The sequence below is a fragment of the Comamonas trifloxystrobinivorans genome, assembly GCF_043359985.1.
Lineage (GTDB): Bacteria > Pseudomonadota > Gammaproteobacteria > Burkholderiales > Burkholderiaceae_C > Comamonas > Comamonas trifloxystrobinivorans.
On sequence record NZ_JBHZGV010000008.1, the window covers coordinates 57672 to 252326 of the forward strand.

The 194655-nt window shown below is 62.2% G+C and carries 188 protein-coding genes, 4 tRNA genes and 2 pseudogenes (1 of these 194 cut by a window edge); 64 read left to right on the forward strand and 130 right to left on the reverse strand.

Going from position 1 to position 194655, the window contains the following annotated elements; genetic code table 11:
- The 9 genes from ACFIQF_RS10835 to ACFIQF_RS10875 form a co-directional block, all read left to right on the forward strand.
- Positions 1-168, forward strand: partial view of a LysR family transcriptional regulator gene (locus tag ACFIQF_RS10835; RefSeq protein WP_393942710.1) — the 3' end only. Its footprint begins 840 nt before the window's first position; 168 of the gene's 1008 nt are visible here — the last part of the coding sequence; its start codon lies off the left edge, out of view; it ends in the stop codon at positions 166-168.
- A gap of 47 nt (positions 169-215) precedes the next feature.
- Positions 216-1640, forward strand: coding sequence for a 3-isopropylmalate dehydratase large subunit (leuC, locus tag ACFIQF_RS10840; RefSeq protein ID WP_393942712.1), 1425 nt, complete (start codon positions 216-218; stop codon positions 1638-1640).
- An 18-nt stretch (positions 1641-1658) separates the two neighbouring features.
- Positions 1659-1784 (forward strand): entericidin A/B family lipoprotein, encoded by a 126-nt coding sequence (locus ACFIQF_RS10845; protein WP_393942714.1) that lies wholly within the window; start codon positions 1659-1661, stop codon positions 1782-1784.
- Between the two features lie 63 nt (positions 1785-1847).
- Entirely contained in the window at positions 1848-2510 is a 663-nt protein-coding gene (leuD, locus tag ACFIQF_RS10850) for a 3-isopropylmalate dehydratase small subunit (RefSeq protein ID WP_393942716.1), read from the forward strand.
- Positions 2507-3556: an eCIS core domain-containing protein gene (locus tag ACFIQF_RS10855; protein WP_393942718.1), complete on the forward strand. Its 1050-nt coding sequence runs from the start codon at positions 2507-2509 to the stop codon at positions 3554-3556. The genes leuD and ACFIQF_RS10855 overlap by 4 nt, the downstream gene beginning before the upstream one ends.
- A 40-nt stretch (positions 3557-3596) precedes the next feature.
- Positions 3597-4664: a 3-isopropylmalate dehydrogenase gene (leuB, locus tag ACFIQF_RS10860; RefSeq protein WP_393942720.1), complete on the forward strand. Its 1068-nt coding sequence runs from the start codon at positions 3597-3599 to the stop codon at positions 4662-4664.
- 474 nt (positions 4665-5138) lie between these two features.
- Entirely contained in the window at positions 5139-6251 is a 1113-nt protein-coding gene (gene asd, locus ACFIQF_RS10865; RefSeq protein ID WP_393942722.1) for an aspartate-semialdehyde dehydrogenase, read from the forward strand.
- 330 nt (positions 6252-6581) lie between these two features.
- Positions 6582-9425, forward strand: coding sequence for a FimV/HubP family polar landmark protein (locus ACFIQF_RS10870; protein WP_393942724.1), 2844 nt, complete (start codon positions 6582-6584; stop codon positions 9423-9425).
- Positions 9426-9557: 132 nt separating this feature from the next.
- A tRNA-Arg gene (locus ACFIQF_RS10875) sits at positions 9558-9634 on the forward strand.
- Positions 9635-9783: 149 nt separating this feature from the next.
- Here ACFIQF_RS10875 and ACFIQF_RS10880 read toward each other — a convergent pair.
- The 12 genes from ACFIQF_RS10880 to ACFIQF_RS10935 all read right to left on the reverse strand — a co-directional run bounded on the left by ACFIQF_RS10880 (position 9784) and on the right by ACFIQF_RS10935 (position 20185).
- Positions 9784-11250 (reverse strand): DegQ family serine endoprotease, encoded by a 1467-nt coding sequence (locus tag ACFIQF_RS10880; RefSeq protein ID WP_393942726.1) that lies wholly within the window; start codon positions 11248-11250, stop codon positions 9784-9786.
- A gap of 219 nt (positions 11251-11469) precedes the next feature.
- Complete coding sequence (locus tag ACFIQF_RS10885) at positions 11470-12201, reverse strand: sigma-E factor negative regulatory protein (protein WP_393942727.1); 732 nt, start codon at positions 12199-12201, stop codon at positions 11470-11472.
- Positions 12202-12255: 54 nt separating this feature from the next.
- Entirely contained in the window at positions 12256-12891 is a 636-nt protein-coding gene (gene rpoE, locus ACFIQF_RS10890) for an RNA polymerase sigma factor RpoE (RefSeq protein WP_393942729.1), read from the reverse strand.
- 62 nt (positions 12892-12953) lie between these two features.
- Entirely contained in the window at positions 12954-13439 is a 486-nt protein-coding gene (locus tag ACFIQF_RS10895) for a hypothetical protein (RefSeq protein ID WP_393942731.1), read from the reverse strand.
- 146 nt (positions 13440-13585) lie between these two features.
- Positions 13586-14830, reverse strand: a complete 1245-nt coding sequence (fabF, locus tag ACFIQF_RS10900; RefSeq protein ID WP_393942733.1) for a beta-ketoacyl-ACP synthase II — start codon at positions 14828-14830, stop codon at positions 13586-13588.
- Between the two features lie 81 nt (positions 14831-14911).
- A complete protein-coding gene (gene acpP / locus ACFIQF_RS10905; protein ID WP_184707587.1) occupies positions 14912-15151 on the reverse strand; it encodes an acyl carrier protein in 240 nt (79 codons plus the stop codon).
- 105 nt (positions 15152-15256) lie between these two features.
- Complete coding sequence (fabG, locus tag ACFIQF_RS10910) at positions 15257-16003, reverse strand: 3-oxoacyl-ACP reductase FabG (protein ID WP_393942735.1); 747 nt, start codon at positions 16001-16003, stop codon at positions 15257-15259.
- A complete protein-coding gene (gene fabD / locus ACFIQF_RS10915; RefSeq protein WP_393942737.1) occupies positions 16000-16944 on the reverse strand; it encodes an ACP S-malonyltransferase in 945 nt (314 codons plus the stop codon). Before fabD ends, fabG begins: the two co-directional genes overlap by 4 nt.
- A 65-nt stretch (positions 16945-17009) precedes the next feature.
- Positions 17010-17990: a beta-ketoacyl-ACP synthase III gene (locus tag ACFIQF_RS10920; protein ID WP_393942738.1), complete on the reverse strand. Its 981-nt coding sequence runs from the start codon at positions 17988-17990 to the stop codon at positions 17010-17012.
- Positions 17991-17995: 5 nt separating this feature from the next.
- Positions 17996-19048: a phosphate acyltransferase PlsX gene (gene plsX / locus ACFIQF_RS10925; RefSeq protein ID WP_393942740.1), complete on the reverse strand. Its 1053-nt coding sequence runs from the start codon at positions 19046-19048 to the stop codon at positions 17996-17998.
- 239 nt (positions 19049-19287) lie between these two features.
- Positions 19288-19470: a 50S ribosomal protein L32 gene (rpmF, locus tag ACFIQF_RS10930; protein ID WP_005794249.1), complete on the reverse strand. Its 183-nt coding sequence runs from the start codon at positions 19468-19470 to the stop codon at positions 19288-19290.
- A 157-nt stretch (positions 19471-19627) separates the two neighbouring features.
- Positions 19628-20185 carry a YceD family protein gene (locus tag ACFIQF_RS10935; RefSeq protein WP_393942744.1) on the reverse strand — a complete coding sequence of 186 codons (558 nt, stop codon included), beginning with the start codon at positions 20183-20185 and terminating at the stop codon, positions 19628-19630.
- A gap of 26 nt (positions 20186-20211) precedes the next feature.
- On the opposite strand from ACFIQF_RS10935, the gene ACFIQF_RS10940 reads away from it, so the two are divergent.
- Positions 20212-20808 carry a Maf family nucleotide pyrophosphatase gene (locus ACFIQF_RS10940; RefSeq protein ID WP_393942746.1) on the forward strand — a complete coding sequence of 199 codons (597 nt, stop codon included), beginning with the start codon at positions 20212-20214 and terminating at the stop codon, positions 20806-20808.
- The gene (locus tag ACFIQF_RS10945; protein WP_393942747.1) at positions 20805-21584 is read left to right on the forward strand and encodes an SAM-dependent methyltransferase; all 780 of its coding nucleotides are present in this window, start codon (positions 20805-20807) and stop codon (positions 21582-21584) included. Before ACFIQF_RS10940 ends, ACFIQF_RS10945 begins: the two co-directional genes overlap by 4 nt.
- 106 nt (positions 21585-21690) lie before the next feature.
- Here the strand turns inward: ACFIQF_RS10945 and ACFIQF_RS10950 are convergent, their stop codons facing one another.
- The 4 genes from ACFIQF_RS10950 to ACFIQF_RS10965 all read right to left on the reverse strand — a co-directional run bounded on the left by ACFIQF_RS10950 (position 21691) and on the right by ACFIQF_RS10965 (position 24935).
- The gene (locus tag ACFIQF_RS10950; RefSeq protein ID WP_393942749.1) at positions 21691-22722 is read right to left on the reverse strand and encodes a S49 family peptidase; all 1032 of its coding nucleotides are present in this window, start codon (positions 22720-22722) and stop codon (positions 21691-21693) included.
- 1 nt (position 22723) lies between these two features.
- Positions 22724-23095 carry a Rieske (2Fe-2S) protein gene (locus ACFIQF_RS10955; protein ID WP_393942751.1) on the reverse strand — a complete coding sequence of 124 codons (372 nt, stop codon included), beginning with the start codon at positions 23093-23095 and terminating at the stop codon, positions 22724-22726.
- A 58-nt stretch (positions 23096-23153) separates the two neighbouring features.
- Positions 23154-23810, reverse strand: a complete 657-nt coding sequence (locus tag ACFIQF_RS10960) for an HAD-IA family hydrolase (protein ID WP_393942752.1) — start codon at positions 23808-23810, stop codon at positions 23154-23156.
- A gap of 105 nt (positions 23811-23915) precedes the next feature.
- Positions 23916-24935 (reverse strand): RluA family pseudouridine synthase, encoded by a 1020-nt coding sequence (locus ACFIQF_RS10965; protein ID WP_393942754.1) that lies wholly within the window; start codon positions 24933-24935, stop codon positions 23916-23918.
- A 594-nt stretch (positions 24936-25529) separates the two neighbouring features.
- Here ACFIQF_RS10965 and ACFIQF_RS10970 point away from each other — a divergent pair.
- The 4 genes from ACFIQF_RS10970 (at position 25530) to queF (ending at position 31185) form a co-directional block, all read left to right on the forward strand.
- Positions 25530-28541 carry an Rne/Rng family ribonuclease gene (locus ACFIQF_RS10970; RefSeq protein ID WP_393942755.1) on the forward strand — a complete coding sequence of 1004 codons (3012 nt, stop codon included), beginning with the start codon at positions 25530-25532 and terminating at the stop codon, positions 28539-28541.
- 66 nt (positions 28542-28607) lie between these two features.
- Entirely contained in the window at positions 28608-29384 is a 777-nt protein-coding gene (yaaA, locus tag ACFIQF_RS10975) for a peroxide stress protein YaaA (protein ID WP_393942756.1), read from the forward strand.
- A gap of 26 nt (positions 29385-29410) precedes the next feature.
- Positions 29411-30274, forward strand: coding sequence for a 2OG-Fe(II) oxygenase (locus ACFIQF_RS10980; RefSeq protein WP_393942759.1), 864 nt, complete (start codon positions 29411-29413; stop codon positions 30272-30274).
- 53 nt (positions 30275-30327) lie between these two features.
- The gene (queF, locus tag ACFIQF_RS10985; RefSeq protein WP_393942761.1) at positions 30328-31185 is read left to right on the forward strand and encodes an NADPH-dependent 7-cyano-7-deazaguanine reductase QueF; all 858 of its coding nucleotides are present in this window, start codon (positions 30328-30330) and stop codon (positions 31183-31185) included.
- Between the two features lie 3 nt (positions 31186-31188).
- Here queF and ACFIQF_RS10990 read toward each other — a convergent pair whose 3' ends face one another.
- The 5 genes from ACFIQF_RS10990 to ACFIQF_RS11010 all read right to left on the reverse strand — a co-directional run bounded on the left by ACFIQF_RS10990 (position 31189) and on the right by ACFIQF_RS11010 (position 38222).
- Positions 31189-32424: a Y-family DNA polymerase gene (locus tag ACFIQF_RS10990; RefSeq protein WP_393943013.1), complete on the reverse strand. Its 1236-nt coding sequence runs from the start codon at positions 32422-32424 to the stop codon at positions 31189-31191.
- 127 nt (positions 32425-32551) lie between these two features.
- Positions 32552-33874, reverse strand: coding sequence for an MFS family transporter (locus ACFIQF_RS10995; RefSeq protein ID WP_393942763.1), 1323 nt, complete (start codon positions 33872-33874; stop codon positions 32552-32554).
- A gap of 130 nt (positions 33875-34004) precedes the next feature.
- Positions 34005-34940, reverse strand: a complete 936-nt coding sequence (locus tag ACFIQF_RS11000) for a DMT family transporter (protein ID WP_393942765.1) — start codon at positions 34938-34940, stop codon at positions 34005-34007.
- A 148-nt stretch (positions 34941-35088) separates the two neighbouring features.
- Positions 35089-36249, reverse strand: coding sequence for a YidB family protein (locus ACFIQF_RS11005; RefSeq protein ID WP_393942767.1), 1161 nt, complete (start codon positions 36247-36249; stop codon positions 35089-35091).
- Positions 36250-37052: 803 nt separating this feature from the next.
- Positions 37053-38222: an alpha-hydroxy acid oxidase gene (locus ACFIQF_RS11010; RefSeq protein ID WP_393942769.1), complete on the reverse strand. Its 1170-nt coding sequence runs from the start codon at positions 38220-38222 to the stop codon at positions 37053-37055.
- Between the two features lie 277 nt (positions 38223-38499).
- On the opposite strand from ACFIQF_RS11010, the gene ACFIQF_RS11015 reads away from it, so the two are divergent.
- Complete coding sequence (locus ACFIQF_RS11015) at positions 38500-40161, forward strand: L-lactate permease (protein WP_393942771.1); 1662 nt, start codon at positions 38500-38502, stop codon at positions 40159-40161.
- A gap of 28 nt (positions 40162-40189) precedes the next feature.
- On the opposite strand, the gene ACFIQF_RS11020 is transcribed toward ACFIQF_RS11015, so the two are convergent.
- The 4 genes from ACFIQF_RS11020 to xdhA all read right to left on the reverse strand — a co-directional run bounded on the left by ACFIQF_RS11020 (position 40190) and on the right by xdhA (position 46169).
- The gene (locus ACFIQF_RS11020) at positions 40190-40336 is read right to left on the reverse strand and encodes a hypothetical protein (RefSeq protein ID WP_393942773.1); all 147 of its coding nucleotides are present in this window, start codon (positions 40334-40336) and stop codon (positions 40190-40192) included.
- A gap of 433 nt (positions 40337-40769) precedes the next feature.
- Positions 40770-42071, reverse strand: coding sequence for an NCS2 family permease (locus ACFIQF_RS11025; protein WP_393942775.1), 1302 nt, complete (start codon positions 42069-42071; stop codon positions 40770-40772).
- A gap of 113 nt (positions 42072-42184) precedes the next feature.
- Positions 42185-44608 carry a xanthine dehydrogenase molybdopterin binding subunit gene (gene xdhB / locus ACFIQF_RS11030; RefSeq protein WP_393942776.1) on the reverse strand — a complete coding sequence of 808 codons (2424 nt, stop codon included), beginning with the start codon at positions 44606-44608 and terminating at the stop codon, positions 42185-42187.
- Between the two features lies 1 nt (position 44609).
- Complete coding sequence (gene xdhA / locus ACFIQF_RS11035) at positions 44610-46169, reverse strand: xanthine dehydrogenase small subunit (protein ID WP_393942777.1); 1560 nt, start codon at positions 46167-46169, stop codon at positions 44610-44612.
- Positions 46170-46421: 252 nt separating this feature from the next.
- On the opposite strand from xdhA, the gene ACFIQF_RS11040 reads away from it, so the two are divergent.
- Complete coding sequence (locus ACFIQF_RS11040; RefSeq protein WP_393942779.1) at positions 46422-47675, forward strand: lytic murein transglycosylase; 1254 nt, start codon at positions 46422-46424, stop codon at positions 47673-47675.
- Between the two features lie 22 nt (positions 47676-47697).
- Positions 47698-48018, forward strand: coding sequence for a heavy metal-binding domain-containing protein (locus tag ACFIQF_RS11045; protein WP_393942780.1), 321 nt, complete (start codon positions 47698-47700; stop codon positions 48016-48018).
- 107 nt (positions 48019-48125) lie between these two features.
- Here the strand turns inward: ACFIQF_RS11045 and pbpC are convergent, their stop codons facing one another.
- The 4 genes from pbpC to argH form a co-directional block, all read right to left on the reverse strand.
- The gene (pbpC, locus tag ACFIQF_RS11050; RefSeq protein WP_393942782.1) at positions 48126-50378 is read right to left on the reverse strand and encodes a penicillin-binding protein 1C; all 2253 of its coding nucleotides are present in this window, start codon (positions 50376-50378) and stop codon (positions 48126-48128) included.
- A gap of 12 nt (positions 50379-50390) precedes the next feature.
- Positions 50391-56360, reverse strand: a complete 5970-nt coding sequence (locus tag ACFIQF_RS11055; RefSeq protein ID WP_393942784.1) for an alpha-2-macroglobulin family protein — start codon at positions 56358-56360, stop codon at positions 50391-50393.
- A gap of 174 nt (positions 56361-56534) precedes the next feature.
- On the reverse strand, positions 56535-57530 hold the full coding sequence (locus ACFIQF_RS11060) for a Bug family tripartite tricarboxylate transporter substrate binding protein (RefSeq protein ID WP_393942786.1): 996 nt from the start codon (positions 57528-57530) through the stop codon (positions 56535-56537).
- A gap of 42 nt (positions 57531-57572) precedes the next feature.
- Complete coding sequence (gene argH, locus ACFIQF_RS11065) at positions 57573-59030, reverse strand: argininosuccinate lyase (protein ID WP_393942787.1); 1458 nt, start codon at positions 59028-59030, stop codon at positions 57573-57575.
- Positions 59031-59156: 126 nt separating this feature from the next.
- On the opposite strand from argH, the gene ACFIQF_RS11070 reads away from it, so the two are divergent.
- The 3 genes from ACFIQF_RS11070 to ACFIQF_RS11080 all read left to right on the forward strand — a co-directional run bounded on the left by ACFIQF_RS11070 (position 59157) and on the right by ACFIQF_RS11080 (position 62183).
- The gene (locus ACFIQF_RS11070; protein WP_393942789.1) at positions 59157-60191 is read left to right on the forward strand and encodes a sensor histidine kinase; all 1035 of its coding nucleotides are present in this window, start codon (positions 59157-59159) and stop codon (positions 60189-60191) included.
- 75 nt (positions 60192-60266) lie between these two features.
- Positions 60267-61064: a LytR/AlgR family response regulator transcription factor gene (locus ACFIQF_RS11075; protein ID WP_393942791.1), complete on the forward strand. Its 798-nt coding sequence runs from the start codon at positions 60267-60269 to the stop codon at positions 61062-61064.
- A gap of 120 nt (positions 61065-61184) precedes the next feature.
- A complete protein-coding gene (locus tag ACFIQF_RS11080; protein ID WP_393942793.1) occupies positions 61185-62183 on the forward strand; it encodes a DMT family transporter in 999 nt (332 codons plus the stop codon).
- A gap of 68 nt (positions 62184-62251) precedes the next feature.
- Here the strand turns inward: ACFIQF_RS11080 and ACFIQF_RS11085 are convergent, their stop codons facing one another.
- The 3 genes from ACFIQF_RS11085 to polA all read right to left on the reverse strand — a co-directional run bounded on the left by ACFIQF_RS11085 (position 62252) and on the right by polA (position 67471).
- Positions 62252-63223, reverse strand: a complete 972-nt coding sequence (locus ACFIQF_RS11085; RefSeq protein ID WP_393942794.1) for a ZIP family metal transporter — start codon at positions 63221-63223, stop codon at positions 62252-62254.
- Positions 63224-63406: 183 nt separating this feature from the next.
- A complete protein-coding gene (locus tag ACFIQF_RS11090; RefSeq protein ID WP_393942795.1) occupies positions 63407-64654 on the reverse strand; it encodes an Lcl C-terminal domain-containing protein in 1248 nt (415 codons plus the stop codon).
- Positions 64655-64675: 21 nt separating this feature from the next.
- Positions 64676-67471: a DNA polymerase I gene (gene polA / locus ACFIQF_RS11095; RefSeq protein WP_393942797.1), complete on the reverse strand. Its 2796-nt coding sequence runs from the start codon at positions 67469-67471 to the stop codon at positions 64676-64678.
- A gap of 52 nt (positions 67472-67523) precedes the next feature.
- On the opposite strand from polA, the gene ACFIQF_RS11100 reads away from it, so the two are divergent.
- The 3 genes from ACFIQF_RS11100 (at position 67524) to ACFIQF_RS11110 (ending at position 69909) form a co-directional block, all read left to right on the forward strand.
- A complete protein-coding gene (locus tag ACFIQF_RS11100; RefSeq protein ID WP_393942799.1) occupies positions 67524-67892 on the forward strand; it encodes a hypothetical protein in 369 nt (122 codons plus the stop codon).
- A 145-nt stretch (positions 67893-68037) separates the two neighbouring features.
- On the forward strand, positions 68038-68994 hold the full coding sequence (locus ACFIQF_RS11105) for a homoserine kinase (RefSeq protein ID WP_393942800.1): 957 nt from the start codon (positions 68038-68040) through the stop codon (positions 68992-68994).
- Between the two features lie 114 nt (positions 68995-69108).
- Positions 69109-69909, forward strand: coding sequence for a BPSS1780 family membrane protein (locus ACFIQF_RS11110; protein ID WP_393942802.1), 801 nt, complete (start codon positions 69109-69111; stop codon positions 69907-69909).
- Positions 69910-69960: 51 nt separating this feature from the next.
- Here the strand turns inward: ACFIQF_RS11110 and ACFIQF_RS11115 are convergent, their stop codons facing one another.
- The gene (locus ACFIQF_RS11115) at positions 69961-71070 is read right to left on the reverse strand and encodes an FUSC family protein (RefSeq protein ID WP_393942803.1); all 1110 of its coding nucleotides are present in this window, start codon (positions 71068-71070) and stop codon (positions 69961-69963) included.
- A 576-nt stretch (positions 71071-71646) separates the two neighbouring features.
- Between ACFIQF_RS11115 and ACFIQF_RS11120 the strand changes: the two genes are divergently transcribed.
- Positions 71647-74421, forward strand: a complete 2775-nt coding sequence (locus ACFIQF_RS11120; protein ID WP_393942804.1) for a DUF7933 domain-containing protein — start codon at positions 71647-71649, stop codon at positions 74419-74421.
- Between the two features lie 110 nt (positions 74422-74531).
- Here the strand turns inward: ACFIQF_RS11120 and ACFIQF_RS11125 are convergent, their stop codons facing one another.
- Positions 74532-77012 (reverse strand): UvrD-helicase domain-containing protein, encoded by a 2481-nt coding sequence (locus tag ACFIQF_RS11125; protein WP_393942805.1) that lies wholly within the window; start codon positions 77010-77012, stop codon positions 74532-74534.
- A 341-nt stretch (positions 77013-77353) separates the two neighbouring features.
- Between ACFIQF_RS11125 and ACFIQF_RS11130 the strand changes: the two genes are divergently transcribed.
- The 7 genes from ACFIQF_RS11130 to ACFIQF_RS11160 all read left to right on the forward strand — a co-directional run bounded on the left by ACFIQF_RS11130 (position 77354) and on the right by ACFIQF_RS11160 (position 82753).
- The gene (locus ACFIQF_RS11130; RefSeq protein ID WP_393942806.1) at positions 77354-78331 is read left to right on the forward strand and encodes a GMP reductase; all 978 of its coding nucleotides are present in this window, start codon (positions 77354-77356) and stop codon (positions 78329-78331) included.
- 248 nt (positions 78332-78579) lie between these two features.
- Positions 78580-78655, forward strand: a tRNA-Lys gene (locus tag ACFIQF_RS11135).
- A gap of 68 nt (positions 78656-78723) precedes the next feature.
- Positions 78724-78799, forward strand: a tRNA-Lys gene (locus ACFIQF_RS11140).
- 219 nt (positions 78800-79018) lie between these two features.
- Positions 79019-79528 (forward strand): copper chaperone PCu(A)C, encoded by a 510-nt coding sequence (locus tag ACFIQF_RS11145; RefSeq protein ID WP_393942808.1) that lies wholly within the window; start codon positions 79019-79021, stop codon positions 79526-79528.
- A gap of 341 nt (positions 79529-79869) precedes the next feature.
- Positions 79870-80730 carry a hypothetical protein gene (locus ACFIQF_RS11150; protein ID WP_393942810.1) on the forward strand — a complete coding sequence of 287 codons (861 nt, stop codon included), beginning with the start codon at positions 79870-79872 and terminating at the stop codon, positions 80728-80730.
- An 11-nt stretch (positions 80731-80741) separates the two neighbouring features.
- Entirely contained in the window at positions 80742-81281 is a 540-nt protein-coding gene (locus ACFIQF_RS11155; protein ID WP_393942811.1) for a GTP-binding protein, read from the forward strand.
- Between the two features lie 230 nt (positions 81282-81511).
- Complete coding sequence (locus ACFIQF_RS11160; protein WP_393942813.1) at positions 81512-82753, forward strand: multidrug effflux MFS transporter; 1242 nt, start codon at positions 81512-81514, stop codon at positions 82751-82753.
- 582 nt (positions 82754-83335) lie between these two features.
- Here ACFIQF_RS11160 and ACFIQF_RS11165 read toward each other — a convergent pair.
- Entirely contained in the window at positions 83336-85387 is a 2052-nt protein-coding gene (locus tag ACFIQF_RS11165; protein ID WP_393942815.1) for a DEAD/DEAH box helicase, read from the reverse strand.
- A gap of 363 nt (positions 85388-85750) precedes the next feature.
- Positions 85751-86374 carry an oligoribonuclease gene (orn, locus tag ACFIQF_RS11170; RefSeq protein ID WP_393942817.1) on the reverse strand — a complete coding sequence of 208 codons (624 nt, stop codon included), beginning with the start codon at positions 86372-86374 and terminating at the stop codon, positions 85751-85753.
- Positions 86375-86434: 60 nt separating this feature from the next.
- Between orn and ACFIQF_RS11175 the strand changes: the two genes are divergently transcribed.
- The 3 genes from ACFIQF_RS11175 to rsgA are packed head-to-tail and all read left to right on the forward strand — an operon-like array spanning position 86435 to position 89072.
- A complete protein-coding gene (locus tag ACFIQF_RS11175) occupies positions 86435-87736 on the forward strand; it encodes a M48 family metallopeptidase (RefSeq protein ID WP_393942819.1) in 1302 nt (433 codons plus the stop codon).
- Positions 87733-88077 (forward strand): 4a-hydroxytetrahydrobiopterin dehydratase, encoded by a 345-nt coding sequence (locus ACFIQF_RS11180; RefSeq protein ID WP_393942821.1) that lies wholly within the window; start codon positions 87733-87735, stop codon positions 88075-88077. The genes ACFIQF_RS11175 and ACFIQF_RS11180 overlap by 4 nt, the downstream gene beginning before the upstream one ends.
- An 11-nt stretch (positions 88078-88088) precedes the next feature.
- On the forward strand, positions 88089-89072 hold the full coding sequence (rsgA, locus tag ACFIQF_RS11185; protein WP_393942823.1) for a ribosome small subunit-dependent GTPase A: 984 nt from the start codon (positions 88089-88091) through the stop codon (positions 89070-89072).
- A gap of 169 nt (positions 89073-89241) precedes the next feature.
- Here rsgA and ACFIQF_RS11190 read toward each other — a convergent pair whose 3' ends face one another.
- From ACFIQF_RS11190 to ACFIQF_RS11195, 3 genes are all read right to left on the reverse strand, one after another.
- Positions 89242-89841, reverse strand: coding sequence for a hypothetical protein (locus tag ACFIQF_RS11190; protein WP_393942824.1), 600 nt, complete (start codon positions 89839-89841; stop codon positions 89242-89244).
- Positions 89842-90065: 224 nt separating this feature from the next.
- A complete protein-coding gene (locus ACFIQF_RS24630; protein ID WP_489672286.1) occupies positions 90066-90812 on the reverse strand; it encodes a DUF7933 domain-containing protein in 747 nt (248 codons plus the stop codon).
- A gap of 187 nt (positions 90813-90999) precedes the next feature.
- On the reverse strand, positions 91000-91965 hold the full coding sequence (locus ACFIQF_RS11195) for a LysR family transcriptional regulator (protein ID WP_393942826.1): 966 nt from the start codon (positions 91963-91965) through the stop codon (positions 91000-91002).
- A 155-nt stretch (positions 91966-92120) separates the two neighbouring features.
- On the opposite strand from ACFIQF_RS11195, the gene ACFIQF_RS11200 reads away from it, so the two are divergent.
- Positions 92121-93296, forward strand: a complete 1176-nt coding sequence (locus ACFIQF_RS11200; RefSeq protein ID WP_393942828.1) for an MFS transporter — start codon at positions 92121-92123, stop codon at positions 93294-93296.
- A 20-nt stretch (positions 93297-93316) separates the two neighbouring features.
- Positions 93317-93647, forward strand: a pseudogene (locus ACFIQF_RS11205) (aldo/keto reductase); the annotation flags it as partial.
- Positions 93648-93673: 26 nt separating this feature from the next.
- Here the strand turns inward: ACFIQF_RS11205 and ACFIQF_RS11210 are convergent.
- The 7 genes from ACFIQF_RS11210 to rpsP all read right to left on the reverse strand — a co-directional run bounded on the left by ACFIQF_RS11210 (position 93674) and on the right by rpsP (position 98430).
- Positions 93674-94036, reverse strand: coding sequence for a hypothetical protein (locus tag ACFIQF_RS11210; protein WP_393943015.1), 363 nt, complete (start codon positions 94034-94036; stop codon positions 93674-93676).
- Between the two features lie 140 nt (positions 94037-94176).
- Positions 94177-95154 carry a CobD/CbiB family protein gene (locus ACFIQF_RS11215; protein WP_393942829.1) on the reverse strand — a complete coding sequence of 326 codons (978 nt, stop codon included), beginning with the start codon at positions 95152-95154 and terminating at the stop codon, positions 94177-94179.
- 52 nt (positions 95155-95206) lie between these two features.
- Complete coding sequence (locus ACFIQF_RS11220; RefSeq protein ID WP_393942831.1) at positions 95207-95959, reverse strand: CoA pyrophosphatase; 753 nt, start codon at positions 95957-95959, stop codon at positions 95207-95209.
- Between the two features lie 82 nt (positions 95960-96041).
- Positions 96042-96425 carry a 50S ribosomal protein L19 gene (gene rplS, locus ACFIQF_RS11225; protein WP_393942833.1) on the reverse strand — a complete coding sequence of 128 codons (384 nt, stop codon included), beginning with the start codon at positions 96423-96425 and terminating at the stop codon, positions 96042-96044.
- A gap of 131 nt (positions 96426-96556) precedes the next feature.
- Positions 96557-97336 carry a tRNA (guanosine(37)-N1)-methyltransferase TrmD gene (trmD, locus tag ACFIQF_RS11230; protein WP_393942835.1) on the reverse strand — a complete coding sequence of 260 codons (780 nt, stop codon included), beginning with the start codon at positions 97334-97336 and terminating at the stop codon, positions 96557-96559.
- Between the two features lie 171 nt (positions 97337-97507).
- Positions 97508-98080, reverse strand: coding sequence for a ribosome maturation factor RimM (rimM, locus tag ACFIQF_RS11235; protein WP_393942837.1), 573 nt, complete (start codon positions 98078-98080; stop codon positions 97508-97510).
- 98 nt (positions 98081-98178) lie between these two features.
- Positions 98179-98430, reverse strand: a complete 252-nt coding sequence (gene rpsP, locus ACFIQF_RS11240; protein ID WP_393942838.1) for a 30S ribosomal protein S16 — start codon at positions 98428-98430, stop codon at positions 98179-98181.
- Between the two features lie 108 nt (positions 98431-98538).
- Between rpsP and ACFIQF_RS11245 the strand changes: the two genes are divergently transcribed.
- Together ACFIQF_RS11245 and ACFIQF_RS11250 are read left to right on the forward strand one after the other, a co-directional pair.
- Positions 98539-99066 carry a GNAT family N-acetyltransferase gene (locus ACFIQF_RS11245; RefSeq protein ID WP_393942840.1) on the forward strand — a complete coding sequence of 176 codons (528 nt, stop codon included), beginning with the start codon at positions 98539-98541 and terminating at the stop codon, positions 99064-99066.
- On the forward strand, positions 99063-99518 hold the full coding sequence (locus ACFIQF_RS11250; protein ID WP_393942842.1) for a TM2 domain-containing protein: 456 nt from the start codon (positions 99063-99065) through the stop codon (positions 99516-99518). Before ACFIQF_RS11245 ends, ACFIQF_RS11250 begins: the two co-directional genes overlap by 4 nt.
- A 22-nt stretch (positions 99519-99540) precedes the next feature.
- Here the strand turns inward: ACFIQF_RS11250 and ACFIQF_RS11255 are convergent, their stop codons facing one another.
- From ACFIQF_RS11255 to ACFIQF_RS11335, 17 genes are all read right to left on the reverse strand, one after another.
- Complete coding sequence (locus ACFIQF_RS11255; protein ID WP_393942844.1) at positions 99541-100242, reverse strand: hypothetical protein; 702 nt, start codon at positions 100240-100242, stop codon at positions 99541-99543.
- Positions 100243-100748: 506 nt separating this feature from the next.
- On the reverse strand, positions 100749-101759 hold the full coding sequence (locus ACFIQF_RS11260; protein ID WP_393942846.1) for an inorganic phosphate transporter: 1011 nt from the start codon (positions 101757-101759) through the stop codon (positions 100749-100751).
- Positions 101760-101775: 16 nt separating this feature from the next.
- Positions 101776-102423: a DUF47 domain-containing protein gene (locus ACFIQF_RS11265; RefSeq protein WP_393942848.1), complete on the reverse strand. Its 648-nt coding sequence runs from the start codon at positions 102421-102423 to the stop codon at positions 101776-101778.
- 125 nt (positions 102424-102548) lie between these two features.
- On the reverse strand, positions 102549-102941 hold the full coding sequence (locus ACFIQF_RS11270; protein ID WP_393943014.1) for a DMT family protein: 393 nt from the start codon (positions 102939-102941) through the stop codon (positions 102549-102551).
- 181 nt (positions 102942-103122) lie between these two features.
- Positions 103123-103854: an ABC transporter ATP-binding protein gene (locus ACFIQF_RS11275; RefSeq protein WP_393942850.1), complete on the reverse strand. Its 732-nt coding sequence runs from the start codon at positions 103852-103854 to the stop codon at positions 103123-103125.
- Positions 103855-103856: 2 nt separating this feature from the next.
- Positions 103857-104636 carry an ABC transporter ATP-binding protein gene (locus tag ACFIQF_RS11280; protein WP_393942852.1) on the reverse strand — a complete coding sequence of 260 codons (780 nt, stop codon included), beginning with the start codon at positions 104634-104636 and terminating at the stop codon, positions 103857-103859.
- 15 nt (positions 104637-104651) lie between these two features.
- Positions 104652-105728, reverse strand: a complete 1077-nt coding sequence (locus ACFIQF_RS11285; protein WP_393942854.1) for an ABC transporter permease subunit — start codon at positions 105726-105728, stop codon at positions 104652-104654.
- A 9-nt stretch (positions 105729-105737) separates the two neighbouring features.
- A complete protein-coding gene (locus tag ACFIQF_RS11290; protein WP_393942855.1) occupies positions 105738-106667 on the reverse strand; it encodes a branched-chain amino acid ABC transporter permease in 930 nt (309 codons plus the stop codon).
- Positions 106668-107109: 442 nt separating this feature from the next.
- On the reverse strand, positions 107110-108042 hold the full coding sequence (locus tag ACFIQF_RS11295) for an electron transfer flavoprotein subunit alpha/FixB family protein (protein ID WP_393942857.1): 933 nt from the start codon (positions 108040-108042) through the stop codon (positions 107110-107112).
- Positions 108043-108073: 31 nt separating this feature from the next.
- Complete coding sequence (locus ACFIQF_RS11300; RefSeq protein WP_393942859.1) at positions 108074-108823, reverse strand: electron transfer flavoprotein subunit beta/FixA family protein; 750 nt, start codon at positions 108821-108823, stop codon at positions 108074-108076.
- 120 nt (positions 108824-108943) lie between these two features.
- Entirely contained in the window at positions 108944-109927 is a 984-nt protein-coding gene (locus ACFIQF_RS11305; RefSeq protein WP_393942860.1) for a Bug family tripartite tricarboxylate transporter substrate binding protein, read from the reverse strand.
- Between the two features lie 143 nt (positions 109928-110070).
- On the reverse strand, positions 110071-111303 hold the full coding sequence (locus tag ACFIQF_RS11310) for a CaiB/BaiF CoA transferase family protein (protein ID WP_393942861.1): 1233 nt from the start codon (positions 111301-111303) through the stop codon (positions 110071-110073).
- Positions 111304-111368: 65 nt separating this feature from the next.
- Entirely contained in the window at positions 111369-112178 is an 810-nt protein-coding gene (locus tag ACFIQF_RS11315; RefSeq protein ID WP_393942863.1) for an oxepin-CoA hydrolase, alternative type, read from the reverse strand.
- Positions 112178-113335 (reverse strand): acyl-CoA dehydrogenase family protein, encoded by a 1158-nt coding sequence (locus tag ACFIQF_RS11320; RefSeq protein WP_393942865.1) that lies wholly within the window; start codon positions 113333-113335, stop codon positions 112178-112180. Before ACFIQF_RS11320 ends, ACFIQF_RS11315 begins: the two co-directional genes overlap by 1 nt.
- A 16-nt stretch (positions 113336-113351) precedes the next feature.
- Positions 113352-114548, reverse strand: a complete 1197-nt coding sequence (locus ACFIQF_RS11325; protein ID WP_393942866.1) for an acyl-CoA dehydrogenase family protein — start codon at positions 114546-114548, stop codon at positions 113352-113354.
- A gap of 146 nt (positions 114549-114694) precedes the next feature.
- Entirely contained in the window at positions 114695-115891 is a 1197-nt protein-coding gene (locus ACFIQF_RS11330; protein WP_393942867.1) for an acetyl-CoA C-acyltransferase, read from the reverse strand.
- Positions 115892-116036: 145 nt separating this feature from the next.
- A complete protein-coding gene (locus ACFIQF_RS11335) occupies positions 116037-118157 on the reverse strand; it encodes a 3-hydroxyacyl-CoA dehydrogenase NAD-binding domain-containing protein (RefSeq protein WP_393942869.1) in 2121 nt (706 codons plus the stop codon).
- Between the two features lie 121 nt (positions 118158-118278).
- Here ACFIQF_RS11335 and ACFIQF_RS11340 point away from each other — a divergent pair, with 121 nt between their 5' ends.
- Positions 118279-119178, forward strand: coding sequence for a LysR family transcriptional regulator (locus ACFIQF_RS11340; RefSeq protein WP_393942871.1), 900 nt, complete (start codon positions 118279-118281; stop codon positions 119176-119178).
- An 18-nt stretch (positions 119179-119196) separates the two neighbouring features.
- On the opposite strand, the pseudogene ACFIQF_RS11345 reads toward ACFIQF_RS11340, so the two are convergent.
- Positions 119197-120107: pseudogene (locus ACFIQF_RS11345) on the reverse strand (bestrophin family protein).
- Between the two features lie 140 nt (positions 120108-120247).
- Positions 120248-121591 (reverse strand): replication-associated recombination protein A, encoded by a 1344-nt coding sequence (locus ACFIQF_RS11350; RefSeq protein ID WP_393942874.1) that lies wholly within the window; start codon positions 121589-121591, stop codon positions 120248-120250.
- Positions 121592-121899: 308 nt separating this feature from the next.
- On the opposite strand from ACFIQF_RS11350, the gene brnQ reads away from it, so the two are divergent.
- On the forward strand, positions 121900-123219 hold the full coding sequence (gene brnQ, locus ACFIQF_RS11355) for a branched-chain amino acid transport system II carrier protein (protein ID WP_393942876.1): 1320 nt from the start codon (positions 121900-121902) through the stop codon (positions 123217-123219).
- A gap of 82 nt (positions 123220-123301) precedes the next feature.
- On the opposite strand, the gene lolA is transcribed toward brnQ, so the two are convergent.
- Positions 123302-123934 carry an outer membrane lipoprotein periplasmic chaperone LolA gene (gene lolA, locus ACFIQF_RS11360; protein ID WP_393942878.1) on the reverse strand — a complete coding sequence of 211 codons (633 nt, stop codon included), beginning with the start codon at positions 123932-123934 and terminating at the stop codon, positions 123302-123304.
- A 143-nt stretch (positions 123935-124077) separates the two neighbouring features.
- The gene (locus tag ACFIQF_RS11365) at positions 124078-126498 is read right to left on the reverse strand and encodes a DNA translocase FtsK (RefSeq protein WP_393942879.1); all 2421 of its coding nucleotides are present in this window, start codon (positions 126496-126498) and stop codon (positions 124078-124080) included.
- A 541-nt stretch (positions 126499-127039) separates the two neighbouring features.
- Between ACFIQF_RS11365 and trxB the strand changes: the two genes are divergently transcribed.
- From trxB to rpmG, 3 genes are all read left to right on the forward strand, one after another.
- Entirely contained in the window at positions 127040-127993 is a 954-nt protein-coding gene (gene trxB / locus ACFIQF_RS11370) for a thioredoxin-disulfide reductase (RefSeq protein WP_393942881.1), read from the forward strand.
- Between the two features lie 239 nt (positions 127994-128232).
- Positions 128233-128466, forward strand: coding sequence for a 50S ribosomal protein L28 (gene rpmB, locus ACFIQF_RS11375; RefSeq protein WP_012207163.1), 234 nt, complete (start codon positions 128233-128235; stop codon positions 128464-128466).
- A gap of 11 nt (positions 128467-128477) precedes the next feature.
- Positions 128478-128648 carry a 50S ribosomal protein L33 gene (gene rpmG / locus ACFIQF_RS11380; protein WP_393942883.1) on the forward strand — a complete coding sequence of 57 codons (171 nt, stop codon included), beginning with the start codon at positions 128478-128480 and terminating at the stop codon, positions 128646-128648.
- Positions 128649-129036: 388 nt separating this feature from the next.
- On the opposite strand, the gene ACFIQF_RS11385 is transcribed toward rpmG, so the two are convergent.
- On the reverse strand, positions 129037-130572 hold the full coding sequence (locus ACFIQF_RS11385; protein WP_393942885.1) for an aminotransferase-like domain-containing protein: 1536 nt from the start codon (positions 130570-130572) through the stop codon (positions 129037-129039).
- A gap of 210 nt (positions 130573-130782) precedes the next feature.
- Between ACFIQF_RS11385 and ACFIQF_RS11390 the strand changes: the two genes are divergently transcribed.
- Positions 130783-131136 (forward strand): hypothetical protein, encoded by a 354-nt coding sequence (locus ACFIQF_RS11390; RefSeq protein WP_393942887.1) that lies wholly within the window; start codon positions 130783-130785, stop codon positions 131134-131136.
- Between the two features lie 77 nt (positions 131137-131213).
- On the opposite strand, the gene ACFIQF_RS11395 is transcribed toward ACFIQF_RS11390, so the two are convergent.
- Together ACFIQF_RS11395 and ACFIQF_RS11400 are read right to left on the reverse strand one after the other, a co-directional pair.
- Entirely contained in the window at positions 131214-132485 is a 1272-nt protein-coding gene (locus tag ACFIQF_RS11395) for an RsmB/NOP family class I SAM-dependent RNA methyltransferase (protein WP_393942888.1), read from the reverse strand.
- 45 nt (positions 132486-132530) lie between these two features.
- On the reverse strand, positions 132531-134450 hold the full coding sequence (locus ACFIQF_RS11400) for a hypothetical protein (protein WP_393942890.1): 1920 nt from the start codon (positions 134448-134450) through the stop codon (positions 132531-132533).
- Between the two features lie 111 nt (positions 134451-134561).
- Between ACFIQF_RS11400 and ACFIQF_RS11405 the strand changes: the two genes are divergently transcribed.
- Positions 134562-134816 (forward strand): DUF1653 domain-containing protein, encoded by a 255-nt coding sequence (locus ACFIQF_RS11405; RefSeq protein ID WP_393942892.1) that lies wholly within the window; start codon positions 134562-134564, stop codon positions 134814-134816.
- 1 nt (position 134817) lies between these two features.
- Here the strand turns inward: ACFIQF_RS11405 and purN are convergent, their stop codons facing one another.
- A complete protein-coding gene (purN, locus tag ACFIQF_RS11410) occupies positions 134818-135402 on the reverse strand; it encodes a phosphoribosylglycinamide formyltransferase (RefSeq protein WP_393942894.1) in 585 nt (194 codons plus the stop codon).
- A gap of 141 nt (positions 135403-135543) precedes the next feature.
- Between purN and ACFIQF_RS11415 the strand changes: the two genes are divergently transcribed.
- Positions 135544-136860, forward strand: coding sequence for a methyltransferase (locus ACFIQF_RS11415; RefSeq protein WP_393942896.1), 1317 nt, complete (start codon positions 135544-135546; stop codon positions 136858-136860).
- Positions 136861-136928: 68 nt separating this feature from the next.
- Here the strand turns inward: ACFIQF_RS11415 and ACFIQF_RS11420 are convergent, their stop codons facing one another.
- Positions 136929-137486 (reverse strand): HNH endonuclease, encoded by a 558-nt coding sequence (locus ACFIQF_RS11420; RefSeq protein ID WP_393942898.1) that lies wholly within the window; start codon positions 137484-137486, stop codon positions 136929-136931.
- A 197-nt stretch (positions 137487-137683) separates the two neighbouring features.
- On the opposite strand from ACFIQF_RS11420, the gene ACFIQF_RS11425 reads away from it, so the two are divergent.
- From ACFIQF_RS11425 to ACFIQF_RS11450, 6 genes are all read left to right on the forward strand, one after another.
- Positions 137684-138724 (forward strand): bifunctional riboflavin kinase/FAD synthetase, encoded by a 1041-nt coding sequence (locus tag ACFIQF_RS11425; protein WP_393942900.1) that lies wholly within the window; start codon positions 137684-137686, stop codon positions 138722-138724.
- Positions 138725-138873: 149 nt separating this feature from the next.
- Positions 138874-141729, forward strand: coding sequence for an isoleucine--tRNA ligase (ileS, locus tag ACFIQF_RS11430; RefSeq protein WP_393942901.1), 2856 nt, complete (start codon positions 138874-138876; stop codon positions 141727-141729).
- Positions 141730-141843: 114 nt separating this feature from the next.
- Positions 141844-142347, forward strand: a complete 504-nt coding sequence (lspA, locus tag ACFIQF_RS11435) for a signal peptidase II (protein WP_393942903.1) — start codon at positions 141844-141846, stop codon at positions 142345-142347.
- Between the two features lie 196 nt (positions 142348-142543).
- Positions 142544-144202 carry a Na/Pi cotransporter family protein gene (locus ACFIQF_RS11440; RefSeq protein WP_393942904.1) on the forward strand — a complete coding sequence of 553 codons (1659 nt, stop codon included), beginning with the start codon at positions 142544-142546 and terminating at the stop codon, positions 144200-144202.
- A 79-nt stretch (positions 144203-144281) separates the two neighbouring features.
- Positions 144282-144371, forward strand: a tRNA-Ser gene (locus tag ACFIQF_RS11445).
- Between the two features lie 178 nt (positions 144372-144549).
- Entirely contained in the window at positions 144550-145752 is a 1203-nt protein-coding gene (locus ACFIQF_RS11450) for a tyrosine-type recombinase/integrase (RefSeq protein ID WP_393942905.1), read from the forward strand.
- Here the strand turns inward: ACFIQF_RS11450 and ACFIQF_RS11455 are convergent.
- The 17 genes from ACFIQF_RS11455 to ACFIQF_RS11535 form a co-directional block, all read right to left on the reverse strand.
- Positions 145742-145960, reverse strand: a complete 219-nt coding sequence (locus ACFIQF_RS11455; RefSeq protein ID WP_393942907.1) for a helix-turn-helix transcriptional regulator — start codon at positions 145958-145960, stop codon at positions 145742-145744. The two genes, ACFIQF_RS11450 and ACFIQF_RS11455, sit on opposite strands and share 11 nt — an antisense overlap.
- A 36-nt stretch (positions 145961-145996) precedes the next feature.
- Positions 145997-146437, reverse strand: coding sequence for a hypothetical protein (locus ACFIQF_RS11460; protein WP_393942909.1), 441 nt, complete (start codon positions 146435-146437; stop codon positions 145997-145999).
- Between the two features lie 41 nt (positions 146438-146478).
- On the reverse strand, positions 146479-146895 hold the full coding sequence (locus ACFIQF_RS11465; protein ID WP_393942910.1) for a hypothetical protein: 417 nt from the start codon (positions 146893-146895) through the stop codon (positions 146479-146481).
- A gap of 3 nt (positions 146896-146898) precedes the next feature.
- A complete protein-coding gene (locus ACFIQF_RS11470) occupies positions 146899-147105 on the reverse strand; it encodes a hypothetical protein (protein ID WP_393942911.1) in 207 nt (68 codons plus the stop codon).
- Positions 147102-147365 carry a hypothetical protein gene (locus ACFIQF_RS11475; protein ID WP_393942912.1) on the reverse strand — a complete coding sequence of 88 codons (264 nt, stop codon included), beginning with the start codon at positions 147363-147365 and terminating at the stop codon, positions 147102-147104. Before ACFIQF_RS11475 ends, ACFIQF_RS11470 begins: the two co-directional genes overlap by 4 nt.
- Positions 147366-147368: 3 nt before the next feature.
- Entirely contained in the window at positions 147369-147575 is a 207-nt protein-coding gene (locus ACFIQF_RS11480; protein WP_393942913.1) for a hypothetical protein, read from the reverse strand.
- Between the two features lie 17 nt (positions 147576-147592).
- The gene (locus ACFIQF_RS11485) at positions 147593-147814 is read right to left on the reverse strand and encodes a hypothetical protein (RefSeq protein ID WP_393942914.1); all 222 of its coding nucleotides are present in this window, start codon (positions 147812-147814) and stop codon (positions 147593-147595) included.
- A gap of 19 nt (positions 147815-147833) precedes the next feature.
- Positions 147834-148058 (reverse strand): hypothetical protein, encoded by a 225-nt coding sequence (locus ACFIQF_RS11490; RefSeq protein WP_393942915.1) that lies wholly within the window; start codon positions 148056-148058, stop codon positions 147834-147836.
- 5 nt (positions 148059-148063) lie between these two features.
- Positions 148064-148330 (reverse strand): hypothetical protein, encoded by a 267-nt coding sequence (locus ACFIQF_RS11495; protein WP_393942916.1) that lies wholly within the window; start codon positions 148328-148330, stop codon positions 148064-148066.
- The gene (locus ACFIQF_RS11500) at positions 148327-150525 is read right to left on the reverse strand and encodes a replication endonuclease (protein ID WP_393942917.1); all 2199 of its coding nucleotides are present in this window, start codon (positions 150523-150525) and stop codon (positions 148327-148329) included. Before ACFIQF_RS11500 ends, ACFIQF_RS11495 begins: the two co-directional genes overlap by 4 nt.
- Positions 150526-150528: 3 nt before the next feature.
- Positions 150529-151020: a hypothetical protein gene (locus tag ACFIQF_RS11505; RefSeq protein ID WP_393942918.1), complete on the reverse strand. Its 492-nt coding sequence runs from the start codon at positions 151018-151020 to the stop codon at positions 150529-150531.
- The gene (locus tag ACFIQF_RS11510; RefSeq protein WP_393942919.1) at positions 151017-151178 is read right to left on the reverse strand and encodes a hypothetical protein; all 162 of its coding nucleotides are present in this window, start codon (positions 151176-151178) and stop codon (positions 151017-151019) included. Before ACFIQF_RS11510 ends, ACFIQF_RS11505 begins: the two co-directional genes overlap by 4 nt.
- Positions 151175-151480, reverse strand: coding sequence for a hypothetical protein (locus ACFIQF_RS11515; RefSeq protein ID WP_393942920.1), 306 nt, complete (start codon positions 151478-151480; stop codon positions 151175-151177). Before ACFIQF_RS11515 ends, ACFIQF_RS11510 begins: the two co-directional genes overlap by 4 nt.
- 106 nt (positions 151481-151586) lie before the next feature.
- Entirely contained in the window at positions 151587-152015 is a 429-nt protein-coding gene (locus ACFIQF_RS11520; RefSeq protein ID WP_393942921.1) for an Ogr/Delta-like zinc finger protein, read from the reverse strand.
- A 71-nt stretch (positions 152016-152086) separates the two neighbouring features.
- Positions 152087-152602, reverse strand: a complete 516-nt coding sequence (locus ACFIQF_RS11525) for a hypothetical protein (protein ID WP_393942922.1) — start codon at positions 152600-152602, stop codon at positions 152087-152089.
- A complete protein-coding gene (locus tag ACFIQF_RS11530) occupies positions 152599-152817 on the reverse strand; it encodes a hypothetical protein (RefSeq protein ID WP_393942923.1) in 219 nt (72 codons plus the stop codon). The genes ACFIQF_RS11525 and ACFIQF_RS11530 overlap by 4 nt, the downstream gene beginning before the upstream one ends.
- A gap of 38 nt (positions 152818-152855) precedes the next feature.
- Positions 152856-153071 carry a hypothetical protein gene (locus ACFIQF_RS11535; protein WP_393942924.1) on the reverse strand — a complete coding sequence of 72 codons (216 nt, stop codon included), beginning with the start codon at positions 153069-153071 and terminating at the stop codon, positions 152856-152858.
- 371 nt (positions 153072-153442) lie between these two features.
- Between ACFIQF_RS11535 and ACFIQF_RS11540 the strand changes: the two genes are divergently transcribed.
- Genes ACFIQF_RS11540 through ACFIQF_RS11550 form a run of 3 tightly spaced genes read left to right on the forward strand, consistent with a single transcriptional unit; the run spans position 153443 to position 155025 of the window.
- Entirely contained in the window at positions 153443-153952 is a 510-nt protein-coding gene (locus ACFIQF_RS11540) for a S24 family peptidase (protein ID WP_393942925.1), read from the forward strand.
- Between the two features lie 44 nt (positions 153953-153996).
- On the forward strand, positions 153997-154479 hold the full coding sequence (locus tag ACFIQF_RS11545; RefSeq protein WP_393942927.1) for a BRCT domain-containing protein: 483 nt from the start codon (positions 153997-153999) through the stop codon (positions 154477-154479).
- Between the two features lie 3 nt (positions 154480-154482).
- The gene (locus ACFIQF_RS11550; protein WP_393942928.1) at positions 154483-155025 is read left to right on the forward strand and encodes a hypothetical protein; all 543 of its coding nucleotides are present in this window, start codon (positions 154483-154485) and stop codon (positions 155023-155025) included.
- A 273-nt stretch (positions 155026-155298) separates the two neighbouring features.
- On the opposite strand, the gene ACFIQF_RS11555 is transcribed toward ACFIQF_RS11550, so the two are convergent.
- From ACFIQF_RS11555 to ACFIQF_RS24635, 25 genes are all read right to left on the reverse strand, one after another.
- The gene (locus ACFIQF_RS11555; RefSeq protein WP_393942930.1) at positions 155299-155700 is read right to left on the reverse strand and encodes a hypothetical protein; all 402 of its coding nucleotides are present in this window, start codon (positions 155698-155700) and stop codon (positions 155299-155301) included.
- The gene (locus ACFIQF_RS11560) at positions 155658-156539 is read right to left on the reverse strand and encodes a hypothetical protein (RefSeq protein WP_393942932.1); all 882 of its coding nucleotides are present in this window, start codon (positions 156537-156539) and stop codon (positions 155658-155660) included. The genes ACFIQF_RS11555 and ACFIQF_RS11560 overlap by 43 nt, the downstream gene beginning before the upstream one ends.
- A complete protein-coding gene (locus ACFIQF_RS11565) occupies positions 156508-156807 on the reverse strand; it encodes a hypothetical protein (RefSeq protein ID WP_393942934.1) in 300 nt (99 codons plus the stop codon). The genes ACFIQF_RS11560 and ACFIQF_RS11565 overlap by 32 nt, the downstream gene beginning before the upstream one ends.
- Before the next feature lie 115 nt (positions 156808-156922).
- Complete coding sequence (locus ACFIQF_RS11570) at positions 156923-157063, reverse strand: hypothetical protein (RefSeq protein WP_393942935.1); 141 nt, start codon at positions 157061-157063, stop codon at positions 156923-156925.
- A 101-nt stretch (positions 157064-157164) separates the two neighbouring features.
- Positions 157165-158292 (reverse strand): contractile injection system protein, VgrG/Pvc8 family, encoded by a 1128-nt coding sequence (locus ACFIQF_RS11575; RefSeq protein WP_393942937.1) that lies wholly within the window; start codon positions 158290-158292, stop codon positions 157165-157167.
- An 8-nt stretch (positions 158293-158300) separates the two neighbouring features.
- Complete coding sequence (locus ACFIQF_RS11580) at positions 158301-158768, reverse strand: phage tail protein (protein WP_393942939.1); 468 nt, start codon at positions 158766-158768, stop codon at positions 158301-158303.
- A gap of 14 nt (positions 158769-158782) precedes the next feature.
- Positions 158783-161308 (reverse strand): phage tail tape measure protein, encoded by a 2526-nt coding sequence (locus ACFIQF_RS11585; RefSeq protein ID WP_393942941.1) that lies wholly within the window; start codon positions 161306-161308, stop codon positions 158783-158785.
- 27 nt (positions 161309-161335) lie between these two features.
- The gene (locus ACFIQF_RS11590; protein WP_393942942.1) at positions 161336-161563 is read right to left on the reverse strand and encodes a hypothetical protein; all 228 of its coding nucleotides are present in this window, start codon (positions 161561-161563) and stop codon (positions 161336-161338) included.
- 11 nt (positions 161564-161574) lie between these two features.
- Positions 161575-161706, reverse strand: a complete 132-nt coding sequence (locus tag ACFIQF_RS11595; RefSeq protein ID WP_393942943.1) for a GpE family phage tail protein — start codon at positions 161704-161706, stop codon at positions 161575-161577.
- Positions 161707-161723: 17 nt separating this feature from the next.
- Positions 161724-162071: a phage tail assembly protein gene (locus tag ACFIQF_RS11600; RefSeq protein WP_393942945.1), complete on the reverse strand. Its 348-nt coding sequence runs from the start codon at positions 162069-162071 to the stop codon at positions 161724-161726.
- Positions 162072-162198: 127 nt separating this feature from the next.
- The gene (locus ACFIQF_RS11605; RefSeq protein WP_393942947.1) at positions 162199-162708 is read right to left on the reverse strand and encodes a phage major tail tube protein; all 510 of its coding nucleotides are present in this window, start codon (positions 162706-162708) and stop codon (positions 162199-162201) included.
- A gap of 30 nt (positions 162709-162738) precedes the next feature.
- A complete protein-coding gene (locus tag ACFIQF_RS11610; RefSeq protein WP_393942949.1) occupies positions 162739-163941 on the reverse strand; it encodes a phage tail sheath subtilisin-like domain-containing protein in 1203 nt (400 codons plus the stop codon).
- A gap of 178 nt (positions 163942-164119) precedes the next feature.
- Positions 164120-164650 carry a hypothetical protein gene (locus ACFIQF_RS11615; RefSeq protein ID WP_393942951.1) on the reverse strand — a complete coding sequence of 177 codons (531 nt, stop codon included), beginning with the start codon at positions 164648-164650 and terminating at the stop codon, positions 164120-164122.
- Positions 164650-165189 (reverse strand): hypothetical protein, encoded by a 540-nt coding sequence (locus tag ACFIQF_RS11620; protein ID WP_393942953.1) that lies wholly within the window; start codon positions 165187-165189, stop codon positions 164650-164652. The genes ACFIQF_RS11615 and ACFIQF_RS11620 overlap by 1 nt, the downstream gene beginning before the upstream one ends.
- Complete coding sequence (locus tag ACFIQF_RS11625; protein WP_393942955.1) at positions 165186-165686, reverse strand: hypothetical protein; 501 nt, start codon at positions 165684-165686, stop codon at positions 165186-165188. The genes ACFIQF_RS11620 and ACFIQF_RS11625 overlap by 4 nt, the downstream gene beginning before the upstream one ends.
- Before the next feature lie 3 nt (positions 165687-165689).
- On the reverse strand, positions 165690-166718 hold the full coding sequence (locus tag ACFIQF_RS11630) for a virulence-associated protein (protein WP_393942957.1): 1029 nt from the start codon (positions 166716-166718) through the stop codon (positions 165690-165692).
- Positions 166708-168912 carry a DUF4815 domain-containing protein gene (locus ACFIQF_RS11635; protein ID WP_393942959.1) on the reverse strand — a complete coding sequence of 735 codons (2205 nt, stop codon included), beginning with the start codon at positions 168910-168912 and terminating at the stop codon, positions 166708-166710. Before ACFIQF_RS11635 ends, ACFIQF_RS11630 begins: the two co-directional genes overlap by 11 nt.
- 11 nt (positions 168913-168923) lie before the next feature.
- A complete protein-coding gene (locus tag ACFIQF_RS11640; protein ID WP_393942961.1) occupies positions 168924-169427 on the reverse strand; it encodes a hypothetical protein in 504 nt (167 codons plus the stop codon).
- Positions 169424-170359, reverse strand: a complete 936-nt coding sequence (locus ACFIQF_RS11645; protein ID WP_393942963.1) for a phage tail protein — start codon at positions 170357-170359, stop codon at positions 169424-169426. The genes ACFIQF_RS11640 and ACFIQF_RS11645 overlap by 4 nt, the downstream gene beginning before the upstream one ends.
- Before the next feature lie 2 nt (positions 170360-170361).
- On the reverse strand, positions 170362-171213 hold the full coding sequence (locus tag ACFIQF_RS11650) for a baseplate J/gp47 family protein (RefSeq protein ID WP_393942965.1): 852 nt from the start codon (positions 171211-171213) through the stop codon (positions 170362-170364).
- Positions 171210-171569, reverse strand: coding sequence for a GPW/gp25 family protein (locus tag ACFIQF_RS11655; protein WP_393942966.1), 360 nt, complete (start codon positions 171567-171569; stop codon positions 171210-171212). The genes ACFIQF_RS11650 and ACFIQF_RS11655 overlap by 4 nt, the downstream gene beginning before the upstream one ends.
- The gene (locus ACFIQF_RS11660) at positions 171566-172225 is read right to left on the reverse strand and encodes a phage baseplate assembly protein V (RefSeq protein ID WP_393942967.1); all 660 of its coding nucleotides are present in this window, start codon (positions 172223-172225) and stop codon (positions 171566-171568) included. The genes ACFIQF_RS11655 and ACFIQF_RS11660 overlap by 4 nt, the downstream gene beginning before the upstream one ends.
- A 26-nt stretch (positions 172226-172251) precedes the next feature.
- Positions 172252-172728 (reverse strand): phage virion morphogenesis protein, encoded by a 477-nt coding sequence (locus ACFIQF_RS11665; RefSeq protein ID WP_393942969.1) that lies wholly within the window; start codon positions 172726-172728, stop codon positions 172252-172254.
- Between the two features lie 3 nt (positions 172729-172731).
- A complete protein-coding gene (locus tag ACFIQF_RS11670) occupies positions 172732-173250 on the reverse strand; it encodes a phage tail protein (protein ID WP_393942971.1) in 519 nt (172 codons plus the stop codon).
- Complete coding sequence (locus ACFIQF_RS24635) at positions 173234-173527, reverse strand: hypothetical protein (RefSeq protein WP_489672289.1); 294 nt, start codon at positions 173525-173527, stop codon at positions 173234-173236. Before ACFIQF_RS24635 ends, ACFIQF_RS11670 begins: the two co-directional genes overlap by 17 nt.
- 19 nt (positions 173528-173546) lie before the next feature.
- On the opposite strand from ACFIQF_RS24635, the gene ACFIQF_RS24640 reads away from it, so the two are divergent.
- Entirely contained in the window at positions 173547-173903 is a 357-nt protein-coding gene (locus ACFIQF_RS24640) for a hypothetical protein (protein WP_489672287.1), read from the forward strand.
- Here the strand turns inward: ACFIQF_RS24640 and ACFIQF_RS11680 are convergent.
- From ACFIQF_RS11680 to ACFIQF_RS11715, 8 genes are all read right to left on the reverse strand, one after another.
- Positions 173810-174322 carry a glycoside hydrolase family protein gene (locus ACFIQF_RS11680; protein ID WP_393942974.1) on the reverse strand — a complete coding sequence of 171 codons (513 nt, stop codon included), beginning with the start codon at positions 174320-174322 and terminating at the stop codon, positions 173810-173812. The genes ACFIQF_RS24640 and ACFIQF_RS11680 overlap by 94 nt on opposite strands.
- Entirely contained in the window at positions 174315-174743 is a 429-nt protein-coding gene (locus ACFIQF_RS11685) for a hypothetical protein (RefSeq protein ID WP_393942976.1), read from the reverse strand. The genes ACFIQF_RS11680 and ACFIQF_RS11685 overlap by 8 nt, the downstream gene beginning before the upstream one ends.
- Before the next feature lie 5 nt (positions 174744-174748).
- Positions 174749-174973: a tail protein X gene (locus ACFIQF_RS11690; RefSeq protein ID WP_393942977.1), complete on the reverse strand. Its 225-nt coding sequence runs from the start codon at positions 174971-174973 to the stop codon at positions 174749-174751.
- Positions 174970-175458 carry a head completion/stabilization protein gene (locus ACFIQF_RS11695; RefSeq protein ID WP_393942978.1) on the reverse strand — a complete coding sequence of 163 codons (489 nt, stop codon included), beginning with the start codon at positions 175456-175458 and terminating at the stop codon, positions 174970-174972. Before ACFIQF_RS11695 ends, ACFIQF_RS11690 begins: the two co-directional genes overlap by 4 nt.
- Positions 175459-175515: 57 nt before the next feature.
- On the reverse strand, positions 175516-175656 hold the full coding sequence (locus tag ACFIQF_RS11700) for a hypothetical protein (protein WP_393942979.1): 141 nt from the start codon (positions 175654-175656) through the stop codon (positions 175516-175518).
- A gap of 127 nt (positions 175657-175783) precedes the next feature.
- On the reverse strand, positions 175784-176491 hold the full coding sequence (gene gpM, locus ACFIQF_RS11705) for a phage terminase small subunit (RefSeq protein ID WP_393942980.1): 708 nt from the start codon (positions 176489-176491) through the stop codon (positions 175784-175786).
- 98 nt (positions 176492-176589) lie between these two features.
- The gene (locus ACFIQF_RS11710) at positions 176590-177597 is read right to left on the reverse strand and encodes a phage major capsid protein, P2 family (RefSeq protein WP_393942982.1); all 1008 of its coding nucleotides are present in this window, start codon (positions 177595-177597) and stop codon (positions 176590-176592) included.
- Between the two features lie 67 nt (positions 177598-177664).
- Positions 177665-178498: a GPO family capsid scaffolding protein gene (locus tag ACFIQF_RS11715; RefSeq protein ID WP_393942984.1), complete on the reverse strand. Its 834-nt coding sequence runs from the start codon at positions 178496-178498 to the stop codon at positions 177665-177667.
- Between the two features lie 37 nt (positions 178499-178535).
- On the opposite strand from ACFIQF_RS11715, the gene ACFIQF_RS11720 reads away from it, so the two are divergent.
- Together ACFIQF_RS11720 and ACFIQF_RS11725 are read left to right on the forward strand one after the other, a co-directional pair.
- Positions 178536-180638: a terminase large subunit domain-containing protein gene (locus ACFIQF_RS11720; protein ID WP_393942986.1), complete on the forward strand. Its 2103-nt coding sequence runs from the start codon at positions 178536-178538 to the stop codon at positions 180636-180638.
- Positions 180638-181732: a phage portal protein gene (locus ACFIQF_RS11725; RefSeq protein WP_393942988.1), complete on the forward strand. Its 1095-nt coding sequence runs from the start codon at positions 180638-180640 to the stop codon at positions 181730-181732. Before ACFIQF_RS11720 ends, ACFIQF_RS11725 begins: the two co-directional genes overlap by 1 nt.
- A 551-nt stretch (positions 181733-182283) precedes the next feature.
- On the opposite strand, the gene ygiD is transcribed toward ACFIQF_RS11725, so the two are convergent.
- Positions 182284-183126 carry a 4,5-DOPA-extradiol-dioxygenase gene (gene ygiD / locus ACFIQF_RS11730; protein WP_393942990.1) on the reverse strand — a complete coding sequence of 281 codons (843 nt, stop codon included), beginning with the start codon at positions 183124-183126 and terminating at the stop codon, positions 182284-182286.
- A gap of 423 nt (positions 183127-183549) precedes the next feature.
- Between ygiD and ACFIQF_RS11735 the strand changes: the two genes are divergently transcribed.
- The 3 genes from ACFIQF_RS11735 (at position 183550) to ACFIQF_RS11745 (ending at position 186471) form a co-directional block, all read left to right on the forward strand.
- Positions 183550-184899, forward strand: a complete 1350-nt coding sequence (locus ACFIQF_RS11735) for a tyrosine-type recombinase/integrase (protein WP_393942992.1) — start codon at positions 183550-183552, stop codon at positions 184897-184899.
- Between the two features lie 73 nt (positions 184900-184972).
- Entirely contained in the window at positions 184973-185572 is a 600-nt protein-coding gene (locus ACFIQF_RS11740) for a type IV toxin-antitoxin system AbiEi family antitoxin domain-containing protein (RefSeq protein ID WP_393942993.1), read from the forward strand.
- Complete coding sequence (locus ACFIQF_RS11745) at positions 185569-186471, forward strand: nucleotidyl transferase AbiEii/AbiGii toxin family protein (protein WP_393942995.1); 903 nt, start codon at positions 185569-185571, stop codon at positions 186469-186471. Before ACFIQF_RS11740 ends, ACFIQF_RS11745 begins: the two co-directional genes overlap by 4 nt.
- Positions 186472-186483: 12 nt before the next feature.
- On the opposite strand, the gene ACFIQF_RS11750 is transcribed toward ACFIQF_RS11745, so the two are convergent.
- The 4 genes from ACFIQF_RS11750 to ACFIQF_RS11765 form a co-directional block, all read right to left on the reverse strand.
- On the reverse strand, positions 186484-187755 hold the full coding sequence (locus tag ACFIQF_RS11750) for a hypothetical protein (RefSeq protein WP_393942997.1): 1272 nt from the start codon (positions 187753-187755) through the stop codon (positions 186484-186486).
- Between the two features lie 43 nt (positions 187756-187798).
- Positions 187799-188791 (reverse strand): site-specific integrase, encoded by a 993-nt coding sequence (locus ACFIQF_RS11755; protein WP_393942999.1) that lies wholly within the window; start codon positions 188789-188791, stop codon positions 187799-187801.
- A 126-nt stretch (positions 188792-188917) separates the two neighbouring features.
- A complete protein-coding gene (locus ACFIQF_RS11760) occupies positions 188918-189280 on the reverse strand; it encodes a hypothetical protein (protein ID WP_393943001.1) in 363 nt (120 codons plus the stop codon).
- A gap of 219 nt (positions 189281-189499) precedes the next feature.
- A complete protein-coding gene (locus tag ACFIQF_RS11765) occupies positions 189500-189739 on the reverse strand; it encodes an AbrB/MazE/SpoVT family DNA-binding domain-containing protein (RefSeq protein ID WP_393943003.1) in 240 nt (79 codons plus the stop codon).
- A 139-nt stretch (positions 189740-189878) separates the two neighbouring features.
- Between ACFIQF_RS11765 and ACFIQF_RS11770 the strand changes: the two genes are divergently transcribed.
- A complete protein-coding gene (locus ACFIQF_RS11770; protein ID WP_393943005.1) occupies positions 189879-190124 on the forward strand; it encodes a hypothetical protein in 246 nt (81 codons plus the stop codon).
- A gap of 263 nt (positions 190125-190387) precedes the next feature.
- Here the strand turns inward: ACFIQF_RS11770 and ACFIQF_RS11775 are convergent, their stop codons facing one another.
- Positions 190388-191017, reverse strand: a complete 630-nt coding sequence (locus ACFIQF_RS11775; protein WP_393943007.1) for an HNH endonuclease — start codon at positions 191015-191017, stop codon at positions 190388-190390.
- The gene (locus ACFIQF_RS11780) at positions 191014-192522 is read right to left on the reverse strand and encodes an AAA family ATPase (protein ID WP_393943009.1); all 1509 of its coding nucleotides are present in this window, start codon (positions 192520-192522) and stop codon (positions 191014-191016) included. The genes ACFIQF_RS11775 and ACFIQF_RS11780 overlap by 4 nt, the downstream gene beginning before the upstream one ends.
- 161 nt (positions 192523-192683) lie before the next feature.
- Between ACFIQF_RS11780 and ACFIQF_RS11785 the strand changes: the two genes are divergently transcribed.
- Positions 192684-193655, forward strand: a complete 972-nt coding sequence (locus ACFIQF_RS11785) for an IS481 family transposase (protein ID WP_393943011.1) — start codon at positions 192684-192686, stop codon at positions 193653-193655.
- On the opposite strand, the gene ACFIQF_RS11790 is transcribed toward ACFIQF_RS11785, so the two are convergent.
- On the reverse strand, positions 193548-194655 hold a 1108-nt coding region (locus ACFIQF_RS11790; RefSeq protein ID WP_489672288.1), incomplete at its 5' end, for a restriction endonuclease. The genes ACFIQF_RS11785 and ACFIQF_RS11790 overlap by 108 nt on opposite strands.

A 194655-nucleotide genomic window follows, 5' to 3' on the forward strand; every position in this document is an offset into this window, starting at 1 on the left:
CGCGAGCTGCGCCTGATGGCCCGCGATTTTGAGGCGCTGCCGGTTACCGCGCGCCTGCTGGTCGAGCACCTGAGCCCCAAACCTGTCGCCCAGGCGCTTGCTGACGAGGCCGCCCCAGTTTCTACAATCCGCAGCCTGCATGCAGCCCACGGTGCGCATGCGCTATGAATTTTGCTTTCCACCCCATTAGAAACACTTGACCGAAAGAGACCACGATGACCGGACGCACCCTCTACGACAAGATTTTTGACGAGCACGCCATCCACACCGAGGAAGACGGCACGACCATTCTGTACATCGACCGCCACCTGGTGCACGAAGTGACCAGCCCGCAAGCCTTTGAAGGCCTGCGCCTGGCCGGCCGCAAACTGTGGCGCGTGAGCTCGGTGGTGGCCACGGCCGACCACAACACGCCCACCACCGGCTGGGAGCGCGGCTATGACGGTATCGAAGACCCGATCAGCAAAGAACAGATCACCACGCTGAACGACAACATTGGCGAGTTCGGCGCGGCCGCCTTCTTCCCCTTCATGGACAAGGGCCAGGGCATCGTGCACGTGATGGGCCCCGAGCAAGGCGCTACCCTGCCCGGCATGACCGTGGTTTGCGGCGACAGCCACACCAGCACGCACGGCGCGTTTGGCGCACTGGCGCACGGCATCGGCACCTCCGAGGTCGAGCACGTGATGGCCACGCAAACCCTGCTGGCCAAAAAAGCCAAGAACATGCTGATCAAGGTGGACGGCAAGGTGGCCCCGGGCGTGACCGCCAAGGACATCGTGCTGGCCATCATCGGCAAGATCGGTACTGCTGGCGGCACGGGCTACACCATCGAGTTCGCCGGCTCGGCCATCCGTGATTTGTCCATCGAAGGCCGCATGACGGTCTGCAACATGGCCATTGAAGCCGGCGCCCGCGCTGGCCTGGTGGCGGTGGACGAGAAAACCATCGACTACGTCAAGGGCCGCCCACTGGCGCCCACCGGCGTGGAATGGGACCAGGCCGTGGCTTACTGGAAGACGCTGCACTCCGATGCCGACGCCAAGTTCGACACCGTGGTGACGCTGCGCGCCGAAGACATCGTGCCGCAAGTCACCTGGGGCACCAGCCCTGAGATGGTGCTGGGCGTGGATGCCATCGTGCCCGATCCGGACAAGGAAAAAGACCCGAACAAGCGCGGTGCCATCGAGCGCGCGCTGACCTATATGAACCTGGAGCCGGGCAAGCCGATCAACGATATTTTTGTCGACAAGGTCTTCATCGGCAGCTGCACCAACAGCCGCATCGAAGACATGCGCGAAGCGGCCGCCGTGGTCAAGAAACTGGGCCAGAAAGTGGCCAAGAACGTGAAGCTCGCCATGGTGGTGCCAGGCTCGGGCCTGGTCAAAGCCCAAGCCGAGGCGGAAGGCCTGGACAAGATCTTCACAGCCGCCGGCTTTGAATGGCGCGAACCGGGCTGCTCCATGTGCCTGGCCATGAACGCCGACCGCCTGGAGCCCGGCGAGCGCTGCGCCTCCACCAGCAACCGCAATTTTGAAGGCCGCCAGGGTGCCGGTGGCCGCACCCACCTGGTCAGCCCGGCCATGGCCGCTGCGGCGGCGGTGCATGGTCACTTTGTCGATATTCGCCGTTTTGCCTAACCACGAAGGAGCTCAGCGATGAAAACCCGTTTTGCACTCGTCACCATCGTGCTGGCCTCGCTGCTGGCCGGCTGCAACACCGTCCACGGCATTGGCCAGGACGTGCAAGGTGCTGGCAACGCGATCTCGCGCGCCGCTCGCTAAACCACCCAATTGATAGTTGGCAGTGCTGCACAGAGCAGCGCTGCCAGCCCCAAAGGCTTCAAGATGCAGAAATTCACTATCCACCAAGGCCTCGTGGCACCGATGGACCGCGAGAACGTCGACACCGACGCCATCATTCCCAAGCAGTTTCTCAAGTCGATCAAGAAGACCGGCTTTGGCGTGAACGCTTTTGACGAATGGCGTTACCTGGACCAGCCCGGCCAACCCGGCGTGCCCGAATCGGCACGCAAGCCCAACCCCGACTTTGTGCTGAACCAGCCACGCTACAAAGGCGCCAGCATTCTGATCGCACGCAAAAACTTCGGCTGCGGCTCCAGCCGCGAGCACGCGCCCTGGGCGCTGGATCAGTACGGCTTCCGCGCCATTCTGGCGCCCAGCTTTGCCGACATCTTCTTCAACAACTGCTTCAAGAACGGCCTGCTGCCCATCGTGCTGCCCGAGGCCACGATCGACCTGCTGTTCAACGAAGTGGCGGCCTTCCCCGGCTACGAGCTGAAGATCGATCTGGAGCGCCAGGTCATCATCCGCCCGCAAGGCGAAGAGATTCCGTTCGACGTGATCGCCTTCCGCAAATACTGCTTGCTCAACGGCTTTGACGACATCGGCCTGACCTTGCGCCAAAAGGACAAGATCCAGGCCTACGAAGCCAACCGCCTGGCCACCAAGCCCTGGCTGGCACACAGCCTGGTGCAAGCCAAGGCATGATGCCCCGGCAGGCGCTCACCCGGCGAGCCGCCCACCGGCTGGTGCTGACGCTTGCGTTGGCGCTGGCAGGTGGCGGGGCACTCGCCCGTAATACAGCGCCTGCTGCACCGGCCGCGGCCGAGCTGGATCTGGCCGGCACGCGCCTGGGTTTTGCCACGCAGGCCCAAACCCAGGCCCTGATTCAAAAAGACGATGCCTGGCTGCAGGCCGCTAGCCCTTTTCAGCGGGCGGCCACCATGGGTCTGGCGGGCAAAGGCAGCCAGCAAAAAGCGCCCGGCTTGGCGCGTTTCAAAAGCTTTCTCGCCAGCACCGCGCTGGAATGGCCGGCCGGTGAAAAAGCCCGCTGGCAAAAAGCCGCCCAAGAATTTGCGCCGCGCCTGGCCCAGTTGCAAATGGCGCACCAGCCAAAAAGCATTCAGTTGGCGCTGACCGATGGACGCGACGCAGCCAACACGCCTTACACGCGCGGCTCCACCATCTACCTGCCGCGCAATTACGCCAGCCGAAGCAGCTCTGATGTGGAATTGTTGGCGCACGAGTACTTTCACATCCTGACGCGCGAGAACCCCGAGCTGGCGCAGAGCATCTACCAGCTGCTGGGCTTCAGCACGACGAACGAGCTGGAGTGGCCGGCCGAATGGCTGCCTGCCCGTATTGCCAATCCGGATGCGCCGCACAGCAAAAACGTGATGGCACTGCAAAGAGACGGCAAGACCATTCATGTGATGCCGCTGCTCGTGGCCCACCGCACCGAGCTGCAACCGGGCGAAACGTTTTTTCATGTGCTGGATGTGCGCTTGCTCTCGGTCACCCCCGGCACTGGCCAACAGCCTTCGCGCGCACTGCGCGGGCCAGACGGCCAGTTGCAGTGGACCGAGGTGAGCGAAGCCCGCGATTACCTCCAGCGCCTGGGCGGCAATACGAAATACGTCTTCCACCCCGAAGAGACGGCGGCCGACAACTTTGCCTACCTGGTCAGCGGCCGCAAGGTGCGCAACCCCGAACTTTTGACCCAGCTTGCGCAGCGCTTGCGCGCAGGCCGTTGAGACCTTCTTCCTTTCACCCAACTATCCAAAGAGACTTGTTATGAAAATTGCAGTGTTGCCCGGAGACGGCATTGGCCCAGAAATCGTTGCAGAAGCCGTCAAGGTGCTGGATGCGCTGAAGCTGGATCTGCAGCTGGACACCGCCCCGGTCGGTGGCGCCGCCTACGAAGCCGCTGGCCACCCGCTGCCACCGGCCACGCTGAAGCTGGCGCAGGAATCGGACGCCATTCTGTTTGGCGCCGTGGGCGACTGGAAGTACGACAGCCTGGAGCGCGCCCTGCGCCCCGAGCAAGCCATTCTGGGCCTGCGCAAGGCGCTGGGCCTGTTTGCCAACTTCCGCCCCGCCATCTGCTACAAGGAGCTGACCCACGCATCGAGCCTCAAGCCCGAGCTGGTGTCGGGTCTGGACATCCTGATCATCCGCGAGCTGACCGGTGACATCTATTTCGGCCAGCCACGCGGCCGCCGCGTCTCGCCCGATGGTCACTTCCCCGGCGCCGAGGAAGCCTTTGACACCATGCGCTACACCCGCCCCGAGATTGAGCGCATCGGCCACGTCGCCTTCCAGGCCGCGCAAAAGCGCAACAAGCGCGTGACCAGCGTGGACAAGGCCAACGTGCTGGAAACCTTCCAACTGTGGAAGGACGTGATGACCGAAGTGGGCAAGCAATACCCCGACGTGCAGCTGGACCACATGTATGTGGACAACGCCGCCATGCAACTGGTCAAGGAACCCAAGCGCTTTGACGTGGTGGTGACCGGCAACATGTTTGGCGACATTTTGTCCGACGAAGCCTCGATGCTGACCGGCTCCATCGGCATGCTGCCTTCGGCCAGCCTGAACGACAAAAAGCAAGGCCTGTACGAGCCCAGCCACGGCTCGGCCCCCGACATCGCCGGCAAGGGCGTTGCCAACCCGCTGGCCACCATTTTGTCGGCCGCCATGATGCTGCGCTTCAGCCTGGGCCAAGAGGCCGCGGCGCAAAAGATCGAAGCCGCCGTGCAAAAAGTGCTGGCCCAAGGCCTGCGCACGCCCGACATCTACAGCGAAGGCACGACCAAGGTCGGCACCCAGCAAATGGGCGACGCAGTGGTGGCCGCGCTGTAAAGCAGCACGCACCCCAACCGCTCAAGGCAGGAGGCAACTCCTGCCTTTTTTCTTGCCCATCGCCGAGCCCCAACCAGGGCTTGTCCGATCAAAACAACGAGGCAAACCCGGCGACGCAGGCAAATATCGTCATTTTGACTAAATAATTAACAAAACAACGACGAAAAAAGTGTTTATCAGCATAAAACAGATGCGCTTCGATGCGTCAACACTTAAAAAGTATAAAAAATGCGTGCAGCGCAGCAAATTTTGGCGCTAGAATAGCCACCACTATGTTTGTGCACCGCCCTATTTCTTGGCTGAACACCACCGCTCCCATTGAGGCGAGCGTGGCTGCGCGCGCAAGCATTGCCAAAACCACGACGATTACCGGCTGATCCAGCCTGGTTCGTCGTGCGCCTCCTTCTGGCCAGACGAGCCAGGCAAATCAGCCCCGTGGTACCTAGTTTTTTTATCACTCTTGGGCGTTTCAAAATGAGCAAGCAATTGGTAGGTTTGGTGGGCTGGCGCGGCATGGTCGGCTCGGTGTTGATGGATCGCATGCAGGCCGAAGGCGACTTTGCGCTGATCGAGCCCGTGTTCTTCTCCACCTCGAACGCAGGCGGCAAAGCCCCGGCCATGGCCACGGTGCACACCCAGCTGAAGGACGCCAACGACGTTGCCGAGCTGGCCAAGTGCGACATCATCATCACCTGCCAGGGCGGCGACTACACCAAGGAAGTCTTCCCCAAGATCCGCGCTGCCGGCTGGCAAGGCCACTGGATCGATGCCGCCTCGTCGCTGCGCATGGAAGATGACGCCGTCATCGTGCTCGACCCGGTGAACGACGAGCTGATCAAGTCCAAGCTGGCCGCTGGCGGCAAGAACTGGATTGGCGGCAACTGCACCAACTCCATCTTGCTGATGGGCCTGGGCGGTCTGTTCAAGGCCGGCTTGGTGGAATGGGTCAGCTCCATGACCTACCAGGCAGCCTCGGGCGGCGGTGCCAACCACATGCGCGAACTGCTCAAGGGCATGGGCGTGGTGCACGCTGCCGTGGCCGAAGAGCTGCAAACGCCGGCTTCCGCGATTTTGGAAATCGACCGCAAGGTGGCCGCCACCATCCGCGAAGACGTGCCCACCGAATTCTTTGGCGCCCCGCTGGCCGGCGGCCTGATCCCCTGGATCGATGCCCAGCTGCCCAACGGCCAATCGAAGGAAGAGTGGAAGGGCCAGGCCGAGGTCAACAAGATCCTGGGCACGGCAGCCACCATTCCGGTCGACGGCCTGTGCGTACGCATTGGCGCCATGCGCTGCCACAGCCTGGCGCTGACGCTCAAGCTCAAGAAAGACCTGCCGCTCGAAGAGATCGAAGCGCTCATCAAGGCGGGCAACCCCTGGGTCAAGTTCGTTGCCAACGAGCGCGCTCTCACGGTCAAGGAACTGACGCCCGCCGCCACCACCGGCGGCCTGGAAGTGGCCGTGGGCCGCGTACGCAAGCTGAACATGGGCCCGGAATACGTCTCGGCCTTCGTCATTGGCGACCAACTGCTGTGGGGCGCCGCCGAACCGCTGCGTCGTATGCTGCGCATCTTGCTGGCGGCATAATCCAGCCCTGAGCAAGCTCACCCGACACACCTTGTCTGGCACGCAGTGCGCCAGACAAGGTGTTTTTGCTTTATTGGCAAGATTGTTTTGCCACCTTGGCTGAGCTGGCGCAAACCATAGCAAAGTTGTGCGCTAGCAACAATAAAGGTAGTGGAAATTTATGACAAGCTCGATATCCGGCCGGAAGCACATTCCTTAACTTGTCACTCCAACACATTACTGTTAAGGTACTTTTTACCGATAATTACCAATTTTCGCGTCTAGGGGGAGGGAGTCAGCATGAGTACAAAAACAACCCCGTGCGCTTTCACTAATCATTCAAGTAGCACTATGCATCGCTGGAAAATCACTGCACTGGCCGCCGCCGTGGCCGCCTTCGGCCTGTATTCGGGAGAAGCATCGGCATTGGCGCTGGGCAAGATCAATGTGAAATCGGCGTTAGGTGAGCCACTGCGCGCCGAGATCGAAGTCCAACAAATCACTGCTGCCGAAGCCGACAGCCTGCAGGTCAAGACCGCTTCGTCGGCCGTCTTCCGCTCCCAGGGCATGGACTACAGCGGCACCGCCAGCAGCATCAAAGCCCAGCTGCAGCGCCGCGCCAATGGCACCGCGGTGATCGTGCTCAGCTCGCAACGCCCGGTGAACGACCCCTTTGTCGATTACGTGGTCGACGCCAACTGGAACAGCGGCCAGGTGGTGCGCAGCTACACCATGCTTTTCGACCCGCCCAGCTCCAAGCGCGCTGAGGCAGCTGTCACCACAGCCCCGCAAATCAGCAGCGCTGCAGCCCCGGCACCCGCACCGGTTGCACCGCGCCCCGCACCGCCGGTGCGCGTGATTGAAGAGCCACTGACCACCGCAGACAGCGCCCCTGCACCACGCGCCAATGGCGCCAGCACCAGGAGCAACAAGCCAGGTACGCGCGCCAATATTCCAGCCGGCGCCACCAACAACTCTGGCGCTTCCAGCGCGGGTGGCGATTCGGTACAAGTGCAGCGCGGCGATACCGCCGGCCGCATTGCAGCCCAGAACAAGCCCGCCGACGTATCGCTCGACCAGATGCTGATCGCCGTGATGCAGGCCAACCCGCACGCGTTTGTGGGCGGCAACGTCAACCGCATGAAGTCCGGCGTCACGCTGACCATGCCCAGCTCCGAGCAAGCCCGCTCGGTCTCGGCCAGCAAAGCCCGCCAAATGGTGGCAGCGCAAAGCCGAGATTTCAACAGCTACCGCAACCAATTGGCCGCCAAGGCTGCACCCGCCCAGGTAGCCAGCGACACGCGCTCGGCTGGCGGCAAGGTGGAAGCACAGGTCAAGGACACCAAGGCAGACAACGCAGGCGCTGACCGCGTGGTCTTGAGCCAGGCCTCCAAAGCTGGAACCAAAACCCCAGAAGGCAGCGTCTCCAAAGCCGAACAAGCCAATGCCGACCAGGCACGCATGTCCGAGCTGGAGAAAAACCGCAAAGAGTTGGAAGCCCTGCAAAAAGCCGCCAACGGCAAGACCGCGGCTGCCGGCACTGCAGCAGCGCCCGCCCCGACCAAGCCTGCCGATGGCAGCACAGGCGGCATCCCTGTCACGGCAAGCAGCCCAGCGGCTGCACCTGCTGCTGCACCAGCCGCAGCAACTCCGGCCCCCGCACCAGCCGCCGCTACACCAGCAGCACCAGCTGTTGCCACAACGCCAGCTGCACCTGTTGCAGCCCCTGCCGAAGCACCAGCCGTGGTGGCTGCTGCGCCTGCCGAGGCACCAGCGCCTGCGCCAGCAGCACCGCCTCCAGCACCGAAACCCAAACCAGTCCCGCCACCACCTCCTGCACCAGAGCCCAGCTTCTTGGACGACCTGCTCGAGAACCCGCTGCTGCCTGCCGCTGGTGGCGCGGCGGTGCTCGCCCTGCTCGGCGGCCTGTGGTGGCGCAACAAGAAGGCCAAGCAAGCCAATGCCGGAGCCTCTGATTCGGTGATGGAAAGCAGCCTGTCGCAGGATTCGTTCTTTGGCGCCAGCGGCGGCCAGCACATCGACACCTCGGTCAGCGCCATGACCACCGGCGCTTCGTCGCTGGCCTACACCCCCAGCCAGCTCGACGCCGGCGATGTGGACCCAGTCGCTGAGGCCGATGTGTACCTGGCCTACGGCCGCGATCTGCAAGCCGAAGAGATCCTCAAGGAAGCCCTGCGCACCAACCCGATGCGCAGCGCCCTGCACGCCAAGCTGGCCGAAATCTACGCCAAGCGCAAAGACCGTCTGGCACTGGAAAGCATTGCCAAGGAAGCCCGTCAGCTGACCGGCGGCGCCGGCCCCGAGTGGCTGCGCATCGCCGCCCTGGGCCAGGAGCTGGACCCGGCCAATGCGCTGTACCAGAGCGGCTCGGCCACCGTGCCTTCGGCTGAATCGCTGACGCCTGCCGGCATCGCTGCCGAGCGCGCCCAGCCGATCCCGTTCGAAAACACCCAGCCGCCCACGATGACAGCCGCCCACCACGGCGCTGAAAGCGATTTCGGCCCCGTCTCCGGCCTCGATTTCGCCATGAGCGGCCAACTGACCGATGCCCCTGATGTGCCGGCAGCCCCTATCGTGCCAGCCGCATCGCCAGTGGCGCCTGTGGCGGCACCCAGCCCCAACCTGAACGCCGGCGTCGCCACGGCTGCAGCGGCTGGCGCTGCTGCTCTGGGTGCTGGCTTGGCCGCAGCAACCCCTGCGCCCGCGCCTGCCATTCCAGCCGCCACCATGGATGATTTCGATCGCCAGCTGGCCGAAGCGCTGAGCATCCCGTCCGAGTTGTCGCCCAACAAGCTGGCCTCCGAGCCGCAAAGCCTGGAAACCCAGCCCGGTTCGCTCGATTTCAACCTGAGCGACTTCGACACCCCCAGCACCGCACAGTTGCCCATGTCGGAGGCCACCACGCGCACGATGGACTTCGACATGACCTCGCTGTCGCTGGATCTGCCAGGCAGCGGCCTGCCGCGCACCCACCCTGCAGCCTTGGCTGAAGATGTGCCAGGCCTGGAAATGGACGACAGCGACCCGCTGACCACCAAGCTGACGCTGGCCCAGGAGTTCCTGGCCATTGGCGACAAGGAAGGTGCCCGCTCGCTGGCCCAAGAAGTGCTGGCCGAAACCACCAGCGCCACCGTCAAGGCCCAGGCCCAACGCCTGATCGACCAAAGCGCCTGATCGGCTCGCGCCCGCGCTCCCCAAAAAGCCAGCTTTCGAGCTGGCTTTTTTCGGGCTGGCGAGCGCCATTATTCAGCAAACACTGGAGTTTTTTGCGCACGCAACAAAATCGGTGCTAGAATACGCAGCTTAGCGGCTGTAGCTCAGCTGGATAGAGTACTTGGCTACGAACCAAGGGGTCGTGGGTTCGATTCCTGCCAGCCGCACCAAACGACAAGCCTCAGAACGAAAGTTCTGAGGCTTTTTCGTTTCTGCCCATCCGCATTCTCGCTCCAACTCTCGGTTTGCTGCGCGTCAAGAAAAAAGCCGGTGCACTGTTCATGCACCGGCTTGGCTGGATTTTGCTTTGCTTATTCGCTCACTTGAGCGGACGGATCAACACATACTGCGTCCACTCACCGCGGCGGAACAGCACGTTCACCGGCTTGCTCTTGTCGGCTTTGGCCACTGCGGCCTCGAACTGCTTGACGTCGCTGATCTCGGTGTTGGCAATACCCAGAATCACATCACCCTGCTTGAGGCCGGCGCGTGCAGCCGCTTCGTCGGCCGAGACAATTTGCACACCGCCTTTGAGGCCCAGCTTTTTGCGCTGCGCATCGGTCAGATCGCTCACTACCAAGCCCAGCTGCTGGGCAGCCGCCTGCGATTTGGCTTTTTCCGGCTCTTTGACTGCTGCCGTCTTGGTGGCATCTTCCGAGGGGATTTCCACAATGGTGATGGGCAGGTCCAGCGTCTTGCCGCGGCGGAACACGGTCACCGTGCTCTTGGAGCCCGGCTTGGTATTGCCCACCCAGCGCGGCAGATCGGCCAGCTTCTCCAGCGGCTTGCCATCGAACTTGGTGATCACGTCACCCGCTTCCACACCGGCTTTTTCGGCTGGCGAGCCGCTTTCGATACCCGTTACCAACGCGCCCTGGGCTTTGCCCAGGCCAATCGATTCGGCCACGTCCTTGCTCACGGTGGAGATTTGCACGCCAATCTTGCCGCGCACCACGCGGCCGGTGGATTTGAGCTGGTCGCTCACACGCACCGCCTCATCGATAGGAATCGAGAACGAGATCCCCATGAAACCGCCCGAGCGCGAATAAATCTGGCTGTTGATACCCACCACTTCACCGCGCATGTTGAGCAAAGGGCCACCCGAGTTGCCGGGGTTGATGGCCACATCGGTCTGGATAAAAGGCAGGTAGTCCCCTGTGTCGCGCTGCTTGGCCGAGACGATACCGGCGGTCACCGAGTTCTCCAGGCCAAAGGGCGAGCCGATGGCCATCACCCATTCGCCCACGCGCAAGCGGTTCACATCGCCGATCTTCACCGCCGGCAGGCCAGTGGCTTCGATCTTGACCACCGCCACATCGGTGCGCTTGTCGGCGCCCACAATTTTGGCCTTGAACTCGCGCTTGTCGGTCAGCGTCACGATCACATCGTCGGCACCATCCACCACGTGGGCGTTGGTCATCACGTAGCCGTCCGAGGTCAGGATAAAGCCCGAACCCAGGCCGCTGGGCTGCTCTTCGTCGCTATCGGGCTTTTGCGGGCGCTGGCGCGGTGCGTTGGGCACGGGCAAGCCAAAGCGCTTGAAAAACTCCAGCATTTCCGGATCCAGCCCGCTTTGGTTTTGGCGGCTGGAGACTTTTTCCATGGTTCGGATATTGACCACCGACGGCCCCACCTGGTCGACCAGATCGGTAAAGTCGGGCAAACCACGCACCACCGGCGCGGCGGGCGGCGTTTGGGCCGCAGCCGGCAACATGACGGCGCTGCTGATGGACAAGATGGCCGCCAGGGCACTGACCTGGAAAGGCTTCCAACGCTGTAGAGACATAGCACTCCTCGGATTGACGATGGCCCGCTGCACCGCCAGTATCCACCAGCATGCCGCAGCCGGGCAATGCGGCATTGGAGGGGCATTCTTCCCGGAGGTTCCTCCACTGCATCCTGATCAGATAGGCCGGATCCCCGTAATTTCAAGCCAAGGCCGGAAAAAGCGCATGAAAAAACGCCTGGCAGTGCAGGCGTTTTGTCGCTGGACAAGGCTTGGCGCTCAGCAAAGGCGCGTGCCGTCCGGGCAAGCCGTTTTCTTCTCGGCGTTGAAGGTGGCGTTGCGCAAAAAGCCGGCCGGCATTTGCAGGTTGGCCGTGCCGCCAATCTGGCCGCGCGCTGCCAGCAGCTCATCCAGGCGCGGATCGCGCAGCATGATGCTGGCGTTCTGGCCCACGGTCACCGGCATTTGCACCAAGCCCTGGGCATGGTTGGCAACCGTTGCAGGCTGGGCCGAAGCCACGATTTGGCCACCGCCCTTGCCCGACTGGCCCGACAACAAGCCCATGCTGTTCCAGCCCACCATGGCCACCGCCGCCACAGACGCCAAGCCAGCCACCATTTTCCAGCGAAAAACTGCATGGTTGGCTGCGTCTTGGCGAACACGCGGCTCTTGCACCGAGCGCTCTGCGGCCGGCACGGCAGGCACAGCCACCGAACCCGCTAGCGGCTGTTCCAGCGCCTGCAAAGGCGGCTCCAGCGCGATTTGGGCCTGCAGCGCATCGAGCATGGAGACGCTGCGGCTGTGCGATGTGTAGGACGAGCGCAGCGTTTCGCCAATCGACAGGTACGACTGCACCGACGCATAGCAGTTGCCCTGCGCGCCATTCATCTCAGGCAACTGGGCCAGCAGCTGGTCCAACTCGGCGCTGTCCAGCTCGCCATCCATGCAGGCAGACAACTGCTCCAGCACAGCGGCAGATCGGGTATTTGATGCTTGGTTTTCGAGATTCATAGCCTATTTCCTCGCGGGCCCACGCCCTTGCAGCCAGTCTTTACCATCCAATTGCTACCAACGCTTGCCCGACTGGCGCTCAAGCATGGGTTTGACCTTGGCCGAGATGGCCTCGCGGGCACGAAAAATGCGCGAGCGCACCGTGCCTATCGGGCAATCCATCGCAGCCGCAATGTCTTCGTAAGACATGCCTTCGATCTCGCGCAGCACAATGGCCTGGCGCAGGTCTTCGGGCAAGGCATCCATCGCAGCATTCACCGCCTCGGCAATTTCCTGGGCAGCGATTACCGTTTCCGGCGTTTCATCACTGGTTAGTTCTCGCCCCGGCGCAGAAGTTTCATCGTCGTCGTCATTTCCGCGCAAGGCGCTCTCGGTCAGGACCGGGTTGCGGCTGAGCTCGACCATGGCCTTCTTGGCCGTATTCACCGCAATCCGATACAGCCAGGTGTAGAACTGCGCATCACCGCGAAACTGTGGCAGCGCACGGTAAGCGCGCAAAAACGTCTCTTGCGCCAAGTCAGGCACCAGGTCCACATCGCGCACCATGCGGCCAATCAGGCGCTCGATGCGACGCTGGTACTTCATCACCAGCAAGCCATAGGCTTTCTGGTCGCCGGCGACCGTGCGCTGCACCAGTTGCAGGTCGGTGTCATTGGCGCTGGGGGGAGTGGCCGTCGGCGTTCCCGTCATAAAGTGAGCTCTCTCCGCGCTACAGGCTTGCAGCTATTGTTGTGGTTGTTCAGCTGTATGCGTCACACCGCTGGGATGTCATGCTGGTCTTCAGCCATCGATGAGTATAGAACCCGCCGAATATCCGGCCAACGCTCTGGATTAGTAGCGCGCGCCAGCCACAGCCAGCGGGCGCGGCCCGGCGCTTGCAGCTCCAGTGCACGCAGCAGCAGCCAGCTTTGCCCATCCATCATGACCGCCAGGCTGGCCAGTGCGGTGTCATCCGCAGCAGCCGGCCCGGCTTGCAGGCGCCACTTGGAGCCCGACCAGTGCAAAAAAGTTCCATGCCGCCACAAAGGCAAGCGCAACACCACGGCCGCCGCCCAAGCGCAGCTCGCCAAAGCCAGCAGTTGCTGCCACCACTGCGGCGCAGATGCCAACCACCACGCCAGTTGCAAAAGCAAGCCCAACGCCACTGGCAGCACCAGCGCCAGGCGCAGCCAAGTTGGCGAGGCCAGCGGGTACGCCAGTGGCGCAGCCAATGCAGCAGAAGAGTGGCGGCTTGTCATGGGAGACCATTGTCAGCCAGACCCGCTCGCCCGGCGCTGCACCACCTCAAGCCCCGGGCCGGAAAAGACAAAGGCCTCTGAATAATCAGAGGCCCGTTGGCTGTATGGCGGCATCCGCGCGGCAACGCCACGCGGGCACGCCTCTATCAGACTCGCTTGAACACCAGCGTGCCGTTGGTGCCGCCAAAACCGAAGTTGTTCTTGACAGCGATTTCCAGCTTGGCATCGCGGGCGGTATTGGCGCAGTAGTCCAGATCGCACTCGGGATCTTGCTCCACCAGGTTGATGGTGGGAGGAATCTTCTGGTCCTTGAGCGCCAGGATGGTGAACACGCTTTCCAGGCCGCCTGCGCCGCCCAGCAAGTGGCCGGTCATCGACTTGGTCGAGCTGACCACCAGTTTCTTGGCGTGATCGCCCATGGCTGCCTTGATGGCGTTGCTCTCGTTCACATCGCCCAGCGGGGTCGAGGTGCCGTGTGCGTTCAGGTAATCCACCTGATCAGCGTTGACGCCGGCGTTGCGCAGCGCGTTCAGCATGGCGCGGCGCGGGCCGTCCATATTGGGGGCCGTCATGTGGCCGGCATCGGCGCTCATGCCGTAGCCCAGCAACTCGGCATAAATTTTGGCGCCACGGGCCTTGGCGTGTTCGTACTCTTCGAGCACCACAACGCCAGCGCCTTCGCCCAGCACAAAACCGTCACGGCCCTTGTCCCAGGGGCGCGATGCAGCCTTGGGATCGTCGTTGCGGGTGGACAGTGCGCGCATGGCAGCAAAGCCGCCCACGCCCAGCGGGGAGACGGTAGCTTCGGTGCCGCCTGCGATCATCACGTCGGCGTCACCGTATTCAATCAAACGACCGGCTTCACCAATGCAGTGCAGACCTGTCGTGCAAGCAGTCACCACCGACAGGTTCGGGCCCTTGAAGCCAAAACGCATCGATACATGACCTGCCACCATGTTGATGATGGAGGCGGGAACAAAGAAAGGCGTGATGCGGCGTGCACCACGGCGTTCGTATTCGCTGTGGGTGTCTTCGATCAGCGGCAGGCCGCCGATGCCCGAACCAATGACCACACCGATACGCGTAGCCAGCTCTTCATCCAGACCTGCGCCGGTGGCGAGGCCGGCGTCGGTCACTGCTTCTTGTGCAGCGGCGATGCCGTAGTGAATGAAAGTGTCCATCGTGCGTGCTTCCTTGGCACTCATATAGGACTCAAGCTTGAAATCCTTGACCTCGCCTGCGATCTTGCAGCTGAAGTCGGTGGTGTCAAACTTGGTAATGAGGTCAATGCCGGATTGTCCGGCCAATATGTTGGACCAGGCTTCAGCAACCGTGTTACCCACGGGGCTGACGCAACCCAGACCAGTCACGACGACGCGACGGCGGCTCATGCGTTACAACTTTCTTGTTGATCTCTCGGACATTGCAGCAAGGCACTTGCGCCCCGAACGGGCGCTCGTGCATGTGCGCAATTAGGCCTTTTGGTGGCTCTTGGCGTAGTCGATGGCGTTTTGCACCGTCGTGATCTTTTCTGCGTCTTCGTCAGGGATTTCGATCTCGAACTCGTCTTCCAAAGCCATCACCAGTTCCACGGTGTCCAGCGAGTCTGCGCCCAGGTCGGCTACGAAAGCCTTTTCGTTGGTGACTTGAGACTCTTCCACGCCGAGTTGTTCGGCAATGATTTTCTTGACACGTGCTTCGATATCGCTCATGGTTTCCCTCTGGGGGTTGTGAATGAACCCGCGATTCTAGCTGTTTCAGCAATACCTGAGTGCAGCCTGCCGTCGCGAGGAAACGGCATTTAACTTCTGTCAATCCTACATGTACATGCCGCCATTGACATGCAACTCCTGGCCGGTTACGTAACCGGCACCATCCGAGGCCAGATAGACCACGGCGTTGGCAATGTCTTGCGGCTGTCCCAGCTTGCCCAAAGCGATCTGCGATTGCAGGGCTTTCTTCTGTTCTTCGGGCAGTTGGGCCGTCATGTCGGTTTCGATAAAACCGGGTGCCACGCAGTTTACCGTGATACCACGGCTGCCCAGCTCCTTGGCCAGCGAGCGCGTCATACCGGCAACGCCCGCCTTGGCTGCCGCGTAGTTGGCCTGGCCGGCATTGCCGGAAGCACCCACTACGCTGGTGATGCTGATGATACGGCCAAAACGCTGCTTCATCATCGGGCGGATGGCAGCGCGGCTGGCGCCGAACACGGCCTTCAGGTTGGTGCCGAGCACGGCGTCCCAATCTTCATCCTTCATGCGCATGGCCAGCGTGTCGCGGGTGATGCCGGCGTTGTTCACCAGCACGTGCAGGCCGCCCTGGCCTTTGACGATCTCGTCGATCAGGGCTTCCACTGCGGCGCCGTTGTTCACATCCAGCGCCACGCCACGCGAGCCGGGGAAAGCGGCCAGCGCTTGCGAAATCTTGGCAGCACCGTCTTCGGTGGTGGCCGTACCGACCACCTGGTAGCCGGCAGCGCCCAGCGCCTGGGCGATGGCTGCGCCGATTCCGCGCGATGCGCCCGTCACGAGGGCGACTTTGGCTGTTTGGCTTGCTTGGGTCATGCGATTGCTTCTTTGGTTTCTTGCAAGGTGGCGGGGTCGTACAGAGCCACGCCCACCAGTTCAGGGTCGATGCGCTTGGTCATGCCGGTCAGCACCTTGCCAGGGCCGCACTCTACCAGACGGGTAGCACCCATGGCGCGCAGCTTTTGCACGCACTCGACCCAGCGTACCGGGCCAAAGGCCTGGCGGTACAGCGCGTCGCGGATCGCGTCCGCATCGGTCTGCACAGCCACATCGATATTGTTGACCACCGGAATCTGGGGCGCAGCCAATTGCAGGCCAGCCAGTGCGATCTTGAGCTTTTCGGCCGCCGGCTTCATGAGGCTCGAATGGAAAGGCGCAGACACGGGCAGCGGCAGCGCACGCTTGGCACCGGCTTCCTTGACGGCAGCGCTGGCCGCCTCTACCGCAGCCTTGGAGCCTGCGATCACGGTTTGGCCCGGGTCGTTGAAGTTGACGGCCTCCACCACTTCAGCGCCGCCGAGCTTGGCGGTTACTTCAGCGCAAACGGCCTTCACCTTCTCTGCATCCAAGCCCAGCACGGCAGCCATGGCGCCAGCGCCCACGGGCACGGCTTCTTGCATGGCAGCACCGCGCAGGCGCACCAGCGGCGCTGCTTGTGCCAGCGTCAGCACGCCAGCAGCCACCAGTGCCGAGTACTCGCCCAGCGAGTGACCAGCCACGGCCATTGGCAGTGCGCCACCTTCGGCTCGCCATACGCGCCAAGCAGCAACACCGGCCACCAGCATCACGGGCTGGGTGTTGGCCGTGAGCGCCAGGGTTTCTTTGGGGCCGTTGTGGATCAGGGCGCCGATGTCTTCACCCAGCGCATCCGACGCTTCTTGCAGCGCCTCGCGCACAGCGGGGTGGTCGCCCCAGGCATCGAGCATGCCAACAGCTTGCGAGCCTTGGCCAGGAAATACAAATGCAAAAGAGCTCATGTCTCGATTCTAGTGATTTATTGGTTGAAATACGGCTTTTGGCTATATCCAGAAATAGCTTACAGCTACATTTTCAGGAGTACCGCACCCCAGGTGAAGCCGCCGCCCACGCCTTCGAGCATGACATTCTGGCCCGGTTTGACCTGACCGCTGCGCACCGCATGGTCGAGCGCCAGCGGGATCGATGCGGCCGAAGTATTGCCATGCTGATCGACCGTGACCACCACTTTTTCGGGCGCCAGCTTGAGCTTGCGGGCCGTGCTCATCATGATGCGCAGATTGGCCTGGTGCGGGATCAGCCAGTCGATGTCAGACTCTTGCATGTTGGCCTTGGCCAAGGCTGCGCGGGCCGCTTTGTCGAGCACGCCGACCGCCAGCTTGAACACGGCCTGGCCGTCCATGTGCAACATGGGCGTGCCAATGACCTGGCCGCCCGAGACATTGCCCGGCACGCACAGAATGCCGACGTGGCTGCCATCGGCATGCAGTTCGGTGGCCAGAATGCCGGGTTGCTCCGACGCCTCCAGCACCACGGCGCCAGCACCGTCGCCGAACAGCACACAGGTGGTGCGGTCGTTGAAATCCAGGATGCGGCTGAACACTTCGGCGCCCACGACCAGCACGCGCTTGGCGGTGCCGGCCTTGATCATCGAGTCAGCCACCGTCAGCGCATACACAAAGCCGCTGCACACGGCCTGCACGTCGAACACCGGGCAGCCATTGCTGATGCCCAGCTTGTGCTGCAAGATGGCGGCGGTGGACGGGAACACCATGTCCGGTGTGGACGTGGCGACAATGATCAGGTCGATATCCGAGGGCTGCAGGCCAGCGGCTTCCAGCGCTTTTTTCGAAGCTTCCAGACCCAGCTCGCTGGAGGTGACATCGGGCGCGGCGAAATGGCGCGCTTTGATGCCAGTGCGCTCGACGATCCACTCATCGGAGGTTTCCAGGCCACGTGTAGCCAACTCGGCCGCCAGATCATCATTGGTGACGCGGCGTGGTGGCAGGTAACTGCCAGTGCCGGTGATGCGGGAATAAGTGCTCATCGAATTCAGGTAGGAGACGTCACAGTTGCGGCAGCAGCAGGGCTGCCGGCCGCCATCAGCAAGGGCGCAGCCGTCTGGATCTTGGTCTGCACGCGCCCGAGCAAATCATTGCGGGCAGCATCATATGCGCGGTTGAGCGCATGTTCATAAGCCACCACATCGGCCGAACCATGGCTTTTGAAAACCAGGCCACGCAAACCGAGCAACGCTGCCCCATTGTAGCGGCGGTGGTCCATGCGCTTCATCAGCCGCGCCAGCACCGGGTAAGCCACAGCGGCAGCCAGCTTGGTGAGCAGGTTGCGTTTGAACTCTTGCTTGAGGCCGCCGGTGATCATGCTGGCCACGCCTTCGCTCGCCTTGAGCGCCACGTTGCCAACAAAACCGTCGCAGGTGACGATGTCCACCGCGCCTTTGAAGATGTCGTTGCCTTCCACATTGCCTTGGAAGTTGAGGTAGCCCGATTGGCCGGCCGAGCGCAGCAGCTCGCCCGCGCGCTTGATCACTTCGCTGCCCTTGATGGCTTCTTCGCCAATGTTGAGCAAGCCGACGCTGGGGTTTTCTTTTTCCTGCAGCGCGCTGACCAGGGCCGAGCCCATCACCGCGAACTGCAGCAGATGCTCGGCCGTGCAATCCACGTTGGCGCCCAGATCGAGCACCGTGGTGGCGCCGCCTTTGGCATGCGGGATTTGTGTGGCAATGGCCGGGCGGTCAATCCCGTCCATGGTTTTGAGCAGGTAACGCGCAATCGCCATCAGCGCGCCGGTATTGCCTGCCGACACCGCAGCCTGGGCAGCGCCGTCCTTGACCTGGGCAATCGCCACGCGCATCGAAGAATCTTTTTTCTTGCGCAGCGCCACTTCCACCGGGTCGTCCATGGTGACGACTTCGCTGGCATGCACGATGCTGGCGCGCTCATGCTGAAACGACTGCAACGCCTCCGTCTGCCCCACCATCAACAAGCGGGCATCCGGGTGCGCGTCCAAAAACTTCTTGCATGCCGGCAGCGTGACGCGGACCCCCGCATCACCGCCCATGCAATCCACGGCCAGTGTGATCATTCGCTCTGCAATTCTTTGTCTCTATGCCAACACGCCATGGTAGCGAATCCCGCCGCCCTGCGTGGCCGTCTTGCAACGAAATAGAAGAATTTTCATGAAATGCTGGTAGTGCCGCACGTCCGGCCGGGCATCTGCGCCCGCCTGTGCTCAGCGCCTGGCGCCCGGCGTTTGCCGTCTACCAACGAAAAAAGCCCGCGCTACACATGCGTAGCTGCGGGCTTTTTTGAAACAGCTATGGCTTAAGCTTCCGACTTGTTCTTCAGCACTTGGCGGCCACGGTAGAAGCCGTTGGGGCTGATGTGGTGGCGCAGATGCGTTTCGCCGGTGGTGGGTTCCACAGCGATACCAGGCACGTTCAGTGCATTGTGCGAACGGTGCATGCCGCGCTTGGAAGGAGATTTCTTGTTTTGTTGAACAGCCATGATGGCTCCTGAGTCTGAAAAGGGTTGGTGAGACGCGCTGCGCGTAGCGTGCGCAGCCCCGAAAATTACGCGATTCAGCCCATTAAAGACACGAGGGGGATTCGCGCGAAGCCTCAAATTATAGCAAAGATCGCTGGCCGGCTTCAAGCCGCCTGTTCTAGGGCTTGGTTTTATCCAGGCGCAACGAGGCCAAAGCCGCAAATGGATTGGTTTTTTCGCCTGCCGCGGGGTCGAAATCCTGGGTGGCCGACTCCAGTTTTACCTGCACCGGGCACTCGTCATGCATGGGCACCATGGGCAAAGCCATCAAGAGTTCGTCCTCGATCAGCTCGTGGGCATTGAACAGCGGCTCGAGCACCAGCACATCTTCTTCGCTCTCGTCATCCAAGGCGGCGGCCGTGGCCTCGTCTTTGACAAAGCGGAAAGACCGGTCGGCCTGTACGGCCATATCGGCCGGCTGCAGACAGCGCTGGCACTGCATCTGCACCACAGCATCGGCTTGCAGGTGCAGCCAGGCCTCGCCGGGGCGGCCGGTTTCCTCGCGCCACTCGCCTTCCAGGTCCCAACTTACTGGCTGCTCGGCTGCCGCTTCGTGGCGCAGGTCTTCGGCCAGCAGACGCCGAAACTGGCCCATGGGCTGCTCGCCCTGGAGTTGCGCCTCGTGCTGCGCAAAAGCCTTGATATCAAGGCGGTTGACTGAAAATTCCTTGGTCATGCGCGCCAGTGTAAGAGAATCTGGGCATGTCTGATTCCCTCACTCCCCGCGCCCTGGTTCTGGGCTCGACCTCCCGCTACCGGCGCGAACTGCTGGAGCGTTTTCGCCTGCCTTTCGAGTGCGCCGCCCCCGATGTGGACGAAACCCCGCAAGCGGGCGAAACCCCTGGCGCCCTGGCACTGCGCCTGGCCCTGGCCAAGGCCCAGGCGGTGGCCGCACAGTTCCCGAATGCCGTGGTGATTGGCTCTGACCAGGTCGCCGATCTGAACGGCCAGCCGCTGGGCAAACCGCTGGCGCACGACAAGGCCGTGCGCCAGTTGCGCGCCATGAGCGGCCAGACCGTGCAGTTCCACACCGCCGTCGCCGTGGTTTGCCTGGCCAGCGGCTTTGTGCAATCGGATACCGCCGTGGTGCGCACCGTCTTCCGCGCGCTGAATGACGCCGAGATCGAGCGCTATCTGCGCGCCGAAGAACCTTACGACTGCGCAGGCAGCGCCAAGAGCGAAGGCCTGGGCATCACCTTGCTCGACGCCATTGAGAGCGACGACCCCACCGCACTGATCGGCCTGCCACTGATTCGCACTGCCCGCCTGCTGCGCGCCGCCGGAGTGGTACTGCCATGAGCGACAACGCCAAAGGGAAACTGTTCCTCGTACCCACGCCACTCGATTTTGGTTGCGCCACCGATGCACCGCTGACCGATGTACTGCCCGCGCACACGGTGCAAGCGGCGGCCCGCATCACCCATTGGGTTTGCGAAAACGCCAAAAGCTGCCGCGCTTTCTTGAAGCGGGTGGATGCGATTGCACCGTTGGCCTTGCCGCTACAGCAGCAAACCATCACCGAGCTGCCGCGCGAAGCCCATAAGAAAGGCGACCACAACCCGCAAGCCGCCGGCAGCGCCGATGCCGCCAGCCTGATTGCCGCCGCCTTGCAAGGCCACGATGTGGGCCTGGTCAGCGAAGCCGGCATGCCCGCCATTGCCGACCCGGGCAGCTCCGTGGTGCGTGCCGCGCACGATGCAGGTATTGACGTCGTGCCACTGGTGGGCCCCTGCTCGCTGCTCTTGGCCTTGGCTGCCAGCGGGCTCAACGGCCAGAACTTTGCTTTTGTCGGCTACGTGCCCAGCGACAGCGCCCCACGCACTGCCCGCCTGCGCGAGCTGGAGCAACTGGCGCTGCGCCAGGGGCAAACCCAGCTCTTTATTGAAACGCCGTACCGCAACCAGGCGCTCTTGGGCGCGCTCTTGCAAAACCTGCAGCCCAATACGCGGCTGTCCATCTCCAGCGGGCTGACGCTGGAGACTGCGCGCACCCAAAGCCGCCTGGTCAAACAGTGGAAGCCGCTGAATGTAGAGCTGGACAAGCACACGCCCATGGTTTTTGCCATAGGTCGCTGAAGCCGCTGAGGCTGCGGCCCGCAACAACAAGGCCGCCAGGCATGTGCCGGGCGGCCTTGTTCTATATATATAGAGAGAGAGCGACAGCAGCTCAGTGAGCGCTGCCTCAGCGCATGCTGGGCACCATCGAGCGCATCGAACTCACCGCACCTGCGCCTACCGAGGCACCGAACTTTTTCGCCAGGCGCTCGGCCACGTTCTCGCGCCGCGTGTAATCCACCACCTCTTCGGCGCCCACTACATCGCGTGCCACCTGGTCCAGGCTGCCCAAGCCGTCGGCCAGGCCCAGCTTGACCGCTTGCTCGCCGGTCCAGAACAGGCCGCTGAAGGTGTCTTCGTTCTCTTTCAAGCGGCCCCCCCGGCCTTGGCGCACCACGGTGATGAACTGCTGGTGGATCTGGCCCAGCATTTGCTGCGCATAGGCTTTTTGCTTGTCGTTCATCGGGCTGAACGGATCGAGCATGCCCTTGTTGCTGCCAGCGGTGAGCAGACGGCGCTCCACGCCCAGCTTTTCCATGGTGCCGGTAAAGCCAAAGCCGTCCATCAGCACGCCAATGCTGCCGACGATGCTGGCCTTGTCCACATAAATGCTGTCAGCGGCGGCGGCAATGTAATAGGCGGCCGAGGCGCAAGACTCCTCCACCACCGCGTACATGGGCTTTTTGTGCAGAGCCTTGAGGCGCACGATCTCGTCGTTGATCATGCCCGCCTGCACGGGGCTGCCACCGGGCGAGTTGATCAGCAGCACCACCGCCTTGGCGCCATCGTCTTCGAACGCCGTACGCAGCGCGGCAATCACGAACTCAGCTCCGGCATCCGAGCCGGACGAGATTTCACCCTTCAGCTCCACCACCGCCGTGTGCTCGGTCGAGGTGGCGGTGCTGCTGCTGTCCGAGCTGAACAGATAAAACATCATGCCCACAAAGACCAGCAGCCAAGCCAGGCGGAAAAAGATTTTCCAGCGCCGCGCCGCTCTTTGCTCCTTGAGCGTGTCAAACGCCAGGCGCTCCAGCACCGAGCGCTCCCAGCCAGGCTGAGAAGCGGCAGCAGCGGCCGGCGCCGCGGCTGCGGGCGCGGCCTGGCCCCACAAATCGGGTGTGGGCTGCGGCGGCTGGGCTTGGTTATCCATCGGATTCATCTTAAAACTCAAGAGGTTGGAGGCGGTAATCGCTGTGCCAGTACACCACACCGCCCTGTTCGCTCAGCGCGATTTTGACCAGGCCACCCCGGCACGGGCCACCGGCACAGTCACCAGTATCCGGCGCATAGGCCGCGCCATGGGTCGCGCACAACAACCAGCGGCCGGTATCGTCAAAAAAACGGTCGGGCTGGTAATCCATTTCCATCGCCACATGGGTGCAGCGGTTCAAGTAGGCATGCACGGCATCTTGGTAGCGAATGGCAAAGGCCCGGCAGGTCTGGCCTGCAAACACCACATCAAAGGGCACGGCGCTGCCGCCGTTGCTCAAATCCTTGCTATTACAAAGTGGAATTGCTGCTGGGTCTGCCATTGCTGCTCCTGCCTGGCACGCCAATCACTGTACAGGCAAACAGTAAAAAGGGCGCGTATCAGCCATTGTCCGCCATCCATTGTTGCAACTGAGCAACAGAGTGCGCCACATACAAAGGTTGCAACGCTGCAAAGCCCTGGGGATCGTGCGCGCCATAGCTCACACCCACACTGGCGCAGCCGGCGTTCAAGGCCATTTGCAGATCGTGCGTGGTGTCGCCCACCATCAGCAGGCGCTCAGGCTCCACGCCCAGCTCGGCCATCAGCTCTTGCAGCATCAGCGGATGCGGCTTGCCAGCGGTTTCGTCGGCGGTGCGCGATGCATCAAAGCGCCCCTTGAGCAAGGTCGAGGCCAGCACCTCGTTGAGCCCGCGCCGGTTCTTGCCCGTAGCCACGGCCAACAAATGGCCGCTGGCGCTGAGCTGGTCGAGCAGCGGCAACACGCCGTCGAACAGGTTCACCTCTTCCTGGCGCTTGAGGTAGTGGTAGCGGTAGCGGTTGGTCAGCTCGACCATCTTGTCGGCTGGCACATCGGGCGCAGCGTGCTTGAGCGCGCCTTGCAGGCTCATGCCGATCACGTACTTGGCCGCTTCCAGGCTGGGGACGGTGCCACCGACATCGCGCACTGCGTCCTGGATCGACAGCGCAATCGCGGCGGTCGAGTCGAACAAGGTGCCATCCCAGTCAAAAGCAATCAGGTCAAAACGTCGGGTCATGGGGCCTCAATTCTCCAAACAGGGGCTGCCGCGCTGGCTGGCAAGCGCAGCCCCTTGCGATACATATCAAAGCGCCAATGGTAGCAAGCGCTGCCAGCGCCAGACTCAGTGGACGGCCTGCGCTGAAGTTACAAATTCCGACAATTCATCGGGCAGTTCCGCCCGCAACTCGGTGCGTTCCTCGGTCTGCGGGTGGTTGAACTGCAGGCGCCAGGCGTGCAAGAACATGCGCTTGAGGCCGTGTTTGACGAGGCGCTTGTTCAGGTCGAAATCGCCATACTTCTCGTCGCCGACGATCGGGTGCCCGCTGCTGGCCAGGTGCACGCGGATCTGGTGGGTGCGGCCGGTTTTGATGGTCACCTCCAGCAAGCTCATAGCCGGCAGGCCCAGGCTGTGGCGCGCTGGCAGCAATTGCTGCACTTTGACCAGCGATACCGAGCGCATGCCCTCGGGATCGTCCGCCGTGGTGGCGCGCACACGGCGCTCGCCGTCAGGCAGCAGGTATTTGCGCAGCGGCGTATCGATCACCTTTTTATTGGCCGGCCATTCGCCAATCACCAGGGCCAGATAGGTTTTACCGGTTTCGCGCTCGCGGAACTGGTCTTGCAGATGGGTCAGCGCCGAGCGCTTTTTGGCCACCAGCAAAATCCCCGAGGTTTCCCGGTCCAGGCGGTGCACCAGCTCCAAAAAGCGCGCATCGGGCCGGGCACGGCGCAGCTGCTCGATCACGCCAAAGCTCACGCCCGAGCCGCCGTGCACGGCCACACCGGCCGGCTTGTTGATGGCCAGCACAGCGTCGTCATCCAGCAACAAAGGGAATTCCCTGCCCGGAATGGCCCGCTCGGCCTCCTCGGGTTTGGCCGACACGCGCACCGGCGGAATACGCACCACATCGCCCGCTTGCACACGCGCATCAGCGGCCGTGCGGCCTTTGTTGATGCGCACCTCGCCATTGCGGATGATGCGGTAGATATGGGTCTTGGGCACACCTTTGAGGTGGCGCATCAGAAAGTTGTCGAGCCGCTGACCGGCATCATCTGGATGGACTTGCACCATCCTTACAGCCACCGGGGCTGCTTGCGGACTACGGGGCTCGCCCGGTTTGCCCTCTATAATGTGTTTCACCTGCGCGATAGAGTTATTGGTTAACCGGTGAGCAGTTTAATTCACCCACCAGTACCCGCACAGGCCGGTCGATGTCTGACCGACGGCCTTGCCCCGCCGCCTGCATACCAAGAAATTGCGCAGGCCAGGCAAGCAGTCGGGTGGGCAGACACAGTGAAACACAACGAAATTACAGATTTCTGACGGCCCCTGCCGCAGCGTGCGTGGACTTCCACCCGCTTGCCAAACGGACCGTTTGCACACCAACATGATGATTTTGTGGGCTTGGATGGCAACTCTCTGGCGCAGCAGCAGCTGCGCGCCAGTGCGCCCGTCCGTGCCCGCTGTGCGCATGTTTTCTGGGCAGTTCCTGCAGCCGGTGGCAGCCATTCCTTGGCTGGCCGGCTATTTATATGCCCTCTCCCGCGTGCCAAAACCGCCTGTGCTGACATAAAGTATTACCAGCAAACCATGGCACGCTCTGTACCTTCATCCGTTTCTCTGCGTCTGTCCCTGCATCTGCGGCTCCAGTAAGAGCCTGTTTATTGTTTGGGATTGGAGACTGGTACCTGCCTGACAAAGGTTGCCAGTCCCGCATTACGAAGGACGCGCATCATGAAACGGATGCTGATCAACGCCACGCAAGCTGAAGAGCGACGCCTCGCCATCGTGGATGGCCAGAAGCTGCTGGATTACGAGATCGAGATCGAAGGCCGCGAACAACGCAAAGGCAACATCTACAAAGCCGTTGTCACCCGGGTCGAACCCAGTCTGGAAGCCTGTTTCGTCGATTACGGCGAAGACCGCCACGGCTTCCTGCCATTCAAAGAAATTTCCAAGCAGTACTTTGCCGAGGGCGTCTCGCCCAGCCAGGCGCGCATCAACGATGTGATCCGCGAAGGCCAGGAAATGATCGTTCAGGTCGAGAAGGAAGAGCGCGGCAACAAAGGCGCTGCGCTCACCACCTTCATCTCGCTGGCCGGCCGCTATGTGGTGCTGATGCCCAACAACCCCCGTGGCGGTGGCGTCTCGCGCCGCATCGAGGGTGACGAGCGCGCCGAGCTCAAAGAAGCCATGGACCAGCTCGAATACCCCAAGGGCATGTCCATCATTGCGCGCACCGCCGGCATTGGCCGCAGCGCGCCTGAGCTGCAATGGGATTTGAACTACCTGCTCAAGCTCTGGGGTGCCATCGACGGCGCGGCCAAAGCTGGCAAGGGCGCTTTCCTGATCTACCAAGAGTCGAGCCTGGTGATCCGCGCCATTCGCGACTACTTCAACAACGAAATCGGTGACATCCTGATCGACACGGATGACATCTATGAGCAAGCCCAGCAGTTCATGGCACATGTGATGCCTGAGCATGCTGCACGTGTGAAGCGCTACCGCGACGACGCACCGCTGTTCAGCCGCTTCCAGATCGAACACCAGATCGAATCGGCCTACTCGCGCACCGTCACCCTGCCCTCGGGCGGCGCCATTGTGATCGACCACACCGAAGCGCTGGTCTCGATCGACGTCAACTCGGCCCGCGCCATCAAGGGCGGCGACATCGAAGAAACCGCTACCCGCACCAACCTGGAAGCCGCCGACGAAGTGGCCCGCCAGATGCGCCTGCGCGACCTCGGCGGCCTGATCGTGATCGACTTCATCGACATGGAAGAGTCGAAGAACCGCCGCGATGTGGAAAACCGCCTGCGCGACGCGCTGCGCCAAGACCGCGCCCGCGTGCAGTTCGGCACCATCAGCAAGTTCGGCCTCATGGAGATGAGCCGCCAGCGCCTCAAGCCCGCGCTGAGCGAAGGTGCCCACATCAACTGCCCCCGCTGCGGCGGCTCGGGCCACATCCGCGACGCCGAAAGCTCGGCGCTGCAAATCCTGCGCATCATCCAGGAAGAGTCGATGAAGGACAACACGGCAGCCGTCAACTGCCAGGTGCCGGTCGAAGTCGCCTCCTTCCTGCTCAACGAAAAGCGCACCGAAATCCAGAAGATCGAGCTCAAGCAACGCGTCTCGGTCACCATGGTGCCCAACAAGTCGCTCGAAACGCCGCACTACAAGCTCGAGCGCATGAAGCACGACGACCCGCGCCTCGACACCATGGAGGCGAGCTACAAGCTGGCCGATGCCGAGGAAGAACAAGTCGGCTTCACCCGCCGCTCGCAAGAGCCCACCAACAAGCAAACGCCGGTCATCAAGGGCGTGTTGCCTGACGCACCGGCTCCCATCGCCGAACCCCGCCCCGCGCCCGCTGCCCGCGCTGCCGCCAACCAGGCCGCCGCTCCCGCACCAGCGCCTGTGGCGGCACCAGCGCAAGAAACCGGCCTGTGGGCGGCCATCAAGCGCTTTTTCGGCTTTGGCGCACCGGCTCCCGTCGCAGCGCCTGCGCCCGTAGTGGCCGAGCCTGCCAAGGAAACCCGCAAGGAAGGCCGTGACGGCCGCAATGGCAACCGCCGCAACGAGCAACGTGGCGAGCGCGGTGAGCGCAACGGCCAAGGCAGCCGAGACGGCAACCGCCGCAATGGCGAACGCAGCGAGCGCGGTGAACGCACGGAGCGCGGTGAGCGCGCCGAAGGCGAGCGCAATGGCCGCAACCGCAATGGCGAGCAGCAAGAAGGCCGCGACAACCGCCGCCGCAACGAGCAGCGCGGTGAGCGCCCAGAGCGCAACCGCCGCGACGAAGCCGCCGTCAACACCCTGGCAGACAATGCCAATGGCGAAGCCCAGGCCGAGCGCCAAGAGCGCGCACCGCGCCCTGAGCGCGGCCCCCGCCGTGAACGTGGCGAGCGCACGGAGCGCAACGAGCGCCGCAACCAAGGCGAAGAGATCCAGCGCGACAACGCCGCTCTGGCACCCACCCCGGTCGACGCCGAAGCCGTCATCGCCTCGCTGCCGTCGCTCGATCTGGACAGCAACACCACCAGCAGCCAACCCGCTGCCGAAGGCGAAGCCACCCCAGAGCGCCGCGAACGCCGCTCGCGTGACCGCTATGGCCGCGACCGCCGCAACCGCGGTGAGCGCCAGCCACGCGATGAGCAAAACCCCGAAGGCCTGAACGCCGAAGCAGAAGCAGCACCCGCTGTGACTGCCCAGGCCGAAACCGAAGCCGCACCACGCCGCAGCTACTTTGACACCGCTGCCAGCGCACCGATTGCCGTGGCCGCTGTGGCTGAGACGGTGGCTGTGGAAGAAGTGGTTGCTGCACCTGTGGTTGCCGAAAGCGCGCCTGCACCGGTAGCAGCGCCCGTGGTAGCACAAGCGCCTGCTGCCGCACCAGTAGCACCCGTTGCTCCTGCTGCACCAGCAATTGCAGCTGTGGCTGCCGTGGCTGAGCCAGCGCCCCAAGGCCTGCCCAAGATCGCCAGCTATACGCTGCCCTTGGAGCAACTCAACGCCATCGCAGCCAACGCCGGTCTGCAATGGGTCAATTCGGATGTGGAAAAGGTAGCAGCCGTACAAGCGGCCATTGCCGCCGAGCCCAAGCCCGTGCATGTGCCACGCGAGCGGCCACCGCTGGTGGTGCTCGACGAAGGCCCGCTGGTCCTGGTCGAAACCCGCAAAGACCTGGCCGCGATGGTGCTGCCGTTTGAGCGTGAAGCCGAACGCCCCGCACCCACAGCCGCTTAAGCCCCAAAGCTAGGCACACAGGCCGGATCACCTCCGGCCTGTTTCATTATCACAAGCCGTATTGCCATGTTGTTTTTGCTCTCCCCCGCCAAATCGCTGGACTACGAAACGCCGCTGCCGGCCGATCTGCCGCACACGCAACCGCAGTTTGTGGCGCAGTCCAAGGCGCTGATCGCCGTGCTGCGCCAGCAATCACCGCAACAGATCGCCAGCCTCATGTCCATCAGCGACAAGCTCGCTGCGCTGAACGTGGCGCGCTATGAGGCCTGGTCGCCCAAGTTCACGGCCAAAAACTCGCGCCAGGCCATCATGGCCTTCAATGGCGATGTGTACGACGGCCTGCAGGCCCAGAGCCTGAGCGCCAAGCAGCTGGACTGGGCGCAATCGCACCTGTGCCTGCTCAGCGGCCTGTACGGCGTGCTGCGCCCGCTCGACTGGATGCAGCCCTACCGCCTGGAAATGGGCACCCGCCTGGCCACTGATAAAGGCAGCAACCTGTACCAGTACTGGGGCACGCAGATTGCCGACTACCTGAACCAACAGCAAGCGGGCGAAGACGCGCCCGTGGTCATCAACCTGGCTTCGCAGGAATACTTCAAATCGGTCGATCGCAAGGCGCTGCGCGCCCGCGTAGTCGATTGCAGCTTTGAAGACTACAAGAACGGCCAGTACAAGATCATCAGCTTCTTTGCCAAAAGAGCGCGCGGTCTGATGGCGCGCTACGCCATTGAACACCAGGCCAAAACGCCTGCCGTGTTGAAAAAATTCAACACCGATGGCTATGCTTACGCCAGTGACGTCTCCACGGCCGAGCATTTGGTTTTCCGCAGAAAAGCCGATTGATGCACAATGGCCGCGAAAGGAAAGCCATGACCGCCTCGCAACCCATCACGCCGGAATTGCGCGCCTGGATCATTGAACAGGCCAGCGCCGGCGTCAGTGCCCAAAGTGTCTTCAAAGCCATGGTCGACGCCGGCTGGAACGAAGACGTGGCCGAATCGGCCATGGAAAAAGTGCTCACCGAACACCTGCAAAGCGTGCAAGGGGCCAACACCGAGATCGCCACCCAGATCAGCCGCCCGCTGCCCGAGCCGGCCCTGATGGACCAGCCCGGCAGCATCGACGTGGGCGACCGCCAGGTCAGCGTGCTGCTGAGCATGAAGCACCCGCGCATCGTGGTCTTCGGCAACCTGCTGTCCGACGAGGAATGCGACGCCATCATCGCCTCCGCCCAGCCGCGCATGAAGCGCTCGCTGACGGTGGAAACCAAGACCGGCGGCGAAGAAGTCAACGCCGACCGTACCAGCGATGGCATGTTTTTTCAGCGCGAGGAAACGCCCGTCGTCGCCACGCTGGAGCGCCGCATCGCCAAATTGGTGAACTGGCCCGAGAGCCATGGCGAAGGCCTGCAAGTGCTGCACTATCGGCCCGGTGCCGAGTACAAGCCGCACTACGACTACTTTGACCCTAGCCAACCCGGCACGCCCACCATCTTGAAGCGCGGCGGCCAGCGCGTGGCCACCCTGGTGATCTACCTGAACAACCCCGAAGCCGGCGGCGGCACCAGCTTCCCCGACGTCGGGGTGGAGGTGGCGCCGCGCCGTGGCAATGCGGTGTTCTTCAGCTACGCCACGCCAGAGCCGTCGACCAAATCGCTGCATGGCGGCTCGCCCGTAGTACGCGGCGAAAAATGGATAGCCACCAAGTGGCTGCGCGAAGGCGAATTCAAATAAAAACAGCGGCTGCCGCCTCACCCGCAGGCCGCAGCCGTTTTCTCTCCCCCAGCATGACTTTCTCTCCCCAACCCGAGCAATCGCCCCTGGGCCAGCGCTCGGCGTACATCGACCAGTACGACCCCACCCTGCTCTTTCCCCTGCCCCGTGCGGCCAAGCGCGAAGAGCTCGGCATTGCCGCCGACAAGCTGCCTTTCTTTGGCGCCGATCTGTGGACGGCCTACGAGGTCTCCTGGCTCAATCTGCGCGGCAAGCCGCAGGTGGCGCTGGTGAGCTTTACCATTCCCTGCGAAACGCCCAACATCGTCGAGAGCAAATCCTTCAAGCTCTACCTCAACAGCATCAACAACAGCCGCTTTGCCACGGCCGACGAAGTGCGCGCCAAGCTGGTAGCCGATGTGAGCGAAGCCGTCTGGCGTGGCGCACCGCACAGCGCCACCATCGGCGTCAAGCTGATCGACCCCGAAATGTTCGACGCCCAGCCCGTGCAAGAGCTCGACGGTCTGAACCTGGACCGCTTGGATATCGATTGCGAGCACTACCAGCCCGCGCCCGAGCTGCTGACCGCCGCTTTCGACGAAGCGCCCGTGACCGAAGTGCTTTGTAGCCGCCTGCTCAAAAGCAACTGCCTGGTCACCGGCCAGCCCGACTGGGGCAGCGTGCGCATCAGCTACACCGGCCCGGCCATCAACCAGGAGAAGCTGCTGCAGTACATCGTCAGCTTCCGCAACCACAACGAGTTCCACGAGCAATGCGTGGAGCGCATGTTTGTCGACATCTGGCGCCAGTGCAAACCGCTGCGCCTGACCGTCTACGCGCGCTACACACGCCGTGGCGGGCTGGACATCAACCCGCTGCGCACCAGCCACCCGATGGCGCTGCCCGCCAACGTGCGCACGGCGCGCCAATAAGCGCTACTCATCGTCCGTAAACAGGGGCAAGGTGTAAGGGTCGCTGCCCTTGTCGTGCAGTGCGTACTGTGCCTTTTTCTCTGCCGCTTTGACTGCCTGCGCATCGCCCACCAAACCTTGCGCCAGCGCCTGTTCCTGCGGCAAAAGATTGCCCACACGCACGCCCAGCAAACGCAAGCGCTGGTCCAGCGGCGCACGCTTCAAACACTGGCCGGCCGCGTGGCGGATGGCCTTGGCATCGCTGGTATACAGCGGCAGGCTGTGGTCGCGGGTGGCAATCTTGAAATCCGGATAGCGCAGCTTGATGCCGATGGTGCGGCCCACATAGCCTTTGCGCTGCAGATCGGCCGCCACCGATTCGCACAGCTCGGTGAAGATGGCGCCCAGCTCGGCCTTGTCGCGCACCGCGTGCAGATCGCGATCGAACGTGGTCTCGCGGCTCATCGACACCGGCTCGCTCTCGGTCACCACCGGCCGACTGTCGCGCCCCCAGCTCGATGCATGCAACCAGGCGCCATAGCTGCGGCCAAACTCCTGCACCAACCAAAGCGGCTCGCGCGCGGCCAGGTCGCCAATCGTCTGGATGCCCAGCGCCTGCAACTTGGCATCGGCCTTGGGGCCTACGCCATTGATCTTGCGGCAGGCCAGCGGCCAGATGCGGCTTTGCAGATCGCTCTCCAACACGACCGAGACGCCGTTGGGTTTGTTGAACTCGCTCGCCATCTTGGCCAGTTGCTTGTTGGGCGCAACGCCTACCGAGCAGGTCAGCCCGGTGGCGGCAAAAATCTCGCTTTGCAGACGCAGCGCCAGCGTGCGGCCCTGCTCGTGCTGGCCACCTTCCACATGGGTGAAATCAATGTAGACCTCGTCCACGCCCCGGTCTTCCATCTGCGGCGCAATCGCGGTGATGATGCCTTTGAACTGGCGCGAAAACTGGCGGTAGCGCGCAAAATCCACCGGCAGCAAAATCGCCTGCGGGCACAGCTTGGCGGCTTTCATCATGCCCATGGCCGAGCCCACGCCAAAGGCCCGCGCCTGGTAGGTGGCGGTGGTGATGACGCCGCGCCCCACGTAGTCTTTGAGCAGCGGAAAAGCCGCCACCGGGATCTCCGCAAGCCGCCCACCGTAGGCAGCGGTGAGCGCATCGTCCTCGCGCCGGCGCCCGCCGCCAATGATCACCGGCAAACCCTTGAGCTGCGGGTAGCGCAGCAGCTCGACCGACGCATAAAAAGCGTCCATGTCCAGGTGCGCAATGCGGCGGCGCGGTGGCAACGGGGCAAAAGAATCGGGGCTCACCGCGCTATTGTCGCCGCGCAAAACAAACCCGGCACGCAGGCCGGGTTCGCTGTGGCAGATCGTTGGCCGCTCAGTGGTCGTGGTGCAGATACGCCGCCTGTTTTGGCAGGCGCAGGCTGAACAGGAAGGCGATCACCATCATCGCCGACACGTACCAGAAGAAGGCGCTCTCGTGGCCGGCACTCTTGAGCGCCAGTGCCACAAATTCGGCCGAGCCACCAAAAATGGCATTGGCCACCGCATAAGCAAAACCCACGCCCAGTGCGCGCACTTCGGGCGGGAACATCTCGGCTTTCACAATGCCCGAAATCGAGGTGTAGAAGCTGACGATGCCCAGCGCCACCACGATCAGCAAACCGGCCATTTCAGGCGAGGAAGCGTGCTGCAAGCTAGTGAGAATCGGCACGGTGAAAATCGCGCCCAGTGCGCCAAACAGCATCATGCACAGGCGCCGGCCAATGCGGTCGGACAGCATGCCGAACAGCGGCTGCATGCACATGTAGATGAACAGGCAAATCGTCATCACATAGCTGGCCGTCTTGATCGGCAAGCCCACGCTGTTGACCAGATACTTCTGCATGTACGTGGTGAAGGTGTAGAAGATCAGCGAGCCGCCGGCCGTATAGCCCACCACGGTGACAAAGGCGCGCCAGTGGTGCTTGAACAGATTGCCGAGCGTGCCGGTTTCCTTGTCGTGCATGGCTGCCTCCGATTGCGTCTCGTGCAAGGTACGGCGCAGCATCATCGCCACCACGGCCGCCAAGGCACCGCAAACGAAGGGAATGCGCCAGCCCCATTCGCGCAGCTGGGCGTCGGTCAAGAGCGCCTCCAGAATCACGATCAAGAGCACGGCCAGCAGTTGGCCACCAATCAGCGTTACATACTGGAAAGAAGAGAAAAACCCGCGCTGGCCCTTGAGCGCCACTTCGCTCATGTAGGTAGCGGTAGTGCCGTATTCACCACCCACCGACAAGCCTTGGAACAGGCGGCACAGCAGCAACAAAAACGGCGCCAACGCGCCAATCTGTGCGTAGGTGGGCAAACAGGCGATCACCAGCGAGCCGGCGCACATCATGGTCACCGAGATCAGCATGGATTTTTTGCGGCCGTACTTGTCGGCGATGCGGCCAAACAGCCAACCGCCGATCGGGCGCATCAAAAAACCGGCGGCAAACACGCCGGCGGTATTGAGCAACTGCACCGTCGGATCGCCTTTGGGGAAGAAGGCGGCGGCAAAGTAAATCGAAGAAAACGCGTAAACGTAAAAATCGAACCACTCGACCAGATTGCCTGACGAGGCCGCCATGATGGCGAAGATGCGGTGGCGTTTTTCTTCGGCGCTGTAGTGCGGAGGTGTTCCGGCTGCAGCAGAGGAAGGACTTTGTGTTGTCATAGCTATGGTCCCATCGTGACTGATAGAACCATGATGCGCCCGCAACAAAAACACTGCTGTCAGACGGGTGCTACAAGCGCTTGGAATCAACGCGACAACTGCAGCCGCTCAAAAACCGTTCAACCTAGCGTCACAACTGCGTGCAGATGATGACAATGCCGATCAGCACCAGCGCAATGCCCCATTTCTCGTTCAGGCGCAACTGCTCCTTGAGAAAGCGGCGCGAGACGATGTAGCTGAAGATCACCTCCACCATGCCCAAGGTCCGCACCGAAGCCGCGCTTTGCAAGGCATAGGCGCTGAACCAGGCGAGCGAAGCCGCACTGCCCATGCAACCCGCCACAAGCGACACGCGCCAGGCTTTGGCAATACGCACCAGCACGCCCGGATCGCGCCACACAAACCACAGGCCCATGGCCAAGGTCTGCATGCACTGCGCGGTGAAAACGCCCCAAGCGCCGGAGAGCAAGGCGGTGGGCGCTTGCAGCTCCAGCGCAGCACCACGGAAACCCACGGTGGCAATCGCAAAACAAGCGCCGCAGATCAGGCCGTACAAAGCCGCTTTGCTGCGCCATTCAAAGCGCGCACCGGGCTGGCGCGGCGGCATGGACAGCAAGGCCACGCCTACCGTGGCAATCGCCATGGCCCCCAAAGCCCAGGCGGTGGGCAGCTCATGCAAAAACACCGCACCAAACAAGGCGACCTGCAGAACCTCGGTCTTGGACAAAGTAACCGCCACCGCAAAATTGCGCTGCTGCATGGCCAGCAGCAATGCGCCGGTTGCAGCGATCTGGAAAAAAGCGCCCAGCGCAATCCAGCCAAAGTAGGCCCAGCTCCAATGCGTGATCTGCGGCGGCGTGCTGGGAACCGTATAGAGCAGCACCAGTGCCAGCCCGGCCAGCGGCAAGCCGTACAAAAAGCGCACCAGCGTGGCCGCCCAGGTGCCCAGCTCTGCGGTCAGCGAACGCTGCGCGGCATTGCGCGCGGTCTGCGCCACGGCCGCAAACACCACCAGCGCAATCCACCAACCACCCCAAGACATTGCTGCCCCCGTCTCATTAGCCATGGCCCAAACACTCCTGCATCAAGTCTGAAATGCTAGGCGATCGGGCCAGCGCCCGCCCCTGCATTTGGCGATGAGTGACAGCGGCATCTGGCAAGCGGGTGCAAAAAAGCCGCCTCGCGGCGGCTTGGGCTGGCTGCTTGGAGCTGCCTCAGTTGGCGCGCAACACCACGTCGACGCGGCGCGAAGCAGCGTTGGTGGCGCCTGTGTCCGAAGTCTCCGCGGGCTTTTCCAACACGGTGCGGTCAACCGGCACGCCGGCAACCACCAGCGCCGCTTGCACGGCCGTGGCACGTTGCTTGGACAGCTCGGCGTTCTTGGCGGCGTCGCCCGTCGGGTCGTTAAAGCCCGAGATCACCGCTTTCTGCTCAGCGTGGGCTTGCAGATAAGCCACCATGGCCTTGGCCTTGTCGGCGAACTCGGCCGGCACCTCGACCTTGCCCGAGTCAAAGAAAACCTGCAGCTTGGGCACGTCTTGCACCAGGCTGTCGAGCACCGCTGCGCCCGTGGGCGCCGCATCGGCGGCCGGTGCGGCTGCGGGAGCTGCAGCTGGGGCCGGCTCAGGCGCGGGAGCTGGGGCCGGTGCAGGTGCCGGAGCGGGCGCTGGAGCCGGTGCTGGCGTTGGTGCCGCCGTGGGCGCAGGCGCGCTCTCGGGCGACTTTTTGCCGCAATAGGTGATGCCAAAAATCACCACCAAAGCACCAATCAGCCAAGGCACCCATTTGCCAATACCGCCACCGGCCGCGCTGGCCGCTTGCGCCGCAGAAGCACCAGCAGCGGAAGCGGCCGAACCGACGGAACTGGCTGCCGCGCCCACCGACGATGCGGCAGAAGATGCAGCCGCAGACGCAGCCGCCATGCCCGTACCAGCCACTGCGGCGCCACCGGCCACCAGGCCGCCGAGCATGGATTGCCCGCTGCCAATGAGTGCAGACACCTCCGCCGGCAAAGCCGCAGGCACGGTGCCACCGGGCGTCAGGCGCGACACCAGCATCGGCAACAAGCTGCCAACTGCCGATGTCACCGCATCGCGCGGCAGATGCAGTTTGTCGCTGATGGTGGCCAGCAGGCCGCCGGATGCGCCAAACAGCGATTCCACCTGGTCGTTATTGGGAGCTTGCGGCGGCGTGGCCGTGCCCAGCCAACTGGCCGCCATCTCACCCAGGCCAGCCCCGCGCACCCGCTCCAACAAACCCGAGAGCCCGCCCTTGGACGGATCGGTGACATAGGCCAGCACCATGGCGATCAGGTCTTTGGATTTATCGCCCAGGCCATAGCGACCTGCAAATTCTCGAATCAGCGTGTCAAACATCCGGTTCCTCCTGTGGTGAGCATCACCCACCCAGCATGCAGGGTCGGCAATCCAAGCAGTCTAGAAAGCGAAAATGTCCGCCCCATGTAGGACAACGCGCCAGCAAAGAAATTTTTGCAAGTCTTGACAAATACTTGCAGACACGCGCTGCCTTTGAGCGCAAGGCAATAGGGCATGCCATTTCAGGATTTAGAGAGCAATAGGCCTTGCAACGGCCACCCTTTCGCCCTACGGTTCATCACGGAATAGCAGCCTTTGAACAAGCACTATTGACCTTCATCGCGCAATTCACGCAGGCTGTTGGCTGTTTCTCCCCTTTCAGCCAGCGCCTGCGATCGGAGTAAACGCCGGCGGTTTGGCTGCCGCAGGACAGCCAAACTTCGTGCTCTGACTTGCGTCATCTGTTTGAACGCAGCGCCTTGGCGCGGAGAGAGTTATGACGCACGCCGGCGTTTGCTTCGAGCGGAGGTTGCCCCGAAAGATTCGCTACGCGAAGCTTTCGGGGACGCTGGCTGCGGGGCACGTTTTTTCCCCTCGCTTTTTGTCGTGCAACAAAAAGGGAGGTCGCCTGCCGGGGCGAAATCCCGGCATCTGCGCGAAGCGCAGAGGTCCCAAACAGAGGGCACAAACGCTCACCGCTACGCGTTCGCTGCCCCCGGCCGCAAGCAAACCTAGCCAACCGCCAGTTAAAAACTGACCCAGCCACACCCGCGCAAAGCACAAACAAAAACAGCGCAGCCATCATTGGCTGCGCTGTCGTCCTCTCACGGACTCAGCCCCAAAGCCTTGCCCGCAAAAGCTCGTCAATACGGCAACGGATAAGTACCCGGCACCAGAATGCTCTTGTCCACCGTGTTGATGTTGGTGTGGCCACAAAACGCCATTGAGGTGTCCAGCTCTTTCTGAATGATCTGCAGCGCCTTGGCTACGCCCTCTTGGCCAAAAGCGCCCAGGCCGTACAAAAAGCTGCGCCCGATCAGCGTGCCCTGTGCGCCCAGCGCACGCGCCTTGAGCACGTCCTGGCCGCTGCGGATGCCGCTGTCGAGCCAGACCTCGATGTCCTTGCCGGCGGCTTGCGCAATCGACGGCAACGCGTCGATGGTGGCGGGCGCGCCGTCGAGCTGGCGGCCGCCGTGGTTGCTGACGATCAGCGCATCTGCGCCGGTCTCGGCGGCCAGACGGGCGTCTTCGGCTTCCATGATGCCCTTGAGAATCAGCTTGCCGCCCCAGCGCTTTTTGATCCATTCCACATCGTTCCAGTTCAGGCTTGGGTCAAACTGGTCGGCCGTCCACGAGCCCAGCGAACTCATGTCCGCCACGCCTTTGACGTGGCCGACGATGTTGCCAAAACTGCGGCGCTTGGTACCCAGCATGCCCATGCACCAGCGCGGCTTGGTGGCCAGGTTGATGAGGTTGCGCAGCGTTGGCTTGGGCGGTGTGGAGAGGCCGTTTTTGATGTCCTTGTGGCGCTGGCCCAGGATCTGCAGATCCAGCGTCACCTGCAGTGCCGAGCAGTTGGCGGCCTTGGCGCGGTCGATCAGGCGCTCCATGAAATCGCGGTCGCGCATCACGTAAAGCTGGAACCAGAACGGGTGACGGCCGGTGTTCTCGGCCACATCTTCGAGCGAGCAGATGCTCATGGTCGACAAGGTGAACGGAATGCCAAACGCCTTGGCCGCGCGCGCCGCCAGAATTTCGCCGTCGGCGTGCTGCATGCCGGTCAGGCCCGTCGGCGCAATCGCCACCGGCATGGCCACGTCCTGGCCCACCATGGTGCTGCGCGTGCTGCGCCCTTCCATGTTGACGGCTACGCGCTGGCGCAGCTTGATTTTCTGGAAAGCGGCTTCGTTGTCGCGGTACGTGCCCTGGGTGTAAGAGCCCGAATCGGCATAGTCATAAAACATGCGTGGCACGCGCTGTTGGGCGAGCACGCGCAGGTCTTCGATACAGGTGATCTTGGATAAATCGGCCACAAGTTGTCTTTCAGCAATACGGGGAGGAGAGCATCTGCCATGTTGGCGGCAATGCCCGGGTTCAGCCAACGCGCCTGCCCCGTGGGCTGTCACTCAGGCGGCAGCGGCGCACACAGGCTTCGGGTTTGTCTGAACTGCAAACCAATTGTCAGGCCGACATTATGTCGAGGTTCTATACATCAAGGCGTTTCAGTCATAACAACGGTTGTGCATCCTGTCTTGACCGCGCTGGCCCTGCCAGTGTTGCGGTGTGCAACCTCATCAAGGAGAGCGTGGCATGGTGTGGCAACAGATCTACAACCCCCTGGGCAATATGGTGCTCTCCACCTTGCTGGCCGCGCTGCCAGTGGTGGTGATGCTGGTTGGCCTGGGTTTCTTGCACATGAAGGCGCATATCGCCGCAGGCGCGGGCCTGGTGTGCGCACTGCTGATCGCTGTGCTGGTGTACGGCATGCCGGCCGACATGGCAGGCCGCGCAGCCTTGTTTGGCGGCCTCACCGGCCTGCTGCCAATCGGCTGGATCGTGCTGAACATCATCTTTTTGCACCAGCTGACCGAGCACAACGGCAGCTTCAAGGTGCTGCAGGATTCGATCGCCGGCATCACCGAGGACCGGCGCATCCAGCTGCTGCTGATCGCCTTTGCCTTTGGCGCCTTCTTTGAAGGTGCGGCCGGCTTTGGCACGCCGGTGGCGGTGACGGCGGCCATCCTCATTGGCCTGGGCTTTTCGCCGCTCGCGGCCTCAGGCCTGTCGCTCATCGCCAATACCGCGCCGGTCGCCTTCGGCGCGCTGGGCACGCCGGTGATCACACTGGCCAAGGTGCATGGCTACGACCTGATGGAAGTCACCGCCATGGTGGGCCGCCAGCTGCCCTTCTTCTCGGTGCTGGTGCCGTTCTGGCTGATCTGGGCTTTTGCCGGCCGCAAGGGCATGATGGAAATCTGGCCCGCCATTTTGGTGACCGGCCTGTCCTTCGCCATTCCGCAATACCTGGTGTCCAACTTCATCGGCCCCGAGCTGGTGGACATCATTGCCGCCATCGTCTCCATGGCCTGCCTGATCGCCTTCTTGCGCATCTGGCAGCCCAAGACCATCTGGCGCTCTACCTCGCTCAAAGGCCGCATCAACGGCGAGAGCGAAGGCACGGCCGCCCGCGCCATCACTCAGCATTCGCGTGCCGACGTGATCCGCGCCTGGACGCCCTGGGCCATTCTTACCGTCTTCGTCTTCATCTGGGGCCTGCCCTCGGTCAAGGCTGCGCTCAACGGCCTGTTTGCGCCCTCGTTCCCGATGAGCGGCCTGCACAACCTGATCGAAAAAGTGCCTCCCGTCGTGCCCAAGCCCACCAAGGAAGGCGCGGTCTACGTGCTGAACCTGCTCTCGGCCACCGGCACCGGCATTTTGCTATCGGCCATTGTGGGCGGCTTGGTCATGAAATACAGCCCGGTGGCCCTGGTCAAGCAGTTCTTCAAAACCCTGGTGCTGGTGCGCTACTCGCTGCTGACCATCGTGCTGATGCTGGCCCTGGGCACCCTCACCCGCTACTCGGGCACCGACACCACGCTGGGCCTGGCCTTTGCCAACACCGGCGTGCTCTACCCCTTCTTCGGCACCATGATGGGCTGGCTCGGCGTGGCGCTGACGGGCTCGGACACCGCATCGAACGTGCTGTTCGGCGGCATGCAAAAAGTGGCAGCTGAACAGCTGGGCCTGTCGGCCAACCTGATGGGCGCAGCCAACAGCTCGGGCGGCGTGATGGGCAAGATGATCGACGCCCAATCCATCGTCGTCGCCTCCACCGCCACGCGCTGGTTCAACCACGAAGGCGACATCTTGCGCTATGTGTTTTTCCACTCGATAGCGCTGGCCAGCTTGGTGGGCATATTCGTTACTTTGCAAGCCTACGTGTATCCGTTCACGCTGATGGTAGTGAAGTAAAGCCCCAAAAAACACCACCTCAAGGCCATCACTCGATGGCCTTTTTTACTGCTTCGTCTTGAGTTTCAGGGAGCATCAGCGTGGTGACGAAGCCAGCTGTATTGCCTGCGTTGAGAGTCTTCTTTTTGAGGTAGAGAGATGGCCACGTATGCTTGGTTGCGACGAAGCAGGCCATCAGGCTTTGCTGCACCCTGAGAAGAAAAATCGGCACAACTCTCGCAGGCTGTTTGGAGCCCTCCACCCCTTCCAGCCAGCGCCTGCGATCGGAGTTAACGCCGGCAGTTTGGCTGCCGTAGGACAGCCAAACTTCGTGCTCTGACTCGCAGACGCTGTTTGAACGGAGCGCCTTGGCGCGGAGAGAGTTCGTCTGCGCGCCGGCGTTTGCTCCGAGCGCAGGTTGCCCCGAAAGATTCGCTACGCGAAGCTTTCGGGGACGCTGGATGTGGGGCAGATTTTACGCCTCCCTTTTTGGCTGGGCAAAACGGGAGGTCGCCTGCCGGGGCGAGTCCCGGCCAGCTACGGCATGCAATGCCCATCAATACCAGTTAAAAAACTACCCTCCAAAATCTGCGCGAAGCGCAACGCCCTCCGCCTGGGCAAAGGCGCAATCAATGCCCGCCAATATAAGCAAACTTGAACAAAAACAAGCCAGCAATGATCCACACCATCCAATGCACTTCCCGTGCACGCCCCGTGCACAGCTTGATGGCCGCATACGAAATAAAGCCGAAGGCCAAACCGTTGGCGATGGAATAGGTAAACGGCATCATCACCGCCGTGATGGCGGCCGGAATGGCTTCGGTGGAATCGTCCCATTCCACTTCGGTCAGCTCCTTGAGCATCAGGCAAGCCACAAACAACAGCGCGGGCGCGGTGGCATAGGCGGGCACCGAGCCAGCCAGCGGCGCGATGAACAAACAAGCCAGGAAAAGCACGGCCACCGTAATCGCCGTCAAACCGGTGCGGCCACCGGCTTGCACACCCGAAGCGCTTTCCACATAAGCGGTGGCGCTGGAGGTACCGAGCAAAGAGCCGGCGAAGATGGCGCCGCTGTCGGCCAGCAGCGAGCGGTGAAAGCGCTCCATCTTGCCCGGCACCAGCAAGCCGGCACGCTTGGCCACGCCCATCAAGGTGCCGGTGGCGTCAAACAATTCCACCAAAAAGAACACCAGCACCACGTTGAGGAAACCGGTGGACAAAGCGGTTTTGATGTCGAGCTTGAAGAAGGTCGGCTCAATCGACGGTGGCGCCGAGAACACGCCCTGGAACTGGTTGCCGCCCCAGATGAACGACGAGACGGTCACCGCCAGAATGCCGATCAAAATGGCGCCGGGCACCTTCAGGCGGTCGAGCACCACGATCAACAAAAAGCCCAGTGCAAACAGAATCACCGGGGCGCTGTGCAGATCGCCCAAGGTCACCAAGGTGGCCTTGGATTCCACCACCACGCCCGCGCTCTTGAGCGCAATCAGCGCTAGGAACAAACCGATACCCACGGTGATCGCCACCCGGATTGACTGCGGTATGCCCTTGATGATCTGGTCCCGCAAGCGGAACACCGTCACCAGCAAGAACAAACAGCCCGAAACAAAAACCGCGCCCAGCGCCGCCTGCCAGGTGTAGCCCATGCCCAGCACCACCACGTAGGCGAAATAGGCGTTCAAGCCCATGCCGGGCGCAATCGCAATCGGGTAGTTGGCGAGCAAGCCCATCAGCACCGAGCCGATGGCGGCGATCAAACAGGTGGCCACAAACACCGCACCCTTGGGCATGCCCGCGTCACCCAGAATCGAGGGATTGACGAACATGATGTAGGCCATGGTCAGGAAGGTGGTCAGCCCGGCCAGGATTTCGGTGCGCACCGTGGTGCCGTGCTCGCCGAGCTTGAAGAATTTCTCCAATCCATTCATTGCGGGTTCTCCTGCTGGTTGGTGGTGAGAAAAAAAGGCATAGGTCTGCGTTGGCAAAAAATAAAACGGCGGCGAGTATCGCAGCTGGCACGCGCCAGCGCAGCGCTCGGCTATCAAGCCCCTTGCTGCACCGCCTCTATCGCGGCCAGCACCGCCTCGGCAGTGGCGGGTGCGCGCAGTGGCGGGCAGCAGCCAGCAGGGCCGCACGCGGCCACCGCATCGCGGATCGCAAAGAACACCGAGAAAGGCAACAACAAAGGCGGCTCACCCACGGCCTTGCTGCGGTGAATACTGTCGTGTGGATTCGCACCATCGAACAGCTGCACCTTCAACACCGGCGGACAATCGTTGGCGGTAGGAATCTTGTAAGTGCTGGGCGCATGCGTCAGCAGCGCACCGGTCTTGGGGTGCCAAACCAGCTCTTCCATCGTGAGCCAACCCAGGCCCTGGATGAAAGCGCCTTCGACCTGGCCGATATCGACAGCCGGGTTCAGCGAGCGCCCCACATCGTGCAAAACATCGGCGCGCAGCAGCTTGCTCTCGCCCGTCAAACTGTCCACCAGCACCTCGCTCACCGCAGCGCCGTAAGCGAAATAAAAGAAGGGCCGGCCCTGCAAGGTCTTGCTGTCCCACGACAAGCCCGGCGTAGCATAAAACCCGTCGGACCACAGCTGCACGCGCTCCAGATAGGCCTGCTTCACCACATCGGCAAAGGCCAGCGATTCGCCGCCCACCAACACACAGTCATTGGCAAAACGCACATCGGCAGCTGCGCAGCCATGGCGCTCGGCCACGCTGGCGGCCAGGCGCTCGCGGATCTGGCGCGCTGCATCTTGCGCGGCTTTGCCGTTGAGATCGGTGCCCGTCGAAGCAGCGGTGGCCGAGGTGTTGGCCACCTTGCTGGTGTCGGTGGCGCTCACGCGCACACGCTCAAACGCTACGCCCAGCTCGTGCGCCACCACTTGCGCCACCTTGGTGTTCAAACCCTGGCCCATTTCGGTGCCGCCGTGGTTCACCAGAATCGAGCCGTCGTTGTACACATGTACCAAGGCACCAGCCTGGTTGAAGTGCTTGACGTTGAACGAGATGCCGAACTTCACCGGCGTCAACGCCAGCCCGCGTTTGAGCACCGGGCTGCTGGCGTTGAAAGCGTCGATCTGCGCGCGCCGCACGCGGTAATCGCTGCTGGCTTCCAGCTGCGCCACCAGCTCGTCGATGATGTTGTCATCGACCACCTGGCCATAAGGCGTGGTATTGCGCTCGTGCTTGCCGTAGAAATTGGCACGCCGCACATCGAGCGGGTCTTGGCCCAGCTGGCGGGCGATGGTGTCGAGAATGTTCTCCATCACGATCGCGCCCTGCGGCCCGCCAAAGCCACGGAAAGCGGTGTTGCTCTGCGTATTGGTCTTGCCCATGCAGCCTTGCATGCTGACGTTGGGCAACCAGTACGCATTGTCAAAATGGCAGAGCGCCCGCGTCATCACCGGTGCCGACAAATCGGCCGAATGCCCGGCGCGCGACACCATGGTGACCTCGGCACCCACGATGCGGCCAGCATCGTCATAGCCAATGTCGTACTCGTACCAGAAACAGTGGCGGCGCCCGGTGATCAGAAAATCGTCATCGCGATCAAGCCGCAGCTTGACTGGCCGCTGCAACCGCTTGGCAGCCACTGCGGCGACGCAGGCAAACAGCGCCGATTGCGACTCTTTGCCGCCAAAACCGCCGCCCATGCGCCGGCATTCCACCTGTACATCGTGCGCCTGCACACCCAACGCATGCGCCACCAGGTGTTGCATCTCGCTGGGGTGCTGGGTAGAGCAGAACAGGTGCAGGGCATGCCCTTCCTTGGGGATGGCGTAGCTGATCTGCCCTTCCAGATAAAACTGCTCTTGCCCGCCCACTTGCCACTGGCCTTGCAAGCGGTGCGGTGCCTGCGCAATGGCTTGCGCTGCGGTGCTGCCATCGACACTGCGCGCCAGGCGCATGGGCGGCTGCACGTACTTGCGCAATTGGTGCGCTTGCTGCGGTGTCAGCACTGGCTCGGTGGCCTCGACCTGCGCGTATTTTTTGGCCTGTGCTGCGGCACGCCGGGCGGCCTGGCGCGTGCGTGCCAGCACGGCAAACAGGGGCTGGCCCAGGTAACGGATTTCGCCATCACACAGAATCGGGTCGTCGTGGATGATCGAGCCGCAATCGTTGACGCCAGGGATATCGGCCGCCGTCAGCACATCGACCACACCGGGCAAGGCACGCAGCGCCTCCAGATCCAGCGCCAGCAAGCGGCCGTTCGCCACGGGCGCCAAGCCCAAAGCGCAATGCAAGGTGCCCGCCAGCTCGGGCAGATCGTCTATATACGCAGCTTCGCCAGCCACATGCAAAGCAGCCGATTCGTGCGGTCGGCTGATGCCTACGCGCCGGCCCTGCTGTAAAGCCTGGGCTTCTTCGGCAAGATCGATGCGGGCAGATTGGTTCTCGGCATAAGGCGCAAAGGCCTCGGCGTTTTGCAGCAATGGGTGAGGAATGGCCTGGTTCATCTCAAACTCCTTGCGCAACGGCTGCTGCCATGTTGTGCGGCATGACCGACCAGACGCTGGTGGCCGCGCCGGGCAAAGGCGCATCGGGCCGCGTCTCCAGCCACAAGCGCTGCAACAGGTTTTGCGCTACTTTCATGCGGTAGCTGTCGCTGGCGCGCATATCGGTGAGCGGCTGAAAATCTTGCGCCAACGCGGCTTGGGCGCGCTTCACTGCCGCCGCATCCCAAGGCTGGCCCAGCAGCGCGGCTTCCGCCTGCGCTGCGCGTTTGACGGTCGCTGCCATGCCGCCGTAAGCAAGACGCACGCTTTGCACCAAGCCTGCGCCATCCAGCGTCAGCGCAAAGCCAGCGCAGAGCGCAGAAATATCGCAGTCAAAACGCTTGCTGATCTTGTACGCTCGCACCTGCTGCGCAGGCCCGGGCAACGGCACCTCCAAAGCCTGCACCAGCTCGCCGGGCTGCAACTGGTTCTTCATGTAATCCAGGTAAAAATCGGCCAGCGCCATGCGTCGCACACGCTCGCCCTGGCGCAAAACAATCTGCGCATCCAGCGCCATAAGCACCGGCGGCGCATCGCCGATCGGCGAGCCGTTGGCCACATTACCTCCCATGGTGCCGGCGTGGCGCACGGGTGGCGATGCAAAGCGCAACCACACCTCGGTCAAGCTCGGCCAGCGCTGCGCCAGGGCCGCCCAGGCCGCCTCCAAGGAAGCACCAGCGCCTATGTGCAAAACGCCATCACGCTCTTCTATGCGCTGCAGCTCGGCCACGCGGCCAACGGCAATCAAATCGCCCAACTCGCGAAACTGTTTGGTGATCCACAAGCCCACATCGGTGGTGCCGGCAACCAACCGCGCCTGCGGCAACTGCTCGCGCAAACGCGCCAGGCTGGCCACGCTGGCAGGCGCATAAAACTGCGTCTGGCCATCGCTGTACTGCCAATCTTCATCGCTGTGCAAGGCTTGCAAAGCCGCTACAACAGGCGCTGCTGCCAGTGTTTGCGCAGGCAGATCGAACATGCGCTGACTCGCATCCAAAATGGGCCGGTAGCCCGTGCAGCGGCACAGGTTGCCGGACAAAGCATCGGCCAATTGTTGGCGCGTAGGCGCGGGGCCGCTTTGCGCCTGGTGCTGCTCATAAACAGCCCACAGCGACATGGCAAAACCCGGCGTGCAAAAGCCGCATTGCGAGCCGTGGCACTCCACCAAAGCCTGCTGCACCGGGTGCAAGTGGGTGCAGTTGTTGGTCGATGCTGGTGCAGGTTGGCCAATGCGCTTGAGATCTTCCACCGTGAACAAAGCTTTGCCCTGCAAATTGGGCAGGAGCTGGATGCAAGCGTTCACCGTCTGCAGCCTCAGGCCTTGCACCGCTTGTGCATCGCCGGGCTGCGCCAGCTCAGCCACCACCACGGTGCAAGCGCCGCAATCGCCTTCGTTGCAACCTTCCTTGCTGCCCTTGCATTGCGCATCGTCACGCAGCCAGTCCAAAACAGTCTGCGTGGGCGGTACCTGGTTCACCTCGGTAATGCTGCCTTGGTGGTAGAAGCGGATGGGCTGGTTCATGGCGGTCACTAGCAATCGAAAAACGGTCAATGGCGGCGCGCACAGCGCGGTGGGCAATGCCCATACCAGCGTAGTGTGCCCCGCTGCCCGGTGCATAACAAGCCAGCAATAGGCAGTATCGGGGCGGTCATATAGTTTTGGGTTTACCCGCATTGCACCGCTGCGCGAGCCGGCGCAGAAAAATGCGTAAGCAATGGTCGCAGCCCCGGGTTTACCAGCAGCGCGCCATGGCAAACAGGTATATTGCGCAGCATGACTTTCTGCAGCCCCACCCTCGTTCTGCGCCCGCTGGCACTCGCTGCCAGCCTGGGCCTTGCCAGCCACGCTGCGCTGGCCCAATCCAGCGCCCCGCAAGAGCCGCCTCAGCTGAGCCAGGCCGAGTTCCAATCGTGCCTGGGCGAGCTGCGCGGCAGCAAGGCGTTTGCCGCCATCACGCCCACCACCTTCAGCCAATACACCGAGCACCTGCAGCCCGATGCCACGGTGCTGCCGCTGCTCAACCGCCAGCCTGAGTTCAGCATGCCGGTGTGGGATTACCTGGCCGTGCTGGTAGATGAGCAACGCGTGGCCGATGGCCGCGCCAGCTACGCCAAGTGGCAGGACACGCTCGCCAAGATCGAGCAAACAACGGGCGTGGCCGCGCCCATCGTCGTGGGCGTCTGGGGCGTGGAGAGCAACTTCGGCCAGAACCTGGGCGGCCGCTCGCTGGTGCAATCGCTGGGCACGCTCTCGTGCTTTGGCCGCCGCCAGGCCTATTTCCGCGGCGAATTTGCCAGCGCGCTGCGCATTCTGCAAGAGGGCCACATCGCCGAAGCCAAGCTGGTGGGCTCCTGGGCCGGCGCCTTTGGCCAGACGCAGTTCATGCCTTCCACCTTTTTCCGCAGCGCGGTCGATTTTGACGGCGACGGCCGCCGCGACATCGTAGACAGCGTACCTGACGCGCTGGCTTCGACCGCCACTTTTCTGAAAAACGCCGGCTATCGCGCCGGCCAGCCCTGGGGCTTTGAGGTGAAGCTGCCCGCCGGTTTTGACACCAGCGACGCCGGCCGCAAAAACAAAAAGCCGATCGCCAGCTGGCGCGCTGCCGGCGTCACCCTGGCCAACGGCCAAGCCCTGCCCGACAGCCTGCCCAGCGCCGGCCTGATGATTCCCGCCGCCGGTGGCCCGGCCTTTTTGGTGGGCCGCAATTTCGACGCGCTCTACAGCTACAACGCCTCGGAAAACTACGCGCTGGCCATTGCCCAGCTCTCCAACCTGGTGGCCGACCCCAGCGAAACCCGCACCGGCTTTGTGACGCCCTGGCCCACGGACGACCTGGGCCTCTCGCGCGCCCAGAACAAGGAGCTGCAACAAGCCTTGCTAGCCAAGGGTTATGACATTGGCAGCGCCGACGGCATGATCGGCGCCAAAACCCGCGAAGCCATCAAAGCCGAACAAACCCGCCTGGGCATGAAAGCCGACGGCCGCGCCGGCCAGAAGCTCTTGCGCAGCATCAGCAACCCTTGAACCCCTTGCAGGCACCACGCACATGATCGTCACCACCACGCCCAGCATCGAGGGCAAGCGCATCACCCGCTACTGCGGCATCGTCAACGGCGAAGCCATTCTGGGCGCCAACTTTTTCAAAGACTGGTTCGCCGGCATCCGCGACATCGTCGGTGGCCGCTCGGGCACCTACGAGAAAGAACTGCAAAAAGCCCGCGACATCGCCTTGCAAGAGCTGCAAGAGCGAGCCGAAAAACTGGGAGCCAACGCTATCGTCGGCGTAGACCTGGATTACGAGGTACTCGGCCAGGACAACGGCATGCTGATGGTCTCGGCCAGCGGCACGGCGGTGGTGGCCGAATAGGCGGTTCGGCTGGCCGCGTTTTTGCAGCGGACGCGGCGAGTGGACGCGCCCGCTGCAGGGAGGTCTGCGCCAGCAGACATACCCTCCCCAACACACAGTTTCCACAGTCAACGCTTGGACTGCTTTACCCCCGCTCCCCGCACTTCCAAGCGAATGCTGTCCAGCACCTCGCCACTCGCGCTCACCAGTTCCACCTGGTGCCGGCCTGGCCAGGGCAGCCAGGCCCAGCGGGCGCCGCGGGCCACTTCTTTGCCGTCCATCTGCCAGCGGGCGGACGGCGTGTCCGCCACGAACTGCAGGCGTTGGCGGTCGGGTGGAATGTCGGGGTCGACAGCAACGATGGTGCCGTTGGCCGGGGCCAGGATGCGGGCCGTTTGCACGGCTTCGTTGGCGCTGCGCGGGGCAGGCAAGCTGTCTACGCCGGTAGAACGCGCATCCAGTGCAAACACAGCCTGCTCGGTGCCAGGCAGAAACCATTCCTGGCGGCGCGCTTCCAGCGCATATCCTGCGCCTGGCTGGCTGGCTGGTGCATCGCCAAACTCCACCCAACGGGTTTGCACGCCTGCCGGTGGCTGCGGTGCGCGGCTGGGTTGGCCTTGGTGCAAAAAGCCCATCAGGCTGGCCCACACGGGCGCAGCGCCACTGGTGCCGCTGACCGAGTGCATGGCGTCGCCGCTGGCGTTGCCTACCCAGACGCCGACGGTATAGCGGTCGGACCAGCCTATCGCCCAGTTGTCGCGCATGTCTTTGCTGGTGCCGGTTTTCACCGCCGCCCAGCTGCGCGTGCCCAGCACGCTGCTGGTACCGAAGGTGCGCACCCGCGCATTGTTGTCGGCCAGCATGTCGCCCACCACAAAGGCTGCGCCTGCGTCCAGCGCCTGGCGGAACTGCGGCTTGCCGTTGGGCGAATACACCACCTCGCTGTAACGCCCGCCATTGGCCAGAGCGCGGTAGGCGTTGGTGAGCTGCAGCAGCGGAATCTCCGGGCTGCCCAGCGCCAGGCTGTAGCCGAAGTAGCTGCCGCTTTCGCGCATGGGCATGCCCAGGTGGTTGAGCTGGTCAAAGAAGTCGTCCACACCCACCATCACCAGGGTGCGCACGGCAGGCACGTTGAGCGACGCGCCCAAGGCAGTGCGCACGCTGACCCAGCCTTTGAAGCTGCGGTCGTAGTTTTGCGGTATGTACAAACCGCTGGCGGTGGGAATGCGGGCGGGCGAATCCTCGATCAGCGAAGCCGCGGTGAGTTTGTGCTCTGCAATCGCCTGGCCATACAAAAACGGCTTGAGCGTGGAGCCCGGCTGGCGTGGTGCGAGCACGGCATCCACCTCTTGCGCCTGGCTCAGCACGCCCGACGAACCCACCCAGGCCAACACCTGGCCGCTGGCGTTGTCCAGCACCAGCACCGCGCCGTCTTGCACATTGCTGGCACGCAGCTCTTGCAGATGTTGGCGCAGCGTGTCTACCGCAAAGCGTTGCAAAGGCGCGCTGAGCGTGGTGCGAAAGCTCGCAACTGCTTGCGTGCGTTTTGCAGCCGGCTCCTTGGCTTGGCGCTGCTCGCGCAGCGCGATGCGGCTGAAGTGCGGAGCTATGCCTTCGCTGGCTTCAAAGGCGCGTTTTTTCAGCGCCAGTTCGGTGAAGAAAATCACCGCATCGCAATCCACGCTGGTGTCGCGCCGCATGTCTTTGAGCACGCCGCAAGCGCGTTGCCCCACTTGTTGCGGGCGCGCATTGGGCGCACGCACCAATGCAGCAGCCACGGCGGCTTCGCGGTCGTCCAGGCCGTGCGGCGCTTTGTCGAACAAGCTGCGCGAGAGCGCGTCGATGCCCACCATTTCGCCCCGGAAAGGCACCAGGTTCAGATAGGCTTCGAGAATCTGCGTCTTGCTCCAGCGCCGGTCCAGCACCTGCGCGGCCACGGTTTGGCCGGCCTTTTGTACCACCGAGCGGCCGCTGTTGCTGCGCCGCCAATCGTCGTCGAGCAAGCCCGCCAACTGCATGCTGATGGTGCTCGCGCCACGGGTGCGCTGGTTCCACAAATTGCCCCAGGCGGCGGCTGTGACTGCTGCCCAGTCCACACCGCTGTGCTCGTAAAAACGCCGGTCTTCGCTCAGCACCATGGCGGTGCGCAAAGCGGGCGATACATCGGCCAACGCAACCCAGTCGCCCCGGCGCACGGTGGCGTCGGTGCGCACACGCTGCAGCAGCTCACCTTCACGCGACAAGACCCGCGTCTCCGATGAGCGAAAGCCTTGTTGCACTTCGGCAAAACTGGGCACAGCCTGCGCCAGCGGAGCATAGGCATACACCGACGCCAGGCAGGCCAGCGCCAGCAGGCGCCGGGGTTCAAAACACAGTGCCATCACACGCCAACCTTACTGCCCTGCCGGCACCACCGTCAGCTTGGCTTTGGGCGCCATGCCGAACATCTCGGGCGCGTACAGCGCTTCGATGCGGGTAGCGGGCAGCGCAAATTCGCCGGTGTTGTTGACGCGGTAGCTGTACTCCAGCAGCAGCTTGCCCTGCGGCAGATAGCCGTAGTAGGCGCGGTAGGCTTCAAACGAGCGCTCCTCGTAAGCCTTCCAACCCCAGCCGCCGGATTTCTCGCCCTGCGTGGCCAAGGCGGAATCGCGGCCCAGGCCGCTGCCCAGAATGGTGGCGCCGCCAGGTACCGGGTCGGTGATGGCGACCCAGGTCATGTTGGCGCTGGCGTTGACCTCCAGCGTTACGCGCAACACATCGCCGCGGGTGTACTGGCCTGCTGGCAAGCTCTTGTTGGCTTGCTCTACCGCCGTCACGGTTTTCGTGATCTGGTAGCCGGCCGACAGCGCTTCCTTGAGTGGAATTGCTGCTTGCGATTGCACGGTCAGCCAAGGCTTGCCTGTGCCTTTTTGCTGCACCTTCAGGTTTTGCTGGCCGCTACCCCAAGGCAGGTCCATGGTGTTGTTGAGCCATTGTGCGAGCTGCTCGGTCGGGCCGATGGCGCGCTTGTCGCCTTGCGCCAGCAACTCAATCGCGTCGTCCGCCTTTTTGACCTTGCTCCAGTCCACCGATGCGCTCTTGCCGCCCAGGCTGGCTTCGGTGCTGCCGGTCACCGGCTCCGATTCGTAGACGCGCGAGAAACGCTCCAGCGCCATGGCGCCCCAGAGGTTGGCCGTGGTCGTGCTCCAAGCGCCGCTCTTTTGGCGGCCGATGAAGCTGGTGGCCATGCGCGGCAGGTCTTCCTTCCAGGCCGGATCGCCCATCACCACCAGCATCAGGCGCGCCAGCGTGGTGTCGCCGTTGTGCATCAGCCACCACCAGTAGTCGTTCTGCTCGTTGGCCAGCAGCAGCTTGGTGCCCTGGTAGCTGAGGCGGGCACGCAAAATCTGGCTGGCTTCCTCGCGCAGCTTGTCGCGGTTGGGCAGATCCTTCATGGTCTGCAGGATCGACAGCCAATCCACCACCGCCTGCGTAGGCCAGTCGTTGGGCGCGATGTTGACGCTGCTGAGCATGCGCGGCTGCGCCTTGCCATACACGGCCAAGGCGTTGATAGCGGCGATCTTGCGCACATCCAGATCGTTGCGTGGCGCCCAGAACTTGCGCTCGATCTTGCCTTCGACAAAGTTGCTCAAGGCCGTGGTCATGCGCTCGCGGGTTTCAGCCGGAATGGCAAACTGCGGATCGAGTTTTTTCATCTCGAAAGCGGCGTACAACAGGTGGGCCGTCAGCGCATCGCTGCCGGTAGGTTGAGCCGCCGGATGCGGCGGGAAGTAGTTGGCCAGGCCATCGCTGTCCAGGTAGGTGGGCAGGCGCTCCATGGCCTCTTTCCATAGCGCGGCATTGCGCATGCCCATCGCCTTGCTCGATATCTGCTCCAGGCAGCTGTACGGGTAGTTGCTCCACCAATCACGCACGCCGGGCAGGCCTTCGGCCAAGCGCGGCACCAGCGACAGTTTGAGCCCGCCACGGCCAGGCAGCGCATCAGCGGGCGCGCTGATCGGCATCTCGACCTGGCCGTCAAGCTGCAGCAGCGTGGCCTGCAAGGTGGTCACCGCCACGGCGGGCACCACGCGCTGGCTCGCCTTGAGCGCATCGGCCGCGTCACTGTTCTTGTCTTTGGCGCTGATCTCCCACAGCAGCTCGGCATGGCGGTTCTGTGAGATATCGGCCGGCGCAACCACACTCCAGGCCACGGTCTTGGCGTCGTTGGCGGCGATCTCCACCGTCTTGGGCTCCAGCTGCAGCTGCGTGGCCTTGGGCGTTACCAGCACCTGCATGGGCTTGCTGGTGGTGTTGCGCAGGGTGACTTGCGCGTCGAACTTGTCGCCATCGCGCACCAGCGGCGGCAGGCCGCTGATGATCTGCAGCTCTTGCGAAGTGCGGATCTGCGTGCTGCCTGTGCCAAACATTTCCAGGCCGCTGTCGGCCACGGCGACGATCTTGAAGCTGGTCAGCGCATCGTTGAGCGGCACATCCACCACGGCACGGCCATTGGCGTCGAGCACCACGTTCGACTGCCACAGCAGCAAGGTGTCGAGCAACTCGCGTGTCTGGCCATTGCCACCACCGCCGCCGGCTGCCACGGCCTTGCGGCCATAGTGGCGGCGGCCGATGATTTCCATCTGCGCGGTGGAGGTTTCCACACCCCAGCTGCGCTTTTGGTACATGGCTTTGAGCAGCTCCCAGCTGTCGTTGCGCTTGAGCTCCAGCAAGGCCTGGTCTACTGCGGCCACGGCCACGTTGGCACCAGCAGCCGGCTTGCCGTTGGGCAGCTTGGCTTCGATGGTGATCTTGGCGGTGTTGCGGATGCGGTAGTTCTCTTTGTCGCTCTTGACGCTGACGGCCAGCTCGCGGTCGGCAATGCCCACGCGGATTTCGGCCGCACCCAGACGGTAAGCGGGTTTGGACAAATCCACCAAGGCCGTGGGCGCCACATATTCCTTGCCTTCGTACCAGAAGGCGGTCCACCATTCGCGGGGCGATTTGAAGCCCCAGGTGAAGAAGCTGTACCAAGGCACATCGCGCAGACGGCCGCGCAGCGCCATCACGCTGACGTAGACGTTCGGGCCCCAGCCTTCCTGGATCTTCAGGTTCACGGTCGGGTCATCGCCATGGAGCTTGACCACCTGCGCCTGCATCACGCCTTCGCGCTCTACCGTGACCAGGGCCGTGGCTTCGCGGAAAGGCATGCGCACCTGGAAGCGCGCCGTGTCGCCGAGCTTGTACGATTTTTTCTCGGGCAAGAGGTCCATGCGGTCGTTGTCGTCCCCGCCAAACCACAGCTCGCCCTGCTTGGTGACCCAGACCGAAGTAGCGGCCTGCGAAACCCGGTTTTTGTCGTCAGATGCTTCAGCGACCAGTTCCACCTCGCCGCCATTTTTGAGCTGCGTGCTGCAATCGAGCAGGCCCTTGGCATCGCTCTTGCCGCTGCAGACCACGCCCAGGTCGTTGAAGCTTTCGTGGTTTTCGTAGCTGTAGAAGCCGCCCACCATGCGCTTGCGCGTAGAGGTGACAATGCGCTCCACCGCACGCACCTGCAGCTTCACGCCTGCTACCGGCTTGCCGGCGGTGCTGAGCGCCAGCGCCTGGAAAGCCAGCTTTTTGTCGGTAGACGCCCAGTTCTCCGCCTTGATGGCGGCCACCACCGACGACGGCCACAACATCGCCGTGTTGCTCAGTGTCTGCACCTCACCGTTCGGATCGGAGAAATTGGCTTCCAGCAACAGGCTTTGCGGCGCTTTGGACGTGGGAATTTTTTGGATGCTGACGCTGCCGTTGCCGTTGACATCCAGCGTCAGCGGCAGCTTGTCGGCGATGACGCGGCGGTCGTTGCTGTAGTCCTCGCTGTTGCCGTTGGCGCCAGGGAGTTTGCGGCTCAGATAGGGACGGTTGAACGAGTAGCTGTCGTAGTCTTCAAAGCTGACATAGGCAGACTCCACGGCTGCCGATACTTTGACTTCATGGCGCGCCGCAGCGCCGCCCGACAGGTAAGACAGCTGCACCTGCGCGTCCAGCACTTCGGGCTGCACGATGGGCGCTGGCGCACCAGCGGCGATGCTGCCTTTGAGCACCGGCAGGCGGTACTCTTCGACCCGGAACGAGCCCGTGTCGATCTCCTGCGCGCCATGCTGGCTGCTGCCGCCTTTGAGCGTGATGCGGTAGGTGCCCAGCTTGGCGGCCTTGGGAATCTTGAACTCGCTGCTGGCAGCCAGGCCGTTGCCGGGGCGCTGCCAGCTGAGCGGTAGCACAAATTCGTCGTTACTGCCCTGGTGGGTGATCACCACCTGCTTGGGCATTTGCTCGGCCTTGGGCACGCCCAGACCGCTGAGCGTTTGCGAGCGAATGAAGTGCTTCATGGACACGGTTTCACCCGCACGCAGCAGGCTGCGGTCGAGCACGGTGTGCGCCACCACATCGGCCACGGGACTGGTGTTGGTTTCCAGATCAAAGCGCCAGCTTTCGATGCCGCGCTGCCAATCGCTCCAGACAAAAGCCATGTCCGGCTTGCCATCCACGGTGGCGCGTGCGCTCACGAACAGCGCGCTGTCCTGGTATTCCTCATCGGCGCTGCAGCGCACGGCGTCATGCCCCAGCGCTTTGTCGAAACGGGCAATGCCATCGTTGTCGGTCGTGGCCTGCAGCAAGGTTTTGCCGTCGCAAGTGGAGATACGCACTTGCGCGTTGGCCACCGGCTTGCCTTTGTCGAGCGTGGTCACCCAGACCATGGCGTTTTCGCGCCCACGCTTGAAGTGCACGCCCAGGTTGGTGACCAGGGCCGAGGTGCGCACATACATGGTGCGCTGGGCGGGCGTGTAGTCTTCGCTCAGCAGCGCCTGGCCCAGCATGGGCGAAGCGATTTCCACCACATGAAAGCCGGCTGGCAATGGAATGCCGACCACCTCAAAAGGACGCGGATCTTTGCTGTCGCTCTTGGGCAAAGCCAGCTTTTTGCTGCCACCATTGCCGCCCAGCAGTGAGACCATGCGGGTTTCAACGCTCTCCGTATCGGTGTTGGGCAAGGGCGCGGGCAGCGGCAATTTGCTGTCGCGTGCGGCCTGCTTACGGTCCACACTGCCCCAGCCGTCGTAACGCTGCAGCTTGCGGTACCAGCGGATGATGTCCACATCGCTTTGCAGCTGCAAGGTGCTGACGTTGCCCTTGTCCTCAATGCTCAGGCCGCTGAGCTGCAAATCTTGCTCCACATTGCGCAAGGTCACCGGCAAAATGGCCGGGCCGTCTTCGCCTTCGGCAAAGCGCTCCACCACACCAAACGGCGCAGCTGCAAACTTGGCCAGCGGCGGCATCAGGCCGATCTGCAGCTTGAGCGGAAACAGGTTGGCATTGCTCAGCTTGCGGTCACGCACATCTTTAAAGCCCGAGGGCAGCACAATGCGCAGTTGGTCTTTCTCGACAAACGGCGGCGCAAAGCTGAGCGAAGAGACTTCGCCATCGTCCGGGCCGTCAGCCAGCGTGGGCTTGGCGCTGCCCTTGCTGGTCTCCAGCCGAATCTCCTGCGCCATTTTGCGGCTGATGGGCGCGTTCAAGCGCAATTCGAGCGGGCGGATCGGCAAGCAACCAGCCTGGGCATTGGCGCGCTCGCAGCTGAACTCGGCGCTGAACGGTGGCTGCACGCGGTAGTTCAAGCGGCGCTCGCGCTTTTGCAGCACACCGCTGGAGCTGCTGACGCCTGGGCCGATCACCAGGCTCATCTCCGCACCTTCGGGCAAGGCGCGCTGGCACTGCAAGGCCACATAGCGCTGCGGATGCTCGGCCAATTGTTTTTTACCGAACTGGTTTTGCATGAAGGCCTGCGACTGCGCCTGGCTCAGCAGCTGCACCGGAATGCGCTCGCCAATGCCTTTGACCACGCAATAGCTGCTGGCGGCCACGGTTTTGTCAATCACATCACCGTTGAAGGCCAGGCCAAAGTACTGCTGCGATTCCAGCTCCTGGTAGCCGCTGGGGACATAGTTCACCACCGAGGGCCCGCCCGTGGCAAAGCTGTAGCTGGCGGCGCCGCGCACCGGGCTGCCGGCGGCGTCTTTCAGATCCGCGATTTTTTCGACCGTGCAGCGCACACCTGGCGGCAGGTCGTCGGCCAGGTCGTAAACCCATTCCTTGGGGTTGGTCCAGCGGCCGTTGGCGTTGTTGATGGCCTGTTTGTTATCGCAATCCACTTTGACGGGCGCAGCCGCACGCGGATCGCCCATGGGCACCACCGGCGCGTCAAATTTGACGACCACCTGCCGCACCCGCGCCACCTCGCCCTGCGGCGATACCGCCGTGATGGCCGTTGCCTGTGCGCTGGCTGCCAATGCCAAACCGCCCGCAGCGGCCAGCCAGTGTTGTATTTTTTGTTTCACAAAGCTCTCCCCAAGGAAGCGGCTAGCGTAGCAAAAAAAGCTGACAAAACCGGGCACTTTCCAGCGCCTGCCCCAGGCGTTGCATTTGAAAACAGCGTAAAAAGACAGTGTTTTGGCAAGAAAAAACCCTGCTACCGTAAAGCAGCAGGGTTGGGGCAGCTACTGAATTGAGAGCTACACCGGCTTGAAACCGCTGTCGTGAATGATGCGCTGCCACACGCTGGTGTAGGCCTTCTCGCGCGCCAGCAGTTGCTCGGCCGTCATATAGCCCACCGTCAGCCCCATGTTGACGAGTTGTTCGTGCACATCGGGGGTAGCCACGGCCTTGGCCACGGCTTGCGACACCTCGGCCACCATGGTGGACGGCGTGCCTGCCGGGGCGTAAACGCCGTAGTAAGGCATGTCTTCCAGGCCTTTGAGGCCGAGTTCGCTGAAAGTCGGCACATCGGGCAAGGCCGCCTGGCGCTTGCCGCCCAGCACCGCCAGCACGCGCAGCTTGCCGGCCTTCTGGTTTTCGATGAAATCCTGCACCGAGCCGATGCCGGCGGGAATCTGGTTGCCCATCATGTCGGCCAGCATGGGCGCGCTGCCGCGGTAAGGCACGGCCAGCAGATCGGTGTGGAAGCGCTTGTTGATGACCTGCACAAGAAACTCGGGCGTCGAGGCTGGGGCGGGGATGCCGATGGCGCTTTTGCCATCCTGCTTTTTCACCCACTGCAGATACTCTTCGAAGCTTTGCACGTTCTGGCCCGAGGACACCGCCAGCGCATTGACAAAGCTGGCAAAGCCGGCCACCGGCACAAAGTCGGTGTGCGGGTCAAAGCCCGGGTTCTTGACCACCTGCGGCAGGATGGAGATGGTGTGGTCGTGCGTGACAAAGAAGGTCGAACCATCAGCAGGCGATGCCTTGAGCACCTGGGCTGCAATCTGGCCTCCGGCGCCGGGTTTGTTCTCGACCACCACCGAGGTGCCCAGGCTGTCTTTCATCTTCTCGGCCAACAGGCGGGCAATGGCATCGGTGCCGCCGCCGGGCGGGAAACCCACCAGCAGGCGCACCGGCTTGCCCTTGTTGTACGGCGTGGCGGCCCGGCTGGGCAGGGCCGACAGACCGGCGGCGGCAGCACCGGCTGCCAGCAATTGTTGGGAGAAATGGCGACGGCTCAGGCCCATGGCAGCTCTCGGTGGTTGCAGTGGTGGAAGCTTAACGGCAGATCAAGCCAGACGCGCCTGGTGTTTGGCCAGCTGGGCTCGCACCTGGGCGGGCGCGGTACCGCCCAGCGTGTTGCGGGCGTTGAGCGAGCCTTCGAGGCTGAGCGCCTCGAACACATCGGCCTCGATATTGGGGTTGAAGGCTTGCAGCTCAGCCAGCGGCAGCTCGGTCAGATCCACGCCCTTTTGCGTGGCCAGCTTGACGGCGTGCGCCACGGTTTCGTGGGCATCGCGGAAAGGCAGGCCCTTTTTCACCAGGTAATCAGCCAGGTCGGTGGCGGTAGCGTAGCCCTTCAAGGCCGCGGCGCGCATATTTTCCGCGTTGACGGTGATGCCGCCTTCCTTCTGGCCGCTGGCCGGGTTGGTCTGGCCGCCAATCATTTCGGCGAAGATGCGCAGCGTGTCCTTCAAGGTGTCGACGGTGTCAAACAGCGGCTCCTTGTCTTCCTGGTTGTCCTTGTTGTAGGCCAGGGGCTGGCCCTTCATCAGGGTGATCAGGCCCATCAGGTGGCCCACGACGCGGCCGGTCTTGCCGCGTGCCAGCTCGGGCACGTCGGGGTTCTTCTTCTGCGGCATGATCGACGAGCCGGTGGTGAAGCGGTCGGCGATGCGGATGAAGCCGAAGTTCTGGCTCATCCAGATGATCAGCTCTTCGGACAGGCGCGAGATGTGCACCATGCACAGCGAAGCAGCGGCGGTGAATTCGATGGCAAAGTCGCGGTCGGAGACGCCGTCCAGCGAGTTTTGCGACACGCCTTCCATGCCCAGCGTCTTGGCAACGCGCTCACGGTCGAGCGGGTAGGTGGTGCCAGCCAGAGCGGCCGAGCCCAGCGGCAGCACGTTGACGCGCTTGCGCACGTCGAGCATGCGCTCGGCGTCGCGCTTGAACATTTCCACATAGGCCAGCAGGTGGTGGGCGAAGCTTACGGGCTGGGCCACTTGCAGGTGGGTGAAACCGGGCAGAATCACTTCCACATTCTTGGCGGCCACTTCCACCAGCGAGCGCTGCAGCTCTTGCAGCAGGCCTTCGATCAGGTCGATCTCGCCGCGCAGCCACAGGCGCACATCGGTGGCCACCTGGTCGTTACGGCTGCGGCCGGTGTGCAGGCGCTTGCCGGCGTCGCCCACCAGCTGGGTCAGGCGCGCTTCGATGTTCAGGTGCACGTCTTCCAGATCCAGCTTCCAGTCGAAGCTGCCGGCCTCGATCTCCGAGGTGATCTGGGCCATGCCTTTTTGGATGGCGGCGAAGTCTTCAGCCGCAATGATCTTTTGCGCCGACAGCATTTCGGCGTGCGCCAGCGAGCCCTGGATGTCGGCCTGCCACATGCGCTTGTCGAAAAACACGCTCGAGGTGTAGCGCTTGACCAGATCGCTCATGGGCTCGGAGAACAGGGCCGACCAGGCCTCGGCCTTGGAATCGAGCTGGTTGTGCGAAGAAGACGAAGCTTGTGGTGTAGACATGGAAAGAACCAATTCGGGTTAAGCTGCCAGCTGCGCTGCCAGGCGGCGCAGACCAAGAACACTGCACCCGCCCAGGCCCGTGAGCCCCGGGTGCAAAACCGCTGATTTTATCGACCCTGCCCGACCATGCCACCAACATCAACTACTACGGCCCCGCGCGAAGCCATTACCGGCACGGCCTATGTGTTTGATGCTTGCACCGCCAGCGTGATCGGGCGCACCGTATTGCTGGTAGAGACGCTGGCGGCCATAGCGGTGGGCTTTGTCAGCCGCAGCCTGGCCGAATGGCTGCTGCAACTGGCCTTGCTGACCGCTGTGGTGCTGCCCGGCTGCCTGCTGTGGCTGCTGCTGGCCTGCCAGCAGAAAAAGCAGTTGGAGCGCTGCAGCACCCGCACCCAGTACGTGGCCGGCGCGGCGCTGGGCGTGCTGTGCGGCTTGCTGGCCGCCCTGCTCTACCAATGGGTGACGCTGGCGCCACAGGTGGCCTGGCTGGCCAGTGGCGCTGCCGGTGGCTTTATGGCCGCCATGGTGGTGGTGGGCCTGCAGTGGCGCGCCCAAGGCCGCACGCCGGCGGCCACCACGGCGCGCCTGGCCGAGCTGCAGGCGCGCATTCGGCCGCACTTTCTCTTCAATGCGCTCAACAGCGCCATCTCGCTGGTGCAAGACCAGCCGCAAAAGGCCGAGTCCATGCTCGAAGACCTGAGCGACCTGTTCCGCCACGCGCTTACCGAGCAGCGCGAAGCCTCGACCCTGGCCGAAGAGGTGACGCTGGCGCAGCGCTATCTGTCGATCGAGCAGGTGCGCTTTGATGACCGCATGGAAGTGGTCTGGAACCTGGATTCGCGCAGCGACAACGCCACCGTGCCGCCCCTGTTTCTGCAACCGCTGGTGGAGAACGCGGTCAAGCACGGCATCGAGCCGAGCCACGGCCATGGCCGCATCCGTATTGCCACGCGCCGGCGCGGCAACCGCGTGCATGTGCTGATCACCAACACCCTGCCCCGCCCCAGCCACGAGCCACCGCCCGAGCGCCGCCCCGGCACGGGCACGGCCATTGCCAATGTGAAAAAACGCCTGCGCCTGCTCTACGACTTGGAGTGTGACTTTCAAGCCACGAGCAAGGACGGGCTCTACTCTGTGCACATCAGTTTTCCAGCGTAAACAAAGCTTGAGCGGTGCCAAACAACCGCCATCTGGCATTGGCTATGGCCCTTGCGCTCCGCTAGCATGTGGGCTATGCGTGTACTGATTGTTGACGACGAGTCACTGGCGCGGAACCGGCTGCGACGCCTGCTGGTAGAACAAACGCCGCCCCCCACCGCCATCCAGGAAGCGGCCAATGCCGCCGAAGCCTTGCGTGCGCTCGAAAGCGCCGCTGGCATGGGCGCGCCCATGGATGCGCTGCTGCTGGATATCCATATGCCCGGCCAAACCGGCATGGAGCTGGCGCAAGCCCTGCACGCCATGCCGCAGGCGCCAGCGGTAGTATTTGTGACCGCACACGCCGAGCATGCGCTCTCGGCCTTCGAGGTGAACGCGGTCGATTACCTCACCAAACCCGTTCGCCGCGAGCGCCTGACGGCGGCGCTGCAAAAGGTGGATCTGCTGATGCAAGCCCGGCTGGCGCAAAGCAGCCCGGCGCCGGCCGAAACCTCGGAGGAGACCGAGGACACGCTGGTCATCACCGACCGCGGCCGCACCGAGCGCGTGCGTCTGGCCGAGGTGGTGTATTTCAAATCCGAGCTCAAATACGTGACCGTGCGCACCGAAACCCACGAGTACCTGTGGTCGGGCAGCCTGAACGAACTCGAAGAGCGCTACGCCAACCGCTACCTGCGCGTGCACCGCAACGCATTGGTGGTGCCCGCAGCCATCCGCAGCCTGGAGAAAACGCACGATGCGGACGATGCCGACGGCTGGCAGCTGCGCCTGTTCGGCATTGACGATGTGCTGCGCGTCTCGCGCCGCCAACTGCCCCAGGTGCGCGCCCTGCTGGCCAACAAGCCAGGTGCCCAACGCGCCGCGCTGGGTTGAGCTTCGGCTGATGCGGCCATTGCCCCAGCGCCAGCACTAGCCGCTGCGCTGGGCGACAATAAGCGCCCGTTCCCGACTCTTGCACACGCACCGCCCGGTGCGTGTGTTGCTTTTCGCGCCATGCAAACCACTTCGCCGGACCGCGCTGCGGCCGCTCCTTCGCACCACATCCAGACCGCGCCCAGCAACATCCCGCGCGGTGTGGCCTGCGCCGCCTTGGCCGGTGCGTGCTGGGGCTCGATGCTGCTGGTGCCGGCGCTGCTGCCCGATTTCAGCCCGCTCGCCATCACCAGCGCGCGCTTCATGATCTACGGACTGATGTCGATTTTCATCCTGGCGCCGATGGCACGCCGCCTGTGGCCGCGCGTGACGCGCAGCGATCTGGGCGCGCTCATGTACCTGGGCCTGACCGGCAGCATTCTCTACCTGGTGCTGATGGCCACCGGCGTGCAGTGGGCCGGCATGGCGATCACCACGCTGATCATCGGCATGGTGCCGCTGGCCATGCCCATCATGAACCGCAAACAGGCCGGCGCGCTGCCGCTGCGCCGCTTGCTGGGGCCCATGCTGACGGTATGCGCCGGCATTGTGTTGATCAATGCACACGAGCTGATCGCAGCCTCCGGCCAGTCAGACCGCTCCATCTGGCGAGTGCTGGGCGGCGTGGTGGCGGCGCTGGCCGCGCTCATCATCTGGTCGCACTATGCCATCCGCAATGCGCACTACCTGCAATCGGGCCGCTTTACGCCGCTGGAATGGTCGGCCCTGAGCGGCGTGACGGTGGGCATCTGGAGCGTGCTGCTGTGGCCGCTAGCGCTGTGGTGGCAATCACGCGGCGGCAACGAACTGCCGGCCGAGCGCTGGCAGATGTTCTGGCTGGTGAACCTGGCGGTGTCCATCCTGGCATCGCTGTTCGGCAACTGGATGTGGAACGCCGCCACGCGCCTGCTGCCCATCTCGCTGTCCGGCCAGATGATTGTTTTCGAGACCCTGTTCGCGCTGAGCTACAGCTTTCTGTACCTGCAGCGCGGCCCTACCTGGCAAGAGGGGGCGGCCGCCGTTTTGATGATTGGCGGCGTCTGCTGGGCCGTGCAAAGGCACAAGCCGGCGGCGCATTAACGCTCGCCACAACAAAAAAGACCTGGTGCCGATGGGCAGCAGGTCTTTTGTTTTGGAGGCAGCAGGTCTCAGTGCTTGTGGCCGTCGTGCTCGTCGTGGCCGTGGGCGCGATGTTCTTCGGCGTTTTCTTGCGAATGGTCATGGTCGTGGCCGTGCGCGCCATGCGCCCAGGTGCTGACGGCCGCCACCACCACCATGCCAACAGCCAGCCACAGCACTTGTTGCACCGTCTGCTTGGCGGTAAGTTGGCGCTGCAGTTGCGGAATCAGATCGGCCAACGCCACGTAGATAAAGCTGCTCGACGCAATGGCCAGAAAATAAGGCAAAAAGCCCGCCATGGAGCTGACCAGAAAGTAGCCGACGATGCCGCCCAGCGCGGTGATGGCGCCAGCCAGCGAGAGCTTGAGCAGCGCAACGCCGCGCTGGCTGCGGTTGTCGTTACCGGCCAGCACCACCAGATCGCCCATGTGGTGCGGCACCTCGTGCGCCAGCACCGAGATGGCGGCCACAATGCCCAGGCGCATGTCGGCCAGAAAAGCCGAAGCGATCAGAATGCCGTCGCCAAAGCAATGCACGCTGTCACCGGTGAGCAGCGACCAGCCGCCAGCCGTGTTGTGGTGATGGTGGTGGTGCGAGTGGCCGTGGTCGCGCTGCACGGCTGCGGCGGCGTGTTCATGGTCATGGCCGTGGTGATCGTGGTCGGCATGCTCGTCGGGCCCGTGGCCGCGCTCTTCAGGCGGCGCATGGCGGTGCTCGTGGCCGTGGTGCCAAAGCTCGGCCTTGTCGAGCAAGAAGAAAAACACCAGGCCCAGCAGCAAGGTCAGAAACAAGGCCTTGGGGTTGATGCCACTCTCAAAAGCCTCGGGCAGCAGGTGGACAAAAGCGGTGGCGAGCAAGGCACCTGCCGCCAGGCTGAGCAAATGCTGCGCGCCAAAGCGGCTGCCTTCGCGGCCAATGCCGCTGCGCATCAAGGCGGCAGCAATCCACACGCTGCCCAGACCGGCTGCCAAAGTGGCCAGCACGATTGCGATCAAAGTCATTTGGGGGTATCCGTTACACCGGGCCGAGCGCCCAGATGGTGAGCGGCGAATGGTAGCAGCTTATTGCGACACAGTTGCAATAGTGGATATAGACGCAGCCGCTGAATGCAGCAACGCAGTGCGTATAGCAGCGCATGCCACCATCTCACGCCTCCGCAAGACTTGCTGACACCAGCGCCCCGCTCATTCGCGCACCAAGCGCACGCCGTGCAGCTCGGTGCGTGTCTCACAGAAGACATTGCCGTTGTCGCCCAAGGCCCAGCCACGGATAAAGGCGTAGGCGGTGTCCGTTTTCGGCTTGCTGGCGCACACGCTGGCCGACCAGTAACCCGCACGCAGCCACGGGCCGCCAGTGCCAGGTGGCAAGAAGCCGCTGGCGGGCAGCTCCAGTTTTTTGTACCAGCGCTCAGTCAGCGTGTTCACCTCCTTGATGGTCGGCAAGCGCCAGCCCTTTTGCTGGCCGGCGCGCTGCAAGGCTTGCACATAGTCGTAGCTCTGGGCGGTACCTCGGCACAGCTCACCATTCCAGACTTGCGGCTCTTCACAGCGGCGCCACACCAGGCCGGTGAGGCGGTCTTCCACTACGCCACCGGCTTTGCCGCGTTCGTCGGTTGCAGCCTGCCAACGGCCGGTGTTCGGCGCTTCCGCGCCACGCACCAGGCGCACAAAAATCGGCGCCGTCTTGGGGCCCATGATGCGCTGGCAGCCGATGACCGCACCGGTGCCAAAGTTCACACACCACATGCGACGGTCGTCCAGCGGCTCGACACTCAGATAATTGCCTTGCACGGTGTTGGGCAGCCAACGGGTATCGACTGCGGGCTGTATAGTCCGCCGCCCAAACAGCATCTGCGCAGCCCGGCCCAGGTCCACCAGGCCCTGCAATTCAGCCACCGTGGGCAGACGCCAGTCGCCAAAGCCGCACAGCCGCATGGCATTCACCTGCGCCACATAGGCCATGGCCTCGCCCGGCCGGGCATCGCCCCAGTAGGAATAGGCGTCGGTATTGGCGCGGCTGCCCGGCGCTGGCTCGTTGTGCGGGCCAAAGGTCTCGATCAGAGTGCCGGGGGCTTTCGGGTTAGGTGTCTGGAACAAGGCTTCCAGCGTGCCGCTGTCGGTTTTTCCTTCCCACACCAGGCCAGACACCCGGTCGCGCACACAGGACGTCAAGGGGTGGTCTCCCACGGTTTCGTAGGCGAGCGGCCGCGTGCTCGGCATGCCGTCTTGTTTGGGCATCAGGCCATGCGGCCCCGCCGCGGCACAGGCTTGCGGCGTTGGCCAATCGCGTTGCTTCTGGTCCAGGGCCAGGCAGGTCTCTATGCCTGTCGGTGGCACAGGCGCCAACGTGTGCGTGGCAGCTGGCTCTGCCGCCAGCGCCGGAACGCAGCCCAGCAGCGCAAACCCGATGGCGGTGAGCTGGGCCGGGTGCATGGCGCTGTCGCAAGAAAGCGCTTAGTGCGCCTTCTCCCAGTTGGGCCCAAAGCCGATTTCGGCCAGCAGCGGCACATGCAGATCGGCCACACCGGCCATGATCGCGGGAATCTCGGCCTTCACCCAAGCCTGGTCGGCCTCGGGCAGCTCGAACACCAGTTCGTCGTGCACCTGCATGATGACTTTGACCTGGGGCTTTTCTGCGTCGAGCTTGGCTTGCACGGCGACCATGGCTTTTTTGATCAGGTCGGCCGCGGTGCCCTGCATGGGCGCATTGATGGCGGCGCGCTCGGCCGCTTTTTTGCGCGGGCCGTTACCACCGTTGATCTCGGGCAGCACCAGGCGGCGGCCGAACACGGTCTCCACATAGCCTTGGGCGTGCGCCAGCTCCACGGTCTGCTCCATGTAGCGCTTCACGCCGGGGTAGCGCTGGAAGTACTTGTCGATGTAGGCGGCAGCCGCCTTGGTTTCTATGCCCAGGTTTTTGGCCAGGCCAAAGCTGCTCATGCCGTAGATCAGGCCAAAGTTGATGACCTTGGCATAACGGCGCTGCTCGCTGCTGACCTGGTCCACCGGCACGCCAAACACTTCGGCAGCGGTGGCGCGGTGCACGTCAAGGCCATTTTTGAAGGCGTTGAGCAAAGCTTCATCGCCGCTCAGGTGCGCCATGATGCGCAGCTCGATCTGCGAGTAATCGGCACTGGCGATAAGCTTGCCGGCGGGCGCCACAAAAGCTTCGCGGATGCGGCGGCCTTCGGGCGTGCGCACAGGGATGTTTTGCAGGTTCGGGTCGTTGCTGGACAGGCGCCCCGTCACCGCCACGGCTTGCGCATAGTGCGTGTGCACGCGGCCGTCGGACGGCAGCGCCATTTGCGCCAGCTTGTCGGTGTACGTGCCCTTGAGCTTGGACAGGCTGCGGTGCTCCAGAATCTTGGCCGGCAGCGGGTAATCCTCAGCCAGCTTTTCCAGCACTTCTTCGTCGGTGCTGCGGGCGCCGGTCGCGGTTTTCTTGACCACGGGCAGGCCGAGCTTGTCGAAGAAAATTTCGCCCAGCTGCTTGGGGCTGGCCAAGTTGAACTGCTGGCCGGCGATCTCGTAGGCCTCGTTCTCCAGCTCCAAGATGCGCTTGCCCAGATCGTTGCTTTGCCGCGCCAGCTCGCCGGCGTCAATGCTCACACCATTGCGCTCGATGCGGAACAGCGCTTCGCTGGTTTGCATTTCCAGCTCGTAGATGTGCGTCAGACCGGTGTTGGCCTGGATGCGCGGCCACAGCACCTGGTGCACGTTGAGCGTCTGGTCCGAGTCTTCGCAGCTGTAGGCCGCGGCTTTGTCGACCGGCACTTGCGCGAATGGGATCTGGTTCTTGCCCTTGCCACACAGGTCTTCGTAGCTGATGCCAGTGCGGCCGGTGTGGCGCAGCGCCAGGCTGGTGAGGTTGTGCGGGCGGTCGGCCTCCAGCACATAGCTTTGCAGCATGGTGTCGTGCGCATAACCGCGCACGGTGATGCCGTGGTTGGCGAACACATGCTGGTCGTATTTGACGTGCTGGCCCAGTTTTTTCTTGCTGCCGTCTTCGAGCCAGGGTTGGAGCTTGGCCAGCACCTCGGTCAGATCGAGCTGCTCGGGCGCATCGATACCTTCGTGGCGCAGCGGAATGTAAGCGGCCTCGCCCACGTTCACGCTGAACGAGATGCCGACAATCTGCGCCACCATTTCGTCGAGCGAATCGGTTTCGGTGTCGATCGCGGTCAGCTCGGCGGCGTTGATCTTGGCGAGCCAGGCATCGAGCTGCTCGGTGCTCAAAATCGTGTGGTAGACCACATCGCGCTGCTGCGCTTCCACCGCTATTTCGGTGGTCACCGCGTCTTCGGCGTCAAACAGGCCGCCTTGGGCCGAAGCCGCTTTTTTGGGCGCAGCTTCGGCAGCCACGGAGCCCAGCGCACGCGCCAGGCCCTTGAAACCGTATTTCTCGTAGAAAGGCACCAGCCCCGCGTTGTCGGGCTCGGCCAAGGTAATGTTTTCCAGCTTGGGCAAGCCGCTGATGTAATCGGCCAGATCGCAATCGGTCTTCATTGTCACCAACTGGCGGCTCAGCGCCAATTGGCCGCTGGCAATGGCGTCGCGCAGGTTCTGGCCGGCCACGCCTTTGATGTTGGCGGCGTTCTCGACCAGACGGTCGAGCGAGCCGTATTCCTCCAGCCACTTGGCCGCGGTTTTGGGGCCGACCTTGGTGACGCCTGGCACGTTGTCCACCGTGTCGCCCACCAGGGCCTGGTAATCCACCATCAGCGCGGGCGGCACGCCAAACTCGGCGGTCACGCCGGCGACGTCGCGCTTTTTGCCGTTCATCGTGTCGATGATGGTGACATGCTCGTTCACCAGCTGGCTCAAGTCTTTGTCGCCGCTGGAGACGATGACCTGCACGCCCTGCGCTGCTGCGGTCTGCGCCAGCGTAGCGATCACGTCGTCGGCCTCCACACCGGGCACGGCCACCACTTTCCAGCCCAGCAGCTGCACCACCTCGTGGATGGGCTCGATCTGGCTACGCAGATCGTCTGGCATGGGCGAGCGCGTGGCCTTGTACTCGCTGTACATGGTGTCGCGGAAGGTGGGGCCGCTGGCGTCGAACACACAGACCGCGTAGTCGGCCTGCACGTCCTTGCGCAGCGCCTGCATCATGTTCACCATGCCGCGGATGGCTCCGGTCGCCGGGCTGTTGGGATCGCCCGGTACGGCGCGCAGATCGGGCATGGCGTGGTAGGCACGGTACAGGTAGCTGGAACCGTCCACCAGCACTAGTGTGGGAGGATTACTCATATTGACATTGTGCCCGCTACGCAAAGGCCAGGGGACAAACTACAATGGACAGATGCGCGCTATAACCCCCACTTTGTTCGCCCTGGCCTTGGGCCTGGCTGCGCCCGTCTGGGCCCAGCAGCCTGCTGCCGAAGCGGCTGCACCCGCCCCTGCGGCCACGGCACCAGCAGCTGTTGAAGGCTCGTCCAACCAGCCCAACGACCGCCACAACCAGAAGGCCGAGCGCATCCACGTCGAAGACGCGGGCAGCCGCATCGACGAAATGCGCATTGGTGGCCAAACCCAGAGCATCCACGTGCAGCCCAAGGTGGGCAATATGCCGGCTTACGAGGTCAAGCCCACCGACGGCGCCCGCAGCCGCCCCGATGGTTTTGGCGAAACCCAAAGCAAAAAGCGCGTCTGGAATATCGGCAATTTCTGAGCAGCGCGCTGCAGCAAATACCGGGCCGCGCCCAGACTTGCGATAATTGGCCCTTTGATCCCTGCCGGCGCCCTGCCGCAGGCCACACAGCCAGCCTGGCACCGGCGCCAGCTGGCTTTGTTTTTGTTGAGTTCACCGACCCGCCATGGCTGTTTTCACCGAAGTATCCGAAAAGGCTGCCAAAGCCTTGCTGCAACGCGTTCCGCTGGGCGCTTTTGTGTCGCTGCGCGGCATTGAAGGCGGTATTGAAAACACCAACTATTTTCTGACCACCGACCAGGGCAAGTATGTGCTGACCCTGTTCGAGCGCCTGCGCGCCGACCAGTTGCCTTTTTACCTATACCTGATGAAGCACCTGGCGCAGGCCGGCGTGCCGGTGCCCGATCCGCAGGCCGACGCCAAGACCGGCGACATTCTGCTGCAGGTCGAAGGCAAGCCGGCAGCCATCGTCAACAAGCTGCGAGGCAAAAGCCAGCTGGCACCGCAAGTGGCGCACTGTCAGTCGCTGGGCGGCATGCTGGCGCGCATGCACCTGGCAGGGCAGGATTTCCCACGCCAGCAGCCCAACCTGCGCGGCCTGCCCTGGTGGAACGAGACGGTGCCCGTGGTGCTGCCCTATCTGGAGCCCGAGGTGGCCGAGCTGCTGAAAAGCGAGCTGGCCTACCAGAACCATATTGCCGAGTCGTCGGCCTACACCGCCTTGCCGCGCGGCCCGGTGCACGCCGATCTGTTCCGCGACAACGCCATGTTCGAAGGCGAAGAGATGACCGGCATCTTCGACTTCTACTTTGCCGGTGTTGATACTTTCTTGTTCGATCTGGCCGTGGTCATCAACGACTGGTGTATTGATTTGGCCACCGGCGTCATCGACAAGGCCCGCGCCGACGCCTTGCTGGCCGCCTACCAGGCCGTGCGCCCGCTGGTGGCCGCCGAGCGCCAGTTGCTCAACGCCATGCTGCGTGCCGGCGCGCTGCGCTTTTGGGTATCGCGCCTGTGGGATTTTTACCTGCCACGCGAAGCCTCCATGCTCAAGCCGCACGACCCGACGCATTTCGAGCGCGTACTGCGCGCGCGCCTCGCCACACCGTTTGCGCTGGCCTGAGATCGCCCTGCGCGCAATTTCCTCACGCGCCCCTGCCCCTTGCGGGCATGGGTTACAGTCGGCCATCCCCTTTTCTTCCATGCTGCCGCCGTGCTGCGGCAGCCTGCTTTGCGCATGAAACTTCGTTTTGCCACCGCCCGCCAGGGCGTCGCCTGGGTGCAGGACGGCATCAAGACCTTCTGGAAACAACCGCTGGCACTGACCTCGCTGTTTTTCCTGACCATGATGGTGCTGTCGCTCATTGGCGTGATCCCGGTCGCCGGCACTTTTGTGGCGCTGGCTTTGCTGCCGGTGACCACCTTGTGCATGATGCTGGGCACCGCGCTCACCGTGCAAGGCGAGCGCCCCACGCTGCCCAAGGTGCTTCAGGCGCTGCGCCTGGAACCCGAGCGCCGCAATGCCTTCATCACGCTGGGCGTGTTCTATGCGCTGTCTTTCTTGCTGGTGCTGGGCTTTTCGGCATTGTTCGACGGCGGCGAATTCGCCAGGCTCAACCTGGTGGGCGGCAAGCTCACGCCCGAGATCGTGATGCAGCCACAGTTCCAGCGCGCCATGTTCGCCACCTTGCTGCTCTATGTGCCGCTGTCCATGCTGTTTTGGCACGCACCCGGCCTGATTTACTGGCACCGTGTGCCGGCCATCAAGGCGGTGTTTTTCAGCATGGTGGCTTGCACACGCAACATCGGCGCATTCACGCTCTACGGCCTGGCCTGGATGGCGGTAGGCATAGGCTTTGGCATTGCTTTTGCGCTCGTCAGCGCCTTGTTGGGCAGCTTGCTGGGCAGTTGGGCCGCCGCCGGTTTGGCGATTGCCGGCTCCATGGCGCTGGCCGCCATGTTTCTGACTTCGGTGATGTTCAGCTTCCGCGACTGTTTTGAAGCGCCGCAAGCACTGCCGCCAGACAATACTTTCTGAGCCTCACAGCTTTCTCGATAAAGGCCAGCGCCTGCTCTGCAGCGCTGGCCTTTATGCTTTTTGGTGCAGCTTGCGCAGATAAGCCCGATCGTCCAGCGAGGAGAACAGCACCGCAAACACAATGCCCAGCGCGGCGCCCAAGATGGTATCCATCACCCGCTCCAGCGGCATGCTGGCGCCGGCGGCGGGTGAGGCCAGGTAGGTCATCAGCAGCGCCATCGGCGTGACGGTAATCTGGCCCAGCGCGTAGTTGTAGCCAATGATCAGCTCGGTGACGAACTGGAAGACGATGATGCAAAGCGCAATCCACCAGAACGAAGGGTTTTGCGCCAGGATCAGGCCCACCAGCAGCGCCCCCACCACGGTGCCGGCCATGCGCTGCAGTGCGCGGTTCATGGTGATGTGCAGATGCCCGCCTTGCATCACCGCCGTTGCGCCAATGGCGGCCCATGAAGGGTGGTGCCAGCCAGCGGCGTAGGCAATACCGGCTGCAAGCCCGGCGCCCACCGTAATGCGGCCGGCGGCCACCAACTCGGCCTTCAGCGGTGGCGCTACAGGCTTGGGCAGCTGGATGCGCGGCAGCTCCACGCGGCGCAACCAATCGGTAGCCCAACACACCAGGCAGGCGGCCAAACCACCGGCCAAGGTGCCCAGCGTACGTTCCACCACCGTATCCACACCCGTTACCGGCGCCAGCGAAGCGCCCGTGGCAAACACAATGATGACGGCGCCCGGCCCACCCAACACCCAGTGGCTGACGATGAGGGTCGACAAACCGGCAATCAGCGCCAGTACCAACATCATGGCCCACTGCGGAGCGCCGGCCAGCGACACCAGTGATGGCAGCAGCACGCCAGCGGTCAACAGACCGGCGCAAACGGCCACGATGCGCATGCGCATCTCCATGGGCGCAAAGCGGCCAAACAAGGCGGCCAATGCGCCCAAGGCGGGAAAGCCCACTAAGTGTGGCCAGGGCGAGAGCCGCGCCATCAAGATCGCTACCAGCACCGCCAAGGCCGACTGCAAAGCCGCTACCAGAGAAATACGGAACGACGGCGGCGATGTCAGGCTCAGGCTGTCACGCAACTGGCGTTGCGACAGCAGTTGCAGCATGGCTTGGTGGCGGCGTATTGCTTCGGCGTTGGCGGTAGTGTCTGGCATGGGCGGCATAGGGCTTTCGTTGTACGGCCCCTGTGCACAGGCGTGCGCATTGCGGGAAATAGCTGCCTTCACCGCTGACTGCTGCCAGCAGGAGCGCCTGGACAGGGCACCGGATTGGCCTATATAGTATCTTGCGCAACTATTTATCGCAGCAGTAGGGCTAATAGAGGCAGGCACTCACTTAGCGCTTGCAGCTGTTGTTATTTGCCTTGTCAGCCAACAGCGCAAAACCTTGCCATCCAGCCCCATGTGCTTTGTCAGCGGCTCCAGTAAGCCAGAGGGTGTCGTGCTTTCCCAAACGTTCAGAGGCCGTTGCGCGCGGCAAAAGGCCACGCCATCATTGCTCCAGGGCACCGGAACCACGTCTGGCACCCTGTTGGCGGCTTCCCTCAGCCTCCCAGCCCGCGTAGCTGCTGCCTGTGCAGAAAATTCGCTTGCCAAGTCGACCCGTCCCAGCCCGGGGCGGTCGCTGCATCTGGAACGGCATTGTGCAAGCGCCGTCCCTGGTCGCCATAGCTTTGCGCTTGCTTTTGCTGCAGATGGCGCTGGCTGCCTGCGGCCCACCGGTACCTGACCATGCTGCCAGTCACTACGCCTGTTTCCGCCTCTGCGCCCAGCCTGCACGCCCTGCACAAGCCGCGCCACTTCAGCCGTTTGGCTTTGGCCTGCGGCCTGCTCGCGCTGGGCGGCCTGGCGCAAGCCACGGTCATCTTTGACAACTTTCGCGGCCAAATCAATATCCCCGGCAACCCGACGCTGATCACGCCCAACTACAACAACAACGAGGGCAACAAGGCGCTCAACAACCTGATCCAGTTTGCTGCGGACCAACAAAACATCGCCACCTCGGGATCGCTCGACAACATCGATTGGACCAACGCCTCTCCCCAGCTGTGCAACCGCAACTTCCCCAATTCCGAAGCTTGCCAGACCCAGATCCAGGGCCGCGTGATCTATGCGCTGGTGCAATTTCCCCAAGCGGGCAGCTACACCTTCCAGGCCAGCCACGATGACGATCTGCAGATCGACTTCTCCACCAATTTCTCGGCCGACGACGCCAGCAACTACCGCAACTTCGACTACAACGTGCCGGTCGGCAAACTGGCCTCCTACACCTCGCCCAACAGCTACCCCAATGTGCCGGGCAACTTCATCGCCACGCAAGACAACAGCTGCTACGCCATGCGCGTGTACTGGAACAACCGCGGCGATCTGAACTTTCTGCGCATGCGCTGGCTGACGCCGGGCAGCACGAGTGGCGTCATCATCCCTGCGGCCAATCTGCTCGATCCGTCGCGGCCCGAGTCCTATGCGAGTTGCGCCACAGCCCCCACCGATCTGGGCATCAACAAAACCGGCCCGGCGCAATTCGCACCTGGCGGCAAACTCAGCTACACCATCAAGGTCTGGAACTACGGTCCAACGGCTACCAGCAACATCCCGGTGGCCGACCAACTGCCTGACAACGTTACTTTGGATGGCCCGCCTACCTGCACCGCCTCTGGCTCGGCAGCCTGCGGCTCCATGTCCAATGTCGACAAGGCCTGGGTCATGACCACGGGCGCCTTGCCAGTCAACAACACGGCGGGCGATCCTGCGCTTGCTCCCACCCAAGGCAGCTACCTGAGCTACACCTTCACGGTCACGGCGGCAGCCGATGCGCTGAGCATCGAAAACACCGCCACCATCACCACCCAAGACCTGAACCCGGACAACAACACCAGCAGCTTGATCAGCCACAGCACGGCACAAGCCAGCGTACAAAAAACCGCGCCGGCCAAAGTGACAGTGGGCCAGGAGTTTGATTACACGCTGACGCTCACCAACGGGCTGCCCAGCGCCATTGCCAGCGCCGTCGTGGCGGATCAGTTGCCTCCCAATGTCAAAGCGCTGTCGGCCAGCGGCGCCACTTGCAGCGGCCTGCCCAGCGCGCCCGGTGCCTTGCTCAGCTGCACCTTGGCAGCACCGGTGGCGGCCAACGGCACAGGCCAGTTCACGATCCGGGCCGTGGCCACCGGCTTGGGTGTAGCCACCAACTATGCGTCAACGAGCCCTTCGGGCAGCAACGACCCTGGCACGCCCGGCCCGGACTGCAACACCACGCCTTACAGCTGCACCAACGCCAAAACCCAGACTGAGGCGCCGGCAGTAAGCATTCGCAAGAGCTTCTCGCCCACCGTCATCAGCACCCAAGGCGCCAGCTTGCTGACCATCACCGTCAGCAATGCCAACTCCAGCGTGAACCTGACCGGCCTGCGCCTGACCGACACCTTGCCCGCCGGTTTGCACACGCAGGGCGACATGGCAGGCAACACCTGCGAAGGCACGCTCAGCTCCGACGGCAGCACGCTCACACTGAGCGGCGGCACGCTGGCTGCGGGCGCGGAATGCCAGCTCAAATGGCTGGTGGCATCGAGCACCGTGGGCACCTACCCGAACACGATTCCTGCCGGCAATGTGCGCACGGCCGAAGGCGCCAGCAACACCGCGCCGGCCAACGCTACGCTGGAAGTGCGCGCGCCTGCCGACATAGACACCGCCAAGACCCTGCTCACCATCAACGGCGTGCCAGCCAAAGCCAACCAGCGGCTGCGTGCGGGTGACAAGCTCGATTACCAGATCACCGTCAGCAATGCAGGCGGAACCGCAGGCAGCACCAAGCTGACCGAAACCGTGCCGCATGGCGCCAAATACATTGGCGTTAACGAAGGCTGGACGGCCACTTGCAGCACCGAAGCCAGCACCTGCGAGCAAACCGTGAGCATCCCCGCCAACGGCAATACGGTGGTGCACTTCACGATGGAAGTGGTGCGGCCTGTGCTCAAGTCCACCATTGTCAACACGGTCGCCAGCGACACGGGTGATTGCGACAGCTGCTCGTACTCGTCGCCCGTGGTCTCGGCCGACATGGCAGCCACTGGCGCCACCGTGCAGAACGTGAAGGTGGGCGACGAGGTGAGCGTAGTCACCACCTGCACCAACCTGGGCACGGACTACGGCGTCAACGCCACTTGCACGGTAACCGGCGCACCCGCCGGCGCCACCACGGTCTGCACGCCTGCACAGCCGGTAGCACAGTTCCAGGTGGGCGCGGTCTTTACCTGCACCACCAAGTTCAAGGCCGAGGCGCCCGGCACGGTGATTCTCACCACCACCGCCAAATCCGATACGCGCGATGCCCGCCCCAGCAACAATGCGGCCAACAGCGCAGTCAACATCACCGAAGCCACGCCGCCCGTGGTGCCAACGCCCGCGCCAACGCCGGTGCCCGTGGATTCGCGCTGGATGCTGTTGCTGACGGCGCTGGCGGTGGCGCTGCTGGCTTATCGCCAAAAACTGCGCAAGGCCTGATAGCGCGCTGACAAGCTGAACCAGCAATAAAAAACACCCGCTGCCCCCTGCAACTGAAGCAGGGACAGCGGGTGTTAGTTTTCAGGTCGGCAGCGGATGGAGCGCCGCGTTTACACCACCGTCAGCTTGGCCACCGCCAAAGCCAACCACTTGGTGCCGTGGCGCGGGAAATGCACCTGCGCACGCGCATCGTCGCCCGTGCCTTCTACCGCGAGCACCTTGCCTTCGCCAAACTTGTTGTGGAAAACCTGGGCGCCTACCTTGATGCCGTGCGCCGGCTCGGCCTTTTGTGCAGGCACGGGCGTCTTGCCCCACATGCTCATCGACTTGTCCGCATTCCAGCCACCGCCCGCATTGCGCGCACCGCCAGCACCAGCGTTGAAAGCCAGGCTGCCCATGCCGCTGCCAAAGCCCGAGTGCTTGGGCGTGAGCCACTTCAGCGCTTCTTCGGGCAGCTCGTCGAGGAAACGGCTGCGCACGTTGTAGCGCGTGGTGCCGTGCAGCATGCGCGTTTGCGATGTGGACAAGTACAGCCGCTTGCGCGCCCGCGTAATGGCCACGTACATGAGGCGGCGCTCTTCCTCCAGGCCGCCCATATCGCTCATCGCGTTCTCGTGCGGGAACAGGCCCTCTTCCAGCCCGGCGATGAAGACCACATCAAACTCCAGCCCCTTGCTGGCGTGCACCGTCATCAGCTGCACGGCATCTTGGCCGGCCTGCGCCTGGTTGTCGCCCGCCTCCAGCGCCGCATGGGTGAGGAAAGCGACCAGCGGCGACAGGGTTTCGCCCGTGTCCGGGTTGATCAAAGGCACGGCGCCGTTGGCAGCAGTCGCGCCAGCGGCAGGTGCATCGGCCAAGGGCGCATCCAGCAGCGGTGCATCCGGGTCCAGCCCTTGGCTGACCGGGCTTTGGCCGGAACCAGGAATGCCCAGCGCCTGCTGCTCGTCCACCGGGATCGCCACCGCATCTTTGCCAAAGCCTTCTTGTGTGACAAAGCTCTCGGCCGCCGTCACCAGCTCGCCCAGGTTGTCGATGCGGTCCGCGCCTTCTTTCTCGCTTTGATAGTGCTCGATCAGGCCGCTGGCCTGCAGCATTTGCTCGATGGTCTGGCGCAAGGTTTTGCCTTGCGTTTCTTCGCGCAGCACATCGACCAGCGCCACAAAAGACTGCAGCTTGGTGCCGGCTTTGCCAGCCACCGTGGTCACTGCGTCGTACAGCGAGCAGCCAGCCGCTTGCGCGCCTTCTTGCAATTGCTCCATGGTGCGGGCGCCAATGCCGCGCGGCGGAAAGTTCACCACGCGCATGAAGCTGGTGTCGTCGTGCGGGTTCTCCAGCAAGCGCAAATAGGCCAGCGCGTGCTTGATTTCGGCACGCTCAAAAAAGCGCAAGCCGCCATACACACGGTACGCCACACCCGCGTTGAACAAGCTGGTTTCCAAGATACGGCTTTGCGCATTGCTGCGGTAGAGCACGGCAATCTCGCTGCGCGGAATGCCGTCGCTCTTGATCAGCGATTTGATCTCGTCCACCATCCACTGCGCTTCGGCCAGATCGGTCACCGATTCCGACACCCGCACCGGCTCGCCCGGCCCCTGGTCGGTGCGCAGGTTCTTGCCCAGACGGTGGCTGTTGTGGCTGATGAGCGCATTGGCGCTGTCCAGAATATTGCTGTAGCTGCGGTAGTTCTGCTCCAGCTTGATCTGCTGGCGCACATCGAACTCGCGCACAAAATCCTGCATATTGCCCACGCGCGCACCGCGGAAGGCGTAGATGCTCTGGTCGTCATCGCCCACCGCAATCACGCTGGAGCTCGACTGGAACTGGCCGCCCACCACATCGCCCGCCAGCTGTTTGAGCCACAGGTACTGCAGGCGGTTGGTGTCCTGGAACTCGTCCACCAGAATGTGGCGGAAGCGGTGCTGGTAGTGCTGGCGGATGGGCGCGTTGTCGCGCAGCAGCTCGTAGCTGCGCAGCATCAGCTCGCCAAAATCCACCACACCTTCACGCTGGCACTGCTCTTCGTACAGCTGGTAGAGCTCCACCTTTTTGCGCTCGGCCATATCGCGGGCTTGCACATCGGCCGGGCGCAGCCCTTCTTCCTTGCAGCCGCTGATGAAGTACTGCAACTGCTTGGGCGGCAGCGATTCCTCATCCACATTGAACTGCTTGCACAGGCGCTTGACGGCCGAGAGCTGGTCTTGCGTATCCAGAATCTGAAAAGCCTGCGGCAGGTTGGCCGATTTGTAATGCGCCCGCAGCATGCGGTTGCACAGGCCGTGGAAGGTGCCAATCCACATGCCGCGCACATTGATAGGCAGCATGGTGGACAGGCGCGTAAGCATTTCCTTGGCGGCCTTGTTGGTGAAGGTGACCGCCAAAATGCCACCCGGCGTGGCGCGGCCGGTCTGCAGCAACCAGGCGATGCGCGTGGTGAGCACCCGCGTTTTGCCCGAGCCCGCGCCCGCCAGAATCAGTGCGTGGCCAGCGGGCAGCGTCACAGCGGCCAGCTGCTCGTCATTGAGCCCGTTGAGCAAGGGCAAATGCTGCGCATCACCAGCAGGCGGCGCGGCAAACAAATCATTCGAATCCATGGCGCCATTGTAGAAAGTTTGCCCCGCCAAGCCTGGGCCCCAGGAGATAGCGCCCGCGCCGCCGCAGCCCATTCATTCTCCGATTCCGCCCGCACGGATGCACGCAAAACCATGCGCTAAAGCAGATAACCTCTATTTGCTTGCCGGTATGCGGCTGCGGCAAGCGATTGGTATAGAATCAATCACCGGGCCCAAGTTTCTTGTGACCCGGTTTTTTTGTGTCTGTGCCAACAGTTTTGGCCTGCCCCGTTGCGCGGCAGGCTCGCAAAACCGGTCTCCAAGCCAAGCGCCCCATCGTTGCGAAATGGTTCGCAGCGACCTCTTATGGAGCTTGGAATCAAATGGAAATCTTCGACTACGACAACATTCTTCTGCTGCCACGCAAGTGCCGTGTGGAAAGCCGTTCGGAATGTGACACCAGCGTCACGCTGGGCGAGCGCAGCTTCAAGCTGCCGGTCGTCCCGGCCAATATGAAGACGGTGGTGGACGAGAAGATCTGCACCTATCTCGCGCAAAACGGTTTCTTCTACGTGATGCACCGTTTTGACATCGACAACCTGGCCTTCACCAAGCAGATGCAAGCGCAAGGCCTGTTTGCCTCGATCTCGCTGGGCGTGAAACAACCCGACTACGACACGGTGGACCGTTTTGTGGCCGAAGGCGTGTGCCCCGAGTACATCACCATCGACATCGCGCACGGCCATGCCGATAGCGTGAAGAACATGATCCAGTACCTCAAGGCCAAGATCCCCGCGGCCTTTGTGATTGCCGGCAATGTGGGCACGCCCGAAGCAGTGATCGACCTGGAAAACTGGGGCGCGGACGCCACCAAGGTCGGCATCGGCCCAGGCAAGGTCTGCATCACCAAGCTCAAGACCGGTTTTGGCACGGGCGGCTGGCAGCTGTCAGCGCTCAAGTGGTGCGCCCGCGTGGCCACCAAACCGATCATTGCCGACGGCGGTATCCGCAGCCATGGCGACATCGCCAAGAGCATCCGCTTTGGCGCCACCATGGTCATGATCGGCTCGCTGTTCGCCGGCCACGAAGAGTCGCCCGGCAACACCGTTGAGGTGGATGGTGCGCTGTTCAAGGAATACTACGGCTCGGCCAGCGATTTCAACAAGGGCGAGTACAAGCACGTCGAGGGCAAGCGCATTCTGGAGCCCGTCAAGGGCAAGCTGGCCGACACCCTGACCGAGATGCAGCAAGACGTGCAATCGTCGATTAGCTACTCGGGCGGCAAAAAGCTCATGGATATTCGCAAGGTGAACTACGTGATCTTGGGTGGCGATAACCAGGGCGAGCATCTGCTGATGTAACCCTGATGCGCTCAGGGCTGCTGCAGGCGGGCGGGCCGATTTTTCTGGTGCCACAAAAACCGGAGGAATCGGCCATTCACTCTAACAGTAGTGCCCTGACAGCTCATCTATTGATAGCATTTTCCTTTTCTCGACACCGACACTGATCGCAAAAAACAAAGAACAAAGACCACGTTTTCCCTGAGTAGCGAAAAAAGTGGTGCATAATTCAAGGCTTGCTGCAGCACAACACTGACAGCGAAATATGTGGGCTCTTAGCTCAGTTGGTAGAGCAGCGGACTCTTAATCCGTTGGTCGAGTGTTCGAATCACTCAGGGCCCACCACATATTCCAGCCATCGGTGCCTGACACCGGTAGCAACGAAAACCCAGCACTGCAAAGTGCATGGTTTCGGGCTCTTAGCTCAGTTGGTAGAGCAGCGGACTCTTAATCCGTTGGTCGAGTGTTCGAATCACTCAGGGCCCACCATTTATACCAAGGTTCACGGCCTAGGCAACCCGCCTAGGCCGTTTTCTTTTGTCTTGGCCTGCCAGCAACACACCCCGTCCGAACACTGATGCTCGCCAAGGTTTGCCATGGCAGGCGAGCCGGGCTTTTGACCTCGGTGCTGGCGTCGCAAAGCACCGTTTGTAGAATGGACCGCATCCTCTTTTTGGCCGCCCGCACCGTTGCGGCGTTCTTTGCACCATGGCTTCTTTGCTCCGCCCAGTTCTTGCCTCCCTCGCCCTGCTCGGCTCTGCCAGCGTATTTGCCCAAGTGACTGCCAGCAACGCCTGGACCCGCGCCACCGTGCCGCAGCAACAGGCCAGCGGCGTCTTTATGGATTTACGCTCTGCGCGCGATAACGCCAAGCTGGTAGGCGTACGCAGCGAAGCTGCTGCCAGCACCGAGATCCACGAGATGCGCATGGAAGACAATGTGATGAAGATGCGCGCCGTGCCCAGCATTGATCTGCCCAAGGAGCAGACCGTCAGCCTCAAACCCGGCTCGTACCACATCATGCTGATGGGCCTGAAAAAGCCGCTGAATGCCGGCGACCAGGTAGAGCTGACGCTGGATGTGGTGCACCAGGACGGCAGCAAGGAAAGCATTGCCGTGACCGCACCCGCCCGCGCTCTGGGCGCCAGCAGCGCTGCCAACCACAATCACGGCAAGGCCGAGGCACCCGCAGCAGCACACGATCAGCACAAACACTGAAAACCAGCCTCACCCCACCGCCAGCCACTCCAGCGAGTGGCTTTTTTGCGCCTGCATTGCCGCCCAGGTGACCGACATCCAGCGCCTGAAGTTTTTGCGCCACATCAAATACACTACGCTTAGAGAAACATTTGTTATTAATTCAGGGTTTTCCCTGCTTGCCATAGGGGCACCAGAGGGTGGTTTAAACAAATTAATAGTTACTATTAAATCCACTCATTGACATCTGATTACAGAATTTGAAAATAGCTACCTATGCAAGCCCGCTGTCAGTCAAGGGGTTCACAGTCAACACTCACTTACCGCGACTGGCTGGCGGTTTTTAGGCAGGAGAGAGTTCTATGTCCGAGTTGATATTGCATGCGGCCCACCTGAGTGAAGCACATCAACTGCGCTTTAGCTATTTGTTTGATGTTGCCGCCAAGCGTTGGCGCGAGACCCAGTCCGCCAGCAGCGCCAAGCCCGCCACCGAGCTATGGGTGATCGACGCGCAAAGCGCGCCCACCGCCATCAGCCAGCGGCCCGACAACGCCTGCGTGCTGCTGATCGCCAATGACGACCAGGCCGAAGCGCTGCGCGCCCAGTGGCCGCACCAGATCGACGGCCAGCTCCCGCCCGATTACAGCGTGGGGCGACTGACGCAGATGCTCGAGCAAATGAGCCTGCAAGCGCACGGCAAGCGCCTGCGCGAAACCCTGAAAAACCGCCGCCAGCAAGGCATGACGACGCAGCACGACGTGCAGATCAAAAACGCGGATGCGGTTTTTCTGAAGGCCACGACCCTGGAAGAAGCCCCTGCCGCTGCCACCGATGCCCTGCCCGAGCCCGCCGCCGGCACGCGCTTTCGTATCAAACGCTGGACGCAGCTGACCGGCAGCATGGCCGGCCAGGCCCACCGACAGGTACTGGCTTCCTTGATCTCAGGCGAGCGCAGCCTACAAGAGCTGAGGGAGCGCAGCCCCCTGGAGCACACCGAGCTGCTGCGCCTGTTGCAGGTATTGCGCGGCAAAGGCGTGCTGGTGGAAACAGCGCCGAACACAGCCGCCGTCGCCGCCCTGCCCGCAAACGCCAGCCAGCCTGCTGCACCCATCCAAGCGCCTGCCGCCACCGCCGCTGCACCGGCCGGCAACGGCTTGGCACGCAGCCTGTTCCGCCAGCTCAGCCGCTGGATCGGGCAATCCCGCAACGAAACCGCAACCTGAAGGCCAGCGCCATGCACCATCCCATCAAACGTATTGTGCTGCTCGGCCCCATGGGCATCGGCAAGACCACCGCCATCCGCAGCCTGTGCGGCAGCCTGACGATCGAGTGCGAAGTGCCCAACCTCGACAAGCAGGCACACGCCAAGGAAACCACCACGGTGGGCCTGGATTTTGGCGAGATCAAGCTCGACGACAACGACACCTTGCAGGTCTACGGCTGCCCCGGCCAGGAGCGCTACGACTTTGTGCGCGAGTGGGCCTTGTCGCTGGCCTTTGGTGCGATCGTGATGGTCGACATCCACGAGCCTGCCGCGCTGGAGCAAACAGCAACGTTGATCCAACAATGCTTTCGCGCGCCCAACCTGCACTCGGTGGTGGTGCTGATCTCGCGCCCGGCATCGGCCGCGCAGCAAGAGATGTTCACGGTGCGCCTGGCCAACTACCCGCAGTGCGCGGTGCCCGTGCTCAGCGCCGACCCGCGCAACCCGGCCCAGATGCTCGACACGCTCGACATCATTGCCGCCATGCTGCCCGACGAAGTGGCCGCTTGATCGCAGCGCTCACCCGGCGCTGGCGCTGGCACTACCCTGCCGCAGCCGCCAACGTAGGGCAGCAGCCACACACGCATACCAGAGCGACTGCACAGCACAGTTGTTTCCGCTAAGCTCTGGCGCTTGTCTCTTTGCTGGCAAGCGCTGCCCTCTTGCGCCTCCCGCCAGCGCATCCATCTTTTTTTCGCCTTTTCTGACGCCACCCGCAAGCTGCGCGTGGCGCGCTTGCTATGAACGACCAACGCAGCCCGATCGCTCCGCCCTCCGCCACACCGCAGTGGGTGCTGGCCGTCATGCTGGCGATGCTGGGCATGCTCGGGCCTTTCGCCATCGACACCTATCTGCCGGCGTTTGACGGCATTGCGCACTCGCTGCAGGCATCACCGCTGCAAATGCAGCAAACGCTCTCGGCCTATCTGTTCGGCTTTGCCTTCATGAACCTGTTCCACGGTGCGCTGTCCGACAGCCTCGGCCGCCGCCCGGTGGTGCTCTGGGGCTTGGCCGCATTTGCGCTGACATCGGCGGGCTGCGCCCTGGCCCAAACGCCGGAGCAATTGATCCTGTTCCGCGCCCTGCAAGGCTGCACCACTGGCGCCGGCATCGTGGTCTCGCGCGCGGTGGTGCGCGACCTGTTTCCGCCCGCCCAGGCGCAGCGCGTCATGAGCCAGATCACCATCTACTTCGGCATCGCGCCAGCCATTGCACCCATGATCGGCGGCGCCTTGATTGCCTACGCCAGCTGGCAGTCCATCTTCTGGCTGCTGTTCGTGATTGGCGCCCTGCTCTGGCTCTACAACTGGCGCCTGCTGCCCGAGAGCCTGCCGCCTTCCAAGCGCCAGCCGTTTGATGTGAAAAACCTGATGCACGGCTATTGGCAGCTGTGCAGCAGCCCGCGCTTTTTGCTGCTGGCCGCCGCCAGCGGCGTGCCCTTCAACGGCATGTTCATCTACATCCTGTCGGCCCCCACGTTCTTGGGCACGCACATGAAGATGCAGCCCACGCAGTTTTTCTGGTTTTTTCTCTGCACCATTGGCGGCATCATGGCCGGCGCCTGGGTCAGCGGCCGCCTGGCCGGCAAGATTCCCCCCAAGCGCCAGGTGCGCCACGGCTTTCTGATCATGTTCCTGACCTCGTTCGCCTATCTGCTGCTGAATCTGCTGCTGCCGCCGCACCCGGCTTGGGCACTGCTGCCAGTGGGCGTCTATTCGTTCGGCTGGGCCTTGATGACGCCCGTGGTCACCTTGCTGGTGCTCGATCTGCACCCCGAGCGCCGCGGCCTGGCCTCGTCGCTGCAAGCCGTGGTCTCCTCCGTGGCCAACGGCTTGGTCGCCGGTGTGCTGGCACCACTGGTGATGGATTCCACCATCGCCCTGGCCATTGCATCGGTCTGCCTGATGCTGGTGGGTTTGTGCAGCTGGATCTACTTCCACCACCGCTGGCCCCATATTGGCCGCCATTCGGCCAAGCTCTGAGGTAGCACGCGCGCACAAGTGGCACGCTCGACCGAAAGCATCTACTCAAAAAATATCCAGCCTCACTCGCCCCCTGGCAGCGACCTAAGCCGGCGCAGTTCTCGCAGGCTGTTGGCTGTTGGCTGTTGGCTGTTGGCTGTTCAGGATGCCCCACCCCTTTCAGCCAGCGCCTGCGATCGCAGCAATTACCGGCGGTTTGGCTGCCCTAGGACAGCCAAACTTCGTGCTCTGACTTGCGGCAGCTGTTTGAGTGAAGCGCTTTAGCGCGCAGCGAGTTTTGCCGCACGCCGGTAATTGCTGTGAGCGCAGGTTGCCCCGATTGCCCCGCTTCGCGGGGCGGTCGGGGACGCTGGCTGCGGGCACGCTTCTTTGCTCACTTTCTTATCGTGTGATAAGAAAGTGAGTCGCCTGCCGGGGCGAGTCCCGGCCAGCAGCTGCAAGCATTGCCACCAACGCCAGTTAGCAAAACAGCCTTAAAAAGACAAAAACCAGAGTCGGAATAAAGCGATGCACCATAAAAAATGGGCCTCCCTCAGGAAGCCCATTTTTTGGCATAAACAGCAGCTACGCAGCTGCGCTCACTCAGCGGCTACGTTCGCTGCGCTTACGGTCACCAGCAGGTGCGTAAGGGCGACCACCCCGGTCGCCAAAGCGGCTCTCTCCGGCGCCACCTGGGCGGCGGGGCGCGAAATCGCCACCGCCGTGGCGGGGGCCTGCGCTGCGAGGGCCACGGTTGTCGGCAAAGCGATCACCGCTGCGCTCAGGACGATCGCCACGCTCGAAGCTGCGACCGGCTGGTGCGCGGTCAAAGCTGCGGCCTTCTGGGCGTGGAGCGCGTTCGCCGCGATCCTGGAAACGATCGCCGCCACGGTCTTGGAAGCGGTCGCCACCGCGCTCAGCGCGTTGCTCAAAGCGTGGGGCGCGATCGTCGCGATCGAAACGTGGGCGATCACCGCCGCGAGGGCTGTCGCCGAATGCGGGACGGCGTGCACCGCCGTTGTCGCCAAAGCCGCCGCGGTTACCACCGTTATCGCCAAAGCCGGACTTGCGGCCATAACCGTCGCCATCGCGGCGGCCGCCAAAGCTGCGCTCGCCACCAAAACCACGGCGCTCACCGCCACGGCCTGGGCGACCACCGCGGTCGCCGCCACGGCCACCACGTGGGCCTTCGCTGCGAGCAGGGAAGCGCTGGGTCGGCTCCATGCCAGGAATCACTTCCGGCTTGAACTGCTGCTTGGTATAAGCCTCGATGTCGAACACACGACGGCGGTCGCGGAACTCGGCAAAAGTGATGGCCAGGCCCGAGCGGCCAGCACGGCCGGTACGGCCAATGCGGTGGGTGTAGTCTTCGGCCTTCATCGGCAGGCCGTAGTTGAATACGTGGGTGATGGTGGGCACGTCGATACCGCGTGCCGCCACATCGGTGGCCACCAGAATCTGCACCTGGCCGTTGCGCAGCGCCATCAGGCGACGGTTACGCAGGCCTTGGCTCAGCGCGCCGTGCAGCGCCACAGCCGAGAAGCCTTCTTGCTGCAGATCGTTGGCCAAGCCGTCGCATTCCACTTGGGTGGAGGCAAAGACGATGGCCTGGTTGATCGAGGCATCGCGCAGCCAATGGTCGAGCAGCTTGCGCTTGTGTTGCGAGTTATCGGCCCAGAACAGCACTTGCTTGATGTTGGCGTGCTTTTCCTGGGGCGAATCGATGGTCAGCTTCTTCACGCCAGCGCCGTTGTCGTGCATCACGCGCATGGCCAGTTGCTGGATGCGTGGCGCAAAGGTGGCGCTGAACATCATGGTCTGCTTGCGCTGGGCGGTCAGCTGGTTGACTTCGGCCAGATCGTCGGCAAAGCCCAGGTCCAGCATGCGGTCGGCCTCGTCCACCACCAGAAACTGCACCTTGTCGAGCTTGACTTGCATCGAGCGCTGCAGATCCAGCAGACGGCCGGGCGTAGCCACCACCAAGTCAGCGTTTTGCAGCTTGGCAATTTGCAGCTGGTAAGGCATGCCACCGACGATGTTGGCAATGCGTAGACCGCGGCAGTGGCGCACCAGTTCGATAGCATCGTGTGCCACCTGTTGAGCCAGTTCACGCGTTGGGCACAGCACCAGAGCGCCGGGCTGAGCGGCCTTGAAATTGCGTGGGCTCAGCGGGTTCTTGCGCTTGGCGCGCTTGGGTGGCTGCTCGCCACGGGCAGTGGCTTCGGCCACCAGGCGCTCGTGCTCGGCACGCTCAGCGGCGGCATTGGCGGCTTGTTGCTCGATCAAGGTGTGCAAAACGGGCAGTAGGAAAGCAGCCGTCTTGCCCGAGCCGGTTTGGCTCGACACCATCAGGTCGGTGAAATGCTGGTCGTCGCCTTCGCCGTGCATGGCCAGCGGAATGGCGCGCTCTTGCACAGCGGTAGGCTGAGTGTAGCCCAGGTCTTTGACAGCTTGCACCAGCTCGGGCGCCAGGCCCAGTTCGACGAAACCGTTGGGCTCGTCGGCCACAGCAGCTTCTGCGCCGTCTTCAGCCATCACGGCGTCTGCAGCGTCTTCGTTCAGTTCAGGGGAATCTACGCCGAGGTTCTGGGTTTCAGCGTCAACAATGTCTTGCGCAGGCGCGGCTTCGCCCTGCAGATGGATATCTTGCGTCATTTTGAAAAATAGCAATGGCCGGCCGCTGCGCGTTTCGCAACGCAGTCCCGGACCGTTCATGGTTGTAAAAACATCAACCATCAAACGGTATCGGCCAATCGAGGTGCCGTGGGCTTGCTTCAAAACGGCCATGCTGCGAATCGCACGGCCTGGACGCCCAGAGAATGAAGGGAGATGTACTTATCGCCCACCTGTTTGGTGGGGAAGCGGCGATTATCGCACGTTTCGGGTTTTCCCGCAGCGGCGGCGGGTCATCTCCCGCTGAGTGCAGACACGCCGGTAACAGTGCCTGCCAGGGTGGCAGCGGCTCGGAGGGTAGCCAAACTTGGCAAGCGAAATCCTGTCAGCTGAACCAGTTCGACATCAAATAACTACTGTCGGAGCCGCTGGCGCAGCCATCTGCAAAAACTGCGCCCGGTAGTACAGCAGCTCGTCGATGGATTCATGCACATCGGCGAGCGCCGTGTGCTTTTGCGCTTTCTTGAAGCCGCTCACCAGCTCGGGGCGCCAGCGGCGGGCCAGCTCCTTCAAGGTGCTGACGTCGACATTGCGGTAGTGAAAATACGCTTCCAGCTCCGGCATGTAGCGGGCCAGAAAACGGCGGTCCTGGCCGATGCTGTTGCCGCACATTGGCACCTTGCCCTTGGGCACGTAGCGCTTGAGAAAACGCAGCACTTCCTTTTGCGCCTCGTCTTCGGTCACTGTCGAGGCTTTGACGCGTTCGGTCAAGCCGCTGCGGCCGTGGGTGCCGCGGTTCCAGGCGTCCATCTTGGCCAGTTCCGCGTCGCTTTGGTGGATGGCGATCACCGGGCCTTCCACGCGCACCGCCAGGTCCGGGCCGGTCACCACCAGCGCGATCTCGATCACGCGGTGCTCCTCGGGGTTCAGGCCGGTCATCTCGCAGTCCAGCCAGACCAGGTTCAGGTCCGATTTGGCCAGCTGCGGAGCGCTCTGTTCGGCGCTGTCAGGGGTGTTCTTGTCTTGCATGCGGGCGATTGTCGCCGATGCCCTACACTGTTTGCTCCCTGATTTTCAACAGCCCCACTCGTGACCTTATCGTTGTTGTTCACCTTGCTTTTTGCCGCGGCGCTGGTGCTGGGCGTGCTGCTCAAACTCTGGCTGGCCACACGCCAAATGCGCCACGTGGCCGCCCACCGCAATGCAGTGCCCGCCCTGTTTGCCGAGCGCATCAGCCTGGCGGCGCACCAGAAGGCGGCCGATTACACCATCGCCAATACCCGCTTTGGCCTGCTGGAGTTGGCACTGGGCACCGCCGTGCTGCTGGGCTGGACTTTGCTGGGCGGCCTGGACGCACTCAATGGCTGGCTCTACAGCTTTATGAAAGTGGGCCTGTGGCAGCAACTGGCGCTGGTGGGCGCCTTTGCGCTGATTGGCGGACTGATCGACCTGCCCGTCAGCTATTACAAGACCTTTGTCATCGAGCAGCGCTTTGGCTTTAACAAGATGACGCCAGCGCTGTGGCTGGGCGACTTGCTCAAAGGCACGCTCATGGGCGCCATCATCGGCCTGCCACTGCTTGCGCTGATTCTGTGGCTCATGGGCGCTGCCGGCCGCTGGTGGTGGCTGTGGGCCTGGGCCGTGTGGGTAGGCTTCAACCTGCTGCTGATGGTGATTTACCCGGCTTTCATCGCGCCGCTGTTCAACAAGTTCCAACCGCTCGAAGACGAATCGCTCAAGGCCCGCGTCACCGCGCTCATGCAGCGCTGCGGCTTTGCGGCCAAGGGCTTGTTCGTGATGGACGGCAGCCGCCGCAGCGCCCATGCCAACGCCTACTTCACCGGTTTTGGTGCCAGCAAGCGCGTGGTGTTCTTTGACACCTTGCTGCAAAAGCTCAATGCCGACGAGGTAGATGCCGTGCTCGCGCACGAGCTGGGCCATTTCAAGCACAAACACATCGTCAAACGCATGGTGGCGCTGTTTGCCATTACCTTGCTGGGCTTTGCGCTGCTGGGCTGGCTCAGCCAGCAAGCCTGGTTCTACACCCAGCTGGGCGTCAGCCTGGTGGTCGACATGCGGCCTGGCGTGCCTGCGGCCAACAACGCGGTGGCGCTGCTGCTGTTTTTGCTGGTGATTCCGGTGTTCTCCGGGTTTATTGCACCGCTGATGGCTCAATCCTCGCGCAAACACGAGTTTGAGGCCGACGCCTATGCCGTACAGCAAACCCGTGCACAAGACCTGCAATCAGCGCTGCTCAAGCTGTACGAGGACAATGCCTCCACCCTCACGCCCGACCCGCTGTATGTGCGCTATTACTACTCGCACCCGCCTGCGGTCGAGCGCATCAGCCACATGCAGCAGCTGCAACCCATGCAACAATCGGCCCCATGACTGACAACCACCTGCCCACACAAGACTGGTCCACAAAAAAGCGCCGCGCCCTCACGGCCTCGGAAGTGGTGACGCAACTCAGCCAGATCGCCGGCTGGCAGCTGAGCGGCGATGGTGCCGATGTGGCCATCGAGAAAACTTTCCGCTTTGCCAATTACTACGAAACCATGGCTTTTGTGAACGGCGTAGCTCTGGTGGCCCACACGCAAGACCACCACCCCGACCTGTCGGTGCACTACAACCGCTGTGTGGTGCGCTTTAACACGCACGACGTGGGCGGCCTCTCGGCCACCGATTTTGAATGCGCCCGCCGCATCGAAGCCCTGCTGCAACTGGCCTGAATCCCTTACCTATGGCAAAACATGGACGGCGCCCCGGCGCCCCGGCGCAAGGCGAAGCGCAAACCGGCTTGGTGGTGGCCAGCTACGGCCGCCACTGCGTGGTAGAAACCCCGGACGGCGAGCGCCGCATCTGCCACCCGCGCGGCAAGAAAAGCCAGGCCGTGGTGGGCGACCAGGTGCTGTGGCTTGCGCCGCCGCCAGGCCAAGGCGATGAAGGCACGATCGAGAAAGTGCAAGAGCGCCGCAACCTCTTCTACCGCCAGGACGACATTCGCACCAAAACCTTTGCCGCCAACCTGGACCAGTTGTTGATCCTGATTGCCGCCGAGCCGGTGTTCAGCGAGGTACAGCTGGCCCGCGCCCTGATTGCAGCCGAGGCGGCGCACATCACGCCCATCATCGCGCTCAACAAGATGGATCTGGAAGAGCCTTTTCTGCGCGCCTGGGAAAGGCTGGAGCCTTACCGCACCATGCGCGACCAGGCCGACGACCCGCCGCACTACATGGTGCTGCCGCTGGCCCTGGAAGGCGCTGACGAGGAAGACCGCGAAGCCATCTACGGCTTGCTGGCCGGCAAAACCACTTTGGTGCTCGGCCCCTCGGGCGTGGGCAAAAGCACGCTGATCAATTTGCTGATCCCCGGCGCCAACGTGGCCACCAACGAGATCTCGCAAGCGCTGAACACCGGCAAACACACCACCACCAGCACCACGTTGTACTGGGCCGATGCCGAGCGCCAAACCGCCATCATCGACTCGCCCGGTTTTCAGGAATTCGGCCTCTACCACATTGCGCCTACGCAACTGGCCGCCTGCATGCCCGACATCGGCGCGCACGCCAAAGACTGCAAGTTCTACAACTGCACCCACCTGCACGAGCCCGGTTGCGGCGTGATCGACGCGGTAGAGCACGGCTCCGACACCTTGCCCATCAGCCCCAACCGCTATCGCATTTACAGCGAGCTGTTTGATGAGCTGAATTTGACGCAGTATTGAGAGCGCCCTGCGCTGCTGGCTCTCAAGCCTTGCTGCGTACGCCGTAGCATTTGGCCTGCGCCAGCCTCAACTCCAAAGCCACCGCTCAGAGCCTGCCGTGCCACACCAAAGAAAAAAGCCTTCGAGATTTAGTCGAAGGCTTTTTCGTACTGGCAGGTTGCCTGGCGCGCTAGCGCTCTGAGGTCCCCCGGCGCAGCTGCAGTGAAGCCACCAGCGCGAGCAAAGCAGATACCAACAGCAGCCACACGCCATCGCCCACCGGTACCGCCGTTGGCGTTGCTGCAGTGCAAACATTGGTGTTGCCGCAAGCGCCTGCTGGACCTGCCGGACCTTGGGGGCCTGCCACACCGGCCGGGCCCGCTGGGCCGGCTGCACCATCCGGTCCTGCAGGGCCGGCTGCACCATCTGGCCCTGCGGGGCCTGTCGGGCCGGTTGGGCCTGCTGGCCCTGGAATTCCATTCACTACCACATAGGGCTGGGTACAGCTCAGCGTGGCCGAACGCGCCAGGCCTTGCGCCGACGAACCCGTCCCGGACAGCTTGATGTTGATGGCCGCCGTACCGCCCCCGTTTGTGCCGCACAATGGCGCGCCGTGTATTGGCCAGGTGACATCAAAACTTCCCGTGCAGGTATCTGATAAGGGCAGGTTCCCTTCGATACGCAAGCGGTCGTTCATCGGTGCGGCCAAGATGCTGGCCGCGCCACTGCCACAGCTGATGGTGGGCGTTGTAGTGGCCACCTGCAAAGGCAGGGCAAGCTCTATGTTCATGGAGAATTGCCCCCCAGAAGAGCCCGTATCGTTCGAAATACTGAACTGGTAGGCCACCGTCTGCCCAGGCACCACTGTGGTAGAGCTAAAGGCGGCGCTATCAAATTTAAATATTGCTATCTGGGCATGGGCCTGCCCCATACCCATGAACGCCACCACCAGCCACACCAGCGAATGGAGGCAGCGCGCCATTGAATGTTTGCGTAAAGGCATCACCCGCTCCTTTACGGTTTGACCAAATCACTCAGTTTGAGTGCACCCGATTTGGTGCAGCAGTCGCCCGCAGGGCCAGCCGGGCCTTGCGGACCTGCCGGGCCGGCAGCACCCGCTGGTCCGGCAGGGCCGGTAGCTCCTGCCGGGCCTGCTGGGCCAGTGGCTCCGGCAGGGCCGGCAGGGCCAGCGGCTCCGGCGGGACCGGCAGGACCGGTGATTACCGGTGCATCAGCACAAGCCAATGGCGCAGTGGCTGCAAGGTAAGACGTGGCGTTTTGCGGGTGGGTTGCCACAAAGGCTGCTACCACCTTTGCCGTTGGGCCGCAGAGCAGTTCTGCTGATTTCGGCCAAGTCACATCCACGTTGATCAAGCAAGTGCCCCCTGGATCGGTACCACCATGGGCAAAGCTCAGCACGTTCGTGCCATCCAGCGCTGCGATCGGTGCTGAGGTACAACTGCCTGCAAAGCTGGTGACTGGCCCGGGCGCTACCACCAAAGGTGCGGGCAAGCGCAGTTCGTAGGTGCTGCTCGTCCAATTGGGGTTAGAAGCGTTATTGCTGGTTTCCGTAGCAGTCACGGTCAAGGTCGTTGTGCCACCGGCTGTAATGTTGTCCGATGCAAATGCAGCGCTATAGGCAAAAGTTTGTGCTTGCATAGTCTGTGCCATCGCCGCTGCTGCAGCTCCCAGCCCCAACACAACAACGGCCAATGCACGGAATGGCACCGCGAACCCAGGTTTTGATCGCTTCTTCTGCATCACCCCACCTCTTTGATAAAAAATATATATTGATTTGAAACAACAATTGATGTTTTAAAAATATCGTATCTGTACCCGTCGCTGGCTGCAACAGAAAGTATGGTTTCGCAGCGGGTTTAGTGCCACTCAAAAAATATGTGCTAGACAGCGCTTTCAGCCACAGCGGGCCATCCCAGGGCAAGCCACGCTATACCGCCAGCATCCACTCTGCCGGCAACTGCTCCGCATGGCGCAGATCCACATGCGCTTTCAGAAAATCGAGCACGGCACGGGTGCGTGGCGGCAGCTGGTCGGGCTTGCCCAGATAGACGGCGTGGATGGGTTCGAGCACGCCGGTGTTGAAGGCTTCCAGCACCACTTGCAGCCGGCCAGCGGCTATGTCGTCCCAGGCGTGGTAGAGCGACAGGCGCGCAATGCCCGCGCCCTGGATGGTGATCTTGCGCATGACGTCACCATCGTTCACGCGCAGCACCTCGCCAATCGGAATCTCGACCGGCTTGCCATCTACCGTAAACGGCCAGTGCGGCACGGTGCGCTGGTAGTTCCAGCCAATGCGGGTGTGCGCCATCAGATCGGCAGGCGTTTGCGGCGTGCCCCGCGCAGCCAGGTAAGCAGGCGCTGCCAGCATGACTTGCCGGGTGTGGCCCAGCAGGCGCGCCACCACGTCTGACGACGGCAGCTTGCCCCAGCGGATGGCGATGTCGGCCTGTGCTTCCATCAAATCCACCACCTGGTCGGTAAAGCTCAGGTCCAGCACCAGTTCGGGGTAGTCGCGCATGAGCTGCGGAATCAGCGGCCCCAGCAGTTGGCCGATGGAAGTGCTGGCGTTGATGCGCACCACGCCCTTGGGCACGCTGTGCAGCGAAGCGGCATTTTCCAGATCGTTCAAATCGGCCAGCACGCGCTGGCCGCGCTCGTAGAGCTGGTTGCCTTCGGGCGTGAGTTGTACGCGCCGCGTGCTGCGCAGCAGCAGCTGCGCGCCCAAACGTGCTTCCAGCCGAGCCATGATTTTGCTCACCGCCGAAGGCGACACGCCCAAATGCCGCGCTGCGGCCGAGAAACTGCCTTTTTCGGCCACCTGCACAAAGACCTCCAGCTCGCCGGAGCGGTTGATGTCGAACTGCGGAACGCTGGTGGGCGGGTTATGGCGCATGTTTTGGCTCCTGGCTCAGGTGGCGGGTATTTGTGCCATTTCAGCACAAATGCGTTTCCATTGTTCCGGCTACACAAAGGCCTTGCGGCTCTGCACAATTCCCTCCTTCCCAGGCGCCGCCCGCAGGCCGCGCCGGTACTGAAAGGATCTCTCCCATGCCCTTATCTCTGCTGGCACTCGCCGCCGGTGCCTTTGGCATCGGCACCACCGAATTCATCATCATGGGCTTGCTCACCCAGGTCAGCCAAGATCTGGGCATCAGCATTCCGACCGCTGGCACGCTCATCTCCGGCTACGCCTTTGGCGTGGCGGTGGGCGCGCCCGTGCTCACCTTGCTGACGCGCCACTGGCCGCGCAAGCAGTTGCTGCTGAGTCTGATGCTGATCTTCATCGCAGGCAATCTGGCCGCGGTGTTTGCGCCCAACTATGCGTCACTGATGGCAGCACGCGTGCTGACCTCGCTGACGCACGGCACCTTCTTCGGCGTAGGCGCCGTGGTCGCTACCAGCCTGGTCGCCAAAGACAAGCAGGCGTCGGCCATTGCGCTGATGTTCTCCGGCCTGACGCTCGCCACCTTGCTCGGCGTGCCGGCCGGCACCTGGATCGGCCAGCATTTTGGCTGGCGCATGGCGTTCGCCGCCGTGGCTGTGGTGGGCGTCGTAGCGCTGGCAATTTTGGCAAGCTTTGTGCCTCGCAAGCTCCCGCAAGCAGCGCCCGCCGCACTGCGCGATGAGCTGTCCGTACTCGCCAGCACACCGCTGTGGCTAGGCCTGGGCATGACGGTGTTCGGCTATGGAGGCGTGTTTGCGCTCTACACCTATGTGGAGCCGCTGCTCTCGCAAATCACCCATATGGGCAATACCGGCGTGGCGGTAACGCTGCTACTGTTTGGTGCGGGCTCGGCCGTAGGCAATATTGCCGGCGGCAAGCTGGCTGACCGCGGCGTGGTGCGTGCGCTGTGGATAACACTGGGCAGCTTGGCCACTGTTCTGCTGCTCGGGCGTTGGGCCTTCAGCCAATCGGGTGCAGTTGCCATGGCTTATGTGGCTGCTCTGGGCGTGGTGGCATTTGCCACCGTCGCTCCCATGCAAATGCGCGTAATGCAAGGCGTGGGCAGCCCAGGCGCCACCCTGGCCTCCAGCCTGAACATCTCGGCCTTCAACCTGGGCAATGCCTTGGGCGCCTGGCTGGGCGGCAGCCTGATTGCAGGTGTTGGCCTGCTCTCCATTGCCTGGGGCGCGGCTGCACTGACAGCACTTGGCTTGGTATTGGTGGCTTTGAGCCAGCGCAGCACAGCTGGCGCCACCTGCGCCGCCACCGCTTCTGCGTAAACCTACAGGAGCGATCAGCCATGGAATACCGCTACCTCGGCCAATCCGGCCTGCAAGTGCCCACGCTGGGCCTGGGCACCGGTACCTTTGGCGGCCAGGTCCCGCTGTTTTCCGCCTGGGGCGTTAACGGCGTGGAGCACGCCAGCGCATGATCGACGTCTGCCTGGATGCGGGCCTGAACCTGCTTGACAGCGCCGATGTGTATTCCGACGGCGCGTCCGAATCGGTGCTGGGTGGGGCGCTGGCCGGGTGCCGCCACCGGACGACTATCTCCCCAAGGTCTGCCTGCACACCGGCCCAGGGCCCAACGATGCGGGCAGCTCACGCCAGCACCTTGTCAGCGCGGTCGATGCGGAGTTTTGCAGAGTGTCCCTAAATCAACCAACGACCTTGGGCGGAAAGCCTGCCGCTGTCAGGCCCAACTCTAACGAGCCATCCCAATAGTCCCGGAGCACTTCAAAGCTACCCGACATCACCCCTTCCGGGAAAACGCTGTAATAACCATCCACCCGCGCTATTTCATAAGAGAAAGCTCTGCTTCCCTTGAATGCTCCATAGTGTGGGTGGTCAGAGCCACAATCGAAGCTTTTGCAGTCTGCCATCCCACAATTGCAACGGCCGGTGATGTAGAGATGCGGCAATTGCGGCAACAACTCCGGCCAGTCGCATTTCAGGGTGTCTTCCAGGTCCTCGTAAAAGCGAGGGAGTGCATCCTTCAGGTACTTTCGCGTTTCAGCCATAGCCATGCTCCACGATGGATGACTAGCTGTGGTGCTGCGGATACGTTAGACCCATACCGCACCAACAGCGCCCAGACACTCAAAAACGATAGCTGCCAGCACACATCAGCCGAGCGCCAGCACCATAAAACACCAAATAATCACCCCAGCAAGCGCGCCAAGGTCAGCAGCGCCAGCAGCAGCATCCACACCACGACCGAGCGCCAGACCAGGCCGACCACGCTGCGCAGGTGGGCGGTTTCCGGATCGCGGCCGGGGGTGGTGGAGCCGTCGCCTTGCAGCAATGCGGCGTCGTTGCTGTCGATATCGGCCGTGCGCGCACGCAGCGCAGCGCCGCCCAGACGAATGTCGATGGCGCCGGCGGTGGCGGCCAGGATCACGCCGTCGTTGTCGTTGGGGAAGTGCTGCGTCTGGAAGCGCCAGCCGTCGATAGCTTCTTCAAAGTTGCCCACCACGGCAAAGCTCAGCGCGGTCAAACGGGCGGGCAGCCAATCGACCATTGCCCAGGCGCGGCTGGCCACTTGGTGGAAAGCGCCTTGCAACTGCTCGCCCTCGGCGGCCGGTTTGCGTGCGAAACGCGACACGTACTCTGCCATGCGGTAGAAGACGGCGCCCGCCGGGCCCAGGCCGATGGCCGAGCCAATGGAGTAGCAAGCCAGCACGCCAAACACATGGCGGTGTGCGGCCAGCACCGAATACTCGATCACATGGCGCACGATCTCGCTGCGCGGCAGATCGTTGGCATCCACCTGCTGCCACTGCGCCAGGTATTGGCGCGCTTGTTCTTCGTCGCCCGATTCGAGCGCATCGCGAATGCGCGTGAAATGGTGGCTGAACTGGCGAAACCCGAGCGTGACATACAGCACCAGCACGTGCCAGACCATGGCCAGCGGCCAGCCCACCAGCCACACCAGCAGCCAGTGCATGCCCAGCGACAGCGCAGTCGGCAAGAGCACGGCCACAGACCAGGCCAGCCAGCCGTGGCGCTGTTGGCCGGCGTCGAGGTTACGGCTGATCCACTGCACCCAGGCGCGCACCGCGGCGTAGACCGGGTTGTCGCGCGACAAAGGCTTGGCCTGCTCCAGCAGCAAGGCGATCAGCGTGGCAAAAAAACTCATGGGCAGTGATCATACTGGCTGCGCAATATCACACAAGCAGTTACAGGTTAGCTCAGCGCGGCATTTGGAAGGCCAGAAAACGGTACAGGTTGCGCAACATGCCTGCGGTTGCGCCCCAGATGAAGCGGTTGTGGCCCGAGAGCGGATCGCTGTAGGGCATGGAGAGCCAGCGCCGCGACAGCTCGGGCGTGTCGAGTTGCTGCCACTGGTGGTGGGCCGGGTTCATAAGAAAAGAGAGCGGCACTTCAAAAATATCGTCCACCTCGCCCGGGTTGGCCTTGAGCGCAAAGGGCGGCTGCACCAGGCCGATGACCGGCGTGATGTCAAAACCTGAGCCGGTGGTGTATTCGGGCAGGTGGCCGAGCACCTCGACCCGGTCGCGCTCCAGACCAACTTCTTCCCAGGCTTCGCGCAGCGCGGTGTCGTTGGCATTGCGGTCTTCCGGGTCTTGGCGACCACCGGGGAAGGCGATCTGCCCTGAATGGTTGGACAGGCGCGCACTGCGCTGGGTGAGCAGCACATTGATCTCCTGGCGCTGCACCAATGCCACCAGCACCGCAGCTTTAGCAGGCGGCTTTTCCGTCCAGCGGCGCTCGTCGCGCAGCTCAGGCTGCCAGCCGGGCGCGTTGACGCCAAAGGCCTGGCGCAGATGGGCTGCGCTCAGGCAAGCGGGCGCCACAGGCGGCAGGCCGGTGTCGATCTGCACCACGGGCGCGGCGCGCGGATCGGTCACTGGCCCTATTTTTTTGCTGGCGGCTGCCACATTTTTGAGCAGCTGGGCCGGGTCTTGGTGCTGTTGGTTCATGAATGCCTCTTGCCCACATGATAAAAAAAGCCGCAACGGCTTGCACCGTTGCGGCTTTTCAGCACTGGGGCTGCGCAGCGATTTATTCCGCTGCAGCAACTGCTGCCTTGCGTGCTGGCAGCTTTTCCTTGATACGTGCCGACTTGCCGCTGCGCTCGCGCAGGTAGTACAGCTTGGCGCGACGCACATCGCCGCGACGCTTCACTTCGATGCCAGCGATCATGGGGGAGTAGGTTTGGAACGTACGTTCCACGCCTTCGCCGCTGGAGATCTTGCGCACGGTAAAGCCGCTGTTCAGACCGCGATTGCGCTTGGCAATCACCACGCCTTCATAAGCCTGCACGCGCTTACGGGTGCCTTCCACCACGTTCACGCTGACGATCACGGTGTCGCCAGGGGCAAATTCAGGAATGGTCTTGTTCAGACGAGCAATTTCTTCTTGCTCGAGAATCTGGATCAGGTTCATGGTTTCATCCAACGATCATGCACGCGCCATGGATTTGGCAGCACCGCCGCAAGATTTGCGGTTTGTTTGGTGCGTGTTGCTGGGCTCACCATTGAGCCAAGCGGCCGGGCAGAGGATCGGTAAACCGGCAATTATAGAGGTTTTGCGGTTTTTGCCAAAACCTGCTGGGCCAAAGCCTGTTCGTCTTTGCGGGTCAACTGGCCGCGGGCGCGGGCCGCCTCGATCAGCTCAGGCCGATGCGTAGCGGTGATACGCAGGCTTTGCTCGCGGCGCCAGCGCTCAATGTGTGCATGGTGGCCCGAGAGCAGCTCGGCCGGAACGGGCTGGTCGTTCCAGATTTCGGGGCGAGTGTAGTGCGGGCAGTCCAGCAGGCCGTCGAGCGCAGGGTTGAAGCTGTCGAGCTGGTGGCTGCCTTCGTCGTGCAGCACGCCGGGCTGCAGGCGCGCCACCGCGTCGAGCAAAGCCATGGCTGCGATCTCGCCGCCCGAGAGCACAAAATCACCCAGACTCAATTGACCGTCGACATACTGGTCGATAAAGCGCTGGTCCACGCCTTCGTAGCGGCCACACAACAGCACCGCGCCTTGCGAATCCGACCAGTGCTGCACTTCCGCGTGGTTGATGGGCCGGCCGATGGGCGAAAACAGCAGCAACGGCGCCGGCGCATCGCCTTCTGCGCGGTCGGCGCGGATGGCGGCGAGGCAATCTGCCAGCGGCTGCGCCATCATCACCATGCCGGGGCCGCCGCCGAACGGGCGGTCGTCCACACGACGGTAGTTGCCGGGCGCGTAATCGCGCGGGTTCCAGCAACGCAGCTGCACCAGGCCGCTGCTGTAGGCGCGGCGTGTTACGCCCACTTCGACAAAGGGCGCGAACAGCTCGGGGAACAAAGTAATGATGTCAAAACGCATATCAGTAGTCCCGAACGCTCCTCAATTCATCAGCACTCACCGCAGGCAAGGCCTAGCCAAGGACACCCAGCAAGGGCCGCTGCCGGCCGCGCCGCCCCGCAGCGGTGGTGTCGTCCCCCTCCTGCGCAGCAAGAGAGGGGGAAGGCGCGCAGCGACTCAGGGGGTGCTTTTTTAATAATCCGGCTGCCAGTCGACCGTGATTTTTTTGTTGGGCAGCGAGACTTCGTCAACAAAGGCGTTCACGAAGGGAATCAGGCGCTCCTGCGGCTTGCCTTCGGCCTCGTACTCCAGCACCAGCACGGTTTGCGGGCCGGTAGCCATCAGGTCTTTGACGGTGCCCAGCACCATGCCTTCACGGTTGACCACGGAGAGGCCTAGCAGATCGACCCAGTAGTACTCGTCGTCATCGGTCTTGGGGAAATCGGCGCGCGAGATGTAGACGCGGGCGCCCTTGAGCTTTTCGGCCTGGTCGCGGTCGTCCACGCCTTCGGCCCAGCCGACGATGCCGTCACCATGGAAGCGCGCCTGGCGCATGGCCAGCTCAGCCACACCCTGGAAATGGCGGGCACCTTTTTCGGGCGGCTGGATGAACCAGTGCTTGGCCTTGAGCAGGGCTTGCGGGTCGTTGCTCAGCGCGAACACCTTGAACCAGCCTTTGACGCCCCAGGCATCGGCGATGCGCGCCACCTCGACGGCATCTTCGGGCAAAGTGGCGGGCGACAAAATCAGTTCGGTAGCAGGCATGGAATCCACCATACGATAAAAAACGGGCCGCAGTGCTTAGCGCAACTAGCGGCCCGCATGGACAGCTGCGCTAGCGCAGCCGCCCTGGGAGAGGCAAATCAAGCAGCCTTGGCAGCAGCTTGCTTGACCAGGCGGTCAACGGTAGAAGAAGCCTGGGCACCCACGCTCTTCCAGTAAGCCACACGGTCCAGCGCCAGACGCAGACCTTCTGCGCCGTCCTTGGCCAGTGGGTTGTAGAAACCCAGGCGCTCGATGAACGAGCCATCGCGACGCACGCGCTTGTCGGCAACGACGATGTTGTAGAACGGACGGGCCTTGGAGCCGCCGCGGGAGAGTCGAATGACGACCATAATAATCCTTCGGGTGGTGATGATTTTTCGCCGCGTTTGAGACACGCAACTAGCCACCCGGCCAGCGACACGCAGCAAAGCTTTGCATTATACAAATTTCTGCCAACCATGCCAAGTACCCGCCCCAGCACCCCGCAAGACCTGCCGGCCATCACCCGCATTTACGCCCACCACGTACTGCACGGTACCGGCAGTTTCGAGACCGAAGCACCCAGCGAAGCCGAGATGGCGCGCCGCCGCGAAGAGGTGCTGCAGCGCCAGTTGCCCTATCTGGTGGCGGTGGACGACAGCGGCCAGGTCGTTGGCTACGCCTACGCCAACTGGTTCAAGGCGCGGCCCGCCTACCGCTTCTCGGCAGAAGATTCGATCTATGTTGCCGACGGCCAACAAGGCCAGGGCCTGGGCCGCTTGCTGATGCAGGCCTTGATCAGCGCTTGCGAGAGCGCCGGTGTCCGCAAGTTGATTGCGGTGATCGGCGACTCGGGCAACCATGGCTCGATTGGCGTGCACCAGGCCGCCGGCTTCGAGCCCGTGGGCACCATGCGCTCGGTGGGCTGGAAGTTCGGCCGCTGGCTCGATATCGTGATGATGGAAAAAACCCTGGGTGCTGGCGACAGCACACCGCCCACCGCATGAGCTCCACCAAAAACAAAACCCTGGCCACCTGGCTCACCTTTCTGGGCGGCCCGCTCGGCCTGCACCGCTTTTACCTGCGTGGTCTGGGCGATACGCTGGGCTGGCTGCTGCCGATCCCCACCGCCTTGGGCGTGTACGGCATGGAGCGCATTGCCGAGCACGGCATCGACGACCAGCTCAGCTGGGTGCTGATGCCGTTGCTGGGCTTCACAATTGCGGCCTGCGCGCTGATGGCCATCATCTACGGCCTGATGACGCCCGAAAAGTGGAACGCCCGCTTCAACCCGAGCCTGGAGCCCGAGGCCGCACCGGGCCGCACCAACTGGTTCACCGTCGTAGGCATTGCAGCCTCACTGATGATCGGCACCGCCATTTTGATGGCCAGCCTGGCCTACAGCTTTGAGCACTATTTCCAGTACCAGATCGAAGAGGCGCGCAAGATTTCGCAGTGAGCTGACATGACGCCGGTGCAGCTCAGGGCTTGGCGCCGAGCTCACGCAACTCGGGATCGAAGGCACCAAACTGTAGAAGCTTTTCAACCTGCTCTTCATCGATCCGGTAGACCTTTTGTTGGGCGTCATAGCTGGTGTTCTTGTCGAACACATCGAAATAATATTTTTTCGACAGGGCATCCAGCGCCTTCATCTCGGCCTTGATCGCCGGGTCAATGGCACTGTCCTCAAGCTGCTGCACCTTGGCCGGCAGCACCGTCCAGATGCGCAGCAATGGGCTGGTCATCAGATTGGTGGCACTTGATGAGAGCAGAACATAGTCCTTGCTTTTTCCAGTTTTGTATTTAGCCACCTGCCCCAAAAAAGTGTGAAAAGACTGAGATGCAGCCAAAGTTGAAGGCGCGCTGTGATTGAAGATATGCATATAAAACAGCGCCTGGCTGGCCCTGTCATAGCGAATAGTCATCCAGTCCCCTTCACTGCAAGGTAAACGCTCGGATGGCGCTCCAAACATCGCCTCGAATGCTGAGGGCGGCGGTGTTTTTCCCGCATAGCGATCCCGGAGCTCAATCAGCTTGGTCTGGCTTTTGATGGCACGTTCCCTGGCGAGCATGATGCAACGGTAGTCAGCCAGCAATTCCTTACCCGAGGCTTGGTAGAACGCACTGGCAGCGTCCGGGCTCATATGTATGCGGGCGTAGACACCCATAGGATCAGCAGCCATCACCATTCCTCCCGGCAAGCCTAGCCCGATCAGACAAAGCAGCTGGATCATCAATCTGGGCATACACATTCACAATCAGGCCAAATGACTTTATTGTCCAATCACATCCTCCGGCCTGGCAAGCAGATTTCATCAGGCTGAGCAAGAAACATCAGGGAAGCAAATAGCGCTGCAAAAACCCGCCCCCCTCGCGCTCATAAGCCTGCGGCGCAAAGTGGTAAAGATCGGCATGGGGCAGCAGCGGCAGCAGCCACAACTGCTTGGGAGCGTGCGCAGCATCAAAAATGGCCAGGGTTTAGTTGGCGATGGGGTCGAGCTTGCCGCCCACGTTTAAGATGCTTCAGTCTCCCACCTCAAGTGCCCAGCACCAGCTGGCGAGAGGACTTTGGGAGCGGAGAAGACCCAAACAAGCACTTGGGCACCAACAAAAAAACGGTGGCCCGATTCTATCGAGCCACCGTTTCAGGCGCGGAGGGCGCCAGATCAAACGATCAGCGCATCGCCGCTCAGTACAGCTGCAAACTCACCCAGTAAGCAAATGCTGCCACAAAGGCGGAAGCAGGAATCGTCAGCACCCAGGCCCAGACGATGTTGCCCGCCACGCCCCAGCGCACGGCGCTCATGCGCTGTGTGGAGCCCACGCCGACGATGGCACCGGTGATGGTGTGGGTGGTGGACACGGGCACGCCCAGCGCGGTGGCAATGAACAGGGTCAACGCGCCACCGGATTCAGCACAGAAACCGCCCACGGGTTTGAGCTTGGTGATCTTCTGGCCCATGGTCTTGACGATGCGCCAGCCACCGAACATGGTGCCCAAAGCAATGGCCGAGTAGCAGGCAATGATCGACCACAGTGGTGGATCGGCATCGTTGGGCGAGGCGTAGCCGGTCGACAGCAGCAGCAGCCAGATGATGCCGATGGTCTTTTGCGCGTCGTTACCGCCGTGGCCCAGGCTGTAGGCACCGGCCGAGACCAGTTGCAGACGGCGGAACCATTTGTCGATGCGGCCCGGCGTGGTGCGTCGGAAGATCCAGGCCACGATCACCATCATGATCGAGCCCAGCAAAAAGCCCAGCAGTGGCGAGACGAAGATGAAGGCGATCGTCTTCCAGATGCCGCTGGCCACCAGCGAACCGGCGCCGGCCTTGGCAATGACGGCACCGACAATGCCGCCGATCAGCGCGTGCGACGAGCTCGACGGAATGCCGTAGTACCAGGTGATGACGTTCCAAGTGATGGCGCCCACGAGGGCGCCAAAAATCACGTGGGTATCAACAATGCCCGGCTGGACAATGCCTTTGCCAATGGTGGCTGCCACGCTCAGGTGGAAGACAAAGATGGCAACAAAGTTGAAAAATGCCGCAAACACCACCGCCTGGGTGGGTTTGAGCACACCGGTCGAGACGACGGTGGCGATCGAGTTGGCCGCGTCGTGAAAACCGTTCATGAAGTCGAACAGGATGGCCAGGACCACCAGCACGACGATCACCCAAAGGGCGGTTTGCATCGGTTCCATGGAAGTACGGGCCTGATCAGGAGTTTTCCAGGATGATGCCCTCGATGTGGTTGGCCACATCTTCGCACTTGTCGGTGATGGTTTCGAGCAGCTCGTAGATCGCCTTGAGCTTGATCACTTCGCGCACATCGGGCTCTTCGCGGAAGAGCTTGCTCATGGCCGAGCGCATCACGCGGTCGGCGTCGGATTCGAGGCGGTCGATCTCTTCGCAGGTCTTGATGGCCGCTTCGGTGGTAGCGGGCTCGGCAATGCGGTCAAGCATCTTGACGGCATCGCGCACGCGCTCGCAGCACTTGACGCTCAGGTCGGTGAGGCGGGTGATTTCCTCGGTCATGTGGCGCACGTCGTACAGCGCCATGGTTTCGGCCGAGTCCTGGATCAGGTCGGCCACATCGTCCATGGTGTTGATCAGCGAGTGGATCTGCTCACGGTCGATGGGGGTGATGAAGGTTTTGTGCAGCAGGCGGTTGACCTCATGGGTCACCCGGTCGGCAGCGCGCTCGGCGTTGTCCACATCCTGGTTGTAACGCTCACGCAGATGCGGGTCGTTGTAGTTGGCCACCAACTGGGCAAACGCATGAGCTGCTTCGACAATGCGGTCAGCATGCTGGTTGAACAGTTCGAAAAAATTACCTTCGCGCGGCAAAAGTTTGCCAAAAAGCATGGGGACACCTATCCGGTTTCAATGCAAAAGAGGGATTTAGCGCGGATGCCCGCCGACGGGTTGGCGGGTTGCTGCACTGCACAATTAACAAATTTTAAATGCGGCTGTCATCATTTTGTAGCAATTTAATTAGCACTACGAAAAACAAAGTAGACCGCACCGAGCAGGCAAAGGCCGGCCCAGAGGTAGTCGAGCTTGAGCGGCTGGCCCAGAAACCACACCGAAAACGGCACGAACACCGCCAGCGTGATCACTTCCTGCATGATCTTGAGTTGCCCCACGTTGAACTGGGTGGCGCCGATCCGGTTCGCCGGTACCTGCAGCATGTACTCAAAGAAAGCAATTCCCCAGCTCACAAGCGCGGCGATGTACCAAGGCGAGGTGGCCAGATTCTTGAGGTGGCCGTACCAGGCAAAGGTCATGAACACATTGCTGAGCACCAGCAGCACCACGGTCTGCAATGGGATCGGAATGGAGTTCAGGAAAGTCACAAAAGCGCCTTGAAAAATTTGCGCCATTGTCATACATGCTGCGGTTTTGTGCTGTCCGCCACCGGGCAGTGTCTGCATTCTGTACCGACAATACAGTCAGGCGCAGGTTCCATAAGCCTTGGAAGCTATTAAATAGTGAGCATAAAAAAGGCACCGCATGCTGCGGTGCCTTTGCCCGGTGGCCGGGCAGAGCCGGCGCCGTGTGTGCTTACTCGCCCAGGTAGGCGGCGCGCACGCGCGGATCGGCCAGCAGCTCCTGGCCCGGGCCGGTCATGGTGATGATGCCCGAGTCCATCACATAGCCGCGATCGGCAATGGCCAGAGCGCGGCTGGCGTTCTGCTCCACCAGCACAATCGTCACGCCCATGGCGTACACATCGCGCACCACCTCAAAGATCTTGTCCACCATGATGGGCGACAAGCCCATCGACGGCTCATCGAGCAGCAACAGCTTGGGCTGGGCCATCAGTGCCCGCGCCATGGCCAGCATTTGCTGCTCGCCGCCCGACATGGTGCCGGCCAGCTGGTCCTTGCGCTCGCGCAGGCGCGGGAAGATGTTGAACATCTTCTCGATATCGGCCTGGATGCCGGCCTTGTCCTTGCGCAGGTAGGCGCCGAGCATCAGGTTGTCGGTGATCGTCTGGCGCGTGAACACACCGCGCCCTTCGGGCACCATCACCAGGCCCTTGGCCACCAGATCCCAGGCGCCCAGGCCCTTGATGTTCTGGCCCAGATATTCGATCTGGCCGTCGTTGATGGGCTGGGTGGCCGTCACCGCTTTCATGGTGGTGGTTTTGCCTGCGCCGTTCGAGCCGATCAGCGATACCAGCTCGCCCTCGTGCACCTCGAAATCCACGCCCTTGACGGCCTGGATGCCGCCATAGGCCACCTTCAGCCCGCGCACCTTCATCAACACCGGGTTGCTTGTCTTGTCCGTCATGCTCAATGTCCTCCGGTGCCCAGGTAGGCCTCAATCACTTTTTCGTCTTTTTGCACTTCGGCAGGCGTGCCCTCGGCCAAACGCTTGCCGTAGTCGAGCACCGTCACCCGGTCACACAGGCCCATCACCAGCTTCACATCGTGCTCGATGAGCAAGATCGTGCGGTTGTCGTTGCGGATGCGGTCGATCAGCTCGCGCAGCTGCACTTTCTCGGTGGCGTTCATGCCGGCAGCGGGCTCGTCGAGCGCAATCAGCTGCGGGTCGGTGGCCAGTGCACGGGCAATCTCCAGGCGGCGCTGGTCGCCGTACGACAGCGTGCGTGCCTTGTAATCGGCGTAGCGCTCAATGCCCACATAGGCCAACAGTTCACGAGCGCGCTCACGGATCGCCAGCTCCTCGGCCTGAAAAGCCTTGGTGCGGAAAATGGCGCCCACCAGGCCGCTTTGGCTGCGCACGTGGCGGCCGACCATCACGTTCTCCAGCGCGGTCATCTCGGCAAACAATCGAATGTTCTGGAAAGTGCGCGCAATACCAGCCTTGGCCACCAGGTGCACGGCCGTCGGCTGGTAGGCCGTGCCAGCCAGCTCGAATGTGCCGCTATCGGGCGTGTACAGGCCGGTGATCACGTTGAAGAACGTGGTCTTGCCCGCGCCATTGGGGCCGATCAGCCCGTAAACCTGGCCGCGCTCAATGGTCAAACCCACATCGGACAGCGCCTGCAGACCGCCAAAGCGCTTGGAAATACCCGCCACTTTCAGGGCAGGAGCGTGTGTTGCATTCATGTGCTTCTCCCCTGCTCAGTTTTTCTGGATGGCGCTCTTGCCGTGCTCGGGCGCAGGCCACAGGCCGCGTGGGCGCAGCAGCATCACCACGATCATGGCTACCGCAATCAGCAGCTGGCGCAGGATGGATGCGTCCAGGCGGCCATCGGTCAGTTGTTGCAGCGGGCCAGCCACGTAACGCAGCACTTCTGGCAGGGCCGACAGCAGCACCGCGCCCAGAATCACGCCGGGGATATGGCCCAGACCGCCCAGCACCACCATGGCGACGATCATGATCGACTCCATCAGGCTGAACGATTCGGGCGAAACAAAGCCCTGGAAGCCGGCAAACATGGCGCCCGAGATGCCGCCAAAGGTGGCGCCCATGCCGAAAGCCATCAGCTTGAGGTTGCGGGTGTTGATGCCCATGGCCTTGGCGGCGATTTCGTCTTCACGGATCGCCATCCAGGCGCGGCCAATGCGCGAATCCTGCAGGCGGTAGCAGACGATCACACTCACCACCACCAGCAGCAGAAACAGGTAGTAATACAGCGTCACCGACGAGAGCGTGTAGCTGCCGATCTCCAGCGGCTTGGCAAAGTCAAAGCCGAAGATCTTGATCGAATCGATCTGGCCCAAGCCCTTGGGGCCATTGGTGATGTTGACCGGGTGGTCCAGGTTCAGCATGAAGATGCGAATGATCTCGCCAAAACCCAGCGTCACAATGGCCAGGTAATCGCCGCGCAGCTTGAGCACGGGGAAGCCCAGAATCATCCCCGCTATCGCTGCCAGCAGTGCCGCCAGCGGTATCACCAGCCAGATGGAGGTGTGCAGGCCATTGGGGAACATGGCCTTGAAGCCTTCAAAGGTTTCGGCCAGGTGCGGCGAAGCCATCAGGCCCAGCATGTAGGCGCCAACGGCGTAGAAGGCCACATAGCCCAGGTCCAGCAGGCCGGCAAAGCCGACCACGATGTTCAGGCCCAGGGCCAGCATCACATACAGCAGCGCCAGGTCGGCGATACGCACCCAGGCGTTGCCGAAGGACTGCAAGATGATGGGCAGCACCAGCAGCGCGATGGCGCCAATGATCCATTGTGCTTTGTTGTTTTTCATGGTGGCTCCTTATGCGCGATCGGCCACACGCTCACCCAGCAGGCCCGAGGGGCGCAGGGTCAACACAATGATGAGCACGATGAACGAGAAAATATCCACATACTGGCTGCCCATGATGCCGCCGGTGAGTGCGCCGATATAGCCCGCACCAATGGCCTCTACCAGGCCCAGAATCATGGCGCCAACCACCGCACCGGCCAGGTTGCCGATACCGCCAAACACCGCAGCGATGAATGCCTTCAGACCGGGCAGGAAACCCATGGTGTGTTGCGCGGTGCCGTAGTTCGATGCCCAGAGCACGCCGGCAATCGCCGCCAGCACGGCGCCGATCACAAAGGTGGCCGAAATCACCATGTCGGGCTTGATGCCCATCAGCGCGGCCACACGGGGGTTCTCAGCCGTGGCTCGCATGGCGCGGCCCAGGCGGGTGTAGTTCACCAGGTACATCAGCACGGCCAGCACGATGGCCGTCACTGCCAGCACCAGGATTTGCGTAGGCGTAATCACCGCGCCCGCAATATCAAAGGGCTCAGCCGGCAACAGCGTTGGATACGGTTTGTAGTTGGGCTTCCAGATGATCATGGCCAGCGTCTGCAGCAAGATCGACATGCCGATGGCCGTGATCAGCGGCGCCAAGCGCGGGCTGTTGCGCAGCGGCCGGTAGGCGAGCTTCTCGATCGTGAAATTGAGCGCTGCTGCCACCACGCAGGCGATCATCGTCGCCAGCAGCAAGATGATCCAGCCGGGCGTGTCGGGCATGGCCCCCTGCATCCAGCCGATGATGCTCCAGCTGGTGAGCACCCCGATCATCAGCACTTCGCCGTGTGCGAAGTTAATCAATTGAATAATGCCGTACACCATGGTGTAGCCCAAGGCTATCAAAGCGTACATGCTGCCCAGGACCAGACCATTAATGATCTGCTGCAGCAAAATATCCATACAACCAACCCTTCACCAGTTGAACCCACGTGCGACAGATACTGCATTCACCTGGTGATTACCCTGTAATACAGACCGCCTCTAACCGCGATAACAGTTTTATGCGGATCGCAGGAATTCTAGCGATGGGTACGGGTTTTACCGCTGATTTTCGGCTAGCGCTTTCCCCTAGTTGCCCATGCAATGAGCGCATGAATACGGGCGTTGTGGGCATCTGACACTAGGGGATTCACCAGTAAATCATGCACCATTTTGAAGCACGCTTTCAGCATTGATGCACCAAAAGCATTAATCAGCCTTGCCTGCCTTCATTCGAATATGCAGATTAGTGCAAACACCTATTTGCGATATTTTTGGCATTTACTAGCGCGTAAGAAAATAGAACCGACACGCATAAAAAAACGCGGCCAAGCCGCGTTTTTTGCATATGCCAGGAGAAAGCTTACAGCTTGCTTACCATTTCGGGCACAGCCTCAAACAGATCAGCCACCAGACCATAATCAGCCACGCTGAAAATAGGCGCTTCTTCGTCCTTGTTGATCGCCACGATCACCTTGGAGTCCTTCATGCCGGCCAGGTGCTGGATGGCGCCGGAGATGCCCGCTGCCACGTACAGCTGAGGCGCGACGATCTTGCCGGTTTGGCCCACTTGCAGGTCGTTGGGGGCGTAGCCTGCGTCCACGGCTGCACGGCTGGCGCCGATGGCTGCACCCAGCTTGTCGGCCAGCGGCGTCATGACTTCCTGGAACTTTTCTGCCGAGCCCAGTGCGCGACCACCGGAGACGATGATCTTGGCGGCCGTCAGTTCGGGACGGTCGTTCTTGGTCACTTCGCGGCCGATGAAGGCGCTCTTGCCGCTGTCAGCCACGGCTGCCACGGTCTCCACTGCTGCGGAGCCACCGGTGGCTGCTGCTGCGTCAAAGCCGGTGCCGCGCACGGTGATGACTTTCTTGGCGTCTGCGCTTTGCACGGTGGCGATGGCGTTGCCAGCGTAGATGGGGCGCTCGAAGGTGTCAGCCGAGACCACCTTGGTGATGTCGCTGATTTGGCCTACGTCGAGCTTGGCGGCCACGCGGGGGGCTACGTTCTTGCCGCCAGCCGTCGCCGGGAACAGGATGTGGCTGTAGTTGCCAGCGATGGCCAGCACTTGCGCGGCCACGTTTTCTGCCAGGCCGTCTTTGAGCGATGCGCCTTCGGCCAGGATGACTTTGGAGACACCGGCGATTTGGGCTGCGGCTTGCGCTGCAGCGGCTGCGCCTTCACCAGCGACCAGCACGTGCACATCGGCGTCGCACGCCTTGGCGGCGGTGACGGTGTTGAGCGTGGCGGTTTTGATCGATGCGTTGTCGTGTTCTGCAATAACGAGAGCGGTCATGTCTTTGTCCTTTCTTTTCTTGTTGTTGTAGTTAGATTACTTTGGCTTCATTTTTGAGCTTGTCGATCAAGGTGGCCACATCGGGCACCTTCACGCCAGCGCCGCGCTTGGCAGGCTCAGCGACCTTCAAGGTTTTGATGCGGGGAGCGACATCGACGCCCAGGTCTTCAGGCTTGACGGTGTCCAGCTGCTTTTTCTTGGCCTTCATGATATTGGGCAAGGTGACGTAGCGGGGCTCGTTCAGGCGCAGGTCGGTGGTGATGACGGCAGGGGTGTTCAGGGCCAGGGTTTCCAGGCCGCCGTCCACCTCGCGGGTCACATTCACTTTGTCGCCGTTGACTTCGACCTTGGAGGCGAAGGTGGCTTGGGGCATGTCGGCGAGCGCCGCCAGCATTTGGCCGGTCTGGTTGCAGTCGTCGTCAATGGCTTGCTTGCCGCAGATCACCAGGCCCGGTTGCTCTTTGTCGACCAGGGCTTTCAGGAGCTTGGCCACCGCCAGGGGCTGCAGCTCTTCGGTGGTTTCCACCAGAATGCCGCGGTCGGCGCCAATGGCCATGGCCGTGCGCAGCGTCTCTTGGCATTGCGCCACGCCGCAGGAGACGGCGATGATTTCGGTGACGACGCCCTTTTCCTTCAGACGCACGGCCTCTTCCACCGCGATTTCGTCAAAGGGGTTCATGCTCATCTTGACGTTGGCGATGTCCACGCCCGTGCCGTCACTCTTGACACGCACTTTGACGTTGTAGTCCACCACGCGCTTGACGGGTACCAGTACTTTCATGGCTGTCTCTTTCAGGATTTATAAACAAAAAAACTTGCCAACGCTTATACAACAAACGCCAGCCGCTATCAATTTAATCTTTGCTGACACCGGTTTCCGGTTTCTGCAAGCCTGGCTGCCTTACTCGGCCTGCATGCCTTTATCGCGCACCACCTTGCCCCACTTGGCGTAGTCCTGGCTCAGGCTTTGCTGCAGCTGCTGCCCGGGCATGAAGCGGGCAATGGCGCCTGCGCCAATGATGCGCTCTTGCACATCCTTTTGCGCCAGGATGTCCTTGATCTCGGCGTTCAGGCGCTCCACCACGGCCGGTGGCATGCCCTTGGGGCCCAACAAGGCGCCGATCGACACGGCCGCAAAGCCCTCAATCCCTTGCTCGGCAATGGTCGGCACCTCGGGCACCACGCTCACGCGCTGAGGCGAGCCCACGGCCACAGCCACGAGCTTGCCCGATTTGATGTGCGGCAGCGCAGCCACCAGATCGGCGTACATGATCGGCACCTGACCACCAATGGTGTCGGTGATGGCCGGCACGCCGCCCTTGTAGGCCACGTGTTGCATGTCGAACTTGCCCAGCTCCTTGAGCAGTTCCATGCTCATGTGGCCAAAGCTGCCAGCGCCGCTGGTGGTGTAGTTCAATGGCTCCTTGCTCTTGCGCGCCACATCGATCAGCTGCGGCAGGGTTTTGACGCCGGGCAGCTTGGTCGGGTTGACCACCATGACGATCGGCAGGTCGTACACATAGGCGATGGGCGTGAAATCCTGGGTCGCGTCGTAGCCCACGTTCTTGTAGAACAGCGGCGCAAACAAGGTGGGCGTGGCCAAGGTCATCAGCGTGTAGCCATCGGGCGCAGCGCGCTTGACCTGGCCGGCGGCGATGGCACCCGACGCGCCCGCCTTGTTTTCCACGATCACCGGTTGCTTGAGGCGCTCGGACAACTCTTTGCCCACGATGCGCGAGACCACATCGGTGGGGCCACCCGCCGGGAAGGGAACAATCCAGGTGATGGGCTTGCTCGGCCAGGCTTGCTGGGCGCATACGCTGCCCACGGCCAGGCTGGCGGCTGCAGCCAAAATCAAACGGCGGGAAATGGAACGAACTGGCATGAACTCTAACTCTCGTCTCTGTCTCTGATCGAACGCTGCCGGCACTCCCCGATGGGGAAGCTTGGCGTTCTGTGGATGCTGCGGCGCTTTGCCTTGCAGGCAGTGCGCGGCCGCAGCCTTTGGCTTATTTTTGCGGCTGCGACTCAGCGCGTCTCGGGCAAGGTCAGCACGCCTTGCGCCTGCAGCGCCTGCAGTTGCTCATCGCTGAGCGACAACAGGTTTTGCAGCACCTCGCGTGTGCCTTCGCCCAAGGTGGGTGGTGCGCGGCGAATCGGCAAACGGCTGCCGTCCATGCGCACGGGCGGCGCAAACACGGGTGTCTCGCCCACCACCGGGTGTGGCATGTTCTGCACCAGGCCGGCTTGCTGCGTGCGCTTGGAAGTGAGCGCCTCGTGCAGGCCCAGCACTTCGCCGCAGGGAATGCCGCAAGCGTTCAGGCGCTTGAGCAGCTCGGCACGCGGAAAGCTCTTGATGGTGCTGATCATCAGCGGCAGCAAAGTCTCGCGGTCTTTGGCCCGCTCCACATTGGTGGCGTACTTGGGGTTGTCGGCAATGTCGGGGCGGTCGATCACATCGCGGCAGAACTTCTCGAACTGCGCGTTGTTGCCCACGGCAATGATCAGCGGGCCGTCGGCGGCATCGAACATGCCGTAAGGCACGATGGACGGATGCGCATTGCCGTAACGCGCCGGGTCCTTGCCCAGGAACATGGCATCCAGACCGTAGTATCCGGTGATCGAGATGCCGTTGTCGTACAGCGCCATTTCGATCTTGCGGCCCTTGCCGCTGCGCTCACGCGCAAACAGCGCGGCCAGCACGGCCTGAGCAGCGCTCATACCGGTCATCAAATCGACCACGGCCACGCCGAACTTCAGCGGCGGCTGGGTGGCTTCGCCGTTCATTGCCATCAGGCCGGCTTCGCCCTGCACCAGAATGTCGTAGCCCGGGCGCGCGGCCTCGGGCGTATCGGTTGCGTAACCGGTGACGCAGCAGTAGATGATGCCCGGCTTGATGGCCTGCAGCTGCTCGTAGCCCAGGCCCAGTTTTTCGGCGCCGCCGTGCTTGAAGTTGTGGATCACCACATCGAACTGCGGCAGCAGCTGGTGGATCAGGGCCAGGCCTTCGGGCTTTTGCAGATCGACGGTGATGGACCGCTTGTTGCGGTTCATGCTGTTGTAGTAGGTGGTCTCGGTCTTGCCGATGCGCATGCCCCAATCGCGCGTGTCATCGCCGCGCTTGGGGTGCTCCACCTTGATCACTTCCGCCCCCATGTCGCCCAGCACCTGGCCGCACAGCGGGCCCGCGAACACGCGGGACAAATCCAGTACCTTGACGCCTTGCAGTGGCAGATCGATCTCTGTCGTCTGTTGGCCCATCCGTATCTCCTTGAAAGCAAGCCAGCGCCGGGTGGCGCTGCTTGCTGGTTGTGGTCTGCGCAGGTTTATTTGCGCAGTTTGACGTAGTCGGGCGAGCGCTTTTCCAGGAAAGCGCCAATGCCCTCTTCCGCCTCGTTCGTGCCTTGAGCCTGCACCATCAGCACGGCTTCCATGTCGAGCTGCTCTTCGAGCGAGTTGTCGTAGGCAGCGCGGCACAAAGACTTGATGCTGCCCATGGCGGCCAGCGGGCCGTCGGCCAGCTTTCTGGCCAACGCCACGGCTTCGGCCAAAGCCGCACCTGCGTCGGTCAGGCGGTTGACCATGCCCAGCTCGTGCATGCGCTCGCCGCTGATGCGGTCGCCCGTCAGGCACAGCTCGGTCAGCACCTGGCGCGACAAATGCTCGGCCAAAAAGGCCGTAGCACCGCCGTCAGGCGACAGACCGACTTTGACGTAAGCCACCGAAAACACCGCGTTCTTGGCGGCCACCAGCATGTCGCAAGACATGGCGAGCGACAGGCCAGCGCCAGCGGCTGCGCCTTCGACGGCAGCGATCACCGGCTTGGGGCAGTTGCGCACGGCGCGCACCAAGTTGTGCAAGCCCTCGAGCGATTCGCGGCGCACTTCAGGCGCCTGCTTGCGGCGCTCAGCGATGCGGCGCAGATTGCCGCCCGAGCAAAAATGGCCGCCAGCACCGGTCAGCACAATGGCGCCGACTGAAGCGTCGGTGGCAGCAGCGTTGAGCGCATCGGTCAGGCCCAGGTAGAACTCGGGCGAGAGCGCGTTGCGCGCCGTTTCGTTGTTGTTGGTCAGCACCAGCACGCCGCCTTCGCGGCGCGCCAGCAGCGCGGGGTTGGCGTTGCTTGCGGTGCTCATCAGGCGGCCTTTTGCGCAGCGCGCTCTTGGGCCAGCAGGTCCATGTAGCGGGCCAGGTGGTGGTCCATGTCGCCCAACTGGTGGTCGATCATGACAATGCGCTTGGCGTAGTGCGCCAGTGGCAGCTCCCAGGTCACGCCAATGCCGCCGTGCATCTGGATCGACTCTTCCGAGATCAGCGTACCGATCTGGCCCACGGTGTACTTGGCGGCGGACAGCGCTTTTTCGCGCTGCAGGTAATCAGGGTTGTCGATGGCGGCCGCAGCGTTGATGACGGCCGAGCGCACTTGCTCCACTTCCAGCAGCATGTCAGCCATGCGGTGCTGCAGGGCCTGGAACGAGCCAATCGGCACGCCGAACTGCTTGCGGGTGCGCAGGTATTCCAAGGTGTGGTTCTTGGCCACATCCATGGCGCCCAGCGACTCGGCAGCCAGCGCCAGCAGGCCAAAGCCTTCGGCGCGCTCCAGCAGCGCATAGCCTTCGCCGGCCTTGCCCAGCAGAGCATCGGCGCCCACCTTCACGTTGGCCAGCGTCAGCTCGGCAGCGTGGCCGCCATCGATACGGCCGTAGCCACGGCTCGTGATACCGACAGCATCGCCAGGCACCAGGAACAGCGAGATGCCGGCCTTGTCGTCCACAGCGCCAGCCGTGCGGGCCGACACCAGCAGCAGTTGCGCCTGGTCACCAAACAGCACCACGGCCTTGCTGCCGTTGAGCACCCAGCCGTCGCCTTCTTGCTTGGCCGTGGTGGCCACGCGGTTGAGCTCATAGTGGTTGGCCGGCTCGTCGTGCGCCAACGCAGCAATGGTTTCGCCGCTGATGATGCCTTCGAGCTTTTGCTTTTGCGCATCGCTGCCCGCTTCGGTCAGCGCACGGCCCACCAGCAGCGCACCCAGCACGGGCTCTGCTACCAGGTGGGTGCCCAGCGCTTCGAACACCACGCTGATGTCCACGCCCGCGCCGCCAAAGCCGCCATCGGCTTCTTTGAACAGTGCGCCAATGGCGCCCAGCTCGGCCAGCTTGGCATAGGTGTCGGCGCTGAAACCTTGCGCGCCGTAAGCGGCGTGGTTGCGGTACTCGGTGCCGTATTGCTCGCTCAGATAACGGTTGAGCGCATCCGCCAGCATGCGGCGGTCTTCATCCAGTTGAAAGTTCATGTCTCTATCTCCTCGCTTACAGACCGAGAATCATCTTGCTGATGATGTTGCGCTGAATTTCGTTCGAGCCGCCAAAAATCGACAGCTTGCGGTAGTTGAAGTAGGCCGCGGCGGCGGTGGCGGCTTCGGGCTCGCCCACGGGCGCATCGGCGTACTCGGCAAACTGCGCTTCTTCGATGAAAGGCAGTGCGTACGGGCCCATGGCGCGGCGGATCAGCGACAGCAGCTCTTGGCGGATGACGGTGCCCTTGATCTTGAGCATCGAGCTTTCCGCACCAGGCACACCACCACCGGCCACGGCGGCGATCACGCGCAGGTTGGTGGTCTTCATGTTTTCCAGATCGATCTCGATCTTGGCCATGCGGGTGGCGAACTGCGGGTCTTCGATCAGCGGCTTGCCGTTGCGCTGCACGCGCTGGGCAATGATCTTGAGCTTTTCCAGCGCGGCCATCGAGAAGCCCACGCCGGCAATGCCGGTGCGCTCGTAGGTGAGCAGGTATTTGGCGTAGGTCCAGCCCTTGTTCTCTTCACCAACCAGGTTTTCCAGCGGCACTTTCACGTCGGTCAGGAAGACTTCGTTGACTTCCTTGTCGCCGTCGAGCGTGCGGATCGGGCGCACTTCCACGCCGGGCTGGTTCATGTCGATCAGCACAAAGCTGATGCCTTGCTGCGCCTTCACCTCTTTGTTGGTGCGCACCAGACAGAACATCATGTTGGCGTGCTGGCCTTGCGTCGTCCAGGTCTTCTGGCCGTTGACAACGTAGTGGTCGCCATTGCGCACTGCCGTGGTCTTGAGCGAAGCCAGGTCGGAGCCAGCGCCCGGCTCCGAATAGCCCTGGCACCACCAGTCGGCACCATTCAAAATGCGGGGCAGCCAGTGTTTTTTCTGCTCGTCGTTGCCGTACTTGATGAGCACCGGGCCGAGCATGGACAGGCCAAACGGCACCAGGCGCGGGCAACCGGCCAAGGCGCATTCGTCGTCAAAAATGAACTTCTGAATGGCGGTCCAGCCCGTGCCACCGTGCTCCTTGGGCCAGTGGTAGGCGAGCCAGCCTTTGTTGTTCAGAATGGCGTGCCAGTCTTCCTGGTCGGCCTTGGTCAGGCGCTGCCCGGCTTTGACCTTGGCGGCCAGCGGCTTGGGCAGCTTGTCTTGCAGAAACGCGCGCACTTCGGCGCGGAACGCTTCCTCTTCAGGGCTGAATTGCAAATCCATTGCTTATCTCCTCAATATTCCATGGCGGCTGGCGCCGTAACTCAAAACTCTCGCTGCACCAGTTAAGGGACGCCCAGCAAGGGCCGCCCCGCAGCGGCGGCGTCGTCCCCCTTCCAGGGGGAAGGCGCGCAGCGCCTCAGGGGGTGTCAAAAAATCTCAAACAGGCCGGCAGCACCCATGCCGCCGCCCACACACATGGTCACCACGCCCCACTTCACTTTCTCGCCACGGGCCTTGCGGCGCTGGCCTTCGAGCAGGATGTGGCCGGTCAGGCGCGCGCCCGTCATGCCAAACGGGTGGCCGATCGAGATGGCACCGCCGTTGACGTTCAGGCGGTCGTTAGGAATGCCCAGCGTGCGTGCGCAGTACAAAGCTTGCGAAGCAAAGGCTTCGTTCAGCTCCCACAAATCGATGTCTTGCACCGTCAAACCGTGGCGCGCCAGCAGTTTGGGTACGGCGAACACCGGGCCAATACCCATTTCGTCGGGCTCGCAACCGGCAATCGCCATGCCACGGAAAGCGCCCAGCGGCGTGAGGCCGAGCTTGGCGGCCTCTTTGGCTTCCATCAGCACGCAGGCGGACGAACCGTCGGACAGTTGCGAGGCATTGCCTGCCGTCACAAACTTGCCCGGGCCTTTGACCGGCTCCAGCTTGGCCAGGCCTTCGAGCGTGGTGTTGGCGCGGTTGCAGTTGTCCATGGTGGCGGTCACTTCCTTGTAGGTGACTTCGCCGGTTTCCTTGTTCTTTTCGGCCATGCGCGTTTGGCAGGGCACGATTTCGTTGTCGAAGGTGCCGTTGGCTTGCGCAGCTGCGGTGCGTTGCTGGCTTTGCAGCGAGAACGCATCCTGGTCTTCGCGGCTGATGCCGTAGCGCTGCGCCACCACATCGGCGGTGTCGATCATGGCCATGAACAGCTCGGGCTTGTGCTCGACCAGCCAAGGGTCGGCGTCGGCCGGGTTGGTGTTGCTCGAGCGGATCAGCGAAATGCTTTCCACACCGCCGGCCACCATGGCCGGTGCGCCGTCGACGATGATGCGGCCCGCCGCAAAAGCGATGGCCTGCAGGCCCGAAGCACAAAAGCGATTGACCACCGTGCCGCCCACGCTGATGGGCAGGCCGGCACGCACAGCCGCCTGGCGGCCGATGTTGCGGCCCGTAGTGCCTTCGGGGTAGCCGCAGCCCAGCACCACGTCTTCGATCAGCGCCGGGTCGATGCCGGCACGCTGCACAGCCGCCTGAATGGAAAACGCGGCCAGCTGTGCGCCGGGCGTGACATTGAATTCGCCCCGGTGGGACTTGGCCAGCGGCGTACGCGCGGTAGATACGATGACTGCTTCACGCATGTGCTTGTCTCCTTCGGTCCTGTGACCGTTGATTTTGGTTTTGTCCGGCTGTCGCGTTTGTCGCCAAAACCGCTAACAGCCATTTGTTTTGCGGCAACCCAGGTTTTGGCTGGGCCAAAGCCCTGGGTGCCAGGTTGCAGCCCGTTCAGGCTGCCTTGTTCAGGCTTTCGAAGTTCTCGCCCTTTTCCACCAGCTCCAGCAGCAGCGGCGAAGGCTTCCAGAACAGCGGGTCTTCCTTGGCGAATTCCTGAATATCAGCCAGCACCTTATCCAGGCCCACCATGTCGGCCCACTTCATGGGGCCGCCGCGGTAGCGCGGGAAGCCGTAGCCGTAGAGGAAGGTCACGTCCACATCCAGCGGGCGCAGAGCAATGCCTTCGCGCACCACGTTCGCGCCTTCGTTGACCATGGCAGCCATGTAGCGGCGCATGATTTCTTCATTGCTGAAAGCGCGTGGCGTGACGCCGGCGCGTTGGCGCTCGGCATCCACAATGGCCAGCACTTCCGGGTCTTGCACACCGGTGCGTGCGCCTTGCGGGTAGAGGTAGAAGCCGCGCTGCGTCTTTTGGCCGAACCAGCCCTTTTCGGCAATGCGGTCGGCAATTTGCACATAGCGAGCTTTGGGGTCGCGCGTGGCGGCCTTGCGCTTGCGCGTGGCCAAACCAATATCGCCACCGGCCAGGTCAGACACCTGGAACGGGCCCATCGGGTAACCGAACTCGCGCACCGCCTCGTCAATCTGGTAGGGCGAGGCGCCGTCTTCCATGATGGCGTTGGCCGCATCGCGGTACACGGCCAGAATGCGGTTGCCGATAAAGCCGTCGCAAACACCAGCGCGCACGGGGATCTTCTTCATGCGCTTGGCCAGCTCGAAAGCCGTGGCCACCACATCGGCGCTCACCTTGGCAGGCACCACGATCTCCAGCAGCTTCATGATGTTGGCTGGGCTGAAGAAGTGCAGACCCACCACATCTTGCGGGCGCGAGATGCTGGCGGCAATGGCGTCAATATCGAGGTACGAGGTATTGGTGGCGATGACCGCGCCGGGCTTGCAAACCTTGTCGAGCTCGGCGAAGACGGCTTTTTTCACGCCCATTTCTTCGAACACCGCTTCGATCACCAGGTCCACCTGGGACAGCGCAGCGTAATCGGTGCTGCCGCTGTAGCGCGCCATGATGGCTGCCTTTTTCTCAGCCGTCATGCGGCCCTTGGCGATCAGGCCGTCGTACACCTTCTCGACATTGGCGCGGCCGCGAGCGATAGATTCATCATCGCGCTCCACCATCACCACCGGGAAGCCGGCATCCAGCGCCGCCACGGTAATGCCAGCGCCCATGGTGCCGCCACCGATCACGCCCAGCGTGTTCAGTGCGCGCGGCGCTGCGGCCTTGGCCTCGGGGATTTTGGCGGTTTCGCGTTCGGCAAAGAAAGCGTGGATCAGGCCAGCGCGCTGCGGGCTTTCCAAGCATTGCACGAACAGCTTGCGCTCGTTCTTCATTCCTTCGTCGAACGGCAGATCGAGCGCGCCTTGCACGCATTCGATGATCTTGCCAGGCGAGAACAGGCCACGGGTTTTCTTGGCGGATTCGGCCTTGATGGCATCCAGCTCGGCTTGCGCTGCAGCCTTGTCGGCCAGGGCAGCGGCTTCGCGGGTGCGGCGCACAGGCGCTTTGTCATCCAGCAATTGGTTGGCGTAGGCCAGGCCGGCGCTGCGGGCATCGGTGCCAGCGGGCTCAACCTTGTCGACCAGGCCCATGCTCAGCGCTTCTTCGGCGCCGGCGTGGCGGCCCGAGAGCATCAGATCCAGTGCGGCCTTCACGCCAATCAGGCGCGGCGTGCGTTGCGTGCCGCCAGCACCGGGCAGCAGGCCCAGTTGCACCTCAGGCAGGCCCAGCTTGGCGCCCGAAACGGCCAGGCGGTAGTGGCAAGACAGCGCCACTTCCAGGCCACCGCCCAGAGCCGGGCCGTGGATGGCGGCCACCACCAGCTTGTTGCTGCTTTCCAGCTGCATCAGCACATCGGGCAGGCTCGGCGGCATGGCGGGCTTGCCGAACTCACGAATATCGGCACCGGCGATGAAGGCCTTGCCGCTGCCGACCAGCAGCACGGCTTGCACTTGCGCATCGGCCTGGGCCTGGGCCACGGCATCGGCCAGGCCTTGGCGCACAGCCTGGCTCAGCGCATTGACGGGGGGGTTGTTGATGCTGACGACCAGAACACGCCCTTCGAGGGCGGTGGTCACAACGGCGGCGTTCTCTGCGCTCATGCTTGTCTCCTTGGCATAAAGTGAAACCGAAGTACCAAAGCATTGTCAGCCACAGCAAGGAGATTTGACAATCCCATAGACTATTGACAGACTGTCAAATGACTTAGAACAATAACCTGCCATGGACCAATCTGCGTTGACCTTGCTGGTGGAGATCATCGATGCCGGCAACCTGAGCCGCGCCGCCGCCAAACTCAAGATGAGCCGCGCCAACGTGAGCTACCACCTGCAGCAGCTGGAAAAATCGGTCGGCGTGCAACTGGTGCGCCGCACCACGCGCCGGGTGGAGCCGACCGAGGTGGGTCTGCGCTTGTACGAGCATGGCCGCGCCATCCGCAACGAGCTGGCGGCAGCGGGCGAGACAATTCGCAGCCTTGGCAAAGGCCTGCAGGGGCGCGTTGGCTTGGCCGTGCCCAGCGGCTACGGGCAGTTGGTGATGACGGATTGGCTGATCGCCTTCAAGCGCCAGTACCCGGATATTGTGTTGGACGTGATTTTCGAGAACCGGGTCGACAACCTGGTGCGCGACGAAGTGGACATTGCCCTGCGCGTGCTGCCCACGCCGCCCGACAACCTGGTGGCGCGCCACATGGCCGAGATGAACTACGTCGCCTGCGCCAGCATCGACTATGCGCGCCAGAACATGCTGCCGCAGCAACCCGAGGATTTGCGCCATGTGCCGCTGATTACCAGCGGCGTGGTGGGCAGGCAATTGCTGGTGCGCGCCTACCAGGGCGAGCTGCGCAAGGAAATACGGCTGGAGCCCACGCTCATCTCAGAGCATTTCCCGTTTCTGCGCCAAGGCATCATGGCCGGGCTCGGCGTGGGCATCGTGCCCGATTACGTGATTCGCCACGAAGTGGAAAGCGGCGAAGTGGTGACTACCCTGCGCGACTGGCGCCTGAGCATCTTCGGCAACAACATGTATTTGCTGTGGATGCCCAACCGCCACCAGACCAAGGCGGTGCGCACCATGATCGACTTTTTGCTGGAACGCGCCGGCAAAGCCAGCGCGTCCTGAGCCGCAGCCCTGCAGCGTTTACAGCAGCAGAAAATCGCGCGCTTCGGGCTTGGCGGTGCGGGCCTGCTCGTCCAGCATCTCCATCATCGACGATTCGATCGTGTGGCACAGGCTGCCCAGCGCCAGATCGTTGGCAGACAGGCCAAACGGGTGCTCCAGCTCGGCGCCCAAGGCTTCCAGCGCAAAAAGGTGTAGGCCAGAAAGCAGACGATCACCGGCGTCATCGGGCCGATCGTGTCCAGCAAGCCAAATGGCAGCAAAAAGCAGTAGATATAGACACAACGGTGCAAGATGACCGAATAAGTGAACGGAATCGGCGTGCTGGAGATTCGCTCACAACCACCCACCGCATTGCCCATGCGCGCCATGGCCGACTCCAGCGCTGGCACCAGCACCGGGTTGAGAGCGCCTTGGCGCACCTGCTCGCCAATCCATTCCTGCACTGCCAGCAAGCCGACCGATGCCGGGAAATGGGCGTTGGCAATGCGCTCCACCTCGGCGGGTGAAACAAAAACCGCCAACTCGGGGCGCGGGTCGGTACCGCGCAACTGGTGCTTGAATGCGTAGACAAACGCGCACAAACGCTTGGCCAGCTCCAGGGATTGCTGTTTGCCAGCGCCCAGGGTCAAAGCCTGGCCTACCAGATGGCGGCTCTCCACCAGCAAAACGCCCCACAGCGTACGCGCCTCCCAAAAGCGCGAATATGAAGTGCTGTTTCTGAAACCCAGAAAAATCGCCAGCGTCAGACCGATGAGCGAGAACGGCACAAAGTTCAGCGACACCTTCCAGCTCAGGATGGAGCCGTGGATGTGGTAGATGAAGATCGCGAGCAGCGTGATGGTGATCAGCTGCGGCAAGATCACCGGCAAGATGGAACCGCGCCACACAAAAAGCATGCGCAGCCAGTGAACCGAGGGACGAACAATCATTTCCCAGATTGTCCATCTGGTTGCTCAAGCAACTTTCAGAAAATTCACTTTTTTCTGAAATTCTGCATGTTTCAGGTACGAGCCACTGCTAGCAAGGCACTTGCCCGTTGCTGCACTGCAACATTTACCCCAGCAAAGCGCTAATCCTCTTTACGGGCCGCCTGGTTAAGACCCTGCAAGCGTGCCAACTTCTCGCCAATCTTGATCTCCAGCCCACGCGGCACCGGCTCATAGAAAACCGGCTTGTCCATGTCTTCAGGGAAGTAGTTCTCGCCGGCGGCAAAACCGTCTTCTTCGTCGTGGGCGTAGCGGTAGGCTTTGCCGTAATCCAGGTCTTTCATCAGCTGGGTAGGCGCGTTGCGCAAGTGCATGGGCACAGGGCGCGTGCCGTCTTGCTTCACAAAAGCCTTGGCCTTGTTGTAGGCCATGTAGCCGGCATTGCTCTTGGGGGCGACTGCCAGATAGATGACAGCCTGTGCCAGCGCCAACTCGCCCTCCGGGCTGCCCAGGCGCTCGTAGGTGGCGGCGGCGTCGTTGCACATTTGCATGGCGCGCGGGTCGGCCAGGCCAATGTCTTCCCAGGCCATGCGCACAATGCGACGTGCCAGGTAGCGCGGGTCGGCACCGCCGTCCAGCATGCGCGTGAACCAGTACAAGGCAGCATCCGGGTCCGAGCCGCGAACTGATTTATGCAGCGCGCTGATGGTGTCGTAGAACTGCTCGCCGCCTTTGTCGTAACGGCGCATGCGCTCGCCCAGCACTTTCAGGAGCCAGGTATCGGTAATGCGCTCTACCTTGGCTTGCTCGGCGGTGATGGCCAATGTCTCCAGCGTGTTCAGCAAGCGCCGCGCATCGCCGTCGGCATAGGCAATCAGGCGCTCCAGCGCTTCATCATCAATAGCAGGCAAGGCTTGCAGCGCCTGGGCTTTGGCGACGATCTGCTTCAGATCTTCACTGCTCAGGCTTTGCAGCACGTAAACCGCTGCGCGCGAGAGCAAGGCCGAGTTCACCTCGAACGACGGGTTCTCGGTGGTGGCGCCGATAAACGTGAACAGCCCACTTTCCACATGCGGCAAGAAAGCATCTTGCTGGCTTTTGTTGAAGCGGTGCACCTCGTCGACAAACACGATGGTGCGCTGCTGCATGAGGCCGTCGCGCGCAGACTGGGCTTGCTCCACGGCTTCGCGGATGTCTTTGACGCCGCCGAGCACCGCGCTGATCGAGATGAACTGCGCATCAAACGCATCGGCCATCAAACGCGCAATCGTCGTTTTGCCTACGCCAGGCGGTCCCCACAGAATGCAGCTGTGCGGCCGGCCGGATTCAAAAGCCAAGCGCAGCGGCATGCCTTCGCCGAGCACCTGCTGCTGGCCCACCACCTCGGCCAGCGTGTGCGGCCTGAGGCGCTCGGCCAGCGGCTGGTGGGTGCCGCCGTGGCCAAACAAATCAGACTTTGTCGCAGGGGTGAATGTGCCTTGGGCCATGTCGCTTACGCTTTTTCGCAGAAAATTCGGGTTTATACGGATGTATTTTGCGTCTTACGCAAAGGCTGCCTTCGCGCTCCACGATGGAGTGCGTTGCCTCAGCCACCAACGATGGTAGCGCCACAAGCAGCCCACCATCGCTGTGCGCCATTGTCCCCCGTTGTGACCCACCGGGGTGCAGGAATTGCGCGCAGGCCTCCAGTTGTCACCGTTCCGCACCCGGACGCTGGCGCTGCCCGCCTCCGTGATTGAATTTGCCTGGCCGCAGCACGCCTGCCGTGCGCTGCCTGGCCTGCATTGGGACATACATGACTACGCTCAAGCTCCGAGACATTGTTGCGCTCGGCTTTATGACTTTCGCCCTGTTTCTGGGCGCAGGCAACATCATCTTCCCCCCCATCGTCGGCATGGCCGCAGGCGAGAACCTGCTGGGCGCCACCGTCGGCTTTTTGCTGACCGGCGTGGGCCTGCCGCTGCTGGGCGTGGTGGCTCTGGCGCGCGTTGGCGGCGGGCTCGACACGCTGACCTTGCCCATTGGCCGCATTGCCGGTACTACGCTGGCCTGCGCCATTTACCTGACGATTGGCCCGCTGTTTGCCACACCGCGCACGGCTACCGTGTCTTTCGAGATGGGCTTGGCGCCGTTCGTTGGCAACACGCCGCTGATGCTGCTGCTGTTCACCATTGGCTACTTTGCGCTGGTGATGCTGCTGTCGCTCTTTCCTGGCAAGCTGATGGACAACATCGGCAAGCTCATCACGCCAGTACTGATTGTGGCGCTGGTGATTCTGGGCGGCGCCGCCTTTTTGGCGCCTGCGGGCGGCTATAGCAGCTCAACAGCTGACTACAGCACGCAAACCGCTGCATTTGCGCAAGGCTTTTTGCAAGGCTACCAGACCATGGATGCGCTCGCCTCGCTGGTGTTCGGCATCGTCATCGTCAATGCCATCAAGGCCGCTGGCGTGACGGACCGCCGCCTGCACACCCGCTACGCGATTGCGGCCGGCATCATTGCCGCCGTCGGCCTGGGCCTGGTCTATATCTCGCTGCTCTATCTGGGCGACACCAGCAGCTCGCTGGCCGACAACGCCGCCACGGGCGTGCAAATCCTGACCGCCTACGTGCAACACACCTTTGGCGATGCCGGGCTGTGGCTGCTGGCGGCCGTGATCTTGCTGGCCTGCCTGACCACCGGCGTAGGCCTGGTCAGCGCTTGCAGCGCCTTCTTCAGCGAGCTGACCGGCTTCTCTTACCGCGGCGTGGTGGTGGCACTGAGCATTTTCAGCGCTGCGGTTGCCAACCAGGGCCTGGCCCAGCTGATTGCCGTGGCCGTGCCCGTGCTGGTGGGCATCTACCCCGTGGCCATTGCGCTGATTGCACTCAGCCTGCTGCACCGCTGGAACCGCCCCAGCCGCGTCTACATTCCCGTGATGCTGGTGGCCTTGGTGTTTGGCCTGTTCGATGCCGCCAAGGCCCTGGAATGGACAGCCCTGGTGCCCGCTTGGCTGGACAAACTGCCCGGCGCTGCACTGGGCATGGGCTGGGTAACACCGGTGGCTGCTGTGCTGGTGGTGGCTGGTTTGATCGACTGGTTCAGCGCCAAACAGCACGCACACGCCAAAGTCTGAGCGCGCCGCACAACAGACAGCCAAAACAAAACCCTGGCGCTCGCAAGAGCGGCCAGGGTTTTTTATCAGGCCAACCAGGCGCTTATTGGCGAATCACTTCTGCGCCCGAAGGGATATTGAACTCGAAGACAGAAGCCGGCAGCGAAGGCAGCGTTTTCAGGCCTTCAAAGCGCACGACCGAACGCTGGCCAAAGCTGTCTTCAATCTCCAGCGCCGTCAGCTGCTCATTCTTGAAGCCGACCTTGACGTTCTTGAGCTGGCCTTCCTTGAGCTTGGGCGTTGCCAGCACCCATTGCTGGCCATCGGCATCGGGGGCGTTGCTCAGCGTGAACTCGGATTTCAGCGCTTGCAGGCTGGCGGCCGAGGCCAGCAGGGCGGCCGGGGTCTGGCCCAGGGCCTGGGTTTGCTGGCGCTGGGTGACCTGGTTCAAATCCACGTCAAACAGCGTCAAAGTGCTGCCATCGGCCACGATGGTTTGCTCGAACGGCTTTTTGTAGAGGAACTTGAACTTGCCCGGGCGCTGGAAGGCAAAGCTGCCGCTGGAGGTTTTGACGCGCGGCGCCTGGCCTTCCTTGGCGGGCGAGGTCACCGTCTGGGTGAAGCTGGCCTCACCGGCCTGCGAGCTTTTCATGAACTGTTCCAGGCTGCCCAAGGCATCGGCCTGGGCCCAGCCGCTGATGCCGGCCAGCGCGGCGGCGGCAATCCAGTGTTTCATTGGTTTTCCTTTCGGGCACTGGCAGCAGCCAGCGCAATGGGGGCAAATTATCTGCTTGGAATGCGAACAGCACCGAAAGTGCCGACAACTGCCCTGCTTTCGGTGCTGTTTTGCGTTTTTTTACGAAACAGAGACTGCGCTGTTTATTCGTCGCCACCAGGCCGGTGCGCCACCAGCACTTCGCGCTGGCCGCTGCCGGTGAGCGCGCTCACCAGGCCGGCACGTTCCATTTCTTCGAGCAGGTTGGCCGAGCGGTTGTAGCCGATGCGCAGTTTGCGCTGCACGTACGAGATGCTGGCCTTGCGGTCTTTGAGCACGATCTCGACCGCCTGGTCGTACATCGGGTCTTTCTCGCCGCTGCCGCCGCCATCTTCGTCGCCAAAGCCGGAATCGCCTTCGCCGGTGCCGCCTTCGAGCACGCCTTCGATGTAATCGGGCTCGCCCTGCTCTTTGAGGTAGCTGACCACGCGGTGCACTTCGTCATCTGACACAAAAGCGCCGTGCACGCGCACCGGGAAGCCGGTGCCGCTGGCCATATAGAGCATGTCGCCCATGCCCAGCAGCGCTTCGGCGCCCATCTGGTCGAGGATGGTACGGCTGTCGATCTTGGAGCCGACGGAGAATGCGATACGCGATGGGATATTGGCCTTGATCAGGCCGGTGATCACGTCTACGCTCGGGCGCTGCGTGGCCAAAATCAGGTGGATGCCAGCTGCACGCGCCTTTTGCGCCAGGCGGGCAATCAGCTCTTCGATCTTTTTGCCCACCACCATCATCAGATCGGCCAGCTCGTCGATCACCACCACAATGTGCGGCAGGCGCTGCAGCGGCTCGGGCGATTCGGGCGTCAGGCTGAAGGGGTTGGGAATGCTTTCTTCGCGCGCCTTGGCTTCGTCGATCTTGGTGTTGTAACCGGCCAGGTTGCGCACACCAAGCTTGCTCATCAGCTTGTAGCGGCGCTCCATCTCGGCCACGCACCAGTTCAGGCCGTTGGCGGCCTGCTTCATGTCGGTCACCACCGGGCACAGCAGGTGCGGAATGCCTTCGTAGACCGACATTTCGAGCATCTTCGGGTCGATCATCATCAGGCGCACGTCTTTGGCCTCGGCCTTGTACAGCACCGACAGGATCATGGCGTTGATACCGACCGATTTGCCCGAGCCGGTGGTACCGGCCACCAGCACGTGCGGCATTTTGGCCAAGTCTGCCACCACCGGCTTGCCCACGATGTCTTTGCCCAGGCCCATGGTGAGCAGGCTCTTGGCTTCGTGGTATTCGTTGGAGCCCAGAATCTCGGTCAGGCGAATGGTTTGGCGCTTGGCGTTCGGCAGCTCCAAGGCCATGAAGTTTTTGCCCGGAATGGTTTCGATGACGCGGATCGACACCAGCGACAGCGAGCGCGCCAGATCTTTGGCCAGGTTGACGATTTGCGAGCCTTTGACGCCGGTGGCCGGCTCAATCTCATAGCGCGTGATGACCGGGCCGGGCGCGGCCTCGACCACGCGTACTTCCACGCCAAAATCCTTGAGCTTTTTCTCGATCAGGCGGCTGGTCATTTCCAGCGTTTCGTAGGACACGGTTTCCTGCGTCTTGGGCGCTGCATCGAGCAGGTCGACTTGCGGCAGCTTGGTGTCGCGCAACTCGTTGAACAGCGGCTTTTGGCGCTCTTTCACCACACGGGCGCTGGGCACCGCCTGCGGTTTGACGGGTTCAGCAATATGCAAACTCGGCTCCGCCGCCGGGCGCGCGGTTTTACTGCCGGGCGCCAAATCAAACATGCTGTCAAAGCCTTCGGCAGAGGGCTCCAGGCGCGAAGCGGCGGCGGCCGGCGCTGCGCTCGATACCTCGGCTTCACGGGCCTGCGCTGCCTTTTTGCCCACGGCCTTGTCGGCGGCGGCCTCGCGGCGCAGCATCAGTTTTTGGAAAAAGCCTTCAATGCCAGCGCCTACTTTTTCGGCAATCTGGCCCCAGGAGAAACCCAGAATCCACGACATGCCCAGCAGCAGCAGCATGACGCCAACGATGCCCGAGCCGGTAAAACCCATCCACTTTTCAGCCAGTGGGCCCAGCAAAAAGCCCAGCACGCCGCCGGCCGAGCCGGGCAGTTGCGCTTCAAAACGATAGAGGCGCGACCATTCCAAGGCCGAACTGGCCACCAGCAGCAGCAGCAGGCCGCCCCAGAAAACAATGCGGCGCCACCACAGCGGGCGCGGATCGTTAGGCGGGTTTTCGCCTGCGCGCAGCCAGCGCGCCAGCGACGAGAACCAGGCCAGCACAGCGGCCACGACCAGCCACCAGACGGAGAAACCCACCATGAAGTAGCCGCCGTCGGAAATCATCGCGCCCAGACGACCCATCCAGTTGCTGACATGGCCGGCCACCTGCGTGCCCGAGGTGGACCAGGCGGGATCCTTGGGCGAGTAGCTGACCATGGCGGCCACGCAAAACGCCATCAGCAAAAAGGTGACGATGAGCACCAGCTCATGCCCAAAGCGGCGCACCCCCATGACCAGCGACGCGCCCGCGCTGTGGTGTGCATTCGATTTCTTCGTTGAAGTAGCCATAACCTAAGAGTGAGAGCTTACCCTAAGCGCGCCATAAATTCGATAGCAAAACCGGCCCGCGCCCCACTCTGACGCCTGCCCGCGACGCCTGTTGGCGCACAAGCCAACCAAGCAAGTACCCACCTCGCCCTGGCCACAGACCGGGCTGCCCGGCGCAGGCTTGGCGAGTCTTTGAATAAAAACATGTGTTTGCGCTTTTAGCACCATGTTGCAGCGCTATCAAAAACAAAGCGTTTGTCTGCTACAAGCAACACTTTGTAATGGACCGTGGCCGCTGGCGTGCTTGCAACGCTGGCCGGGCCCTGCGCGCTGCCGGACGATTGTTGTCAATCCGTGCCCGCTTCCGGCAGGCGGCGCACGCAGCCTGCCCAGCAAGATGGCTTGTACCGATCAGGGACATTGACAAAAACCATCCACAAGCAACGCCGTCTGTTTGATACTCTTGCATGTTTTGCTGGCCGCTGCCCTGCAGCCGCCCAGCGCTGCCTTTTGACTGGCGGGAGCGCCTGCGCGCCTGCCCCACGACTGCGATAGGAGTTCCATGTCTTCCGTCAACCAACACGCCAAAGTGCTGATTCTGGGCTCGGGCCCTGCTGGCTGCACCGCTGCCATCTACGCTGCGCGTGCCAACCTCAATCCCGTGCTGATCACCGGCATGGCCGAGGGCGGCCAACTGGCCACCACCACCGAAGTGGACAACTGGCCAGCCGACGTGATGGGCGTGCAAGGCCCCGAGCTGATGCATCGTTTTATGGAACACGCCGCGCGTTTCAAGACCCAGATCGTGTTTGACCATATCAACAAGGTCGACCTGAGCAAGCGCCCCTTCACTCTGACCGGTGACAGCGGCACCTACACCTGCGACAGCCTGATCATCGCCACCGGCGCCTCGGCCAAGTACCTGGGCCTGCCCACCGAAGAGGCCTTCATGGGCCGCGGCGTGTCGGCCTGCGCTACCTGCGACGGTTTCTTCTACCGCGAGCAGCCCGTGTGCGTGATCGGCGGCGGCAACACCGCCGTGGAAGAAGCGCTGTACCTGAGCAATATCGCCAGCAAGGTGACCCTGGTGCACCGCCGCGACAAGTTCAAGGCCGAGCCCATTCTGGTGGACAAGCTGATGGAAAAGGTCAAGGAAGGCAAGATCGAGCTCAAGACCCACTTTGTGCTCGACGAAGTGCTGGGCGACCAAAGCGGCGTGACCGGCATCCGCATCAAGAGCACGCAAAGCGACAAGACGGAAGACATCGCCCTGCAAGGCTGCTTTATCGCCATTGGCCACCACCCGAACACCGACATTTTCCAAGGCCAGATCGAGCTGGAAAACGGCTACATCGTCACGCAAACGGGCCGCGCCGGCTTTGCCACGCAAACCAGCGTGCCCGGCGTGTTTGCCGCTGGCGATTGCCAGGACCACGTGTACCGCCAAGCGATTACCAGCGCCGGCACCGGCTGCATGGCCGCACTGGACGCCCAGCGTTTCTTGGAACAGGAATAAAGCCCTACAAAGCGCCTGCTGGCCCGTTTTGGGCTTTCAGGCTATAATCCTTGGCTTTGCTGCTTGCCGCCTTTCGCAATGTTCGGCGCGTGAACAGGAAACTACTGCAGAGCTTTCTGCGGTGAACATGGGCTACCGCCACCCTTTGATTGGCGAGGTGAGGCTGCCAGCCGCGCCGCTTGCCAGCAATGGCTGAGCGGCACAGGGCGAGCAGCTGTTAAAACTTTCGGAGTGTCCTGATGGCACGCGTTTGCGAAGTAACGGGCAAGAAGCCCATGGTGGGAAACAATGTTTCCCACGCCAACAACAAAACCAAGCGCCGGTTCCTGCCGAACCTGCAATATCGCCGTTTCTGGGTGGAATCGGAAAACCGCTGGGTGCGCCTGCGTGTTTCCAGCGCCGCTCTGCGTCTGATCGACAAGAACGGTATTGATTCTGTGCTCGCAGACCTGCGTGCACGTGGCCAAGCTTAAGGAGATACATCATGGCTTCCAAAGGCGGACGCGAAAAAATCAAGCTGGAATCGACTGCCGGCACCGGTCACTTCTACACGACCACCAAGAACAAGAAGACAATGCCTGAAAAGATGTTGATCACGAAGTTCGACCCCAAGGCTCGCAAGCACGTCGAGTACAAGGAAGTGAAGCTGAAGTAATTCGGCCGAACACAAAAAACCGCCTGGCGCAAGCCGAGGCGGTTTTTTTTATGATTCATGAGGGGTTACAGGGGTAGGCAAGCTAAGTGACGAACTCATCGTTCGTGCTTGGTACAGAGTCTTCGTTTTGAGAGTGGCAATATGACCACTCATGCGTGCTCCCATAGTCTTGCCGTACCAAAGTACTGCCTGCGACTATGCGATCTACGCCTGAGCGGCCATCTTGCCATTGAAGCGGAGTTCCGGCTCATAGCTACTCTGCTGAAGGGTGCTGTTTGAATACCGGTCAACCAAGAGCCCCACAAATCCGTGATGAGCCTTTTTCGCCCCGACACGGCTTAACCGGGAGTGCGAGCGTGGTGACTCACCAAACCCAAGCTGCAGCCCTTCACCCCCGAGGCGGCAATCCCAGTTGCGCATGGAGCATGCGGCCCAGCGTCCGATAGGCCTCTTCCACCTCGGGCGTGAAAGGCATGCCGCAGCTCAGGCGCAGAAAGTGGTCGTAGTGGCCGGTGTTGCTGAACATGTCGCCAGGGGCGGTGCGAAGGCCTGCAGCCAAAGCCTCGTCATACAGGCGGCTGCTCGATATTTGCTCGGGCAGCTCCAGCCAGATGCTCAGGCCGCCAGCGGGCAGGCTCAGGCGCGTACCAATGGGGAAATAGCGCGCCACCGCTTGCGCAGCCGCCTGGCGCTGCACCCGCAATTGCTGGCGCAAGCGCACCAGATGGCGCATGTAAGCAGGCGATCCCACCGTGCGCGCGCCCAGCAACTGCGGCCAAACCGGCAAATTGCGTGAGCGCGCAAATTTGATCATCTGTACCCGCTCATGCCAGCGGCCAGCATTCATCCAACCCAGGCGCAGGCCGGGCGCATAGCTTTTGGAGAGCGACGAGCAATAGATCACCGAGCCGTCGGTGTCCCAGGCTTTGCAGGGGCGCAGCACTTGGTCGGTCTCGACAAACTCGCGGTAAATATCGTCTTCGATCAGGGCCACGCCGTGTGCGCGGCACAGCGCCACCAGGCGCTGTTTGTGGCTGTCGGGCATGGTGGCGCCCTGCGGCATTTGCAAGTGCGGCACCACCACCACCGCCTTGAGCCGCGGGTGCGTGCGCAACGCCAATTCCAGCGCCTCGATCGACATGCCCGTATGCGGGCTCGACGGTATCTCCAGCGCCTGCAGCTTTTTCGCCTCTACCGCCTGCAAGATGCCGTAGAAAGTGGGGGATTCGATGGCCACCACGTCGCCCGGCTCGGTCAGCGCATCCAAGGCCAGGTTCACGGCTTCGGAGTTGCCAAAGGTCGCGGCCACATCCATGGGCGCCACATGCACGCCAAAGCTCAGCGCATAACGCGCCATGGCGGCCTGAAAATCGGGGTGCGTGAAAGGCGCTGAAGGGCCATGCACCAAGATCTGCGGCTGCTCGCGCAGCAAGGCGATGGCATGCTGATTCAGCAGTTTGGCATCGAACAGCTCGGGCGCAGGCATGGCGCTGCCCAAATCCACTTTGAGCGCCCTTTTGAGCCGCGCCTTGTTCAGGTATTCGGCCGCACGCTCGCCAATGCCGGCAAAGCGGTGGTCTTGCAGGGGCAAAGGCGCCAGCAATTGCGGCTCGCGGGCAGCGGGCATTTGCAGGGCAGTGTCGCGCACAAAGTAGCCAACGCGCGGGCGCGCCTCGATCAGGCCGCGCGCCTCCAGCACACGCAACACCTGCAAAGCTGTGCTGTGGCTGACATGGTGCAAGCGCCGAATCTCGCGCACCGAAGGCATGCGCGCGCCCACGCCCAAAGCCTGCTGCGCAATGGCCTGTTCAAAATGGGCCGCAATGCGCTCGTACAGATAGTCCTCATCCGCCACTGGCGGTGCAGCGGCCTCATGGGCGCCAGCGGGCACAGGCTCCAGCAGATGGGGTTCGGTCAAGGACATGGCGGGCTTTCAAGAGATCACGGTCAAGCGCTGTATCGTCCGCTATTCAGCCCCGGCAGAACAGATACAGAAAGCCCCATTTTCAAGCAGAACAGCGGCAGTACCAAATGCACTGTTCTGCTGTCTGACCCGGCGCGCTGTGTCTGTTGCGGTACCCGCTGATTTTTTACGCTAGAGCCCTGTATTCAGCCCACTTGGAAAGCGCAAAAAATGAGCAGCACACAAAGCTACAGCCTGGCCCAGGCAACATCTACCCAGCAAGACAGCGCAGTGGCGCGCACCAGCGTTTTAACCATTGCACCCGGCCAAGCGCAGTGGCTGCACCTGGAAGCTGGCAGCTCGCTGTACTGCAGCACGGGCGCAGTAGTAATCAGTTCGCCTTGGCACAGTGCATTGGCGCTGACCGCCGAGCAAGCTCCGCATTGCAACGGCGTACACGCAGGCTGGTATTGGCTGGAGGCTCGCTCCGCTGAAGGTGCGCAAGTGCACATCAGCCACCAGGCCCATGCCGGCTGGCAAAGCGCCTGGCAAGCCGTGGCCCGCTGGCTGGGCTGGCAAGACTGAGGTTTGCACAGCCGCAAAGCAAAAAGCTGCCGGCGCTTTGCATCAGCACCGGCAGCTTGTAGAGGTGAAGCGGCTTTTTACTTGCGTTGCCAGACAGCGGCAAAGAAGCCGTCCGTTTGGTGCAGATGCGGCCACAGGCGCAGGTAGCGGCTGTTGCTCTCGCCACCGCTGCACAGGCTGGCGGCCTGCTCCACCTTCAAGCCGGCGAGCAGCTCGCCCGCGTCCAAAGGCACAAAGTCTGGATGGGCGGCGGCAAATGCTTCGGCAATGGCTTCGTTTTCTGCAGGCAGGATGCTGCAAGTGGCATACACCAGACGGCCGCCGGATTTGACCATGCGCGCCGCGCTGTCGAGGATGGAGGCTTGCTTGACGGTCAGCTCGTCGATCGCCTTCTGGCTTTGGCGCCACTTCAGATCGGGGTTGCGGCGCAAGGTGCCCAGGCCCGAGCAAGGCGCATCGACCAGCACGCGGTCCATCTTGCCGACCAGACGCTTGACCCGCTCGTCGCGCTCGTGCGCGATGGCAGCCGGGTGCACGTTAGACAGGCCCGAGCGTGCCAGACGCGGTTTGAGTGCTTCCAGCCGGTGCGCCGACACATCAAACGCATACAAACGGCCCGTGCTGCGCATGGAAGCGCCCACAGCCAAGGTTTTGCCGCCAGCGCCAGCGCAGAAGTCGGTCACCATTTCGCCACGCTTGGCATCGAGCAGCAAGGCCAGCAGTTGCGAGCCTTCGTCTTGCACTTCGACCCGACCTTTGACAAAAGCATCCAGGCGCGAGAGTGCGGGCTTGTTGGCCACGCGCAGACCCCAAGGCGAGTACGGCGTAGGCTCGGCAGTAATGCCCGCTTCTTTCAGCTCTTTTTGCAGATCGGCGCGCTTGGTGTTGAGCGCATTGGCACGCAGATCGAGCGGCGCGGGCTCCAGCATGCTGGCAGCCAGCTGCTCAAACTGCTCGCCTACCTGCGCTTGCAGCGGCTGTACCAGCCATTCGGGCAGGTTGTGGCGGTGCTGCGCCATCAGGCTGTCGGGGCTGGTGGCGTCACACTCGTCGAGCCATTTCACCTCGGCCGGGCTGAGTGCCGCCTTGACGAAGGTGCGCGGGCCGGCAAAGCCCAGGATCGCCAGACGGCGCTCGCGGGCGCCGCTGCCCGAGCGGGCCAGCGCCTCGAACAGGGTTTTCTTGCGCAGTACGGTATAGGCGGTTTCGGCCAGGGTGGCCCGTTCGCGCGGGCCCAGGTTGCGGTGCTCGCGGAAATAGCGCGACACCACGGCGTCGGCCGGGTGTTCGAAAGTCAGGACCTGCGCAACCAGTTCGGCGCAGGCATCTAGTAAGGCTTTGGGATGCATGGGCGCTATTGTCCCATTGCGCCAGTATCCGGGCAGCGCTCCCGGCTAAGCCTGTGGCTGGACGCTAAACACCAGGGCCGCTTCCAGGGCCGCCAGGCGCTTGGCGGCTTCGGGGCCGAGCTCGTCCAGATGCACGATCGAGCCCGGCATCAGCTTACAGATGAGCAGCTCACGCTCCAGAAAGTCGCTCCACTGCTGCTCCAGCTTTTTGTTCTGCTGGTAGTGCACGCCCGGCCTGTCCAGCACCAAAACCAGCATGTGCGAGCCGCGCACCGCACGTATGGGCCGCGCCAGCAACCAGGCGCGGCGCAAGCGCGGGCAATGCGCCAGGTGCAGCTTGAGCACGGCCATTTCCGAGGGCCACCATTGCTTGTCAAGCGCGGCATCGGCCACCGCCTGGTGCAAAACACCCTGCTCCTGCAGCTCTTCGCGCAGCTTTTGCTGCTGCGCCTCGGCTCGTTCGGCGCGCTTGTCCCAATCGATGCGCAAGCGGCGAATGGTGGCTTCGTAGTACTCGTCGGCCTCCAGCACATCCAGCACGCCCAACGCCAGGCGGCACCAGTAAGGGCGCATGGCAGGCAGCAGGTCGAAAGCCTGGGCCAGAAACTGCAGCTGGTCTTCCATGTCCATGCCCATGTGCAAGCTGGCACAAGCGGCAATGGCCCGCGGATGCTCGGGCGCCAACTCCAGCGCCCGTTTGTAGAACGGCAGGGGATCGTCGCGGTAGGCGCTGAGCTGCAGGTTCCAGCCCAGCTCGACCAGGCCATCGGCATCCAGATACGGCTCGCGCGGCATCAGCTCAGCCACTCGCGCCTGCGATTGGCGCAAGACCTGGTGGTAGACCGTCCAGTCCGCCGCATGGCGCTCGCACCAGCGGCCGTCGAGCAGCTCTATCCAGCGCTCGGAGCGCTTGCCCAGCCAGGCGAGGCTGTTGCTGCCGGACATGGGCGTGAGCCCGGGCGGGACCCCCAGGTTCTCCAGCCGCTCGCGCAGGCCGGGGCGCGTGCTGTGGTAGCCGGCGGGCGCCTCGTATTCCTGGCGCCAGGCCTGGTAGACCCAGTTCACATCCATACTGTGGTTCATGACGCCAGCCATCAGGCTGAAAGGGCCGATCGGCGTGGGCAGCTCACGTGCACGCGACCAGTGCATGGTCCAAAACTGTTCGCGAAACCAGCGCCCGCGCACCGCCACTTCTGACAGGGCATCGCCCATCAGCTGCTTGCTCACCAGCTTGGCGGCCAGGCGGTCGGCCACCAGCTCGTCGCCTCGCGCCAGCACAAAACTGGCCGCCCACCAGCGCGGCAGATACCAGCGCATGAAGCGCTCGTTGACCCAGCCCAGCCGCGTCATCTGGCGCCGGTCGGCCAGGCGGTCGTGCAAACCCTGCAAGCGGCGCCGCGCCCGGTAAACCGCGCCGCCCAACCAGTCCGGTGAGCGGCGCAAATGCGAATATTCTTGTGCCAGCATGGCGATCAGGCGCGGCCGGTCAATGGCCATCGCCAAGGGCAAACCCAGCAGCAGGTAATTGTGTGCAGGTTGCAGGCCGCCCAGGCGTGAGCGCTGCAACATGCGCAAGTCGTAGTCTTCGGTAATGACCAACTGGTCGATGCGCGGGCCGCCGATTTTCTGGCGGATGCGCTCCAGCGCCTCGAACAGGCGCGGGCATTCGGCCGGTGGCACGGCAATGCCTGTGGGAGCCACCCAATCGGAGCGGGTGAGCCGCAGCACGCTCAAAATCAAGGCCAGGCCGCCAAACAGCCCAAAAATCTGCTCGCCTCTGAAACCTTTGCCCGACCAGGATACCCCGGCCCAGGCGAGCAAGCCCAGGCCCAGCAGCAACCCGCCCCAGACCCAGACCAGCGCCAGCAGCGAAAACAGCGCCACTGCGCGCCGGCCGGCACCCGGCCGGTCAGCGTAAGCCTGCTCATAGGCATCGACACGCTGCACGAAATCGATGTGATCCACCCCACCCTCCGGCAATAATCATCGGGCGGCCATGGCCCGCGCCACAGCGCGGCACGCCATGCATCACCCCTTGGTATGCTTCTGGCTCAATAGCCTAAAACAATTTTTCAGATGATGGAACAGATTCCCCCTGCCGCGCCCGCAATTTCACCCGGCTTGTACCGCCACTACAAAGGCCAGCTCTACCAGGTGCTGCACCTGGCTCGCCACAGCGAAACCCGCGAGTGGCTGGTGGTTTACCAGGCTTTGTATGGGGAGTTTGGCATCTGGGTGCGACCCGCGGCCATGTTTGCCGAGAGCGTGCAGATCGAAGGCCGCAGCCTGCCACGCTTTGCAGCATATTCGCCACAAAGCAGCGGCGAATAGCTCAGTCCATGCGCTGCAGCAGCGCGCGCACGGCCTTGGGGTAGATCTGGTGCTCTTGCACCAGCACGCGCGCGGCCAGGGTTTGCGCCGTATCGCCGGGCAACACCGGCACCAGGCCTTGCTCAACGATCGGGCCCGCATCCAGATCGGGCGTCACCAAGTGCACGCTGGCACCGGCAAACTTGCAGCCAGCGTCGATAGCGCGCTGGTGGGTGTGCAAACCGGCAAATGCAGGCAGCAGCGATGGGTGGATGTTGACCAGGCGCCCAGCATAGTGGTTGACGAAGCCGGGCGTCAGAATCCGCATGAAGCCGGCCAACACCACCAGGCTGGGCTGGTACTGGTCGATCTGCTGCATCAAGGCGGCATCGAAATCCTCACGGCTGGCAAAGGCCTGGTGGTCGACCACCGCCGTGGCAATGCCTTGCTCGCGGGCAAATGCCAGGCCGCCAGCGCTGGCTTTGTTGCTGAGCACGGCCACCACTTGTGCCCCCAGGCGTTCGCGCCAGCGCTCTTGCTGCGCACTGCGCACAATGGCCGCCATATTGGAGCCGCCGCCCGAGATCAGGATGACAATGTTTTTCATGGAGGCGGCATTATCGCAGCCAGCCAAGGCCTTTGCCGGCGCTTGCCCGCCCGCCAACACAGGCGCCAGCCAAATGGCGGATAATCAAAGGCTTTACTGATTTCCACAGCCTCGCCCGCAGGCCATCCCCGGATTCACTTCATGAGCGCCAAAGCACCTGTCGACCCCATCCGCAAATACCTTGACACCGCCCGCCACCAGATCGCCGTGGGCAACCTCACCGGTGCCGCGCAGACCTTGAACGACGCCCGCCGCCGCGCCCCGCGCGATGCGCGTCTGTTCATGCTGGCTTCGCTGATGGCAGAAAAATCGGGCAACCTCGAAGGTGCGCTTGATGCCATGCAACGCTGCGTCACCCTGGCTCCAGGCTGGACTCCAGGGCTGCTGGAGCAAGCCTTACTCTTTGCCCGCCATAACCGCCGCCAGGAAGCCCAAGAAACGGCAGAAAAGGCCATCGCTCTGGAGCCTGACAATGCGCATGTCATTGCGGGCATGGTCGATATCGCGCACCGCGTCGGCAATACCGACATGGCCATTCGCCACCTGCAAAATGCACTCAAGCTGGCCCCCGAAGACCGCACCCTGCGCCGCTATCTGGCGGTGGACCTGGGCAGCGTCCACAAGTACGACGAAGCGCTGGCGATTCTGGAGCCCTTGATCAACGAAAAACCCGACGACCACCTGGCCCGCATTGCCCGCGTGCAAATGCTGCAAGAGCGCGGCACCATGGCCGATGCCCTGCCCGACACTACAGCATTGCTCGAACTCAAGGCCGACGACAAAATCTACCAGTACTACCACCAACTGGCCCAGGGCCAAGTGCCCAACCAGGTGCCCGTCGAGCTGACCACCCACATGTTCGACGAGATGGCGTCTGTCTATGACGCCCACATGGTGCGCAATCTGCGCTACTACCTGCCCAAACAGGTAGCCGACCAATTGTTGGCGCTCTACCCCGACCGCCGCTTCAACCTGCTCGATCTCGGTTGCGGCACCGGCTTGCTGGGCGCCTGCCTGGGCCCGATCGACGGCTATATCCTGGGCGTGGACATGTCCTCGAACATGCTGGCCGAGGCAGCCAAGCACAAGGTTTACTACAAGTTCCACCAGGTCAACCTGCTCGAAGCCTTGGCCGCCACGCCTGCCGAAACCTTTGAAGCGATCACGGCACTGGATGTACTGATCTACGTCGGCGATCTGCAGCAAACCCTGGCCGATGCTTACCGCGTACTGCAACCCGGCGGCGTGCTGATCTTCTCTTGCGAACACGGCGATGTGACCGGCCCGGACAGCCAGCTCCAGCCTTTTGGTCGCTACACGCACACGCTCAGCAGCACGGTGCGCCTGGCCAAGGCGGCGGGTTTTGACCGTGTCGAGACCAAGGATGTGGACTTGCGCATGGAAATGGGCCAGCCCGTGGATGGCTTCTTGGTGACCGCGTTCAAGCCCAAGGCTTGAAACTGAACACGCCCCAGTAAAAGGCCTTGCAGCAGTGCAAGGCCTTTTTTTGTTAGCGGACTGAGAAATCAGGCCGCCAGGCGCGAACTCTTGGGCACGTGGGCCAGCAAAAACTCCATCTGATCGGCCATGATGCGGCGGTTGCGCAAAATAAAGTCTTCCCACAGGCTGGGCGTATAGGGCGCATACAACAAGGGCATATGCGCTTGTTCGGGCGTGCGACCGGCCTTGCGGTGGTTGCACGATGCGCAAGCAGTGACCACGTTCATCCAGGTATCCGGGCCTTTTTGCGATACCGGCACCACATGCTCGCGGGTCAGCAGGTCTTCGTCGAACCACTCGCCGCAGTAGGCGCAGATCTGGCAGTCGCGGCGAAACAATTTGCTGTTGGTGAGCGCCATGCGCATGGCAAACGGGTCAATGCTGGGCTTGCCGCGTGTGCCAATGATGCTGGCCACTTCAATGCGCGACTGCAGGCCGGTGACGGCATTGTGGCCACCCCGAAAGCACGCCACATGCGCGCCCGCCTCCCAGCGCACATCGCCTGCTGCGTAGTGCGTCACCGCCTCCTGGAGCGAGATCCAGGACTGCGGCACGCCGCTTGCCGATAACTTCAACACCTTCACAATGGGCCTCCTGCTCATTGGAATTGCTCAAAAATACCGAAAGAAGCCCTTACACCGGCAAAAACACTGGTGCTGCCATGCATGCCAAGCACAGCCGCCGGGCTCCAAGCCATAATGACCAATATACACTTTTCTGGTGAAATTGGACATCGGCGCGCCGCCAAAGCGCGCCAGCCGCTATAAAAACTAAAGCAACGATGAAGATTTTCCGAGGACTCGCCCACCCTGAGGCGCTGCGCCATTGCGCTGTCACCATTGGCAATTTCGACGGTGTGCACCGCGGCCACCAGGCCATGCTGGCCTTGCTGCGCAGCGAGGCGCAACGCCGCGGCCTGGCCAGTTGTGCGCTGACATTCGAGCCGCATCCGCGCGACTATTTTGCCCAGGTGCTGAACCAGCCCGATCTGGCGCCGGCACGTATCTCCACACTGCGCGACAAGCTCGACCAGCTCGCGCAGTGCGGCATCGAGCAAACGATTGTTCTGCCCTTCAACGCCGCGCTGGCCAGCCAGGCGCCGCAAGCGTTTATCGACGATGTTCTGCTGGCTGGCCTGGGCACAGGCTATTTGCTGGTGGGCGATGATTTCCGCTTTGGCCACAAGCGCGCGGGCGACTACAACATGCTGGTCGAGGCTGGCCGCCAGCAAGGCTTTGACGTGGCACGCATGAACAGCTACGAATCCGACGGCCTGCGCGTCTCCAGCACCGCGGTGCGCCAAGCGCTGGCGCAAGGCGATATGGCGGGCGCCGCCAAATTGCTGGGCTACCCGTACGCCATCTCGGGCCATGTGGTGCATGGCCGCAAACTGGGCCGCCAGTTGGCCGAAAGCCGTAGCGGCGCAGGCGATGGTTTTCGCACCCTGAACCTGCGCTTTGACCACTGGAAGCCCGCTGCCAGCGGCATTTTTGTGGTGCTGGTGCATGGCTTGGCAGCGCAGCCGCTGCCAGGCGTGGCCAACCTGGGCATTCGCCCCTCGATCGACCCGAACGACGTCAACGGCGGCCGCGTGCTGCTGGAGACCCATTGCCTGCAATGGCCCGCCGAACTGGGTGGTGACGGGGCTTACGGTAAAATCATCCGCGTGGAACTGCTACACAAACTGCACGACGAGCTCAAATACGACAGTCTCGATGCCCTCACCGCCGGTATCGCCAAGGACTGCGCGGATGCCCGTGCCTACTTCAGCACCCCGACCCACGCCGAAACCCGTCGCCAAACCACGCGCGACCGAATTTGACGCTGTGCCTGCTGCGCCTCGCTGCGCAGAAGTCCTGCGTTTCAGGCGCCCTCGCGCCGCCTTGCCCACTTCTGCGCCAACCATTTTTCTCCTGACCGGCCTTGTTGATCTGCCCCGGATCAGGACTGTGTTTTGCTTTGAAGGTTTTTATGTCCGACAAATCGTCTTCCGCTGAAAAGGCTTCTGCGTACCGCGCCACCTTGAACATGCCCGACACCCCTTTCCCGATGCGCGGCGATCTGCCCAAGCGCGAGCCGGGCTGGGTGCAAGAGTGGGAAGACCAAGGTACCTACAAAAAGCTGCGCGACGCCCGCCGTGGCGCGCCCATGTTCATCCTGCACGACGGCCCTCCTTACGCCAACGGCAAGATCCACATCGGCCACGCAGTGAACAAGATCTTGAAGGACATGATCACCAAGAGCCGCCAGCTCGAAGGCTACGACGCGCTCTACGTGCCCGGCTGGGATTGCCACGGTCTGCCGATCGAGAACGCCATCGAAAAGCTCTACGGCCGCAACCTGCCACGCGACGAAATGCAGGCCAAGAGCCGCGCCTTCGCCACCGAGCAGATCGCGCAGCAAATGGTCGACTTCAAGCGCCTGGGCGTGCTCGGCGACTGGGACCACCCTTACAAAACCATGAACTACGCCAACGAGGCGTTGGAGCTGCGCGCCTTGAAAAAGGTGATGGAGCGCGGTTTTGTCTACCGTGGCCTGAAGCCCGTGTACTGGTGCTTTGACTGCGCCTCGTCGCTGGCCGAGTTCGAAATCGAATACCAGGACAAGCAATCGCAGACGCTGGACGTGATGTTCCCCGCTGCTGATGCAGCCAAGCTGGCCGCCGCCTTTGGCCTGCCCCAGCTCGACAAAGAGGCCTTCATCGTCATCTGGACGACCACCGCCTGGACCATCCCCGCCAACCAGGCGCTCAACGTCAACCCCGATCTGGAATACAGCCTCGTCGACACCGAGCGCGGCCTGCTGATCGTGGCCTCGGCCCTGGTCGAAAAATGCCTGGCCCGCTGGAAAATCGAAGGCAAGGTCCTCGCCACCGCCAAGGGCGACAAGCTCGACCACATGCCCTTCAAGCACCCGCTGGCCCATGTGGACAAGGGTTTTGACCGCATCTCTCCCGTCTACCTGGCCGAATACGCCACCGCCGAGGACGGTACCGGTATCGTGCACTCGGCGCCCGCCTACGGTGTGGACGACTTCAACTCCTGCATTGCCAATGGCATGGAGTACAAGAACATCCTCAACCCCGTGCAAGGCAATGGCGTGTACGCCGCCGATATGCCGCTGTTCGGCGGCCAGCACATCTGGAAGGCCGTGCCCGTCATCCTCGACGCGCTCAAGGTGGCCGGCCGTCTGCTGGACACCACCACCATCAGCCACAGCTACCCGCATTGCTGGCGCCACAAAACGCCGGTGATCTACCGCGCAGCCGCCCAGTGGTTCATCCGCATGGACGAAGGCGAAGGCGTTTTCACCGACCCGGCCCAGAAGCCGGAGAAAACCCTGCGCCAAATCGCGCTCGAAGCCATCGAGCACACCAGCTTCTACCCGGAAAACGGCAAAACCCGCCTGCGCGACATGATCGCCGGCCGGCCCGACTGGTGCATCTCGCGCCAGCGCAGCTGGGGCGTGCCCATCCCCTTCTTCCTGCATGTGGACACCGGCGCGCTGCACCCGCGCACCATGGAGATCATCGACCAGGCGGCCGACATGGTCGAGACCGGCGGCATCGAGGCCTGGAGCCGCGTGACGGCCGAAGACATTCTGGGCGCCGAAGAAGCCAAGCTCTATACCAAGAGCACTGACATTCTGGAAGTCTGGTTCGACTCCGGCTCCACCTTCTGGCACGTGATGCGCGGCACGCACAACTACATGCACCACGACCAGGGCCCCGAAGCCGATCTGTACCTGGAAGGCCACGACCAGCACCGCGGCTGGTTCCACAGCTCGCTGCTGCTGGCCAGCGCCATCTTTGGCCGCGCGCCCTACAAGGGCCTGCTGACGCACGGCTTCACGGTGGACGGCCAGGGCAAGAAAATGTCCAAATCGTTGGGTAACACCGTGGCGCCGCAAGACGTGTCCAACAAAATGGGCGCGGAAATCATCCGCCTGTGGGTGGCCTCAACCGATTACTCGGGCGACCTGGGTATTGACGACAAGATCCTGGCCCGCGTGGTTGACGGCTACCGCCGCATCCGCAACACGCTCAAATTCCTGCTGGCCAACACCAGCGACTTTGATGCCGCCAGCGAAAGCGTGCCCTTCCAGGACATGCTGGAAATCGACCAGTACGCCCTGGCACGCGCGCACCAATTGCAGGCGGAAATCATCGGCCACTACCAGGTCTATGAATTCCACCCCGTGGTGGCCAAGATCCAGCTGTTCTGCTCCGAGTTCCTGGGTGGCTTCTACCTCGACGTGTTGAAGGACCGTCTCTACACCACCGGTGCCAAGAGCCTGGCCCGCCGCTCGGCCCAGACCGCGCTGCACCAGATCACGCACGCACTGCTGCGTTGGATGGCGCCTTTCCTGTCCTTCACTGCCGAAGAAGCATGGAAGATTTTTGGCGACAGCGACACCATCTTCCTGGAAAAGTTCATCGAACTGCCTGCCGGCGACGAAGCCCTGCTGGCCAAGTGGAACCGTATCCGCGAGATCCGTGACCTGGTCAACAAGGACATCGAGAATGTGCGAGTGGAAGGCAAGGTTGGCCCATCGCTGCAGGCCGAAGTCACGCTGACAGCGCAACCCGAAGACCTGGCCCTGCTGCAAACGCTGGCCGATGATCTGAAGTTTGTGCTCATCACCTCGGCCGCCAGTGTGGTGGCTGGCGACGAGCTGGCAGTGAGCGTCACGCCTTCGGAAAACGCCAAGTGCGAGCGCTGCTGGCACTACCGCGCCGATGTGGGCGTGAACCCCGCCCACCCCACGCTCTGCGGCCGCTGCGACAGCAACTTGCACGGCGCCGGCGAAGTGCGAACCAAGGCCTGACCAGGCCATGAGCCGCCAACGCGGGCGGGCCTGAGCTTGGGGCACAGCCATGTGCCCCAGCTTGGTACCCACTGGCGCCGGCTGCCATCCGATTGACTAGCGTTGAAAGCAAGCATGAGCAACCAACAGAAGACGAGCAAGCCTGCCTTTGTACTGTGGCTGGTGCTCGCCGCCGTGCTGTTCTGGCTGGACCAGTGGACCAAGGAATGGATCCTGGCCCACTACCAGCTCGGCGAATACACCACGATCACCGGCTTTTTCAACATCGTGCGTGCGCACAACCCAGGCGCAGCCTTCTCCTTCCTGGCCAGCGCAGGCGGCTGGCAGCGCTGGTTCTTCACCGGCATTGGCGTGGTCGTGGCCCTGGTCATCACCTGGCAGCTCTACAAACACAGCCATAAAACCCTGTTCTGCCTGTCCATCAGCTGCATTCTGGGCGGCGCCATCGGCAACGTGGTGGACCGCCTGCGCCACGGCTACGTGGTGGACATGCTCGATTTCCACTGGGCGGGCAGCCACTTCCCGGCCTTCAACCTGGCCGACACCGCCATCACCATCGGCGCCATCCTGCTGATTCTGGACGAGTTGCTGCGCATGAAGCGCGGCGAGCAAGCCTGAGGCACAGCCAGCCGCGCTTTAACAGCAACGGATGGCAGCCGCAAGACCACCGCCCTCGCTCAGCGACGGCGGTGTTTTTTTGCCTACGCGCGACAGCGCATCGTCACCAATGGTCAATAACGCAGCAAAATATGCGTCATAGATCAAGCCCCATCACGCTGCAGTGCTATCAGGGGTATAGTGACCGGTTCGCCTTATGAAACACCTGCTCAATCTTCTCGCAGCCATTGCGCTGCTGGTTTGGGGGTCTCATATGGTGCGCACAGGGGTGCTGCGCGTCTTTGGCGCCAACCTCCGCAACCTGCTCGCGCGCAGTATGAGCAACCGATTCACCGCCATGCTCTCGGGCATAGGCGTCACTGCGCTCGTGCAATCGAGCACCGCCACCTCGCTGATGACGGCCTCCTTCGTAGGCCAGGGCCTGATCCCGCTGACCGCCGCACTGGCGGTGATGCGCGGGGCCGACGTAGGCACTGCGCTGATGGCCGTGCTCTTCTCCACCGATTTGTCCTGGTTGTCGCCGCTGCTCATCTTTCTGGGCGTGGTGCTGTTCATCTCCAAACAAGACTCCACGCCCGGCCGCGTAGGCCGCGTATTCATTGGCCTGGGGCTGATGCTGCTGGCCCTGCGCCTGATTGTGGAAGCCACTGAACCACTGCTGGCTTCTGAAGCCGTGCGCACGCTGCTCATCAGCGTGAAAAGCGACTTCTTCATGGAATTGCTGCTGGGCGCCATCCTGGCCATCATCGCGTACTCCAGCCTGGCTATCGTGCTGCTGATCGCGGCCATGGCCAGCTCCGGCGCCATCAGCGGTGACATGGCACTGGGCCTGGTGCTGGGCGCCAACCTGGGCAGCGGCGTGCTGGCCGTGCTGCAAACCGCCAAATCGTCAATCGAAGTGCGCCAGGTCACCGTCGGCAACCTGATCTTCAAAATTCTCGGCATCGCCATCGTTGCGCCCTTCACCGGCTTGTGGATGACGTATGTGGTGCCCTACATCCAAGGTGCCGGCCAATCGGCCGTACTCTTCCACCTGGCCTTCAACGTACTCAACACGCTGGGCTTCATCTGGTTCACCGGCATCATCGGCGACTGGATGCGCAAGCTGCTGCCCAAGGAAGACGCCAGCCACGCACCGCAACGCCCGCGCCACCTCGACCCGTCGGCGCTCTCCACGCCCTCGCTGGCCATTTCTTGCGCCGCGCGTGAGGCACTGCACCAGGCCGACGTGGTTGAATCCATGCTCATCGGTCTGCACAACGTGGTGCAAACCGACAACCAGCAACTCTCGCAAGACCTGCGCAAACTCGACGACACGGTGGACGAGCTGTACTCGGCCATCAAGTACTACATGACCAAGATCTCGCGCGCCGAACTGGACGAGCGCGAGAGCCAGCGCTGGACCGAAGTGATCAACTTCACCATCAACATGGAGCAGATCGGCGACATCATCGAGCGCGTGCTCACCGATGTGGAAAACAAGAAAATCAAAAAGCGACGCCAGTTCAGCAAAGCCGGCATGGAAGAAATCAACGAGCTGCACGCCCACCTGCTGGACAACCTGCGCCTGGCCATGAGCGTCTTCCTGTCTGGCAATGTGCGCGACGCGCAAAAGCTGCTCGAAGAAAAAGCCCGCTTCCGCGACCTGGAGCTGGCCTACTCCGCATCGCACCTGGAGCGCCTGTCGCACAACTCGGTACCCAGCATTGAAACCAGCTCGCTGCATATCGACCTGATCAGCGACCTCAAACGCATCAACTCGCTGTTGTGCTCGGTGGCCTATCCCATCCTGGAAGCAGCCGGCGCCCTGGCCCACAGCCGCCTCAAGGACGAGCCCGAGCCCACGCGCCGTTGAGTACAGCGCCAGCAAGCACACCGAATTCGCATACAATGCCAGCTGCCTCGCGCTGCGACCACTCCGCAGCGCACCCCAAGGAAGCGTGGCAGAGTGGTTGAATGCACCGGTCTTGAAAACCGGCGATGGTGTAAGCCATCCGTGAGTTCGAATCTCACCGCTTCCGCCAGGTCAACGAAAGCACCCCATACAGGGTGCTTTTTTCTTGCCCATTCTCTGGCGTTTGACCTATATTTGACGCTGTGTTACGCTGCGTTTACTGTAGTTATATACAGCACTCACACAAACCCCGTAAACACCTCAATCTAAATTTTTATGGCCCATTTGTTGGCCCATAGATTCATGCCATGCCCAAACGCATCCTAGAAAAAACTGCCTTGGAAGTCTCACGCTTGCGGGAAGAAGGCGTGCACGCTGTTGGTGGCGTGTCTGGGCTGTATCTGCAGATCATCGGCGGTTCGCGCGTGTGGGTCTATCGGTATGTCCACCATGGCAGCCGGCGCCGTATGGGCCTCGGCAGTTATCCGGCTGTCAGCCTGGCCGCAGCGCGCGAGGCTGCGCGCGCTGCGCTTGGTGTGCGTGACAGTGGCGCCGATCCGCTGCAGGCCCGCGCGGCCGAGCGTGAGGCAGCGCGCCAGGCCGCTGCCAAACAAATGCCGTTTGCCACGGCGGCAGAGACTTTTATCAAAGAGCACGAAAGCACCTGGCGCAACGTCAAGCACGTTCAGCAGTGGCGCAACACGCTGGAAACCTACGCATTCCCGATCCTGGGGCAGCTCAACGTGGGCGAGATTGAACAGCACCACGTTTTGCGCGTACTTGCGCCGATCTGGAAAACAAAAACCGAAACCGCTGTGCGCCTGCGCGGTCGCATCGAACAAATTCTGGATTGGTCAACCGCCTTTGGCCACCGCACTGGCCCAAACCCTGCGCGCTGGCGTGGCCAACTGCAACACATTCTGGCCAACCCCGACAAGCTGGCCCCGGTCAAGCACCACCCGGCTGTGCCCTATGTCGAGCTGCCTGCCTTCTACCAACGCCTGCCGGCCATCAAGGGCGAAAGCGCCCGCGCGCTGCAATTTCTGATACTGACCACCAGCCGTTCTGGCGAGGTGCGCGGCATGCGCTGGGGCGAAGTGGATATGCAGCTGGGCGTCTGGGTTGTACCCGCCGAGCGAATGAAAAGTAAACGGCCTCACCGCGTGCCGCTTTCCACCCAGGCCATGGCCCTGCTGCAGGCGCAAAAGCCAGGCCAGCTCGATGACTATGTTTTTATCTCCAACCGTGGGGGCATGCTGTCGGATATGGCGTTGACCCTGCTCATGCGGCGCCACCACACTGGCGCCGTGCCGCATGGCTTCCGCTCCACCTTCCGCGACTGGGCCGGCGAGTGCACGCACCATGCGCGCGATGCGATCGAACTATGCCTGGCTCATGCGATCGACACAAAAACAGAAGCCGCGTATAGACGCGGCGACATGTTGGACAAACGGGCAATGATCCTGCAAGAGTGGGCCGACTATGCAGCCCCTGCTCAGCTCATTTTGTAGGCTCTCCACCCTCCCCCGCATCCCCGCCCCAAGCCTTAGGGCAGCTCTCCAGCCAGGTAATCACCTCGCTCACCAGCCAGAACAGCTTTTGCGGCCCCGCCTTGCGCGGGTGCGGGAAACCGTGCTTCTCAATCAGGTTGCGCAGCGTCATTTCGGCCACATCCATTTCGGCCAGCACTTCTTCTTTGCTCAGCTTGTAAATACCCATTGTTCTTTCCTCCTGCGCGATGGTGAAATTTCCCGATCAGGAAATTTCTGCCGTTACTGCGGCTGTTTTTGTTGAATCTTTCCCGCTCGGGAAATTTAGCGGGGCAATGGCGTCGGCTTTTACCGTGCCGGCTTTGACTTCCTGCGACAGCTGGCGGGCGCCTGGCTCGAAGTGGCGGCCCAGCTGGTTGTAGCTACAGAACAGGTCAATGCTGATTTCTGCGGCCGTGCCCAGTTGTGCGGCCCAGCTGGAGTCCCAGCGGTGGCCGTCCATCGTCATGTCCACCACGGCTATCAGCGCCTGGTGCAAGCCGGGTCGGTTCTGGCCAGCCACGGGAATCGCGCGCGCAATCTCGGCGCCCATGCCGATCAGATAGGCCAGGCTGGCCAGCAGCTCGGGTTCTTCGGCGCCGTGGTCTGCCAGCATGCAAAACAGCCCCAGCTGCACCACATCGCTGTCCATCCTGGCGCGTCGCATCAGCCTTTCAACGGGTGACGCCTTGCGGAAAATTCCGCGCTTCAATGCTCTGCTGTGGATTGCTGTCGTGGCTTGCACCCCGCTGTGGCCAGGGCCACCATGCTGTAGAAATAGGCGGCCACGGCCAGCCAGAAACCCAGCCAGGCCAGGCCGCTGCCGATTGCTTTTGCGGCTTCTTCGCTCATGGCTTGCACCCTCCATTCGATTGGCCTGGCTCGGCAATCTGGTGCAAACGCACGCCGGCGCAGGGCTCCTTTGCAAACGCGCGTTTGATCTTGTCGATATCGCATTGCTTGACGGTCAGGGTGAGCATGCGCGGCGGCGGCTGTTGCCAAGCGCCGTTGGCCCAGGTGTAGCCGACGCTCAGCAGCAGGCGGACGGCGGCGCATGGCCAGCTCCAAAAGTGCAGTGCTGTCTTTACCGGAGCTGACAGAAACGACATGCATGGTTTTTTTCATTGCTCACCCCCTCGCGTTCAAAGTCACCGGCCGTGCGGCCTGGCCACGGCTGCGGTGGTGCAGCTCGGGGCACTTGTAGTTGCCTGCCGTTTGCCAGTTGGTCTGGCGGGGCGGCACTTTGCCTGCGTAGCTGATGCGCTCGGCTTCTTGCTTTTTCAGCCAGGCATCGCGGGATACGGTGTGGCTCAGCTGGTCGCGTGCTTTTGTCATTTGCTTTGCCCCTTCGTTGTTTTCTTCAGTGCTGCGTTGTTGATCTGCGCGGCCAGAGCATTGGCCGCCTTTGCGTTTTCTTCGCCCAGGCGCAGGACGGTGGGTGTGCGGTCTCCATCAGTGCGGCCTTGGAATGCGCCCAGCATTGGCACAAACACTTGCAAGGCTGTATGCGCTACTGGCGCAACGAAAACAGCCCCATCAATCCACAGCAGCACCATGGATCCTTCAAATTTTTCTTTGCCAATTGATTGCTGCATGGCTCAGTCCTTGCGTTCCACGCGCAGCACGGCCTGGCCGGTTACGTGGCGGGCTTTTTCTTGTGCGTCTTCGCTGCTCGCGGCCTTGAGGTCAATGCGGCTTAGCAGGTGCTGTCCGCCTTGGCCCTCCAAATCCCAGGCGTTGGCGGTGATGGGGTAGACGAATGCGCGGTAGCTGCGTAGGGCTTGAATGCTTTGTGCGGGTCGCATGGTGTTGGTCTTTCGGGTCAGGCAACCAGGCGCAGCTGGTTGGGGTTGTCGTTGGTGGTGTCGGCCACTTCGGCTTTGGGCTTGCGGCGGCGTTTGTTTTTGGCGGCTTCGGCGGCCAGGCGCTCGCGCTCTGCGGCAAACACGGCGGCCAGGTGGCTGGCCTGGTGGCCACTGCCCACATACACACCAGCGGCGCGCTGGAATGCGTGGGTGCTGGGTTCGGTGCGTTTTGCGGGCATGGTGGTTGCTCCTAAAAAATCAAAGCCACTGGCCGTGGCGGCCGTCGTTGCCCAGGTCGCCTTGCAGCTTTACGTCGCGCTCCAGCGCGGCGCGGCGGCCTTGCACCTTGGGGTGGTTGAGGTAGTCGTGCACGTACTTTTGGCCGCGTGCTTCCTCACGGCTGGCGGCCAGCAAATAGCGCACTTCGCACTGGTGGCGGTAGCGGTCGGATTGCTCGCGGTCGGTGGTCATGACGTGGGCCATGTGGCTTACTCCTTTGTTTGCTGGTTGGCGGTGGGTGATAAATCTGCGCGGCGCAGGCGCGGGTAGGTCAGGCCGGCGATCAGGCCGGGCAGCAGGCGTTCGTCGGTGCGGGCAATCTCCAAAATCTCGCGCTTCATGGCCTGGCGGGCTTCGGGGCTGTCTTGCATGTCTTCGCAGACGCGGCGGCCGGCGTCGAGCGCGCGTTGCAGCAGCGGGCTGATGACGGGCGCGCGGCTGCCGCGCCTGGTGGTGTTGGCTGTGCTACTGGTCATTGGGTTGCCTCCATAGCGCGGCGCACCGACTGCAGGGCGCGCAGCATGTGGGCCGATGTGCGCTGCGCTGCTTGCGCCTCTTGCTTGGCTGTCTCTTTTGCGTGCTGTGCTTCGGCCGCAGCACGCTGCACGGCGGCTTGCGCGCGCTGCATGGCGGCGTGTTTGTGCTGCGCGGCGTGCTGGGCGCGGTCGTTTTCTTGCTGTTGGCGCAGGGCTTGGAAGTGATCGAGCGTTGCCTGCGGGTAGTTGGGCGTTTTGTCTCGCTCCGCAACGCCAAAAACTGCATTGGCCAGCTCGCCGGTTATGCGTGCCGTACAGTTATTGAAACCAGTCCAAGCGGCCGCCTGCGGCGCCCGGTCCTGTGCTGCGCCAGTGCCCTGCGCTTGTACTGCTGCATCGCCGTTTTCGGCGTCCGAATCATTAGTGGCATGCGTGGCGTGTGTGCTGGTATCACCGGCCACGGGCGCCCACACAATGCGGCGGCTCACCAGCCAGCGGCCCGACATGCGGCCGTGCTGGGGCACCAGGCCCACAATGCGGCCCTTCTTCACGGCCTCGCCGTACTTGTTGCACTGGCCATCTACCGCCATGCGGTTGACGGTGCGCAGGTGCCAATCGTCACGCTTCAAAGCGTGGCCGCCCATGGCCTCCATAAACACGCGCCAATCGGCCTTTACATCGCCACTGCGGTGGCAAGCGCGGTAGGCGCGCAGGGTGGCGCGGTCGCCCTCGTTGGCAAACAGCTCCAGCTGGTCGCCGCTCACGCGGCGCAGCTCGCGCCAGGCCGTCACGCTGGGCATGCCAATGGTCTGGAACTGGCGGATTCCCCAGGTTGCGGCCCAGGCGTCCACGCGCTGGTGGCCCTGGCTTTCCTCGGGGCCAAAATCCATATCAATCTGCTGGCCGTCCACCAAATCTTGGTGCTCGGCCAAGGCAATGTGGCCCACGCTCTTGGCTATGTACTTGGCCACGTAGCCGGCAGCGCCGCCGCCGTCAATGCGCTTGGTGCAAATGCGGTTTTCTTGCGCGCCGCGCTCGTTGCCGTCTTCGGCCAGCCAGTACTGGCGCAGGGTGGCATTAATCAACTGCGCCTCCCACTGGCTTTCAGCCCACAGCATGGCGTGCCAGTGCGGCGTGCCGTCGTGGTGCGGCTCGGCCACGCGCAGGCCGTAAATCTTTACACCCTTGCGCCCCAGCTTGGCGCGCACTTTGGCCCAGGTATCGCACAGCCAGCGCTGGCCGTCGCGCGGCGTTGCGCCGTTGTACTTTTTGTTGTGGCGCGTTTTTCCGTTGCGGATCGTCACCGGGTGGTACTTGCTGGGCAGCGTCAGCGTAATAAACATGCCCACATGGCCATGCGCGTCTGCGTATTCCTCGGCACCGCGAATGCGCGTCATCAGCTCGCCGCCACGAATCAGCGGGTTGGCCGTGCCCAGTGCGGCCAGCTCGGCCAGCGTGTACACCTGGCCCGTCTCGTTGCGGTACAGGCTGCGGGCCAGCGCCTCGGCGTTGCGCTTGATCTGCGCTTGCCGGCGCACCAGGCCGCCGTTGCTCACATAACGCCCCTTGGCCACGTTCACCAGGCCCAGGCGAATAGCCCCGGCCTCCACCACGCGCGCCACGGTGCGGCGCAGCTTGCGGCGCCACCAGGCGTCATCGCTCGCGCGCTTAATGGCGGCCAGCGTCTTTTGCTTGCGCAGCTCCAGGCTGGCGTAGAGCGGCACCTTGAACAGGTCTTCCACATCTTGCGCCTGCAGCGCGCCGGTGGTCTTTAGCGCCATGGCCAGCGCGTGGCCACGGTCGGCCAGGTCAAAGCCGGCCAGCTCGCAGCCGTCCATCAACTCGTCCATCTGCGCGGCAAGCTGCTTGGCCCAGGCGCAAATCTCAAAATCGCTCAGGTTCAGGCGCGATGCATCGCCATACGCATCGTCAAAATCGGCCAGCTCCTGCAGCTTGTCCCACGCGCGCACCCACTCGGGCTGCTGCTCAACAAACCACTTGGCGTGCTCCACCGTGCCGTCGATAAAAGGCGACACAGGCTCTGCCGTGGGAAAGCGCACACGGATAGCATCACGCCAGCCGTCTGGGGCGCTGTCCACGATGCGTTGCAGGTGGTAGTGCACCATGTGCATGCGCGGAACATTCGCATTCCAATCGGCGTAATTGCTGGGCAGCTTGCGTGGTATTGCTGGCATGTCTTACCCCACGGTGCGCATAGACAGCGCGCTCAGGCGAGAGAAAACGCGCTTGCCCTCGCGTATGGCGAACTGCACCGCCTCGCGCTCGGCCGGCGGCAGCTCCTGCCAGCTGCGGCCGGCGAGGTAATCAATCAGCTCCACATCGCCAATGCCGCCCAGCGTCATGAGCATGATTCGCCAGGCCAGCGGAATGCCTGCCCACTCAGCGTCCTGCGTACCTGCGTACAGGCCGCGCGAGCCCTTGCGCGCAAAAAATGCCTGGTGCTCGCGCCACTTCTCGCGCAGCTCCATAGGCAGGTTCATAGGCACCGTTTTTTGGCGTGGGCCTACCAAGTCGGGCGCCGGCGCGGGGGGCGGTGGCGGTGCTGGCAGCAGCAAATCTGGCGCAAGGTATTCCACCTGCTCCACATCTACCACCGGCAGCTTGCACAGCGCATAGCGCAATGCGCCGGCGCTGGCCACCGCTTTGGCTTCGGCTTGGTCTTGCATCATGCGGCGGCCAGACCTTGCACAGAAAAGCCGCGAATGCTCGGCTGCAGCTCGGCAATATCAAATGCCGTGTCGTATGCCGCAGCCATGGAGCTGGCCAGAATGTGGTGGGTGTGGCGCGTGCCGCTGGCAGCGCGGTAGCGCATGGCGTAGAGGCTCACGCTGCACCGCCCTTCTTAGCGGCGGCGGCCCGCGCTTTAGCCGCGGACTCCAGACGGGCCAATGCGTTGGTCAGCAGGTCGCGCAGCGCCTCGGCGTCTTCTTTGCCAAAGCGCAAGCGGGTTTCCATGTGCGATGCCTCAATACACAGCAACACATCACCACCCCACTTTTGGTTGTGATAGTGCACCGAGCTAGTTACCCAAACATCGGCACGGGTCCCGCCCGAAAAAGTGCCACTCTCCATGGCTACGTGGTTGCCAAGGGCGTCTAACAGCTTGTTTGTGCTCAGCGTGGTTTCCATGGTCTTACCTCCGGTTTTTGGGCAAAAAAAGCCCCTGCCAGGCCGGGTGGCCTTGCAAAAAATGAATGGGTGGTGGGTGCTGCGCCGCTAAAGAGCGGCTGGGGGTTTAGCTGCTGGCCCCGGCGGGCTTGTCGCCGGCAAACAGGTCGCCCGTTACCGGGCTGGTAAACAGGGCCTGGTGCTCGGCGGCGCCTGCGTTATCGAGCACCACGCGCAGCATGTCGCGGCGCACATGGGTGGACATGGGCAGGTTGACAGTAGGGTCTGGCGTAGCGCTGGGGCTGAGCGTTCGCACAATCTCGGTGTTGGCCACAAACGTGTGGCCGCACTCCACGTTGGTGCACTGGTAAATGGTTTCGCGCATGGTGGCGCTCACCGGCTTGCTGGTGCGAATCTCGCTCGTAGCCTTGCAGTGCGGGCACTCCATGCGGGTGCCCTCCATGCGCAGGCGGCGGCCCTGGTGGGTGCCGCGTGGCTTGCGCTGCTTGGCCGCTGCCTCAAGCAGCGCTTTGCGTTCTGCGGTGCTGTGCATCATTACTGCCTCTGCCTTCTTAATAGCTGCTGTTGAGCCTCGTTTGAGCCACTGTTGAGCCGCTTTACAGCCGCTCAAGCAGCGGCCGCAGCGGCGGTGGCCAGGCCGGGTTGCACCATGCCGTCGCGGCCAAAAAACTGCACTTGGTCGCGCTGGGCCTTGTACTGGCGCAGGCCCAGCAGGTACACAAAGCGCAAAAACGGCGCCGTGTGGCCCAGGCCCAGGCTGGCGGCAAAATCGGCGGCGGTCTGCTTCTCGGTGGGGTACAGGCGCAGGCCGGCCAGCACGCGGGGCACCGGCACCGTCTCGGCCGCTGGGCGGGCGGCCACGCCGCTGGCGTAGAAGAACTGCAGCCGGTCGGGCTGGGCCAGCAGCAGCTGCCAGCCCATCAAAAACACGGTGCGCAGCAAAAAGCCGCGCTTCCAGCACATGGCGCTGGCCAGCTGGTCGGCCTCGGCCATTTCGCTGGCAAAGAGGCGCAGGCTGCACAGCTCCAGGCTTGGCAGCTCGGCCTTGGCTGCCAGGGCGGCGGGGCGGCGGCTGCGCGCCAGGTGGGTAAGGCGCTCGCGTTGGTTGGTGCTTGTCATCATTTGACGTTCTCCTGGCGCTGTGGCGCCGTGTTGTTGATAACCAGTTTGGGGCCTGGTGTTCTGCCCGTCATAGACGCCACCATGGCGTCGAGCTGCCTGCGGTTTAGCTGCTCAATAGCGGCTTCGACAGATGGCAGCTGCATCGCCTGGCGGTACAGCTCCAGCTTTTGCAGCTGGGTTTCGCTGTACCCGATTTGCTCGATGGAAAGCTGCATTTGTCATCGCCGCTTTACGTTGTTGCCTGCGCCGCCAATTAGCTGGCGGTGCTGGCGGGTTGGTGGTTGCTGAACTCGCCCAGGCCCATGGCCTCCAGCTCGGTGTCCACGCGGCGCATCGTCATGTCGTACACCAAGGTGGCGGGTTCGGTTTTCAGGCGCTGCGCCATCACCTCCAACATGGCCCAGTCCTCTGGGCGGAAACGCACGGTCTTTTTGGCCGTGCGCGCGTGTTCCGGGTTTTTGTAAGCCATTTGCCAAGCCTCCCCGCCTGTGGCGGTGTCGTGTACCATCCCTTTAAAGGTACGTAATTTGCTGTTACGGCCGAATCATAGTGCGAATTTGCGCACAAGGTCAAGCCATGAATGCGAAAAATGTAGAAAAGAATTCGGAAAATGCGGTTTTGCGCAATGCAATCGGTGAGAGATTGCGCACAGAACGCACGCGGCTTGACCTAAAAGCAACAGACTTTGCGCATTTAGGTGGTTCTTGGTCTTCGCGCTCCATCTATGACTGGGAATCTGGCCGTGGAAGCCCCAAGGCTGAATTCCTTGCCGAAGCCCAGGCACTAGGCATTGACGCCAGCTACGTGCTGTTCGGTACGCGCAATTCCGCAATCGTGGATATGGCGACGCGCGAAACCGCAGACCTCAACCACAGCCGAGTACTCACCGGCCCAGCGCCCACGCCCGATCCCGAGAACATCGAAGACGCCATTTATGTGCCGCTGCTGTCTGCCACCGGCAGCATGGGGCCGGGTAGCGAGCTGATGACCGAAGACGTTGTGCTGGGCAATGTGCCGCTGTCGCGCCGCTGGCTGTCGCTGCACCTGCCGCGCCACCGGCCGCAGGCGCTGCGCCTGGTGCATGCGTATGGCGACAGCATGCTTGGCACGCTCAACAGTGGCGACTTTGCGCTGGTGGATACCGATATTCGCGCGGTGGACGTAGATGGTGTTTATGTGCTTGAGGCACATCAACGGCTGTTTATCAAGCGCGTGAGACAACGCTTAGACGGTGCTTACGAGGTGAGCAGCGACAACCCAGCCATCAAACAATCCGATGTGCTCAGCGGCAAGCACGAGGTGCGAGTCTGCGGCCGCGTGGTTTATGGCTGGAACGGCCGGCGCTTTTAGTGCTGTTTTTGTATGTCAGTGCATACCGATAACGAGGGGATGATTTGCAGATACTGGAGTTTCTCTACACCAATTCCGCCGGCGAGAGCAAAGCGCGAACACTAGACAACTGGGCCGAAGAAGGCCACTACATCGTTGGCAACGACATTACGGTAAAAGGTGCCCCGCGCACCTTCCGCAAAGACCGTATTACGCAGTACCTCAACGGGTGCGAGGCGTTGCTAAAAGCCCCATTTCAGGCCCCACCGCCCAAGCCCGACAAGGCCGCGCCCGAGGCGAGCAAACCCCAGATACTGTTTACCGGCTTTGGCGCTGCCCACCGCGCCGAGCTGGAGGCGCTTTGCACCGCAGCGGGCCTGGCGGTTGTAAAAACGGTCACGCAAAAACTGGTGTTTATGTGCGGCGGCCCCAATGCCGGCCCGTCCAAGGTGAGCAAGGCCCGCATGCAAGGCTGCTACATCGTTGGCGAAGCCGATCTGCCCATGCTTCTTGAGTTTGGCGTCTTGCCCGACCACATTTTTGATTGAGCCATGAAACGTATTTTTGCCACCGCCCGAATGACCGCTTGCGCCTTGGCGGCCAGCACCTTGTGGCTGCTTGCCGGGTGTAGTGGAGAGCAAAGCAAACCGAGCAGCTTCGCGCTTACCGAAGAAGGTATTAAAACGCTCAGCCCCAAAATTGCCAAAGTGGTGGTAACGCCCCAGGTAGACGGCCCCGAAAGCCGCGTAGAGATTGAGCTCAACAGCGACCCCAACCTGGGCGGCAAGGGCGAGTGGAACAGCTTGGCGCAAGACAGCCACAGCATGTTTACCCGCCTGCTGGCCAAGCCCGAGGTGAGCCGGGTGTTTATCAAAGTGGTGTCGCCAGCCAACAAGAATCTGCATTGGGCGCGCGTGTCGGTTGACCGCAGCAAACTGCCCAGCGACTGGCAAAACCTCACCTATCTGCAGTTCTTCGCCCACACCAACCCCATGGCCGGCACCTTGCAAACGGGCCAATGGCTTTGCGAGTTTTACGCCGCCTACCAATCGGCGCAGCCCCCCGGCGGCCTGCCACGCAACTGCAAGGGGTAAGCCCAACCCGCCCAAAACAAAAGCCACTCTTGAGTGGCTTTTTTTGTGCTTTGCTACTTGGCAGGCGCAAAAAACAAACCCGGCCTGGGCCGGGTCTGCGCTGCCTATTCGGCAGTAAAACAAGATGCCACGCATCATTTTCTAAGCTGCCTGTTCGGCAGACGATGACAGCAAAACTAAAGAGCTGACTTTTCTAAGCTGCCTGTTCGGCAGATCGTCAATGCCATTGAGCTGTATTTGCTGAGCTGCTTGTTCAGCAGCCAACACACTATATCACTTTGCCCGCGCCCGTGGTGCACTTGCAAATTCGCCTTTGCGCTTCCAGTCGCCGGCGTTGTGCGTCGTTGGACAGCCCTGGTTGTGCACCCAGGGGCCAAACTCTTGCGCAATTTCAGCAACTCGGTTGCGCTCCCCTGCTTTGATGTATGCGCCCGACCTCAGTTTTTGGGCAACCATCAGCACAAAGTCGGCGTCATCTACCGCCGGCACTCGCATTGCAAAAACGGGCCGCTCGGCCTGGACGCGCACTTGCTTTGGCTCAGCCAGGCGCGTTTCCAGCTCTGCCGCAATATCGCGCATCATCGCAAGCAGATCGGGTGTACTGACGGCCGTCAGATCTATTTTGATTGGGATCATGCCGCCTGCACCCCCAGCTTGTGCAGCAACAGATGCCACATTGCAAAGCTGATTTTTTGGCGCGTGGTGGCATCGTCAGCAGCAGTGTATTTGCGGAAGTTTTGCGGGGTAACACCCACCAGCTCAGCCGCCTTGGCGCCGGTAACGCCGGTAAAACTGCCCTCGCCCACCACATGCCGCAGCTCCCAGCTTGTGGGGGCGCGCCAGGCCTCGGGTGCGTCTGTCAATACATCATCGGGCAATAGACTTGCGATCCACGCGTTGTCGTTTGGCGTCTTGTACTGCGGAATACCGCCGCGAACATTTTTGAATTCATAAGCCGCGCCGATAGCCTCATGCGCCTCTTTGAGCCGAGCAAATTCATCGGCCCCCATCGGCACACTACCTAACTCGTCGGATACAGCCCAGGTATCAAAACGGTCGTCAATCAAGCCACGCGACAAGCCCGCAATGGGCGCCAACGCATATAGCGTGCTCAGCACCTTGCCATGTCCGCCTGTGACCGCTGTAGAGCGCACCAGGCGCACTGCATAGCCACGCGGCATGTCAACTTGCTTGTCGGCCGCGTCCACCGCTTGCGCGGCTTTGGCTCTCCAGCTGCTCACAAAGGTGCTGCGCTCTTGCTCAAACGCATCAAACAAGGTGTTCAAAACCAGGTCCGCGCCTGGAACTACTTTTTCAGCGAGCAACGTGTTGCCGTAGTACATAGACCAGCGGCGCGAAGGCGTGCCGTTGATAGTGCTGATGCGACCCGATGCGAAGGTAAAAGGGCCGTGTTTGCGTTCGATATCCATAATTTCTTCTTTCCCGAGGTTAAGCGCTGGCCCTTGCAGGCCGCGCTGGTGATTAGCCTTGATTCCACACATTGAGGATGTCAACTTGGGCCGTGAATTGCGCCTTGCCAACACGCTTTTGAGTAACGTTGCCTTCCTTGTCGTAGGAGGTAATTTTGATTTCGCCGCAGGGGTTGCAGCGCAACACATACTCGATACCAAATGTCTCAGAAGTGAAAGCAAAACCGAAGCCGCCTTCTTTTGTTTTCATCTTCTTCGACAGAGTGAAAGAGTGGCCTTGTGGGCCGGTGATTTCACGGCTCAACAAGAAAGCGAATGCGTTTGCGTAGTTGATTGCTGTTTGCTTGTCCATTTTTGCTTCTCCTTTGGAGGTACGGCGCTTGCGATATTGCTGTGCCGATGGGTGTAATGTATAGCGCGATTCGCGCTATTGCAAGCTGTTTATAAATCCCTACCACCGCCATCGGTTATTCAGCAATGCGGAACAGCTCCATGTTTTTGAGCCAGCGCACATCAAAAACACCGCTTTTCTCTACAGCGGCAAGCATGGACGGGGCTTGCTCGTGCAGCTCTACATGCCGGCTGCAAAGCAATGAGTATTGGGCCATGGTGACAACTCCTTTTGGTAGTGGTGCACACATGGTGGGGCTACAACCAGGCTTGAAGGTCGAGCCAAGTCATACACCCATGCAACGGGGTATGCGCAAGATCAATCGTCGTTGTCTTTGCCGGGCTTGTCGTCGTCGTCATCACCGCCGCCGCGCTCCATCTCCAGCCGCGTGGTATAGCCGCCGTCGCCCATTTCGTGTTCCACCTTTTTCACGAGCCAGGCGGTGCCGTCAATCTCTGGCTTAAAGCCTTGCACGGTTACGGGCGTTTGCGGGGCCAGCGCGGGCTGGCCGGTGGCCAGGGTGTAGGTGAGCGTGGCCTTGCCGCGCACTATGCGGCCCATTTCGGCCTGCGCGGCGGCCAGGGCGTCGGCCTCGGTGGCGTAGGTGCTTTTGAGGGTTTTCAGGTTGGTTTCGGTGCCGGCAATGGCGGCCTTGCGGGTGTTGGCGCGGGCGTCGTGCCACTCGGCGCGAACGCCGGTGTAAGCATCGCGCTCGGCGCTGCTGTAGTCGTGCTGGTCGCCGGCGCGGCGGGTTAGCAGCACGGCGGGCATGGGCTTGCCGCTTGCGGTTGTGGCACCGCCAATGGGCAGGAATAGCAGCATGCCTTTTTTGACGGTGGCCACAGCGTCGTACTGGCGGCCAATGCGGGTTAAAAAGTGCACGGGCGATTCGTTGGTTTGGTCTATGTGCTGCACGGGCTTGGCGGCCAGCCCTTCGCCCACTTTGGCCTGCAGGCCGTTGGCGGCGGCCAGGTCTTGCACCACCTGGCCCAGTGTGGTGGCGTGCCAGCTGCGGCTGGTGCGTTGGCGCAAGCCTTGGGCCAGGTTGGCGCTGCGGGCGCGAAAACTCAGCACATCGGGCGTGCCCCGGTGGCCGGCTTCGTCCACCACAAATTCGCCTTTGTCAAACATGGGCAAGCCCACATAGCCCATGCGCAGCTGCACCTTGGCGCCTTTGGGCGGTATGGGCAGGGCGCCGTCGTGGTCGCTGAGCTCAACTTCCAGCTGGTCGGCTTCTTCGCCGCGTGTCTCGCTCAGGCTCAGGCGGATCAGGCGGCCGTTGAGCCGGGGTGTTATGTCGCGGCCGTTGATGGTGAGCGCATAGGTGGGCTGGCGGTAGGTGTTGCCGGCGTCGAGCGTTTCGGGGGCTGCGCCAGCGTCTGGCGCGGCCGTGTCTGTGGCATCGCCGGCGGTGGTGTCTGGGGTGGTGTCGGTGCTGTCTGCCATGGCCGTGGTTAATCAAAAAACCAGTCGAGCGAATCGGCCTCGTACCAGTCGTCAAAGCCGCCGTCTGCGCCGGTGTCCAGGCCGCCGGCGGGATCTACCTGTTGGTCGTCCACGCGGGCGAGCTGCAGCGTAAATTCAATGCGCCGCGCCGCGCCTTCGCGTATGAAGGTGCTGCGCGTTTGGTTGATGCTTTCAATCACCCAGGCGTGCAGGTTTTCGCCGCCCGTGGTGAGGTTGTAGGCTTTGCCGGCCTCGGCCATTTCGGCCAACAGCACCAGCGCTTTGCGGTCGCCCATAAACTCGGGCACCAGCAGGCCGGTTAGCGTAATTTTGTCGTCACCCGGTCCCACGTATTGGCGCGCGGGCCGGTCGCCCACGCGGCTGTTGCTGGGGTGGCGCCACTCTTGGCTGCGCTGCAGCTCTGTGTAGGCCAGGGTGGGCAGGCCAAAAACAAATTGGCCAAGCGCTGCCATCATGGTGTGGTGTCTCCCTAGTCAATGTCGGCCAGCGTGCTGCGCTGGCGGGCGCCGCGTTGGCGCTCGATGTTGTCGATCGCACGGCGCACAGCGGCTTCTACATCGTTGCCACTGGCGCTGCCGTTGATGGTTATGGCAATGTTGTAGGTGTTGCTGCTGGCCATGCCGGCGGCCGGTGCGGCCATGGGCGCGGCGGCAACCATTGGCACCATGGCCATGGCGCTTGCCTGGCCAGCAGGCCCAGCCGTCGCGCCCATGGGCACCATGGCGGCAGCTGCCATGCCCAGCGCCGCATTGCGCACCATGCCCGAGCCACCGGCAATGCCTTCGGCCGCGCCTTCGCTCACATAGCCGCCCAGCTCGGCAAACACGCGGCTGGGGCTGTGGATGCCCAGCTTTTCTTTAAACCAGTCAATGCTGGCACCGGCCACGCTGCTGATGGCATCGCGCACCGCCGCAATGCGGCTGGTGATGCCGTTTACCAGGCCTTGAATGATGTTGGCGCCCGCCTCGTAAAACCGGCTGGCCAGCGCCATGATGCCTTGCACGCCGTTTCCCACCGACTCTACAAAATCAGCCCACAGCAGTTTGGCGCCGCCCACCACGCCATCCCAGTTTTGGTAGAGCAAGGTTGCGGCCGTTATCACCAGGCCAATGGGGCCAAGCAAGCGCAGAAACACGCCACCAAAGCGCAGCACGGCAGGGGTGAGTAAACCCATTCGCGCCATAAATGCGCCAAGCCATTGGCCGCCAGCGGTAAATGCGCCACCCACTACGCGCACCGCCGTGCCTACACCGCTAAAGCCCAGTGCCAGGCGGCCAAACAGCAGCCGCAGCAAAAAGCTTTTGGCCAGCATCAAGCCAATGGGCACCAGCAATGCGCCCAGCGCGGTGGCCAGCAGGCCAGCGCCAATGACCAGCTTTAGCACGCCACCCACAATGGCCGGGTTGGCCTGCATCCAGGCGGTGATTTTTTCCAGCAGCGGGTTGAGCGTTTGGTACACCTCCAGCAGCGGGGTTTTGAGGGTTTCGCCCGCTATGGCCATGGAGTTAAACAGCCGGTTTTGCTGCATCATGGTTTGGGCCGACAGCGTGGAGTTGCGCGCCGCCGCTTCCTTGGCCATGCTGCCCTTGCCCTCTGGCCCGTTGGCCAGCTGCATTTGCCGGGCCAGTTCTTCGGGCTGCTGCACCAGCTTGGCCAGGGTGTCGCTGTGCTCCATGCCCACCAGATCGGCCATCACCCCCATTTGCGCCTTTTTGGGCAGCTTGGCAACCGCTGCAGCGACTTTTTGCAAAGTGCCCGCCGCATCGGTGGCCATGCCGTCTTGAATTTGCGCGGGCGTCATGCCAATTTCTTTGACCGCAGCTTGGAATTTTTTGGTTCCCTTGGTCGCGGCCGCAAACTTGGTAAAGATGGCGTTGATGGCGGTGCCCGCAGTCTCGGCGCGCTCGCCCAAGGTCAGCAAGGTGCTGCCGAGTGCGGCCGTGTTTTCTGCAGAGATTGCCACGGTAGACGCTACGCCGCTGGTGCGGTTGAGCACGTCGATAATGTCCGCGCCCTTGCTGATAGCGTTGTCATCAAGGTAGTTGATGGCGTCGGCCAAGCCCCGAATCTCGGTAACTGGGCGCTTGAAATTTTTAGCCACCTTGCCCATGCTCTCGGCAATTTCGTCGGGCACGGCATCAAAGGCGGTAGCCATTTCGCTGGCCAGCTGCACAAAGGTGCCCAGTTCTTCGGTGGGCACTTCCATGCGTGCGGCGGCCGTTGTCATTTCGGCAATCTGCACCGTGGTTTGCGGCAGGCGCGTCGATATCTCGCGCACCTGGGCCTCAATGTCGCGGTACACCTGCGTTAGTTGCCCGTCGTCACCACGCGCGCCTTGCACTTGGCGCGCAACGCCCAGCATGGCGTCTTCGTGTTGCATGAAAGCGCCCACCGGCTTTAGGCCCACATCCACCGCCTTGCGGCCGGCGTGCTGGGCGGCCATGCCCGTGCCAACAATCATGGCGCCATGGGCCATGGCGGCAGCGTGCTTTTGCGCAGCGGCGCGCAGCTTGTCATAGCGCGCCTGCTGGGTGGCGAGTTTGGCGGTGGTCTTGTCCACCTCGGCGCCAATGCGCGCCTGGGCCGTGGCCGGGTCGCTCACGCCACGCGCGGCCATTTGCTCGCGGGCGCGGCGCGCGGCATTGGCCTGGCGGTCGAACTGGCCCGAGAGTTTTTGCACCATGGCCGCCGCTGCAGCCATTTGCTGTGCGTGCGATTTTTGCGCGTCGGCGCTGATGTTGGTTTGACTGGCCAGGCGCGCGTATTCGCCACGGGCTGCGGCCAGCTCGGCGCGCGTGGCCCGCATGTTGGCGGTGGCCGTGTGGAATGACTTCAACGCCGATTGCTGGGCCTTGAGCTTGCCCAGCTGCGCGGTGGTGGCGGCCAGCTCGTCGGACAAGCCACGGCTGCCAGCGGCCATGCGCTTGAGCGGCGCGCTCAGCTTGTCGGCCGCTTGCAGCAATACCTCGATGCGCAGATTGGAGTTACCCGCCATGGCGCGCCCCCGGCGCCAGGGTGGCGCTTATTGCAGCGGCGGCAAGCCAGCGGCTTTGCGGGTGCTGGCGATCAGCTCGGCGCGCATGGCGCGCTCGGCTTCGTCCTGCGCGTTGCGTGCAGGGTCGCTGGCCATGCGGGTGAAGGCGCTTGTCGCCTGGCCCGCCCAGTAGCCCACCAGCAAGGGCCACGCCACCAGCCAGGCCAGCAAGGCGATGGCGAGCAAGGCAAATAGCGAGAGGGTGATAAGGCTCATAGGTTTGCATGTTACACGCTTCGCGCTTTCTGCTTGTCGTTAAACCGGGTGACCGCCAGGTTGCGCCATTCGTTGAATTCGTCCAACTCCATGCATTCCATGTCTTGCGGCCGCCAGTGCCACAGCTCGGCCAGGTCGGCCATGGCTTGCTCGATGCGGGTTATTCCTGCGCTGCCGAATCCGTACCCGACAAAAAACCGATTACCTCCACGGCAAACTGCACCAGGCCGTCAGCATCCATGGCCCAAAACTCGGCTTCATTGATGGTGGGTTGGGTGATGCGTGGCAGCAGCTTTACCAGCGCTTCGGTTTTACTGCCGAGCAGGTCAGACAGCTGGAAACCGCGCAGGTCGCCCACGCGGGGCTTGAGCACCTGCACCTGGGTGATTGTTTGTGCGCCGCGCTCGATGGGCTCCAGCAGCGTGATGTTGGTTGATTTGCGCACCTTGGCCACCGGGTTGGTGGTGGCGACAGTGGCGGCGGTGTTGGGTTGCTCATCTGGTTGCATGTTCTTGCCCTCGGGGTGTCAGAAAAAAAGGCAGCGGGCGCGCGGGAGTGGGTCGCGGCCCGCTGCTGGAACTGGGCGGCCCGTAGTAGTGGCAGGCGCGCCCAGCAGCTTGGCAAAGCTGCGTTCTTTACATGCCAATGGCGGCGCGCACAGCGGCCTGGTTGTCCACGCCGTCTATCACTTCGATCATGTTCACAAAGTCGATTTCGGCCAGCACCGTGCCGTTGACGGTTTCTTTGTAGTAGCTCAGCTCGCACTTGTAGGTGTGCTCGGTGCCTTCGCCTACCTTGGCGCTGCCCCGGTCAATCTCGGCAATGCGGCCGCGCGTGACGATCTCCACCGCGATCACTTCGCCGGTGTCGTCGTCTTGCACTGCGCCGGCAAAGCGCAGCATGGTGGCGTTGTGCTTGCCTGCGCCAAAGCCCGCCATGGCGCCGCCTACCCAGCCGGCCACTTTGTATTCCAGGCTCATGGCCTCCATGCCAAAGTCTTGCTTGACGGGGCCGCCCATGCCGCCGGCCTGGTAGTCCTCCATCTTGCGGGTGAGCGTGGGCAGGGTGATTTCCGGGCATTGGCCCGCGTACATAACGCCGTCTTTGAAGATGTTGAAGTTTTTCAACTTGCGTGGCAGTGCCATGGTGTTGCGTCCTTAGTGTGGGTTTCGGGGTTACTGGCCGGTGGCCACGCGCTGGGCAAAGTCGCCCCAATAGGTATCAGTCAGGCGCTGGATAAAGCCCAGGTCTTCCAGCGGGGGAATGGGCGTGTACTCATAGTCGAGCGTGAGCTTGCCTACCTTCAAGGTTTCGGTGGTGTTTACCTCGGTGTCCAGCCAGGCGCGGCCGCCCATGATGTATTGGCCCGCCTTGAGGCTGCGCATCCGGCTGTTGATGCCCTCCAAAATGTCTTTGACCAGGCTCGGGTGCATGGGCTTGTCGATGAATTCAAAGTGCCCATCGGCCATGGTGTCGGCCAGCACATGGGCGGTGCGTACCGCGCTTTCAAAGCGGAAAGCAGTTTCGAGCGAGCAGGTGCGGCTGCCCCAGAGGCGGAAACCGTTTTGGCGAATCCATGTGGTGACGTTGCCCTCGTTGAGCAGCGTGGTGTCGCAAGCGGGGTTTTGCAGGTCGAAGAAAACCGGGAATTCCAAGCCAGTGGGGCCGCTGATTTCGACGTTGGAAATGGTTTTATGCCAGCCTTGCTCGGTGTCGATGCGGGCGCGCGCGCCCAGCGCGTAGGCCACTGCTGGCACCACCACGTTGGCGTTGGTATTGGTGTCCCATTGCGTGACGTTGGGCCAGATCACCATGGTTTCGCGCTTGCCAAAGCCTTCGGCATAAGCGAGCGCGGCGCTCACATCTTTGGCGCCGTCGGCGTACACGTAAGACATGGCTTTGAGCTGTTCGGCCACCGAAGCCAGCGCGTCGGCCACGGGCTTGGTGTCCAGGCCAGGCGCGCCCAGAATGCGGGGCTTTACGCCCAGCTGGGCCTTGGCATCGAGCAGGGCTTGCACGCCGGTGCGTTTGCCGTCTACGTAGTCGCCCACTACCTTGCTGGTTTGGTCGGCTGCCTTGGCCTCGTCGTCGGCGCCTTCGCCTTCGTCCACGCGCACCACCACGATGACGGGGCGCACCTGCGATGCAATGATGCCGAGCGCCTGGCTGAGCGTGCCGGTGGTGCCGGCTGCGGCCTGGGCCTTGCTGATGCTGGTAAACAGCACCGGTTTGTTGAGCGGGAAAACTGCCTCGTCGGCATCGGGTGCGGTGGCCACCAGGCCGATGACGGCGGTAGATGGGATGCGCAGCTCTGCGGTGCCGCCGGTAACTTCGACAACGCGCACGCCGTGGTGATATGCGGCCAGGGAACCTGCCATGTTAATTACTCCAAAGGGTGGATGGGTGCGCATGCAATGCGCGTGTTTTGTCTGTAGCAGTCAGTGTCTGCCGCGCGCGCGCGGATTGCCAGCAGCGCGCACTGTGGCTGCGGCAGAGACAAAAAACCCGCCTCGGTGGGCGGGTGTTGGTGGGTGTGGTGCTGGGTTTGCGGCGTGCCTACATTTCGGCAGCCACCACGCGCAGGCCGGCAAAACGCATGTGGCGCTCGGGCGGCAGGCCGCTGTTGACCATGGCCTCGCTCACTTGCCAGATACGCGGCTCAGTGAGCGCAATGTCAAACGTGGCGCGGCCCTTTTCAAACAGCACGCGCTTGGGGTAGACGCGGCCGTCAACGCTGCTGATGGGCATATCAAACGCTTCGTTGGCTGGGTACAGCACGCCGCCGACTTCTATGCGCACCGTCAGCGTAAGCACAGCGCCAACCAGTGTGCGCACTTCTTCCATGTTGTCCGCAACGATGGTGACCGCATTGTGCTCGGCATTGGGCTTGATGTTTTCCACCACGATCAGCGGGCGTTGGTCGGCCGTTGCTGCGGCTACCCACTTTTTGCCCGTCCAGCGTTGGCCCATGGTGTCTGCACCGTCTGCAATGGCTATCGCGTAGCTGGGCTGCGGATCAAGTGCCGCGTCGTAGTTTGCGATGCCATAGCAAATAGCATCTGCGTTGATGAGTGCATAGGCCGGCATTATTTGAACTCCAAAACGGTAAAGCTGTAGTAGTTGGTCATAGATGAGTTTTCACCCGTCATGACTCGCACCACGTTGCTGCTCATGAGCCGGTAGCTCATGCCCCAGCCGCCATTGTTGAAGCTGAAGCCCATCATGTAGCCCGGCAGAATGACGGTTTTTGCCAGGTTCACGGCAGTAATCGGCACGTCAATGTAGCGCGTGCCCATTTCTGCATTGTTGCCACCGGTGACAAAATCTGCTTTGCCAAATACCTGCCACACGCGGTTTACGGCGCTAAGGGCCGCCAGGCCTGCATTTGTGTTGGCGTTGACGTTGGCAATGTTGGCGTTGGTTTTCGCATTGGTGTTGGCATTGACGTTGTCGCGGGATGCAAAGATTTCAGCGCGTGCGCCGCTGATTTCCCCACGCGCGGCGCTCACCTCGTTTCGCGCTGCCGCGATGGCGTTGTTGGCCGCCGTAATATCCGCCGCTGCCGCCTGCAGCTGCGCCAACAATGCGCGCAGCTTGACATCGGCGATAGGGTCAAAGTTGCTCATGCTGCGGCCTCCGTTGCTGTCATGGTTTTTACGCTGCCGTCTGCGTTGTATGCGTAGGTTTGCACACGCTTGCGGCCCTTGTATGTGGCGGTAATAGTGGCAACGCTGCCATTGGCGTTGTAGCCAATGACCGTGTTGGCCGCGTTGCCGTCGAGCGTTGCAGCAATGCCAGTGACGCGGCCCGCGCCGTCGTATGTGTAGGCAACGGCGCTTTCGCCGTTGGCTGGCCCGAGCTGCAAGTCTTCACGCCGCAGCGTGATTTCTGGGCCTTGGTAGTTGTTTACGCGGGTTACGCTCGCGGCCTTTACCGCGTTGAGCGTTTGCTGCAGCGCCGCCAGTGCAGCGGCTACAGCGGCAGCGTCTGCAGCGGCAGCCAGGCGGGCATCGATCATGCTTAGCGCATCGCGTATGCGGGTTACATCAACCTCCAATTTGTTGGCTGCAGCGGGCAGCGGCAGTCCCAAGCGCTCGGTGATTTCGTCAACGATTTGATCCATGCTTTACCCCAAGATAACGGCGCGCAGATTGCGCACTTTGGGCCGCGCGCTGGTGCTGCCCGTGAGCGTGAGGCGCAGGCGGTGCGCCGTGCCCGCCAGCGCCTGCAGCCGGTGGCTGACTTCCACCACGCCGGCGGCATTGGTGCCGCTGTCAAACGGCACAATCTTCCAGCTGCCAGCGCCGTCTGTTTGCACATGCGCGACTACGCTGGCACCGGCAGGCACCTCGCCTTCATAGATAACGCGCAAATCTGTGCCACCACCAGCGCTGATGGCCGGGGTGATGTAGGTGCCCTCTGTTTTGAGTGTGCCCACCAGCAGCATGGTGCCTGGCTCCAGCACTGCGCCCAGGCCGTTTTTGCCCACCGTGAGCACAGCGCTCACACGCACATCGCCGTTAAAGAGCGCATCGAGCTTGACGGGCTGGCCCGCGTCTACTTCGTAAGTGCTACCAATTACGCCGCCGTTGATCAGCTCCAGCTTGTAGCTGATGCGGGCCGTGGCCTCGGGTTGCGTGGATCCTGCGGCCAGGGTCAGCGCCGTGGCGTTTTGCACGGGCACCGTGCCCAGCACTACGGTTTTTTCCTGCATTTTGTAGGCCACGCTCAGCAAGTTAAAGCGCAGCATGCGCCCGTCGTAAGTGGTGGCTACGCCCGATGGGTTGATGCGCATGAGGTTGCCAATGTTGGCCTGCGCGGTAGTTACCTGGCCGCCGGCCTTGGTGGCCTCGCCCACCTGGGCGCATTGCAGCGCGGTTTGTTCGTCGCCGCAGGCCACGCCCAGCGCGTAGCGACTGCCAGCCTGCAGCATTACCGGCTGCTCCCACGCAACGCGGGTAGCACTGCCATCGGTTTTGATGTTGGCCTTGAGCACACGCGCTTCAGCCAGCATTTGCTCAGCGTTTCCGCGCTCGTCTACCGTGGCCAGGTACACCACGGCGTCGCCGCCAGCGGCTGTAAAAAACAGCTCCAGCCCTGCGGCCTGCTGTTGCACCGGTTGGGTGAATGGTTGGGCAATGGTGTTATACGACATAGGTCACCGTTTTGTGGCCGGCGCTGGTGCTGGTGCCGAGCGATTGATAAGTTTGGATATTCACGTTAACGTCTGCGCTACCCACAAAAGTGGCGTTGGCGCTATTGCCTGCGCTGCCAGCAAAGGCCACGGCTTTGGTGCCCACCGGCAAGCCGGGCGGAATTTTGAAGCTGCCCGTAATTTCTCCCTGGACGTTGGCCACCAGGGTGCCGCCCGCCTTGGGCTTGGCCTGCACTACCAGGCCGTCGAAGCTGACCTGCTGCAGCAGCTCGCCGGGTTTGAAGCCGGTCATCTCAAAAGCTACATCAATTTCGCGCATGAATACGCGGCTGGTGTCCAGCAAGCTGGCGTCGAGCTTGTTGCCGTAAATGTCCACCTGGTCTTTGAATTCTTTGCTGCCGCCAATGCCGGTGATATCGAAGTTTCGCGTATACGAGTAGACCGGGTATTGCAGCTCTTGCTCTACTTTCCAGCGGTCAACCGCTGGCAACAGTTTGACGGTTGCCGGCAGTTGCAGCACGGGGGGCGGCTCGGGCTCGGGCTCTCCCTCCGGCGGCACTTCAACGGGCGGCGCGGGTGGGGTGATGGTGAGCGCCTGGCTGTAGGCGGGCTGCTGCAAGCTGGTGGCGATTTCATAGTCGATGCTGTAGGAGGTAGCACCATCGCCCAACAGCATGGGCTCCACCGCCTCGTGCAGCTGCAGCGCGCCGCCTGCGATCATGGCTGTTTGCGCCATGCCTTGTTCGCGCATGTCGTTGTTGAGCATGGGGTCTGCGAACTGGCCTCGCTTCAGCCCGCTGTAGCGGCCTGCAACGTCAGTGGCCAAGCGAATTGCAGCCTGGTCAATTTTTAGCTGGTTGATCTGCTCTTGGTAGCCAAAAGACTTTTCCATATCGACCAGGCGCACCTGGTCAATACGCACGCGGCGGCGGCCGTCCCATGTTTGTTCAATCAGCGCCAGGGGTAGCAGGCCGGCAGGGATTGCAGGGCGCACGGCGCGCCAAACAGCGGGCACGCCTTTTACTACGCTCAGGTTTGCATCGGCATCGAGCGCTACTACGTCGATGCGGGGCAGCGCAAATTCGTAGTCAACCGTCATCACCGCATCAACCACGGCGCCTTCAATCGCAAAATCAGTGGCGGTTTGGTCGCGCGCAAGCTCGGTGCTGTAGTACTCATAGTCCACGTCGTACTGGCTGCCCGGCCCCACTTCTGCGCCAGGCGGGCTCCAGTCCACCTGGCTGCCGGTGCGCACATAGTCGGTGCCCTGCACGTATGTTTTGCCACCGCTTTTTACGCTGTTGATTTTGACCACGCTGTTGTCGGGCAAGGGGTCAGCCGCGCCCACCAGCGGGGCGTGGGTGATGGTGACCACCTTGCGCCGCTGCACGCGAACCGTGGCAGGCTTGAGCACCGGGTAGTTGTCAAACTTGATGCGCTGCAGCCCCGTTGTGAGGCTGTTGTGCGGCTCGTTTTGTACGAGCTTGGTATCTGGCTCAGCTTTGAAGATGACGCGGCGCGAGGCACCCTCGCGCACCGCTTTGCCGTACACGCGCGCCACGCCAGCTGATACGCTGTATTGCTGCTCGCCCGCTGCAGTGTCTTCGATTTGCGAGACGATGAAGCCCGAAGACACGTAGTAGCCGCCGGTGCTTTCGCGGTCGTACAGCGCAATGGCGTCGCTTACCACTTTGAGCTGCGGGGCGGGGTCGCGTTGGCGCACCACGCCTTTGTCGATAGTCCACACGGGGTAGAAAGTGCCTGCCTGGCCGTCGTCTTTAACGCCCCAGGCAAATGTGGTTTTGATGCGGTCTGCACCCGCTTCGCCAAAAGCTGGGGCGGTGTTCTCTTGGTCGTACAAATCGGGGTCGTGTACGGCTGTGACAGTTTGCGAGTGCATGTAGACGCCCGCATACACCAGCGCAGCAACATCAACCTGCAGCGTTGCGGCGCCCACTGCACGCACCAGGCCGGCAATGAACACATCGCCCGCTTCCAGCGTGCAAGTGCCGGTGTCGATATCGACAGCGCAGCCCGCGCCTTCGATCACATCGCCATCAGCAAAAAGCACATTGGTTACGCGCGTGAGGTTGTGCTCAGCGTTGATTTGCAATTGCTGCAGCTCGCGCGCCTGCAGTGCACGATCTTGCTTAAACAGCAGTTGCGTGTAGCCTTTTTGAATTTCGGTTGCCATGTGTCCAGTCCTTAGAGCGGAATTACCGCTTCTTCGTTGGCTTTTTGCCCCTCGCGGGTGGCCTTGCTGCGGTAAGTGAGGTGGTAGATAAAGCCAGCGTCTTGCAGCTGCTCGGGCGTGAGATAGCGCTGCCCGGCGGGCACGCCGGCTTTGGCGACGGTGCCAAAGAAAAGGGCGCATTCGCGGATGTCTTCGCCCTCTGCGTCGTCGGTGTCAAACTCGGTGCGCAGGTACAGCCATGGCGTTGGGTCTGCGCTGAATTTGTAGTACTTTTTATCGGCGCCTTTGCCAATGACCACGGTGTCCACATCTTGCGCAGTAGCGGGTAGCACATAGCGCGTGGTGGTTACGAGGCGGCGGCCCACTTCGTCGAGCAAAGCAGTGCGATTGCTGGGCACAGCAGGCGGCACCACCCATGCGCTATCACCGCGCCCCCAGGCAAAGTAGGCAGGCAAAGCTGCCAGTGATTTGGCCAGGGCGATGCGGCCAGCATCTTGCAAAACGGCAACGGTCATAGCGTTTGTTCCTCGGTGTATTGGGTGATGATTTGTGACTCTTGCCACTGGTGGCTGTCCCAGCCGCCCGTCCAGCTTCGCGCTGGCAAGGTACGCGGCACTTCCACTGTGTGCGTGATGGTTTGCAGCCAGTCGATAGCGCCGCTGCGTTGCGGCACCGTGGTGCTTTGCGTTGTGCTGTGGTCGTCGAAGGTTTGCAGGCGCACGTAGGCCGGTACAACGTGGCTGGTTGTGATTTCGCTCAGCTGCAGCAGCGGCCGGCGCACCGCGCCATCGAGCCGCCAGGCGTCCAGGCGCATCACATCGGGCCGGCGCACTTCTTGCAGCCAGTGCGTGCCAGCTTGTGCCTGCACGTTGGCATTGCCTGGGCGCTGTGCCTCAACGGTAAAAAATTGGCCCTGGCTGGCAAGCACTACATCGCCGTCGATATCGACGCTTACGCCGCTGTCGCGGCCAATCAAGCCGTTGTCCAAGCCGGGGTATGCGTCCAGACGCAAACGGCGCCGGTCAAAACGGTAGTACACGCGATACAAGCGCACATGCAGCGGAATGCTTGCGCGCACAACGTGAACCACTTTGCGCAGCTGCGCCAGGCTGACCTCGGCGCCAGGGTTGATGTGCAGGCGCGCGCCGTCTTCTTCGATCAGCACCCCGGTGTAGCCCAGCCAGCCCATGGCGCGCTTGACGGCGGCAGCACTGCCGCGCTCGCGCAGCCATGGCAGGCCCGCTTCGATAAGGCCACGCGGGTCGGCAAAGTAGCGGTCGAACTGGCTGATTTGCCACTGCTGTGCAATCCATGGTTGGAGCACATCGGGGTCTGCTGCGGGTTCTACTTGCGCGGCCATGTCGGCCCAGCCGAGCGTGTGCAGCTGCGCCAACTCGCGCTGCAAGCGTGTGGCGTTGGGCGGCAACAGGGCGCGGTTGCTGGCCATGTTTATGCCACCCCCATGTCCACCAGCAGCACGCGGCCGAGCGTGGGGAAGTTGCCCGCGCCAATGGCGGTGAGGTCAGCGGGCGCGGTGCTGTCTTGGTATTCCACACGGGCAACGCCGTCCACATGCAGCAGCGTGGTGATGTAGCTGCGCGCAATAGCTGCGCCCAGGTTGGACATGCCAGCAAAGGCGGCCTGCAGGCGGGTGTTGAGCAGGGCCACCAGATCGGCCGGCGCTTGCCGCTCGCGGTAGATGTTGGCGGTGATGTTGATGGCCTGCGGCTGCGCTACCACTACGTTCAGGTTGACGCCCAGCATGCGGCCGCTGTCGCTGTTGAGTACAGCATTAACAGCCAGGCGCGTGGCGTCTGCCTGGGTCTGGTCTACGCACCACAGCAGCACCAGCACGCTGCCGGGCGTGGGCGATGTGGCTTGCACAGCCCTCACGTTGGCAGACGCGGTGAGCGCCTGGTATTCGTAATACTCGCGCGTGCCTTGGCTGGCCAGCGCAGCAATGCGGTTTTGCAGGCGCAGGCGCAGGCGCGTATCGGGCTCGCCAGGCTGGCGGGTAACGCCAAACAAGGCGGCCAGGTGGTCGAGCCCGCTGCCGGTGGCAAAGGCCAGCAGGTGGTCGCGCGCGGCGTCGTTGACCACGGCGGTAAACGCCATTTTCTCCAGAGCAAGCAGCTCCAGGTCTTGCACCAGCGGGTCGGATTCGAGGGCCAGCACCGCGTCGATAGCGGGCACGTAAGCGCGCATGCTATCGGCCAGGCGGGTTTTGAGTGCGGCCAGGGTGGCTTCGTAATCGAGCGGCAGCACCACATTGGGCGCGGGCAAGGTGGACAGATCAATCATGCCGAAGCCCCCCAGGCAATGGGCACGCGCAGGCGCAGCGGCTGCGAGCGCGCAAAGTCGCTGTTGTAGGTGCCGGTTATCTCAAACTCGGCATAGCCGGGGCGGCGCACATCGCGCAGGCTGCGCACTTGCTGCACGTTGATGCGCGGCTCCCAGCGCATGAGCGCGGCCATGATTGCGGATATGACGCGGGTTTGTGCCAGCAGGTTGTCGGGTTGGTCTACCAGCGCGGGCACCAGGCTGCCGTAGTCGCGCCGCATAACGCGCGTGCCAATGGCGGTGGTCAAGATGTTTTGGATGGATTGGCGCAGGTGGGCAATGCCGTCGATGCGCTCGCCGGTGGTTGCGTTCATCATTGCGGGCCGTCCGTGTTGCTGTCGCCACGGCGCACGCCGCCATGGGTGTGGTGCTGGGCGCTGATGCCGCCAGACAAGATATCGACGTTGGCAGTGATGACGCCACCGGGCCCAACGCTGAGCACCGCGCCGCCCGCTTGCAGGGTGATGCTGCCGGGCGCCAGGGTGATGGCGCATTCGTCGGCAACCTCAAAGCGCACGCTGTTTTGCATGTGCAAAAGGTGCTCGCCCTTGGCGGTTTCTGCAAAGTCTTGCTGGGTGTATTGCAGACGGCAGGTGTCGGCCTCACGGCTGGGCGCTGGCATGCTGTCGCTGTACACGCCCAGCAGCACGCAACCCTGGCCCATGTCGCCACCGCTGGACAGCACCATGCATTGTTCGCCCAGCACGGGCGGCCACCAGTGGCTGCCTTTGTCGGCCGCAGATCGGCCGGCAAACCAGGGGAGCCAATCGGTTTCGTTGTCGCCGGTTTTTACGCGGCAGCGCGCGGCGGCCAGGTCAACAGCAATGACGGCGCCCAGGCGCGCCACGTTGGCAAGCTGGCGGGCTTGCTCCAGCGGGTTTAGCTCGTGGTTGGCGGTGGGGTACATGCGGCCAGTGTGGGCCGCGCGCGCGCGGAAAACCAGCAGCGGGCGCTGTGGCTGCGCTTGGGACATTTTTTGCCGCCGGCGGTGGCAGCGGGTCAGCGGCTCAGGTAGTCCAGCAGGTAGTCGCGCAGCCAGTCGGCATCGTCCGCGCTGATGCCCAGCAGCTCGCGGGCGGGGTAGTCGTACATGGGGCCGCCGGGGTTGACGGCGCCACGCTCGCCGAAGTGGTGCACGCTGGCAATGCGCTTGGCACCGCCAACAAATTCCACCACGGCCGCGTTGCCGCCTTCGCTGCGCGCTTTGATGTGGCGTTGCATGCGCAGTTTGGCAAACATGGGTTGGCGCTGCTGGGCCGCCTGGCGTATGCGCTCGCGCTTGCTGCGCAGCGCTGGGCCGGGCGGTTTGCGCGGCTCCCAGGCGTTGCCGTCCGGGTCGGTCTGCGCGCGCATGCGCTGGGCGTTGGCGGTGCGCAGTTTGCGCGCAATGTCCACGGCCAGGCGCCGGCGGGCGGTGCCGCCCAGCTTGGCCAGCAGGTGGCCGGCCCAATCGTCCAAATCTTTCAGCTCGGCCATGGCTTACAGCAGATCAAAGCGCGCCACTTCTGGCGGCGGGGCAATGTCCCATTCGCACAGCTTTTTGTCGCGCAACCACAGCTCCCAATGCTCGGCCATGGTGGTGGTGCCGATAACAGCCGGCTCTGGTGGGTGCTCGCAGGTGAGCTGCGTAGCGTGGCCTGGCGTTGGTTTGACTATGACGCGCTCGGTGACGGGCACGCGAATGCCTACATCAGCCGCTGCGGTGTTGAGCAGTTCTACGTTGAATTGCAGGCCGCCGGCCTGGCTGGCGGGGTTGGCCAACACCTCGTGCTGGTGCACGCGCAGCCAGGCGAGCAGGGGCACAAAGAGCGCGTCGGTGTGGCCGGTGTAATCGAGCACCGCAATGTCGATGGTGTAGCTGTACTCAAACGACAGGCTGCCCGCACTGGTGCTGACGGCCTTGCCACCACTGGCGGTAACTATGAGGTTTTCGGGGTTGGTGGCCAGCGCGGGCACGGCCTGGGTGATCAGTTTGCGCAGGCTATGGAGCTTCCACATGGCTATTGCTCTTTGGGTGGGCCTGCGTTGATGCGCTCGGCGATAGTTTTGTAGGCTGCTTGGCAGGCATTGGCGCTGATTCGGCACCGGTCAGCTGTTGCTGCATAGACGCCCGCTCGCGCGTCAAGCCGTCCAAACACGTCGGCAAGCACTCCGATGGCAGCGGCGCTTGCATCGCGTTCTGCGGCAGTGCTGGCACCACGGGCCACGCTTTGCCAATGACTGATTTGCTGCTTGAAATCTCGCTTGTCGCGCAGGCGGCTAGCGCGCTCGCCATCAACGGCAGCAGCCAGGCTTTGAAGTTTTTCACCGGCTTTTTCCCCCTGGGTTTTGATTTCTTTGCCCATGGCGTGGCTGACCGCGTCTACCTTGTCGCGGTAAACGGCCAGCGCTTGCATGGCTTTTTCGTTGGCCTGCGCCACGGTGGTCAGCGTGTTGGCGTGTTGCACGCGCAGGCTGTTAATGCGCTGCTGCTGCACCAGGCCCACGATGGCAGCCGACAGCACCACCCCGGCCACGATGGCGGCCATGGACAGATCGATTACGCCGCAGTGCTGGTTCATGGCTGCACCTTCAAGCAATCGGCCTCGCGTTTGAGGCTGCGCGTCCACACGCCGCTGCATACCTTGTTGCCCGGTGTGCTGCAGTCGTAGCCGGCCGAAAATTTGTAGAGCCGATAGCTGTGGCAAGCGGCCAGGTATTGCCCGGCCTGGGTTTGCTTGCGCATGGAGCTATTGGCCCAGCGGCTGCAGCCGTACTGGCCGGCGAAGTCCACAGCAATGGCAAATTCTTCGGGCAACACCAGGGTGTTGCCCAGCGACTGGCGCACACAGCGGGCATAGTTTTGGTCGAGCAGGTTGTAGGCCAGCTCTTGCGCGCGCTGCCGGGTAATGGGCGCATCGGCCATGGTGACGCGGGCGCCGTTTTCGTAATGCGTGGAGCCGTGACCAATGGTGGGCACATCACCCTTGGTGGGGATGATGGGCGCGGAGCTATAGCCCTCGGCCGCGATCCAGGCGGCCAGGATGGCGGCAGTCACGCCCATGGCGGCGGCGGGTTTGCGCTTATCCATGCAGCGCCCCCAGGTCTGTGTCTTCTGGGTTGTCGGCGTCGTAGCGGTTGCGCCAGTCGTGTCCGAACTCGCGCACCATGGCCACTTCGCCGTTCTCGCGCAGCATGCGCATGATCCACGCGGCCCGCGCCATGTCGTGGGCCGCTTTTTCGATGCGCTTTTGCTGCTCTTTTTGCTCAATATCACGGCGCTTGGCCCACATGGAAACCAGCCCGGTTGCCAGCGTGACGACTGCGCCGATGATCAATACCACTGTATCCACCGTGATGTTGGGGAACCATGACGGCACCCAGTTGTTAAGTACGGCCGCTTTCGCCGCGCCGCTTGCCGTGGTAAGGCCGCCAGTCACATAGGTAATGCCGGCAGTGATGCGGCCCACGATGAAGGCGCGGCTTTCGTCCCACAGGGTTTTGATGTTCATGGTTTTCAGTCCCACAGGTTGATGCGCTTGGCCGTGGGCGCGGCAGCTTTGACCAGGCGCACCGGCGTGCCCTGCGGTATGTCCAGCGCCACTTTGGCCAGGCCGGGGTTGGCGGCCAGGGTGGCTTCCACATGGCCGGCAGTGCTGCCCAGGTGGCGGTGCACCAGCGCGTCGAGCACATCGTTTTGATGTGCCCGCACGGTGAGGGTGGAAGGGGTGGCAGCAGTCATAGCAGCTCGGCAATAACGCGCGGTTTGCCCAGCAGATCGGCAATGGCGTGGCGCATGTTGGTGTTAAAGCCGTCCACGCGCAGCTCCAGCTTGGAGCGCACGCGGCCTTCTTTGCCCAGGCCATCGGGCAGTATGTCCATGTCGCGGTAAGCCTCGGCCAGCTCAGACTGCACGCCGGCATAGATGGCGCGGCGGTATTGCTTGGCTTTTAGGCTTTCGCCACCCAGCATGGGCGCGGGCACATCGGCCAGCGTGGCGTGGCCAGCGGCCAGTTGCTCGGCCTGCCATGCGGCCAGCTCAGCGTTGACGGCCCACATGACGGATTCGACGGCATCGCGCAAGCGCTCGGCAGTAACGGTGCCGTCCAGGCGCTTGTCGCGGCGCAGCTGCTCACAGTCCACATCAGGCCAAAAGCCATCGTTGGCCACGGCCGATTCCACGCCCTTGGGTGGCGGGTTGGCGATGGCGACAAAGGGCGAATTCATGGCGGGCTGCTTTCCTTACTCGCCCTTTTCAGCGGCTGTAATGCTGGTGAGCACGTTCTACAGATAGTCGGCATTGGTGGATGCGACAACTTCAACCGAAGTTGCCATAGCCTCGGCTTCAGTACGACAGCCACCGTCGCGGTGCAGTTGCTCCCACTGCGCAAGCGCGGCCTTCAGTTGTTCTTTGGTGATTTCCATTTCTCATTCCTTTGCTGTTGGCGTGGGTGTGGCGGTGGCCCAGGGCATGGGCATTTGCAAGTCAATGCTGCTTGGCCCTGGGGCCGCCACGGCTCGCGGGGTGCGAACGGGATGGCGATTGGCTGCGCTACTTTTTAAGGCGCTGCTCCAATCGCTCAATGTCTTTTTTGACGCCAGCGCGCACAGGGTCTAGCTCCATGGCGCGTTTGAGAAATGGCAGGGCCGCAGAGCACACTTGCAGCGTGCGGCCCTTGGCATCCATGGCTACGTCGGTGCTGTTGGTTTTGCCCAGCAGCGCCCAGCCGGTGGCTTTGCACAGCTTGGCGCGGATTTGGTCGTGAATGTCGGCTTCGGCGGTCAGCTGCAGCGCACACTGGGTAACGGCTACGGCCTCCTGTCCCACCAGGCGACCAGCCATCACGGCGTCGGCAATTTCTTCGGCCACCACGCTGGCCATGTCGCGGCTGTAGTTGTCGGGCGGCGTCATGCCGCTGGCCAGTGCGTATTCGGCCAGGGGCATGGCGCGCTTGTAGTCGCCCGCGTCGATGGCCCACACAAGGATGGTGGTAACCACTTCGTCTTGCGTGCCGGGTTTGTGCTGCAGCACGCCGCCCAGGTAGGCGTCGTATTCGGGCAGCATGGCGCGCTTGGCTTCGGCCTTGCGCTCGGTGCTTTTGATGGCTTTGAGCGCCACGCGGTGGTGGTGCAGTTGGGCACGCTGCAGGTCGTAGGCGTCGCCCACGGTGTGGCCATGCGCATTGGTAGCGCCGGCAGCAGCTGCGGCCATGGCAGCCATGGTGCGCATGTAGTGCGCCTGGGCTGGTGTTTGTCGCATGTTGATGATTCCCCGCTTGGTGTTGGTGAGCACCGGCCCGCTAAAGAGCGGCCTATTTTTTTAGCCGCTGGGTGCAGCGGGCCGGGCGGTGCTACGGCTTAGACGATTTCGATGTTCTCGATCAAGCAAGCCTTTTCCAGGTTCTCGATCACGAATGCATCGTTGGACGATTCAAACGTGGCGATGCGGTCTTTGTGCGGCTGGTCTTGCACCATGCGGCGGCGGGCGCTGGCCTGGTAGTAGATAGACAGGTTGTCCAGGCTGGTAATCAGCACTGCATTGGCCGGGAAGTACGGCACGGTGACGGCTTGCAGGCCGCCCAGGCGGGCCTGGCTGACCACCAGGCTGCCGGCCAACATTTCGGTGGGCGCGGTTTGGCCGTCCACGATGGGGAACAGCTTGTCGTGCATGAGGTCGCGGCCCACGATGGCCACCAAATCGGCGGATTCGGAGAACTGCGGCGCAATGAGGTTGTGGCGGGCGTCGTACACCAGGCCGTCGAGGCTCTTGTAGTCGCCACCGGCACCCACCACCACTTTGCCAGGGGTTGCGCCCTGGTTCATTACGGCAGCGGGGCGGTTTTCGCGCAGGTCTTGCAGCCATCCCTTGTTGACGTCTTGCAGCAGCGGGTTGGCAGTGTTGTCGGTGTTTTTTGCAACATGTGTGCCGTTGAAACCGATCATGATGCGGTCGAGCGCGCATTGCTGAATGATGGCCGCCGACAACAGCTTTTGGAAGTTGGGGAACTTGGCCCACATGTCCAACTTGGCATAACGTACAGCAGTGTCGTAGTTGGTCTGCGCGCAAAGATAGTTCTTATTGGTCAAATCCGACACATCCACAGGCTTGCGCTCGCCATCGCCACTGGTGTCGGTGCGACTGGCGATGGTGCCGTGGATACCCAGGCCCAGGCGCTCGCCCATCATTTCATCGACGGGGGCAATGTTGATTTTCCCCAGGAACGAGCTGGATTCCTGAATGCGTTGCTCTAGGGTCTGCTGCACGCTGGGTGCAATGGCAAATTTGACGGCGGCGTCTGCCACGCTGGACAGCGCTGCTTGCTGTGCCACGTAGGCGGTGAACTTCAGGCGGGTATCGTTGCGCATAGTGCGTCCCTTAAAAAAGCGGTTTTCGGTTGTCGGTGTGAGCGGCTATTGAGCGGCTGGGCCAGTCTTAGCAATCGGCCAGCACAGCGCCTTCGTTGCCGGTGGCAGCGGGGCGCGTGTTGCTGTGGTTTTCGGTGCCTTCCAGCTTGGTTTTGAGCGCGGCAAAGTCGGTTTTCAACGTGGCCAGCTCGGAGGCTTGGGCGTTGTGCTTTTCCAGCAGCGCGGCGTTGTCTGCGCACAGCTTGGTAATGGCTTCGTTGGCGGCGCCCAGCACTTCCATGGTTTTGGTGGCAAAGGTGGTGTCGCCTGCGGCCGGCTCTGGCTTGGTCGCTACCAGGCCCTTGAGGTTGTCGAGCACTTCGCCAAACTTTTGCAGCATGGTGTTGGCAATGCCTTCGGCTTCGCCTTCCAGGCCCAGGTCGGTTTCGATGGCGGCGGTAAACAGCGTGTCTTTGCTGGTCTTGCGGCCGGCCAGCGGATTGGCGGCCGGGTTTTGCGAGGCAAAGGTAAGCATTTCGGTGCCCAGGCTGGCGGGGCTGTCGGTGACAGCCAGGCCCACCATGTAGGCTTGGCCCGACTTGGCAAAGTCGGGGTCAATCTCGATGCTGGTAAAGATTTTTTGCTTGGCCTTGTTCATGGCCACGAGCGCGGGCAGTGCTTCGATCTGCGCGAACAGCTCCATCTTGCCTTCGCTGTTTTGCGCAGCCTTGAGGGCGACTACATCACCCAGGGCGGCAAAGGCGCTGTCGGCCATCATGCCGCGCATGTGTTCCAGCCAGACACGGGCGTGGTACTTGCCGGTGTTGTAGTTGGCGGCGGCTTGCTCGATCCAGCTGCGCTGAATGGTGCGGCCATCGGTGGTTGCGCCTTCGGTGGCAACTCGAAAGAATTTGCTTGGCATGGTGCGGCTCGGTTAAGCGGTTGTTGATCTACCGCCTATGTTCGGCACCCCCACGCATTGCCGCAATGAGCGCGCGCTGTGGCTGCGCTTGGGACATTTTTTGCCGGTCGATTTCCGCGCGCGCGCGGCGCACACTGACGACATGAAAGTAGCGCCGCCCAAGCCCAGCACCACCCAACCCGAAGCCGGCAGCACCAGCCCAGGTGCGCCGGCGCGCGCCATTAAGCGCCTGGCCAAGGCACGCGGCAAGTGCACGCCGCGCGTTACCGATTTAACGCCAGAGCTGACGCCCGAGGCAGCATTTACCGCCGCCGTGCTGCAAGAGATTTCGCCCAATGGCAAGGGCTTGCCGTTTGAGCTGGACGGCCTGCCCGCCGGCGAGTGTAGCGCCGTTACCGATGGCGGCGCAGGTCAACGGCGCCGCGCGCGCGATCTGTACTGGCAGGGCTGGAAGCTGACGCATATTGCCGAGCACCTGGGCGTGCCGCGCGCCACGCTGCACGGCTGGCACAAGGCCGAGCGCTGGGCAGAAGCAAGCCCCACGCAACGCGCCGAGTGCGTGACAGAAACCCGCTATGCGCAGCTGGTGGCCAAGGCCGAAAAGACGGGCAGCGATTACAAAGAGATTGACTTGCTCGGCCGGCAGATGGAGCGCCTTGCCCGCATTGGCCGCTACAACCAGACCGGCCGCGAGAGCGATCTAAACCCCAGGATTGACGCGCGCAACGCCGGGCCAAAAAAGCAGCCGGTTAAAAACTATCTCTCGCCCGAGCAGGTAGAGCAGCTGCGCGATGCGTTCATTGAGAGCTGCTTCAAGTACCAGCTGGCCTGGTTGCAGAACAGCCACCAGCGCACGCGCCATATTTTGAAAAGCCGCCAGATCGGCGCCACTTGGTACTTTGCGCGCGAGGCGTTGATTGATGCGCTGGAGACGGGGCGCAACCAGATTTTCCTGTCTGCCAGCAAGGCGCAGGCGCACATTTTCAAGCAGTACATCCAGGCGTTTGTGTTTGAGGTGTGCCAAGTGGAGTTGAAGGGCGACCCCATTGTTTTTGGCAACGGCGCCACGCTGTACTTTTTGGGCAGCAATGCCCGCACGGCCCAGGGCTACCACGGCAATTTCTACTTTGACGAGTATTTCTGGACTACCGATTTTGAGCGCCTGAACAAGGTGGCCAGCGGCATGGCCATGCACAAGAAGTGGCGCAAAACCTATTTTTCCACGCCGTCGAGCATTCAGCATGCGGCCTACGATTTGTGGAGCGCCAAGAAGTTTTGCCGCAAGTTCAAGACCGAGATTGACATTACCCACGGCAAGCTGGCAGGCGGGTTTACGGGTGAGGACAAGGTATGGCGCCACATCGTCAATATCTTGGATTCGGCGGCCGGCGGCTGCGATTTGTTCGATATTGACGAGCTGCGGCTGGAGTATTCAGACGCCGAGTTTGACAACCTGCTGATGTGCGGGTTTGTGGACGATTCGCACAGCGTTTTCCCGCTGGTGGCCCTGCAGCCGTGCATGGTGGACAGCTGGGAACTGTGGACAGACTTCAAGCCCTTCACCCAGCGGCCTTTTGGCTGGGCGCCGGTGTGGGTGGGTTATGACCCCAGCCATACGGGCGACAGTGCCGGCCTGGTGGTGCTGGCACCGCCTGCAAGCCCCGGCGGCCCGCTGCGCGTGCTGTACACCCAGCAGCTGCGCGGCTTGGATTTTGAGGCGCAGGCCGAGGCGATCAAAAAGGTTTGCGACAGCTACAACGTGCAGCAGCTGACGGTAGATACCACCGGCATTGGCCAGGGCGTGTTCCAGCTGGTGCAGAAGTTTTTTCCGGCCGCGCGCGGCATCAACTACAGCGTGGAGAGCAAAACCATGTTGGTGCTCAAGGCGCAACAGGTCATCAAGGCCCAGCGCCTGCAGTTTGACGCGGGCAACAAAGAGCTGGCCAGCAGCTTTATGGCGATTAAACGCGAGCTGACGCCCAGCGGCCGCAGCGTGACCTATGCCGCCGGCCGCAGCAAAGAGGCTGGCCACAGTGACTTGGCCTGGGCATGCATGAACGCGCTGAGCAACGAGGCGCTGGAAGTGGGCACCGGCTTGGTGACGCCGCAAACGCAATCATTCATTGAGGTTTATTCGTAATGGCAAAACGCAATCGCAACCGCGCCCACGCACGCGGCATTCAACATTCGCGCGTGCCCGATGGCACCCACCAGGCCGTGGACAACGTGCCGCATGGCGAGGGCAACAGCCAGTTGTTCAGCTTTCAGCTGGGCGAGCCCGAGCCGGTGATAGGCGGGCGCGCGGCCATCATGGAGTACGCCGAGTGCGTGGAGAACGGCCCGTACTATGAGCCGCCGGTTAGCCTGGCGGCCCTGGCGCGGCTGTTGCGCGTGGGGGCGCACCACGAATCGGCGTTGCGCTGCAAGGTCAACATTTTGGCCAGCACTTTTGTGCCCACGCCCTGGCTGAGCGCGGCCGCATTCAAGGCCTTTGTGTTTGATTTTTGCGTGCTGGGAAACGCCTATCTGGAGTGGCGCGAAAACCTCCTGGGCGACAAGCTGGTGCTGCGCCACACGCTGGCCAAGTACATGCGCGTGGGCATCGAGCCGTGGCGGCATTTTTTGGTGACCGATATGCAGGCGCCGCACGAATTTAAGCGCGGCTCGATCCTGCACCTGCGCGAGCCCGATTTGCATCAGGAAATTTATGGCGTGCCCGGCTACCTGGGCGCCATGCAGTCGGCCCAGCTCAACGAGAGCGCAACGCTTTTCCGCCGCCGCTACTACAACAACGGCAGCCACGCGGGCTTCATCCTGTACGCCACCGACCCGGCCCAGCGCCAGGAGGATATCGACGCGCTGCGCCAACAGCTCACGCAAACCAAGAACGGCGGCAACTTCCGCAACGTCTTCTACTACGCGCCCAACGGCAAAAAGGACGGGCTGCAGCTGATACCCATCAGCGAGGTGGCGGCCAAGGACGATTTTTTGAGCATCAAAAATGCCAGCCGCGACGATGTGCTGGCCGCCCACCGCGTGCCGCCGCAGGTGATCGGCATGCTGCCCAATGCGGCCGGCGGCTTTGGCGATGTGGAGAAGGCCGCCAAGGTGTTTGCACGCAATGAGATTGTCACCTTGCAGACAGACATAGCCGGCGCCATCAACGAGCAGGCCGGCCGCGAGGTAGTGCGCTTCATCCCCTACAAGCTGGATGAGTCAGACGCCAACGAGTAGCACCACCCCCAGCACCGCACCACAAGCCCGCCAGCGCGCGGGCTTTTTCACGCCCCTGCACCCCCCAGCCCCTGCGCCCCAGCCCCACCAGCGCCCGCCTGGCCAGCCCCACCCCCATCAGCACCACCCCCAGGCCACCCCACCCCCGGCCCGCACCCCCACCCAACCCCGCCGCGCGCGGTCGAGACCCCGCCGCGCCCGCGCTCTTAATAGGTCGCATTCGTCGACACTGTCGGGCCATGCGCTTTCCAGCACTGGCGCGGCCTCGCTGCCGGGTTTTACCCCTGGTTTAACTGTCGGGAATCGTCGGGTTTTTACGGACCTGCGAATACCAGCTTTGCCGCTTTCATGAAAGCCTCACCAAGCCACCAAATCAAGCCCTGGCGCGTCTGTTTTTTGTTGGCCTATACGATGGCCTATAGACAAATAAAAATGCGCTAGAACGCCTTATTTCTTATATCTTTGGCTCCCACCGCTTCCGCCAGATACAAAAAAGCACTCCCGATCTGGAGTGCTTTTTGCTTTCTGGGACCGCGCTCTTCAGAGCCGATTCACGCATCAAACTGCAAACAACGCATGCTGATGGTGCCGCTTTGGAAACCGGCAAAAACCTGCGTCGGCGCGGTACGGCTTTTACCTGCGCCCAAGGCATACAGGAACGGCCAATAGTGGTCTGGTGTTGGCACGGCCATGGCGGCAGATGCGTGCAGCTGCTGGTACTGCACCAACACATCGTCGTTGCGCTCGTGCAGCGCTTGCTTGACCACGTCGTCAAACTGCTGCGCCCAATCGCGGGCCGCCATCAGGCCTTCGGGTGCGCCGCGCACGGTGGCTCGCAGGTTGTGCACGATATTGCCGCTGCCGATGATCAACACGCCTTTCTCGCGTAACGCCGCCAGCTCCTGCCCCACTGCATAGTGGTAGGCGCCTGGCTGGTTGTAGTCGATCGACAGCTGAAACACCGGCACATCGGCCTTGGGAAAAAGGTAGTGCAGCACCGTCCAGGTGCCGTGGTCCAGCCCCCATTGGTCGGTCAGTTGTGCCTTGCCGCTTTTGACCAGTTGCGCAGCTTGCGCCGCCAGCGCCGGGTGGCCGGGCGCCGGGTATTGCATGTCGTTCAGTGCAGCAGGGAAACCCGAAAAATCGTGGATGGTGCGCGGCCGCTCGTTCACCGTCACCCCGGTGCTGCCGCGCGTCAGCCAATGGGCCGACACCACCAAAATCGCCGTCGGCCTGGGCAGCTTCTGCCCCCAGGCCGACAAAGCCTGGGTAAAGCTATTGCTACTGATCGCATTCATCGGGCTGCCATGGCCGATGAACAGCACAGGCATTTTCTGAGCTGGCGCTGGTGCGCTGCGGGCCAAAGCCTCGCTCAACGGCAGCAGGCCTGCCATGGCGGCAGACAGACTTCCTGACAATAAAACCGAACGGCGGGAGTACATAGGAGGGCGGGCAAAAGCAAACAACCCAGCTTCAGAGCCCGTTTGGCTTGGCGAGTTCCGCAAAAAAGAAAGGCTTGCAGTGAAAGCAAGCCTGATAGAGCAACCCTCTGCAAGGATTGAAATGAGAGTGGTAGGGCCTCCCAGAGTCGAACTGGGCACCAATGGATTATGAGCATGGTTACGGCTAATGTTGTTTTTCGCCTCTCGTCGCCCTTTGTAGACAACGGACGTTAACAACCTCAACAGCCCTGCGGGTCGAACGGCCAGTCTCGGTAAACCGTGGCTGGCCTCGATCAACGCTCGGCGTAGCAAGCGTGCGATCTATCTCTGCAAAAGGCACGGGGCTCGTAGCCACCGCGTAGCAAGATTTCCCGCATGCACAAAGACCAACCACCCCCCAGTAACCGCCTTAATTTCACCAAGCGAGTCCTCGACCGGCTGACGCTGCCGTCCGAAGGCGTGGCCTACTTCTACGACACGGACACCAAAGGACTCGCGATCAGCGTCGGCAAGACCGGCCGGAAGAGTTTCTTGCTCTACCGACGCATTCAGGGCAGACCGGAGCGCATCAAGATCGGGCGCTACCCGGATGTGAGCATTGAGCAAGCTCGCAAGACCGTCGCGGCGCTGAATGCAGACATTGCGCAGGACCTCAACCCTGCCGAGTCGATGCGCGACCGACGCAATGAGATGACGCTGGCCGACTTCTTCAAGGTGTACTACGAGCGTCACTCGTCCGTCCGCAAGATCTCCCACAAGGAAGACCTCGATAAGTTCAAGCGCCACATCAACACGAATGACTACGGAGTCAACCTTGCAAAGCTGCGGCTGTCTGACATCACGCGCGCTCAGCTGATCGCCCATCACGCAAAGATGGGCCACATACCGACGACGGCCAATCGCGTGATCGCACTAATCAGCTCGATGTACAGCCGTGCCATCCAGTGGGACTACTTCGACGGCAACCATCCCTGCCGGGGAATGGACAAGTACAGGGAGAAGTCCCGCTCAAGATTCGTACTCCCCGATGAGATGCCCCGCCTCATGCTGGCCATGGAGCATGAAACGAACGAGTTGGTGCGTGACTTCGTGAAACTCGCCCTGTACACGGGAGCACGCCGCAGCAACGTCATGTCGATGCAATGGCCGGATGTTCACCTTGAACGCAAGGAATGGAACATCGAGAGGACGAAGAACGGCGAGCCGCAGACCGTGCTGCTGACCCCCGAGGCCATCGAGGTTCTGGAACGAAGAAAGAAGGCTGCCCAAGGCAGCGATTCTCTTTTCGTGTTCCCTGGTTCTGGCGAATGCGGTCATTTGGTGGAGCCACGAGGGGCTTGGGAGCGCATGCTGGCGCGCGGCACGGCGTTGGGTTTGGTTGAGGCGTTGGCGGAGAAGGCAACGGCCAAGACCTTCGACTACCAACTGGCCCTGGAAGAGGCCATCGACTTCCCGGTCCAGACCATCGACCGCTACACGCCATTGGCGGAGAAGCACGGGCTGCACTTGCAGCACTACGAGATGCGTGACCTAAAAATCCACGACCTGCGCCGCACGCTGGGCTCTTGGCTGGCCAGCAACGGCACCAGCCTGCCCATCATCGGCAGGGTTCTGAACCACAAGACTCCGGAAGCCACCAAGGTCTACGCTCGATTGATCGTCGCCCCGGTTCGCAACGCCATGGAAGAAGCCACGGCGGCCATGCGCAAGATCGGCGAGCAGTAGAACCCCACGGCGCATGGATGATTGAATTTCGCATCACTTGAACAAAAGTAATGAGGATATTAAACTACCCCTCATGAATCAGTCTGACCACATCCTCGAACTGGCCCGGCACCGACGCGTGCTGCGGGCGGCGGATGTGCGCGAGCACGGCTGGTCACCGCAGCTGCTGATCCGGCTACACCAGGCCGGCAAGCTGCAACGGCTGGGCCGTGGCCTGTATGGACTGCCCGATGCTGAAGTCACCGAGCACCAGACGCTGATCGAGGTCTGCCAGCGCGTTCCCAAGGCCGTGCTGTGCCTGCTGAGTGCGCTGCAATTCCATGAGATCGGCACGCAGCTGCCGCACGAAGTGTGGATCGCGCTGCCCGAGGCGACACAAACCCCGGCCCTGAGCTACCCCACGCTGCGCATCACGCGCCTGCGCGGCACCGCCTACAGCGATGGCATCCAGACCATGACCGACCACGGCGCGCCCATCCGCGTGTACAGCGCCGCCAAGACGGTGACCGACTGCTTCAAGTTTCGCAACAAGATCGGCCTGGACGTGGCGCTGGAGGCACTGAAAGATGCCTGGCGCAGCCGCAAGGTCACCATGGCCGAGCTGAGCCACTTCGCCAAGATCAACCGGGTGGAACGTGTCATGCGGCCCTATCTGGAGGCGGTGACGCAATGACCGGCAACCTCTCCACGTCGATCTTGGCAAGGCTGCTGACCCTCGCCAAGCAGCGTGGCGACGACTACAGCCTGCTGCTGAACCGCTTCGGCATGGAGCGCCTGCTGGCTCGCGTCAGCGCCTCACCGCATGCCGACCGGTTTCTGCTGAAGGGCGCCCTGCTCTTTGCGCTGTGGTACGACACCCCGCACCGCCCGACGCGGGACGCTGACTTGCTGGGCTTTGGCCCTGACGACGAGGCGAACCTGATCGCCACCTTCCGCGACATCGCCGTCATGGACCTGGGCGACGGCATCGTGTTCGACCCAGACTCCGTGAAGGCCGACGCCATTCGCGAGGACAACACCTACGGCGGCACCCGCATCACGCTGGTGGCACGCATCGGTTCCGCACGCTGCGCACTTCAGATCGACGTGGGCTTCGGTGATGCCGTCACGCCGGGGCCTCAAACAGTGGCCTACCCCACCTTGCTGGGCGACTTCCCAGCCCCCACGCTGCGGGTCTATCCGGTCTACACCGTAATCGCCGAGAAATACCAGGCCATGGTCATGCTGGGGCAAGCGAACAGCCGCATGAAGGACTTCTTCGACCTGGCGGTGATCGCACGGCGCACGGAACTGGACGGTGCCACACTGGCAGCAGCCATTGCCGCCACCTTTGCCCGACGCCAGACCGCCCTACCCACCGAGCGGCCCTTGGCACTGACCCAGCAGTTCAGCGAAGACGCCGCAAAGCTGCGCCAGTGGCAGGCCTTCCTGAACAAGAACCGCATCGAAGCCGCGAGCCTGGGTGAGACCGTCGCACTGCTGGACGACCTGCTGTGGCCACCGACGCAGGTCGCCACCGCCAGCAGTCAGGCAACGGCCACTTGGCGCCCTGAAGCCCTGCGCTGGGTCTAAGCGCCAAGCCGTTCATGCCCTCTCGGCAAACAGCCCGGCGAAATCGTCATGCCAAAAGGGACTTTCGCGTTTCGGGAAAACATAGGCGGAGCCCCCACTGTCAGTCACACCACCAGCAGCGGGGCGTAGTCCTCCTTTGCTGATAAACCCAACCCCAATGACATGGTCCCGGCCGTGGCTGGCCAGAAATTCACTGACCCGAACGCGAAGGGCCGTTGGAGGCTGATCGCCAGCTCCATCCTGCTGAGCAAGGTCCAACAACGATTCCGCCTCCAGCCCGTCGAGGCCCACCAGGAACATCCCGGCTCTTTGTCCAGACAGCTGCCTGTTGGCCGACCGGGACAGGGTGTCAAACGTGTAGGTCAGCAGCGAGTCGTCCTGCGCGCTCTGAAGCACCAGGACGATAGCCCCTCCGCTCTTTCGACCAACGATCAGAGCCTGCCTGTTTGTCGTCCCGGTAATCGTATCGACTTGGTCTCTTGAGATCACGGGCCGCCCGTCGTCTCCAACATCTCCAAGCAGAAGGGGATCGAATTCGTGAATTCGCAGATTCGCCCCATCCAACTGGCAGTTGCTGACGCCAGACAGCACATGACGAACCAATGATTCCGCCAACTTCCGACGTTCCAAGAAGTTCCCTGGCATGCGCCCATCAAGGGTCAGTACAGCCGCGACACCTACTTTCAGCCCTTTCCCAAGAGCATCCAGCTTGGGCGCCACAAGTGCGCAGAAATCCAAGGCGTCACGCTTGGGAATCTTGCGCCCCTTGTCATCAGAGATAGATTTGCACTCGATTTCAAGCCCTTGTGGTCCGAGAGCCGGGATCAGGAGATCCATCGTGCCTCCCCCGGTCACTTCGGGCCATTGAACTTCGAGACCACGCCGAAGGAAGTGAGTCGCGGCCGTCAGCTCCAGGCGCATGCCGCGCAAGTCATCCGGGTTCTTCAGTGCACCGTGAACACGGCGCACCAGCTGGGCTCGCTGGGGGCCGGCGGAGGATTCAGCAATCGACAGTATCTGAGCGGCAAAGGCCATGCACGGATACAGCGGGCTGATGTCCATCTGGTGCACGGGCAACCGGCCATACTTCTTCGTGAGTTCGGACGCCGCCTGCAGGCCAAAAGCAAACTCATTCTCTTGGAGCAGGTGCTCCCTCAGCAGCTTGTTGCCTCGGATATCGGCCTTGAGAAGGTCAACTCGCTTCTTCCAGTGCTGCGCACCGACCAAGTCACTGAACCGCTCAAAAACTGACGGGATGTCCCCGGTATATAGCTCGACCTGCAAATTCCCCTCCCTTCTTCGCAGGCCTACATTCTGCTGGTACCAGTCAAAGCAGCGACGGAATCTTCCGCTTCTCGACCGGCCGGATGTAGCGGGCCAGCACGGCGTCGCTGCGGTGCCCGGTCTGTTCCCGGATGAGCCAGGTGGGCAGCGATGCCATCGCCGCCGTGGTCACGTAGCCCGCGCGAAGGCTGTGGCCCGAAAACTCCTCCGGTTTACGCCCCATAGCCTTGGCAGCACGCTTCACAATCAAGGCCACTGACTGCGCCGTCAGCGGGTCATCAGACACCACACCGCCTTTGGTCACCGAGCGGAACAGCCAGCCGGTTTCGATGCCGGCCACCGCCAACCACGCCTTGAGGCTCTTGATGGGGCACCGCTCGCCGCTGGCCTGCGGCAGAAACACCGACCGCCCCTTGCCGAACTGATCGGTCTTGGAGAACCGCAGCAGCACTTCCACATGCGTCTCATGGAAGGCCACGTCCTCCACCCGCAAGGCCACCAGCTCAGCGCGACGGAACGCACCGGCGAAACCGACCAGCAGCAAGGCCCTGTCTCGCGCTGCCTTGGTGGGGTGTGACTTCTGCTGATCGAGCACGGCCAGCATCTCAAGCAGCACGTCTCGGGTGATGGGCTTCACCGCACGCTGGCGGGTGCCGTGCTGGCGGCGGATGCCTTTCATGGTCGCCACGACCACGTCGGCCCGCGTCGGTGACTTCAGCCCTTGGTCGCGGTGGGCCTGTGCGATGGACACGCAGCGCCGCTCCAGCGTCGCCACTTTCATGGCCGGGGCCAACTTCGCCAAGTACTCCGCGACCATGGCCGGTGTTGCCGGTATGGCCCCGCCGTGCTGGATGAAATGGCGCACATCGCTGGCATAGGCCCGCTTGGTGGCTTTCGAGCTGGCAGAGGCGACGTAGCCAGCCACGGAGCCAGTCGGCGGCTTCTCTGCCGTTTTGGCTGCGGTGCTGGCGGTGGATTCTTCGCTCGACGCTGGCGATTTGGTGCCAGCCAATGCGTGCGGTTTTTTGGTGGTCATTTTGGTAGTGATAAGTGCGTGCTATCGCTACGAACGCAGCGACAAAAAGCCGTGCGGCGCGAACGCGGCACGGCGGAATGAACTGGCCGCAACTTTGCGCTGCGGCCTGCGGACGGTGCTTTGGGGTTAGTAGCAGCTGGGCAGCAGCACCGTGGTGACCGAGCGGTCCCACTCGGTGATGACCCACACGACCGCCTGGTCGCCTTCCTTGCCGATGTCGAACGAAGAGAAGATGCGCGACTCGCCGGACAAAACAGCCTGCCAGTTGGCATTGCGATCCTCCGCGCACATGGCGTCCCACTCGCACCGCTGGTGACGGCGCAGCAAGTCGAGGACGTTTGCGCCGCGCTTTTCGATCAATCGCAGCGCGGGCGGCGTGGCGACGACATCGCCCAACTCGAAGAGCACGGGCGGGTGGATGGCGATGGGCAGTGGATCGTTAGGCGATGCAGGGCCTGCCTTCGGCGGCATGGCGGATTCTTGAGACATGGGGTTTCCTTCAGATGGGGTTGCGCCAACCTGCCCGCCAGAAACGACAAAGGGCTGAGACAAAACGTCTCAGCCCTTGGAGGTGACCGGCAGCGATCGGCAGATTTGCTAGTGCGGCGCGGCTGACCAGTTGAAGCCAGCCATCGCCGCGTCGTCACAGTAGCGCGGGGCGAAACCGGCCGCAATCTCGGTGTGACTTCGCTTCAGACGAACCAGAAATCACCACACATCCCAGCTGCCGTCATCGGACGTTTTGGCCTCAGGGGTGGGCGCGCTGCCATTCGGGACTGCGTAGCCCGGTGGGACCGCGCCCGGACGAGCCGCCCTCACCAGAATGTCGCCCGAATCGAGCAGACGGATGTAGAGCTGGTCGCCGCATTGCAGACCGGCCCGCTCGGCAATATGGCTCGGCACTCGAACACCGAGCGAGTTACCCCATTTCGACAGCTTGCTTGGCATGGTGTTGCACTCACTTCATTGATACACATTGGCTATTGCAAATTGGCAGCAGGTGCCCTTGCCAACCATGCTTCTTTCTCTGTAGTGCTGTCATGTAAAGGCTCCGGGCGGAATTCCCCGCATCTACCAGGAGCTATCTATGAGCACCGCTCAATACATCGAACGCCGTTTCCGGGCCAACAAGGTCTACATCACCGAAAAGCAGCGGATGGGCCATTACACCCGCTTTGACCTCTGGTGCGGCCTGATCGTCAACGTCTACGACACCGGCCGCGTCGTGGTCCAAGGCCGCATCCGTGCTTTCGACTACTACGACCCCTTGCCTCCGATCCGCAAGATCCTGCCCTTCGACACCGCGTGGCAGTTCTCGCGTGCAAAGAAATAGTGCAGAAACCGTGCGGCGGCCAACAGGCCGTCGCAGTTACAACTCTGCCCATTCGTACACGCAAGCAGTGCTTCCAAATATGGTCGTGAACTGGAATAGCAGACGAGTTTCTATGGTTTCGCAGCACGGCACGGAATGTTCTGTTTCTAAGTCACCGGAGCCTGCTGAAAAGATCGAGTACGTGTACCTCTGCAAAGACCAAACGTCTAGAACGCGCATCTTGCTGGCTGATGCGCGCTCGCGCAGTAAAGCCCCCTTTGTGTCTATGTCATTCGCATTTTCAGATGCTGATTTTGAATTTGGTCAACGACAGCCTGATATAGGTCTTTGAAATTTCCATATAAATGATTAGCATCCGAGTCAAGCAACAAATCCTTTGCCCTCTGTTTTGCTCGCTCAGGATCTGTTAAGCCAAAGAGCTGAATTGTCTTCAATCCTTTTGGGGAGTTGTTGACCGGGCTGATAAGAATACTTAGCCCATCGGCGGCGTAATTAATGTGATCCGTCGGCTCGTCCAGATACGGGTGCACTATCGAAAATTCGGTAAGTCTGTATGTCGCCCCTTCTGTGACAACTGGGTCGAAGGTGGCCTTTGAATCTGTGTTGCAAGCGAAACATGCGAGTACCAAATTCTCTGGCCAGAACATCCACTTTCTATATTTTTCCTTTGGGGCGATGTGATCGCGGTGTGGCCTTTTTTCAAATAGACGCCCGCCGCAGTAGGCACATCGTTTGGACTGCTCGACCAGTAAGAGCGCCGTTACATCCTTTTTAAATTCCTTTGTTAACTTCGTGCCGCCACTCCACGGGTCTTTCGCTTTCGTGGTTTCCGCGTATTTAAATAAAGCCTTTGCAGTTCGCCAGCCGTAGGCGGGTACGACCAACTTTTTCATTGAAGTGATTCCAAATACTTTTCGATTTCGGCAACAACAAGCCCAAGTGGTTCAGTCTCCTGATAGTCAAGCTTTAATATTTTTTCAAGGAAGGCTTGAATTAGTTTCTTATCTTCCCCACCCTCCTGAATATGCTTCAAGACAACTGCAAGGTCTCTGTTGAGGTGAAAGCTCGAAGCTGATGGGATGCCGAGTACTTGGTAAAGAACGGATTCAGAGCCCCATCCTTCAAATGCTGCATCGATTGTTTTGAACTTCGAATGCCAGCCATTTTTTTCTGCAAGGACAATACTTGCGCTTCCATTTGGAAGACTGGCAATCAAATGAGGGGAGTGCGTGGCAATCAATACATGACTTCCGGGCGCATGCGAAAGGGATTTGAGAACTAGCTCAGTGTATTGCTGTTGCCAGGCTACGTTTAGGCTTACCTCAGGCTCATCGATAACAACGAGGCATCCTGGTCGAGAATATGCAATGAGCTTGGCACCTACGGAAAGTAGATTTTGCTCTCCAGAGCTTAGTTGGCCAAATGGTATCCATGGCGCCCCCTCAATACACAAGGACGGCCATGCGGAAAATCCTGCACGACTTGCTGTTGAAAAATTCTTAATGAGTGAGCTGAGGGTCTTTCCATCCTTACTGCTCAATGTCGCGAGTCGCAAGAATGCTTCAGGCCTTGACTTACCAATACTATTTGGAAGACTATATTCCGTTAGATGTTGTGACAAGAACTCAAACAGAGAAGATATTTCCGCTGTCGCTTCCACAATGAAAGCTTCATTTGTGGATGCACTTCTGGCTGACCCTAGTCTCCGCTTCATTCGTTCAAGGACATATTCTTCCTTATCTTTTCTGTTAAGAAATTTTTCGATTTCTGATTTGGTGATGCGTGGGAAAAGAAATGCCAATTCTCGTCCGCCACCAAAAACCAGATGCAACCAGTCCTGGAAGGCATTAAGTCTCTCAGTATCCGATGCCATGTGTAGAACGGCTTCACCAACAGATCTTTCCACGGAGCCTGTTGTCGTTAGGTTCGTCGCCTGCCGGACTCCAAGGTATCTATAAAATGGTTCCTCTAATTGCGTATCGCGATTTGTGTCGCGAGGAAAATGGAATTTATCCATTACCAAGTTCGATAGCGCCAGCACTCGTGTAGGTAAGCCAACATCCCCAATGAGATCTTGCTTTCCTTCTTGCAATAACTTGTCAGAGCCATTGATGAGCGTTGATAGCCCAGTGCAGGTAAGGCCAAATGCGCTCTGATGAGAGTACCGGCGACTATATTTGTCCTGATCCTGGTCCTGGTCTTGCATTGCCTCGATTGAGCACAGCTTTTCAATAAGAACAGCTAGCAATCTACTTTTGCTTGTGCCATTGGCGCCGGCAACTATGGAAATGTGTGTTCTTTTTAGATTGGCTTGTGGACCAAGAAAAGTGACGGGAATTTGAGCTTGATCGCCAAAATCCAGAGTCAGTGCTTGCAAAAGAAATGAACTGGTCTTCATATTGTGGTGCCGTCCATGTCCAGGGCTCGGGTCATTAAATGTCGCATCCCGGATGATTGCATAGACCCCAGGAGATACCCGTTGCTGGCAGCACGCGAGGCGATGCGCCAGTTGGTGGATGATCTGCTGGGTCGTTCAATCCTCGCCCCGGGAGTCCTCTGATGATGATCGCGCTGCACAAGAACGCTCGAACGACGCCAGCGATTCGAGCCGAGATTGCGTCCAGCACTGACAGCGTGGTCGCTCTGGCGCAGCGCTATGGCATCTCTGAAGAGACGGCTCGCAAGTGGAAGAGGCGTACCAGCGTGCACGACGCCTCCCACACCCCGCATCGGCTGCAGACCACCCTCACGCCCGCGCAAGAACGTGTGGTGGTTGAACTGCGTCGCACCCTGCTGCTGCCCTTGGATGACCTGCTGGCGGTCACCCGCGAATTCATCTGCCCCAAAGCCACCCGCTCGGGCCTGGATCGCTGTTTGCGCCGCCATGGTGTGGGCAACCTGGGCGAACTCAAACCCTCGCAGCCTGCGCCTGTGAGCAAGACGTTCAAGGCCTATGAACCAGGCTACCTGCACGTGGACCTGAAGTACCTGCCGCAGATGCAGGGCGAGAGCAGCCGGCGCTACCTGTTCGTGGCTATCGACCGGGCCACCCGCTGGGTGTTCGTGCAGATCAAGAAGAACAAGACGGCGGCCAGCGCCAAGGCGTTTCTCAATGCCGTGCACAAGGCATCTCCGATGGGCATTCAGAAGGTGCTCACCGACAACGGCAAGGAGTTCACTGATCGGCTCTTTGCCTCGCGGGCCAGGCAGCCCACTGGGGCGCACGAGTTCGATCAACTGTGCGCCAGCCTGGGCATTGAGCACCGGCTGACCAAGCCCAGAACGCCTCGCACCAATGGCATGGTCGAGCGCTTCAACGGCCGCATTGCCGATGTGCTGCGAAGCCACCGCTTCTACAGTGGAGAGGATTTGGAGCAGACGCTGTTGAGATACGTGGCCTTGTACAACCACCAATTGCCCCAGTCAGCCCTGAAGTCCAGAACGCCCATTCAGGCCATGAAGGACTGGTACGCTCAACGCCCTGATTTGTTCGTCAAGCGTCCCTATGATCATCCGGGATGCGACAATTAAACCTTCAACATCTTTGAACTTCCCATACACTGCCGGATTTTCACCCACAGCCAGCGCCTTAAAGTGCGCCGTGCCGCATTTGATCTTGCCGCCTTCGCGGTCGCGCAGGTCTTCGTCGAACAGGCTGCTCTTGGTTTCCACCACGAAGTACAGGCGCTCGTGTCCATCGCGCTCGATCAACACAGCCCAGTCGGGGTTATAGCTACCCAAGGGCGTCGGCACCTTGAACCAGCTCGGGAGCTTGGCGTAGACCTTGACCGCGTTGTTCTTCTCCAGCTGGTCGGCAAACTCCCACTCCACCGCTGAATCGATGGCCACGTGCTCGTAGACCGACTTTTCGGCGTTCATCCGCGCGTTGTGCTCGTTCAGGTAGCCCATCAGCACGTTCTTGGGGTCTTCAAACAGTTCTTGTGCCCAATAGGAGTCGTCACCCAGCCGCTGGTACTTGATGCCGTCCACCAGGGCGAGACGTTTGCAGCGGTTGATGGAGTCGGCCGCCAGCTCGATGAACTGCTGGGGGTTGCGCTTGAATTCGTTCAGGCGCGTGCTTTCGGTCAGGATGCGTGCAATCGTCTTGCGCGTGAGCTGGGTACGGTCCTGCAGCTCCGTGAGCAGGTCGGGCAACTCGATGTCGTTCTCGTTCAGCGTGACGGTGTCTGCACCGGCCTTCTCGATGGCGCCCACGCCAGACTTGGCAATCTCAATGCCGGCCTTGCGCCATTGCAGTCGGGTCTTGGCGACCGGTGGCATGTCGTTCAAGGCTTCGATGCACTTCTCGATCAGTTTCTCGTTGTCGAAGTGCACGCGATACGTGGTCTTGTGCTTGATGCGGTCCCACAAGGCTTTGAATTCGGGGCTCACCAGCACCGACTTGCGCACCGCGATCTGCTTGCGCTCATCGGCGTTCTTCACTTCCAGCTTTCGGCGTTGTTGCATAAATCGTTGCTCTTCCAGCGGTAGGCTTGCTGCATGAGTCAGCCCCGCAAACCCCGCTATAGAA

What these genes read in the sequence shown, in the direction of transcription:
- rimM (WP_393942837.1), bottom strand. Translation starts at nt 98,080, where the DNA reads ATGCCTGCTACCGAACTGATTTTGTCGCCCGCCACTTTGCCCGAAGAT.
- ACFIQF_RS11480 (WP_393942913.1), bottom strand. Translation starts at nt 147,575, where the DNA reads ATGCGACCCGCACAAAGCATTCAAGCCCTACGCAGCTACCGCGCATTC.
- trmD (WP_393942835.1), bottom strand. Translation starts at nt 97,336, where the DNA reads ATGCGTTTTGACATCATTACTTTGTTCCCCGAGCTGTTCGCGCCCTTT.
- ACFIQF_RS11540 (WP_393942925.1), top strand. Translation starts at nt 153,443, where the DNA reads ATGGCGACGCGCGAAACCGCAGACCTCAACCACAGCCGAGTACTCACC.
- ACFIQF_RS11530 (WP_393942923.1), bottom strand. Translation starts at nt 152,817, where the DNA reads ATGCAGCTTTCCATCGAGCAAATCGGGTACAGCGAAACCCAGCTGCAA.
- ACFIQF_RS11250 (WP_393942842.1), top strand. Translation starts at nt 99,063, where the DNA reads ATGAGCTCCACCAAAAACAAAACCCTGGCCACCTGGCTCACCTTTCTG.
- ACFIQF_RS11000 (WP_393942765.1), bottom strand. Translation starts at nt 34,940, where the DNA reads ATGGCTAATGAGACGGGGGCAGCAATGTCTTGGGGTGGTTGGTGGATT.
- ACFIQF_RS11490 (WP_393942915.1), bottom strand. Translation starts at nt 148,058, where the DNA reads ATGGCCCACGTCATGACCACCGACCGCGAGCAATCCGACCGCTACCGC.
- ACFIQF_RS11605 (WP_393942947.1), bottom strand. Translation starts at nt 162,708, where the DNA reads ATGGCACTGCCACGCAAGTTGAAAAACTTCAACATCTTCAAAGACGGC.
- ACFIQF_RS10995 (WP_393942763.1), bottom strand. Translation starts at nt 33,874, where the DNA reads ATGACAACACAAAGTCCTTCCTCTGCTGCAGCCGGAACACCTCCGCAC.
- rpoE (WP_393942729.1), bottom strand. Translation starts at nt 12,891, where the DNA reads ATGACGGGAACGCCGACGGCCACTCCCCCCAGCGCCAATGACACCGAC.
- ACFIQF_RS10950 (WP_393942749.1), bottom strand. Translation starts at nt 22,722, where the DNA reads ATGAATCCGATGGATAACCAAGCCCAGCCGCCGCAGCCCACACCCGAT.
- ACFIQF_RS11635 (WP_393942959.1), bottom strand. Translation starts at nt 168,912, where the DNA reads ATGGCAACCGAAATTCAAAAAGGCTACACGCAACTGCTGTTTAAGCAA.
- ACFIQF_RS11290 (WP_393942855.1), bottom strand. Translation starts at nt 106,667, where the DNA reads ATGGATATTTTGCTGCAGCAGATCATTAATGGTCTGGTCCTGGGCAGC.
- leuD (WP_393942716.1), top strand. Translation starts at nt 1,848, where the DNA reads ATGCAGAAATTCACTATCCACCAAGGCCTCGTGGCACCGATGGACCGC.
- lspA (WP_393942903.1), top strand. Translation starts at nt 141,844, where the DNA reads ATGAGCAACCAACAGAAGACGAGCAAGCCTGCCTTTGTACTGTGGCTG.
- ACFIQF_RS11655 (WP_393942966.1), bottom strand. Translation starts at nt 171,569, where the DNA reads ATGATGAACGCAACCACCGGCGAGCGCATCGACGGCATTGCCCACCTG.
- ACFIQF_RS11515 (WP_393942920.1), bottom strand. Translation starts at nt 151,480, where the DNA reads ATGGAAACCACGCTGAGCACAAACAAGCTGTTAGACGCCCTTGGCAAC.
- ACFIQF_RS11755 (WP_393942999.1), bottom strand. Translation starts at nt 188,791, where the DNA reads ATGACCACCAAAAAACCGCACGCATTGGCTGGCACCAAATCGCCAGCG.
- ACFIQF_RS11150 (WP_393942810.1), top strand. Translation starts at nt 79,870, where the DNA reads ATGTCCGAGTTGATATTGCATGCGGCCCACCTGAGTGAAGCACATCAA.
- ACFIQF_RS24630 (WP_489672286.1), bottom strand. Translation starts at nt 90,812, where the DNA reads ATGCAGAAGAAGCGATCAAAACCTGGGTTCGCGGTGCCATTCCGTGCA.
- ACFIQF_RS11020 (WP_393942773.1), bottom strand. Translation starts at nt 40,336, where the DNA reads ATGGCCTGCTTCGTCGCAACCAAGCATACGTGGCCATCTCTCTACCTC.
- ACFIQF_RS10880 (WP_393942726.1), bottom strand. Translation starts at nt 11,250, where the DNA reads ATGTCTCTACAGCGTTGGAAGCCTTTCCAGGTCAGTGCCCTGGCGGCC.
- ACFIQF_RS11485 (WP_393942914.1), bottom strand. Translation starts at nt 147,814, where the DNA reads ATGCCCGCAAAACGCACCGAACCCAGCACCCACGCATTCCAGCGCGCC.
- ACFIQF_RS11295 (WP_393942857.1), bottom strand. Translation starts at nt 108,042, where the DNA reads ATGACCGCTCTCGTTATTGCAGAACACGACAACGCATCGATCAAAACC.
- yaaA (WP_393942756.1), top strand. Translation starts at nt 28,608, where the DNA reads ATGTTGTTTTTGCTCTCCCCCGCCAAATCGCTGGACTACGAAACGCCG.
- fabF (WP_393942733.1), bottom strand. Translation starts at nt 14,830, where the DNA reads ATGAGCCGCCGTCGCGTCGTCGTGACTGGTCTGGGTTGCGTCAGCCCC.
- ACFIQF_RS11565 (WP_393942934.1), bottom strand. Translation starts at nt 156,807, where the DNA reads ATGGACAAGCAAACAGCAATCAACTACGCAAACGCATTCGCTTTCTTG.
- ACFIQF_RS11715 (WP_393942984.1), bottom strand. Translation starts at nt 178,498, where the DNA reads ATGCCAAGCAAATTCTTTCGAGTTGCCACCGAAGGCGCAACCACCGAT.
- ACFIQF_RS11395 (WP_393942888.1), bottom strand. Translation starts at nt 132,485, where the DNA reads ATGCATCCCAAAGCCTTACTAGATGCCTGCGCCGAACTGGTTGCGCAG.
- ACFIQF_RS10980 (WP_393942759.1), top strand. Translation starts at nt 29,411, where the DNA reads ATGACCGCCTCGCAACCCATCACGCCGGAATTGCGCGCCTGGATCATT.
- ygiD (WP_393942990.1), bottom strand. Translation starts at nt 183,126, where the DNA reads ATGGCAGGCCTGCTGCCGTTGAGCGAGGCTTTGGCCCGCAGCGCACCA.
- ACFIQF_RS11365 (WP_393942879.1), bottom strand. Translation starts at nt 126,498, where the DNA reads ATGGCTACTTCAACGAAGAAATCGAATGCACACCACAGCGCGGGCGCG.
- ACFIQF_RS10940 (WP_393942746.1), top strand. Translation starts at nt 20,212, where the DNA reads ATGTCTGATTCCCTCACTCCCCGCGCCCTGGTTCTGGGCTCGACCTCC.
- ACFIQF_RS11700 (WP_393942979.1), bottom strand. Translation starts at nt 175,656, where the DNA reads ATGGAAATCACCAAAGAACAACTGAAGGCCGCGCTTGCGCAGTGGGAG.
- ACFIQF_RS11745 (WP_393942995.1), top strand. Translation starts at nt 185,569, where the DNA reads ATGACCGGCAACCTCTCCACGTCGATCTTGGCAAGGCTGCTGACCCTC.
- ACFIQF_RS11645 (WP_393942963.1), bottom strand. Translation starts at nt 170,359, where the DNA reads ATGGCCAGCAACCGCGCCCTGTTGCCGCCCAACGCCACACGCTTGCAG.
- ACFIQF_RS11615 (WP_393942951.1), bottom strand. Translation starts at nt 164,650, where the DNA reads ATGCCGGCCTATGCACTCATCAACGCAGATGCTATTTGCTATGGCATC.
- ACFIQF_RS11320 (WP_393942865.1), bottom strand. Translation starts at nt 113,335, where the DNA reads ATGAACTTTCAACTGGATGAAGACCGCCGCATGCTGGCGGATGCGCTC.
- ACFIQF_RS11765 (WP_393943003.1), bottom strand. Translation starts at nt 189,739, where the DNA reads ATGCCAAGCAAGCTGTCGAAATGGGGTAACTCGCTCGGTGTTCGAGTG.
- ACFIQF_RS11590 (WP_393942942.1), bottom strand. Translation starts at nt 161,563, where the DNA reads ATGAGCCTTATCACCCTCTCGCTATTTGCCTTGCTCGCCATCGCCTTG.
- ACFIQF_RS11580 (WP_393942939.1), bottom strand. Translation starts at nt 158,768, where the DNA reads ATGATGGCAGCGCTTGGCCAATTTGTTTTTGGCCTGCCCACCCTGGCC.
- ACFIQF_RS11040 (WP_393942779.1), top strand. Translation starts at nt 46,422, where the DNA reads ATGACTTTCTGCAGCCCCACCCTCGTTCTGCGCCCGCTGGCACTCGCT.
- ACFIQF_RS11160 (WP_393942813.1), top strand. Translation starts at nt 81,512, where the DNA reads ATGAACGACCAACGCAGCCCGATCGCTCCGCCCTCCGCCACACCGCAG.
- ACFIQF_RS10845 (WP_393942714.1), top strand. Translation starts at nt 1,659, where the DNA reads ATGAAAACCCGTTTTGCACTCGTCACCATCGTGCTGGCCTCGCTGCTG.
- ACFIQF_RS11340 (WP_393942871.1), top strand. Translation starts at nt 118,279, where the DNA reads ATGGACCAATCTGCGTTGACCTTGCTGGTGGAGATCATCGATGCCGGC.
- ACFIQF_RS11300 (WP_393942859.1), bottom strand. Translation starts at nt 108,823, where the DNA reads ATGAAAGTACTGGTACCCGTCAAGCGCGTGGTGGACTACAACGTCAAA.
- gpM (WP_393942980.1), bottom strand. Translation starts at nt 176,491, where the DNA reads ATGCGACAAACACCAGCCCAGGCGCACTACATGCGCACCATGGCTGCC.
- polA (WP_393942797.1), bottom strand. Translation starts at nt 67,471, where the DNA reads ATGAGTAATCCTCCCACACTAGTGCTGGTGGACGGTTCCAGCTACCTG.
- ACFIQF_RS11100 (WP_393942799.1), top strand. Translation starts at nt 67,524, where the DNA reads ATGCGCGCTATAACCCCCACTTTGTTCGCCCTGGCCTTGGGCCTGGCT.
- ileS (WP_393942901.1), top strand. Translation starts at nt 138,874, where the DNA reads ATGTCCGACAAATCGTCTTCCGCTGAAAAGGCTTCTGCGTACCGCGCC.
- pbpC (WP_393942782.1), bottom strand. Translation starts at nt 50,378, where the DNA reads ATGGCACTGTGTTTTGAACCCCGGCGCCTGCTGGCGCTGGCCTGCCTG.
- plsX (WP_393942740.1), bottom strand. Translation starts at nt 19,048, where the DNA reads ATGATCACACTGGCCGTGGATTGCATGGGCGGTGATGCGGGGGTCCGC.
- ACFIQF_RS11770 (WP_393943005.1), top strand. Translation starts at nt 189,879, where the DNA reads ATGAGCACCGCTCAATACATCGAACGCCGTTTCCGGGCCAACAAGGTC.
- ACFIQF_RS11075 (WP_393942791.1), top strand. Translation starts at nt 60,267, where the DNA reads ATGCGTGTACTGATTGTTGACGACGAGTCACTGGCGCGGAACCGGCTG.
- ACFIQF_RS11455 (WP_393942907.1), bottom strand. Translation starts at nt 145,960, where the DNA reads ATGGGTATTTACAAGCTGAGCAAAGAAGAAGTGCTGGCCGAAATGGAT.
- ACFIQF_RS11505 (WP_393942918.1), bottom strand. Translation starts at nt 151,020, where the DNA reads ATGATGCAAGACCAAGCCGAAGCCAAAGCGGTGGCCAGCGCCGGCGCA.
- lolA (WP_393942878.1), bottom strand. Translation starts at nt 123,934, where the DNA reads ATGAAACACTGGATTGCCGCCGCCGCGCTGGCCGGCATCAGCGGCTGG.
- ACFIQF_RS11325 (WP_393942866.1), bottom strand. Translation starts at nt 114,548, where the DNA reads ATGGATTTGCAATTCAGCCCTGAAGAGGAAGCGTTCCGCGCCGAAGTG.
- ACFIQF_RS11005 (WP_393942767.1), bottom strand. Translation starts at nt 36,249, where the DNA reads ATGTTTGACACGCTGATTCGAGAATTTGCAGGTCGCTATGGCCTGGGC.
- ACFIQF_RS11710 (WP_393942982.1), bottom strand. Translation starts at nt 177,597, where the DNA reads ATGCGCAACGATACCCGCCTGAAGTTCACCGCCTACGTGGCACAGCAA.
- argH (WP_393942787.1), bottom strand. Translation starts at nt 59,030, where the DNA reads ATGTCTACACCACAAGCTTCGTCTTCTTCGCACAACCAGCTCGATTCC.
- rpmG (WP_393942883.1), top strand. Translation starts at nt 128,478, where the DNA reads ATGGCTTCCAAAGGCGGACGCGAAAAAATCAAGCTGGAATCGACTGCC.
- ACFIQF_RS10920 (WP_393942738.1), bottom strand. Translation starts at nt 17,990, where the DNA reads ATGAGCACTTATTCCCGCATCACCGGCACTGGCAGTTACCTGCCACCA.
- ACFIQF_RS10960 (WP_393942752.1), bottom strand. Translation starts at nt 23,810, where the DNA reads ATGACCCGACGTTTTGACCTGATTGCTTTTGACTGGGATGGCACCTTG.
- ACFIQF_RS11335 (WP_393942869.1), bottom strand. Translation starts at nt 118,157, where the DNA reads ATGAGCGCAGAGAACGCCGCCGTTGTGACCACCGCCCTCGAAGGGCGT.
- ACFIQF_RS11735 (WP_393942992.1), top strand. Translation starts at nt 183,550, where the DNA reads ATGCACAAAGACCAACCACCCCCCAGTAACCGCCTTAATTTCACCAAG.
- ACFIQF_RS11105 (WP_393942800.1), top strand. Translation starts at nt 68,038, where the DNA reads ATGGCTGTTTTCACCGAAGTATCCGAAAAGGCTGCCAAAGCCTTGCTG.
- ACFIQF_RS11270 (WP_393943014.1), bottom strand. Translation starts at nt 102,941, where the DNA reads ATGGCGCAAATTTTTCAAGGCGCTTTTGTGACTTTCCTGAACTCCATT.
- ACFIQF_RS11120 (WP_393942804.1), top strand. Translation starts at nt 71,647, where the DNA reads ATGCTGCCAGTCACTACGCCTGTTTCCGCCTCTGCGCCCAGCCTGCAC.
- ACFIQF_RS11280 (WP_393942852.1), bottom strand. Translation starts at nt 104,636, where the DNA reads ATGAATGCAACACACGCTCCTGCCCTGAAAGTGGCGGGTATTTCCAAG.
- ACFIQF_RS11315 (WP_393942863.1), bottom strand. Translation starts at nt 112,178, where the DNA reads ATGAGCACCGCAAGCAACGCCAACCCCGCGCTGCTGGCGCGCCGCGAA.
- ACFIQF_RS11785 (WP_393943011.1), top strand. Translation starts at nt 192,684, where the DNA reads ATGATGATCGCGCTGCACAAGAACGCTCGAACGACGCCAGCGATTCGA.
- ACFIQF_RS11585 (WP_393942941.1), bottom strand. Translation starts at nt 161,308, where the DNA reads ATGGCGGGTAACTCCAATCTGCGCATCGAGGTATTGCTGCAAGCGGCC.
- ACFIQF_RS11610 (WP_393942949.1), bottom strand. Translation starts at nt 163,941, where the DNA reads ATGGCAGGTTCCCTGGCCGCATATCACCACGGCGTGCGCGTTGTCGAA.
- xdhB (WP_393942776.1), bottom strand. Translation starts at nt 44,608, where the DNA reads ATGAACCAGGCCATTCCTCACCCATTGCTGCAAAACGCCGAGGCCTTT.
- ACFIQF_RS11665 (WP_393942969.1), bottom strand. Translation starts at nt 172,728, where the DNA reads ATGGCCGAGCTGAAAGATTTGGACGATTGGGCCGGCCACCTGCTGGCC.
- ACFIQF_RS11350 (WP_393942874.1), bottom strand. Translation starts at nt 121,591, where the DNA reads ATGGCCCAAGGCACATTCACCCCTGCGACAAAGTCTGATTTGTTTGGC.
- ACFIQF_RS11520 (WP_393942921.1), bottom strand. Translation starts at nt 152,015, where the DNA reads ATGATGCACAGCACCGCAGAACGCAAAGCGCTGCTTGAGGCAGCGGCC.
- ACFIQF_RS11470 (WP_393942911.1), bottom strand. Translation starts at nt 147,105, where the DNA reads ATGACAAAAGCACGCGACCAGCTGAGCCACACCGTATCCCGCGATGCC.
- ACFIQF_RS11640 (WP_393942961.1), bottom strand. Translation starts at nt 169,427, where the DNA reads ATGACCGTTGCCGTTTTGCAAGATGCTGGCCGCATCGCCCTGGCCAAA.
- ACFIQF_RS11495 (WP_393942916.1), bottom strand. Translation starts at nt 148,330, where the DNA reads ATGACCAGTAGCACAGCCAACACCACCAGGCGCGGCAGCCGCGCGCCC.
- ACFIQF_RS11570 (WP_393942935.1), bottom strand. Translation starts at nt 157,063, where the DNA reads ATGGCCCAATACTCATTGCTTTGCAGCCGGCATGTAGAGCTGCACGAG.
- ACFIQF_RS11085 (WP_393942794.1), bottom strand. Translation starts at nt 63,223, where the DNA reads ATGACTTTGATCGCAATCGTGCTGGCCACTTTGGCAGCCGGTCTGGGC.
- asd (WP_393942722.1), top strand. Translation starts at nt 5,139, where the DNA reads ATGAGCAAGCAATTGGTAGGTTTGGTGGGCTGGCGCGGCATGGTCGGC.
- ACFIQF_RS11690 (WP_393942977.1), bottom strand. Translation starts at nt 174,973, where the DNA reads ATGACTGCTGCCACCCCTTCCACCCTCACCGTGCGGGCACATCAAAAC.
- ACFIQF_RS11620 (WP_393942953.1), bottom strand. Translation starts at nt 165,189, where the DNA reads ATGAGCAACTTTGACCCTATCGCCGATGTCAAGCTGCGCGCATTGTTG.
- ACFIQF_RS11070 (WP_393942789.1), top strand. Translation starts at nt 59,157, where the DNA reads ATGCCACCAACATCAACTACTACGGCCCCGCGCGAAGCCATTACCGGC.
- rpsP (WP_393942838.1), bottom strand. Translation starts at nt 98,430, where the DNA reads ATGGTCGTCATTCGACTCTCCCGCGGCGGCTCCAAGGCCCGTCCGTTC.
- ACFIQF_RS11385 (WP_393942885.1), bottom strand. Translation starts at nt 130,572, where the DNA reads ATGTCCTTGACCGAACCCCATCTGCTGGAGCCTGTGCCCGCTGGCGCC.
- ACFIQF_RS11695 (WP_393942978.1), bottom strand. Translation starts at nt 175,458, where the DNA reads ATGAATTCGCCCTTTGTCGCCATCGCCAACCCGCCACCCAAGGGCGTG.
- ACFIQF_RS11265 (WP_393942848.1), bottom strand. Translation starts at nt 102,423, where the DNA reads ATGCTTTTTGGCAAACTTTTGCCGCGCGAAGGTAATTTTTTCGAACTG.
- purN (WP_393942894.1), bottom strand. Translation starts at nt 135,402, where the DNA reads ATGAAAAACATTGTCATCCTGATCTCGGGCGGCGGCTCCAATATGGCG.
- ACFIQF_RS11045 (WP_393942780.1), top strand. Translation starts at nt 47,698, where the DNA reads ATGATCGTCACCACCACGCCCAGCATCGAGGGCAAGCGCATCACCCGC.
- ACFIQF_RS11210 (WP_393943015.1), bottom strand. Translation starts at nt 94,036, where the DNA reads ATGGCTGAAACGCGAAAGTACCTGAAGGATGCACTCCCTCGCTTTTAC.
- brnQ (WP_393942876.1), top strand. Translation starts at nt 121,900, where the DNA reads ATGACTACGCTCAAGCTCCGAGACATTGTTGCGCTCGGCTTTATGACT.
- ACFIQF_RS11780 (WP_393943009.1), bottom strand. Translation starts at nt 192,522, where the DNA reads ATGAAGACCAGTTCATTTCTTTTGCAAGCACTGACTCTGGATTTTGGC.
- ACFIQF_RS11200 (WP_393942828.1), top strand. Translation starts at nt 92,121, where the DNA reads ATGCCCTTATCTCTGCTGGCACTCGCCGCCGGTGCCTTTGGCATCGGC.
- ACFIQF_RS11260 (WP_393942846.1), bottom strand. Translation starts at nt 101,759, where the DNA reads ATGGAACCGATGCAAACCGCCCTTTGGGTGATCGTCGTGCTGGTGGTC.
- ACFIQF_RS11450 (WP_393942905.1), top strand. Translation starts at nt 144,550, where the DNA reads ATGCCCAAACGCATCCTAGAAAAAACTGCCTTGGAAGTCTCACGCTTG.
- ACFIQF_RS11460 (WP_393942909.1), bottom strand. Translation starts at nt 146,437, where the DNA reads ATGCGACGCGCCAGGATGGACAGCGATGTGGTGCAGCTGGGGCTGTTT.
- ACFIQF_RS11720 (WP_393942986.1), top strand. Translation starts at nt 178,536, where the DNA reads ATGTTCGGCACCCCCACGCATTGCCGCAATGAGCGCGCGCTGTGGCTG.
- fabD (WP_393942737.1), bottom strand. Translation starts at nt 16,944, where the DNA reads ATGAGCTCTTTTGCATTTGTATTTCCTGGCCAAGGCTCGCAAGCTGTT.
- leuC (WP_393942712.1), top strand. Translation starts at nt 216, where the DNA reads ATGACCGGACGCACCCTCTACGACAAGATTTTTGACGAGCACGCCATC.
- ACFIQF_RS11500 (WP_393942917.1), bottom strand. Translation starts at nt 150,525, where the DNA reads ATGCCAGCAATACCACGCAAGCTGCCCAGCAATTACGCCGATTGGAAT.
- ACFIQF_RS10970 (WP_393942755.1), top strand. Translation starts at nt 25,530, where the DNA reads ATGAAACGGATGCTGATCAACGCCACGCAAGCTGAAGAGCGACGCCTC.
- ACFIQF_RS10990 (WP_393943013.1), bottom strand. Translation starts at nt 32,424, where the DNA reads ATGGACGCTTTTTATGCGTCGGTCGAGCTGCTGCGCTACCCGCAGCTC.
- rplS (WP_393942833.1), bottom strand. Translation starts at nt 96,425, where the DNA reads ATGAACCTGATCCAGATTCTCGAGCAAGAAGAAATTGCTCGTCTGAAC.
- leuB (WP_393942720.1), top strand. Translation starts at nt 3,597, where the DNA reads ATGAAAATTGCAGTGTTGCCCGGAGACGGCATTGGCCCAGAAATCGTT.
- ACFIQF_RS11475 (WP_393942912.1), bottom strand. Translation starts at nt 147,365, where the DNA reads ATGCAGCAATCAATTGGCAAAGAAAAATTTGAAGGATCCATGGTGCTG.
- ACFIQF_RS11425 (WP_393942900.1), top strand. Translation starts at nt 137,684, where the DNA reads ATGAAGATTTTCCGAGGACTCGCCCACCCTGAGGCGCTGCGCCATTGC.
- ACFIQF_RS10935 (WP_393942744.1), bottom strand. Translation starts at nt 20,185, where the DNA reads ATGACCAAGGAATTTTCAGTCAACCGCCTTGATATCAAGGCTTTTGCG.
- trxB (WP_393942881.1), top strand. Translation starts at nt 127,040, where the DNA reads ATGTCTTCCGTCAACCAACACGCCAAAGTGCTGATTCTGGGCTCGGGC.
- ACFIQF_RS11145 (WP_393942808.1), top strand. Translation starts at nt 79,019, where the DNA reads ATGGCTTCTTTGCTCCGCCCAGTTCTTGCCTCCCTCGCCCTGCTCGGC.
- ACFIQF_RS11190 (WP_393942824.1), bottom strand. Translation starts at nt 89,841, where the DNA reads ATGAACATAGAGCTTGCCCTGCCTTTGCAGGTGGCCACTACAACGCCC.
- ACFIQF_RS10885 (WP_393942727.1), bottom strand. Translation starts at nt 12,201, where the DNA reads ATGAATCTCGAAAACCAAGCATCAAATACCCGATCTGCCGCTGTGCTG.
- ACFIQF_RS11130 (WP_393942806.1), top strand. Translation starts at nt 77,354, where the DNA reads ATGGAAATCTTCGACTACGACAACATTCTTCTGCTGCCACGCAAGTGC.
- ACFIQF_RS11575 (WP_393942937.1), bottom strand. Translation starts at nt 158,292, where the DNA reads ATGGCAGACAGCACCGACACCACCCCAGACACCACCGCCGGCGATGCC.
- xdhA (WP_393942777.1), bottom strand. Translation starts at nt 46,169, where the DNA reads ATGAACCAGCCCATCCGCTTCTACCACCAAGGCAGCATTACCGAGGTG.
- ACFIQF_RS11060 (WP_393942786.1), bottom strand. Translation starts at nt 57,530, where the DNA reads ATGGGCCTGAGCCGTCGCCATTTCTCCCAACAATTGCTGGCAGCCGGT.
- ACFIQF_RS11215 (WP_393942829.1), bottom strand. Translation starts at nt 95,154, where the DNA reads ATGAGTTTTTTTGCCACGCTGATCGCCTTGCTGCTGGAGCAGGCCAAG.
- ACFIQF_RS11535 (WP_393942924.1), bottom strand. Translation starts at nt 153,071, where the DNA reads ATGGCTTACAAAAACCCGGAACACGCGCGCACGGCCAAAAAGACCGTG.
- ACFIQF_RS10895 (WP_393942731.1), bottom strand. Translation starts at nt 13,439, where the DNA reads ATGACAAGCCGCCACTCTTCTGCTGCATTGGCTGCGCCACTGGCGTAC.
- ACFIQF_RS11390 (WP_393942887.1), top strand. Translation starts at nt 130,783, where the DNA reads ATGAGCAGCACACAAAGCTACAGCCTGGCCCAGGCAACATCTACCCAG.
- fabG (WP_393942735.1), bottom strand. Translation starts at nt 16,003, where the DNA reads ATGACCCAAGCAAGCCAAACAGCCAAAGTCGCCCTCGTGACGGGCGCA.
- ACFIQF_RS11760 (WP_393943001.1), bottom strand. Translation starts at nt 189,280, where the DNA reads ATGTCTCAAGAATCCGCCATGCCGCCGAAGGCAGGCCCTGCATCGCCT.
- ACFIQF_RS11465 (WP_393942910.1), bottom strand. Translation starts at nt 146,895, where the DNA reads ATGAAAAAAACCATGCATGTCGTTTCTGTCAGCTCCGGTAAAGACAGC.
- ACFIQF_RS11025 (WP_393942775.1), bottom strand. Translation starts at nt 42,071, where the DNA reads ATGAATGGATTGGAGAAATTCTTCAAGCTCGGCGAGCACGGCACCACG.
- ACFIQF_RS11725 (WP_393942988.1), top strand. Translation starts at nt 180,638, where the DNA reads ATGGCAAAACGCAATCGCAACCGCGCCCACGCACGCGGCATTCAACAT.
- rpmF (WP_005794249.1), bottom strand. Translation starts at nt 19,470, where the DNA reads ATGGCTGTTCAACAAAACAAGAAATCTCCTTCCAAGCGCGGCATGCAC.
- ACFIQF_RS11180 (WP_393942821.1), top strand. Translation starts at nt 87,733, where the DNA reads ATGACTGACAACCACCTGCCCACACAAGACTGGTCCACAAAAAAGCGC.
- ACFIQF_RS11595 (WP_393942943.1), bottom strand. Translation starts at nt 161,706, where the DNA reads ATGGCCGACCTGGCCGAGCTGTGGCACTGGCGGCCGCAAGACATGGAA.
- ACFIQF_RS11165 (WP_393942815.1), bottom strand. Translation starts at nt 85,387, where the DNA reads ATGACGCAAGATATCCATCTGCAGGGCGAAGCCGCGCCTGCGCAAGAC.
- ACFIQF_RS11550 (WP_393942928.1), top strand. Translation starts at nt 154,483, where the DNA reads ATGAAACGTATTTTTGCCACCGCCCGAATGACCGCTTGCGCCTTGGCG.
- ACFIQF_RS11775 (WP_393943007.1), bottom strand. Translation starts at nt 191,017, where the DNA reads ATGAAAAAGTTGGTCGTACCCGCCTACGGCTGGCGAACTGCAAAGGCT.
- ACFIQF_RS11155 (WP_393942811.1), top strand. Translation starts at nt 80,742, where the DNA reads ATGCACCATCCCATCAAACGTATTGTGCTGCTCGGCCCCATGGGCATC.
- ACFIQF_RS11285 (WP_393942854.1), bottom strand. Translation starts at nt 105,728, where the DNA reads ATGAAAAACAACAAAGCACAATGGATCATTGGCGCCATCGCGCTGCTG.
- ACFIQF_RS10945 (WP_393942747.1), top strand. Translation starts at nt 20,805, where the DNA reads ATGAGCGACAACGCCAAAGGGAAACTGTTCCTCGTACCCACGCCACTC.
- ACFIQF_RS11660 (WP_393942967.1), bottom strand. Translation starts at nt 172,225, where the DNA reads ATGTCCCAAGCGCAGCCACAGCGCCCGCTGCTGGTTTTCCGCGCGCGC.
- ACFIQF_RS11440 (WP_393942904.1), top strand. Translation starts at nt 142,544, where the DNA reads ATGAAACACCTGCTCAATCTTCTCGCAGCCATTGCGCTGCTGGTTTGG.
- ACFIQF_RS10870 (WP_393942724.1), top strand. Translation starts at nt 6,582, where the DNA reads ATGCATCGCTGGAAAATCACTGCACTGGCCGCCGCCGTGGCCGCCTTC.
- ACFIQF_RS11195 (WP_393942826.1), bottom strand. Translation starts at nt 91,965, where the DNA reads ATGCGCCATAACCCGCCCACCAGCGTTCCGCAGTTCGACATCAACCGC.
- ACFIQF_RS11125 (WP_393942805.1), bottom strand. Translation starts at nt 77,012, where the DNA reads ATGGATTCGAATGATTTGTTTGCCGCGCCGCCTGCTGGTGATGCGCAG.
- ACFIQF_RS11650 (WP_393942965.1), bottom strand. Translation starts at nt 171,213, where the DNA reads ATGATTGATCTGTCCACCTTGCCCGCGCCCAATGTGGTGCTGCCGCTC.
- ACFIQF_RS11015 (WP_393942771.1), top strand. Translation starts at nt 38,500, where the DNA reads ATGGTGTGGCAACAGATCTACAACCCCCTGGGCAATATGGTGCTCTCC.
- ACFIQF_RS11245 (WP_393942840.1), top strand. Translation starts at nt 98,539, where the DNA reads ATGCCAAGTACCCGCCCCAGCACCCCGCAAGACCTGCCGGCCATCACC.
- queF (WP_393942761.1), top strand. Translation starts at nt 30,328, where the DNA reads ATGACTTTCTCTCCCCAACCCGAGCAATCGCCCCTGGGCCAGCGCTCG.
- ACFIQF_RS11310 (WP_393942861.1), bottom strand. Translation starts at nt 111,303, where the DNA reads ATGGGCCAACAGACGACAGAGATCGATCTGCCACTGCAAGGCGTCAAG.
- ACFIQF_RS11630 (WP_393942957.1), bottom strand. Translation starts at nt 166,718, where the DNA reads ATGTCGTATAACACCATTGCCCAACCATTCACCCAACCGGTGCAACAG.
- ACFIQF_RS10955 (WP_393942751.1), bottom strand. Translation starts at nt 23,095, where the DNA reads ATGGCAGACCCAGCAGCAATTCCACTTTGTAATAGCAAGGATTTGAGC.
- ACFIQF_RS11670 (WP_393942971.1), bottom strand. Translation starts at nt 173,250, where the DNA reads ATGTGGAAGCTCCATAGCCTGCGCAAACTGATCACCCAGGCCGTGCCC.
- orn (WP_393942817.1), bottom strand. Translation starts at nt 86,374, where the DNA reads ATGCAAGACAAGAACACCCCTGACAGCGCCGAACAGAGCGCTCCGCAG.
- ACFIQF_RS11405 (WP_393942892.1), top strand. Translation starts at nt 134,562, where the DNA reads ATGATGGAACAGATTCCCCCTGCCGCGCCCGCAATTTCACCCGGCTTG.
- acpP (WP_184707587.1), bottom strand. Translation starts at nt 15,151, where the DNA reads ATGAGCGATATCGAAGCACGTGTCAAGAAAATCATTGCCGAACAACTC.
- ACFIQF_RS10855 (WP_393942718.1), top strand. Translation starts at nt 2,507, where the DNA reads ATGATGCCCCGGCAGGCGCTCACCCGGCGAGCCGCCCACCGGCTGGTG.
- ACFIQF_RS11275 (WP_393942850.1), bottom strand. Translation starts at nt 103,854, where the DNA reads ATGACGGACAAGACAAGCAACCCGGTGTTGATGAAGGTGCGCGGGCTG.
- ACFIQF_RS11415 (WP_393942896.1), top strand. Translation starts at nt 135,544, where the DNA reads ATGAGCGCCAAAGCACCTGTCGACCCCATCCGCAAATACCTTGACACC.
- ACFIQF_RS11600 (WP_393942945.1), bottom strand. Translation starts at nt 162,071, where the DNA reads ATGCAACCAGATGAGCAACCCAACACCGCCGCCACTGTCGCCACCACC.
- ACFIQF_RS11110 (WP_393942802.1), top strand. Translation starts at nt 69,109, where the DNA reads ATGAAACTTCGTTTTGCCACCGCCCGCCAGGGCGTCGCCTGGGTGCAG.
- ACFIQF_RS11080 (WP_393942793.1), top strand. Translation starts at nt 61,185, where the DNA reads ATGCAAACCACTTCGCCGGACCGCGCTGCGGCCGCTCCTTCGCACCAC.
- ACFIQF_RS11090 (WP_393942795.1), bottom strand. Translation starts at nt 64,654, where the DNA reads ATGCACCCGGCCCAGCTCACCGCCATCGGGTTTGCGCTGCTGGGCTGC.
- ACFIQF_RS11680 (WP_393942974.1), bottom strand. Translation starts at nt 174,322, where the DNA reads ATGGATAAGCGCAAACCCGCCGCCGCCATGGGCGTGACTGCCGCCATC.
- ACFIQF_RS24635 (WP_489672289.1), bottom strand. Translation starts at nt 173,527, where the DNA reads ATGGCGAGCGCGCTAGCCGCCTGCGCGACAAGCGAGATTTCAAGCAGC.
- ACFIQF_RS11220 (WP_393942831.1), bottom strand. Translation starts at nt 95,959, where the DNA reads ATGAACCAACAGCACCAAGACCCGGCCCAGCTGCTCAAAAATGTGGCA.
- ACFIQF_RS11740 (WP_393942993.1), top strand. Translation starts at nt 184,973, where the DNA reads ATGAATCAGTCTGACCACATCCTCGAACTGGCCCGGCACCGACGCGTG.
- rsgA (WP_393942823.1), top strand. Translation starts at nt 88,089, where the DNA reads ATGGCAAAACATGGACGGCGCCCCGGCGCCCCGGCGCAAGGCGAAGCG.
- ACFIQF_RS11255 (WP_393942844.1), bottom strand. Translation starts at nt 100,242, where the DNA reads ATGGCTGCTGATCCTATGGGTGTCTACGCCCGCATACATATGAGCCCG.
- ACFIQF_RS11330 (WP_393942867.1), bottom strand. Translation starts at nt 115,891, where the DNA reads ATGCGTGAAGCAGTCATCGTATCTACCGCGCGTACGCCGCTGGCCAAG.
- rpmB (WP_012207163.1), top strand. Translation starts at nt 128,233, where the DNA reads ATGGCACGCGTTTGCGAAGTAACGGGCAAGAAGCCCATGGTGGGAAAC.
- ACFIQF_RS11305 (WP_393942860.1), bottom strand. Translation starts at nt 109,927, where the DNA reads ATGCCAGTTCGTTCCATTTCCCGCCGTTTGATTTTGGCTGCAGCCGCC.
- ACFIQF_RS11115 (WP_393942803.1), bottom strand. Translation starts at nt 71,070, where the DNA reads ATGCCAGACACTACCGCCAACGCCGAAGCAATACGCCGCCACCAAGCC.
- ACFIQF_RS11625 (WP_393942955.1), bottom strand. Translation starts at nt 165,686, where the DNA reads ATGGATCAAATCGTTGACGAAATCACCGAGCGCTTGGGACTGCCGCTG.
- ACFIQF_RS11525 (WP_393942922.1), bottom strand. Translation starts at nt 152,602, where the DNA reads ATGATGACAAGCACCAACCAACGCGAGCGCCTTACCCACCTGGCGCGC.
- ACFIQF_RS11685 (WP_393942976.1), bottom strand. Translation starts at nt 174,743, where the DNA reads ATGAACATCAAAACCCTGTGGGACGAAAGCCGCGCCTTCATCGTGGGC.